Source organism: Caproiciproducens lactatisolvens (genome assembly GCF_052443335.1).
GTDB lineage: Bacteria > Bacillota > Clostridia > Oscillospirales > Acutalibacteraceae > Caproiciproducens.
In genome coordinates this window covers 1036074-1266759 of record NZ_CP195750.1, presented here as the reverse complement: position 1 = coordinate 1266759, position 230686 = coordinate 1036074, and the positions used below count along the sequence as shown (strand labels likewise).

Below are 230686 nucleotides of genomic sequence, written 5' to 3'. Positions count from 1 at the left end.
GATGCGACGGCATAATCTGCGACGGTTATCTGGCTTCCCAAGAGGCTGTACGTTATCTGTACAGCCTTGGACACCACCGCATCGGCTTTGTGGGAACGGATCGAAACGAGGCCCGCTTCCGGGGTTATCTGCACGGGCTGGAGCTGCTGGGCCTTGAGCGCAGCGAACGGAACATTGCCACAAATTCGGTGCTTTCCTTTGAATGCGGCTTCCGGGGTTTGGAGCGTCTTCTGGCGCAGGGTATGGACGCCACAGCGCTTTATTGCGCCAACGACAATACTGCCATCGGGGTACTGCAGGCCTGCAAGGGGCACGGTCTCCGGGTGCCGGAGGACCTTTCGGTAATGGGTGCGAACGACATCGAGACAGATCGGTATGTCTCGCCGATGCTCACAACCATCCATATCCCGTTGGACGAGATGGGAAAGATCGCGACACGCGTGCTCATCGACCGCATCAACGGCGGGCATTCCCTGCCTCTGAAGGTCATCGTGCCGTGCCACATCGTGCGGCGGGAAAGTTGTTCTGCTCCTCCCGCCGAGCCGCGTACTGTCGAAGGTCTTCCCCCGGGAGCAACAAGCTCCTGTGTGGAGCCAAGGCCATGAACGGAGTTAAAAAGCAGGAAAGGGATTTGAATCACAAAGGTTCAAATCCCTTTCCTTTATTCTGAATATGGAATATAATAAAAATTAATGGACAATCGGTAAACCGTACCCTGCTTCTACCCGATCGATCAAACAGGTAGGACAAGATTCAAAAGACAAGTTAACTTAGAAAGCAGTGAAAACTTGGACAGTTATCGGAAGCGGTATCGCAAAGATGAGACTTTCAAACGTTTCGGATATTTCGTTATGGGTGAGCGGTCGGGCGAGTGATTATCCCGTTTTATCCTTCTTTATAGCTAATGATGGGGGTCCCTACTTCTATATTTTCAAAAATCGTTTTCGCCAGATAGAACGGTGCATTGATGCATCCGTGAGTCCCGTTTCTTTTATAGATCTCTCCTCCAAAGGAATACCTCCAGCTGGCGTCGTGCAATCCTGTATTTCCGAAAAAAGGCATCCAGTAAGTGACATTGGCTTCATATCCCTGGCCGCTTAAGACGGCGCCTTCTTGTTTGTAATTGAGCATGTAAACCCCGGTTACAGTGGACCATCCCCTGTTGGGGTTTCCGGTTACCACGGAACCGCTGGCCAGAAGCTTTCCATCCAGATAAAACCACACATGCTGTTTCGTTATGTTGATTTCCAAATAGGTATCGCCGATTTCATCTTCCCCTCTGGATAAAGCCCTTTGGACATAGACCGGTTCTTTTTCCACTACCTCGCCGCGTGTTATATTTTCCAACAGCGCTTCCGCTTCGGCATCCCGGTCGATTTTCCATCCGTAAAGACCGCCTTTCACCGTAACGGTTTTCCCCACAGATGTTTTGAAGTTTCTTGCCGCTCCGACCGTATCGTATTTTCTGCTCAATTCATTTACATACTTTTGAACTGCGGCTTTATTGATTACAACCTCTAAATCTTCGCTGACAGTAAGCCATTTATGGATGGCATCCCCATTCACTGTTTCCTTTTTACCGTCGAATTGATAAGTAATATTGGCTGATACATACCTGTTCAGCAGGTTCTCTACTATGTGCGTTTTATAAGAGCTCAAGGTATATTTTGGCTCTTTGTAGCAATACGCTTCCTCTAAATTTAAATTTGTTTCTCCCCTCTCAATACTCGTCTTTATGGCTTTGTTCAATTGATCCTGAATGATTGTATTTCCATATACTTCTTTAACCGCCTCGTATAACCCGTTGGAATACTAAAAACTGACATTTTGCGGTTCCGCGGCAGTCCTATTGAAACAATTCAGCTGGTCAATTTTATTTTTTAGAAGGTCCTGATTGTAAATGTATAAATCACTGATCGTATATTTTTTACCTTCGAATAACGAGCCCATCCATTGAAACGGTCTTTGCAGAGGATAAATTTCGGAAATCCCGACTTTTTCATGATACTGCAAGTCTATATCGCGTCCTGCTATCTTCTCTGTTTCCCCATTTCTTTCCGTTAACTGCAGTTCGTAGCCTTTCATATAGTCTCTTATCGCCTGATTTGCAGTGCCGTACGCTTTTAATGAGACATTCGCTCCATTTATTTCCGTATTGAAAAAGAAATGACTGCAGAAGTACAGCGAAATCAATGAATAGATCAATGCAACGGAAGCGGCCGAAATGGCGATATTTGCCACAAGTCCGCTTTTCAGAAGCTTTTTTATATCAATATGTCTCATATGGCTCTATCCCTACCATCACATCTATAATCAATCCTATCATATGTGCGCATTTTTGCTTTTAAAACTCTAATACCGCGGTTAACTTCTTTTGCGTTTACAGATTTTAGCTGATATAATACTTAACAAGTACGTTATTTATAAAATGCAAAGGAAGGATTCCATCATGATTTTATCGGATAAAACCATTATTAAAATGTTAAAAGAAAAAACATTATTGATAGAACCGATCGGGGAAGAGCAAATACAGCCCGCAAGCGTAGATATCCGCCTTGGAAACACATTCAGTATTGTGGAAGACTCACCCGACGGAATCATTACCTTACAAAATGAAATCAGATATAAAACCATTCAAACGGATAAATATCTTCTTCTCCCCGGGCAGTTTGTCCTTGCCACTACATTGGAGTATTTTGTAATGCCCGATAATCTGACCGCATTTGTTGAGGGAAGAAGTTCCCTTGGAAGATTGGGCCTGTTTATCCAAAACGCCGGATGGGTGGACCCTGGATTTGAGGGAGAAATCACTCTTGAATTATTTAATGCGAACCGCTGTGCGATCGAACTGCAGTCCGGCTGGAGAGTGGGACAGCTTGTATTTGCCCAAATGGATGATATTGCCCTCAAGCCCTATCAGGGGAAATATCAGGGGCAAAAAGGTGCCACAGGTTCAAGAGTGTTTATGGATAAAGAAAAAAGTGACATTTCCGTTCTTTAAAGCAGGCAGAAGCAAATCGGGAAGCCGGATTTATAAGTGGTCTATTGAATCAAGGGGACAAGTCCATGTCAAACAAATCAAATTGGATTTACAATAAGCTGCTGGAATACTATGGAGATCTCGGCTGGTGGCCGGGGAATTCCTATGAAATTATGGCCGGGGCCGTTTTGGTTCAGAATACGGCGTGCGGTGGCTGTCCATTTATAAACGAATGTGATTTTCCGAAACGGCAAAAAAACATGCCTTTGCAGTAATAAATCCTGTAGCCAAAACACGTTGATAGGCTGCACAAAATGAGCAGCTATAGGGAAACCGTACTGTTTCTATAACACGCAAATAAACAGAATTCTTGTGTCAACAAGAAGCCGTCACAGAAAGAAGGTCATGCTGCAATGGTAATATACTATAGCTCAACTGGTAATTCAAAGCATGTTGCTATAAAACTGCACGAAACATTTCAAGGGGATCTGGTGGATGTTTGTGAGTTTGAAGAGCCTGCCGTATTTTACTTAGAAGATGGGGAGCCTCTATTTCTGACGACGTTTAATTGTTTTTGGGGGATTTCAGACCGGATGGAAACATTCATCCGAAAAAGTGAATTTATGAACGTCAGTAAAATAGTCGTTATTATCACATGCGGCGGATATTTAGGCGGAGGAGACGCCGCGATAGAAAAGCTTTTTTTAGAAAAAGGACTTCCTAAACCAACCGTCTACTCCCTCGTCATGGTCACAAACTATTCGATACTGCATGACATACCATCCTTGGAGACGCAGAAAAAGAAATTGATTCATGCAGAAAAAGTCCTTCATAAGATCATTCAAGGGACACAAAAACCCTATCGGAGCAACTGGCTCATACGCCGATTAACGCCCGGCATTCACACTTATTATGAGAAAGCCCGAAGCACTTCCCCCTTTACTGTGAACCATTCCTGCATTCGTTGTGGGCTGTGTGTGAAGAACTGTCCGGTTCATGCGATAGAAATGAAAGAAAACAAGCCGTTTTGGGTGCTCCTGAAATGCGATAATTGCCTGCGTTGTCTTCATCATTGTCCGGTTGCGGCAATCAACTATAGAGATTCCACCCGGAATCGTCTGAGATATACTTACGAGTCTTGCCTGCAGAGGCTTTTATAAATTTTAATTTATCCGTCTGATTATGAGCATATTGTGATGGTGAGATAATAAAAATCAGCTGCTCAAGTTGATGGATCATTGCAAAGGCACATCAAAATGAGATGCAAAATTATAGAAGAACGTATGATACAGCACCATTGCAAAATGGGAAACCGATAGATTGCGTCAGTTTCCCATTTCTTTTTATTGGTGCATTTAGCGGCGCCGGAATCATAGCGGGTTTTTGAAAACGCTGCTAAGCAGTTTCCCGTCATGTTGCGAAATTGTTCCAAACGGAACTTTCCGTACGAAATCCTTGCGTTTCGTTATACGGAATAGAAATTTCGGCATGGTCGCCCAGCGTATAGATCACAGTGAAACTCACAACTATTCCGTCCTTTTTGAAATAGAGTTCGGACTGGTCCAAACTGTCCTTTAAAACCTGCGGTGTAAAATATGTCTGAAGTTCTTTGGAAAGCTGCTTTTTTACGGCCGCGTCCGCCGCTTTGTACAAGGCGCCATTATTCACAATCAGGTCCTGTTCCATAACGGCCTTTTCCGCTTTCAGATCATAATTCACTGTGCGAAGCGACCGGAACGTATGCGTATTGTCTTTTGTCAGGAAAGAAGTCTCAAACACCGCGCTGACAAAATCTTTTGAACTAAATTCCACACGTCCGGCTGTTTCGGCCGTGATACCCGTCGATTTACTATCCGCCTTTACGTTGTCCATAGTACTGAGAGCTTCCTTTTTCATCTGCGAATCGACTCCGGCATATCTGTTTCCTTCAAATTGCGGGTATTCTGCTCTGATCTCCGTATCGCCTTTTTTGTATTCCGCAGAAATCGTAGACGGCGCCACCCCGAAAGGTATGGCGGAAGAAACGCCGGAAACCGTACCGCCGTTTTTTGACGGGACCTGTACGGCAGAACCGGAACTTTCCGATATCTGAGAGGAACCTGCGGCATCGGAGCCGGACTCCTGTGAACTTTTCGGTGCGCTCTGTGCGGTGGGTATCGCGCGGATTTCCGAGCCGCATCCGGCAAGCGCAGTCAGTATCGCCATTCCGATACAAAAAGCCATCCATTTTTTCATAAATCAGTGCCCCTTTTTAATAATGCAAGTTTGATTTTGCTTGTTCCATTATAGACTTCGTTTCCAAAAGTTTCCAGTTACAGATAAGTAATTATGGTTACAAGGGTCCGATATTGTCAAGGCAACCCGAATGCGGACTTTCCATGGGGCAGAAAGCATATGTAAATTCTTTATGAAGCGTTAATTGAGGGATTGTAATGCTAACTAAAAAAGTTAAAAACGTTTTAAGCCCGGCTCTCATCGTGATACAATATTTAATCTTCATGGGCTGCTGTCTCGCTTACGAAAAGCAGCAGGGTTTATTGATTCGTTTGCCCGAGATAACAGCGCTGAATATTGGAAAAAGGGCTTTACATGATTCTATAAGTTTATTCCCTGTGATCGTGCTACTAATCATTACGCTTTTTAAGGATAAATCATTAAACAATTTAGGAATTACCTTAAAAAGGCCCTTGCTTATCATTGCGTTGTTCTCAATATACCTAATTATGTTTTTTCTCAATGGTGACTTTTCGATGAAAGGGTATTATTCGGCCTTTTTTCTATTTGATTATTGTCGCATTTTCGGAGGAATTAATTTTCAGAGGATATTTATTTTCGAAAATAGAGGAGGAAATGGGATTCTGGATAGCCGCAATTATAAGCGGTGTCCTTTTCGGTGCAGCACATTCGTTGGTGCCAGCTATTCTGTATGATTTTACCCTGGGACAATTAATAAGATCAATTTTATCGAATTTATTAGGTCAAGGGATATTGATAAGCGGAGTTTTCGCTCTATTATATAAAAAGAGCCATACTTTGTTTGTCCCGGTCTTAATTCATGCTGTTTTGGATTATTCCAGTATCTTATTTATAAAATGACATTTCGGTTATGGGCATATTTTTGATATACTGATTTTCAATCGTACTATTAAGGGGTTTAACATGTGGGAATATACAACAGTGACTTTCAACAGCCTCTTTGACACGGTGAAAAGCTTAAAGAGGAAAAGCGATGCGGTGCTGGAACGGTACGGCAAAGACGGCTGGGAACTTGTGAACTTTCAATGTGCCGGCGGTCTGGGTTCTATGATGATCTTTGTGTTGAAGAGAGAAAAGAAATAAAAGGACACAATAGAAAACTGACCTCAATTAAGAACAAAGGAGAGCAAAACCATGGAGAGCAAAATTGCAAACACAGTCAACCTTCGTTACTCCCCCGTAGCCGTTCTTTTTTCCGACAGCAAGCCGGAAGGCGCCCTGCAATTCGCACAGGGGCGTCACGGCTGCGTGGCGGCAATGCTGATGTCCGCGGCGAAAGGAAGAGCCGCCGCTTTTGACCGTCAGACATTCGGCTGTCTGGGCGGGGGGACCGGCCTTGGCTTCGGCAATCAATACACCAAATTTCCCGGCGGAATCGAGTATTACCTTTCGACGGGCAATCAGGAGTTTGCCCGCAGCGAGACCGCCAAAAATTTTCATACCTCCACCCCGCTGGATATAGGGGAAAGATATTATAAGACCCCGGAGCTGGCAAAAAAGTTCATCGATTCCCTGCCTATGACGGACGTCCCGACCGAATACGTCCTGTTTCAGCCGCTGGAACAGGTGGACGGGAACGAAACGCCCGAAGACATCGTATTCCTGGCAAATCCGGACCAGCTTTCCGCGCTGATCGTCCTGGCCAACTACGACAGGGAAGCCGGAGAAACGCAAACCGTGATCGCCCCCTTCGGCGCCGGATGCCACAGCGTGTGCATTCTGCCGTTTGCCCAGGCAAAAAAGGAACATCCCAGCGCAATTATCGGCATGACGGATATCTCTGCGAGAAAATACATCGATAAGGACCTGCTCTCTTTTGCCGTCCCCTATCAGATGTTCTTACAAATGGAAAATAACGTGGAGGGCAGTTTCTTGCAGGGAGCGACCTGGGCCAAGGTATTGGAGAGAAACCAATAACACAGATCATTCTATCTACAGACAGGCGGCGGACAGGATTTTATCCTGCCCGCCGCTTTCCTTTTATGCTTATTCGCTTTTTGTGCCGGTATAGATGAGAACCGCGTCACGCAGAAACGCGGCCAGCCCCGGCTGGTGCTTGTCATAATAGGCGGTGAAGCGCGGATCGTCCACATACATCTGCGCGACCCCGGCGTGCGCTTCCCTGCTGTAGCTGTCCCAATAGAAGGTCAGCCACTGACGGTGCAGGTCCGCCGCCCGCTGCGCAAGCTCCCCGGCGGGGTCCCCCGTCCGGTAGGCGCTGAGAAGCGTCTGCATAATTTCCTCACCCAGGGCGGTAACCCGGCCGTACTCTTCCCGCGTCATATTCTTCAGCTTTCGGTTGCTTCTGTCTACCGCTTCTTCTCCGTACTTCTCACGGATTTCCGCTCCATATTTCCGTTCGTTTTCGTCAACGAGCTTCTGCTTAAAGCCTTCAAATTTTTCCTGATCGGCCATATCTGTCTCTCCTTTCGCGTAAGCCAGTGTTTTTTCCACATTGGCGATGAGCGCGTCGAGCCGCGCCCTTTTGGCAAGGAGCTTCTCACGGTGGGAACTCAGCGCGTCCTTCACGGCAAAATCCGGTGCGCTGAGGATCTTCCCTATTTCCTCCAGGCTGACGTCCAGCTCACGGTAAAACAGGATCTGCTGCAGGCGGTCGACCTGATCCTGCCCGTAGATACGGTATCCGGATGAGTTGATCCTCGCCGGCTTGAGAAGATTGATCTCATCATAGTACCGCAGCGTACGTGTGCTGACACCCGACAGCCGCGCCAGCTTCTGAATCGTGTATTCCATGAAATCCCCTCCCTGCAAAAAGATCATACACCTTTCCGTTACGTCAATGTCAATAGCCTGTTTTTTTCAATCGATTTTTTATTTTTGCTTTTACCGCTGTGTTCTTTTTTGGGCAGGAATACGCCGGAATTTCCTCTCATATACTGGTAGAAAGCGGTTCTGTGCAAAGAAAGGACAGCCGCTTACCGCCATTTTATAAGGAAAAGGTGTGATGGATTTGGTGATACATATCGTGCGGCAGGGGGACAGCATCTATTCCCTCTCCAGACGCTACGGCGTTTCCATACAGAAAATCATTGCCGACAACAGCCTGGAAAATACGGAACGGCTGATGATTGGGCAGGCGATTGTGGTGGACGCGGACAGTGTCGACCACACCGTGGCTTCCGGAGAGTCGCTGTATTCCATTGCCCGGCGCTACGACACCACGGTGTTCCGCATTCTGAGCGCGAATCCCTCTATCACCGACCCCTCCAGAATCCGGGCAGGCCAGGTCATTACGATTCCCCTTTCCACCGAAAAGCTGGGAACCATCGATGTAAACGGATACGCTTTCCCCAACATCAATACCACTACGCTCGAAAACACCCTGCCCCATCTCACCTACCTCAGCATTTTCAGCTATCAGGTCCGTCCGGACGGCAGTCTGGCCCCCATACAAGATACCCCGCTGATTCAGGCCGCGTGGAATCAGAATGTCGGTCCCATGATGGTCATTACCAACATTCAGGAGGGAGCCAGCTTTAACAGTGATCTGGCCCATACCATTCTGGCGAATCCGGATATTCAGAATACCCTTTTGGAAAATATCGTAAGGACGCTGAACGCAAAACAATATTACGGGCTGGATATCGATTTTGAATATATCTTTCCAAATGATAAGAACAACTATAACAGCTTTATCAAAAAGGTCGTCGACAGGCTGCGTCCGCTGGGCTATATCGTTACCACCGCTCTCGCGCCGAAAACCAGCGAGGGACAGACGGGGCTGCTGTACGAGGCGCACGACTATGCCGCGCACGGCACCCTGGTGGACCACGTCATCCTGATGACCTACGAATGGGGCTACACCTATGGGCCGCCCCGCGCGGTCGCCCCGGTCAATCTGGTGGAGAACGTGCTGCAATACGCCGTCTCCGTCATTCCCAGCAAGAAGATCCTGATGGGGATTCCCAATTACGGCTACGACTGGACGCTGCCCTTCGTTCAGGGCAGCGCCGCCCGCTCCCTGACCAACCCCGGCGCCGTCAGCCTCGCGTCCAGAGTAGGCGCGCAGATCATGTTCGACGAGGAGGCACAGTCCCCCTTCTTCAATTACTATGAAAACGGAAAACAGCACGTCGTCTGGTTCGAGGATGCCCGAAGCATTCAGGCAAAGCTCAGGCTGGTGGATCAATACAATCTGGGCGGTGTCAGCTACTGGACCATCAACAGTTTCTTCCCCCAGAACTGGATCGTGCTGAACTCCATGTACAATGTCAGAAAAGTAAGATAAGCAGAAAGAAGGGCTTGAGCGGGATGCTCAGGCCCTTCTTTCCGTTACAGCCATGAACGGTTCTTTCTGATATAGAGGGACTTGACGATCTGCGCAAACAGGGTATATCCCAGTACAATCACCGCCAGCCAGCCGAAATAAGGAAGCGGCAGAGCCGCCAGCCCAAGATATTCGCCGAGCGGCGTAAACGGAATCGCTACGCCGATCGCCATAATCACCGTAGTCAGAAGGACAACGGGAGAAGCCGCGCGGCTCTGGATAAACGGCAGCTTCGGCGTACGGATCAGGTGGACGATCAGCGTCTGCGAGATCAGGCTCTCCACAAACCAGCCGGCGTTGAACAGCGCGACCAGCGCCGGATTGGAGGCCGTATTGCAGCCGAACACAAACCACATCAGCAAATAAGTCGCGATATCGAACACGGAGCTGACCGGCCCGATAAAGATCATGAATTTGCCGATGCTCGAAGCCTCCCATTTACGCGGCACGCGCAGGTAGTCCGCATCCATATTGTCCCACGGGATGGAAATCTGGGAAATGTTGTACAGAAGGTTCAGCACCAGAATCTGTACCGGCATCATCGGCAGAAACGGCAGGAATGCGCTGGCAACAAGCATGGAAAGCATATTGCCGAAATTGGAGCTTGCCGTCATCTTAATGTATTTGATGATATTCCCGAATATTTTCCTTCCCTCAATCACGCCGTGTTCCAGCACCATCAGGTCTTTTTCCAGCAGGATGATGTCGGCGCTCTCCTTGGCGATGTCCACCGCGGTATCCACGGAAATCCCGACGTCCGCCTTGCTCAGCGCCTGCGCGTCATTGATGCCGTCGCCCATAAACCCGACGGTATGGCCCAGCTCCTGCAGCGCGTCGACAACGCGCGCCTTCTGAACGGGGGAAAGCTTCGCGAAAACAGTGGTATCCTCCACCTGCTTTAAGAGCTCGTCCTCGCTCATTTTCTCCAGTTGGGAGCCGAGCAGGATTTTGTCAACCGGCAGGCCGACCTCGCCGCAGATTTTCTGCGTAACCCCTTCATTGTCGCCGGTCAGCACCTTGACCTGTACCCCGTACTCCTTCAGGGCACGTATGGCGGTGGCGGCGGATTCCTTCGGCGGGTCCAAAAGGCCGAGATAGCCCATCAGCGTCATGCCGCTTTCGTCCTTGACGCCGAAAACGCCCTCCACGGCCGGATTCTTTTTCTGCGCGACCGCAATCACTCTCATTCCCTGTGCGTTGAGCTCGTCCGTCATGCGCACGACCTGTTGGCGCAGTTCGCCGGTCAGCGGGACAACCTCCCCGTCGTATTCGCAGAAGGAACAGATCTCCATGACCTCTTCCACGGCGCCCTTTGTGATCACCTGCGCCTCTCCGGTTCTGTTTTTCAGCACGACGCTCATTCTGCGGCGGGAAAAGTCAAACGGAATCTCATCGACCTTTGTGTATTCGTTGTTCAGATAGGTGATGCTCTCTTCTCCGGCCTTCTCAATGACGGCCAGATCGATCAGATTTTTCAGCCCGGTCTGGAAATAGCTGTTCAGGTAGGCGTGCTTCAGGACGCGGATGTCTTCCTCCCCCCGCACGTTCAGATGGCGTTCGATAATGATCTCGTCGCGCGTCAGCGTACCGGTTTTATCGGTGCAGAGGATATCCATCGCGCCGAAATTCTGGATGGAATTCAGGTGCTTGACCACTGTCTTCTGGCGCGACATACTGACGGCGCCCTTGGCAAGGTTGGTGGTCACGATCATCGGCAGCATCTCCGGCGTCAGGCCGATGGCGACCGAGATGGCAAACAGCAGCGCTTCAATCCAGTCGTGCTTCGTGATGCCGTTGATCAGGAAGACGACCGGCACCATCACCAGCATGAAGCGGATCAGAAGATAGCTGACGGCGTTGACGCCCTTGTCAAAGCTGGTGGGCGCGCGGTCGCCCGAAAGCTCCTTTGCCATATTGCCGAAATAGGTGAAGTCCCCGGTGGCGAGCACAACGGCGGTAGCGGCGCCGCTGATGACGTTGGTCCCCATAAAGCAGATATTCCGCAGATCGAACAGGTTATGCCCTTCCGTGGTCTTACCCGGCTCCGGATACTTCTCCACCGGTTCGGCTTCGCCGGTCAGGGCCGACTGGCTGACGAACAAATCCTTCGCCTTCAAAATCCGGACGTCCGCGGGAATCATGTCGCCGCCGGACAGCACAACAATATCGCCGGGCAGCAGTTCCGCCATAGGAATCTCTTCCCGCCCGTTTTCGCGGCGGATCACCGTCGCGGTCGTCTTGACCATGGATTTCAGCCCTTCCGCTTCCTTTCCGGAACGGAATTCCTGAAAGAAGCGCAGCCCCCCGCTTACCAGGACCAGAAAAAGAATGACGATCACGGCCGCCGGGCTTTTTTCGTCCGGCTTTGCGAGGACCACCTCCGTCAGGAAGGAAATCGCGGCAATAATCAGCAGGACAAGGGTGAACGGGTTGACAAAGGCTTTGATCAGCTGCACGTACCAAGGCTTTGGCTTCTCATGGGAAATCTCATTGCTTTTGTACTCTTCGGAAAACATTTCCACATCGACAATGTCCAGTCCCTTTTCCCTCGTTTTCAGGGCGGAGAGCAGCATGTACTTCTCCATTCTGGAGTACTCCGCCAGCTTTTGCGCAATGGCCTGCGCGCTGATTCCGGTTGCCTGCAGTTTATTCTTTTTCATTTTTCGCACCTCTCTTTCGGGTATGAATCAAGCATAGAAATCCCCCTGCCGGATTTTGTGAGGCAGGGGGACAATAAACCGTATTGCTATCACATGCTATTCAACTACAAGCAGATGATAGTCTCTTTTCTTCGATAAGTCAAGACCAAACCAGAAAATCAGTTTTTCAGGTAGACAGGCTGTGCCTTGACGTCCTCGGCGTAGTCCGGAATGAGCGAAGGCAGACGCAACTTGCGCTCGAGGTACTCCGACCCGATGCCCGTCGACGAGAACATCAGCAGGAACATCATTCCCGTCTGAATCCAGAAAATCGTAACGTCGGTAAGGCCGTGCACGGAGACCGCAACGACGGCGGCAAGGACAAGAATATTCAGATCTCTGCCCAGATTGTTCTTAAACCGCAAAGCCAGCAGTTTCAGCTGCATAGCCACATAAAAACCGATTGCGCCGAACCCGATAAAACCGAAATTCAACAGGGTATCCAACAGCAGATTATGGCAGTGGTAGGTTTTGTACCCGCCCAGCTGCTCACAGATCATCTGATAGGAAAGCGCGCCGGTTCCCAAAAACGGATGGCGTACAATTCCCTTGATCGCGGTTGTCCAAATTGAAATCCGCTGCCCGCAGGTGCTGTCGATCGCTTCAAGGCCCCTTGGGAAAATCGACGGAAAAATAAGGCTGACGGAAATAAACGCAGCCGCAAGCAACACCAGACCGCCCGCCAGTCGGTATCTCTTTTTGTAAAGCAGCACGGTCATAACCGCGCACGCGGTGGCGACAAAGGCCGAAAGGCTCGCTGACAGGTAAAGCCCGACCAGATTGATGCCGATAACGCCCAGATAAAAGTTTTTGTTCTTTGCCTTTGTAAAAATCCGATAGATGGCAATAATGATAATAAATTCAATCATCATGCCGTAGCAGTTCGCGTTGTGGAACGCGGAAACCGGGCGGTACCGGGGCGCGGCGCCGTAAGCGGTGATCTTCTGAAAAACCGCGATCATCGCGCACCAGATACTCGCAATGCAGGACACATCCATGACCTGATCGAAAAGCTGGCGCGTCATGACGCTTTTGACATAGAAGGCGCAGGTCGCGGCGGCCAGAATCACAATGGCATAGAGCATGCCCCAGTAATTGTTATAGGTGGCGGACACAAAAAAGGGTATGATTAAAAAGCCGAGCAGATATTTGGAGTACGGAGACGAAAAAGCTTTCGTCCTTTTTTTGCAGTTCATCATCGTCATCACGGCGATCCCGCAGGTTACGGCAACGCTGAAATAAAAGGGAGTAAAAATAGAGACTGTCAGCAGCAAAACGAGCAAACTGTCAAAATCACGGACAGGCAGCTTTGTCTTCTGAAAATCAATGTTGATCATGCTGATAAGGGCCAGACCCCTTTCTTCACATATTCCTACACTGTTAAACGGTGGACCCAATTCATCCACGATATCTAATACCGCTTAATTATACTCATAATGCAAATACGAAACAAGGTAAATTATCAATCGAATATTCCGCTTGGTCACATTACAATTTGGTGATTTTGACGGAAATTGTTGCGAAATTTTGAAGTTTTTTTCAAATATTTATTACTATGACAAAAAAGCGGCTGACTATAGTATAATGAATTTCATTAAGATTAATACACGGACGGGGATAAATTCATGATGGATGCAAGCAAAATTTCCGGGCTGTCGGAAGAAGAAGCGGAAGCGCGGCGCCGGCAGGGTCTGGTGAACGGCACAGAAGAAATAAAAACCAAAACGGTCGGACAAATTATTAACGGCAACCTGATCACGCCCTTCAATATAGTAAATACCATTCTCGCGGGCTTGATTTTAATGGTGGGTTCCTACAAGAACCTGTTGTTTATGGGCGTCATTTTTTCGAACATCCTGATCGGAACCATTCAGGAAATCAAGGCGAAAAAGACGATCGACCGGCTGAAGCTGATCGCCGCGCCGAAAGCGCATGTCCTGCGCGGCGGCGTCAAGCAGGACCTTCCCGTCAGCGAGCTGGTGCTGGACGACATAATGGTGCTTTCCTCCGGAAATCAGGTCTGCGCCGACTGTGTGATCGCGGACGGCGAATGCGAGGTCAACGAGGCGCTGATTACGGGCGAAGCCGACCTGATCGTCAAAAAAAGCGGCGACCGTCTTCTGAGCGGAAGCTTTATCGGAAGCGGAAGCTGCCTTGCGAAGGTCGAACATATCGGCGCCGAAAATTACGCGGCAAAAATTACGAAAAGCGCCAAATACCTGAAAAAACCGAATTCCGAAATCATGACATGGATCAATAAAATCATCAAATACACCGGGTTTTCCATCATCCCGATCGGCCTGATGCTGTTTTATAAACAGGTCTATATTTCCGGACAACCCTTCGACCGCGCGGTCGTCAGCACCGTGGCCGCGCTGATCGGCATGATTCCGGAGGGGCTTGTCCTTCTGACCAGCGTCGTGCTGGCGGTGAGCGTGCTGCGCCTGGCCCGCCACAAGGCATTGGTGCAGGACCTCTATTCCATCGAGACCCTCGCCCGCGTCGATACGCTCTGCCTGGATAAAACGGGAACCATTACGGAGGGAACCATGCAGGTGGACGCCGTCGTCCCCCTGTGCGGCATTTCCCGGCAGGAGGTCGAGGACGCGGTCGCCGCGGTGATGAATGCGGTCAATGACGACAATCCGACCTCCAACGCCCTGAAGGCGCTGGACCGCAGGCCCCCCGCGTGGAAATGCACAAATACGGTCGCGTTTTCTTCCGCCCGGAAATGGAGCGGGGCGAGCTTTCAGGAAGCGGGCAGCTTTCTTGTGGGCGCGGGCGAGTTTGTCCTGAAGGACGATTTTGAACAGATCAGGCCGGAGGTTGAAAAATATTCCTCCCGGGGGCAGCGCGTACTGCTTCTGGCCCACAGCAAGCACCCGCTGGACGGCGGAGAGCCGCCCGCCGGCATCTCTCCCCTTGCGCTGATCCTCCTGAGCGACAGAATCCGCAAGAACGCCAAAAAGACCCTGGAATACTTTTCTTCCCAGGGCGTCGATCTGAAAGTGATTTCCGGCGACAACGCGGTCACGGTCGCCAATATCGCCAAAAAGGCAGGGCTGAGAAGGGCCGACAGCTATATTGACGCGACCACGCTGAAAACCTATGAAGAGCTGAAAGAAGCGTCGGCGGGATACTCCGTATTCGGGCGCGTTACGCCGCAGCAGAAGCTCGACCTGATCAAAGCGTTAAAAGAGCGGGGACACACGGTCGCCATGACCGGCGACGGCGTGAACGACGTGCTCGCCTTAAAGGAAAGCGACTGCAGCATCGCGATGGCCTCCGGCAGCGACGCTTCCAAAACGGTTTCGCAGGTGGTTCTTCTGGATTCGGATTTCGCAAGCATGCCCCGCATCGTCAACGAGGGGCGCCGTTCCGTCAACAACCTGCAGCGCTCGGCCTCCCTGTTTCTTGTAAAAGCGATATTTTCCGCGATCATCGCGGTGCTGTTCATCTTCTGCAGCTGCGACTATCCTTTCCAGCCGATTCAGTTTACGCTGATCAACGCCGTGACCATCGGATACCCGTCGTTTATCCTGGCGCTCGAACCCAACCGGGAACGGATCCGGGGCAGGTTTATTGTCAACGTGATCAAAAAAGCGCTGCCGGGCGCGCTGACGATGGCGCTGAACATCGTTCTGCTTGTGCTTCTTTCCGGCTTCCTGAATTTTACACAGGAGCAAATCTCCACGCTTGCCGTGATCATTACCGGATATACCGGCCTGATGACCTTATTTAAAGTCTGCATGCCGTTCAATCTGAAGCATGCCGCGTTATTTTCCGTCATGGCCTCCGCTTTTATCATCGCGCTGGTTTTCTTCCAGCCGTTTTTTGCCGTGGTGGACCTGACCCTGCCCATGGTGCTGGTGCTGGTGCCCATGGTGCTGGCGGCCACAAGCCTGATGACCGTCATCCTGCATATGATTGAAAAAGTGATCATGAAAAAAATCGGGAATTAGGCCCTCAGTCCAGCTTGATTTTCCGGAAGTAGGCCTCCGTCGTCATTTTTCCGGGCCGGAGGTACCTGCCGAGGCCATAAAGGCATTCGGGGTCCTCCGTAATATAGTTCATCCGGCTCTCGCAGGTCAGGCTGGCCTGAAAGCCGAGCTTCCGGATGATCGGTACCGACGCGCCGCTGATGGCGCCGAACGGATAAACAAACGCGCTGGGAGTATGGCCGGTATTCTCTTTTACTTCCCCCTGCATTTTGCTGAGGTCCTCTGTCAGAAGGGAGGTGTAGCTGCTGACGCTTTCTCCACGTTTCATCCCGGCCCCGAGCCGGCCGTTTTTGTTTTCATGAAGATTATAGGTATGATTCTGAATTTCCACCCGGCCGGATGCGATCATTTCATTCAGTTCGTCCCAGGTGCAGTGTGAATAATTGGCGTGCTCCGCGCTGACGCTGTCGGAAAACAGGTCGGTATAGTAGCCGATCGGGGAAAGCACCATTTTCATATTGTATTTTTTAACAAGAGGATAAGCGTATAGATAATTGTTGTAGTACCCGTCGTCAAACGTGATCATCACGGGTTTGGACGGCAGCGGCTTCTTCTGATTTACATAATCCAGCAAGTCCTGTACGGCAACCGCAGTATAGCCTTTTTTCCGGAGATACTGGAGATCCTTTTCAAAGATATCCGGTGAAACCACATACACGCCCTGATAGGATTTGTCTTTCAGCATACTGTGATACATCAGGACAGGCAGCTTGATCCCCTTGCCGTTATCCGTCGCTTTGGCGGGGTTCACCGCGCCGAAGGCGATGATCAGCACAATGGCCGCCGTGGTGAATAACATCAGGGACAGCCTGCGGTTCATGCGGACAGTTACAAACATAGGAATTCTCCTCCTATGGAAATATATGGAGCACGACCGGCAGATATCACAAAAGGACAGGGCAAAGCGTTGGCTTTGCCCTGTTTCCTTTGGGAGTTTATTTTTTTGTTACGGACACAAGAAAGTTTTCTATTTCACCATAGACTTCCTGTTTATTGGTTTCGCTCAGAAGCGCGTGACGCGCCCCGGGATATAGAACCAAGCGGACATCGTGGCCGGTTCTCCTGAGCCTTGCCGCAACCTGTTTGACCCCTTTTCCAAAATCGCCGACGGGGTCTTTTTCGCCCGACAGCAACAAAATGGGAATTTTCGGCATCTTCTTAAACCAGCGGGAAGAACTGATCTCAGCCTGCAGGTAAACGATATCCCGGTAGCCGGAAACAGTCAGGTCAAACCCGCAGAGCGGGTCTTTCGTATATTTCTCCACCTCGGCCTCATCGCGCGAAATCCAGTCGTTCGGCGTCATAAACGGCGCAAAGGCCTTGTTGTATTTCACGGTGGAAAGCTTTGCAAAAAGCGGATCGTGGCTTTTTTCGCCCTTCTTTTTGACAATGGCGTCGCCGAGCCGTTTCTGGGCGGTAAGCACCCCCGAGCCGGGACTGCCGCAGGTACCCATATAAATCACCCCGTCCAGCTCCTCGCCGTATTGGGCGGCGTAGGAACGGGCCAGAAAAGAACCCATGCTGTGTCCCATCAGCACATACGGCACATCGGGATAATCCTTGCGGATCAGGGCATACAGCTTATGCATGTCTTTTACAAGGTTCTGACAGCCGCCTTTGCCGAAATAACCGTACGCCCCGCCAGCCGAAACCGATTTTCCATGGCCAAGATGATCGTTGATGGCCACGGCGTAGCCGCCTTTAGCCATTTGGCGGGCAAAATCCATGTAAAGGAGGCTGTGCTCCGCCATTCCATGAGCAATCTGCAGCACAGCCCGGACATCCGCCTGATCGGCAGGCTCCATAATCCGTGCAAAAATCCTTTCGTCATCTGCACAGGAATCAAAAGACATCTGTCTTTCTACAATATCCAATTGCGTCACCTCTTCATGCTGCGATTGTATTCTGTGTATTCATTATATCGCAGAAAAAGAGGAAAATGTGATACGATTTGTAAACAAATTTATACGGAAATATGATAAATGACCAAATAATGAAAAATGGTTCCACCAAGCACAAACAAATGCCACACGGAGTGCATATACTTGACTTTTTTCCCCACTCCGTAAATCACCGCGCCGACTGTGTAAAACACGCCGCCGGCAATCAGGTCAAAAATAGCGCCCGGGTCAAGGTGCGTGAGCAGCGGCTTGAAAAAGAAGATCACAAGCCAGCCGAGGGCCAGATAACAAATCATGGAAAACGTTTTGAAGCGCTTGAGATCGATCGCGTTGAGCACGATGCCGACAACGGCCACCGTCCAGACAATCGAAAACATGACCCAGCCCGTAACCCCGCCGAAGCACAGCAGCGAAATCGGCGTGTAGGTTCCCGCAATCAAAAGAAAAATGGTGCAATGGTCGAGTATCTGGCAGATTTTTTTTCCCGGGCAGACCCCGAGCGCGTGATAAAGCGTGGAAACCGTATACAGCAGGATCATGGTTACGCCGAAGACGGAATCCGCGGCAAGCGTCAGCGGATCGGGGCGCCCGTTGACCAGGAGCGCAGCAAAGCCCGCTATCGCAAGACCGGCCCCGACCCCGTGCGTGGCGGCGTTGATCACTTCCTCCGTCATGGTATAACTGGGAAGCTCCAGCTCTTTGCGGCGTGCGGTCCTCCATTCGGATTTGCTCATACTGTTATCGTTCATAATATCAACTTCTATCATAAATTATTTTATGTAGTATTAAAAACTATATAACAGTTTACAACGACGCTTTCCGTTTGTCAAGAGCCTGCCGAAACGCCTTCCAGATTAAAAGGAGGAATAAAGCTCCGGCTCGCCGATTCCATTTCCTGCACGAAGCCGTCCAGATTCAAACGGAACAGATGCTCCTGAACCTTTTGATATTCCCGTTTTGTAATTCTGCGGTTGATTTCGGGGTAATCCGCCGCTTTTCCGCAGGGCACATACTGCGCCATCAGGCTGACAAGCGCCCCGTCCGGCAGATTTTCGCCCAGCCAGTCCAGAACGGCAAGGGAATTGCGCGTATTGCCCGGCAGAATCAGGTGCCGCACGATCGTGCCGCGCGTCATCATCCCCTCGTCGTCAAATTGGGCCGGGCCGGTCTGCCGCGCCATTTCCAGCACGCAGGCCTTCGCGCGTTCCGCGTAGTCCGGCGCGCCGGAATATTTCAGGGCAATCGGGTCATCCGTGTATTTCAGATCGGGAAGATAGATATCGATCAGTCCCTCCAGCAGCTTCAGCGTTTCCAGGCTTTCGTAGCCGCCGGAATTGTACACGACCGGAATCCGGGATTTCCGGAGCTTCAAAGCCTCGATGACGGCGGGGACAAACTGTGTGGGGCTGACCAGATTGAGGTTGTGCGCGCCCTGTTCGGCAAGGCGGTCGAAAATATCCGCAAGCTCCTGTACACCGACTGTTTTCCCCACCGCCTTTTCGGTGCTGATCCGGTAATTCTGGCAGAACACGCATTTCATGCAGCAGCCGGTAAAAAAGACCGTACCGGAGCCGCGTTTTCCGCTGATACAGGGTTCCTCCCAAAAATGCAGCGCCGCGCGGGCGACGACTGGATCGGTCCCCAGCCCGCAGAACCCGGCTCCTTCGGTTTCCGTCCGTTTGGCTTTGCAGGCGCGCGGACACAGCATACAACGCTCCGTTGTCATGCTTTTTCCCCCTTCAGGCACATCATCGCGGCAAGGCCCCCTCGTTTTCCCCCGCTGGCCCGGTGGGACCAGAGCCACTGCGCGTTGCATTTTGTGCAGAGCTGCGCCACCTCGATATTCTGTGCGGGCACGCCCGCTTCCATGAGGATGCGCCGGTTGGCCTCCCATAAATCGATCGTATATTTTCCCCCGCCTTTCTCAACGATGAATTCGTGCGGACGGATTTCGGTCAGCGCGGCAAATTCCCTGTAGACGGGGGCATCCACCTCAAAGCAGCACGGGCCGATGGACGGCCCGACGGCGGCAAGGAGCTCCTTCGGGCTGCTGCCGAACTCCCGGACCATGGCTTTGACCATTTCGGCCCCCATTTTGGCAACGGTACCGCGCCAGCCCGCGTGGGCAAGGCCGATCGCGCGGCGCTCCGGGTCGAGAAAGAACAGCGGCACGCAGTCGGCGTAAAAAGTGGTCAGGGTCACGTTTGTTTCATTGGTGATCAGTCCGTCCACGCTGTTCCTGTCCTTCGGCTTCCAGACGCCTGTTCCGCGGTGTTCCGGCCCCACCCGGCGCACAATCGTGTGGTGGTCTTGGGCCGACGCAACCAGCGTGGAATAATCGAAGCCCGCCGCGGAACAAAACCTCTGAAAATTCCGCACCACGTTTTCGTCGCTGTCGCCCCGTCCGAAATTCAGGTTCATAGAAGCGTATTCCCCTTCGCTCACACCGCCGGTCCGGGTGGAAAAGGCGTGATTGACGAAGCCGTATTTTTCAAAAGAGGGAAAAGTCAGAAAGACAACACCGTCTTTTTGCCGCAGCTCCATATTTTTACCGTTATCGCTCATAATACCCTCCGTAGATTGGTTATTCCCGCCTGAAACGGGTCTATGCGAGCCCGCCCAGGCTGGGAAAGCTCTCTCAGGATATTCCATAAAAAATCAGTATGATTTTAGCATAACAAAAAGGGGAATGCAAATCCGGGCGTAAAAAAAGAGGAGAGCTTTCAGCTCTCCTCTTGAGGCCCTTCGTCCTCCGTTTTATCCTTTTCGGCATTGACCGGAAGGATCGTCTTTTTTACAACCATGCCCTCGTATTTCAGCTTGAACTGCACCCGGCCGTAAAACCTGCGGTGACAGTGCCAGCAGATGAACTCCGCGCGGTAGCTCTTGTTCTTGAGCTGCCATTCGCTCGTCCTGTGCGCCCGCCCTCCGCAGAGATCGCATTTGAAATGCATATCGCTCCGTTTGATCAGCGGGTTGTTCAGATCGCAGACAATCAGCGTCTTGAAAAGGATCCGGTTGTAAAACTCATCCGTTGTCGCGTCCTGAATAAACGGTTCCAGCTGCCCGGGGGCATACAGCTTCTGAAAACATCGCAGAGACAGCAGGCTGTCTCCCAAAGCACGGTGATGGTCAAAGCCATCCTCGTCGATATCCAGCAGCTGTGCGGAAGTACTCAGGCCCATTTGCTTCGCCGGGTCGTAATCGAGCCTCTTTTCGCAGTAGGCCTGAAGATCCACATAGCGCTTCAGGAAGGGGATACGCTCGTTGCCGCAAAAGTAGCGGCAGTTTTCAATCAGCGCAAGGACATCCGACGTACCCCACGTCATGAACACCGCGTCGCCCGCCCATTTCCGGAACCGGCTCACAACCTGCATGAACTGCAGCCCGTCCTTCAGGTCCTCGTTGGTAATACTGGTCAGCGTCTTGATCTTCCCGCTGATTTTCTTGCCGACCTGCGGACGGATCAGGGCCTCAAAGGTATCGACCACGTTCAGGTCACGGTCCACCTTTACCGCGCCGAACTCAATGATCTCGTTCATAAAGCCCTTGAGCCGGCGGTTGTAGGTTCCGTTCCATTCCAAATCAAGTATTACAAAACTCATATCATTTATTTTTACTCGCCTGTTTCATCCGAAGCTCTTTGCTCAGTACCATCTTACGCATGCGGATGCTTTTTGGCGTCACCTCGACCAGTTCATCGTTGCGGATAAACTCAAGGCTCTGTTCCAGACTTAAAACCGTGTGCGGAGTGAGCTTCAAAGCATCGTCCGAACCGGAGGCGCGGGTATTGGTAACATGCTTCTTCTTACAGATATTGACGACGATATCGTCGGATTTCGGGCTGGCGCCGACAATCATGCCCTCGTACACCTCAACGCCCGGCCCGATAAACAGGCGGCCGCGGTCCTGCGCGTAGAAAAGGCCGTAGCCGGTGGACTCGCCGGTTTCGTGCGCGATCAGCGAACCCTGCGCGCGCGTCTGTACATCGCCCTTATACGGCTCATAGGAATCAAACACATTGTTCATGATTCCGTTGCCGTTGGTGTCCGTTAAAAATTCCTGACGGTAGCCCATCAGGCAGCGGGCCGGAATCTTGAACTCGAGATGGGTCATGCCGGTGTCGCGCGTACCCATGTTGAGCAGTTCGGCCTTGCGGTTGCCCAGCTTTTCCATGACGGCGCCGACGTAGCTGTCGGGCACTTCGATCATGAGCAGTTCCATCGGCTCGCATTTTTTTCCGTCGATGGTCTTATAGATCACGTGCGGCGCGGAAACCTGAAACTCGTAGTTCTGGCGGCGCATCTGCTCGATCAAGATGGAAAGGTGCAGCTCGCCGCGCCCGGACACCTTAAAGGTATCCGCGGAGTCGGTCTCTTCCACACGCATGGCGACATTGGTTTCCACCTCTTTAAAGAGGCGGTCGCGCAGGTTGCGCGAAGTGACGTATTTTCCCTCTCTTCCGGCGAATGGGCTGTTGTTGACCATGAACATCATCGAAACGGTGGGCTCGTCTATCTTAACAAAGGGCAGCGGCTCAATACAGTCCGGTGCGCAGGCGGTTTCCCCGATATTCAGTCCGGTAATGCCGGAAACGGCGACCAGATCGCCCAGCTTAGCTTCCTGCACCTCCACCCGCTTCAAGCCCTCAAACTGATACAGCTTGGCAACCTTTACATTCTTCTGCTCGCCGTCACGGCAGCAAAGGACGACGTTTTCCCCGCTGTGGACCTCGCCGCGCTCCACGCGCCCGATCCCGATCCTGCCGACGTAGTCGTCGTAGTCGATATTGGAAAACAGGACCTGTGTCGGCCCGTTCAGATCGCCCTGCGGCGCGGGGATATACTGAAGGATGGCGTCGAAGAGCGGGGTCATATCCTTCCCCGGCACATCCGGGTCCAGAGTGGAGTAGCCGTCGCGGCCGGAAGCGTAAACGACCGGGAATTCCAGCTGGTCGTCATTGGCGCCCAGCTCAATAAACAGGTCGAGCACCTCGTCCACAACCTCCGCCGGCCTCGCGCCCGGACGGTCGATCTTGTTGACTACCACCAGCGGTTTTTTGCCGAGGCCGAGCGCCTTTTTCAGCACGAAGCGCGTCTGCGGCATACAGCCCTCAAACGCGTCCACCAGAAGCAGGACGCCGTCCACCATCATCAGGATACGTTCCACCTCGCCGCCGAAATCAGCGTGTCCCGGAGTGTCCACGATATTAATTTTGACGCCGTCGTACATGACAGCCGTATTTTTGGAAAGGATGGTGATGCCGCGTTCGCGCTCAAGGTCGTTGGAGTCCATGACCCGCTCCGCAACATTCTCATTGGCACGGAAAATGCCGCTTTGTTTCAGCAGCTGATCGACCAGCGTGGTTTTTCCGTGGTCGACGTGTGCGATAATTGCAACATTTCGAATGTCATTTCTTAAATCCATAATTGATATTCCCTCTTTAATCTAAGTTCACAAAACTTTAATATTATATCACATTCCCATAGGTTTGTGAATAAGCGCCGCGAATAAAACGCGGGCCTACCCAACAAAAAAGCGCCGGCAGTATACCGGCGCTTCGCAATATTGGAGCGAACGACGAGGCTCGAACTCGCTACCTCCACCTTGGCAAGGTGGCGCTCTACCAGATGAGCTACATTCGCAGATTTGGTGCGTGAATAATTATATGACAAAACCTGACCTTTTGTCAAGGGAATTTTCAAAAATATTCTCCCCCTTTTTTCAATTCCCTATTTCGCATCCTTATGCTATAATAACAGACAAGACTAAAACCGAATTGTTAGGGAAAGGTGACCCTCTATGAGTTATTCCATTAATCTCGGAGACTGGAACTCCGTTTTCGCGGTGCCTTGCTCCGTAGTTGACCAACATATCAAGCTGGCCGGTTCCGTCCAGCTGAAGGTGCTTTTATGGGAGCTTCGCCACGCGGGCGATCCCTTTGAAGCGGCGGATATTGCGAAAGCGCTGTGCATCGACAAGGCCGACGTTGCCGACGCCATGCTGTACTGGCAGCAGACGGGGCTTTTCTGCGAAAAGAACAAAGAACTGTCGCCTCCGGAAAAAACGGAGGCTATACCTGAAAATAAAGAAGCTGGCCCGAAGGAAAAAGAGCCGGAACGCGAACCGGAAAAGCCCGAGGCGTCGCCCGCCGAAAAACCGCGCAAGCTGCTTTCCCGCCCGCAAAAGCCCGACAACGCCTTTGTCGCGAAAAGGATCGGCGAATCGACGGAAATCGCCTGCCTGATGCAGGAGGCCGAGCAGATTCTCGGACGGCTGATTTCCAACGGGGACTCCGCCATGCTCCTGATGCTGCACGATGATTTCGGGCTGCCCGCGGACGTGATCATCATGCTACTGCAGTATGTGGTCAGCATCGGCAAGGCAAACACCCGTTACATAGAGAAGGTAGCCATGAACTGGGCCGACGAGGAAATCTTCACCCATGAAAAGGCGGAGGAAAAGCTGCGCAGGCTGGACGAAAGCCAAAAGGCGTGGCGGGTGGTAGAGCAGGCAGCAGGTATTCCCCACCGCGCGCCTTCCACCAAGGAGCAGGCGTTCGCCTCGGTCTGGGTCATGCAGTGGAAGTTTACTCTTCCGCTGATTCACGAGGCGTATGAGCGCAGCGTGGACAACACCGGAAAATTCAGCATCAGCTATATGAACAAGATTCTGGAGCGCTGGAACCGGGAAGGCATTTCCACTCTGGAGCAGGCGCAGAAGGACAAGGAGCAAAGGGCGGCCGCGCGCAAAATCACCAAGCCGCAGAAAACCTCCTATGATATCGAAGAATACGAGCGTTCCAGCGTTTTTGACAATTTTGACAGGAAGTGATCGCATTGGGCTACAGCAGGAAGATTTACGAAAGCGCGGAACAGATTCTTGCCGAACGCCGTAAAAAAGCGGAGGACACGGCCGCGCAGCGAAAGGCGGCGTTTTACGGAATCTGCCCGGAAGCCGCCGAAATCGAGTCCGTCCTGTCGCGCACGGCAATCGCCGCGGCAAGGGCGGTTTTGGGCGGCGGCAGCGCCAGAGAGCAGCTCACCCGGCTAAAAGCGCAAAATCTGGCCCTTCAGAGCCAATTAAAGGAAAAGCTGAATTCCTTCGGCTACGACGAGCATTATCTGGAGCCGGAGTATGCCTGCAGGCTCTGCGGCGACACCGGGTACGTTGACGGCAGGATGTGCGAATGCATGAAGAAGCTCCTCCGCGCGCAGGCCTATGATTCCTTAAACGCCCTTACGCCGCTGAAGCTCTCCACCTTTGAAAGCTTTTCACTGGATTTTTATCCGGACAAAGCCGAAGGCGACACGGCAAGGTCCCCGCGCAGCATCATGGAAGGCGTGTACCGCAACTGCCGCCGATACGCGGACAGCTTTTCCCCCTCCTCCCCCAGCCTGATGATGCAGGGCGCTACGGGGCTGGGCAAGACGCATCTGTCGCTCGCCATTGCCAACGCGGCCATCCAGAAAGGCTTCGGCGTGGTTTACTGTTCCGTCAACAACATGATTACCAAGCTGGAACGGGAACATTTCGGCCGCGACGAGGGAAACACCGGCAGCATGATCCTGGACTGCGACCTGCTGATCCTGGACGACCTGGGCACGGAATTCCGGACCGCGTTTTCCTGCGCCGAAATCTACAACATCGTCAACACGCGGCTGATGACCCAGAAGCCGACCATCATCAGCACAAACCTTTCCATCCAGGAGCTGCAGGAGCGGTACACGGAACGCTTTGCTTCCAGAATCATGGGGGATTATGTGCGCGTCCTTTTCAGCGGACGGGACAACCGGCTGCAGAAGCTGCTGAGAAGTCAGTGCTAAAACAAAACGGGGGCTGCGTTACGCAGCCCCTTGCTTATTTTATTCGGTATTTTCGCCGAGAGCGTCCAGGCTCTGCGCTTTCAGGTAGGCGTTGATAAAGCCGTCCAGATCGCCGTCCATCACGGCGTTGATATTGCCCGACTCAAAGCCGGTGCGGTGGTCCTTTACCAATGTATAGGGCATAAAGACATAGGAACGGATCTGCGAGCCCCACGCGATTTCCTTCTGGACGCCCTTGATGTCCTCGATGCGCTCCAGATTTTCACGCTCCTTGATTTCGACCAGCTTGGATTTCAACATTCTCATCGCCACGTCGCGGTTCTGGTACTGGCTGCGCTCCACCTGGCAGGACACCACGATTCCCGTGGGGATATGGGTCAGGCGCACCGCGGAGGAGGTCTTGTTGACCTTCTGTCCGCCCGCGCCGCTCGCGCGGTAAACGTCCATTTTGATGTCCTCGGGGTTGATCTGGACCTCCACGTCGTCGTCGATTTCCGGCATCACTTCCAGGGAGGCAAACGAGGTGTGCCTCCTGCCGGAGGCGTCGAACGGGGATACGCGGACAAGCCTGTGCACGCCCGCTTCGCTCTTCAGGAAGCCGTAGGCGTTGATGCCCTCGATCAGGATACTGGCGCTTTTCAGCCCCGCTTCTTCGCCGTCCAGATAGTCCAGCGTTTCCACCTTGTAGCCGTGGCGCTCGCCCCAGCGGCAGTACATGCGGTACAGCATTTCCGCCCAGTCCTGCGCCTCCGTGCCGCCGGCGCCCGCGTGGAACGTCAGGATTGCGTTCTTGCCGTCGTATTCCCCGGTCAGCAGCGTGGAAAGGCGCTGCGCTTCCAGCTCATCCTGAAATTTTTTCAGTTCCTCCTGCGCTTCGGGCAAAAGGGACAAATCCCCTTCCTCATTGGCAAGCTCTATCAATGCCAGCGTATCGCCGTACGAATTTTTCAGCCGTTCATACGCGGCAGCCTTATTTTTCAGCATACTGGAACGCTGCAAAACCTTTTGAGAAGTGCTCATGTCGTCCCAGAAGCCGGGCTGGGCGGCTTTTTCGTCGAGCTTCGCAATCTCTTCCCGCATGCCTTCCAGCCCAAGCGCTTCCGCCAGATCGTTCAGATCCGGCTCCAGCTCCTGCAAAGCAAGCTTCATTTCTTCAAACTGCAGCATATTATCATCCTTCAAATAAATTATGATTTTTCCATTACGGGATTTCAATCCGCTTATCGCATAATTCCGTGTTCCCCTCCGCCGGAAACGGACGGGAAACACTGTTGAATCTTTCAGTGAAAAATGCAATGATTGTTATTAATTATAAATTATTCCGTGTATAATGTAAAGATGAAATTACGGAACAACGCCCCGCACACCGCGCCGAACGTAAGCCTGACGCGCGGTCAATTATGAATTAGGTGAAAACTTATTGAATATATTATTGAAGTTTCTTTTGAAATTATATACAATAGTTTAATATAACAGGACTGATATCTACATTATGGGAGGATAAACTATGATTGACTATACAGGTTTAAACTGCCCTGTCTGCGGAAAACCTTTTGCACGGGACGACGATATCGTCGTCTGCCCCGAATGCGGCGCGCCGTATCACCGCGAGTGCTACGCGAAGGTGGGCAAATGCGTTTTTTCGGACAAACACGGCACCCCGGCCGCGTGGACTCCCCCGCAGAAGGAACCGAAGTCCGCCGACCCGGCGGCAAGCGGGGCGGAAAACAGAACCAAACGCTGTCCGCGCTGCGGCAGTCTGAATTCACAGAACGCGATGTTCTGTGACCACTGCGGCCAGTCGCTGACCATGAACCAGCAGGATGTCGCCGGTTTCCCCAAAAGCGGCGGTTTTCCTCAGAACGGCTTTCCCCGGAACGGGTTCCCTCAGAACGGCTTTCCCCAGGCGGGCGGCCCCTTTCCGCCGGGTCAGCCGGGCCAGCCGGTGCCGTTTATCTTTGACCCGATGGGCGGCGTGAACCCCAACGAGCCGATCGGCAGCGTCCCGGCGGGAGACCTCGCCAAGCTGGTACAGGGCAATACCCAGTATTATCTGCCGGTATTCCTCAACCTCAAACGTTTTCACAGAAACCGTTTCAATTTCAGCGCGTTCCTGTTTTCGGGCGGCTGGATGCTGTACCGCAAACAGTACAGAATCGGTTCCGTGATTACCGCGGTCATGACCGTCCTGTACCTGATTTCCACCTATGTGTCCCTTAATTTTTCCATGCCGCTGCTGGAATCCCTGATGCAGCAGCAGGGAATTTCCATCGATACGGTTTCGCCCACCTATTCCCAGCTGCTGCAGGTTTCGGAGCAGCTTGCGCAGCAGCCGGTCCAGCAGATTCTTCTGTTCTGCGTGCCGACCATCATTGCGCTGATCCAGATCGCCATCATGCTGGTGGTGGGATTTAACGGGAACAAGTGGTATTTGAATCACTGCATCGGCAAGATCGAGCAGATCCATCGTCATACGCCGGAGGCGACCCTTGCCGCGATTCAGCTGCAGGAGCAGGGCGGCGTGAACACTTCACTGGCAATCGGCCTTTTGATCTGTTATATGATCGTGTTCTATCTGCCTCAAATATTTTAGATATTAGGAGTGTAAAAATGAAAGTAACAAAAGCTGTCATTCCGGCCGCCGGGCTGGGGACCCGGGTGCTGCCGGCAACCAAATCCATGCCGAAGGAAATGCTGCCGATTGTGGACAAGCCCGCCATCCAGTATATTGTGGAGGAGGCCGTCCGTTCCGGTATCACGGATATCCTGATTATTACCAACCGCGGCAAGGGATTGATTGAGGACCACTTTGACCGTGTGCCGGAGCTGGAGGCAAAGCTGACCAGCGGCGGCCCGGATAAGGAAAAGATTTTAAAGGAAATTATCGATCTCTCCCACAAGGCGAACATTTACTTTGTCCGTCAGAAGGAAACCCGCGGCCTTGGCCACGCGGTGAACTGCGCCCGCTCCTTCGTCGGCGACGAGCCGTTCGCGGTCCTGTACGGCGACGACGTCATCATCGGCGAGGACCCCGCCTGCGGCCAGCTGATCCGGGCTTACGACGAGTTCGGCAAGGGCGTTTTGGGCGTGAAGCAGGTGACCGCCGAAGCGATCACCAAATACAGCTCCCTGAAGGTGGAGCCGATCCACGATAACTACTTCAGCTGTACGGATATGATCGAAAAGCCGTCCCCGGACAAAATCATGTCCCTGTATTCCATTCTGGGCAGATGTGTCCTGACGCCGGATATCTTTGATATTCTGGACCGGACCCAGCCGGGCGCGGGCGGGGAAATCCAGCTGACCGACGCCATGTGCGCGCTGGCCCGCTCCGTGGGCATGGTCGCGGTGGACTTTACCGGAAAGCGCTACGACATGGGAAACAAGCTGGGCATCATGCAGGCACAGGTGGAGGTTGCGCTGAAGCACCCGGATGTCGGGCCTTCGTTCAGGGCGTACCTGAAGGAGCTTTGCAAAACACTGTAATTTTTGTCTTGACTTCATAATGCTGTGCTGATATAATTACTCTGTTAAGCCGCAGTTTTCGGCTTACTATCCTTGCTCCGGATTTATTTCGGGGCCAAAGTCCAAAAGGAGGTGCAAATAATGTCAGATGTAAAGAATTCCTATGAAACCGTATTTATCCTCTCCACAAAGCTCGGTGAGGACGCGATTGCCGCTTTGGTTCAGAAGTTCAAGGATTTGATCGAGGCAAACGGTACCATCGACAGCATTGATGAGTGGGGAAAACGCAGACTTGCATACCCGATCATGAAGCAGGAAGAAGGCTACTACACCTTAGTGAACTTCACAAGCGCTCCCGAATTTACGGCTGAGCTCGACAGAATTTACAAGATTACCGACGGTGTCCTTCGTTCTCTCATCATAAAGAAAGAAAGCTAAGAAGGAAGAGTGATTTGAATGCTCAATGTCGCTGTTTTAATGGGCAGACTTGTTGCCGACCCTGAACTTAGGCATACGCCGAACGATGTTTCCGTAACAAGCTTTACAATTGCCGTCGACCGTTCCTACGTGAAAGCGGGAGCGGACCGCCAGGCCGATTTTATTGATATTGTCGCGTGGCGCAGCACGGCGGATTTTGTGTGCAGATATTTCCACAAAGGCCAGCTGGTTGCGGTACAGGGTTCCATCCAGACGCGTTCCTATACCGACAAGGACGGAAACAAGCGCAAAGCGTTTGAAGTCGTTGCTGACAATGTGCATTTTGCAGAGTCGAAACGCGACAGCGCAGGAGCGCAGGGCAGCAATTATCATTCAAAAACGGATGTTACCGCTGAGCAGCCAGTTCCCGCTTACACAAGCGGCGATACCGGCGATTTTGAGGAGATGCCTTTAGACGACGATCTGCCGTTCTAAGCATTCCCTCTGCAATACTGATGAGAAAAGGAGGCTTATTGCCATGGCTGATAGAAACGACAGAAACGACAGACAGGACCGCCGCCCCGGCGGACGCAAGTCCCGCAAGAAGGTTTGCGGCTTCTGCGTCGACAGAGTGGATTCCATCGATTACAAGGATGTTGCAAAGCTTCGCCGCTTTATTTCTGAGAGAGCCAAGATTCTGCCCCGCAGAGTAACCGGCACCTGTGCGCATCATCAGCGTGAGCTGACCATCGCCATTAAGCGCGCGCGTCATCTCGCACTGCTTCCCTTCAGCAGCGACTGATGCCGCTGACTGCAAATTGAATTTTCAGAGCGGACGCATGAGCGCCCGCTCTTTTGTTTTCCCCTGAAATGATAACAAAACAGGGACGGAAATTTCCGTCCCTGTTTTGTTATTTCTCATGGTTTCCTTATTCGGCGGGAGCGGGATGAACGGTCCTGTCGTCGTCCTGAATCCTGATATCCCCCAGCTGGCCGCTGAAAATTTCCAGCTTGCCCTGAAGCTTTGCGCCGTTGTTCACCGTAACCGTGCCGGCTTTCAGATCGCCGATCACAATTGCGTTGCTCTGGCAGATAATGCTGTTCTTCGCCTGAATATTGCCCTGGAGCCTGCCGTTGATCGTCAGGTTCTTGGTCCTGATATCGCCGATGACAACGGAATCGCTGTCTATGTTCATATCCTCGGTGGCGGTGACATTGCCGCGGACCGTACAGGCCGAAAGCGTAATGCCGGAACCCTGAATGTCGCCGACCTGCTTTCCGTTGATCTTGATATTGCCGGTGGTCGTAATTCCGCCTGTGACCGTTCCGTAAATCTCAAGATTGCCCTCCGATTTGATATCGCCGGTAATAACGGTGCCCTTCGATATCACCGTGGTCTGCTTGGATGAATTGTAATCATTGGCGGTAGGAAGCTCATACGGCTTCTGGGGCTGAAAATCCGGTTTCAGCGGCTGGAATTCGGGTCTGCCCGTTTCAATCGGCTTAGGCGCGCTGAACTGCAGGTCCTCCGGCTCGTCTTCCTTTACCTCGAGTTTGAATTCCGCGACATTTTCTTCACGGGCATATTCTACCATTTTGGATTTGCCAAACCGCATGGAAGAAACTTCTTCCTCTTCTTCATAATCCGGGCCGTCCCAGATTCTTTTCAAAATACTGATCAATCTGCTGTTATCGTTTTTTCTGACTGCTTCCATCGTCCTGCCTCCACAAACGTTGTTTTATCATGATATAAAAAAATATATTCCACCACTTTCTTTAATAATAATCTATTTTTTCAAATTTTTCCAGTATTATTTGCAAAAATTTTAACTTTTTTGTAATAAAATGTATAAATTCGGGATTTTCGAATGATTTTGCAGGAACCACGCAAAAAAATTTCACACGGCCCCGTTTTGGCATCGGAGAAATTTTTTACGAAATTGCAAGACGGCGGCACCTGAAAGAAGGAAGACGCGTACATTATATCAATTCATTTACACTTTTACAGCCATGGATATTCATCATGCCGTCCCATTGAATGGAAATGAGCAAATTGCGCTGTGAAAAATGCCGGATGGTAAAACGAAAAATTCATTTTGCTTGAATTCTATATAGTAGCATGATATAATCATAAAAAGTTTACACAACGTTCACAGGCGTCCCGGATGGGCCGCAAAAATAAACTGAATTGACTGAGGAGGCAACTTGACATGAAAAAAATTGCAGCACTGCTGCTGGCATTGGTAATGACAGCGGCGGCATTTTCAGGATGTAAAAAGGTGGAAACCGCGTCCGGCTCCGGGGAAACCGGCGGCGACACCATCAAAATCGGTGTATTTGAACCTTTGACGGGTGCAAACGCCGCAGGCGGCGAGGCCGAAGTCGAAGGCATAAAAATCGCCAACAAGCTCTATCCTGAAGTTCTCGGCAAAAAAGTGGAAATCGTTGTTGCGGACAACAAATCCGACAAGGCTCAGGCTACCACGGCTGTCGCCCGTCTGATTGAAAAAGACAAGGTTTCCGCCATTATCGGCTCGTGGGGTTCCAGCTTTTCCATGGCTGCCGGCGATCTGGTAAAGAAAAACAAGGTCCCCGCGGTCGGCGCTTCCTGCACAAACCCGCTGGTGACAAAAGGAAACGACTATTATTTCCGCGTCTGCTACCTCGATCCGTTCCAGGGAACCGTCATGGCAAACTACGCCTTTAAGAGCGGCGCGAAAAAGGCCGCCATCATTCAGGAGGTTTCCAACGACTACGCAGTCGGTCTGGCTACATATTTCAAGGAGGCCTTTGTCAAACTGACCGGCGACCCGAACTCTGTTGTAACGACCGTTAACTACAACACCAACGATCAGGAATTCGGCGCGCAGCTTTCCACCGTAAAAGCCGCCAATCCGGACGTGATCTTTGCCCCCGGCAACTTTACGGAATCCGCTCTGGTTATGAAGCAGGCCCGTCAGCTGGGCATCACCGTCCCGTTCCTCGGCGGCGACACATGGGATATCGACGAGTTCACCTCCGTGGGCGGCACCGACGTGGAGGGCGCCACCATTTCCACCTTCTTCGACGATTCCGCCCCCGTAACGGAAGAGGGCAAGAAGTTTGTCGAAGCCTATAAAAAGGAATACCCCGACAAGAACATGGCCGCGGTCAGCGCGCTGGGCTACGACGCTTACCTCGTCATCATCAAGGCGATTGAGGCCGCCAATTCCTCCGACTCCACCGCTATCCGCGACGCTTTGGCAAAGACAAAGGATGTAGAAGGCGCAACAGGAAAGCTGACCTTTAACGCGGACGGAGATCCCGACAAAGATTCCGCCATCATCAAAGAAGTTAAAAACGGAAAATTCACTTACAAGGATACGGTTACGATCACAAAATAACGAATAATTTGATGTAGGGATGTTGTGCTATGACACTGGAACTGTTTTTACAAAATCTGGCAAACGGGATTGCGGTGGGAAGCCTGTACGCCCTGATAGCCGTCGGCTATACAATGGTTTACGGAATTCTGCGCCTCATCAACTTTGCCCACGGTGATATTTTCATGATGGCGGCCTACTTTACCTTTTTTGGTGTTGCGGTCTTTCACCTGCCGTGGTATTTCGCATGTATTTTTGTCGTCGTGCTGACCGCGGGGCTGGGTATGCTGATCGAAAGAGTGGCCTACCGCCCGCTGCGCGACGCGCCGAAGGACTCCGTCCTTGTTTCGGCGATCGGCGTTTCCTTCCTTCTTGAGAATCTCGCCACCTATATTTTCAGCGGAAAACCAAAGGCTTTTCCGGATTTTTTAGGATTGATGTCCACCATTTCGCTTGGAACGGTCTCCCTTCAGAAGGTCGCGCTCGTTGTGCCGCTCGTTCTGGTTGTGTGCATGTCGATTCTTCTGTTCGTCACCAACAAAACCAAGCTCGGCATGGCGATGCGTGCCGTTTCAAAGGACTATGAAATCGCGCGCGTAATGGGAATCAACATCAATCTGGTAATCGCCGCAACCTTTGGCATCGGCTCCGGCCTGGCCGCTATCGGCGTGATTCTGTGGGGAATGAAATACCCGCAGGTATCCCCCCTGATGGGGGTTATGCCCGGACTGAAATGCTTCATCGCAGCGGTCATCGGCGGGATCGGCAACATTAAGGGCGCTGTTCTGGGCGGCTTTATTCTCGGCCTGATTGAGGTTATGCTGGTTGCGTTCTTCCAGCCGCTGACCGGTTACCGTGATGCATTCGCCTTCATCCTCCTGATTTTAATCCTGCTGGTAAAACCGACGGGGCTGATCGGGGAAAAGACAACGGAGAAGGTGTGATATGATGAAAGATACGAAAAAGCGCAACATCATCTGCACCGCGATTCTTGCGGTCATTATACTGGCACTGATTTATTTCGCGAACAACTATCTGGACGCGTACGTCGTCAGAATCCTGAATCTGTGCGCAATTTACACCATTATCGGCCTTTCCATGAATCTGATCAACGGCTTTACCGGCCTGTTCTCTCTCGGCCAGGCCGGTTTCATGGCGATCGGCGCGTATACGGTGGCGATTTTCACGCTCCCGCTGGATATGCGCTCCACCATCTTTTATATGGAACCCATGAATCCGGCCATTGCCGGGATTCATCTTCCCTTTGTCCCGGCGCTGCTCCTGGGCGGCGTGATCGCCGGAGCCGCGGCCTTTCTGATCGGCGCGCCGGTGCTGCGGCTGCGCGGCGACTATCTGGCGATCGCTACGCTCGGCTTTTCGGAAATCATCCGCATCCTGCTCACCAACCTGCAGAGCGTAACGAACGGACCGCTCGGAATCAACAAAATTCCGGATAACGCGAACAACATGTGGTGGTCGTTCGGTGTCGCCATCATGATCCTGATCCTGACCGCGCTGCTGATCAATTCCAGCTACGGGCGCGCGTTCAAGGCGATCCGTGAGGACGATATCGCAGCCGAGGCAATGGGCATCAACCTGTTCAAACACAAAGTCATGTCCTTTGTCGTGGGCGGCTTTTTCGCCGGCGTCGGCGGGGGCCTTTACGCTTCCCTGCTCGGCACGGTGGACCCCAAGCAGTTCTATTTTACGCTCACCTACAACTTCCTTCTGATTATCGTTCTGGGCGGCATGGGCAGCATCAGCGGCACCGTTATCGCGTCGTTTATCGTAACCTGCGGGCTGGAGCTCCTGCGCACCTTCGACGAACCCCTGACCGTTGCCGGCTATGAGGTTTCTCTGTTCCGTCCCGGCTTCAGCATGGTGATCTTCTCCCTTCTGCTGATGATCATCGTTCTGTTCTACAGCAAGGGCTTAATGGGCAGAACGGAACTGACCTGGGACAGGATTTTTCACTTCTTTGAAAAGCACAGGTCTAAAAAATCCCCGAAAAGCACAGAAGGGGGCAGCACGAAATGACACCGGACAATAAAAGCATCAATGAAACAATCGATAAAAACATCGTACTCAGAACCGAAAATATGACCATGCAGTTCGGGGGCGTCGTCGCTGTCGACAATCTGCACCTGACGATCCGGGAGCATCAGATCGTAGCCCTGATCGGCCCGAACGGCGCGGGCAAAACAACCGCATTCAACATGATTACCGGCGTGTACACCCCTTCCAGCGGCAAAATCTTTCTGCACGGCGAGGATATCACGGGCATGAGCCCGGACAGAATCACCCGCAAGGGCGTGGCGCGTACCTTTCAGAATATCCGCCTGTTTAAGGATTTGTCCGTATTCGACAATATCATCATTGCGAAGCACTTTTCCATGAAAAGCAATCTTTTCAGCGCAACCCTGCGGCTTCCGGGCGCGGTCCGCGCGGAGAAAAGGATGCGTGAGGAAAGCGAAGAGCTTCTGGAAAGGATGGGGCTGGCCGACGTGAAAGACGCCGTCGCAAGTTCCCTCCCCTACGGGCAGCAGCGCCACCTTGAAATTGCGCGCGCGCTGGCCACCAAGCCTGAGCTTCTTCTGCTCGACGAACCCGCGGCCGGGATGAACCCGCAGGAAACCGAGGACCTGACCGCCTCTATCAAGCAGATCCAGCAGGATTTCAACCTGACGGTTTTCCTGATCGAGCACCATATGGATCTGGTGATGGAGATATCCGACCGGATTTATGTGCTGGACTTCGGTCAGACGATCGGCAAGGGTACACCCGCCGAAATACAGAACAACCCGCGTGTGGTAGAGGCTTATCTGGGGGTGGATGAAGATGCTGAAAATTGAGAATTTATATGTTTCCTACGGCGGTATTGAGGCGGTCAAGGGCATTTCCTTTGAAGTGCCGGACAAGAGCATCGTTACGCTGATCGGCGCAAACGGCGCGGGCAAAAGCACGACCCTGCGCACCGTGGTCGGCCTGGTCAAGCCGCAGAGCGGCAGGATCATTTATAATGACGAAGACATTACCGGAAAGCCTTCGGAGGAAATCGTACGGCACAGAATCACTCTGGTTCCGGAAGGCCGCCGTATTTTCCCGAACCTGACGGTTTTCGAAAACCTGAAAATCGGCGCATACATGAGAAAAGACGATTACTCGGAAGATATCAAATGGGTTTACGAACTTTTCCCCCGCCTGAAGGAACGCTCGTGGCAGCTTGCCGGAACCCTTTCCGGCGGTGAACAGCAGATGCTGGCCGTGGGCCGCGCGCTCATGAGCAAGCCGGAGCTGATTATGATGGATGAGCCTTCGCTCGGCCTTGCCCCGCTGGTAGTCAAGGGTATTTTTGAAATCATCAAGGAGATCAACAAGCTGGGCGTCACCATTCTTCTGATTGAACAGAACGCCAATCTGGCGCTTCGGGTGGCGGACCAAGGGCACGTGCTTGAAACGGGACGCATCAAGCTTTCCGGCAAGGGACGGGAGCTTCTGGAAAACGCCGAAGTCAAAGCCGCCTATCTGGGCAACAAGAAACACGAGCTTCCGGCGCAGTAAGGCGCAGTAAATGGATAGCAAGATTCCCGGCCCCCTCCATGAGGGGGCCGTCAGGCGAAGCCTGACTGAGGGAGTTCGATATCAGCAGTCTTTTTTCACTCCCTCCGGCGCGCCGGGCGCGTCACCTCCCTCTGTGAAGGAGGCAGAGAACTTTTGTCTGTAAAACTGACTGAGGGTCCATGACAATGTCATGGACCCTCAGTTTTATTTGGTATGCAGTTTTCTTCCGTTCGTTTTCTGCTGTGCGGGAGCGCTTTTTTCTTTGATATAAACCAGCCTGTTGTAGCCGTCGCTGTTCCGCTCCGAGAAGATATCGAAAATTTTCAGCGACTGGAGCAGCGGGGTCAGCTTTTTAAAGCCGTAATTTCTGACGTCAAAATCGGGGTAGCGGCGAACCAGCATGTTCCCGATTTCACCGACGAAGGCCCTTCCGTCGTCGTCAGATATTTCCTGGACGATCGTCCGGACGGCGCTTTTGATCGTTTCCAGGGGCGTCATTTCCGGCGCAACCGTTTCCGTGGCTTCCCCTTCCGCGGGCAGATCGTTGGACGCTGCCGTTTCACGCGCCAGGACCTCCAGATAGCGGAACTTGTTGCAGGCGGATATAAACGGAGGGGGCGTTTTCTTCTCCCCCATGCCGACCACGTTCATACCGGATTCGCGCAGCCGCACCGCAAGGCGCGTAAAGTCGCTGTCGCTGGAGACGATGCAGAACCCTTCCACATTTCCGGAGTACAGGATGTCCATCGCGTCAATAATCATCGCGGAATCCGTCGCGTTCTTCCCTGTGGTGTAGCCGTACTGCTGAATGGGAGTAATCGAAAACTCCAGCAGCACGTTTTTCCACGAGCCGAGCGCGGGCTTCGTCCAGTCGCCGTAAATCCTTTTGTAGGTCGCAACGCCATCATTGGAGACCTCATCCAAAATGTACTTGATATATTTCTCCGATACATTGTCCGCATCAATCAGTACTGCAAAGCGGTTGTCCTGCGGCATTAAAATTACCTCTCTTTTCTTTATATGTGTCAGTAAGGATCCAAACCTCTTTTTATCTCATTACTTAGTATAAATCATATGGAAGAAATTATCAAACGGTACGGCGATCCGATTTATTCAAACGGATAATGGACGCCCCATTCGGCGCGAAGCTGGTCCATCAGGCCCAGAAGGCGAAGCGTTTCCCCGTGCGGCATTTCGTCACAGGCCAGCTTTCCGCTGCTGATCGCTTTGACCGCGGCGCGCACCTCGTATTCGTAGCCCGTAAAATCATGGGGCAGGCTGACCGTTTTTGGCTCTTTTTCTCCCTTGCCGTATATCTGAACAGCCTGCGCCATATGAAAATTGTCCAGCACGATATGCCCCTTGTCGCCGTAGATGACCGCCCTGTTTTCGTAGGGGCATAGGAAGGTAAAATTCAGGACCGCCATACGGCCGTTTTGAAAGACAAGCGTCACGCTGTCCTGACAATCCACCCCGCGGGCCGTTTTGACGCAGGCAGACTGAACCTGCGAAAGCTCGCTGCCGAAAAACATGGAGGCAAAGGTCAGGGGATAAATACCCATGTCGAGCAGAACGCCCCCGGCCAGCTCCGGATTGACAACGCGCTCGATATGCCTTAAATCCTGCCCGAAAGATACCGTCATTGTGAGAGGCTCGCCGATGACACCGCTGTCCAGTATTTCGCGCAGCTTGTCCGCAAAAGGCATGAAGCGCGTCCACATGGCTTCCGACAGAAACAGCCGTTTGCTTTCCGCAAGGCTGAACAGGTCCTCGGCCTGCTTCTGATTGACGGTAAGCGGCTTTTCGCACAGGACATGCTTGCCGTGCTCCAGACAGAGCCTGGCGTGCTCATAATGATGCGAATGCGGAGAGGCAATATAAACGAGGTCAACGTCCGGATCGCTTACAAGCTCCCCGTAGGAACCGTAGGCCTTCTGAAAGCCGTACTGATCGGCCATGCCTTGTGCCCTGGACAGCTCCCGCGCCGCAATCGCGTACGGGGTTACTTCGTTCATCTGTGAGACCGTTTTTGCCATTTTCCCGGCGATATTCCCGGCACACAAAATGGCAAAATTCAGATTTTTCATACATTTCTTCCTCCACTGTCTTATTATCATAGGGTTTGGTGCTTCCATCCTGTCAAATTCCAAAAGGCTTCCTTTCTGACTTTTATTATGAAAATTCCATAACTCATAACATCCGTATACATAGAATACTATAAAATTTGCCGGGTTTCAACAGCTATCCCTTTTGCTCAGGATAAATTTTACGCTTATTTTGCCATCTATTGAGGTTTGAGATTTCTGCCGCGCAATGTTAGTATAAGGATAAAATGATTGAAACATGGAGAATTTATGAAAAAGACTGTCTTCCTTCACAAGTTCTTATGCGCGGCAATCGTTTTGGTTCTTTTGGGCGCCGTGATCGGAGCCGGCGGCACCAACCCGGGCACGGGAACCGGCAGTGTTCCTTCTTCCCCCGGATCTGCGGCTGACCGCACGGACAGATCATCGTCGCAGCCCGCGTCTTCGGAGGCCGGGAGCACAGCTTCGGCAGGATCGTCCGGTTCATCGAAAGCGGGCTCCTCTTCCCCATCAAAAAAAGCGGCCCCATCCTCTCCGCCTGCATTCCAGCATCCCGCAAAAATGCTGGTCGGATACTACGGCGGCTGGTCGGCATATTCCGGATTTTCTCCCGACAAGATCAGCGCTTCCAGTCTGGATGTTCTGAATTACGCGTTTGCGAAAATCGGAACGGACTTAAAAGTAACCGTAAGCGATTCCTCAATAGATTACTCGAACTTTAAGAAGCTTAAGAATTTGAAACGTACATATTCCAAACTCAGAACCGTCATTTCCATCGGCGGCTGGAGCGACTCCGGCCGGTTTTCCGACGCCGCGCTCACGGAAGCCTCCCGGGCTGCTTTTGCAGACAGCGCGGTCCGCTTTATGAAGGCCAACGGCTTCGACGGCATCGACATCGACTGGGAATACCCCACCGGAGGCGGGCTTGCCTCCAACGTCACGCGTTCCGCGGACCGAACCAATTTCCGCCTTTTGATGAAGGCGCTGCGCGGCAGGCTGGATGCACAGGGGGCCAAGGACCATAAGCACTATATTCTCTCCTTCGCCGGCGGTTCGGACAGCAGCTACGCGAGCCGGATCGGCCTTTCCGCCGTTGCGCAGTATGTGGATTACGGAATGATCATGACCTACGACCTGCACGGCTCCTGGGAGCCGTATACGGACTTCAGCGCCCCCCTCTATCCCCCTGCGGGGCAGTCCCCGCAGGCAAAGTCCAGCGTGGACGCGGCTGTGCGCAGCTGGCTGAACAACGGCTTCCCTTCCGGCAAGCTGATTCTGGGCGTACCGTTCTACGGTTATCTTTATCAGGGAACCGTCGGTGCGAACAGCGGGCTGCACCAGAGATTTTCTTCCGCGGCTCCCATCGGCTACGATACCGTTCAATCAAAATATCTGAGTAAATCATCATTTAAGAGATACCGTGACTCTTCTGCGCAGGTACCCTGGCTGTTTGACGGCAGCACTTTTATCAGCTACGACGACGCTGTTTCCATTCAGAAAAAAGTGCAGTATTCCAATTCAAAAAAGCTGCTGGGCGTCGGCGTGTGGGATTTGGGGTTTGACAAGGCGGGCACCTTGATCAAGTCGGTCGGACAGGCACTCAAATAAGGCAGATACCTTAAAAAGCAGCGGAACCTTTTTTAAAGGATCCGCTGCTTTTCTTATGGCATGGATAAATATCGGCCGGCACCCCAAGCAACACCGCGGTCGCACTCTTCCTTTGGCACGACCGCAAAGCGGCCTGGCATTTCCGGGATCTTGCACCCGCGGGGAATAAACACGGAGGTACCGGCAAATTTCAGCATCGGCAGGTCGGTTTCTCCGTCCCCCATGGCCAGGACCTCCTCCGGCCGGAGTCCCAGTCTTTCACAGACATAAGAGAGCGCGGCGCCCTTGTTCGCTTCGGGAGGATTGATTTCTCCCACATAGGGATAGGAACGCCCCGTAGCCAGATGAGAAATTTCTTCAGGCCAGGTCTGGAACACCCTGTCTATGGACTGTTCGCTGCCTACGAGCATCACTTTGTTGACCTCTTTCAGCGGCAAATCCTGAAAGGTGGGCACCTCTGCCCTTTTGAACAGCTGAAAAGAATCCATCACATCGGAAATCCACTGTTTATCCATATTCTCCGGAATCCACAGCCGGATGATATCCGGCTGAAAGGCCATGACGGAGATATTTCCGGTTTCCGCGCCCTGTCGATAGACCGTCCGCAGATCTCTCGCGGACAGGCAGTTTTCCGCCCACACCTCGCCACCCGACAGAATCAGAGAGCCGTTTACCAGAATCAGCGGGCCTGTGATGCCCAGCTCCGAACAGATGGCCTCCACCCCCTGCAGCGGCCGGCCCGTAGCCAGAACGACCTGAATTCCCCCGGCTGCCGCCGCTTTGACGGCATTGGCGTTTTCCGGACTGATTTTCCCCTCTTCATCGGTCAGGGTACCGTCTACATCCAGCGCCATGAGTTTGACAGACATAGGATTAACCCTCTTTCAAAATCAATTCTTTTTGCCCAAAGGCAGACTTATCCCCTTCCTGGTTCTATTTGTATTATAAAGAAGAAAATGGTAAAAATCAACCTTCTCAGGTTTTCGGCCCGATTCGGCGCTTCTTCGATCTCTGTCCTGGTTTTAAGCACAAGAAAAGGACCTGCGCGCGCAGGTCCTTTTCTTGTGCTTTCTCAGCCGAAGATTTCCTTCAGCTCCGCGCGGCTTGCGTCGTCGGTCAGCGTCAGGATATCGTCATCCTCCAGGATTTGGGTATCTCCCTTGGGGATCAGTGTGGAATTGTCACGCGTAATCGCAATCAGCACTGTTTTCTTCGGGATGGACAAATCTTTCAGAAGCTGATTGGCGGCCTTGGAATTCGACTGAACCTTCATCTGGACAATCGAATAATCTCCGCGGTTGAGTTTCAGGAGCGTGAACATATCCTTCATGTTCATTTCTTCCACTACGAAGTGCGCCATCAGCTCCGCCTGGTTCACACCGATATCCACACCCATGCCGCTGTTGAACAGCCATGCGTTTTTAGGATTGTTGACTCTGGCTACCACTCTCGGCACACCGAATTCCATTTTGGCAAGGGTGGAAACAACCAGATTGATTTCATCCGCACCGGTAACGGCGGCAACTACGTTTGCAGAAGCGATGCCCACGCTTTCCAGCACTTCCGGGTCCGAGCCGTTGCCGAACACCAGGGTTTCCTGAGGCAGTTCTTTTTCCAGCTTATGAAAAACACTTTCGCGGTGCTCAATGACCCGTATTTCGTGGCCGTTGGAAAGCAGCAGGGTGGCAAGATAGGAACCGACCTGTCCTCCGCCTATAATGATGACTTTCATTTCAATTCCCCCTTTTTATGCCAAGCCCAGCATCGATTTCAATTTGTGAGCAGCGGAGGCAACCACCGTAATATAAAGAATGTCTTCCGCTTCCAAAGTGGTACCGCCCGTTGGAATAAATGTCTTGTTGTACCGGCTGACACCGGTTACATGGATTTCTCCGATCGCCGTTATCTCCTTGACCGTATGGCCGACCAGCAGGGGCGGAACCTCAATGCGCACCACATTCACATTTCCGTTCCCCATTTCAAACACACTGTCCAACTGGTGATACGTCAAAAGTTCTGTCGCCCTTTCAATGCCCCACGCCGTTGTGGAAATGGTCTGGATTCCGATCCGGCGGTAAAGATCGGCCTTGGTCGAATCATAAAGGCGCGCAACCACACGGGGAACACGGTAAATATTTTTGGCGATCCGCGCGATCACAACGTTGGCTTCATCGCTCGCCGTACAGGATACCACAGCATCCACCTGATCTATCCTGGCTTTTTTCAGTATGTCCCGGTCAAACCCGATCCCGGTCACTTTGTTTCCGCTGAAATCTTTTCCAAGATTCTGAAAAGCTTCCGGATTGGAATCAATTACCGTTACCTGATGTCCTTTTTTTATCAGATTGAGGGCCAGTCCCGTCCCCATTCTTCCTAAACCTACTACGATCACTTTCATGCCGTTCACCTCTCTGTTCTTTTTTCATAACGCTTGGCAATTTTCTTTCTTAAAAACGCTTTTCTTACTTCTTCAATCACCAAAATCAACGGAGGCCAAGCACATAGAATCAGAAAATCCTGCAAACCAAGCGGCGCCGTGTGGAAAACGGACTGCAGCGGGGACAGATAAATCAGAGCAATAATCAGAACAATTTCAAAGACAATCCCGAAATTCACCTGTTTGTTGCTGAACAGGCCGACATGGAAAACAGACTGTTTTTCCGTACGGCAGTTAAACGCGGCCCCGATTTGGGAAAAGACGATACCGGTAAGCGCCATGGTGGTCGCCTTAATATAGACCGGATCCACTCCGCCCGCAAGCGGCACAGCGGGCCACCCGTTTTGCAGATTGACAAAAAAGTAAGAAAAGGCCGAAGCAATAGACCCCAATAAACCATACCACAAAAATGCCTTGACGACCAGCTTTTTTGTTAATAAGGATTCTTTTTGATTGCGCGGGGGCTGGTCCATGATGCCTTCCTCCGGCTTTTCCGTTCCCAGGCCCAGTGCGGGCAGCATATCGGTACCCAAATCGATGGTAAGGATCTGCATGACCGTCAGGGGCAGCGGAATGGCTCCGCGGGAAAACAGGAACATGGCGGAAGGAACCGCCTCCGGCATGTTGGAGTTCAAAATATAAAGCAGGAATTTCCGGATGTTGCTGTAAACCGCGCGGCCTTCTTCAATAGCATGGACAATCGAAGCAAAATTATCGTCCGTCAGAATCATATCCGCCGCTTCCTTGGCCACATCCGTACCGGCAATGCCCATGGCTACACCGATATCAGCCTTCTTGAGCGCCGGAGAATCGTTCACGCCGTCGCCTGTTACGGCGACGACTTCGCCCATTGCCTGCAGGTTGGACACAACGCGGAGCTTTTGCTCCGGAGCCACACGGGCAAAGATGATTTCATCCTTCAGATATTCCCTTAACTGGTCGTCCGAAAGCTCTTCCAGCTCCAGGCCCGACACAACGCGCGGGTTCGGGCTTTTCACAATGCCGATGCGTTTCGCAATGCTCTCGGCCGTCAGGCCGTAGTCTCCGGTAATCATAATGATGCGGATGCCGGCACGGTGACATTCTTCGACGGCGGCGGCAACCTCCGGACGCGGGGGATCAGCCATGACCACCAGCCCTACAAAAACCAGATTCTGCTCAATCGTTTCGGGCGTGTAGGCGCTCATCGCTTTCGGGATGTTGTCCTCTTTATGCAGAAGACGATACGCGACCGCCAGAACGCGCAGACCCTCATAGGCGTATCCGTCGTTTGCCTCCATGATCTTCTGACGCATCTCTTCCGTCATCGGCTGAACCTGGCCGTTCACACGGATAAATTCGCTCAGCTTCATGACCTCCTTCGGCGCGCCCTTCACATAGGCGATGCGTTCGGTTCCCTCTATCGGTTTCTGCAGCTGATGGATCGTCGTCATTCTTTTACGCCGCGATTCAAAGGGCAGCTCCCTCAAACGCGGGGTCAGTTCCAGCTGTTTATGGACGTCAATTCCGGCCTTCTGCGCTACCACGCCCAGGCATGCTTCCGTCGGGTCGCCCAGCACCGTGTAGCGGACCGATTCTTCGTTCGGCGGCAGCAAACGGGCATTGCTGCATAAGGCCGCGCCCGTCAGCAGCAGGTTCAGGTCCTGATTTTCGCTGGCAGTGACCTTTTTTCCACCCTCAAGGATCTCTCCTTTGGGTTCATAGCCGACGCCGGTGACGTCAAACTCTTTTTCCGCCAGCCATAAATGGCTGACCGTCATTTCATTTTGCGTAAGCGTACCGGTTTTATCCGTACAGATAACGGAAGTGCTGCCCAGCGTTTCCACCGACGAAAGCTTCTTCACCAAAGCGTTCCTCTTGGACATGCGCTGCACAGCCATGGCAAGCGACAGGGTAACGGTGGGAAGCAGCCCTTCCGGAATAAAGGCGACGATCATCCCCAGCGCAAAAACAAACGATGCGGCAAAGGGCTCGTTTACAAAGAAGTATGACGCCAGAAAAAACAGGATGCCAAACATGATTGCAATGATGGAAATCTGCTTTGTCAGGCGGTTCAGCTCTTTTTGAAGAGGGCTTTCTTCTTTTTCCATGTTCTGAGTCAGGTCTGCAATTTTACCGAACTCGGTTCCCATGCCGATCCCCATCACAACGGCTTTTCCGTTGCCCTCCGAAACATTCGTGCCCGCAAAGATAAGGTTCGGCGTTTCAGCCCGCGTCAGGTCGTCCTTCAATACGGCGTCCTTGAGTTTGCGGACCGGGTTTGATTCTCCCGTCAGCGTGGACTGGTCCACCTGCAGGTCGTTGCATTCGACCAGACGGGCATCCGCGGATATTTTATCCCCTTCTTCCAGGAGCATAATATCGCCGGTAACCAGATCCTCGGCCAGAATTTTCTGCTCTTCCCCATCCCGGATCACCCGCACATACGAGGGCAGCATATTCTTCAGGGCCTCCGTAGCCTTATCGGCACGGCTTTCCTGCCAAAAGCTGAACACGCCGTTGATGACATTGACCAGCCAGACGGCCACGCCCAGCTGGGGCATACCCGCAAAAAAGGCCACCGCACCCGCCACCCACAGCAAAATTGCCATCAGATGAGTGAAGTTGCCCAAAAAAGTAAGAACGGCGGATTTTTTCTTTTTGGAACTGATCAGGTTTTTGCCCTGTTCCTTCTGTCTCTCCTGCGCCTGCGCCTGTGTCAACCCCTGTGGAGTTGTTTCCAGGGCTTCATAAGCTTTATCTACGGGGAGTTTATAAATGATTTCTTTATCACTCGATGTATTCTCCATGGTACTCAATTGTTTGCCAATCCTTCTTTCTGTAAGAATAAAAGTTTCATTTGCTGGAAAAAAACGTGAAGAATAGTGAGAACAGGGAATTGTTAATAAAGTATGTATTCCCCATTGATAGAAAATCATTATAAACCTTTGTGGACCAATCTACAATTTGTACAGTCAAATCTTAATATAATATTAATATGCGTAAAGCGACAAAACGGGACAGGTATCCCGGCGGAAAATCTTTCCTGTTGGGCTTATTTACCTTACTGTATTCTGTGCAGCCAGAATTAGGATACCCAAACCAGATAAAATAAACAGGGACAACAAAAAGCGCCGTACGGCGCTTTTTGTTGTCCCTAATAAATAGCCCCGTCCGTGACTGTTTGAATTGACGGGCATGATCCGTTAAAAATCCACTTTGATCTGTACGGCGGGTGAAAATGTATCGGATCAGTTTCCCAGCACAACGGCCAGTCGGCATTTAACGAAAAGAGTTCGTATTCCGATGCTTTTGTTTTTTAATGGCGTTCCAGTTCTGTGCCGTAATGCCGATATGGCCGATGCCCAGAACAATAGCGGCAGCGCCCAGCCAGACCGCCCGCGCATAAACGGACAAAAAGAGCACCGCGGCCACCGGCAAAACAGCCAGCGGCAAAGGGATTCCTAAAAAGGACCTGTAAAAATCTGCGGATACATGCTTACCGGTAAAATACCTTCCCCAGCAAATCAGATAGAAAAGCATGAGAAAGCCGGCAGCGCCTAACCATATCGTCCAGAAATCGATTTTTCGTATATTAAGGTCATCAAAAATCAACACCAGCGTGGTGGTCAGGACCTGCCCTGCCCTCTCGAAAACCAGCAGTATTCTGTTTTCTTTTATTTCCCTGAAGTCCACCGGCAGGTTTAACCCATAGAAAATATTGGGAATAAACAGGCAGCATAAAAAAATTAATCCGATATAAGAAAATCCCAATCCTCCCAAGCTGTTTCCTCCCCGTCGCGATCATTCGTACCGGTCCTGTATACGCTGAAAAACCTCTTTTCGCTTTTCCATTATCTAATCGAGCGGCTATCGCCCGCTGTATGGACTGCCCCGATGAAAGCAGGAATCTAATCTTCATCTTCGATTTTATTATAATCGATCAACGGATCGTGTTCAACTCCTTTTTAGCCGTCATGATCGATCACAATACATAAATAAGCACAAAAACGGTTTTCTATTCTGAATTACGCAATTTGGGAACAGCATCTTTTTTAAACTATGGTATACTGGATTTACCGTACGGTTAGGGGAAACGCTTAAATTTACGAAATACTCTTGATAGTACCAAGGAAGACCAGTAATGAAAGCATTGTATCGTACGATACGACGCTTTTACTACGGTAATACTCCCGTTGCTTATAACTAATATGGGGGTTGGTCCCTCGAATCATTTTACAATCATATGCTTCATTTTACTTAGGACGCGATGAATTCTATGTCTCATCTTAACAAAAGTACTGTCAACACAGTACTTCTTCATAAGAACTTCAAAAGGAAGCTTATCTAAGTCTTTAAAAAAGGCATCTCTCTTACTACTTTGCAATACAGATTGATGTGCAGCCGTGTTATTCTTCACTGCTTTTTGAATATCAACGTGGCAGGAAATCATTCTTTCGTTGATTTGTTGAAAAAGATCCTGTCCCTTTTGTGAATTCAAAAATATTAAGGAAGTACCCTTATCATCAAACAATTCTGGCAGGATATTTTCTATACCCCAAAAATCTGCTAATGTTATATCGCTTTGCCTGTTTACACCTTTAAAACGACAATGATAACAAGAAGGACGAAGATAAATATTTTTCAGAAATCCTTGCATCATTAAATCTTTGTCAAATGTTACTCGATACTCAGTATTATCATTGAACTGAAATGATACGGAGTATCTCTTCCAACTTTCATTCTTCTCTCTAAAAGAAATTCTCCGCACCGACGTACCAGAGCCTCCCTCCCGATAAGCAAGATATTTTTCCCACACTTTGGGTGATGGAACGCCATGGCAAATAATGTCCTGGCAGAAAAGATTGTCATACTCTTTTCCTATGTAAGATTTGAGTCCGCCAATTTGGCACGGAGTACCGCTGAATAAGACAATCCGCCCATCATCCAAAAAGGTTTTTGCTTCCTTATAAGTTTCCCCGATTCTGCTTTGCACATATTTGGATCCGCAAAATTTTTCAAACTCCGATTTTGTTTCCGCACAGCTGTGACATACCTGAAATTTATCATTAAATTCTGCCCCAAAAACGACGCCACCATGATCAATGATATTCTCCGCGAGCAAAGTAAAAATACCGCCGGATGAACTCTTCATTCTGCTGTTTTCATCCTTATTGTATGCCGCATAAGCTTCGGGGATATTATTAACGATCTCTTTATGTAAAATCGGACATACTTTTTCACAATGGCCACAGTTAATGCACTCAATTTGATTGATCTGAGGATACCAAAATCCCTCCCGATCACTTTGCATTGTGATACAGCCCTTGGAACAGCTACTGTAACAGGCATAGCATCCACAACAGTTCTGAGGTTCCAATATGGATAACATAAAATCACGTTTCCTTTTTAGCGAAGTGTACTTTTATTTTTTCAAATGGAGCTTTAAACATCTGTTTTTCTGAAGCGTTCATCCCAAAATACCACATGGAGAAAGCGAAAACAATTGTGTAAACAAAACCAAACCCAACAAATTTCAACATGCTGTTAATTTCCAGCAAGTATTTCAATGCAACACCTACGGCACATGGTAAAATGAACGCGGGGGCAAAGCCTAAGATCTGTTTCCAAAAATAAAGTAAATTTAGCCCTACACGTTTATGATAGTACCAATTCATAATAAACCCGTTTCCAATAGTTAACGCAATTGCCGTACCAATAGCGCATCCTATAACACCTAAGAACGAACACAAATAAACACTGATAATCACATTGGAAACAGTTATCAAAGCATAAATTGCAGATCTGAATTTATGCATATTTTTCGCTTTTTGTATCTCTATTCCTAAATTTTGTATTAGCGGCACTGTCACTGGAATCATTAACCATAAAGCAACGTGATATGCGATTGTATAAGAAGTGGCGTACTCGTTTCCCGCCCATATTTTAATAAAATATTCTCCAAAAAATATAAACCCTGTTAATATAAAAGAGAGTACTAAAAACTGCACCCTTCCAACACGTGAAAACAGGTCCATCAATGTTTTGTTATCATCGCTCTCCGCCACAATCCGATTAACTTTGGGGATAAACACGGAAGAGATCGCAGTCGAAAAGGAGAGGTACAGTGTATTAAACTGTGCTCCAATAGAATAAACCGCAACATCAGAACTGCCATTCATTTTCCCAAGGATAATTTTGTCGACGCTCCAGTTTGCCTGATCGGTAACCATATTTAAAAAAATATAAAAAGAAAAAATCCAAATTTCCTTCAAAAGCACAAAATCAAAATGATTAAAAAGGAAACGAGTTTTCAATTTTATAAAGCAGAACCAAACATTTATTCCAAAGCTAGCTAAAGTTAACAAAGTCGTTGCCACAACTAAGCTGATGGATTTGTAACCCATCAACAGCAACGGTAATGTGAGAAAGGGATTGAGAACTGTACGGAAAAGATTAACAATTCTTTGAAAAAAATACTGTTCTTGCGACGTTACAATAGAGTCAAATACACTTGCAGGAAAAGAGACTGCAATGTTGAAAACCATTAACTCTATTAAAATCTTCGCTGTTTGAATTTCATGTTCTGTAAGACCGCCTGAAAAAACTGCTTCTGTATTCATTGCTAAAATTGCACCTGCGATCAGAGCGATAACCGCAATGAAAGAAAAAATCATTAAAAACATGCCGTTTAAGCGGGCAATATTTTCTTCTTCCTGTTTGGCCCGATATCGCGAATAGAAACGCATATATGCGCTGCCGAACCCAAAGCTCAGTAAACCCAAATAGCTTACAACAGAATAGACCAGATTGTAAACACCATATTCGCTTTTTCCTAACAGGCGAAGCATAACAGGGGTATACGCAATAGCAATTATGCTTTGCACTGCCATAGTAACATAAGAAAGGACAACACCCGCTTTTAGCTGGTTGATTTTTGACTTCAATAATTTTCACCCATCAACTTTTCGATCTCTTTTCCGGCTTCTAACGCCTTCTTGCAATAGGCTGGCATAAATTCTTGCAAATGTTTACGAATGCTATCTTCATGTTTTTTTAGCCATTCAAAGGCGATGATTAAATCGTTTTTATTTTTCAAAGACTGTACAGGTATCACATAATTTTCGTAAGTACCAAAAATATCTTTTGCAATTCCTTTCGCCTTCACTGAATATCCAACGGCTAAAGTAGGCACGCAGGTAGAATAAGCTGCAATAGTGGCATGCGTTCTTGCGCCAATAAACATGCGGCAACGAGCTATGTAACCCTTTAGTTCCATGCAATTATGGTCTTCAATCATGACTATTCTGTTGGTATATGCAAACCTCTTATAGAGTTCACCTAAGGGTTTACGGTCATCATTATCACTCCAGACAACATGAGGGATTAAAGCAATCCGCATATCAGTATGATCTATGATATGCTGCAAAAGCGCTTCATAGTTATTCATAGTGATTCCGTTGTCTTTTTCACAGCCAATAATAAGTGGGCTGACATTAATTCCAACAGTGTTTCCCTCAACAAATCCATCTGGTAAGGGAAGTTCCACTTTATCAAGTTGAAAAGCAGGATCGGGATACAATTTAGTGTTTTTATCAACGCCAGCTTTTAGTAAAGCATTATAAGTAATACTTTCTCGAGCGGTAATTAAGGAGAAACTTTTTAAATTGTTAATTTTAAACTTATTCTTTATTGGATCTAATAGGCCTTCATCTATGGAGCAGCCCCACAAGACAGATATTTTGCAATATTTTCTTAACCTTTGATCGACTAAAGAGATAAACATGGATTTTCCATACGAATAATTATCACCACCGATAGAAATGACAGCATTTGATTGCTTAGCGATATTAATTGTCATTTTAAGCTGACAAGATTCAAAAGGAATCCTATGAAACAAACGACCTGAAGCGAGGTTGATAAATTTTAAATGCTTTTTAGGTATACCAAATAGTTTATAATTATCAAAGAATTCAATATTATCAGAACAGATATACATTTCATCTTGGAACTGGTTATTGCTTGCTACCCGAATAGAAACTCTGCCGTTTCGAGATAAGATTTTTGTACTTGAACGCACCAACGCTTCACAACCATGATTACAACTTCCACCATGATGATATAATAAAAAATTATACATTTTTTATTCTCCCTATTTACTTATTCCCTATATCTTCATCAGTTTTTTCAATTTACTCTTTTAGAAAATATTTAATTCAGCTAAAGTGAGCACTACCCGCTATGTTCTATGGACAAGAACACATACAATATAAATAGTCAGTTTTCCTATAACCGATTCATTGCATATAGAATTAGTATAGATGCAACTACAATTCTAATTCTCCAAGCTTCTCTTAATATAAAACTTCTCAAGCCATTTCGCCTGCTCTTTGATATCATATCCTGCTTCTCTTATTTGTTCTAAAGTATCTTTTCTTTCATAGCCATTGGAATACTTTAAAATCTTCTTTGCCCATTCTAAAGGACTTGCTTGAAGTGACATCGGTTCAATTAGATCTGTGATAAGAGCCTCGTGTGGAATAACGTCGGATACTATACAACGTAGTCCTGCTGCTTGTGCTTCTATAGATACAATACCAAGTCCCTCAAACAGCGACGGAAATACAAAAACATCCATTGCCTGATAAAGTTCTGCTGTATCCATTCTTACACCGGTCAATATAACGCTGTCCTCCAATCCTAATTGAATAATCTTCTTTTCTATTTGCGGCCGTAGTTCGCCGTCACCTATTAGTAATAAGATAGCATTTCTATTTCTATCGTGGATAGCTTTAAAAATATCAAGTAAAAATAAATGATTTTTTTGTGGATTAAAGCGGCCTATATGCCCAACTACAAATTTATTTTGCAATTGTAATTCTTTGCGTTTAACTTCCCGTTTGAACTGAGAGAAACTGAATTTTTCAATATCGATAGCATTTTGAATAATATTAATATTTCTATTTTTTACTTGTTTTTTCCCATATAACCAAATAGCCGCATCTTCTGAACAGGCAAATTTTTCGTCTGCAATCCATCTAATAGGATATTGAAAAATATCTTTTGCAAAAGCAATTATCTTATTTCCTGCAGAAGAAGTGTTATGGCTATGTATAAAAGTTATAAGTTCATGCTTCCGTGCAATTGAAAGATAAATAGCCGCAGTACCCTGAGCATGACCATGAATGATATGATATTCCCCTTTATGTCGCTTAAAAAAAGTATTCCATGCTTTTCTATACGTAAAATAATTGTTAGAAGTTAATTTAGGTATATAATAAATTTTGCCGCCCAAATCATAAATCTCGTCATCATAGAAACATTTATCATGGGTTTGAACGATAAAATCAAACTGTATTTTACTACGATCGATATGGCGGTAAATATTCATGATAAAAGTTTCGGCACCGCCTGCATTCATCGCACTAAATACTTGCAAAATTCTCTTTATATGCATGACATTCATCCTTTTCGTTTAATGCGAAAATATTATTGTTTGATATGGTAAGACCCCTGCAGAAGTAAATTTTACAAATAAGCACATATAAATAAAAAAAACAATTCCAAATAAAGCATAAAAAAACTTACGCGTAACGGGATTGGTTTCACACATAATAATTTTCGGAATTAGCAATGTAAAAAAAGGAATAAAAAATTGAAAACATCTTGACATGACTGGGACATAAGCAAACACAAAAGTATAGACCAAATAAAAAAAGGCAATATTGAACAGTGCATTATTACTTTCATTTAACTGAATTAATTTATCTCTGTATATCATTGCAAATACAAATACAATCATTCCGAGAGCAATACTATAAATAGGAAGAATAGAATCTACCGCATTATTAAAAGCCCCAAAATATTTTTGATTAATAAATTCCATTGCTATCGGCTGCATAATTATGGCAATTACCCCGCCAAAAATTGTACCAAAAATATAATTTTTTCGTTCTATTTTGATATTTGCTAATAAAAAAGCGGGAGCAACAATCAATGTGGATGAATGGAATAAAGCAGCAACAATAATACATAAAATTAATTTAATGTAATGCTTATTTTTAATATAACGAAATCCATAAAATAAAATTGCAATTGCTATAATCTGCCTTAACAAACAAAAAGATTGGAAATATGTACCCATTGTAATGAACAAATAAAGAGCCATGGGGTGAAAGCCAATGTAATCATAATAGCATTTGCAAAAAATAGCCACAACCAAAAAACTATTTACGAAAATAAAGGCTTCATAGCTATCTGTAAAAATCTCTGTCAATCTAAGGAGTGCAACAAATCCCCTTTCCCAATCTGGCAATACCGGTTGGGCTATAAACATTTTATAGTTTATATAATCTGTACCTACATTGTAACGTAAAGCCGATACCAAAAATAATATTGTACCAGAAAAGAATATGTATATATTTCTTTTCATTAAAGGGGCAGATTTTCCAAATTGGATCATTTGAGTTCCATTAATTAACTGTAATTCGTACCGGTACGCCCGGTAAGCTAAAAAATTCACTGAAAGCAACATTAAGATATATATGGCCAATTCTGGCTTCACCGTCCAAACTCAATTCATATAGTGTCTCGATAAATCTTAGCCATCGCGGCAACCGCTTTGTCCAACGAATATTTTTTAACATCTTCCAAATTGTTACTTTTTATTTGTGCAGATAGTTGAACATCATTATGTATTTTCAACACACGATTGACAAACTCCTCTTCGTTATTAAGAGAATATAAAAATCCATTTCTTTGATTTTTTACAATATCGCTTTGACCCCGAATATTAGCACAAATAATCGGTAGACCACTCGCCATACCCTCGATAATATTAATTGGTAATCCCTCTTGTTTACTTGACGTTATTAAACAGTCTGCCAGTTGATATAATTTATTCACATCTTTACGATATCCCACAAAATTTATTTTGTTTTCTAAATTCATTTTTTTTGAAAAATCAACACATTCATTCAAAGTTTCCCCACATCCAGCAAAAATGAGCTTAAGGTTTGGTATCTGCTTAGCTATATTAGGCAATGCATTTATAATAAATCTGTGATCTTTCCTTTTTATAAATTCCGCCACATAAATTAATATGTAGTCATCAGCAGAAAATCCATATTCGCTACGTAATGCCATTTTCTCTTCTGTACTAACAGGTTGAAAGCGTTTTAAATCGACTCCCACTCCATTAATTTTTTCTATATGTCCTGCTTTAAATTTTCTACTTATTGCAGTTTGATAGTCCTCATTATTTATGGTAATTAAACAGTCCGTAAAATTAGCCAAATACTTTTCCATAGTGTAATACAAGATCCAGTTTCGCTTTGGCGCCCCCTTATAAAAATGAAACCCGTGAGCCGTATAAATAACCTTTGTCCCATTTTTCCGGGCACATTTTGCAGCCAGCCTGGTTACAACCCCACCCATCGGGGTATGACAATGAATGATATCATAGTGTTCAGTGTTAATGATATATTTAAGTTGATGATAGGCTTTTATATTATCTATCGAATAAGGGGAGCGATTGAAACACACCTTAAAATGCTTATTGCAATTTCGAATTAGCTCTTCATCAAGAGAAGCATAGTGCACCTCCCACCCCTGTTCCTGAAACCATTTCATAAACGGGATATTAAATTTTGAGAAATTTGCAAGGTGAGAAACAAAGAGAACTTTTTTCATTGCATTATACCATGATATATCCCAATATCTTTTTCCCCATGTCCTGATACGCCATAATTTGCTTTTCAATTTCGGTAATAGCGGACTCATTTTTTCTTTCCACTAAAATAATCGAATCACACTGAGCGGCTTTATCAATTGTTTCTGGGTCGGCAAGAACGTTACCGGCAAAAAGGAATTGCGGACAATTTTCATTCCTTTCAGTAAATAGGCTGGAAAGTCTTTGCCCCACATGGGAAATATCATCTTTCGATATACTACCGGCAAAAAGAAGCTTATTAACATTCACCGTCTGTTTTAAGGACGCTATAATATTTTCAAAAACAATTCGCAGCGCATCCTCTTCAGATAAATTGTAATCCTTATTACCTTCCAGCTTTTCTATCCATTTATCTATAAAACGCGCCATTACTTTCCACTCCCATTTTCGTTTGGTATTCTGCCAAAGTATTGCAGTTTATACATCTTTCTTATTTCGTAATCATTTTGAATGCTGTTATTAAAAACATCCATAAAGAAAGCCAATAAAATGCCAAGCAAAATACCGCCCAAAAATCCCAAAAACATAAATTTGATTATGCTTTTGCCGTATTCCAAAAATGCCGACTGACCGGTTAATTCTGTCTGCAATGTAGATGCATCCGGCTGTTGCAAATTTTTAAGTTCATCCTGTTTTGCATTTAAAGATTTCGTCAGTTCCGCACTTTGCGCTAAATAATTTTTCTGGGTTGCATAAATATCCATATTAATACTGCTATATTCCGAATTATTTATGACCTCAAGAGTATGCTTTCCCAGCCGATCAGTCATTTGATCTTTATTATCGATGATATACTGAAGCAGATAATCCTTTATTTGCGTACTCATTGTTGTGTCGGGAGAGGAGACCAAAATAGATAATATTTGGGTTCCCTGATCATTCGCATGGTCTGTTATGCTTATTAACTCCTTAAGAAAACGCTCTTCCGTGTTTAAATTCAAATCTTTGATCATGGATTCATACATAGAACCGCTTTGGATCAATACAGAATAAGCGTCTACAATCTGTTCCGCATAATCTGGAATTTGATATGTTATGTCCGGAACAATTTTATGATCGGTTTTTACATATATATCTAATGCTGCAACATTAACATTATAGGGATTAATCTTCATAAAAATACTGTTTATGTTGTATTTAGCCGCTTCATTTTGCTTTGATTGAATAATTTTTATTGCATTTTCAAGGCTTGTCTTTTGGTTTTGATAAGTTTCTGCCTCTTGTTCATAATTCGTCTTTAACTTATCAGATGAAGTCCCGCTGTCTGCTCCATTTAATAAAATTGGTACTGTCTTGTATCCTCCGCCTAATACACAAAAAGCAAGCGCTAAGATAACTATCATTTTCCATCTTCGTAAAATAGTGATCATAAACTCCTTTAGATCAAAAACATCGTCCACTCTATTTCCCCCAATATAAATTTATCAACTGATTCTTTTGGTAATCGGAATAATTCCATTTGAGTCTAATTGTTTCAGCTCATCATTGACTTTATCATTCTTATTTTTGTTTTCAAATCCTTCCGTACTTTCTTTCATAAACATAATCTTTATGGTCTTAAAAATAAGTTTCAAATCCAACAGTAAAGAATAATTTTCAATATATATCAGATCAAGCCTTATTTTATCATAAGGTGTAGTATTATACCTACCAGCTATTTGGGCATAGCCAGTCAATCCGCCTTTAACCTTTAAACGATATTTAAATTCTGGAACCTCTCTGCAATATTTTTTAACATGTTCTACGCGTTCCGGTCTTGGACCGACAATACTCATATCACCTTGTAAAATATTAAAAAGCTGTGGCAATTCATCGATTCTTGTCTTACGCAAAAATTTCCCTAAAGGCGTAATTCTAGGGTCATTATCCGTAGCTGGAATAGATTTTCCATCTTTCTCTGCATCAACAATCATACTGCGAAATTTGCAGATGGAAAATACTTTCCCTCCGATTGTACAGCGATCTTGGCGAAAAAACACCGGCCCTCCATCATACAGCTTTATTGCGATTGCAGTAATTAACATAATTGGAGATAGAAGTAAAAGCAGTACTCCTGATATAATAATGTCTATTGACCGTTTGATAAATCTTTGTTCATAGGAAATTCCATCATTTTTACATAGCAAAAGAGGAGTGTCAAACAGATCTATTGTATCTGCCCCACGCATAATAATGTCAGATATTTTAGGAGTAACATAGACCCGTTTGGATTGCTCAAAACAAAATTTTAAGATCTTATTGCGAGTTTCGGTTTTCACATCATAAATAACAATCGATCTAAAATGGTCAACTCTATTCAGTACATTTTCTAATCCTGTTTCCAAACTGACACTTTCACTCACATGAAATTTTTCCGGTCTGGAATTCAACTTGTGAATAAAGGTATCCAAAGTGGCCTTTCCGCTTTTTCCATAAACAATCAGAATATCACGAGGAGAATGTATTTTAAAATAAAGTTTGTTCATCCACCAAGCCCATAACGATGCAACAATAAAATCAGCACCGGTTAGAATAATCATAGGCAATGGTCCCATCAAATGACGGCATATCAGCATTACCTGGCAATAACTAATTACATTTGTAATAAATATAGATAAAAATTGGGAATAGATAATTTCTGTAATGCGTAAATAGCCTATTTTATATGCACCATAAATATGAGAGAACGTGTATAACAGAACTGCGTATATAATTACAACCAAGATATTTCCCTTGTTCTTAAACGTATCAAACAACATATTGTCAATATAATAACTATACCATAAATAAGCAAACATACCGGATAGAACAAACAAGGAAATTAACGTAGATAGATGTGCTATTATCTTACTGTATTTTTTCGCTGTCTTCATAATATTCATCCTTTTTCCAGTCAATGGAGATAACAAATCTAAATCCAAATAATTATGGAACGTATAAATTATTATAGCATATATTTCCCGTAAATTTAACAATTTTTCTTTAATTTTTTTATAGATTAATTGATATAATTATAGCATTTATTGAATAATCTCCCTGCTAATGGTATAATCAAATAAATTGATTAATAAGGGAGATTTTCTGGTGTTAGCATATAATCTATTGCTTTTATGGATCATTATATCCGGCATATTTCTATGTGAAATACATAAGGACAATCATAACATCAAGTTAAGAACAACCCTATTCATTGTACTATCTTCTATAGCGATGATTATTTTAGCATCTTTACGTGGAAGTACCGTTGGGATTGATTATCCAAATTATTCCGGTTATTTTACCGAGGTTTATACTGGGATACATAAACAAGGAGTCGCTTTTCTACTAAGCAACGCAAATATATATCGGCCTGAACTTGGGTATAGCTTTCTAAATTATGTAGTAGCTTTATTCACAAATGATGTGCATGTTTTTATGGCTGTGGCGTCTATTGTAGTGGTAGGATTGACCGCAGTCTTGGTATATAAATATTCTCCTATTCCATGGGTAAGCATGTTTGTATTTGTGAGCTTCGGCTTCTTCGGAAATTCATTAAATTTTATAAGGCAGTGTATTGCCATTTCAATTTTTTTATTTTCAATTAAGTACCTTAAAGAGAAGAAATTCTTACCATATCTCGGAATTGTTATTCTATCAGCATCTTTTCACAAGGTAATGTGGATTATGATACCTCTTTTCTTTATTGCGCGTATCAAAGTGAATTGGAAATCTCTCACAGTATACGGAGGGTTAACCGCTCTCATTATGGGCTTATCCTGGCCGCTATTTAATCTTATAACAAAATATGTTTATAAGTACTACGCTACAAAAGAGGGCCTGTATTATATGATGGGGCGCGATTGGCAGACTGCGGCAATACCGGTGATTACAACGGTAACTATCCTGATCGTCAAAAAATTCATTCTGCAGCGTGATCCTAAGAATGTAGTATTAATTAATTTCTCAATTTATTCCGGGCTTCTTTATATCATGACCTGTCAGCATTTCCTCTTCCAGCGATTTGGAATGATTTTCTTCACCTCTGCTATCCTGATTATCCCAGGATTGCTTGCCAGCGTAGGTGTAAACAACGAGCAAGTAGATGTATTGAGAGACACAGAAAGCCTCAAAATCTATAAGAACAAGGAACAAAAGAAAAAGGCGCTTCAGGAACGCCGTCAAATTAAAAGCAGCCAAAATATGCGCAAGTATATCTACTATTACGCAACTGCTGCCGTTCTGTTTATTGGATTCCTTTATAATGTCTGGATACTGATGGCAAACAGAGTCAATCTGATTCCGTATGTTACATTTTTTGCTAAAAAATAGTCTGCTAAACAAATGAGAATCCCATACGAAAAGAACCTTCACCCTATAAAATTTTTTCAGGGGGTGAGGCTTTTTTCTTTGCTGAAACCATAAAATATAGTCGGGGCAGTCAGGGTGTAAAAAATGCAGAAAGTCCAAATAGAAAAAAGGAAGCCCTCCCAACCGCTGAAAAGCAGCTGAGAGGGTCGCCAATGTGAATTGAGCTAATTATTGTATCATAGGTCCGTGCACAAACCTATTCCCCCTATTATAAATAGCCCAATCTTAATTATATTGTAGCAAAATAATTAATGATTTTCAAGAATAAAATCAATAAATCAATGTTTTATTTTATTCTTCATGGTCTCTGTGGACTGCATACGCAATGAATCCGACTATTATTGCCAGCACAGCGACTGCCGCTGCGACGATCAATGAAAACATTGAATTACCTCCTCGCCTTTTTCCGTCAGGGCGTCTATTCTTTTTTATCCTCTTCCGCCTGATACCGCTGATTCAGCAATTCTAATTTTGTTTTTGCTTCATCAAGAAAGGTAAACCAGTTCTTTCTGTATTTTTCATCGCTTCTCAGATATTCAAATTTTTCTCCCTTGAGCAGTATACTGTATCCTTCATCTGAGCGGATATTAAAACCCAAACATTTTTCCTCTAAAAGTACGTATTTACAATTTTGCATATCCCATCCGAAAGAGTATATCGTATCTCCTATACGGCACGGGAATAATTTTGACAATTCAGCCATAATGCCTCCATTCATTCTCATGGTTTGCAGCGGTCATTGTATTATGATCCATTTTCTGCAATATTGAAAAGATTATCCGTTATTCAGTGCGCTAAGGATTAACCGTACTATAAATTATTCGATGAACGCACACAAATTTTTGGGGTAGCGCTGATAGATCATTCAACATTCTGCTGGAATGGCCTGCATAATTCAACCTGCTTATCGCAAACTATTTACGAGGTGATTTTAATGGCTCAAGGTTTACAGGATCTTTTGGCATCGAATAAGGATATCAGTCAGTACTTTTTATCGCTGCCTACCAATGTACAAAACGCAGTTACCGGCAGCGGAGAGGAAATCTGCACACTGGAAGATCTTCTTCGCCTCATTCAATCAATATCCGGAACCTGCTGAGAATGATGCGAAAAATAAATCCCCTGACGTCCGTCAGGGGATTTTCCTTATCATAAATTTTTATCTGTTTCCATGCGCACCGGGCCGCAGTACGTCCGTTCACAGCGGTGCTGTAACAAACAGGTTTTCCCCCCGGTCTAACTCGTCGAAGGCGAGATTCAGCTCATCGCGGGTATTCATTACAATCGGCCCGCCCCAGGCAATCGGCTCGTGCAAAGGCTTCCCGGAAAAGAAAATCATACGCAATGCAGAGTCAGGCTCTGCCGACACGGAGAGGCAGTCCCCTTCCTCAAACAATACGGCCGATTTTAATAAAATCAGCTGACCGTCAATGAGGGCGTTCCCTTCAATCAGGAATACAAATACGGTTTCATCCTTTTTTGTGGGGAGCTCAATTTTTCCGCCCTCTGAAAGTGCTATGTCATAAATCGTTGCCGGTATATGGGCCGGAGTCACCCCCACTGCATCCTCAAAACTTTCTGACAGGACACGGATATCCGCCTTCTCTTTTGTGGCATGGCCCATCATTTCCGGCGTAATGCTCAAATACGCCGGGGCGGTCATCTTTTCCGCACGGGGCAGGTTCAGCCACAGCTGAAATCCGAGCATTCTCCCGGACTCTTTCGGCATTTCCTGATGCAGAATGCCCCCTCCCGCTGTCATCCACTGGCTCTTTCCCGCATGAATGGTCCCTTTATTTCCCAGACTGTCTTCGTGTTCTATTTTTCCGGAAATCAAATAAGTAATCGTCTCGATTCCTCTGTGCGGATGCATGGGAAACCCGGCGATATAGTCCGACGGGTCTGTGGAATCAAAGGAATCCAGCATCAAAAGCGGTCAAAATCTTCCACGTCATGGTATCCGATCACACGGACAAGCCGCACCCCGGCACCATCCGTCGCTTTTTGTCATCGGATTATTTTTTTAATCGTGCGTTTTTTCATATCCATTTTCCCTCCCGGCGATAAATTGTTCTGTAATTTGCAGTATAAAATTTCAACAAGCGCGATCCCCCGAAAGGCATCTTCCGGGTTCAAACTTAACCTTCGGTATTTCCGTTCATGCCGGCAAAGGGATATGCCAAAAAATGTTCAACCTCTGCATTCCTGTTCCCCATATTGACAAGCAATATTTGAAAATCATAGTATGTAACAACTCCGATCGAAAGGTGGAACCAAATATGTGTTGGCTAATACCATTTCTGATTTTAGCGGGATGCGGCTGTGGGCGTGGCTGTTGCTGCCGCAGATGTAAATAACAGATCGTGGCACTCACTGATAGTGGGTGCCATAATACATAGAAAAGCGCCTTGAAGGTCGTTTCTGAACACAAAAGTAATCTGCCTCCGAATTTCCTCATATTATTTTGTGAGGTGAGAATATGAACGACAATGCCAGCGGCGCCTATCTGTCCGCCAGGGTCGACGAACCATATCCGGTTGTAACTGTTACTGAAAAAAACTGCAGATATGCATCAATCATTTCAGACGGATATGCGGGAGAAGGGTCCGAATCAACCGCCATCGCCCAATATGGGGTACACCGCCTGTATTTAAAGGATTTGGCAAATTCATATGAGGCATACGGGGCAATCATACAAGTAGAAATGATTCATTGGAGACTGTTAGGCGATCTCGTGTTACAATTGGGTAACGCCCCGCTGCTCCGATCATGCTTATCCGGAAGGTACTGGAGCGGGAGTTTCCCCATGTACCGCAATACTTTTGCACAGATTATTCAGTCCGACATTGAAGGAGAAAAAGCTGCCATTGCGCATTATCAAAGAATGATCCGACAGATCGGAGACACCCAAATCCAGAATTTATTCAAACGGATCATTCTTGATGAAGAAAGGCACATCGAAATACTTACCGGGCTGAAGGCAGCCGCAAAATAAAACACCCGTCTTTTGAATAATCTGCTTTTTCTCTGCCAATCCTTCTATCAAACTTCTTTTCTGTTTTCTCTCTCTGTCCGGGTCGCTCTGTAACAGGAGCGGCCTTTTCAAATTAGTAGAATTTTAACCCAATCTTCACGCCGATTTCACATTGGGCCATTATACTTTAATCATTCCAAACAGCTTACAAGTCCTATATGAGGAATCATATACTTCTTTTTCATTAATACCCCTCTGTTGCCGCTCCTGAATTGGAGCGGCTTCTCTATTCCCATAAATTACCTTTGCAAAATAATTACAAATTTGTTACTATTTAATTGTCAATTACACAATTGGCAATCCTCCTATTTTTTCTTTGGGCCGCCCAGGCGTTAGGGCGGCCCTTTTTAATAGGAAAATCATGGATTTTCACTCCTGATTGGGTTCCCTTCCTTAAATTTGAGTTTGACATTCTGCCTATAATTAGGTATAATTAATTTAATGTTCACCTTGTTGAGCATATATTTAGAAATTGAGGTATACTACTACATGTACGAAGACAAAACTCTAATTTGCAAAGACTGTGGCGCCGAATTTGAATTTACTGCAAGCGAGCAAGAATTTTATGTTTCTAAGGGGTTTACCAATGAACCGCAAAGATGCAAATCCTGCCGTGATGCACGTAAAAACGCAAGAGGAAATTCAAATAGCGGCGAACGCGAGATGTTTGAGGCTACCTGCGCATCTTGTGGTAAAACTTGCAGAGTCCCTTTTAAACCTCGTGAAGATCGTCCTGTATACTGCAGCGATTGCTTTGCAAACAGAAGATAATATAAACAAGGTTTTGAATGTGTCCCGAAAGGGGCACATTTTTTATTTGTTTTCCGCTCTTGCTTATCCCCGCGCTGTGTTTTATTTCCGCAGGATATCCGGCGTTCATTTCGGTTTTGGTTGCTTTCTCACTTTGTCGAGATATTCCTCCGGGTTTCTTCCGGCATCCTTCGCCGCCGCGAACAGCGCTTCGCGCAGCTCTTCTTTCGTCCAATCCTCATATGGCACGTATTTGTGCAGGATAATATTTTCTTCGTCATCCGTATAAAACTCGATCGGATCTCCGTCCTCGATTCCGTTGATTTCGCGAAGCTCTTTTGGAACGACAATACGCCCCGTGTTATCAATTTTGCGGACAATTCCTGTTGCCCTCATAGATTTTTCCTCCCTTAAATTTCCCTATCCCATGGAAAACGGAAATACCCGATTTTCCGCCATGGCCTTTTCATCAATAGTATATCAAACAATACACGGAATCCGCTATTTAAAATCCAATCTGCCGGGCAAAGCCGCGGCGATCCGGCACAACTATGGATTGATTTTACAGGTTATTTACGGTATTGTTGCGCCAATATCGTGCAGCAGAAAAATCTTTGTTCCAGATTATATCACATTCTCTCAAAAGCCGGAACTCTTCGGAAGAACTCGGGCATAAAAAACGGCAGCTGATATTCGGACATTTCAAAATGTTCCAAAATACAACCACCGCTCTGTTTGACTGATTTGCTTATTTCAACACCTGATTATTTTGAAAAAAATCTTTCCATGGGTCATTGCCGCCGATCCTCTGGAGTGCATCCTCCATAGTAATGCCGTCGGGGGCAACCGTTTCCAGTTCGTCCCAGGCGATCGGCATGGACACTTTGGCCCCTTTTCTTGCTCTTACGGAATAAGGTGAAACACTTGTAGCGCCTCTGCCGTTTCGGATCCAATCGATAAAGATTTTGTTTTTCCGTTTTTCCTTCCGGACATTGCTTGTATAACGGTCGGGCCACTTCTGTTCCATCACTTCGGCAACGCGTTTTGCAAAGTCGTGGAACACGTCCCATGAAGCAACGGGTTTAAAAGGGACGACCACATGGTACCCCTTGCCGCCGCTGGTCTTCAGATACGACTTGAGCGAGAGCTCGGCAAGAATGCTTTTGATATCTTTCACTCCCCGGCGGACCGTACCGAGGTCCATTCCCTCGTCCGGATCAAGATCGAATACCATTACGTCGGGGTTTTCAAGCTTGTCTACGCTGCTCCCCCAGGTATGGAATTCCAGCGTGCCCATCTGGGCTTCGGATATCAGTCCGGATACGTTCTCAATATAGAAGTAATCTTCCGTTTCTCCATCGTTGGTGGGGACCGATACTGAAACGACCCCTTTACTGTCCGAACCGGGATGCTTTTTAAAAAAGCAGCTTTGCGATATTCCCTTAGGACAGCGCACGATGCTCAAAATTCTGCGGGATACATAGGGCAACATGCGCGCCGCTGCTTTTTCATAATACCGGATCACATCTGCCTTGGTTATTTCAGGATCGTGAAACATGATCTTGTCCGGGTGGGTGATCTTGACGCCTTCTATGATAAGGTCATCGCCAGCTGCTTTCATGGGTTTCTCCACATTTTCGGCGGACGCCCGAGGCTGTGCCTCATCATCCGCTTCCTCCTTTTTGATATCCTTCGGGTCTTTATCGGTCCGCAGGCCCTTGAAGCTTGCCTGCCGTAACAGATTTTCTTCGGTCCACTGTGCAAACTTGATTTCCGCAACCAACAGGGGGGCAAGCCATGTGATTTTTTCGTGAGTTCTCGCCTGCGGCGCCCGGCTGAAAGGAGCCGCTTCTCTTTTCAAAGCTTTAAACCGATTCTCAAGCTCTGCCGCGCTGCGGGCGCTCAGACCAGTTCCGGCCCGCCCGGCATAGACCAGTTCTTTTCCTTCATAAACGCCAAGGAGCAGCGAACTCACTCCGCTTGTCTTTTTATCGGACAGGGTATATCCTCCAATGACGAATTCCTGTCTTTTATCACATTTAAGCTTGATCCAGTCACCGTTTCTGGTCCCGCTGTATACGGAGTCGGCTCTTTTGCCTACAATCCCTTCCAGATTCGCCTGACTGGCGGCCGCGAAGCTTTCTTTTCCATTGCCTTTGATATGCCGGCAATAATAGAGATTTTTCGGTGAACTCTTCATGAGCGTTCCAAGCGCTTCTTTTCTGTCAATCAGACGCTGTCCCCTTAGGTCCGCTCCGTCCAAAGCCAAAAGATCAAAGACGATATAAGTGCAGTTTTTCCCTTTCGGATCTTTCATATAGTTTTGCAGAGCCTGAAAATCCGTCCTGCCGTGGGCGTCCGTGACCACCATCTCACCGTCCAGAACCATTGCCCCTCCGGCGGCCAGATCGATAAGGGAATTGGCAACTTCCGGAAACCGGTCCGCATAATCGTTGCCGCTGCGCGTTTGCAGCCGAACGCTGTTGCCTTCCACAAACGCCAGAATCCTGTAGCCGTCGTACTTTACCTCGTAAAGCCAATCCTCGCCTTCGGGAACCGTGCTGACAAGTCTGGCAAGCTGTACATCCGCCTTTTCAAAAGGATTATGGGTGAACTTTTCGCCCTCGCCTTTTTCAATTTCCTCTATGGTGCGTCCGGTCCGGATACTTGTGGTAAACCCGGAAATTTCATCGCCGGTTTTGCTGTAATCATCTTTTTCTTTGAGCAAAAGCCAGTTGCTTCGGGTCTCGTCCGCTTTTGCTTTCATTCGGATCAAAGCCCATTTGCCCTTCAGTCTTTTGCCTTTCAGGATAAACTTAAGCGAACCCGTACGGAGTCCTTCCGCTGCATCCGTCTGGGGTTCCCAGAAACCTTCATCCCAGAGCATTACGACTCCGCCGCCGTATTCGCCCTTGGGAATTAGCCCTTCAAAGTTTCTGTATTCCAGTGGATGATCTTCCACCTGTACGGCAAGCCTCTTGTCATGGGTATCATAGGAAGGTCCTTTGGGTACCGCCCAGCTTAAAAGTACTCCGTCCCATTCGAGGCGGAAGTCGAAATGATCCCGGCGGGCAATATGATGCTGAACAACAAATTTCAGGCGTTCTTCGGGATTTTCCGATTCACCCTCCGGCTCTTCGGTTTTTTCAAAATTTCTTTTCCGATTGTATTCTTCCAGTTTTGTAACCATATGATATGCACCCTTTTGACAAACAGCTCCATCAGTCCGGAACCTGAGCTTTCCGTTATTATCCGCCGGTTCCTCGATATTTATCCTGTTTAGAAATCATACGAGCCGATTTTCAATTATTTGCGGTGCTTTGGTTATACTAAATCCGGAGGTGACAGTTTTATGCCAGTGGCAAATCATTCCGTTATTTCATTTGGACTTGTGGCGATTCCTGTGGCTATGTATACGGCCACTCAGGATAACGATATTCATTTTAATCAGCTGCACAAGGAAGACCAGAGCCGTGTACGGTATAAAAAGACCTGTGCTCATTGCGGAAAAGAACTGAAAAGTGAAGATATCATCAAAGGCTATGAGTATGATAAGGACCAGTATGTCGTCGTATCGGATGAAGAAATAGAAAAAATCAAGACTGAAAAGGAAAAATCGATCCAGATCCTGCATTTCACGCAATTAAACCAGATTTCGCCGGTTTATTACGATAAGACGTATCAGGTGATCCCGGATAAGGGCGGAGAAAAAGCCTTTGAACTCCTGAGGTCCGCTCTGATGAAGGAACAGAAGATTGCAATAGGCAAGACTGTTATGGGGACAAAGGACACTTTGATGGCGATCATCCCGCGTGAAAACGGGGTGTTGATTTCAACCATGTTTTATCAGGATGATATTAAAGATCTCCAGAAGTCTTACGATATTCCAGAGCCAAACGAACAGGAATTAAAAATGGCTCAGGCGCTGATTGACACAATGGACACGCCTTTTGATCCGTCTCAGTATAAGGATGAATACCAGGGAAGGCTCAAAGAGCTCATTGAAGCAAAAATCGCCGGAAAGGACGTTGTCGCTGCCAGTTCCGAGGAGCAAACCGGAAAAGTGATCGATTTGATGGATGCGCTGAAAGCCAGCATTGAAAAGCAGCATGAGGATAAAACAAAGAATGAGCCGACAAAAAAGAAGGTAGGTAAAACGAAAGGTGCGTAAAGCAGCGAATTTCTGCCCGTGTTCCGCGGGTCCCTGCCTTTTTCTATTTGTAAATTTAAAAGTTCTGCTGCTCCCGACTTGTGCCGGAGTTCGCTGTGGCACCCCCTCAAAGAAAAAAGACACCCCCTCACGGGGTGCCTCTTTTCCGTTGTCTAATAACGGTAATATTGATACAATTTCACGTTGCAGCTATCGAAAACTATGCTCATTATCTCCATAACAACAATGGCATTTAAACGTTAGCATATATCCTTTCACCAAATTCGTATGCTTCGCGCAAATGGATGGTTTTGTTGATATGAGGCTTCCCATTGGTATCTCCGCAACCGCCAGCTAACACCATACCTTTGTCATGGAATCCGATATAATTGACCAATGCGAATTTGTAATAAGATACCGCCTGCTCAAAGGTCCAGAAATAGTTGTCCGCTGCCGTCATAAGCAAGGCACAATCTTTGACCGGATATTTTTCATAGCGCCCCAACGGTGGATTTGGACCTTCTTCCGCAATACGGTAGAATCGTTCAATAAAGGCTTTCAGCTTGGACGAAATTATCCAAAAGTAAAGCGGTGAGGCAAATACGATCAAATCTGCCATCTTGATCTTCGGTACAATATCATTAAAAGCATCTTTTGAATACAAGGCTTTCCGTAACGGCAGGCATTGCAACCAAGGCAACCTTTTACTTCATGCTTCAAAAGCGAAATCATTTCAACATCATGCCCTGCTTCTCTGGCACCGCTTGCAAACGCGCTGGCCAGTTGGGATGTATTACCGTTAGCACGCCCGCCGTCTTGAACTACTAATATCTTTTTCATAATGGCTTACCTCGTCAAATTTCTGCTTATCTTGTAATCCTCATTATTATAAAAAATACATACTTGCGATTGCCCTTAAACTTATATGCCATTATATCACAAAGGTAATAAGTTTTTGTACTAAAAACAAAGCCCCCGTAGGAATGAGCTTTTAAAGCATCGTCCTACGGAGGTTTTATTAGGTCTTAGCTTTCTTGGAATCGACAAAAGCCTTTCCCATAACTTGTAATAACTCAGTTAGGGTGTCTTTCTTGACCGATTCTATCGTAACGCCGAATTCTCCGAGCTGAATTTTGCCAGCAAATCGACTTTCTTTTCCACTTTATTTGCAATTCTTCGGATGGAATCACGATGAAGAAAAAATACAAGTGCAACACCAGCCAAAGCGACGAAACCTGCCTCAAGCCCAAAATTCAGAAAAACCGGAATCAAAAACAGCGTGGGAATCGCCAAAGCACCAAGCGCCAGATATCCCGTCGCAATAACAATACAGAGTCCGGCTAGATTGGCGATCAGTCCCCACAAGGGGGAAAGCAGCACGATATACGTACAGATGACAGCGACGCTTCTGCCGCCGCGAAATTTGTGCCAGAACGGGAACCCGTGACCGAGTGCGGTGCCTAAGCCCGCATAAAGGATTGCCGACGGGCCCAGTGATTTGAACAAAAGGTATCGGCAGAGGAGGCAGGGCAATACGGTTTTAAAGACATCCCCGAGCAGAGTGATAGCGGCCCACTTCGCACCCAACTGCTCCAAAATATTCGCCATGCCCGGATTCCCCGTCCCAATCTCAAAGGCGCTTTTACCCGTTTTATAGCGGGCGACAACATCGGCCGTCAGGAGACAGCCGCACAGATATCCGATGACGATACATAAAAATTGCATATCCACTTGATGTCCTCCTGAATAAGAGTTGCTTCGCTTATTTGATCCCCTTGCAGATGGGGATGAGTGCAAGCAGAATCACGATGCCCACGATACCGACGAGGATGCCGTTGATCATCATGCCCCATACCATAGTCATGCACATGCCGACGCCCAGCGCCAGCGCGCCTACGATGCCAAGCAGGACGGTTATAACAGTTTTGCCATTCCACTTGATGGGCGCTTTATGCTCCATCCTGCGGCGGACGGCGATCATTTCAAGCAGAATCATAAGTCCGACCGTACCCATCACAATGCCGGGTCTGAATGCATTCCATTCGGGCAGTAGGGACATGCACATACCGATCGCCAGCAGAATTCCTCCGACGGTTGACATGACCAGGGTGACAAAATCGCTTCTTTTCATAATGTAAGTCCTCCCATTATTATTGAATGATGCCTCATCCATTTGATGGGCTAATCTTACTGTCTAAATGTTTATGATTTGCTTACGAAATGTTTGAAAAATATTAAAATGCCCCGCCCATACAAAAATGTGGGCGGGACACCGGTATTTTCAGCCTACGCACGGCGCAGATGATTGTTTGCGCCGATTACCATGAAAATGCCGATGGCAAACAATAGCTGTGCGCCCGATTAAAAGGCCAGCACAATCCCCCTGTCGTCGGCGTAAAGGGAGCTAATTCCTCCGGTCGGGACGACGAATATTTCTTTGAAGTGATATTTTTGCCCGATGGCAACCTTTAAGCGTTTTGCAAGGCCCGGATTGTTGCAGTGAGAAATGACAAGACTTTCGCCCTCCGTCCTTTTTCCGCTGCTTTCGATCAGCGAAAGCAGCTTTCCGATCATTTGGTTGATCCCTCGGGGCTTTGCGTACAACGCGATATTTCCGCTTCCGTCCGAGCCCATCACCAATTTGATATTCAGTACACTGATCAATTTTCCTGTGATCCTGTTCAGCCGCCCGTTTTTCTGCAGATTGCCATACTGTTCCAAGACAAAATAGGTTTTCATGTTTTCAATAAAGTGATTGATCGCCTGAATGATATTGTGCCTGGATGTCCCCTTCAGGAGCAATTCCCGTATTTTAACGGCAATCAATACCTCTCCGGCGGATGCGCTTTTGGAGTCAAAGATATAGGTATCGGCCTTCCCACGTTCATCTGCGAGCATTTTGCCCGTAACCGCGCTGGCATAGGAGCCGGAAAGCCGGCTTGACAATGTGACCACAAAAGATTCCCGGGCGTTTTCAATCGCTTCCTGATAAATGAGGGGGGACGGAGACGCGGAGGCGACCTTTTCGGTGCAGCCTTTCATTTCCGCCATAAAACGGGTCAGATCGAGCGAATTATTGTCTATGAATTCATTTTTGCCTAAGATCATGGTCAGGGGAACCGATGTCACATCCAAGCGTTCTTTGAGCTGCGGCGTCATATCGCAGCAGCTGTCCACGATGATTTTACACGTCATGCGCAACAACTCCTCAAATCTTTCACAATGCAGAACTTTTCTGATTTACTTCACATCCGGCGCAGCACCCGGAACATTCCCAGAGATCATCCGCCACGGGAGCCCAGCGCTCGGCGGGCATTTTGCACTTCGCGGAAAGATCGCGAACGTTTTCGGGACTTTCCAGATCGGTGGAGTGAGCGTCGGAGCTCTCCACCATCGACGCCAGCCGGCCGGGATTATCCAGCAGAGGGCAGGGGCGCAGGTGGTTTTCATTGAAGGGCTGGTCCTTCCGGTACGCCATGAACAGGGGCGACCGCAGGGCTTCCAGCAGAGTCTTTTCGCGGATGTTGGAGTCCGAGTAGTGGATGAACGCGCACGGTTCGATGTCCCCGCCCGCGTTGATGTGGAAGTACCGTCTGCCGCCGGCAATGCATCCTTCCACATACTCTCCGTCGTTCCAGAAATCCATGGTAAAGATCGGCTTGGTCTCCCGGAATTTACGGATCTGGCGATACATGAACGCTCGCTGTTCGGCGCTGACCATCAGTTCCGGCACGGCCGCGTTACCAACCGGCATGTAGGTAAAGAACCAGCAGAATTTGGCACCCCAGTCGATCATCTGGTCGAAGTATTCCTCCGAGCCGATCATTTCGCAGTTCTTGCTCGTGTAGCAGCAGGAGATGCCGAACGGAAGATGTTTGGCTTTTAGGATCGCCATAGCCTTCTCTACCTTTTTGAAGGTCCCTTCCCCACGGCGGAAATCGGTGTCCTTCTCGAATCCTTCGACGCTGATGGCGGGGATGAAATTTTTGACCCGCAGCATCTCGTCTGCAAAGGCTTCGTCGATCAGCGTGCCGTTGGTGAAGGCGGTAAACTGGCAATCAGGATGCGCCTCGCAAAGACGAATGATGTCCGCTTTCCGCACCAGGGGTTCCCCGCCCGAATACAGATAGAAATAAGTACCCAGCTCCGTGCCCTGCCGGATGATGCTGTCGAGCGTCTCATAGGACATATTCAGCCTGTTGCCGTATTCGGCCGCCCAGCACCCGGTGCAGTGCAAATTGCATGCGGAGGTCGGATCCATCAGGATCGCCCATGGGATATTGCAGCCGTACTGTTCCGAAAGGGCTTCCTGTTTCGGAAAACCGAACAGAGCGGCGTTCAGCACAAAATTGCGGAAGGTGCTCTTCAGAACGTCGTTGTCGATGTCCCTCCAGAGCCTCATAATATACTGATGCCAGACGTTCTCCGGATCGTCCACGATTTTATGGATCGTCTCTTTCGGGCCGTTCGATCCGGAAAAATCCTTCCCCCATCCGATGCGGTCGACCCATGCCAGAAGTTTCGGCAGATTCTTTTCAGGGTCGCCCGAAATGTAGTTCATAGCTTGCTCCAGAGCAAATGCCTGGGTTTTTTCTTTTATGTTCATCGTCGATTCTCCCTTACGTTTTTGTTTGATCCCTGTCTACAGCCTTTTCTTATTTTGCCAGCAGGACATGGGCTTTTTCGCACACCTCGTACATTTCGTCATATTTCTGATCGATCAGTGGAGAGACTTTATCGGTCCTTTTCCTGCGGATGTTAAGGAAACAGAAATACGGCAGAATCCAGCCGATGAAGGCGGGGATCGCCAGAATGATGCAAAGCGGCAGCATACCGGCGAGATAGGCAAAAACGGAGCCTGCCATAAAGGCGGTCCCGACAAGGCCGACGCTGAACGCGGCGATCATGGCTCCGTTGGTCTTGGACTTTTCCAGGCTCTCGATCTGGCTGGCACAGGATTCAAACTGGCGCTGCAGCCTGCCCAGCTCCGCTTTGTTGCGGATCTTTCGGTCGCGCTTGAACTTCATAGTGATGGAGCCTACGCCCTGCACGGGGGTGGAAGTGTCCTCCAGAGTCCAACCGAAATTGGCATATCCATCCGCATACACAGACTCCATGCTGCGGCTCACCGTGATGTCCTTATACTCGTAGCCGATGAAATTATTCTCATTCTTCGTAATCTCAGCCATCATCAATAGCTCCTTTTCTTAAGTTTCGGATGACTTTCATCCATTTAACGTGTTCATCATAGCCGCGAAGTGTTTATGAATTGCTTACGAAATGTTTGAGAAATATTAAAATAAAAAACAGCCTTCCGAAAAACGGAAAGCTGTTTTTGCCTTTCTAGTGATTTAAGCCTTTAATCTGACTGTAAACGTCGTCCCTTCACCGGGCTCACTTTTAACAGATAAAGAGCCGCCCGCAAGCTCAATGACCCGCAGCGAAAGGGCTAAACCGAGACCGTTGCCCTCCCCGGAGTGGGAGGTATCGCCCTGATAGAATTTGTCGAAGATGTGATTCATAGTTTCTTCGCTCATGCCGCAGCCGGTGTCTGAAACCGTTACGGTCACCGTATCCTCGTCCGAGGTTTGGGTCAATGTGACCGTCCCGCCCGGATCGGTGAACTTCAGCGCATTGGAAAGCAGATTATTCCAAACGATCTCCAGCATGCTTTCGTCCGCGCGGATCACGGCGCGGTCCTCGATGTCCGCCACGAATTCGATATTCTTTTGCTCCCACAGATCTTCAAAAACGAGCGCGCACTCGCTGAGCTGCCGACACAAGTCAAAGGGTTCGGCGGAGGGGGTGATCTGCTGGTTTTCCAGTTTGTTGAGTTTCAGAATATTGGTAACCAGCGATGTGAGTTTCCGGGAAGCCGAAAAAATCGTGTCGGTATATTCTTTGCGCTGTTCAGCCGATAGGTTTTCTTTTTGGAGCGCCATGGCGTAACTCTGGATCACCGACAGCGGCGTTTTGATCTCGTGGGACACGTTGCTGATAAAATCGTTTTTCAGCGTTTCGATGCTGCCCAGTTCCTCCACCATCTTGTTGAAGTCCTCGAACATCACATCGATGTAGTCCTGCCTGTCGGCCCGGTGCATCGGCTCCAGATAAACCGAAAAATCGCCCCCGGCGACTTCTTTGGCCGCTTCGCTGAGCTTTTGCATCGGCCGATCGAATGCCCGGACCTTTTGCCGGGCGACGACAAGGCAGAAAACGGCGGTCACGATCGCCCAGTATCCGAGCATCCCCCAGATGAATTCCGGCGGCATGCTGCCATAGTCCACGTACTCGTCATAAATCATCCACTGTCCGGCGGACAGGGTCAGCAGCACAAAGTAGGTCAGCGCGTATTCCTTCCATGTGAAATGCTTCCTTTTGACCCGGTCGTCCCTTTCCGCCTTTTTTTCCTTCAAGATAGCACCGCCTTGTATCCCAACCCGTGCACCGTGACGATTTTGAAATCCTTGCATAAGGAAAACTTGTCTCGCAACTTCGTGACATATACATCCACGGCCCTTAGGCTGGTGTCGCTGTCGACGCTCCAGAACTCGTCCATCAACTGCGCGCGGGAAAAGGTGTGCTTTGGATAGGAAAGCATCTTATAAAGGATGTTGAACTCCCGGGCCGTCACAGGAATTTCTTCCCCGTCCACCGTGGCGGTCCTTGCATCCGCATCCATCGCGAGGCTTCCAACTGTCAGCTTTTTTTCATTGGCAATATGCGCGCGGCGAAGCAGGGCGCCGACCCGCAGCACCAGTTCGTCTATGTTGATGGGTTTAACCATATAATCGTCGATGCCCGCCCCAAATCCCTTTTGCTTTGAGGAGATGTCATCCCTGGCGGTCATAAAGAGGATGGGGACCGTTTTGTCGATATTCCTTACCGCTTCGGCAAATTCAAAGCCGTCGATTTCCGGCATCATGATGTCGGAAATGATAAGATCGTACGGATTGTTATACATGAGGTCATAGGCCTCCCTTGGGTTCAGGCAGCCCTTGGCGGCATAACCGCTGTCGTTTAGGTATGTGCATACGATTTGATTGAGTTTACTGTCGTCTTCTACGACAAGAATATTCACCATATGAAAACCTCCCTTGCTATGTGGATCATAACAGACAAATGTTTGAGAATTGTTAAAGTCTCTATTTATGAAAAAATCCTGCCTTTAGTATAACTTATTTTTGCCTATATTTGTTGTTTCATCACAGAATAAAGCTCTACGAGAAAGAAATGTCAACCCAAAATCAAAGTACAAAAGTATCGATATCCCTGACGGGCGGCTTATAAGGCGCACTTTTTCACGATTCCCTCAAACCTTTTCACGTTCCCTAACTTTTTCAAGAAAGGTAATGGAACGCTACAGAGCAGGGTGCGTCTTTTCACGATACGGGTGTAAAAAACAAAAAGCCGCCCACCAGGGCTGCCAATTTCTCATATAAATAGAAAAAAGCCCAGTATTACTGGGCTTTTTCATGCGTCAACATTGTATCAATATTGACGTTCTTTTATGGTGGAGATGACGAGAGTCGGGCGGTGCAATTTCTGCCCGCGTTCCGCGGGTCACTACCTTTTTCTATTTGTAAATTTAAAAGTTCTGCTGCTCCCGACTTGCGCCGGAATCCGCTGTGGGCACCCCCTTCAAAGAAAAAAGACACCCCTTATGGGGTGCCTCTTTTCTTTGGTGGAGATGACGAGAGTCGGGCGGTGCAATTTCTACCCGCGTTCCGCGAGTCCCTGCCTTTTTTATTTGTAAATTTAAAAATTCTGCTGCTCCCGACTTGCGCCGGAATCCGCTGTGGGCACCCCCTTCAAAGAAAAAAGACACCCCTTATGGGGTGCCTCTTTTCTTTGGTGGAGATGACGAGAGTCGAACTCGTGTCCGAAAATCACTTACCAAAGCTTTCTACGAGTGTAGCCGTTGATTTTACATTCCCTCCCCGCAGCGCCCAAAGGCAGGCTCTGCGGCTCAGTAGCCTTTTGGTCATGACCGGGGTAAAGGCGTTCCCCGGTTCACGTTCACCGCTAATCGACGCCCTTATCCGGGCCGCGGTGTACCCGGTAAGGACGGCAGCCTAATTAGGCTGCGTACGCAACAGTATTGTTGTCGTTTAATTTTAAGTTTGCGGCTTTTAAAGCGGTTCCGCGCCGCTACTCGCTTACTAAGGCTCACAATCCCCGTCGAAACCTTTACATCCCCATATTTAACCGGCAGTAAACTTGTTTGCCTGATCCTATTATACACGCATTCCAAAGAAAAAAATACAAGAATATTTTTCTTACCGGTTCTTTTCCTTCATCGCGCGGTCGATATCCCGCTTTGCGGATTTCGCCGCCATATCTGCGCGTTTGTCATAAAGCTTTTTGCCTTTGCACAAACCGACCTGCACCTTGACCATGGACCCCTTCAGATAAACGGACAGCGGTATCAGCGAATAACCGTCCTGCTTGACCAGCCCGAACAAACGCATGATCTCGCGCCTGTGCATTAAAAGCCGCCGCACCCGCATAGGGTCCTGATTAAAAATATTGCCGTGTTCATAAGGGCTGATATGCATTCCGTTAATCAGAAGTTCTCCCTTGACAATGGAACACCACGCATCCTTCAGATTTACCTGCGCCTTGCGGAGCGATTTGACCTCTGTTCCGCGAAGCTCGATGCCCGCTTCCATGCTTTCTTCCACAAAGTAGTCGTGAAAGGCTTTTTTATTTTGCGCCAGCGTTTTTAAATTGTCTTTTGCCATTTAAAAAAGCCTCCCGTCCACGATGTTGGTATATGAGCATATCATACTCATTGAAAATTGTCAAGCATTCTGTCAACTACATCTCGCTGCGGCCCTCGATCGCGCGGGTCAGCGTTACCTCATCCGCGTACTCCAGATCGCCGCCCACGGGAATTCCATAGGCAAGCCGCGTCACTCTGACGCCGAGAGGCTTCAGAAGGCGCGAAATATACATGGCGGTCGCCTCGCCCTCAACGGTCGGATTGGTCGCCATAATGACCTCTTTCACTTCACCGTTGTTCACACGCGCCAGAAGCTCCTTGATGCAAAGCTGATCCGGACCGACGCCGCTGAGCGGGGAAATGGCCCCGTGCAGCACATGATAGGTCGCGTTAAACTCGTTGGTACGCTCCAGCGCGATCACGTCGCGGGGGTCCTCCACCACACAGATGACGGATTTGTCCCGCGCCTCGTTGCGGCAGACGGGACAAAGCTCCTGGTCGGTCAGATTGCAGCATATTTTGCAATAATGTATTTTTTCGTGAGCGTCCATAATGGCGTCTGCGAAATTCTGCGCGCCCTCTTTGGAAAGGCCGAGCACATAATAGGCCAGCCGCTGCGCGCTCTTATGTCCGATGCCGGGCAGCCGCTCGAACTGCTCAATCAGGCGCGACAAAGGCGCCACGTTATAGGATGGCATCGTTAAAGCATACCCGGCATATTGATGCCGCCGGAGATTTTCTCCATGCGCTGGCTCTTGTCCGCGGCGGCGGCCCGGAGCGCCTCGTTGACCGCGGCGAGAACAAGGTCGGAAAGCATTTCCACATCTTCGGGGTCGACGACCTCGGGCTTGATATCGATGGCCTTTACCTCCATCTTACCCGTTACCGTTGCCTTTACGGCGTCCCCGCCGGCTGTTGCGGTATATTCCTTTGCTTCCAGCTCGGCTGTCGCCTGATCCATATCCTCCTGTATCTTCTGGGCCTGGCGCGCCAGCTGCTGCAAATTGGAAGCTCCGCCTCCGCCGTATCCCTGCGGCAATCTTGCTTTCATATCAAATTCCTCCTGTAAATCCTTTTATTTTTTGATAACCTGAATGCCCTCGCTCTCAGCCAGCCCGGCCAGCTGCGCGAGCGGATCCGTTTCCTTTTCGCTTTCACGGGCCTTGTAAGGGCCCAGCTTATAGGTCCTGCCCGTCACCTGCTGAATCGCCCTGCGCATATTTTCACGCTGGGCGGGCTCTCTCAGCAGCCGGAACGCCATATCGTTCGGCGCGTCGATCAGCACATAGGCACCGCTGATATAAGCGGCGGAGCCGTTGAACGCGGCCGCAATGGTATGGGAATAATTTTTCAGGATCTGAAGGATCTCCGGCCATTCGGAAAGGCGCTTCGCGTCCTTCTGCAGCTCCCCGATCTCCTTTTTTGGTTCCACAGCGGAATCGTCCGGCCTCTCAGAGGAAGGCTCCGGCGGTTCCTCCTGCAGCATTTGTGCGGGCGGGCTTTCCGGCATCCTCTCCTCCGGCTTTGGTTTCGTTTCCGGCTCCGCCGCCCTGACGGGCTTCGGCTTCGAAACGGCCGTGCCGCGCTCAAGGGCTTCTATGCGGCGAATCAGCGCGTCCGGCGTGGAATCCAGCTCCGGCGAACACAGGCGGATCATCGCCATTTCAAATTCGACGCGCCTGTCCCCTCCCCGGTACATCCGCTCCAGCGCGGACTGCATGGTATCCAGGCCGTGCAGAATGGCGGGCAGCGGCGTGGAAAGCGCCTGTTTTGTCAGGCTTTCGTACTCCGCGTCGGGTACGGCGATCATGTTGTGGGCATCCTTCGTAGTTTTGATCAGCATCAGATTCCGGAAATGGGAGGACAGCTCCTCACAGAGCCTCGCCATATCCTTGGAAGAATTGTGCAGCCGGTCGATCAGCTCCAGCGCGGCGCCGGAATCATGTTCCTTTATAGTGTCGGTCAGCTCAAAAAGATGTTCCCGCCCGACCAGACCGGCCGTTTCATTCACCACTTCCACCGTGATGTTTTTTCCACGGCCCAGGCACTGATCCAAAAGGGACAGCGCGTCGCGCAGGGCGCCGTCCGCCAGGCGCGCAATCAGGAGCGCGGCCTGCGGGTCGAGCGCCGCGTTTTCCTGCCGGGTAACATAAGTAAGGCGCTCCGCGATTTCCTTCGGCGGAATGCGGCGAAAATCAAAGCGCTGGCACCGCGACAAAATAGTCGCGGGCAGCTTGTGTACTTCCGTTGTCGCAAGGATAAAGATGACGTGGGCGGGCGGCTCTTCCAGCGTTTTGAGCAGCGCGTTGAACGCTCCCGTGGAGAGCATGTGCACCTCGTCGATAATATAAACCCGGTATTTCGCGGCCGCCGGGGTAAAATTGGCTTCCTCCCTCAAAGAGCGGATATTGTCTACGCCGTTGTTGCTGGCGGCGTCGATTTCCACAATGTCCATCAGCGAACCGGCGTCCGCGGCGCGGCAGATCTCACATTCGCCGCAGGGGTCGCCGTCCGCCGGGTGCAGGCAGTTGGCCGCCTTGGCAAGAATCTTCGCACACGTGGTTTTCCCCGTTCCCCTGGAACCGGTAAACAGGTACGCATGAGCAATGCGGCCCGCCGTCAGTTCATTTTTCAGCGTAACGGTGACCTGCGGCTGGCCGACAACATCGGCAAACACCCTTGGCCTCCATTTCCTGTACAGAACCTGATACACGCGAACACCACCCCCAGACAAATTGAAAGCAAGACAGACCGTCATAGAACGGTTTATCATGCATCAGGATATGCAGACGAACAGACCGCCTGTATCGCGCGGGGCAGTCCACTTAATGCTGCTCGGTTCCCCGCCTGACATGGTTCATGGCGTCCCGCCGTACAGAGCCCGCCCGCCTGCATATCCTATTGCATGCATTTCTGCCTTGCTTCTCATTTCCGACTATCCTATTATAAACGATCCCGTTAAAAAAGACAACCTCTATTTTTTGAATCCCCCCCGCCCGCGTTGCTGAAAATCCATATTGACAATGGAAGGAAACGTGCTATTATACATTTAGATAAATTTCTAAATGAAAGGAACTGATGCTGTGTCGTTTCCTGAAACATTTAAGGCTCTTTCCGACCCGACACGCAGGGAAATCCTGAATATTCTGAAGGGCGGGGCGCTGCCCGCCGGGGAAATTTCAGAGCACTTCCCGATGACCGGCGCGACGGTTTCCCATCATCTGGCCATACTGAAGGACGCCGATTTGATTACGGACCGTAAATCCGGCAAATTTATCTACTATGAATTGAATCTGTCCGTCTTTGAAGAGGTCCTGAACTGGTTCCAAGGTTTTCTTAGATAAGGAGAATGTATGCAATGAAAAATAAAATCGGTAAATATCTGTATTGGCTGGCCGCGGTGTTTCCCTTTCTTCTGTCGGCGGCCTTCTATTCCCGGCTGCCGGAGACGATGCCCACGCACTGGGATATACAGGGAAATCCCAACGGCTATTCCTCCCGCTTTTTCGCCGCGTTCGGGCTTCCCGCCATCCTTCTGATTTGCACGGTATTTGTAAATTTCAGCATTTCCGCCGACCCGAAAAAGCAAAATATCGACCGCTCCCCGCAGATGAAGCTGATCTCCAGATGGCTGATCGTCATCGTCGCCAACGTAACGCAGGCTTCTGTCATTGCGAAAGTGCTGTACAAGGACTTCAATATCAGTGTGCTGATCACCGTCCTCGTCGGTATTGTGATTGCCGTCTTAGGCAACTATCTTCCCAAATGCAAGCCGAATTATACGGTGGGAATCAAGCTGCCGTGGACGCTGGCCAGCGAGGAGAACTGGAGAAAAACGCACCGGTTGGCCGGTTTTGTCTGGATTGCGGGCGGGATTATGATCGCCGCTTCCGCGTTTACTCCCTATAAATGGCTTATGATCGCGGCTGTCGTCCTGCTGAGCGTTATTCCGGCCGCATACTCTTACTACCTCTACCGGAAGGGCGATGTCTGACACCGCCATTTGAGAATTCCCTTCTGACCGGCGACAATGGCTGGTCTGAAGGGAATTCCTGTTTTACCCCCAAAACACGGTGTATTGCCTTAAAAGTGCAGAAAAGACGAAATAAACAAGGAAACAGCAACCAGGTCACATTTTTTATGTTTTGGCTGTGTAATCATGATATTTAGGCTGATTCCCCTAAAATATCTGACGAATCGTCCGATATACAAAACAATGGGAAATTTTAGTTCTTTAGGGGGTCTTTCAATGAAGAAACCAGCCATCTCTACGATGATTGGATTTGGGATCGGGATCTTTTGTATCATTTATTCAATCAGATTATCAGGAAATTTCAGTTCCTTTTTAAACTGGCCCTCTGTTTTTATTACGGTAGGCGGCACAACAGGCGTTATTGTCGTTTCGTTCCCGCCAAGCAAATTGAAAACGCTCGGGCGGGTTATGAAAAAATCTTTCAAAAAAGTGCAGTATGATTTTGTAAAAGACATTCAGACGATCGTGTCACTCAGCGAGATTGCCAGAAGCAAAGGGCTTCTGGCCCTTGAAGACGCTGCCCCCAAGTATGCCGACGACGAGTTCCTTCAGAAGGGGATCCTGCTGATCGCGGACGGCGTCGGCGAGGATGTGCTCAAAAAAGCCCTCCGGTCGGAAATCTATTTCGCTAAGAAAAGGCATCAGGACGGGCACGCCATGCTGGATATGATCGCCTCCACCTCAACCTCCCTGGGCCTTCTCGGAACGTATATCGGCCTGATTCCCATGCTGGAAAACCTGGAGGACCCGACCAAGTTGGGACCTTTGATGGCAATCGAACTGGTTACTTCCTTTTACGGCGCCTTTATCGCCTATGTCGTTTTTATGCCGATGTCAAAAAGGCTCAAGGTGATGAGCGCGGACGAAGCGCTGAGAAAGGAATTTTTGCTCGAGGGGCTGACTTCCATTATGGAAGGAAAAAATCCGAGGACTATCCAGGAAAATATGATTTCCTGCCTGACGAAAAAGGATGTCAAAAAAATGGGCTCGGTCAGTAAGCAGATACATGAACTGAAGATGAAGGGGGTTGCATAATAACTCATGCCGGAGGATGAAAAATATTTCGATATGGACGAACCGGAAGGCGGAGATGATGATGAAGCTCCCGCTTGGCTGACCAGTTACAGCGACATGATGACCGACCTACTGGCGATCTTTGTAATCCTGTTTTCCTTCGCCATGATGGCCGTATCTCAGCAAAACTACAGCATCAGGACTGAATTGGAAAAGAGCAAACAGGCTGCCGCCGGCAACGCATCCGTTGCTCAGGAGACGGTAAGCGGGACAGCAAGCCAAGCGGAAAATCAAGCGGCGAATAATGATTTTGATGAGATTTATGAATCCATTCAGAAAAAAATCAATCAAAGCGGTTACTCCGAATCTATTTTGCTTGAAAAAGGCGAGGGATTTATTAAATTCCGTTTTAAGGACAACGTGCTGTTCTATCCGGACAGCCCCACTATGAGAGAATCCAGCTTCGATATCCTTCAATATATGGGCAGTCTTCTTTTGAGCGTGGACGACCAGATCGGTTCCATAGAGATCAGCGGACATACCGCCATGGCGGGAGATGAGTCCCAGAACAACTACTTTGCGTGGGAGCTTTCGTCCGACCGCGCCATTGCGGTACTGAAATTCTTTTCCAGCAAATGCGATCTTCCTCAATCCAAAATGATTGTTTCGGGGTATTCATACTACCATCCGGTAGCCGGCAACGAAGTGGAGGAAGGACGGTCACAGAACCGGCGCGTGGAAGTAAAGATCAACCGGACGGGATCCTCCGGGGATAAAATGGCAAGCTCCGCCGATGAACTCAATTAATAAAGAACAGCAATAACCTTTTTCCCCGCAGAACAGTTCTCCCCTGCCGCAGCGCGTAGGACGGCAGGGGAGATTTTTCGTCTTTCCCGTAAAATTTTCTGCACAACGGCATTCGATTTTGCGATATTCATGCTATAATAACCTTACAGCGCAAGCCGAAGCAAAGCTTCGGGCGCCTGAGAGAACATGGAAGCATGACAGGCGCACATCTTGGGAAGAGAAAAAAATACCTTTGTGACGATTGTCATGCCATCATGAAAAGAGGATTCAAATAGGAAGGTGGATACCGCATTGTTTGATAACTGGGAAGAACTGAAATCCGCTTGTCTGGAATGCCGCAAATGCGATCTGTGCACCGGGCGGACCAACGTTGTGTTCGGTGTCGGAAACGAGAAAGCCAGCGTGCTGCTGATCGGAGAAGGCCCCGGCGAAAACGAGGATTTGCAGGGGGAACCGTTTGTAGGCCGGAGCGGGCAGCTGCTTGACAAAATGCTGGATGCCGTCGACCTTGACCGGCACAAAAATATTTACATCGCGAATATCGTCAAATGCAGGCCGCCGCAGAACCGCGACCCGCTGCCGGAAGAGCAGGAGCTGTGCATCGGCTGGCTGCGCAACCAGGTGGCGCTGATCCGTCCGAAAATCATTGTCTGCCTCGGCCGCATCGCCGCCATGAAGATCATCAAGCCGGACATCAAAATCACCAGGGAACACGGTATTTTCTTTGAACGGAACGGCGTTCTGATGATGGCCACGCTCCACCCCGCCGCGCTTCTGCGCAACCCAAGCAGCAAACCCGACGCGTTTGACGATTTCATCAAGCTGCGCGACAAAATCAAAGAGCTCGGACTATAAAAGAGGGCAGCCGGACCGGCTGCCCTCTCTGCTTCTGAAAAGCAATCAGCTATTTTGTTTTGGGTTCATAGGGCATGGAAAATACGTCGAGGAATTTCTGCGACAGCACGTCATACTCATTGTTCCGCAGGATGTATTCCCTGCCGCGGCGGCCCATGGTGTTCAGCTCTTCTTTGGAAAGGCCGGCAAGCTTCTTCGCCGCCTTCGCGATGGCCGAGCTGTTCTCCGACGGAATGGAAATTCCGCATTTGGCGTCCTTCACCATGTCGTTTCCGGCTTCAATCGCGAAAATGACCGGCTTTGCGGCCATCATATAGTCCATCAGCTTGTTCGGGCTGACCCCGAAACGGAACAGCGGCTGCCGCTGCAGCCCGACGTAAAGGGCGTCCATCTGACTTAGCAGCTCCGGAATCTGGTCGCGCCTGACCGGCTGCAGCATCTCCACGACATCGCGCAGGTTCCTGTCGATTACCTGCTGAGCGAGGCGCTCGCGTTCCGGGCCGGGGCCGACCATAATCAGCTTGATTTTTTTGCCGCGGAGCTTCTCCCCCGCCTGGACAAAACTGTCCAGCGCGTTGGCGATTCCGTGCGCGCCGGTGTAGCCGATCAGGAAATATCCTTCGTCATGGAACTGCTTCAGCAGCTCGTAATATACCGGCGGATCCGCCATCGGCTTTTCCCAGTCGGCTTTGACGATCCCGTTGGGGATACAGATGTATTTTTCCGGCTTCAAGCCGTGCTCCACCATATGTTCCTTCGCGTTCGGCAGAAGCGAAACGACATAGTCGCTGTTTTTATAGCAGTAATTTTCCGCCGCCTGCATCAGCATGATATAGGGGTGGCGCGGGCTCATGCCGCCGAGCTCGATCGGGCTGAGCGGCCAGAGGTCGTGCACCTCGTAAATCAGCATTGCCCCGTATTTTTTTGAGAGCCGGTGCGCGGGATAGATGTCCAGCGGATACGTGGAAGACGCAATGACCGCGTCGGGCTTTCCCTGCGCGGCGATCTGATCGGCGTATCGATAAAGGCCGTGCAGAAAGGACAGCATATTTCTGATTCGCCCCACGCCGTTGCCGTGGTACTCGGGGCCCTCAATCCAGAAATAGCGGACGCCGTCCAGCGTTTCCTCCATCGTCTTTTTCCCCTGCAGATCCGGGTTCACGGTGCGCAGATGGGAATAGGAGCTGGCGACAATCGTCACATTGTGACCGGCGGAGGCCCAGCGCTTCGCCATAAAATACGGGCGGAACTCCATTCCGTGCCGATCGGAACCGGCGTAGTGATTGATATAAATGATATTCATAAATTACCTCTTACCCTTTTACAGGAATTGCCTTGGTTTACGGACGCCCGCCCATTTCCCGTGACAGAGCATCCGCGATCTTCTTCGACGCGTTACCGTCGCCGAACGGCATCTGTTCGTGCGCGGCCTCGTCCACAACGGTATGCATCGCCTTCCGGTAAATGTCCTCCGTAGTGAGCGCGGAAAGCACATTCCAGTTTCCTTCGAGCGTCTCCACCCATTCGGTTTCCCCGCGCAGCGTAATGCACGGCACCTTCATAAACCACGCCTCTTTCTGCAGGCCGCCCGAATCGGTCATGACCTGACAGGCGTTGGAGGTCAGAAGCAGCATTTCCAGATAGCCGACCGGATCGAGCAGTTTGATATTCCGGAATCCGCACTTTTCAATCGCTTCCTGCGCGAGCGGCCTTGTCCTTGGGTGAATCGGCAGCACGACCAGCTGCGGAAGCTGCTCGAAGGCCTTGAAGATCGCAATGATCGCGTCAAGCCCGCCGTCGGTCGTTTCCGCGCGGTGCAGAGTGGCAAGACGGTAGTTTTTCGGCTCGATGCCGAGCTGAGCGAAAATGGCGGTTTTGGACGGATTGTTTTTCGCAACCTGCAGAAAATGCAACACGGAATCCAGCATCACGTCCCCGCAGACGGAAACGCCGGCGGTAACGCCCTCTTTTTTCAGGTTGTCCGCCGCGGTCTTCGTCGGGCAGAAAAGCCATCTGGAAATATGGTCGGTCAGAACACGGTTCTGCTCCTCGGGCATGCGCATGTTGTAGGAGCGGAGCCCGGCTTCCACATGGGCGACCGGAATGTGCAGCTTGGACGCGGCCAAAGCGCCCGCCAGCGTGGAGTTGGTATCGCCGTAAACGAGCAGGATATCCGGCTTTTCTTCCAGAAGGACGTCCTCGATTTTCATCAGCATTTCGCCGGTCTGGTGCCCGTGGGAGCCGGAACCGACCCCCAGATTGTAAGCCGGCCTGGGAATGGAAAGCTCCTCAAAAAACACGTCCGACATATTGCGGTCATAGTGCTGGCCGGTATGGACCAGCACCTCTGTGCAGACCGGCTTCAGCGCCGCCGATACCACCGACGCCTTGACAAACTGCGGCCTTGCGCCGACTACGGTTACAATTTTCATCTTCCGTTCCCCCGGCTCAGCGGCAGCGGACGTCGGAATCGTCCATGTCGAGCGTGGAGAAGCTCAGGCCCTCAAACGGAACCGCCTGACCTGTTTTCTGGGACTTGTAGGCGGCCAGAATAATCTTCATGGCCTTGATTCCCTCTTCGCCGCTCACAAGCGGGTCGGTGTGCGTGTTGACCGCACGGATATAATCGGCGTAAAGCAGATTGTGGCCGCTTCCGTAAACATCCTTCGGATCCGTGCCGGCCAGCGCGGCAATGCGGGAATCCTGTTCCGCCGGGGTCTCAAAGTTCCATGTTTCCACACGGTTGACGGCAATCCCCCCGATGACCGCGGTGCCCGTGCCGCCCAGAATGGTCAGCGTTTCCTCCAGATTTTTGGGGTATACGCAGGTGGTGCCTTCCACAAGGCCGATCGCGCCGTTTTTGAAGCGGATCAGGATGGCGCCGAAATCCTCGGCGTGAATATCGCGCAGATAATTTCCGGTCATAGCCATAACGGTCTCGGGTTCGCCGCCGAGGTTCCACTGAAGAAGGTCGATATCATGGATGCACTGGTTCATCAGCGTGCCGCCGTCCTGTTCCCAGGTGCCGCGCCACGGGGCCTGCTCGTAATACGGCATCCCGCGGTTCCAGAAAACGCAGGCCGTTCCGCTGACCAGCTTGCCGAAGCGCCCGTCCCCGATCGCCCTGTGGAGCTCCTGAATCGGCGCGTTGAAGCGGTTCTGGTGGCAGACGCCGAGTGCAACGCCCTTTTCCTTCGCCTCACGGATCATCTGCTCCGCGTCGGCGGTGCTCAGCGCCATTGGCTTTTCAATCAGGACATGCTTGCCGAGGCGGATGCAGTACAGCGCGATTTCCGCGTGATAGCCGCTCTCCGTGGCAATGGCGCAGCAGTCGATCTCCCGCTCGTCCAGCGCCTTTTTATAGTCCGCGTAAACAGCCGGTTTGACGCCGGTCGCCTCCAGATAATCATTTGCTTTTTTCTCGGCGTTTTCCAGCACCGGGTCACAGACCACAGCCAAATCCATGGTTTCGGCGTTTGCAATCGCCGCGGCGATATGATTTTTTGAAATGCGGCCGCAGCCGATCAAAGCAAAACGAAGCTTCTTCATCATCATTCTCCTTTATTACATTATTTTCCAAAACATCCCTGTTTATTCCACACAAAATTCCCCCGTCACTTTTCGGAAACGGGGGAGAATCTTTTATAAAAGCTCAATATTGGAACGGTCTTTTACATCCTTCATGGCGTTTCTGGTATCAAAAACCTCTTTGGAGAGCTTTTGGATCCTGTCATAGTCAAAGCAGGCGTGCGCCGTGCAGATGATGACGATATCCGCGTTTCTCAGCAGGTCGTCCGTCAGCTCCTTCGCGCCGGTGTAGGTAACGCCCTTGTGCCGGTATTCCGGAATATACGGGTCATAGTAAGTGGTGTCCGCGCCCTCTTTGACGAGGTGCTCGATGACGTTCAGCGCCGGGCTTTCGCGGTAATCGTCGATATCCGATTTATAGGCGACGCCGAGAACGAGCACCTTGGCGCCGTTCATCGCGGTCTTATTGCGGTTGAGGACCTTCATGGCGCGGTCGACGACATACTCGGGCATGCCGGTGTTGATTTCGCCGGAGGTCTCGATCAGGCGGGTGTGGTAGTCGAACTCGCGGGCCTTCCAGGCAAGGTAAAACGGGTCGAGCGGAATGCAGTGGCCGCCGAGTCCCGGTCCCGGATAAAAAGCCTGAAAGCCGTACGGCTTTGTTTTGGCCGCGTCGATCACGTCCCAGACATTGATGCCCATGCGGTTGCAGATGATCGCCATCTCGTTTGCAAGGCCGATATTGATGTTGCGGTAGGTGTTTTCGAGGAGCTTTTCCATTTCGGCAACGGCCGGGGAGGAAACCTCGTATACGCCGCCCTCCAGGACATTGCGGTACAGCGCGGCGGCAACCTCCGTGCCGTCTTTTCCGACGCCGCCGACGACCTTCGGGGTATTTTTCGTCTTATACTGCTTGTTGCCCGGGTCCACGCGCTCCGGCGAGAAGGCAAGGTAAAAATCCTCGCCGCATTTGAGGCCGCTTGCCTCAAGAATCGGCTTTAAAAGCTCCTCCGTGGTCCCCGGATAGGTGGTGGATTCGAGAATGATCACCATGCCCTTGTGCAGGTATTTGGCAACGGATTCCGTGGAACCCTTCACATAGCTGATATCCGGCTGCTGGTACTTGTCCAGCGGAGTGGGAACGGCGATCGCCACCGCGTCCACGCCCTTGATGAAGGAAAAATCGCTGGTCGCGGAAAGGGCTCCGCTTTCGACCACGTGCTTGAGCGTATCGCCCACAATGTCGCCGATATAATTCCGGCCCGCATTGACGGAATCGACCTTTTGGGACTGAACGTCAAAGCCGATGGTCCGGTAGCCGGCCTTTGCAAATTCCACGGCGAGGGGAAGTCCGACATACCCCAGGCCGACAATACCGACAACGGCGGACTTGTCCTGAATTTTATTCAATAACTCAGTTTTCACGTTTGACATTTAAATTCTCCTCATAAATCAGATATTTTGCAGCGTCGTGCAAATATAATCGATAACCTCTTCTGTGATATAGCCGTGCATCGGCAGGCTGAAAACCGTTTTGCTGAGCTTTTCGCTCACGGGCAGATCGCCCTCCCGGTAGCCGAGCGGCGCGTACACCTTCTGCAGATGCAAAGGCAGGGGGTAATAAATCATGGTGGGGACCCCCGCCGCCTTCAGGGCGTCCGTCAGCTTTGAACGCTGCTCTTCGCTTTCCGCTTTCAGCGTATAATATCCATAGCTGGAGAAAAATCCGTCCTTTAAGACCGGCACCCGGAATTTGCCTTTCAGAAGCTCGGCATAGCTGGAAGCGGCCCAGTTGCGGTGCTGCGTCTCCTTGTCAAACTCGTGAAGCTTCGGCAGCAGAATGGCCGCCTGCAGGGTGTCCAGCCTTGCGTTCAAACCGATACGCACATTTTCATATTTAAAAGAACCCTTGCCGTGTACGCGGATGGAGACAAGCAGCCGATACATCTCTTCGTCGTCCGTAAAGACCGCGCCGCCGTCGCCGTAGCAGCCGAGCGCCTTTGCCGGGAAAAAGCTCGTCGCGGAAACGTCGCCGAAGCTGCAGGCCTTCCTGGAGCCGATCGCGCCGCCGAACCCCTGTGCCGCGTCCTCCATCAGGAAAAGGCCGTACTTTTTGCAGAGCGGCTCTATATTTGTAAAATCGGCGGGCTGGCCGAACAGGTCGACCGCGATCACGGCCTTTGGCTTTAGTCTGCCCTCTTCCAGCACCCTTTTAATCTGTTTTTCAAGGGATTCGGGATCCATGTTGAAAGTATCTTCGTCCACATCGCAGAAAACGGGGGTCGCCCCTAAAAAGCTGGCTACTTCCGCCGTAGCGAAAAAGGTGAACGCCGGAACAAACACAGCGTCGCCCTCGCCGATCCCCTTCGCCATCAGCGGCATCAGAAGCGCGTCGGTGCCGTTGCTGGTGCTGACGCAGTATCTGCGCCCCGTATAGCTGCAGAGTTCTTTTTCCAGCTCCTCCGTCTGGGGACCGGAAATAAAATGGCAGCCGTCGATCACATCGGCAATGCCTTTATCAATTTCGTCCTTTAAATGGCGGTATTGCGCGCCAAGATCGTTAAAAGCAATCTTTTCCATTTATTTTGTTTCCTCCTGAAGGCCGTTTTCGGCCTGCACATATGTTTTCCCGCATTTGGGGCAGACGAAATCCTCACCCAGTTTCTCCCCGCACTCACAGGCCCATCCGTGCTGACGGGCGGGATTTCCCATCATGACCGCATGATCGGGAACGTCCTTTGTCACGACGCTGCCGGCCGCGATAAACGCGTTTTTTCCGATTCTGTGGCCGCAGACGATGGTGGCGTTCGCGCCGATGCTGGCGCCCTCCCCGATGGGAGTATGGGCGTAAAAGGCCGCGCCGCGCTGGGGATATTTGCAGCGCGGGCGCTGAACATTGGTAAACACCATGGAAGGCCCGCAGAACACATAGTCGCTCAGCTCCACGCCCTCATAAATGGATACGTTGTTCTGGATTTTACAGAAACTGCCGATCTTTACCCCCGGGGCCACAAACACATTCTGTCCAATGGAGCAGTTTTCGCCGATTTGGGAACCGCCGCCGATGTGGCAGAAATGCCATACTTTTGTACCGTTTCCAATTTTCGCGCCGTCATCCACACACGCGCTGGGATGTACAAAAAAATCTTCCTTGCCGTTCACATTAACACCATTCTTTACAAACTGCGGCAAAATTTTTTTATGCTTTCGCCCGGCCCGACAGGCCGCCACAGTTAAAAATTATTCTGCTATAACTTGTACATTATATAACCAACGGGGCTTTTAGTCAATATTTCAAAAGGCAATATAGTTGACATTAACGATCAATCGTATTATCATTTACTTTGATTTATTGGTAAAACTGATACTGCAACATTTCCAGTTAAGTTGCAGAATTGATATCCGTTTCTCCCCATTTTTTGGGGGCCGGAAGCGCATCCCGTCTTACAGCCGCAAACGGATTTGCTGTGAAAAGGGAAAATCAACTGAAAAAAAGAGGATGACAAGTATGAGTCAGTTCGTGAAACGAGAAAAATTCATTCCATACAATCTGCCCAACATCACCGACCTGGAAATCAACGAGGTCGTCGACACGCTGAAATCCGGCTGGGTGGCCAAAGGTCCCCGGACCAACGAATTCGAGAACGAATTCGCCGCGTATCTGGGCGCGAAGCACGCAATCGCCATGAATTCCTGTACGGCGGCGCTGCACGTGGCGCTGCTGACAAAGGACATCGGCCCGGGCGACGAAGTCATCACCACGCCGATGACGTTCGCCTCCACCGCGAACACGATTATCCACACGGGCGCGACCCCCGTCTTTGCGGACGTGGACTTTAAAACCGCCTGCATCGACCCGGATGAAATCGAAAAGAAAATCACGCCAAAAACCAAGGCGATCGTTCCGGTGCATTACAGCGGACAGGTCTGCGACCTTGACCGGATTTACGAGATTGCCGACAGGCACGGCCTGTTTGTTTCGGAGGACGCCGCGCACGCCCTTTGGAGCCGCTACAAAGGCAGGCTGATCGGCAGCGGGCTTCCGGGCGCCGCTTCCTACAGCTTTTACGCCACGAAGAACCTGTGCACGGGCGACGGCGGCATGCTGGTCACCGACGACGACGAGGTCGACCGCAGGGCGCGCATCTTCGCCGGACAGGGCATGAGCAAAAACGCGTGGAACCGCTACGCCAAGGGAGGCACCTGGAAATACGACATCTGCGAGCCCGGCTTCAAGTACAACATGTTTGACATTCAGGCGGCGCTCGGCTTAAAGCAACTGTCCCGTCTGGAGGAAATGCAGGCGGCGCGCCTGAAGATCGCCGCGAAATATCAGGAGGCGTTCGGCAAAATCGACGCGATGGACCCGCCGTACGTCCCCGACTACACGACGCACTGCTGGCATCTGTACGTCGTGCGCATCGTCCCCGAGCTGCTGACCATTGACCGCGACCGGTTCATCACCGAGCTGAACGAGCGCAACGTCGGAACCAGCGTACATTTCATCCCGGTAACGTATATGAGTACCTACACGGACCGTTACGGCTACAAAAAGGGTGATTTCCCGAATGCCGAAAAGCATTTCGACCGCCTGATTTCCCTGCCGCTCTACCCCACCATGACGGACGAGGAAGTCCAGTATGTCATTGACGCCGTGAAGGATATTGTGGAAACCTATCACAAATAACCGCCGATCCTGACAGGACTGACAAAGCATATCCAAAATAGAAAAAACGCTGTACCAGGACGGTCAGCCTTTCCTTTGAGTGAAAAAGATAACCGCAGCTTCGGACGGGGCGGTTATCTTTTTTCGTATACGAAAAACGGAGCCGTGTAACGCGGCTCCGTGAGAGTGCCGAAAGACTTTGTCAGGCGCGACTTTATCGACTGCCTGACGGATCTTATTTGTTATCCTCGTAAATGATCCTGAGGCCTTCAAGCAAAAGCGTGTCGCAGAAATGGATGCTGCGTTTACACAGCGGAACAATTTCACGCGAAAGGCCGCCGGTGGCGACGACCTCGCATTTCTCCCCGAGCTCCGCTTCCATGCGCCCGATCATGCCGTCGATCATACAGGCGGTCCCCAGCAGAATGCCGGAACGCATGCTCTCAATCGTATTGTTCCCGATGACGCCCTTCGGCGGCTCCAGGCTGATGCGCGGAAGCTGTGAGGTACGGCGGGTCAGCGCGTCCAGAGAGATTGCGACGCCCGGAATAATGGCGCCGCCCAGCATATTTTTATCCCTGTCCATCACCTCAAAGGTCGTCGCCGTCCCCATATCCAGAACAATACACGGGCCGTCGAACATTCTGCTGGCGGCGACACAGCCGACAACGAGATCGGCACCGGTCAGTTCGGGGTGTTCGATTTTGTTTTGAATGCCGGTTTTTGTCTTCGGCCCGACACAGATCGGTTCCACCCCGGTCAGGTAGCGGATGGCGCGTACGATATACGTGGTGAGCGGCGGAACCACCGAGCTGACCGCCGCGCCCGTAATATCGCACAGCGAAACGCCGTGGATATCCAGAATATCCCGCAGCTCTATGGCGTACTGGTCCTCCATACGCGAGCAGTCGGTCGCCATACGGGAGACAAAAAGCAGCCTTTTATCGTCGTAAACACCGATCGTTATGTTGGTATTGCCCATATCCAATGTCAGAATCATCCTCTTAACTCCCCATCTTTTTCAGATTCTCAAATTATACCAACTATTTTTTTAATATGCAATGCTAAATTGATAATAATTTAACGATTATTGCAAAAGAAATTTTTTCCCTGTATAATTTAAGCTTGCGCGATTTTTGTCTTACCGTGTTTTTCCAGGTGAAAAAAAGGGGAAAACCGACCTAACTGTATCAAAACGCCTCGGCAGAGATTGCCGGGGCTTATTTACGGAATAAATTCTGAATCAGAACAGCGCACTGATAGAACATGGCGGACCAGTACCAGGCGGTGACCAGCTGGTAAATTGCCGTGACGGCCGTCCATTTCAGGCTGCCCATCTCACGGCGTACGGCGGACAGCGCCGCGACGCAAGGGGTGTAAAGCAGCACGAAAATCAAATAGGAGCATGCGCTCAATGTGGTGAAGTTCGCGCGCAGGGCGTCTGTCAGGCTGCCCGGATACAGCACGCTCATGGTGCTGACGACTGACTCCTTCGCGACAAGCCCCGTCAGAAGCGCGACCACCGGTTTCCATGTACCGAAGCCGCAGAGCGTGAAAACGGGGGCGACCGTCCTGCCCACCGCGGCGATGATGCTGTTTGAGCTGTCGTTGGTCATCCGCAGCCCGACGGTAAAGGACTGAAGAAGCCAAACTGCCACCGTCGCAATAAACACGGTAGTCCCGGCTCTCTGCAGAAAATCGCCCACCCGGCGCCGGACGTGAAGCCAGACCGTCCGCACCGTGGGCAGCCGGTAATCCGGCAGCTCCATGACGAACGGCGCGGGGGCTCCCTTCAGGATACTGTTTTTGAACAGCAGCGCGGACAGAAGGCCGACGAGGATGCCGAAGGAGTAAATCAGAAACATGGCAAGCGGCCTGCTGCCGACAAAAAACGCCGCGATAAACAGGGAATAAATCGGAGTTTTCGCGCTGCAGGACATGAACGGCGTAATCAGGATGGTCAGCCGCTTGTCCTTTTCGCTCTCCAGAATCCGGGTTCCCATGACCGCCGGAACAGTACAGCCGAAGCCCATCAAAAGCGGTACGAACGCGCGCCCCGACAGCCCGATGCGGCGCATCGGCGCGTCCATGATGAAAGCGGCGCGCGCCATGTAGCCGCTGTCCTCCAGCAAAGAAAGCAGCAGGAAGAGCAGCAGGATCTGCGGCAGAAATTCCAGCACCGCCCCCACCCCCGCTATGATCCCGTCCACAATCAGGCTGCGCAGCCAGGACGAGGCGCCGGCGGACGCGAGCGCGGCGTCCGCGTTCGGAGAAAGACAGGATGAGATAAAATAGTCAACGCCGTGGACCAGATAAGAGCCCACGGAGCCGAAGGTGATGTAAAAGACGAAAAAGATCAGCAGAAAGAACACGGGAATGGCCAGAAAGCGGTTGGTTGCAATACAATCGATTTTTTCCGAGACGCTTTTGGCCGACGCGCTGTGCTTTTTTACCGCTCTTCGCGTAATGGCCTCTATGTAACGGTACCGCGCGTCGGCCAGCACCGTATCCGGGTCTTTGCAATCCTTCCCCGGCTTGGGAATAGAATGGTAGGCGGCCGGCCTTCCTGCCGCGCTGTCCGCGGCTTTCAGAAGCCCGGACAATCCCTCCCCCTTTGATGCCGAAATCGGTACGGCCGCAATGCCGGTCAGCCGGGACAGCAATGCACAGTCCACCGAATCCCCACGTTTTTCCACCACATCCATCATATTCATCGCGATGACGAGCGGGATGTTCAGCTCCATGAGCTGCGTAGTGAGATACAGATTCCGCTCGATATTGGACGCATCGACAATATCGATAATCAAGTCCGGCCTTTCCCGTTCAAGGAACCTTCCGGCGATCGCTTCCTCCGGCGAGTACGGCACGAGCGAATAAATGCCCGGCAGATCAACGATTTCCAGCGTATCGTTCCCGTACCGGGCGCTGCCGCTTTTCTTCTCCACGGTTACGCCGGGCCAGTTGCCCACATAGGCGGTGGAGCCGGTCAGGGCGTTGAACAGAGTCGTTTTTCCGCAGTTGGGATTTCCCGCAAGCGCAACGACATAATGATTTGTTGTTTTACGATCATTCATAGGCAGTCCTTAATGAAAAAACAGTCTGACGGTCAGCGACGAAACCACAAAAGCGGTCAGATCGGCTGTCACCGCCGCTGGAATCGTATGACGCGTTTTTTTGACGCCGACCGAACCGAAATACACGGCGATAGCGTAAAAGGTCGTTTCGGTGGAGCCGGACATCACCGACGCCACGCGGCCCGCAAAGCTCTCCGTGCCGTTGTTCTGAAAAATCTGTGCCAGAACCGCCGTCGCGCCGCTGCCGGAAACCGGCTTGATAAGCGCAAGCGGCATCACCTCCGGCGGCAGGCCCAATAAACGGGCGGCGGGCGCCAGAAGCGAGGAAAGGATATCCAGAGCGCCTGAGGCGTTCAGCATGGACACCGCCATCATCAGCCCCACCAGGGAGGGAAGGATGGAGATGGAGGAAGAAAAACCTTCCTTTGCCCCGGCGACGAAGGTGTCGAACAGGGGCACGCCGCGCATCAGCCCGAAAAGCACGATCAGGAATACTACGACAGGGATGGCGTACACGCCCAGTTTATCCACTTTTTCTTCCCTCCAGCAGCTTTGCGGCCGTGATCCCCGCGGCAAGCGCACAGACGGAAGTCAGCCACACCGCCGGCAGAATGTCAAACGGCGCGGGAGAACCGTACTGAGCCCGCAGGGTCCCCATAAAGGTGGGGATCAGCTGAATGGACGCGGAATTGATCACGACGAACATGACCATGGAATTGTCCGCGGTCTGTGTCGGGTTCAGCTTCGCCATTTCCTTCATGGCGGCAATTCCCAGGGGTGTGGCGGCGTTGCCGAGGCCCAGCAGATTTGCGGTAACGTTCATGCAGATTGCCTTTTCGGCGGGGCCCCCTTTTTTCAGATTCGGGAAAATCCGCCGCATCAGCGGGTCAAACAGCTTGGACAGCATCAGTGTAATCCCGCCCGCATCCGCGATTTTCATCAGACCGGTCCAGGCGCACATCATGCCCATCATGGTAATGACCAGTTCCACCGCGCCGGCCGTCCCGCTCATAATTCCGGCGGAAAGCTGCGGCATCCGCCCCGTAACGGCGGCACAGATGACGCTCAGCACAATCAGCCCCGCCCAAATATAATTCAGCAGTGCGCTCACCCCTTTCCGGATTGTTCCGTATTATATGTATTCATAAAATTTTCCGCTTATCACATATTTTTTTGCTTTCCAAACATGCATTTAATTGACATTTTTGGAAAAATATACTATAATTTTGTCGTTAAATTGAATAATCAAACACTGATTTTAAAGTGAAAGGTGATGAATAAAATGAAGTCTACCGGTATTGTACGTAAAGTTGACGAATTAGGGAGAATTGTGTTGCCGAAGGAGCTCAGAATAACCCTTAACATAAACGAAAAGGATCCTCTGGAGATTTTTGTTGATGAGGACGGTAAGATCATTCTGAAAAAATACGAGCCCGCCTGTATTTTTTGCAACAGCATGAATGACGTTGTTTCGTTTAAAGGCCATAATATCTGCCACGAGTGCATGAAGAAAATCGCGAACAGACTGGAGGAATAACGGCGTTAAAGCCGCCCTGCGCTGCAGGGCGGCTGATTTTTTCATTTCCTCTTGCTATGAATGAAGAAAAGAATTATGATAAGAATAATTCCATAGTAAATACGGAGATGGCAAGATGAAATTATCCCAGAGCGAAAGACAGTATTTTACGGACTGTTCCCTGGAACTGCTGAAATCCGAGATCGTTCAGCGGATGGGGACGTTTATTCAGCACGCCAATGTTTCGTGCCTGGAGCACAGCATTTCCGTGGCTTATTACAGTTACTGGCTGTGCAGGAAACTGAATCTGAACGTGGACTGCCGGAGTATCATCCGGGGCGCGCTGCTGCATGATTTCTTTCTGTACGACTGGCACGTGACGAAGAACCCCAAGGGCCTTCACGGATTTAAGCATCCTCTGACCGCGCTGGAAAACGCCGAAGAGCATTTTTCACTCAACGACTGTGAAAAGGAGATCATCGTCAAGCACATGTGGCCGCTGACGCTGACCCCGCCGAAATGCAGGGAGGCGCTGATCGTCAGCCTTTCGGACAAATTCTGTTCCATCATTGAGATTTTGAGAATCTACCCCGCGCTGATTTCCCGCTAACGCAGCGGATTCACCCCTGCGCACAAAAAGGCCCGGAGAAGCGTCTGACGACGCCAATCCGGGCCTTTTCTACATCCTGTCGGGAGAATTTTGCCGTTACGGCGAAAAACGCCTATAAAAGCCGGGTATCGTTGATAATCAGCTCAAACTGCAGACCGAGGTACATCGCCGCCTGCCGGCAAAGCACCATGCGGGTCATAAAGATTTCAAAATACTCCATAACGGGGCAGATCTGCGTATCGATCTTAATGTCGAGCATCGCCGTCTTTTTTTCGGCGTCCACTTTGGTGGACGCCCGTTCCACCGCGTAATTGACACGGTCGTGGATATCCGCGCTGACGGTCTCCTTATCGCGCACGCGGGTGCGGCGCACATCTCCTTTGTCGGAAAGAATCAGCGCCGCGGCAATCGGATTGACGGCGGCGGCGGTCCCCTCGTCGTGATTGCCGATAGCGGCGACGATCAGAGCCACTTCGTTTGGGGGCATCCCGAGCCGGTTCAAAATCTGAAAGGCCATCAGCGCGCCGCTCTGGGCATGGTCGACACGGTTGACCACATTGCCGATATCGTGCATGTACCCCGCAATGGCCGCCAGTTCGCAGGTACGGTCGTCGTAGTGCAGGGTGCGCAAAATATAGCTTGCGTAATTGGAAGACCGCTTGGCATGGGCAAAGCCGTGCTCCGTATAGCCGATTACCCCCAGATTCTCGTTGCCGTTGGTGATATACGCATTGATTTCTTCATTTTTCAAAATATCTTTGATGGTAACTTGCTTGTATTTCTCCATTTATTCTCCGTTTACTGCGTCAGCATCCGATACATTGCTTCCATGCACACCTGTGCGTGAACCATGAAGCGGTCAATGTCAATATTTTCATTCGTATTATGCAGGCGGCGGTCGGGTTCGTCTGGGAAGAACGGGCCAAACGCAACGGCACGGCCCTCAAAGGCGCGCGCATAGGTTCCGCCACCGGTGGCGTAGACCGCCGCCGGTTTGCCGGTAACCGCCGCGTAGGCATCCTGAAGCAGGGTGATGAACGGACTGCTTTCCGGAAGGAAGAGCGGCTTATTTTCCTGACTCAGCGTGGTTTCCAGTCCGTACTGCAGAGCTTTTTCCGCGATGGAAGCAAAAATATCCTTTCCCTTTGCGGTCACCGGATAACGGATATCGATCCCGACGGACGCGGAGCTGTCATAAATGCCGGCAAGCCCGAGGTTCAGGGTCAGGGGGCCGGATTCCTCGTCGCTCACATAAACGCCGAGAGATTCTCCGTGCAGCTCGGTCCCGATATTCCTGTTGACAAAGCTGATCAGCCCGCCGAGCTCTTCCTCGGAAAAGATTTCACCCAGCAGCTTCATCAGATGAGTCGCGGCGTTGAAACCCTCCTGCGGCTGCATGGCGTGGGACGCTTTGCCGATGGAAGTGATTTCGGTCCCGTCCTCCGTCTTTTCAAAGCTGAAATCCCCCTCCAAACGGGAAGCGGCGCTTTGGAGCTTTGCAAGAACTTCGTCCGTACACATCACGACCGCCTTCGCCTTGGCGGGGACGGCGTTGACAACGGTACCGGCGGAAAATTCGCGGACCACCGCCGAGCTGTGCTCCCGCGAGGAGACAGTCAAACGCATGATCCCCTTTTCGCGGTTGCAGATACCGTACTCGGAATCCGGGGTGAAGGCCATAACGGGCATCTGCTCCGATTTCAGGTACATTTCCAGATCGTTGCTCGCGGTCTCCTCTCCCGCGCCGAAAATAACCCGCAGGCGGCGCTTCGACTTGATATTTTCATCCTTCAGAACCTTTAAGCAATACAGGGCGACCACCGCCGCTCCCTTGTCGTCCGCCGTGCCGCGGCCATAGTACAGGTTTCCCTTCCTGGTAAGCGTAAACGGGTCGGTATCCCAGCCCTCCCCCGCCGGCACGATATCCATGTGGGCGACCACCGCGGCGACCTCGTTCCCCTCTCCGTACTCCGCGTGACCGGCATAGTTACCGACGTTCTTTGTGGCAAAGCCCATATCGGCGGCCATTTGCAGAATCCGGTTCAGAGCCTCTGCGGGCGCCTTGCCGAACGGCATTCCCTCCACGGCCTCGCCGCGCACGGAGGGGATGGCAACCAGTTGTGCCAAATCATGTATGATAGCATCCTGATACTTCAAAATTTTGCTTCCAAAACTCACGGATATTCTTCCTTTCCTGTTATGTCGCTTGTTATGTCGCTTTTATTATAGCACAAAAAATACCAAAAAATAAGGGTGAACCGAAGTCCACCCTGTAAAATCGCTATGAAATTTATCCGATCGCAGAGGGATACTGCCCGCGGATGACCGCAAGCGCCTCTTCGTCCGCGACAACCGTCAGGTCATTGTGGAGCTGAAGGATGGACGCCGGGACTTCCGGGGTGATCGGCCCGAAGAGCGAACGGCAGAGAATCTCCGCTTTGCTGGCGCCGTTGGCGACCAGAAGAATCTTTTTCGCCTGCATAATCGCCTTGATGCCCATCGTGAGAGCACGCTGCGGCACTTCCGAGGCATTTTTAAAGAAACGCGCGTTCGCATCGATGGTTTTCTGCTTTAGCTTTACACAGTGCGTCATTTTGTCAAAGTCGTCGTCCGGCTCGTTGAACCCGATGTGGCCGGTGTGTCCGATGCCCAGAAGCTGCAGGTCAATGCCGCCCAAGCTGGTGATGACGTTGTCATACCGTTTACATTCCGCGTCGATATCCTTTGCAAGCCCGTTCGGAACATTCGTGTTTTCAATCGGAATATTGACCTGGCTGAAGAAATTTGTATTCATATAATAACGATAGCTCTGTTCGTGTTCGCCCGACAGCCCGCAATATTCGTCAAGATTGACGCTGTGCACCCTTGAGAAGTCGATATCGTCTTTTTTATACCATTCTATCAGCTGCTTGTATACACCAAGCGGTGTGGAACCGGTGGCAAGGCCCAAGACCGAATTCGGAAACAGAATAACCTGTGCGGAGATAATGTTGGCCGCTTTCCGGCTCATGCTCTGATAATCCGGTGCGCTGATAATTTTCATAAACCTCTTCCTTTCCTGTGGCGGCTGAAGTTCGAAAAAATAAAAATTATTTTTATTTTCGGCGGAAAATATCAAAAATTTCTTTTCTAAATTAAATTATAGCACAAAAGACAAAAAAAACTACGGGGCAAAATCAATCAATCTCACCCCGCAGTATGTCCATTATTTATGCACTCCGTCCAACAGCGCGACCGCTTTCTCCCAGGGCACCGGCGGACTGATGAAATACCCCTGAATCATCCTGCAGCCGCAGCTGTAAATACAGTCGATTTGGGCCTGCGTTTCCACGCCCTCCGCAATGACTTCCAGATTCAGCCTTTTCGCCAGCCGGACAATCATGTCCACAATATCGCGCCCCACCCGGTCGGTTACCACCTCGTCGATAAAGCTTTTATCGATTTTCACCGAATGGATGGGGAGATTTTTCAGATAGGTCAAGGATGAAAATCCCGTCCCGAAATCGTCAAGGTACACGGAAATGCCATGGCCGCTCAGAATTTCGAGCTTTTTGATGACCCCGTCGAAAGATTCTATGAGGGTGGATTCCGTTACCTCGATCGCCACGCTGCCGGGAGTCAGCCCATAGTAGCGGAAGCGTTCCAGCACATAATCCACATAGTCCGCCTGCAGCAGCTCCACAGGGGAGGTGTTGAAGGAAACCCGGAGCCCGCGGCCTTGTACGCCCTGTGCAAAAGCAAACGTCCGATCGACGACAGACCGTCCCAGTTCCTTGATGAAGCCGGTGTTTTCCGCCATCGCGATAAACGTAACCGGCGATACCATCCCGAATTTGGCGCTGTTCCAGCGGGCCAGGGACTCAAAGCCGACAATCGCCCTTTTCTCATAGTCGTACTGCGGCTGAAAATAGCAGCAGAACTCGCCATTGTGAATGGATAGCTTGAGTTCCCGCTGCATCTGATGCTGGCGGTCAATCGTAATTCCGAATTCGTCGTTAAACAGGGCGTAGCTTCCCTTCGACGTGCTCTTCGCTTCATGCAGGACAAATTCGCCGCGGTTAATGATTTCATCGAACCGGTCGTTCTCGATGATCTCCCGGTAATGAAACAGGATCGCGCCGACGCTGCACGTCAGCTGAATGACATTGCCATGAATCAGAAACGGCTCCTCAAACAGATGCAGAATCGTTTTAGCACAGCTTTCAAGCTCTTCCGGAGTATTCACATTGGAGATCAGGAGGGTAAACTCGTCCCCGCCGATTCTGCCGACCAGCGTGTTTTCTCCTTCCACGGATGCCAGACGGGCCGCCGCCGAAGCGAGGAAAGAATCCCCGATGTCGTTGCCGAAGGTATTATTGACCGACTGGAAATTGTCGATATCGAGGAAAATGGCGGCTCCGTTTTTGCTTTCCGCACGACAGAGCCTGATCCATTCGGAAATATTCTTTTCCACTCCCTTGCGGTTCGGCAGATTCGTCAGAGGGTCGGTATAGGTGTAATAGCTGATATCCTCTTTACGCCGCATACTCGCTTCATAGCTGCTTTTTTTGAATTTAAAAAAGCCGACGGAGGCAGCAACGAATTCAAGGATCAGCAGTCCGAATAAAATTCCGCTCATGATCAGGATCTGATTGCCGGGAGCCATGATTTTATTTTCTTCCACCATGACCGCAAACATCCAGCCGTCGGTTCCCTGGATGCCGCTGTATCCGATCAGCTTATCGACTCCATTGATCGCACAGACTCCCCTGCCCGACTGCCGGGAAAGAAAATCACCTTTCATTCTGCTGATTTCCGGCTGAGAGGACTCACCGATGTATTGGAAAAAGTTGCTGAACCGATCCTGTCCGCTTCGGTTGGAAACCACTGTTCCGTTATGGGAAAGAATATAAATGGAATAATCCGAATCAACGGCAATATTATCCATGATGTTCAGCTCTTCTTTGTCCGGCGTCGTTGCGACCAGTACGCCGACAATTTCCCGGTTACGGATCACCGGCACCGCATACGCGATAATTTTGCTTTTTGAATCAAATAAATCGTACAGTTCCCCCGAAATATTGGCGTGGCCGGCCAGCGCCTTCTGAAAATATTCCCTTTCGCCAATCATCATCGTCTTGCCGTCGTTGGTAACCGCCCGGCCGGACCTGTCGACATAAGCCACCCGCACGAAATTTTTTCTTCTGGCTTCATCCGAAAGGATTCTCATTTGTTCCGCCGTGCTTTGGGTAAGCCCGTTCTGCTGCGCAATGGCGCTGAGCGCGTCCAGATTACCCACAATCGCCGCGCGAACCGCGTTTGAACCCTGTTCCGATATTTTTTGCAGCGAAGTCTGCGTATTCGCTGTCAAAATACTGCGGACACCAAAGACAAAACCCAGCCCCAGCGCAATCAATATTGCGACAATCCCGACAATAATCAGAACCATTTTATTTCTCTGGTATTTCATTTAGCCACCCATTTCGACAGATTTTGCGTAATTGGATAAGTGAATGGTTCTAAATCCTTTTATTAAATGATTTTAAAATATTTTACAAGCTTTTAATATTTTATTAATTATAATATCGGACCTTCCTTTTTAAATTTGAGTCCGAACGAATAAATTTATTCGCCCTGCAAACAATTTCAACGAACGCAAAGTGGGGTGATATAGGATGAAAAAAAATGCGTTTCTATTTTTGACCGGAGGAACTGTATATCCGGCGCTGGAAATGATCTGTCGCGGGAAGACGGATATTTCCATGGCTGCGGCAGGCGGGCTGTGCTTGTGCCTGATTGACCGCGTATGCAACCACACGATGAGAAGCAGACCGATTTCCGTCAAGTGCTTTGCCGGTTCGGGAATTATCACCACAGTGGAATTTGTCACCGGGCTTCTGGTGAATGTCGCTCTGAAGCAGAACGTATGGGATTATTCCGCACTGCCGCTGAACATTATGGGGCAGATCTGCGTACCGTTTTCCCTGCTGTGGTTTGTGGTCACTCTTCCCGCCCTGGGACTCTGCGGGCTGTGTGAAAAAGCCCCTTTCCTTGCCGAATAGCAAAATATCCGCCTCCCCGCATGAAACGGAGGCGGATATTTATTTAAGAATTTTAATGGAATGCATTGACACAAGCCCCTAAAATATGATATTATTATTCTCGCACTTGTGATGGAGAGGTGTCCGAGTGGTTTAAGGAGCTAGTCTTGAAAACTAGTGATCCCGCAAGGGACCAAGAGTTCGAATCTCTTCCTCTCCGCCATTTAAGAAACTTCATATTTGTTTTGTTTTCACCAATAAGGAGAAATACCCAAGTGGTGAAGGGGCTCCCCTGCTAAGGGAGTAGGTCGGGTAACCGGCGCGAGGGTTCAAATCCCTCTTTCTCCGCCAAAACATTATGAACCATTTTTTCGGATTTGGTTCATAATGTTTTTTTGTTTTGAAACAGGGATTATTGTTTAGCTTAACACACCCACAAAATTATATTTGACCTGAATGCTCTGGCTTTTATGGCCGTCTTCGTCCGTCTGTTCATGCACATCCACGTGATCAATGAGCTGGAACGCCGTGGCCCGGTCAAGGCTGTTAATGGAAACGCACTCCTTAATCAGCTTGATCCAGTTTTTTACGTCGCTTTCGCTGTTTACTTCCTCTTGGGTACTCTGTCGAATGTCCTCGGCCTTTGCTTCCAGCTCGGACAGTTCGCTTTCGTAATCGGATAGCATCTTCCGAAACAGGCTTTCCGGCACATTGCCCGCTATCTTTTCCTCAAACAGTCGCTTACTGGCATCCTCCAGAAACGAAATACGGTTTGTCGCGTCGCGCAGGGCTTTTCCCTGCGCGGCTTTTTCATTTTGCCGCTCCCGCCCGGAGAAGGACAGCAACCTGTCCATCAGCTTCTTTTCGTCGGTGACTGCCGTCTGCGCGTAAAATTGGATATCAGACAGGATGATGCTTTCCAGCGTGTCCGCATCCATGAAGTGCATGGAACAGCTTTTGCTTCCACTGTTGGCATATCGGCTGCAACGGTAAAAACGGTATTTCGTGCCGCTTTTATTTACCCGTTCATTGAATGCCATTGCCGCTCCACAGTCGGCGCACCGGATGATTCCTGAAAAGACGTTGATGTCGCCGCTTCTCGTTGCACGGATGGAATTACAGGGACTTTGGCGTTTTGTTTTATCCAAACGTCTTTGAACGCATTCCCAAGTGAAGCGGTCGATAATCGGTTCATGTGTCCCCTCGACGATTACCCAAGCGTCCGGGTTGGTGACAAGCCGTTTTTTCGTTTTAAAAGAAGAAACCTTGCGCTTGCATTGTACCATATCGCCTATGTAGACTTGATTTCGCAGCAATTGCAGGATGGTACCACTGCCCCACTGTTGCAGGGTATCGCTTCGCGTAGCCCGCTTTCTCGTTTGCTTGAAGTAATAATCGGCGGGAGTATCCACGCCCTCGGTGTTGAGCTTGGTCGCTATATTGCGTCCGCTCTCGCCAGCCGCGAATTCGCGGAAAAGCCGTTTGATAATTTCGGCGGCGGGCGGGTCGATAATCAACAGATGCTTGTCTTCCGGCGATTTTACATAACCGAACGGCGGCTTGCTCCCCATAAATTTACCCTGCTTTGCGCTGATCTGCCGAGCGGAGCGTATCTTTTTGGAGATATCCTTCGCGTACATCTCGTTTAGGATATTTTTGAAGGGCGCGATGTCATTATCTTCTTTGGCGCTGTCGTAACTGTCGTTGACTGCTACATACCGGACGCCGTGCTCAGGAAAGAAGAAATCAGTATATTGCCCGGTCATAACGTAGTTACGCCCCAATCGGGAAAGGTCTTTCGTCAGAACAACACTAACATAACCTTCTTCAATATCCCCAATCATCCGTTGGAAGCCGGGACGCTCAAAATTCGTTCCCGTGAAACCATCGTCTACGTAAATATCGTAAATGTTCCACCCCCTTTCTTTGCAATAGGCCATGAGCATGTCGCGCTGATTCGAAATGCTCATGCTTTCGGTGTTGCCGTTTTGGTCGTCCCTGCTCAACCTGAGATAGATGGCGACATAAATCTCTTTGGTAATGGTTCGCGCTTTCGTCATTGTGAAACTCCTCTCGATGCTTCACAAAAAGCGCGGCTTATGGTGGACGATTTATCATTTGCCTATCTATAGTTTACCATATCCACCGGGAAGCACAATGTTGTCGCGCTTTTGCACCAAACGTTCCGCGATCCTTCGGCAAGCAATGGAATAAAGCAGATCGTCCAGCGTCGCTTTATTCTCAAACGTACCGACAAGTTGAATCGACCGCTTTCCGGCCTTAAATTTCGCGATCGTTTCGCCGGAACCGATTGTTCGCCTTTCCAATTCCGTTATCTGCATAAATAACTCACCTCCTAAGTTACTGTTGGTTCCCAACGTGTCCCGTGGAGAAACACCAAAGGGCAACACCAATTTAGAATGGTGCTGCCCTCTAATCTTGCTCCACACTTCGGGTCAAGTTGGCCCGAAGTCAAAACTTCGTTCATCAACAGAGGGAGCAAGCCGCGCTGAAAATTTTGGGTCGTCGTAAGACAGTAAGTCACAGCGCGGCACTCCTGATATGATATTGTATTGCAAAACAGATAACCCGGACGGGCGGCGGCTTGTCCACCCCATAGGAATTTCACCTCTCCCCATTCTGATGGCGAGGCGTTCTCATTGCCTGCGACGGCTCACGGTCAAACTGGCCGTTTCAACGCTCGGGCTGTGACGGAACGCAAGTATCCGGGCTTGTGTGCTTTATCCGGCGGGGCCAAGTCCCGTCTCGCCTGCGGCATGGGCCTTGTCGCTCTCTCCATCCTCTGGCAATGGAGGTCATGGCGGGCCTGTCACTCAACGCACGCACCCTTCGTATTCGGGCATCTTTTTATTTACTTGCCAAGTTACGTTGAGAGAAGAAATCTCTCTCTACTTCTTAGGACTGAGAAGAGCGTTTTATTAACCCGGATAAAAAATCTTATCGGCAAGGTATTTTTGCAAGTGGATTAGGGCGCGTTTTATCGAATGGCTTATGGCGACCGGATTTACGCCTTCCAAACTGGCAATCTGGTAGTAAGTCAAGTTGTCCATGAAATGCAAAAGCAGCCTCCGGCGCTGTGTTTCGGGAAGTTGACCGATAGCCGTATAAAGCTGCCGGTAGCTTTCCATTCTAATTACGAGGTCGGCGGCATCTGCCTGTGGATCGTTTATAAACGCGCCGCTTAAATCGTCTATGAAATCCATGTAATCAAGATGTCGTCTGTCTTGCCGCCTTTGAGAACGGATTTGCCGGTCGGACTGTTCCAGCAGTTCCTTGACCGAAGTTGAAACCTCAACGCAAATTCTGTTTCCATTGGCGATTTTGTATGTGATTGTTACAAGGGGCTTGTCCATTTATGTTACCTCCGTTCAGCTTTGTTGTGGGTTGATGGCTGATGAACGGAGAATGGTGGGGAACGACAGTCTGGGAAGATATGACGTATAGACTCGGCGTTGGCTTCGGGCCAAGTTGACCCGAAGTGATAGAGTCGCAATACTGAAAAAAGAAATAAAAAGGCACCTATGCGGGGAGGCCCCCGCAAGGTGTCAGATGTAAAATGAGCGCAGTATTCGCCCATGAATATTTTTGCTACTTTTTTGAAACCGCGAAGTATTACGCTGTCAGCTAAGCCAAACCGTTACGGTGGGGTAACGGTTCCTTCCACACGAAAAACAACGACTTCGGGTACATAATGACCTCCTGTCCCAAAGCCGCCAATAAAAAAGGACGCACTTATCACGCCCTCCGTAATCCTATTCTTTCAAAAAAGAAACGGTGGCTTCGTATTTGCATTCTGAATTTTGCGTTATCGTTATGAGGTTATTTCCATCCTCTAAATTATTTCTTTAGACATGATTCCTGTGCATCATTTGAACAATGCTTGACTGTTGGAGTACTGCAATCGAGCCTACCTGTGAACCTCAGATGAAAATTCTGCTTCTAAGAGACGAAAGACATGACACGCTCTGCCTGATTATCAACCACATGGTTAGTGATGGAGCCGGCTTCAAGCAATACCTGTATCTGCTCTGTGACCTATATTCCAAGTGTGAAAAAGATGCGAGATTCAGTAAAAGCCCTGAGCCCCTCGGAAGGCGCAACCTGAATCAGCTTCTGAAAAATCTGAGTTTCAAAGAGAAACTGGCAATATTGTTTTCAAAATCAAATTATGGGAAGCCCGATCCCGCTATCGTTATTACGCTGACAGGGGACTCTTCCCATCCGATTATCTGCAGAACACAGATAGAGAAAGAACAGTTTGACGCCATACGGCATTTTACAAATGATTGCCATGTGAGTGTAAACGACATGATCCTCACAGCGTACATCCGTGTTCTTCATCAAATAACAGGGTGCAAAAAAATAACGGTTCCATGTCCCGTTGATTTGAGAAAATATAAAAAGGAAGGCCAGCAGTGCGGCATTTGCAACCTGACCGGAAATTACTGGTGTGACGCGGAAATAGCCCCAGGGGAGACATTTGCCGAAACCCTCCAGAAGGTGTCCGGGCAAATGCGTTCCCAAAAACAAAGCAACGATTGCCTGAAAGGACCAATGCTGTTTCATATGCTATTCCATATACTGCCCTTTTCCGCCGTGCAGAAATCTTTTCTCAGGATTTCGCCCGTTCCCGTCACTTCCTATTCGAATTTAGGCATCCTCGATAACGAACGGCTCTGTTTCGGCGGACACGAGATTGAAGACGCATTTATCAGCACGGCAGTGAAAAAGGTGCCTTACTTTCAGCTTTCAGTTTCTACCTATCAGGGACGCTGTACCTTGACGAGCAGTTTGTACGGCTCGGAGGAAGATCGAAAATTTGTCAGCGGCGTTTCAAATCAAATCGTTCAGGAAATAGGATTGAATTTTGCATAAATAGAAAATGCCAGCAAGCCGCCAAGGCAAGACGCGTATTTGCCTATTCTACGATTTCTTCCTTTTTCTGAAAATCTTCCAGGCTGCATAACCGAAAGCAGCTATGATACACACAATAACTGCGACTGTAGAATACTGGCTGAGATATGGCAGAGCAGATTCCCAGGCGCTTCCCAGAAAGGCGCCGGACAGAACCAGGGCAGTATTCCACACTGTACTGCCAATCATAGTCAGCACCAAGAACAGCGGAATATTCATTTCATTACATCCGGCGGGGATGGAAATCAGGCTGCGCATCAGCGGAATACAACGGCAGATAAATACGGCCTTGTTCTGATATCGGGAAAACCACCGTGTAGAGCGGTTCACATATTCCGGCTTCAGATGCATAACCTGTCCGAATTTACCGGCAAACAAAGTCTTCAGGCGCTCCGCTTTTAAAATACGCCCGAGTCCATAGAGGACGACAGCTCCAGCCAGCGAACCGAACGTGGCAAAGACAATAACCAGCGGAACATTCATGGATGTGCTGAGTGTCAAAGCCCCGCCGAACAGCAACACCACTTCCGACGGAATAGGCGGAAATATATTTTCAATAAAGATCAAAAGAAAAATTCCAAGATAGCCAAAACTATTAATGATGGAGATGATACCGTCCTGCATAATCGTTACCTCTGATTCCATTTAGAATGCCTTTGATTCCACAGGGTAAAACCAATGTCGGCAAATTTGTAGGCAACCCAGCCCAGAATAATTCCCAGAATTGCTCCGGCAAGAACATCGCTGGGATAATGCACGTAAAGATACAGTCTGGAAAAAGCCATCAGCACAGAAAAGATGGCGATTGGAATCCACAGCCTTTTCCTGCTGAAAAACAGTGCGGAAGCCGTCGCGAAAGCAGCAGCGGTATGCCCTGACGGAAAAGAAAAATCATTTGGGCGTGGAACAAGGAGTTGAATTGCCGTGACGTCGCACGGCCTGACGCGGGCAACCCATGGTTTAAGAATCAGGTTGCTGCAGACTGCGGTCATTCCAATCGCCAGAACAATCGTGAAGCCGGCCTTCCGGTATTCAGGAATGAAGCACAGAAAGGCCGCTGTTATCAGCCAAATTGCCGCATAGTCTCCCAGTTTGGAAATGAACGGCATGATCACATCTCCAAAGCCGCTGCGTAGGTGCTGCTGGATAAAGTCCAGGAGGGAGAGCTCAAAAGAAATTAACGAATCACATCCTTTATGCATTTGATGATGACAGTATATCAGCAACATTTAAACTTTCGCTTTACAGCGGTTAAACAGGAGATAAACTATTACTTAAATGCATTTGAACCCAAAGACGCCCGCCCGTACTGATTTAAGTCAGTACGGGCGGGCGTTATATGTCTCTCTTATGCTTAAGCTATCCCCCCGAAGCGGTATCCTGCACCCCACACCGTTTGAATGTAGCGTGGTCTGGCCGGGTCCTTCTCAATTTTTTCCCGCAGACGGTTGATATGAACGGCGACCGTCGCGTTATCGCCCATGGCATCCATTCCCCAAATTTTTTCATACAGTGTTTCCCGATCGAATACAATATCGACGTTCAGCATGAAAAAAAGCAACAGCTCATACTCCTTGTTTTTCAGTTCGATTTCTTTCCCATCCACATAAACACGGTGGGTATCCGTATGAATCTCAATCGTATCGATCGATACGATTGCAGGAGCTCTCCGGGAATGTGTCAGTCTGGCATATTGGGCCAAATTTGCTTTCACACGCGCCACCAGAACACCGGGAGAAAACGGCTTTTCAATATAATCGTCCGCACCGAGGCCAAGGCCGCGGATCTTATCGATATCCTCCCGACGGGCGGTCACCATCAGAATCGGAATATCGAGCGTTTCCCTGACTTTTCGGCATACGGCGAAACCGTCCATACCCGGCAGCATCAGGTCCAGCAGAATCAGATCGAATTCTCCGCTTAAAGCCCGTTCCAGTCCCGTCATCCCATCTGCGGCAATTTCCACTTCAAAACGGTCGATTTCCAGATAATCCCGCTCGATTGCAGCGATATCTGCATCGTCTTCAACGATCAGTATTTTACTCATCGGTTCCAATCTCCTTTGGCAGCGAAACAGCAATGGTAAGCCCGCCCTCCGCAGCGTTTCGCGCTTCCACGGAACCACCCATTTGCTGCACCGCCTTTGCGACAATGGCAAGCCCAAGGCCGCTGCCTTTCTCCGGATCACGCCTTGCCGGATCCGTGCGATAAAACGTGTCAAACAGCTTCGGAAGGTCTTCCTCTGCAACGCCCGGTCCGTCGTCCGTCAATGTAACGATCGCAAAATTCTCCGTATTCTGCAAAACAATAGTCAGATGTCCCTTTTCTTTGTTCTTATATTTCAAGCTGTTGTCGGCAATATTCATCAGTACGCGGTGGAGCTGTTCCGGATCGGCATTCACAGCTGCCGGTTCCAGCGCAGGCTTTACTGCCAGACTCAATCCGCGTGTTGCATACTCTGCTCCAAAGTTCTTAACAAAATCTTCGATCAGAGAGTCCAGGTGCAGCGTTTTCATATGGAGAGGATACTCATCCAATTCCATTTTGGAAAACAGAAAAATCTGCGATACCATCCGCTCAATGTCCTCTGCCTTGGCCTTAATGGTAAGAAGATATTTTTTCCGCGCTTCCGGTGTTTTCGCAACACCATCCAGTAACCCTTCCACATACGCTTGGACGGAAGTAAGCGGTGAACGCAAGTCGTGAGAAATACCCGCAAGCAATTCCTTTTGGCTTTCCTCATGCCGCCGAGTCTGTTCCACAGATACTTTCAGTCTTGCCGCCATTTCATTGAAGTCGGCGCATACCAATGCAAACTCATCCTGATTGTCATAGTGGATATGAAAGTCCAGATTGCCGTCGCGGATTTGGTGCACACCGTCCGCCAGAATATCCAGCGGACGTTCAATTTTCTGAAACACAAACTTTGTCAGAAAACGATTGGTCAGCAGAATTGAGAGGAAAATCGTAAACACCAGGATAAGCGCAACCAGTACGATCAGCATTTTTAAAGTTGCATTGGAAAATTTTGAGGAACTGCACAGTAAGAAAATTTGATAATGATCGTTTCCAACTTTAATTTGATGGGCGTAAAGGCTGCGGTTTCCGCTCGAAAGAGTCCCCTCGTTTCCAAGCGAGGCTGAAGCTTTCAAGAGAGCAGCGTCGGCGGCGTTTGCATTTCCGTATCGATAGTAATTGGTACCGTTTGCTTCAACCGTCAATGTCATTGCTTCGCGGTCAAGCAGACTGCTCAGCAAAGTCAGTTTTTCCAGACGTTCTTCCGGGGCCGCTTTTAACGCCTTTTCAACAGCGGCAGAGATTCCTTGCCCTGCATGGTAAAAATCTTCGCTGTCGTCAAAGCTCAAACCCGTTCCATTTGTGACCGCGTACCAGATAACTCCAATGCTTCCCAGCGCAATCAGCAAAGTAATTCCGACAGGGACTAAGATCATTAACAAATTAGATAGAAACAGACGCTTTTTAATGGTCATACTGATTGCCGCCTCCAATTTATTTTATCATAGCATAAATTGATGACAGAAATGATAAACTCCAGATAAACTATTCAAGATCCCAACGTTTGTCCGGCTTCATGACTCTCAGCCTTGTCTTCCGATTCCTGAACCAAGGATTTCTTTTTGGTTATTGAAATCAGGTGTGTCCTGCAGGCAAGTAATCCAACGGCGCAGGCCAGGAGCACACAGGGCATCAGCGAAAAGGAAACGTTCGCGAAAAGCTGTCCGAACAGAGGGGCCATGAAAGTGTTTCCGGTGTATGCAAACGACATTTGTAAGCCCATGACCGCCTGTGCATTGTCTTTCCCGAAGTAGACGGGCGTCTGGTGCAGCATGGAAGGATAAATCGGTGCGAGCCCCAGCCCGACAAGAATAAACGCGCCGATTGCAAACACGGCGGGTAAAGGCAGGATCATAAAAACAAAACCGACAATCAGAAAGATGGTGCCTATACGGATTAATGCTTCGTTGCTTAATTTTATGGAAACAAACCCGCTCACCATACGCCCGACCGTTACCCCAAGGAAGAACAGCGATACCCATCCGGCCGCGCTTTCCGGTAAAACCCCCTTCATTTTCACCAGATAGCTGGCTCCCCAAAGCATCATGGAAGCTTCCATCGAGGCATTCAATAAAAAGGAAAGCATAACAAAAACAGAACCTTTTGCCCGAAGCATCATGAGCAGGCTACGCTTTTCTTTGCCCTGCCGCACTTCATCCGCAGGTTCGGCGGACGGGCTTTCAAACTTCTTCCACATAGGAAGAGAGAAGGCCAGCAGTGCAACCAAAGCGAACTGGATAATGGATATGCTCAGATACCCGCTTCTCCAGGTGCGCCCCCAAAGTGCCAGGACAGAAATCAGAGCGGGGCCGAGCATGGCTCCCACGCCCCAGAAGCAGTGCAGCCAGTTCATATGCTTTGCCTCATAATGCTCGGCTACAAATTCATTCAGCCCCGAATCCACCGCTCCGGCTCCAAGGCCGAGCGGAACAGCACAGGCCAGCAGCCATGCAAAGGAAGGAGACAGGGAGAAGCCCAGCAGCGCAATGGCCGTCAGGGCGACGCTTACGACCGTGACCTTACCCGTACCGAACCGGCGAATCAGCCGATGCGAAAATAAGCTGGACAGGATGGTGCAGGCCGATATCATGATGGAAACGAATCCCGCGTTCCCTACCGGGACTCTGAACTCCATATTCATGATAGGCCATGAGGAACCAAGCACGGCGTCCGGAAGTCCTAAACTGATAAACGAGAGATAAATCAAAGCTAAAAAAATCATCTGGAATCTCCTATACTCATCTGCTAAAATTCCGTTTTCTGAAATTGTCCTCTCAGCCCGGACCGGTAAGCGGATACCGCCTGCGCGATTAATCCGGCAGTAATATCGGAATCCAAATCCCTTTGATAGATTACAGAGGGGAATATCTCCCGTATCGTCTGTGTGGGGATTTCCCTTTCAAGCGTTTTCTTGAAAGCATCGGTAAAGAAATCGCCATACAGGACGACATGCCCCGGATTGACAATGCCGCAGAAAACGCTGATCAATCTGGATATTGCGGGGCCAGCCTCCTGCGGTTTTTCATAGTCAATCGAAAGCCAGTCGATCCCCAATGGCAGCAGGGACACTTCACCGGCAAATCCAAAAGCTCCTTTCAGGATTTTGCCGTCAATCACGATTCCTGCACCGGGGCCGAAGCACTTCGGAAAGTAGATTCCCGCAATGACGGAAACTTCCACGTTTCTGCTGTATCCAAATACAGCAGCATTGACATCATTTTCTATGACCACAGGCAAATGATATTTTCCCTGAAAATGCTCTGTGAAAGAAACGCCTTCCAATTCTGTATAGTCATTGGTCAGGATAACGCCGCCGCGCTCGACCCCCGGCAGGGAGAAGGCGGCGATGCTGATCGTCGGATACGCGCGCAGGGATAAATCCAGCATGGCCTCAAAGCTCGCAAGCCGTACATTGTCAAAGGATTGTTCCGCCTGCCATACTATCTCGCCGTACAAATTTCCGACACAGGCACTGATGACATTTTTTCCGTTCCGTATCCGTGCCGACAGCGCGAGCACATGGGCATATTCCGCATTGAAGGTATAGGCCTGTGACGGCCTCCCTCCGGTAGCAGAATGCATTTCGCCCAGAATCACTTCCCCGCTTTCCACAAAAGCATTCAATATGTTTCCGACCGTAGCAAAGCTGAGCCCCGTCCGCTGCGTCATCTCTTTGATCGTGGAGGTTTTGCAGGAACATAAATCCCAGAGAACGGTCTGAGCATTGCTTTGTTTCATATCCAACATATTGATTCCCATCAAAATCACCTTTCTTATCAGCTGACCTTATCCTCGCCACAGCAGCCCGGCTTGACCATTGGCTTTGTTTTGCCGTGAAAATCGCTCCCGCGTGTAACAAACAAGCCAAATTGTTCCGCCTTATTCAAAAACCACCGGGCAGTTTCGGGGGTGTGGTAACTGCTGTAAACTTCTATCCCTTTCAGCCCCAAAGAAATCAGCTGATCGATCCTCTCAAAATTGCCCTGCAGATTCACCCCCGGATGGGCCAGCACGGATTTACCGCCGTTTCGGTGTATGATCCCGATTACATCCCTCATATCGGGAAAGGTCATTCCGACGTAACAGGGCTTTCCCTGCGAGCAGTAATCCCAATAGAAATTGACATACGGGTTATCGTTTCGGTCGCCGCCCTCCCTGTAAGGACGCAAAATGCCGCTCCCGAGATATTTTTCATTTTTCAGTAAGGCTTCGGCAAAAGCCTCCCCCGTCCAATGCTCACTCCAATATCCTCCGGCGGTGATCGCTTTCAACTCCGTCTCGGTAAGGGTAAAGCCCATGCGGTTGATCAGCCGAAGTCTTTCTTTGGATGCATCGGCACACTGTCTTCTCACATTTTGTTCTATGGCCTCAAAATCAGGGCTTTCGAGCTGAATATCATAGCCGAGGACATGAAAATCGGTATTTTGATAAGTACAGTCAATTTCGACGGCCGGATAGCACCTTAAGTGTTCATGTCTTGCTATTTCAACTGCTTCCTGAGAACCTTTCACGCAATTATGATCGGCTATTGCCATGATGGTAACACCCGCTCCCATGCACATCTGAACAAGCTTTGCGGGTGTGTATTCCCCATCTTCGCTGTAGCAGGAATGAATATGCAGGTCGATATTATGAAACCCATTCATCTATTTGCCCTCCCATCGTTAATAGCAGCGAACGCCGCTGAATATTCTCAGGGATTGAACCGCCAAAATATATTTTCCATATTATTATAACTAATATAATAACTTATGAAATAAGTATAAATCAAGTGATTGGGAAAGTCAATAGCTTCAAATCGCCTGAACCACTCTCGGCGTCTGTTAAAACATCTGTTTGACAATTATTCTAATGAAATCGGAAATATATTTCCCTTATTATCCATCAGGCTATATTCCATCAACTACTTTACATAACCACGATACCGCAAAAGTAGAATCGGAGGGGATCACTCCCTTATCTGAAATAAGAAAAGCGCCACCAAACTGGCGGCGCCGGAATCACTTAACGAAATGAGATATTGTCTTTTGAAATTCCATACTTTCTGGTTATGGCAGATTTAATTTTTTCTTCATTCAAGAAAGGAACTTTATTTATCTCATCAATAAATCTCCTCGTTGCTTGAATGTGCATATTCCTGCTGCCAACAAAGATGTCTATATCGATCACGCTCATTCCCTCTGCCGTGTTGTTGGCGATCACGGTGACTTTGTTAGAATCCATCAAATTCCCCTCCCTATCTGTTTTTATAATAATTCCAATAATAAAAAAAGTCAACGCTCTTTTTCATATCCTCCCAATTTGCCGCCCATACAGGGCGGTTTTTCCTTCTTCGACATATTATGCCACAAAATAAGAATGATTCCTGTTATAATAAACTTGACCCCCATAGAACACAAAGGGTGATAAAGCGTAAGAGAAAGGATGTTCAAAATGAAAATTATTGTTGATAGAAATGAATTGGAAAAAAGACTGATGCAAGCCAGAAAAGGAAAACTGATTGAATTTTGTATTGTCCCTTCTCAATTTGATTCCGGCAGATTGAATCCGGCTCTGCTACATATCGGTACCGTATATAACGATGGTTCCTATGAAGATCTGGAAAGCATTTACGAATTCAGAAGATTGCAGTTAGTCGATGATTTCTGATTCCCGCGGCTCCTGTCTTACGGCAGGGGCCGCTTTTTTTCATAAAACCTGATCTCCGGACACCCTAAATCCGAAAGGAAGCAGGTTCATAAACAGTAAAAAAACAATAAAAATTCATCGGTATCTGATTCGACAGGGTCACAGCGGTATTTTCCTTTCACTGAATAAACCGCCGAACATTCTCATATATATGTAGATGTATCCGAATATAGGAGGCATTTGCATGGCAGTGACCAGCAATCATGTAATCTACCGTGGATATACCGATTCATCGCCGTATCCGCCAATCAGAATTCAAGCTCCCAACAAGGATTACGCCAACATATTGATGGATGACCTCGCCGGTCCAAAAGGGGAATTCACCGCAATGAGCATGTATTTTTACCAGCATAACATGGCAGGTAAAGATTCAGGAGATTACGGCGCCGTCATCATGCGCATAGCCATTGCGGAGCTGCATCATATGGATATTCTGACGGCGGTAATACGCAAACTGGGCGGGAATCCTCAGTTTCGTGGCAGCAGCAAATCCAACAAGCGATATTGGAATGCGAACAGTGTTTCCTATAGCCAGGACCTGTGCAAAAGCTTGAAAATTGCCTTGGAGGGTGAAAATCACGCCATCGAAGCATATGAAAACCATATACAAATTATTGAAGACCCGTATATTAAGAACATCCTTACAAGGATCGTCGTTGACGAAAAGCTGCACAAAAATTATATTACACAAATGATTGAAAAATATTGTACATAAAATTTCAGCCACAATGGATTTCTCCATTGTGGCTTTTTTATTTCGGGTCCGCTTTTGAAAAGATAAAAGTGCCTGTAGAAAGCATTCCTGATTGTATTATTCCAGTGTTGCGGCTACGCGCTTCAGCTCGGATATGATGCCGATATGCTGGGGACAGACGGATTCGCACTGCCCGCACTCGATACAGTCGCTGGCGGCGCTCCCTCCCTGCGTTGCCCACATATAACCGTGTTTCGCAATCTCGAGGCTGCCAAAAATAAGCCGGCGGTTCATCGCATCAAAGATATCGGGGATGGCGATTTCCTGCGGGCAGCCTTTCGTGCAGTACCGGCAGCCCGTGCAGGGGATGCCCGGAATCTGGTCGAACGCCGCTTTTGCCTTGGCAATCACTTCCCGCTCGGAGGGTTCCAGCGGCCGGAAGGCCGACATCGTGGCAAGATTGTCTTTCATCTGTTCGACGTTGGACATTCCGCTGAGCACGGTGATGACATGGTCGAGCGACGCAGCATACCGGAGCGCCCAGGAAGCGAACGAAGCGTCCGGGTTCCCTTCGCGCAGCACCTCCGCCACCGACTCGGGTGGGTTGGCGAGCAATCCTCCCTTGACCGGCTCCATGATGATTACAGGTTTGCCGTGCTTTTTCGCCACCTCGAAACACTTACCGGACTGTACGGCGGGGCTGTCCCAATCGGCGTAATTGATCTGCAGCTGCACAAATTCCATTTCCGGGTGCCGGGTGAGAATTTCATCGAGCGCCTCGGGTTTGTCATGCATGGAGAACCCCACGTGCCTGATCAGTCCTTTCGCGCGCTGCTCGAGCACGAAATCCCACATGCCGTAATCGTCGAACGCTTTGGTTCGGTCGCCGCCGCAGTTGTGAAGCAGATAAAAATCAAAATACCCCGCCCCGGTCCTCCGGAGCGACGTGTAAAACATCTGTCTGGCTTCTTCGGCGTTCTTTGCACCTGCCCAGGCGGGCAATTTTGTGGCCAGCTGAAATTTTTCACGCGGATAGCGGTCCACCAACGCAGTTTTGACTGCTTCCTCGGATTTTCCGCCGATGTAACCGTAAGCCGTGTCAAAATAGGTAAAACCCGCCGCAAGAAACTGATCCACCATGGCTTTCGTCTGTTCGATGTCGACCTCCTTGCCGAGCATCGGCAGACGCATCAGTCCAAAACCGAGTTTGGGAATGTCTTTACCCAGATAATTCATTCATTTTCCTCCTTATCCTATTGACTCTTACACTGTTTTCCTACAGCATTTCCAGTTGATTCTGCAACAAGGTTACGTTCCTCCCCCGCCTTCGGCGGGGGAGGAACGTGTTTTGTCCCGCAAACTGAAATGGAATTGCTGTAGAATGATTCTACAACTTAAACTTAACTTTAAGTCAAGGCTTTTTTGAAAATTTTTATACCTGCCGTTGAAGCGACGGCTTAGACATGGAGATTCATAATCCGGATGTTGAGGCGAAGGATATCCGATAAATTCATCCAGCCATCACCAAAAATTCACAAAAGATCAATACACTGAGAATGTTAAGGAGGCTTCTGCATTGGAAGAACTGGTTTCTAAGGTGTTTCTATACATACTGAATCATCCGGCTAAAATCTGTATCGCCGCTGTGGTCTTTGGGTGTCTTCTGGGGATAATGAAAGCAAGAAAAACATGGCCGTGAAAATCCCGGATATTTCGGTTCCCGCCGACGGCGGGAACCTTTTTTCTGTTTGGATTAACTGGAATGGAAGAAACAACATAAAATGGCTCAGGAGGTGTTCGTTTGTATTTAGAACCACAATTCAATCAAATGCAAAACATTTTGAAAAGCCCGCCCTCCGCATATGCCATGGTGAAAGGCGGTCCGGGGTTTCCCAATATAAATGGTATGGTCTGCTTTTATCAGTTAGCGGACGGTGTTCTCGTGCTCACACAGATCAACGGTCTTCCCCACAGCACGGGGAATTGCCCCGCCGATATCTTCGGATTCCATATTCACGAAGGAAATCAATGTACCGGAAACGCTCAGGACCCCTTTGCCAACGCGAAAGCGCATTACAACCCAAATAACTGCCCTCACCCCGCACACGCGGGCGACATGCCCCCGTTATTCGGGAATCACGGATTCGCTTTTATGGCGTTTATGACGGACAGATTTTCAGTGAACGAAATCATAGGACGTACCGTCATCGTCCATTCATCACCGGACGATTTCAAAACCCAGCCGTCAGGAAATTCAGGAAACAAAATAGCATGCGGCCAAATCGTACGAAACGGCATGTAAGATTTTCATTGTCAGGGAGTGCGGAACGTACTCCCTGTTCTTATTTCCCACGCATCGTTTCGGGCGGCCGCCCGCAGACCGCGCTCAGCATCCCCTGACGATCTGCTCCGCGCACTTGATTCCGTCCACCGCGGCGGAAATAATGCCGCCCGCGTACCCCGCGCCTTCCCCGCACGGATAAAGCCCCTTCACGGCAACGGACTGCATGCCGTCGCCGCGCAGGATGCGCACCGGCGACGAGCTGCGGCTTTCCACCGCGGTCAGAAGCGCGTCCGGATCAGAAAAGCCCTTCAGCTTATGTTCCATCAGAAGAATCCCCTGCCGCATGGAATCGGCAATAAAGTCCGGCAGGCAGTCGTCCAGGCCGCAGGGCGTTGCCCCCGGAAGATAGGTCGGCTGACAGCCGCCGATCTTTTTAGACGGCACGCGCCTGAGAAAATCTTCGACCCGCTGTACCGGCGCGCGGTAGTCCCCGCCCCCCAGCTGAAACGCTTTTTCTTCCAGCCTGCGCTGAAATTCCACCCCGGCGAGCGGATGCCCGCTGCCGAAATCTTCCGGCCCGACGCTGACAAGCAGCGCCGCGTTCGCGTTTCTTCCGTTCCGGGCGAAATTGCTCATTCCGTTCGTTACCAGACGCCCTTCCTCGCTCGCGGCGGCGACCACCTGTCCGCCCGGACACATACAGAACGTATAGACTCCCCTGCCGTTTTTCAGGTGTACGGCCAGCTTGTAATCGGCCGCGCCCAGAGCCGGGTGGCCGGCAAACGAGCCGTACTGGGAACGGCTGACCAGCTCCTGCGGGTGCTCGATCCGGGCGCCGACGGAAAACGGCTTCTGCTCCATCGGCAGCTTCAGGGAATACAGCATTTCAAAGGTATCCCGGGCGCTGTGGCCGACGGCCAGAATGACGCGGTCCGCGTCCAGCGTATAGGACGAGCCGCCGCGCGGTTTTACCTCCACCCCGGTCACCCTGCCGTCCTTCATCAGGATATTTTGCAGACAGGTTTCAAAATGCACCTCTCCGCCGAGCGCAATGATCCGCTCCCGGATATTTTTGACCGCACCGGGCAGCCTGTCCGTACCGATATGCGGCTTTGCCAGATACAGAATTTCCGGCGGGGCGCCCGCGGCCACAAATTCCTCCAGCACCTTTCGGGCGCGGGAATCCTTTGTCCCGGTATTCAGCTTTCCGTCCGAAAAGGTACCGGCGCCGCCCTCTCCGAACTGGACGTTGCTTTCCGTGTCGAGCTTTCCCGTTTTCCAGAAAAGGGCGACCTGTTCCTTTCTGCGCTCTACGGCGCTTCCGCGTTCAAACACGACCGGCCTCTGCCCCGCCTGCGCTAAAATCAGCGCGGCAAAAAGCCCCGCCGGGCCGAAGCCCACGACCATGGGACGGATTTCGCGCGGTTTTCCGGCGGGAAGCTCGTAGCGGTAAGGCTGCGCTTCCGTAATTTTAGGGTCGTGAGGGCTGTGGTTTTGACCGCAGTCCACATCCACCGTACAAATAAAATGCACGTCGTTCTTTTTGCGCGCGTCCACGGATTTTTTATAAAGCTTACAGGCACGGATCCGGTCGGGAGCGACTTTCAGCCGCGCGGCGGCCTCCCGCTTCAAATCCTCCTCGGTTCCATCCAGCTTCACGCTGATTTCAGAAATTCGATACATGGTTTCCCCTCTACAATTTTAATAAGGAACGCGCGGCGGCGCTTCCCGCGGTAATTCCGGAGCTCCACGCCCAGTGAAGGTTGAAGCCACCGCAGTCGCCGTCTATGTTCAGCAGTTCCCCCGCAAGGTACAGACCCGGGCACGGCCTAGATTGCAGATTTTCGTCCATCTCCCCCAGCGGGACCCCGCCCGCCGTAATCTGGGCGTCCTTCCAGGACAGCGTTCCCAAAACGTCAAAGCGGAAATCCTTGACCCGGTTGGCAACGGAAACAAGCTCCGCCTGCTTCAGCTGTGCGGCACGCTCCGGCACCCGGGAAAGCGCGGCCCGGACCACCTCCCGCCCTACCAGCTTATGGACGCATCCGCCCAAAAGATCGCCCGTCGGCAGCGTTTCCGGCCCTTCTTTTCTGCCTTTGAGCATGGAAACGATCTGCTGAACGGAATACTCCGGCAGCAGGTCGAGCGAGATCTCCGTTTTTCCGCCGGTACCGGCTTCCCCCACCAGACGGGAAAGCTCAAAAATACAGATACCCGACAGCCCGTTTTCGGTAAACTGAACCTCGCCGCTGACGGTTTTCACGGGTTTGCCGTTGAGAAGGAGAGTCGCCGCCGCCGCGCTGCGCGCCCCTTTCAGCGGTTTCGCCAGGCGGGGATCGGTTCTTACCTGAACCAGAGCCGGAAACAGCTTCGTAACGCTGTGGCCCAGAGAGGACGCGATCTGATACCCGCTTCCGTCGGAGCCAAGCTGCGGATAAGCCTTTCCTCCGCAGGCCAGAATCAGGCGCTTTGCGCGAATCTGTCCGGACGCCGAGGAAATTTCAAACCCGGACGCGGATTTTCTGACCGAAACAACGGGAAAATCGCAGACGGTTTCCACCTTCATCCGCTCCAGCTGCAGCCGAAGCACGTCCAGAACGGCGGAAGCCTGCAGGCTGTTCGGATAAACACGGCCCTCGTCCAGCTCCCTGCAAAGCAGGCCGAAAGACAGAAAGCGGTCGATGATCTTCTGTGGGGGACAGGCATTGATAACAGGCGCCGCCAGGCCGGTATCCCCGTGATAATGCGCGATGCCGGCGTTCCTGTTCGTCAGGTTGCAGCGCCCGTTCCCGGTCGCCAGCAGCTTTTTTCCAACGCGCGGATTGGCTTCCAGCACCGCTGTTTTCGCGTGAATATGCATCCGTCCGCATTCCTCCGCCGCGGCCGCGGCGGCCATCAGGCCGGACGCTCCCCCGCCGATGACGGCAATATCGCAAGAATCCATGATATCCTCCTAAAACTGCCGGACCCGCTCGGGCATTCGGCAAAAGTTACTTACAGTATAAGGCATTTTACGGGCAAATGGCAAGCTGTTTGAAAGCATTCCGTGATCGGATTCTTCCTTGCTGTGGATCTGCATTTGATTGGTCCTGACAAAAGTTTCTCAGGATTTTTGACGGATATTCCAAAGCTTTAGAATAAAAGACGACAAAACCGGCGCGGCTCAAAAGAACCGCGCCGGTTATCTATGAATATTCAGGGAAGGATAACAGCTTAGCCGAAATATCTTGCGAGCAAGCCCTTGAAGCCGGCGCCGTGGCGGGCTTCATCCTTTGCCATTTCATGTACGGTATCGTGGATCGCATCGTAATTCAGCGATTTCGCTCTCTTCGCAAGATCGAGCTTTCCGGAGCAGGCGCCCGCTTCAGCATCCGCGCGCATCTGAAGATTCTTCTTGGTGCTGTTGGTTACGACTTCACCGAGCAGTTCCGCAAATCTGGAAGCATGGTTGGCTTCTTCCAGTGCGTATCTCTTAAACGCTTCGGCAATTTCGGGGTATCCCTCACGGTCGGCCTGACGGGACATTGCCAGATACATGCCGACTTCGCAGCATTCGCCGTTGAAGTTTGCAACCAGCCCGTCGTAAACTTCCTTGTCGATCCCCTTTGCGATGCCGACTTCATGCTCGCAGGCAAACGAGGCTTCCTCGCTCTGCTCTACAAACTTCTCCTTGGGAGCCTTGCACTGCGGGCAAAAATCAGGGGCTTCTTCGCCCTCGTAAACATAACCACATACGGAACATACAAATTTCTTCATCTTAAATCCTCCATATTTAAATATTTATTCTAAAGGCGTCTGCCTTTTTAAGCACTCTGAGCACAGTCCGTGAAACTGAACATCCGTGGAATCGACAGCGACGCAATATTCTTTGGCAATTGCATCTTTGACCGCCGCAGGGACAAATTCGCCGGGAATATCAATCACAGCACCGCAGGAGGAACAAATAAAATGCGTGTGCGGTTCCGTATTTCCGTCAAACCGTTCCTGACCGTTCACCGTTCCCACACTGACAATGACCCCGTCATTTTTAAACTGGGCCAGATTGCGGTAGACCGTACCAAGGCTCAGGTCCGGGTAGGCCGGCTTCAGCGTTTGATACACCCATTCCGCCGTGGGATGAATGGACGTGCTTTTGATCGCATTTAAAATCGCTTCGCGTTTTCTGCTGTAATTTTGTTTCTTTTCCATACCGCTCTCCACAATTAGTAATGATTACTGTTCTTGTTTTATATATTAACATACTGTTTTCGGATTGTAAAGTGGTTTTACAAAAATATTTTTAATAATTGAAAATATTGATGCGGAAATTATCATTATCGGTTGATTTATGCCTGTTTTCTGATACAATAAGCAATGGATTTGAAAAAGAGAAATATCGGAAGAGGATTTTTATGAAATACGGGACGATTATCAAAGAATATTTCTATATTACGGTCAGCACGCTGTTAATTGTTGCGGGCGTCTATTTCTTCAAATTTCCGAATAATTTCACCTTTGGCGGCGTGACCGGCCTTTCGGTCGTTCTCGGCAGGGTCACCCCCATCTCGCCCGGCACCGTCAACCTGATTCTGAACGTGGTGCTCCTGATTCTGGGCTTTCTGTTTCTGGGGAGAAATTTCGCCGTTAAAACCGTGTATTCCAGCCTGCTGCTTTCCCTGTGTCTTTCGGGCCTTGAGCACTTTTGTCCAATGAGTAAGCCGCTCACCGACCAGCCGATGCTGGAGCTGATATTCGCGGTGGCGCTGCCCGCGTTCGGCTCGGCCCTGCTGTTCAACATTGACGCTTCCAGCGGCGGTACCGACATTGCGGCCCTGATCATGCAAAAACACACCACCTCCGACATTGCGCACACGCTGTTTTACAGCGACGTGCTGATTACCCTGTCCGCCTTTTTTGTGTTCGACATCAAAACCGCCCTGTTCTCCACCGTCGGCCTGCTGACCAAATCGCTGGTCATTGACAATGTGATTGAAAGCATCAACCTCGCCAAATATTTTAACGTGGTCTGCTCCAATCCGGAGATCATCTGCCATTACATTGTGAACGAACTGAAACGAAGCGCTACGGTCTGCGACGCGCAGGGGGCTTTTTCCCACAAGCACAAATATATCATCTTCACCGCCATGCGCCGTCCACAGGCGGTACAGCTCAGGCGGTACATCAAAAAAGTGGAGCCCGACGCCTTTATCCTGATTTCCAACACCAGCGAAATCATCGGAAAAGGCTTTCACGGCTGAAAGAAAATCCTGCGGAAGCGAAGCGGAAGATTTCCGTTTCGCTTTTTTATTGACAATTCCGTCATTTTGATCTATTATTAATTTAGTAATTTACTAATTTACTAATTCAATACAACAATTCCATTTCTGTCTGTGAGACAAAACACGTTCTTCCCCCCGCCTTCGGCGGGGGAAGAACGTAACCTTATTGCAGAATCAACTGGAAATGCTGTAAATTTATGAGGTGAGGTTATGAAAATTCCTGCGACACTGAAGCACAAGCCCGTGATCGTATCGGAAAATTATGAAAACATTGACGGAAGAAGCGCTTACCATTCCGACACAAAGGGGCTTTCTTTGGGGCTGGCGCAATGGAACGACCGCGGCAAGGTGGACATTTCCGCAAAGGTATGGCGCTATACGGGCGAAAAATGGTCGCGCCAGTCGGAAGAGCTGCCGCTGCACCGCGTGATCGACCTCGCCATTCTGATCTGCCGGGCAAAGCAGTATTTTTCGGAAGCCTACCGCTTTGAAAAGCTGTACGACCCGGAGCACACCACCATCGACCGCATCGGGCTGCAGGGCGACGCCATGACCGTCTCCGTCTGTACGGACAACCCGATGATCGACGAGGATATCCGGCTTTTCTCACAGGTGCTCAGCAACAACGATGAGTTTTTAAGCGAACGCCTGAAAACGCTTGCGCGCATTCTGAAGGACATGGGGTATTAGAAAGATGGACAAGCAAAGCAAAAAGGAACTGACCGCAAGATATAAGGAACGCAAAATCACCGGCGGCGTATACGCGGTTGTAAACAGTGCGACCGGCAAAATGCTGGTCTTGTCGGCTAACGACCTGCAGGGCAGCAAAAACCGGTTCGAGTTTTCTCAGAAAACGGACGGATGTATGAACTTAAAGCTGCGGGACGACTGGCGGAAATACGGAAGCGACGCCTTTCGCTTCGAGGTTCTGGAGGAGCTGGCAAAGAAGGAAACTCAAACTTTGGATGAATTTGCACAGGATATCGATACTCTGTACGAACTTTGGACGGAAAAGCTCAGCGGCAAAGACCTGTATTGACCAAAAAAAAGTAAAAAAGCCTGTCAGGCATCGATAAAGCTGCGGCAGGGCTGGCGCTCAAGCGCCGGCCCTGCCGTTGTCGTATTCCTGTTCCCAAACCAGTTTCTCATACTCCCCGGCCGGCATCGGTTTCGCGAAATAAAAGCCCTGGATCGCATCGCATCCCGCTTTTTTCAGGAAATCTACCTGCTGTTCCGTCTCGATCCCTTCCGCGACGGTAGTAATGTTCAACTGTTTTGTCATGGCAATAATATGATTTACGATGATTTCCGACCGACGCTGCTCCTGTTCGTCGCTGACAAGGAAAAAACCGCGGTCCAGCTTCAGCGTGTCCAAGTTTAAGCATTTCAGGGTGTTCAGCGAGGAATATCCCGTACCGAAATCGTCCATGGAAAGCCGGAATCCGATCCGGTGAAGCTCGTCTGTCAAAGTGACAAAGAGCCGGATATTATCAAAAACGGCGCTCTCCGTCAGTTCGAGTTCTATCAGATTCGGCGGAATTTCATGTTGAATCAGCGGCTGGCAGATGCTGTCCACAAAATCTGCCCTGTATAAATCCGTTCTTGAAATGTTGATGGAAACCGGCAGAGGGTCCAGCCCCAGGTCAAGCCACTTGCGCTGCTGCCTGCAGACCTGCTCCAGAATATTGAGATCAAGGTCGATCACGGAACCGTTCTTTTCAAAGATGGGAATAAAGTCGTTCGGCTGAAGCATGCCGTATTTCGGGCTGTTCCAGCGTACCAAAGCTTCCGCTGCACAAACGGTCCCCTCCGGCAGACTGTATTTCGGCTGATAATATACCGTAAACTGGTTCTCCCGGAGCGCTTCCTCCATCTGCTCCTCTATTTCCCTGTTTCGCTTCATTTCCCTGCGCATGGCCTCATCAAAGAAGGCGTAGTTACCGCCGAGGCCGCCCGCAACGGCTTCGCGCGCAAGATTTGCCCGGTCGATCATTTTTCTGACGGAAATGTTTTTATCCGAAATTCTGTAAATTCCAAATGTAAAAGCCTGTTTTTCTATAAAATTCACATTGCTCAGCTGATGCGCCCTCGCGGTAAAACAGCGGATAAAATCAAGGGCTTCCTGATCGTTTCCGCACCGCACAAACGCCAGAAACGAGCCGTCCTTGCTCCTGGAGCACAGCTCCCCTTCCTTCAGAACGTCGGTCAGTGCCCGCGAAAGGCGGCAAAGAAGCTGGTCCACCGTCTGATGGCCGTAAATATCATTGATCACCGCCAGCTTATTGATATCAAAAACGAGGATGCAATACTTGCCGGCAGGATTCCTGCCGAGCTTATCCCCCACATCCATTTCAAATTTATAGATATTGGAGATGCCGGTAAGACTATCGTAATAAGCCATCTTTTCCAGCTTGCTCTCGCTCTGCCTGTGCCCGTGAAAAATATAGAGAAGAAATCCGCAGTAAGCCAGTACCGTCGCGCCCGCAAGAACCGCTTCCCGGGCCATGAGCTCTCTGGAAATCCCCCTGAGGTACGGCTGGGCGGAAGCATTCAGCATATGATAAAGGCTGATCGCGTTGACAATCGCGCTCAGGCAGACAAGCCCAAGGGAAACAGCGGCCATAAAAACAGATTTTGTATCATTTCTTCCGAATTGTTTCTTCAATCGTACACCGCCTAACAAAAGTTGGATGGGAAACCGATTTCTATTTTAGAATACTACAAAATTCCCCAAATTACAATTCAAATTTCCCATAGGAAAATTTGAAATTTTCCGGGCTTAAATTTTGTAATTAAAATTATATAATCTTATTGACAAATTATATAACATGTATATAATGTTAATAAAGGAATTGAAGAGGTTTTACCGGCGGGTCCGCGCCCGGCGCACCGAAGAGAATGGGAGCCGCAGGAGGTTTCCGTAAAACTCCCTCAGTCAGGCTTTGCCTGCCGGTTCCCTCAAAGAGGGCGCCTAAGGGAGCTGTATGGCCTGACCGGCTGCCTGAGCAGGAATACACGCAACAACAAATTGGATTGGGATGAGCATCATGGGAAAAAGCGTATACAGCCTGGTACTGATCGATGATGTTGTAGACGCCATAGACAAGATTGCATATGAAAAGAAGACGAGCCGCAGCAATCTGATCAATCAGATTCTGGCCGAATACTGTTCGTACTCCACCCCCGAAATGCGCATGCGGGATATTTTTGAAGGCGTAGAGCAGATGATGTCCGACTGGGAAAGCTTTCAGGTACAGCTCCAGCCCAGCGACGCGATGATCTCTATCCGTAGCGCATTAAGGTACCGATACAAGCCTACTGTCCGTTATATGTTGGAGCTGTACCGGACGTGCGGGCCAACGGTGGGCGAGCTGCGCGTTTCGATGAGAACGCAGAGCCGGCAGCTGATTGAAATTCTAAACGATTTTTTTGATTTCTGGTTTGCATTGGAAAACAAATATATCGGTTCCCTATTCCCGCACGGAGAGGTTTTCTGCGAAATTACGCCCGGAAAGTGCGCACGGCAGTTTCTGCTGCCGCAGGACAGCGCCCGGCAGACAAACGAAGCCATCGCGGCCGCGATTTCGGATTATATTCATGTATTCGATACCTGTATGAAACTGTACTTTGCCCATCTGGACGAACCGGAGAAGGCCCTTGCAGCTCTTGAAAAGAAATATCTTCAATATAGTAAAAGCGGTGTCATCATATAGCACCGAAGACGAGCGAGGAGGTTTGATTTTATGAACGCTCAGAAATTTACCCAAAAATCACTGGAGGCTATCCAGGAAGCGCAGAACATCGCGATTGAACACAATAATATGCAGATCGAGGAAGAACACTTGCTGCAGGCGCTTCTGACGCAGGAAAACGGCCTGATCCCCCAGCTTTTTAAAAAGATGGATATCCAGCCGGAAGCCGTTCTGCGCAGCGTGGAACAGCAGGTCGCAAAGCTGCCCGGCGTGACCGGTCCGGGACGCGAGCCGGGAAAAGTCTATGTTTCGGCGGATGTGGACGCGGCGCTGGTCGGCGCGGAAAAGGAAGCCGAGCGCATGAAGGACGAATACGTCTCGGTTGAACATATTCTGCTGGCCCTCCTGAACCACCCGAACGCCGGGGTACAGACCGTTTTCAACACCTTCGGCATCAGCAAAAACAAATTTCTCGCCGCGCTGTCCACTGTGCGCGGCAATACCCGGGTGACAAGCGACACCCCGGAGGAAACCTACGATTCGCTTTCCAAGTACGGGCAGGATCTGGTGGAGCTGGCGAAAAACCACAAGCTGGACCCGGTCATCGGCAGGGACTCCGAAATCCGCAACGTCATCCGCATCCTTTCCCGCAAAAGCAAAAACAACCCCGTCCTGATCGGCGAGCCCGGCGTGGGTAAAACGGCCATCGCCGAGGGCCTTGCCATCCGCATTGTGCGCGGGGATGTGCCGAACAACCTGAAGGAGCGCAAGCTGTTCTCCCTGGACATGGGCGCGCTGATCGCCGGGGCAAAGTTCCGCGGCGAGTTTGAGGAAAGGCTCAAGGCCGTCCTGAACGAGGTCAAAAAGAGCGACGGCAGGATCCTTCTGTTTATCGACGAGCTGCACACCATTGTGGGCGCGGGCAAAACCGAAGGCTCCATGGACGCGGGCAATATTTTAAAGCCCATGCTTGCGCGCGGCGAGCTGCACTGTATCGGCGCCACCACCCTGAACGAGTACCACCAGTACATTGAAAAGGACGCGGCGCTGGAACGGCGTTTCCAGCCGGTCATGGTGGAAGAGCCCAGCGTGGCGGACACCATTTCCATCCTGCGCGGGCTGAAGGAACGGTACGAGGTTTTCCACGGCGTCAAAATTCAGGATCAGGCGCTGATTGCGGCCGCCGTGCTTTCCAACCGGTACATCTCCGACCGGTTCCTGCCGGACAAGGCGATCGACCTGGTGGATGAAGCCTGCGCGATGGTCCGTACGGAAATCGATTCAATGCCGGCGGAGCTCGATGAGATTTCCCGGAAAATCATGCAGCATGAAATTGAGGAAGCGGCGCTGAAAAAGGAGACCGACTCCCTTTCCCAGGAGCATCTGAAGGAAATCCAGAAGGAGCTGGCCGACCTGCGCGCACAGTTCAAGGAAATGAAAGCAAAATGGGAAAACGAAAAGCAGGCTATTTCCAAGGTCCAGAAGCTGCGCGAAGAAATCGAAAAGGTCAATGCGGAAATTGAAAAAGCGGAACGCAGCTATGACCTGAACAAAGCGGCGGAATACAAATACGGCAAGCTCCCCGAGCTGACCAGGCAGCTGGAAGCGGAGGAACAGATTGCGGAACGGACGCAGGCTTCCGACTCCCTGCTGCGCGACAGGGTCACCGACGAGGAGATTGCGAAGATCATCGGGCGCTGGACCGGTATCCCGGTTTCCAGACTGATGGAAGGCGAGCGCGAAAAGCTTCTGAGGCTGGACGACATCCTGCACGAAAGAGTGATCGGGCAGGACGAGGCCGTGGAAAAAGTAACGGAAGCCATTCTCCGTTCCCGCGCGGGCATTCAGGACCCCAACCGGCCGATCGGCTCGTTCCTGTTCCTCGGCCCTACCGGCGTAGGCAAAACCGAGCTGGCCAAAGCGCTGGCACAGGCGCTGTTTGACGACGAGCACAACATGGTGCGCATCGATATGACCGAATACATGGAAAAATACTCGGTGTCCCGTCTGATCGGGGCGCCTCCGGGCTACGTCGGCTACGAGGAAGGCGGCCAGCTGACGGAAGCGGTGCGCCGGCACCCGTACTCCGTCGTGCTGTTCGACGAGGTGGAAAAGGCGCACCCCGACGTGTTCAATATTCTGCTGCAGGTTTTGGACGACGGCAGAATCACCGACTCCCAGGGCAGGACGGTGGATTTTAAAAACACCATCATCATCCTCACCTCCAATCTGGGCTCCAGCACGATTCTGGAAGGGATACAGTCGGACGGGCAAATCAGCGGGGAAGCCAAATCGCAGGTACACGCCATGCTCAGGCAGCAGTTCCGCCCGGAATTCTTAAACCGTCTGGACGAAATCGTCTTCTACAAGCCGCTGACCAGACCGGAAATCGACCGGATCGTCGATCTTCTGATCGAGGACCTGCAGAAGCGTCTGGAAGAAAAACAGCTCGGCGTAAAGCTGACGCCCGCCGCCAAAGAGTACGTCGTGGATCAGGGCTATGACCCCGTTTACGGCGCCCGTCCGCTGAAAAGGCTGATTCAGAGCAAGGTGGAGACCTTGATCGCAAAGGCCATTATCTCCCATGATTTAAAGCCCAAAACAACGTTGACAATCGATTACGATGGCAGTAAGCTTATTATAAAAGAAAAGGAAACGGGGAATGAACCATCATGACGTACAGGATTTTCGGAGACACCATCGTGGCCCGGATCGACCGCGGCGAGGAAATTGTCCAGAGCCTGAAGGCCATCTGTGAGAAGGAAAACGTCAGGCTTGCCAGCATTACCGCCCTTGGCGCGGTGGGGCACGCGGTCGTGGGCCTTTACCGTGTCGCGGAAAAAAAGTATTATTCCAACACCCTTGACGGGGAAATGGAAATGACCGCACTGACCGGAAATGTCACGGAAAAAGACGGAGAAGTGTATCTGCACCTGCATGCCAATTTTGCCGACGCGCAGGGGCATGTCTTCGGCGGACATCTGAACGAAGCCGTCGTCAGCGCTACGTGCGAAATGTTTATCCATACCGTAAAGGGTTCTGTGGGACGCCGCCCGGATGAAGTTACGGGATTGAACTTATTTGATATGTAAAAATGATCTGCTCAGATAAAATGATATAATAAGGAATGAGGAAAATCACATGGTAAAACACATTGTCCTATGGACCCTGACAAAAGACGCCAGGAAAAACATTAACGCGGTCGCGGAGGACCTGCAAAAAAGGTTCAAAGCGCTGCTGGGCGTGGTGGACGGGCTGACGGCGATTGAAGTCGGCCGCAACTACAACGGTGGCACCTTTGATCTGGTTCTGTACTGTGAATTCACCACTAGGGAAGCGCAGGACAACTATCAGGACCACCCCGCGCACGTCGCCGTGAAGCAGGTCGTCCACTCGCTTGTGTGCGGCAGGGACTGTGTCGATTACGAAATTTAACAGGTTTATTCTTTAAAAGAAGCAGGGAAGACAGCGATCGGGCTGGCTTCCCTGCTCCTTTCGTTTTGCGCGAATATTCGGCATCTGAATGGTACAAAAATCGTTTTCACCAATATTATAGTGTAAGGGGACTCAAAAAGAACGATATTCAGGATACAAGGAGGCTTCTGAATTGAATGAAATCAGTACGTTGAACAGCCTAAAGGTCGGCCAAACCGCTACTGTGAAAAAGCTGCGCTCAACCGGAAGCATGAGACGGCGGCTTCAGGATATTGGATTGATCGAAGGAACACAGGTCGAATGCCTTCAAAAAAGCCCTTCAGGCGACCCCATTGCCTATTTAATTCGCGGCGCGGTCATCGCGCTCAGACAGGAAGACAGCAGCAACGTGATGATCAGCGCGAATTAATCCGGACTCAATGCAATTCTGCGAATACAAATGAAAATTTGCGCTTGCAGAATTGCTTTTCATAAAAAACTGATAAGGAGTGATTGTGGTGGGATTGGCGGCAAACCCGACCGGGATCAAATGGATCGATTCCGGCCTTAGCATAAACAGGGAAAATCCCGACGACAGGATCGTAGCGCTGGCCGGAAATCCCAATGTGGGCAAAAGCACCGTTTTCAACGCCCTGACCGGCATGAACCAGCACACCGGCAACTGGCCGGGCAAAACCGTGACGAACGCGCAGGGAAAATGCTCTTACGACGGAATCAACTATATCATGGTCGATATTCCCGGTACATATTCCCTGATGGCGCATTCCGCCGAAGAGGAGGTAGCGCGGGATTTTATCTGCTTTGGAAATCCGGACGCGGTCATCGTCGTCTGTGACGCGACCTGTCTGGAACGGAACATGAACCTGGTGCTGCAGACCATCGAAATCACCGACCACGTTGTAGTCTGTGTGAATCTGATGGACGAAGCAAAAAAGAAACACATCCGTATTGATTTCGGCAGCTTACAGAAGGACCTGGGCGTTCCCGTCGTCGGCGTTACGGCCCGGAGCGGAAAAAAGCTCGGGAAGCTGATGGAAACGGTCGGCAGCCTGAAAACGGAAAATTTCATCAGACCGATTCAATTAAAATACATTGCGCCGATCGAAGAAGCCATCTCCATTGTGGAACCCGCCGTGAAAGCATGCCTCGGTGAAAAGCTGAATTCCCGCTGGGCGGCGCTGAAGCTGATCGACAACGACGAAAGCCTTCTCAAAAGCATGGGCGACTATCTTGGATTCAATCCCGCGCTGGAGGAACCCGTCGCCTCAAAAATCGAGCAGGCCAGACGGCGTCTGGAGGAAAACGGCATCAGCGGCGAAGCGCTGCGCGACCGGATCGTTTCCTGCCTGATTATCACCGCCGAGGGGATCTGTGCCGACGCGGTGAAGTTTGAATCCGACAGCTACAACGCAAGGGACCGGAAAATCGACCGGATACTGACCAGCAAATGGAGCGGCTTTCCCATTATGATTCTGCTTCTGATGCTGATTTTTTACATCACCATTACCGGCGCGAACTACCCATCCGCGCTGCTTTCGGATGCCCTGTTCCGCTTTCAGGATATTTTGCTCGCGTTTTTCAGCCGGATCGGCGCGCCCTCGTGGGTTTCCGGCATGCTGGTCATGGGCATTTACCGCGTGCTTGCGTGGGTCGTATCGGTGATGCTGCCGCCCATGGCGATTTTCTTCCCCCTGTTTACCCTGCTGGAGGACTTGGGGTACCTGCCCCGGATTGCCTTCAATCTGGATAAATATTTCAAAAAAGCCCACACCTGCGGAAAACAGGCGCTGACCATGTGTATGGGGTTCGGCTGCAACGCGTGCGGCGTGTCGGGATGCCGGATTATCGATTCGCCGCGGGAAAGGCTGATCGCCACCATTACCAACTGCTTTGTTCCCTGCAACGGGCGGTTCCCCACCCTGGTCGCGATTATCTCCATGTTCTTTGTCGGAACGGTTTCCGCGCCGTTTCAATCCTTTTTCTCCACCTGCCTGCTGACGGGCACGATCATTCTGGGAATCTTTATGACTTTTATCATCTCAAAGCTTCTCTCCGTCACCATCCTGAAAGGAATCCCCTCCTCCTTTACACTGGAGCTTCCCCCCTACCGCAGGCCGCAGATCGGGAAAGTGATCGTCCGCTCCATCTGCGACCGCACCCTGTTCGTTCTGGGCAGAGCGGTGGTCGTGGCCGCCCCCGCCGGGTTGATTATCTGGCTACTGGCAAATATCCATGTCGGCGGAGCCAGCCTGCTGCTCCATTGCTCGAATTTCCTCGACCCGTTCGCAAATCTTCTGGGGCTGGACGGGGTGATTTTGCTCGCGTTTATTCTGGGATTTCCCGCCAATGAAATCGTGGTGCCGATCATCATCATGGCGTACATGTCCACAGGAAGCATTCTGGAACTGGGAAGCCTGGAAGAGCTGAAAAACCTCCTTCTCAGCAATGGGTGGACCTGGCTGACCGCCGTATGCACCATGCTGTTTTCCTTAATGCACTGGCCGTGCTCCACAACCTGCCTGACCATCCGGAAGGAAACGCAGAGCTGGAAATGGACGGCTGTCTCGTTCGCGGTTCCCACCGCCGCGGGCATGGTGATCTGTTTCCTCTTTGCCGGCACCGTAAGGCTTCTGGGCTTGCTGTAAGCCTGACAAGGGAAATGCCGTACTGCGGCAGTGATCGGCTGTGCAGCGCGGCATTTCTCTTTGTGTTTTTACAGAATATCTTCTCAGTGTTCCATCATCTTGACGCCGTTGCTTGTACCGATCCGGTCCGCGCCGGCATGAATCATATTCATGGCATCCTCATAGGTCCGGACACCGCCGGAAGCTTTTACCCTTGCTTTTCCCTGTACGGTACGTTTCATCAGCTCAACATCGCGGACAGTAGCGCCTCCGGTACTGAAACCGGTTGACGTTTTTACAAAATCGGCGCCCGCCTCCACAGCGAGTTCACAGGCTTTTACTTTTTGTTCATCGTTCAAAAGACAGGTTTCAATAATTACTTTTAATAACGCCTTTGGATGTGCTTCGCGGGCAACCGCCCGGATATCCTGAAGCACGGCCTCATAATCCCCGTCAAGCAATGCACCGATATTGATCACCATATCCACCTCACCGGCGCCGTCCTGTACCGCCTGTTTTGTTTCAGAGGCCTTTCCCTGTGTGGACATTGCGCCGAGCGGAAAGCCGACGACACAGCACACAGTGACTCCGGAATCCTTTAAAAGCGTATTTGCCAAGGGCACATAATACGAATTGACGCAAACGGAAGCAAAATGGTGTTCCCTTGCCTCCTTACAGAGTGTTTCTATCTGTCCTTTGGTTGCGTTCGGTTTTAAAAGTGTGTGATCGATATAAGTTTCCAGTTCCATTATTTTCCTCCTGTATCATTCATGAAAGGCAGGCTCCGCCCGTATTTTCACCGAAAATCGGTGGGCCGCTCTGGTGCCGCGGCCCATCGGTAAAATCAGACTAATCTCTGGTCTTTACGGAATCGACGTTTTCTTTTGTAACCAGAGTGGATTCAAGGATCACGCTCTTTTCAACCTTTTCGCCCTTCAGATATTTGACGGCGGTCTGAACCGCGTTTTTGCCCAGGAAATAAGGGGGCTCGTTGATGGTGGCCTTCATCTTATCTTCCTTAATTGCTTTCATGGTATCGTCGAGGCAGTCATTGCCCACCAGTACGATGTCCTTTGTCCGTCCGGCCGCTTCAATGGCTTCGAGGCATCCGAGCGCCATCTCGTCGTTCGCCGCGTAGACGGCCTGAATATCCTTGTTCGCCTGAAGAATATTTTCCATGACCTTCATTGCCTTGGCTCTGTCAAAATCCGCGCTCTGCGTGGCAACCTTCTTGATGTCCGGATATTTTGCAATGACATCGTTAAAGCCTTTGCTTCTGTCCTGCGCAACATTCGTGCCCATGATGCCCTGAATTTCCACTACATTTCCTTTGCCTTTCAGCGTATCGGCGATAAACTGTCCCTCAAGGCCGCCCGCTTTGATCGCGTTAAAGCCCATGTGGCTGACGACTTCCCCGCCCTTTGCGGCACGGTCAATCGTAATCACCGGAATTTTCGCGTCATTCGCTTCCTGAATGGCGGATACGATCGCGTCGCTGTCGGCCGGGTCGATGATGATGAGGTCCGGTTTCTGTGTAATCAGGTTTTCAACATCCTTCATCTGGGTGGACGCATCGTTCTGCGCGTCGGTTACGACCAGCTTGGCTCCCAGCTCATCCGCACCTTTCTGGGCGCCCTCTTTCACGCTGACAAAGAACGGATTGGTCTGCGTATTCATTGAAAGACCAATGACGAGCTGTTTGTTCGAGCTTTGGGCGGGTGCAGCGCTCTCCGCCGCTTTTGATTCAGCGGTGCTGGTTGCGGCTCCGGTGGAACAGCCCGCGGCTGTCGCGGCAATCATCGCTGCGGATAGTACCAACGCCAATAATTTTTTTGACCTTTTCATAAACTTCTCCCTTTCTTTCTGCCAATTTATTGATTAACTTTAGCTGACAAGTCCTTGAATTTCTTGTCGGCCAATACGGCGATAAGAATGACAACGCCCTTCACAATATTGGTGGCAAACGGGTTTACGTTCATCAGTGTGAGGATATTGTCAAGCACTCCAAGAATCAGCGCGCCGATTACCGTCGGAAGAATAAAGCCCTGGCCTCCCGCCAGACTGGTTCCGCCGATGATAACGGAGGCGATGGCGTCCATTTCATATCCTTCCCCCGCCGTGGCGGCCGCTGTACCAAGCCTTGCGGTGAGGATGATGCCGGCCAGACTGGAAAGCAAAGCGATGATGATATAGACAATCCATTCGTTCTTCACAACGGAAATTCCGGAAAGCCTGGCCGCCTCACGGTTTCCGCCGATCGCGTAAACCGTGCGCCCGTAAGCGGTGTGCGTAAGTAAAATATAGGCGGCCAGATAAACGAACAATAGAATAATAATCGGAACGGGAATTCCGGCAAGGCTGCCTTTTCCCACAGCCTTATAGATATCCGACTGTACGGAGATCGGCGTGCCGTTGGTATAAACCAGAATGCAGCCTCTCAGGAGGGTCATCATTGCCAATGTGGCGATAAAGGCTGGAATGCCACACTTTGCAATAAAGAATCCGTTGATGAATCCACAGATAAGACCGGTTAAAAGACCGATGCCGACGGCGAGCGGAACGGAATCCGTCGTCTGCAGCACACCGGCTGAAAACGCGCCGGCCAGTCCCACAACGGAGCCCACCGAAAGATCAATTCCGCCTGTCAGGATCACAAACGTCATCCCTGCGCCGATAATGGCGGTAATGGAAACCTGCCGGATCACGTTCAGCATGTTGGAGGCGCTTAAAAAGGCGGGCGACAGGAATGCGGCGACAATCAGGATCAGGACAAGAATGATGCTCGTTCTATGTACGGTTAAAACCCGAAAAGTTTTCTCTTTCGCATTCATTCACCAACACCTCCTGCGGCATAGGCCAAAATCAATTCCTGATTAGATTCATTTCTATTTAAGGACATGACAATTTTTCCTTCCCTCATAATCAGTATTCGGTCGCTCATCCCAATGAGCTCCGGTAAATCTGATGAAACCAGAATGATACTTTTCCCTTCTTCCGTCATCCGGTTCATGATTTGATAAATTTCCGACTTGGCGCCGACATCGACCCCGCGGGTAGGCTCATCCATAATACAGATCGACGGGACCGTTTCAAGGATTTTTGCAAAGACCACCTTTTGCTGATTTCCGCCGCTTAAATTCTGTCCCAGCTGGTTGTAGGAACTTACCTTAATATTCAGGGAGCGAATGTTCTTGGTTACCATTTTCTCCTCTGCCTTATGGTTCACGAAAGAATGGCTGCATATTTTTTTCAGCGATGACAGCGAAATATTTTCCTTTACGCTCCGGATGAGAATCAGTCCCTCGTTTTTCCGGTCGTCGGAAACAAATCCGATTCCGGAACGGAGCGCTTTGCGCGGAGTGCTGCAGTCCGCCGGTGCATTCCCGATTTTTATTTCGCCCTTTTCCATGGGGATGGCTCCGTACAAAATTTTGGAAAGCTCGATATTTCCGGACCCCATCAGCCCGGCGATGCCGAGGATTTCTCCCTTTTTCAACTCGAAGCTGACGTCCTTTACCCCGCGCCCCGTAATGTTCTTTGCTTCCAAAACCGTTTCCTTCCCGGAATACTCTCTGTGGGGATACAGGTCCGAAATGTCCTTACCCACCATCATCGACACCAGCTCCTGATAGCCAATGTCCCCGATATTTTTTGTCGCCACATTTTTTCCGTCCCGGAAAACCGTGACCCGGTCAGCCAGTTTGAAGATTTCATCCAGACGATGGGATATGTAAATGATCGAAATACCCTCCTGCGAGAGCGACCGGATGATGGAAAACAGGATATCGATTTCCTCATCGGTCAGCGCCGCTGTCGGCTCATCCATAATGATAACCTTTGCGTTTCTGGACAGGCACTTGGCGATTTCAACCATCTGCGCCTGTGCAACAGACAGCTTATTGACCGGAAGCTGTGGATCAACATTCAGCTTCAGCCGTTTTAGCAGTTCTTTTGCTTTCTGATTCAGCGTTTTCCAGTCAAACAGCCCGTTCTTCTTTTTGGGAAGAGCTTCCAGAAAAATATTTTCGGCAACTGAAAGATATGGGATCAGGTTGAATTCCTGATAAATCATGGAAATTCCTTTGTCTCTGGCTTCTTTCGTAGAGTGGAAAGAAATTTTTTCACCCTCAAAATACATGTTCCCGGAAGTGTAGGGATGCGCGCCGGAAATAATCTTCATCAGCGTGGATTTGCCCGCGCCGTTTTCACCGCACAGAGCATGAATTTCGCCTTTTTTTATTTCAAGGTGTACACCGTCAAGTGCTTTTACGCCCGGAAAAATTTTGACAATGGAATCCAGTTTTAAAATGATATCGTCTTCCGGCATTCTTTGACCTCCTTACTTAGTAGGCACATGCACAAACCAAAATAACGCTCGGATAAGGGGTGAATTCCCCGGTGCGGACAATCGCCCTGGAGGATTTGGTTTTTTCTTTCAGGTCCACATGGTCTACATACTCTATCGGAATATCCTTTGGAAGCACTTCTAAAATCTTCCGATGCATGTCCGGGCTGACCGTTTTCAGTTCTTTTGCAAGAATCGCCTTTTCCACCACAATGCTGTCCAGAATTTCTTTCAGAACGTCAAGATACTTTGGTTCGTTCGGCTTCCACGCCAAATCTACCTTTTCCACTCCGTCCGGAACGGGCAGACCGGCATCGCTGACAACCAGCGTATCCTTATGGCCGAGATCAGCCAGCACATGGGCAAGCTGCGCGTTTAAAATTCCACCTTTTAACATTTGCGTTCTCTCCTTTGACTGTTTTCAGGACGTTTGCTTCATTTATGTTCCGACAAGAACTGATCGATCTCGCTGCGCACAGGCATGGAGGGAGTCGTCCCCATCCGTGTGACGGAAATGGACGCCGCCGCGTTTGCAAACCCGCAGGCTTCCCAGATATCCTTGCCCTCCGCAAGAGACGCAACCAGCGCGCCGTTGAAGGCGTCTCCCGCGCCCGTAGTGTCAAGCACATCCACCTTGGGTACGGGAAGAATTCCGTGCTTTTGCTTCGTTGAAACGAACACACCCCGTTTTCCAAGGGTAATGACAACGGTTTTTACCCCTTTTCCGAAGAAATACTCCGCCGCTTTCTGTGCGTTTTCCTCGCTGTCAACCTGAATGCCTGTCAGAATTTCCGCTTCCACCTCATTGGGCGTAATGATGTCGACCTTTCTCAGGAGCTCGTCGCTGATCGGCTGTACGGGAGCCGTATTGAAAACAACGGTCACGCCGTAACGGTGCGCCATGTCCACGACGCGCTCCACGGCATCCACATTGGTTTCCAGCTGCGTTAAAAGATACCCTGAGTTTTTGACGACTTCCTCAACGGAGTCCACGTTTTCCTTCGTAATTTCGGAACATGCGCCCAGCGTAACCATGATCGCGTTCTGGCTGGTCGTTTCATCCACCATGATCAATGCGGCACCGGTTTCACTTTTTTCCGAAAAAAACACATGGCTTGCATCCATATCCAGTTCCTTCATCGTATTCAGTGCGATATTGCCGAAGGTATCGCGCCGGATTTTTGTCACCATTGTGACATCCGCGCCGGCTTTCTTGGCCGCGACCCCCTGATTGAAGCCTTTGCCGCCGGGTCCGATCCGGAACACCGACCCTTTTACGGTCTCTCCGGGTACGGGCAGATGGGGCGCTCTTGACATCAGATCAACAACAAAGCTTCCGAATACGGTAATGTGTTGCTGTTTCATAATCATTCCTCCATTTAAAAATATGTAATCGGTTCCATATTATGGTATAAAAAATCACCTGAGCCCTTTTAATTTTTCGGAACCGCGCAGAATCAGTTTCGGCATCAGAATGGTCCGCTGGATGTTGTCCGTATTTTTACCGGATTCCAGTTTTTCCATCAGCAGTGTAATGGCCACTTCACCCATGGCAAAGGTGGGACGATCGATCACCGATATCTTGATATTGAGAATATTCAGCATTTCAATTTCATCAAAACCAAGCAATGAAATATCTTCCCCGATCTTCTTCCCGGTTTCATTCAGATATTTAATGCACCCAAGCGTCATCATATTGTTGGAAGAAAAAATAGCGGTGGGAAGCGGCGACATGGCAAATATCTTCTTCGTGATTTCATATCCGCTTTCAAGCCTGAAATCGCCGTAGAAAATCAGGTTTTCGTCCAACGGAATCTGATAGGCTTCGAGGGCCTGTTTATACCCTCTGAGACGGTCGCGCCCCGGCTTGGAAGTCTTGGGGCCCGCGATAATGGCGATCCGCCGGTGCCCGTTCTGAATCAGCGCCTGCATTCCCTCAAAGGTACCGGCAATATTATCAATAAACACGCCGTCAAATTTGGAATGCTTCACATCTCTGTCGATCAGGACAATGGGAATGCCGATGCTTTCCATAAATTTCAGATATTCCGCATTGAATTCATTTGCGTCTGAGGTCGGCGTAATAATGATTCCCTTCAGCTTCTGCCCTTTCAGCATTTTCAGCGAGCGCCGCTCGTTCTCTTCGCGCTCGTTGGTGTCACAGAGCAGAATATTCAGGTTGGATTTCTCCGCTTTCATTGTAATTCCCTTGATGACCTCGCCAAAAAACGGATTGTTGATATCCGGTACTACAACGCCAATGGTATTTGTTTCGTTTTTACTCAGGTTTCTTGCCAGAACATTGGGAACATATCCCTTTTCGCGGATAGTTTCCTCCACAATAGCTCTGGTTTCCATCTTTACATAGCCGCTGTTATTGATGACTCTGGAAACCGTTGCAGGGGATACTTTTGCAATTTTTGCGATGTCTTTTATTGTAAGCAATGGTCAATACACCCTTCGCAAAGATTTTGTTGCAGAAAATTTATAAAACTGGTTTCATAAATTTATAAATTATTTGGTTCATCTCTTAGTGTGCTTTTATTATATCTTAATATTTTTTAGATATCAATTATAATATTACCTAATTATATAAAGTATAATTAGACAATTTAAATAATGAAATCGATTTCATCATATCTGTTTCACAGCTGAATTGATAGCTTGGTAATACATCCATTTAGAGAATTCTGACATGAAAGGAGAGCTTTGTCAGGCACAAAGAATCAATCCGGACAGCAAAATTTCAATGGGTTCTGACGGTTTTATGGAATCCCTTTCATATATTCACAGGGACCAAACAGCCCTATTGATCCATAGCAAAAGGACTCAGAACAAAGTGGACTGATCCCCAACAAACAGACAAAGGAATAAAAGGCCTGTCGCAGAATAGATAGGATTTAGGCGGCCTTGCTCCGAATTTCGGACGGAGTGAGGCCGTTTTTCAGATTGATTCGCTCATAATTGTAAAACTGAACATATTCAGCCACTGCTTGTTCCACTTCGGTACGGCAGGAAAAATTCATACGATATAGGCATTCCGTCTTGAGTGTACCAAAGAAATTTTCCATAGCGGCGTTGTCATAAGGGCACCCGGGGCTGGACATGGACGGCTGAAAATGATATTCTTGACTTAGGTCAAAGTATGCTTGCGAGGTGTATTGAGACCCTTGGTCGCTGTGGAGGGCAAGTCCACCAGCGACCTTCTCTTTTTGTACGGCATCCCGGATGGTATCCGTCACCAGTGAGGCGGTCATGTCATTGCCGATACGATAGGCCAAAACCATTTTGCCGCACAGGTCTACTACCGCGCACAGATACAGCATTCCTTTTACAGTAGGGAGGTAGGTAATGTCCGTAACCCAGAAACGATTGGGCAAGGGCTGCTCAAAGGATCTCTGCAACAGGTTCGGATATTTATGTACTGCCTGTTTGTAATGGACATAGGGTCGACGCCGACGTATTTGTGAAAGCAGATCATCCTTTCGCATGACGCGCAGAATGGCTTTCAAATTGACTTTTTTTCCGGTCTGCCGCAGAATCCAGCGGCGCACCCGACGGCAACCGTAGGTCTGTTTACAGCGCTGCTGACAGTCCGCAATCAAGTCCGTCAGCCATTGGTCCTTTGCTTCTTTTTTCTGTCGATTCCGCCATGCATAGTAGCCGCTGCGGGAAACCCCGAAGGAACGGCACATGGCCTCAATGCTGTATTTACCACGAAATCGTTCAATGACGCGATATTTCAGTTTCACTTCCTTCCAGCTTCGGACAGAAAATTTTGCAGCAGTTCTACTTTCATCCGCAGCTCAATCAATTCGTTGTTCCGTTGCGTTTCTTTGTCAGCCGGTTTTTGTCTCGGCCGTCCCTTTGGACGAGGAACATAGCCATTGGCAATCAAGCGGGCTTTGTGATTCTGGCGCGTGACCAGCTTTTTAATTTGTTTTTTGCTTAGACCATAACTTTCCGCTATTTCTCGGTTGGTTTCGCCTGCTGCCTTTCTCCGGAACACTTCTTCGCTTAGAATTTCAACTTTTGTATATTTCCTGGACATGAAATGACCTCCTGTCGTAGTTTCCATTCTACAACAGGAGGTCTCTTTTTTCACTGTCCGTTCTTCGGGGGATAGTCCAAAGATAGTTCTGAGTCCTTTTTATTGTCGGTTTGAAAAGCAGGCAATTTTATGCCTTACATAACTCCCTGCCTTAAAAGCTGTCCATTCAATTTTATGAAACAGATAAATGGTGCCTCCGGTAATAAAGCAGAGCAGCCAGCACCACCAGAATGCAGAACGCCGCATACAGAAAGAAGAGCTTGCTTTGCAGGCCGCCTGAAAGGATGAAGAGGGAGCCGAGCGTCGCCAGAATGGGAACGGCAACCCCGCGGAAAGCACTTTTGATTTCTCCCGCGCGGTAAAGCGCAAACACCTTGTAGTACAGAATAATATAAAAAATATAGCTCATAACGATAGCGATTTCAGAAACATCCGAATTGGGGAGCAGCCCGAATTTGACGGTGATAAAATGAATTGCCGCCCAGAATGTGGTGATAACATAGCAGAAGATTGCGGAATTCACCGGCATTCCATGTTTTCCGTCCTGCTTTGAGAGCTTTCCGGCAAGCGGGAACATCCCTTTTCCGCGCAGAGCCATGGAGTACGGAAGGCGGATATAACCCAGAATAATGCCGTTTGCCGTACCCATTACCGCAATAATGACGAAAATCAGGACCAGCTGCGCACCGAAACCGCCGAACAGATTTTTAGCGACCGTATAGACATGAGCGTCCTGCAGCGCGACGATTTTCTGAGGGTCCAGCAGGCTGGAAACGCCGACAAAATACGCGACATAGGTAATCAGGATAATGACCGGCGCAATCACCAGCGCGCGGGGCAGGTTCTTTTTGGAATCGCGGATTTCCGGCGCAATGGAAGTGGAAATGGACCAGCCGTCAAAGGAATAGGCAATCGGCCCAATGGCGGAAAGCCAGGCCGCTCCCCCCAGGGTAGAGGGGGCAACGCTTTGAAATCCTTTGGCGGGATTGCCGAAAAACAGGCCGCATACCGCAATGACGGCCAAAGGAAGCATCTTGCTGATGGTGGAAAAATTCTGGAACCCACCTCCCAGCCTGGCGGACAGGGAATTCATCACAAAGTTCAGCGTATAAAAAAGGAATCCGATCAGCATTTGATTCTCCAGTGTGCCTTCCCATCCGAACAGAAGACAGATGTAAATGCCGACCACCCACGAAACAACCGCGGCAATGGTGGGCAGGTACACGAAAATCTGGAACCAGCCCATCCCGCAGGCGAGCTTTTCGCTCGCGAATTCCTCCACATACGTGATGACCCCGCCGGGGCGGTCGGTGCGGGAGGCCAGCTCGCTGATGCAGAGCCCGCCGAAAACGATGCTGGTCGCACCCAGCACGAAAACAAACACGCCAAGCGGGACGCTTCCCCCGGTAGCCGCCAGAATATTGTCGCTCTTAAAAAAAATTCCGGAGCCGATGCAAATACCGATAATCATGGTTACCGTAGTGAATAATCCGTAATGGCGCCTTGTCTGTTCCATATCGTATGATCTCCCCAAATCGATTTTCCTGCCTGATTGCAGCGTTTCTATTCTATCACAGCGCAATGTGTTTGGATAGTGTCTGAGCAAGAAAAGATCTCTCTTTTGCCGGGAGGGCAAAGGAGAGATCTTTTCCTATTTTTTATCTTTTCTGGTACAGGAATGACAGGATGCGCACCGGCTGCAGTCGCCGCAGCATTCCTTTCTGTGCCGGTAGGAATACCGGACCGCAAACACAAGCAATACGGCGATCACCGCCAGAATCGCATAATCAATCAGCTGCATAACGCTCCTTTCCGCCGTCAGCGGCAAAACAAAAGACCGACATGATAGACAAAAAACGCCACGATCCAGGCGACGCCCGTCTGGTAAAGCACCATGGCCACCGCGTTTTTCGTGCTGTTCATTTCCCGCCGGACGGCGCTGATCGCCGCGACACAGGGCGTATAAAGCAGCGTGAAGGTCAGGTACGACCACGCGGTCAGCGGGGTGAAAAGCTGGGACAGCGCCGCGGGCAAATTGGAAACACTGGTTCCGGTCAGAACCGCAAGCGTGCTGACGACCGCTTCCTTGGCGGTAAAGCCGGTAATCAGGGCGGTGGAAACACGCCAGTCGGTAAAGCCGAGCGGGGCAAACAGCGGCGCGATCACCTTGCCGACGCCGGCGAGCATGCTGTCGGCGCTTGTGGCCACCACATTCAGGCGCGTGTCAAAGGTCTGAAGGAACCATATGATAATCGTTGCCACAAAGATAACGGTAAATGCGCGCGTTAAAAAATCTTTTGCTTTATCCCACATCAGCAGCGCGACGCTTTTCGCGCTGGGAAGGCGATAGTTCGGCAGTTCCATGACAAACGGCACCGGTTTCCCGTGGAAAAGCGTGCTTTTCAGGATCAGCCCGCTGATAATGCCGACGAGGATACCGGTAACATAAAGGGCGATCATCACCAGCGCGCGGTGCTTCGGGAAGAACGCGACGGTAAACATCGCGTAAATCGGCAGCTTGGCGCTGCAGCTCATAAAAGGCGTCAGGAGGATGGTCATTTTGCGGTCGCGTTCACTGGAAAGAGTACGGGTCGCCATGATGGCGGGAACGGAGCAGCCGAACCCGATCAGCATCGGCACAAAACTGCGGCCGGAAAGCCCGATCTTGCGGAGCAGCTTATCCATGACAAAGGCGACCCGGGCCATATACCCGCTGTCTTCCAGAATGGAAAGGAAAAAGAACAGCACCACAATGATGGGTAAAAACGAAAGCACGCTGCCGACCCCGGCGAATACGCCGTCGATCAGAAGCGAATGCACGACCGGGTTGATGCCGTACGCGGTCAGGCCCGCGCTGGCGGCTTCGGTAAGGAAGTCGATGGCGAGGGAAAGAAGGTCGCTCAGCGCGCTGCCGATCACCCCAAAGGTCAGGTAAAATACCAGCATCATAATGGCAATAAAAATCGGGATCGCGAGATATTTATGCGTCAGGATTTCGTCGATCGCCACGCTGCGCCGGTGTTCTTTGGATTCCCCTATTTTTACAACGGAATCCTTGCACAGTCCTTCGATAAACGTGTAGCGCATATCCGCCAGGGCGGCTTCCCGGTCGGTGCCGAGCTCCCGTTCCATTTCCGTTACGCTGTGGCCCACCATATCCTTTTCGTTGTCCGAAAGGCCCAGCGCGTTCATCATGGGATCGTCGCCCTCGACCAGCTTCGTCGCCGCGAAGCGCGGCGGTACGCCGATCCGTTCGGCGTGATCCTCCACCAGATGGGCTACGGAGTGAATGGCTCTATGTACTGCGCCGGTGCAAAAGTCCTGGCGCTTCGGTTTCTGCTTCGCCGCGGCGGTGCTGATCGCCGTTTCAATCAGCTCGTCGATTCCTTCGTTCTTGCTGGCCGAAATGGGAACGACCGGCACACCGAGTTCTTTCTGAAATTTTTCTATAATAATGGTCCCGCCGTTGGCGCGGACCTCATCCATCATGTTCAAGGCGATTACCATGGGAAGATTCAGCTCGATCAGCTGCATGCTCAGGTAAAGATTGCGCTCAACATTGGTTGCGTCCACGATATTGATAATCCCGTCCGGATGGTTGTTCAGTATAAAGTCGCGGGTGACGATTTCTTCACTGGTATAAGGGGAAAGAGAATAGATGCCCGGAAGATCCACCACCGTTACGTCGCGGTGCCCGCGGATCACCCCGTCCTTTCGTTCAACCGTAACCCCCGGAAAATTTCCCACATGCTGGTTGGAACCGGTGAGCTGGTTGAACAGCGTTGTTTTTCCGCTGTTCTGGTTCCCGGCTAACGCAAAAATCATCGGCTTAACGTCCCTTCCACTTCAATCTTTTTTGCATCCTCAATCCGAATGGTCAGTTCGTAGCCCCGAAGATGGATTTCAATCGGATCGCCCATCGGCGCAACCTTTCTCACCATCACCTCCGTGTGGGGAGTCAGTCCCATATCCAGCAGCCTGCGCCGCAGCGCGCCCTCACCCCTGACTTCAACAATCTTTGATCTACGGCCGATTTGCAGTTCATTTAAGGTCATAAGAGCCTCCATCATCTGATTTCTTGTTAACTTGTGATGCTCCTCAGGCATTATATGTTAGCCTATGCTAACATATAATATTTTAGTCTGTACAATGGAATTTGTCAAGGAAACCATGGCTAATTGTTAAATGTTTTTCAAAAACCGATTCCCGCATTCTTTCTCTTGCTTTTTTGTTTTAAGGCGCAAAAAAGCGGCCGCAAAAGCGAACCGCTTTTCTTAATTTAGATGATGAAATTTCCGTTCCGGAATACAGCGATCTGTTTTCCGTCCCACGTAGTACCGGTAATCTCCATATCCGCGCTTCCGAACATAAAATCGCAGTGGATTTTGGAATAGTTGGAGCCGAGTTTTTCCCGTTCCTCCCGCTTTAATTCCGCGCCGTTTTTCAGATTGTCCGGGTAGGAAGCGCCGAGTGCCAGATGACAGGAGGCATTTTCGTCAAAGAGCGTGTTCAGAAACAGAATCCCCAGCCGTGAAATGGGCGAGTCGTACGGAATCAGCGCCACTTCGCCGAGGTAGCAGCTGCCCTCGTCGAATCCGATCAGATTTTTCAGGGTATCCTCTTCCTTTTCCGCCTGAAAACCAACGACTTTTCCGTCCTGAAAATCCAGATGGAAATTTTCGATCAGCTTGCCCTGGTAGCTCAGCGGCTTTGTGGCGTATACGCGGCCGTCCACTCTGTATTTATCCGGCATGGTAAAGACTTCCTCGGTCGGCATATTCGGATTGAAAACCGCGCCGTTTTTCGCCTTGTCGCAGCCGCCCGCCCAGATGTGGTCTTTAACAAGTCCGACCGTCAGGTCCGTTCCCAATCCGTTTTTAAAATGGAGGGACTTGAAGCGGAACCCGTTCATTAACTCGCAGTGATGGCTGAGCTCCTCATTGTGCCGCTCCCACTCGGCGACCGGGTCGTTATCCTCCGTAATCCGGACGCTTGTGAGAACCGCGTCCCACAGCGCGGCAAGGGCCTTTTCGCCGCTGAGGTCAGGAAAGACTTTTTTCGCCCACGGGACGGTCGGAATCGCGACGATGGACCACTGGCCGTAGTTCGCCATGGTATAGTATTCAAACGGCTCAAACGCGGTTTCTTTCGCCATACGGACAGTTTGGAGCTTCTTTCCGTCAATTCCCGCCAGAAGTCCGGGAGTCGCGGACTCGACATACAGGAAACAGCATTTTTGGTCGATGCAGTTTCTCTTCTGCTCAATCTTCCACGGAGCTATCCGGGCCAGCGTTTCCGTGCTTTCCTGCTGAAGGGCAAGCTTCGTTATCGCTTCGTCGTTCCAAAGGACAAGCACTTCCCCGGCGCCCGCCCGGTATGCTTCCTCCACACACAGGCGGGTAAAATACGCACACTCCACGGACGACGTAAGAACAAGCATCTGTCCCGGCTGTACATGGACCCCCATGCAGACCGCCAGGCGCGCATATTTGCGCAATATTTCCTCTTTTACCATCCATAATCTCTCCTTCTGTTTGATGTTCAATGTTCCCCCTGCAAATCAGTTTATACCCATTGGGACCGCAATCAATCCCATCCCTGCTTCTGCAGCTTCTGCGCGGAAGCCTTCAGCTGTCTGCGCCGCTCCGGATAGTCCGGCAGGACCTGCCCGACCAGCGCCCAGAAGCGCGGGGAATGGTTATGCTCGACGGTATGCGCAAGCTCGTGGACGATCACATAGTCGATCTGCTCCGGCGGGACGAGAATCAGCTTCCACGAATAACTCAGGCGGTTTTTTCCGGAGCAGGAACCCCAGCAGGTACGCGCCGAGCCAATCCGCACGCCCGAGGGCCGAAAGCCGGTGCGCCCGGCATAATCCTCCGTCCTGCGTGAAAGGACGTCCTGCGCAATCGACTGATACAGGCGGACAAGCTTCGGTTTCAATGTTTCAAACGCTTCCTGCGGCAGGAGGAAACCTGTCCCGTCAAAAGCGACGCGTTCCCCGGGCAGTACCGGGTATTCCTTCCCCATCAGCGGCAGCGTCGAGCCCGGGGAAACGCGGAATTTCTGCCGGGCAGCGGCGTTCGCCGCCATCTGAGAGGACTTTTCCTCGATCCATTCCTGCTTTTCACGGACAAAGCGGTCGATTGTTCCCTGAGCGGCCCTGAGCGGGGCGCGGACGGTCACGTTGCCGTCCCGGTCCACACAGATGGCAACGGTTTTGCGCCGGGAACGGATCAGCTGATATTCCATTTACTTCCCCCTGCGTTTCATTCCCCGGATGACCGCTTTGGTCCGGTCGTCCACACGGAAGGATTCCACGATTTTCTGCAGCGTTTTGTTGTAGGTCCAGTCGTCCAGGCCGTCCGTCTGCAGATAAGCCATGGTCTTTTCCGGATATTTCACAAAACAGACGGACAGCGCCCACGCCACGCCCATCTTGACATAATAGCCGTCGTGGCGCACCCGGTAGTAGATTTTCAGGACCGGATCGATGGTTTCGTCCGTAATAAAATAATCCATCAGCATGATGACGGCAAAGCGCAGCTCGTATTCCCTTCCGCTTTGCAGATACGGCTGTAAAAAGACGAACAGCCTTTCCCGGTCCTTCGCCGCCGCTTTCAGGGTGGAGCAAAAGCCGTCGCACACCGCCCAGCTGTTGATTCTCGGGACAAAGTCCGCGATCAGGGCGAAAAGCTCGTCCTGCTCCATTTTGGCATAGCCGATGAGAAACCCGCGCAGCATGATTTCTTCCATGGAGGCGTCCCGCAGCCCCGCGAGGCAGGCGCGCCAGTCGCCCTTCCCGATCTGCTTTGCAAGTGCCCTCAGCTTCGGGATACGCACGCCGAGAATATGCTCCACCCCGGGGACAATTTTATACTGCATTTCGCGGTACGGCTCGTCGGCCAGCGACAAAAGATGCTCCGAGAGCGAAGGATAACCGGTGTATACAAAATCGTTTTTCATATCGTTTCCCCTGTTATGATTTGGTAATTCCATTATATATTCTTTGGGGAAGAAAGACAACAGCCGCCGGTCAAAATGACCGGCGGCTGAAAGGCTTAAAGAAATCTTTCACAGCAGGAAAGGAAATAAATCAGCAGCAGCTTGATCAATAAAAGAATGATCATATCAGTTCTGCCTTTGATGAATCATGCTCCTGCTGCCGAAATAGGTCGTGAGGAAATAGCCCCCGTAGATAACAAGGAAAAACACGGCGGTAATGAGGGTGTTTCCCAAAATATCCAGATGGCCGAACTGCGCCACCAGCGAATTGGCGACATAGATGCCGACCGCCGAATGGACGACCGCAAGAGAAAGCGGAAGCATAAAATAGATGGCGATCTGGACAAACAGGGAGTGATCGATCATCCTCTGTTCCGCGCCGAGCCGTTTCAGCAGGCCATAGCGCTCCAGATTGTCGGAAGCTTCGGAAAGCTGCTGCAGAGCAAGCACGGCGGCGCTGGTAATCAGGAAGACCAGCCCGATATAGATCGCGAGATACGAAATCATCGTCTTGATCCCCGTGCTCTGATCGTAGACCAGCTGTTTGGTAAGAGATGTGTGATAGGGGGTGGAAGACTCATCGGCCGATTCTTCAGGATAAACCTTTTCTACCGCCGCAACGAACTGTTCGTCGGTAACGCCGTCTTTATACTGGAGATTGAGAAAAGCGATCTCTTTTTTCAGGCCTTCCACCAGCGCGTCCGGCACAATCAGCGTTCCGGGATCGGCCATCATCATGCTTGTCTGGAAGGCGGTATCCAGATACTGGCGGCTCTGCGCCTTCAGCGTTTCCCCGTTCAGCACAACCGTACCCTTATGATTCAGAAAATACTCGATCACGGGCTTCATATCGACGTAGCTGCAGTTGATCAGGAATTCATCGTCCCGCAGGGAAACCGTGGGCCTCCCCTGCAGCTTTGCGGCCGCGTTGTAGTCGCTTTGCGAAACACAAACCACCGCAGCGTCTTTACTCTGTTCCATCAGCTTGCCTTGTGACGGCGCACCCGGCAGAAACAGCTCGGAGTACTTCAGATGATCGGTGTAATAAGCGGTCATCTGTGCGTACGATCTGGTCAGTCCGTCCAAATCGACGCCATGGGCAATCATCTGCCCGGCGATATCATCCGCCAGCGCATTGCGTTTCAGTTCGTCCTCCCCATACGAATAATAATAGGTGTAGGTCGCGTCATACGGCGTAGCGCCCTTCAGGTCCTTGCTGAGCACGTCGGAAAGCCCTATCCCCGTGGACAGCGTGCCGATGGTGACCAGCAGCATGATGCAGATGACGGACATGGAGACGAAGGTCGTATTGATTTTAGAATTGATCTGGCGCAGCACGAACATGTTCAGGTTTTTGAGATACAGCTTTTTGTTCGCCTTCACCACGCGGAGCAAAAAGCCGGACAGGGACATAAAGAACAGCAGCGTACCGATGCTGCCCAGAACAATGGCCGCCGTAAACTCGGAATTCACCTCCATCATGCCGTTGTCGATAATCAGGTGGTAGGCGGTGAGGATACAGACAAGCGCCACCAGAAACAGGATCACCGAAATCCAGAGATGCGTAAACCGCAGCTTCTGATTTTTCTTCGAAGCGTTCAGCAGATCGATCAGTTTATACCGCGAGACCGCAATCGTATTGAAAACAATCACGATCAGAAAGATGATTCCGAAATACAGGACGGTCTTATAAAACGCGTGGGCGGAAAACGTAAAAAGGAACGCTTTCATGTCCACCTCGAACAGCTTCGCGGTGACAACGGAAAGCCACTGGGAGGCAAACACGCCGACCAAAAGGCCCACCGCAAGCGAAAACACGCCGATAATCATCGTTTCCAGAATCAAAATGCGCGATATCTTGCCTTTCGCCATGCCGAGCGTCATGTAAACGGCAAGCTCTTTTTTCCGGCGCTTGATCAGGAACTGGTTCGCGTAAACGACCAGAAAGCCCAGAATAATGGAAATAAAAACGGACACATAGTCGATCGTGGTAATCAGCGACGCAATGATTCTCGCCTGCGCCTTGCTGACCTCCAGCAGCGCGGTCTGGGAATCGATGGAATTGAAAACATAAAACAGGCTTACACCGAACGTCAGGGTCAAAAAATAGACGGTGAAATCGCGGATGCTTTTCGTGACATTCTTGAAAGCAAGCTTAGAGAACATTGGCGTTGTCACCTCCGAGCAGGGTCACGACCTCAATGATTTTATTGAAGAACTGCCTGCGGGTGTCGCCCCCGCGGACCAGCTCGTTGAAAATCCTGCCATCCTTGATAAACAGGATCCGGTGGCAGTAGCTGGCGGTAAACGCATCGTGCGTGACCATCAGGATGGTCGCTTCCAGATTGCTGTTGAGCGTTTCAAAGCTTTCCAGCAGCATCCGGGAGGATTTGGAATCCAGCGCGCCGGTGGGCTCATCCGCCAGAATCAGCGCGGGCTGGGTGACGATGGCGCGGGCCGAGGCGACGCGCTGCTTCTGTCCGCCGGACATCTGGTACGGATACTTTTTCAGGACATCCTCGATCTCCAGTTTCTTCGCGACCTGGCGCACACGCACGTCGATTTCCCCCGCCGGAGTCTTGATAATGGTCAGCGCGAGCGCAATGTTTTCATACGCGGTCAGTGTGTCCAGCAGATTGAAATCCTGAAAGATAAACCCGAGCTGTTCGCGGCGGAACCGGGACAGCCTTGCGGAGTTCAGCCGGGTAATATCCTTTCCGTCGATGATGATATGGCCGGCCGTCGGGGAATCAATGGTGGAAATACAGTTCAGCAGCGTCGTTTTTCCGCTGCCGGAAGCGCCCATGATGCCGACGAATTCCCCTTTTTCCACTTCAAAGCTGATATCGTCCACCGCTTTGGTCAGGTTGCCTTTATTTCCGTAATATTTCTCAACATTCTCAACCGTCAAAATTTTTTGCATCTGTTTTTCTCCTTTTCAAATTGTATTAACAGTATAATACAATTTTACGGAACAAACCATTGATTTCCCTTACGGCAGACTTACAGTTTTGTAAGCTTGAAGCGGATCATTCAAACATGTTGCTTCTCGGGAAGACGATGGAAACCAGCGTCCCTTTTCCTTCGGTGGACGCGATGGAGATGCCGAGGTTCAGCTTATCGCAGAGCTTTTTGCACAGATACAGCCCGATCCCGGTCGATTTTGCGGAGGTTCTTCCGTTTTCGCCGGTAAAACCTTTTTCAAACACCCTGCCCAGGTCTTTTTTCGAAATACCGATCCCGTTGTCCGAAATCATCAGTGTAACGCTGTTCTGATTCTGAAGCCCGTAAATTTTGATTTCCGGCTCCCGGCTCCGGTACTTTACGGAGTTCATCAGAATCTGGCCGATAATGAAGTCCGTCCACTTCCCGTCGGTAAACACCGTTTTGTCCAGCGCGGAGGTTTCCACATGGGTCCTGCTTTCGATCAGCGCGGCGGAATTCTTTTTGAGCGCCGAGCCGACAAGCGCTTTCAGCGTGATGCTTTTGATGACGTAATCCTTTTCCACATGGTTGCTTCTGGAATAGAAAAGTGCCTGCTCCACATAATTCTCTATTTTTGATAGTTCCTCATTCAGGCTGAGTGTAACTTCGTTTTTGTTGTTTTCAATCATCAGCCTGCTGGAGGAAATCGGCGTTTTGACCTCGTGCACCCATGTCTCAATGTATTCCCGGTATTCGCTGGAAGCGCGGCGGTACCCGGCAATCTCGTCGTTCATCGCCTTGCCGGCCGTCTTCACACATTCGCAAAGCAGCTTTCCCTCAAGAAAGGACGGCTCGTCCAGCATTTCGGAAATCAGATATTTTTTGTCCAGCTTTTCCAGGTTTTCAAGCATTCCGTTATAAAATTCCCTTTTCCTGAGAAATTCCAATGCCAGCGCAGCCGCTTCCCCCGCCAGAAACACCAGCGGAACAAAAAGGGCGGCATAAGCGCCCACTTTCAGAACGGACAGCAGTACGGCCGCAAAAAAGGCCGTCAGCACCACAAAGAGCAAATGATAAACCTTATCCGCTAAAAAATTTTTCAGACTCATACCAGATACCCCAGACCCCGTTTGGTCGTCAGATAATCGCGCACGCCGATGCCGTCCAGCTTTTTGCGCAGCCGGTTGATGTTGACCGTCAGCGTGTTGTCGTCCACGAATTCCTCCGACTGCCACAGGTCGTTCATGATTTCCTCGCGGGAAACGATGCGGCCCCGGTTGCACAGAAGCACGTGCAGAATGCGCAGTTCGTTTTTGGAAAGCTCCGTCTCGTTTTCCCCGAAACGCGCGGTCCCGCGGGAAAGGTCGAGCTCCAGCCCCCGGTGGGAAAGGACGCTGACCGGTTCGGACGGATAAGCGCGCTTTAAGACGGAGGCGATCCGCGCAAGCAGAATCTGCGTATTGTAGGGTTTCGTAATAAAATCGTCCGCACCCAAACTCATGCTCATCAGTTCGTCGACGTCGCTGTCGCGGCTGGTCACGATGATAATGGGAAGCTGGGATCTGCGCCGGATTTCCCGGCAGATATGGTACCCGTCGTAAACCGGCAGGTTGATATCCAGAAGCACGAGCTGTGGATTTTCCTTCAGGATCACTTCCGGCATATGGGCAAAATCATCCGACGAAGCACAGGGATAGCCGTATTTTTCAAGGAGCCTTGTCAGCTCCTGTCTGATTTTCACATCATCTTCCACAATAAAAACAGAGGACACGCAAATCCGCCCTTTCTACCAAAATATCATTGGTCCCATTTTTCTGATTTTCATTATAAAGCATTCCGTGTTGGGAAGCAATTGGGCGGTTTTGTAGAAACTGCGAGAAAAAGCTTGGAGAATGCCTCTGATTTTAGAGATCGCTTCATTTACTTTCTAAGCTATTAATGATAGTATATTGTAAATCATGCTCATCAATATAACCGGGGTGTTACCATGAATCAATTACTGCTGATTACCACCGGGGGGACCATCGCCTCCGAACCGACGGACGAAGGGCTTGCGCCGTCGCCGAGCAGCCGGCAGCTGGCCGACTTCATCGGCGGGCTGACCGCCGAATACGACGTTGACGTTGAAGATTTATTTCAGCTTGACAGCTCCAACATACAGCCCGAGGAGTGGCAGTGCATTGCGCGCACCATTGCCCGCGAATACGGCAAATACGACGGAATCGTTCTGACCCACGGCACGGACACCATGGCGTACACCGCCTCCGTACTTTCGTTTATGCTGCGCAACATTCCCATTCCGGTGGTCATCACCGGCTCCCAGCTGCCGATCAGGCATCCCCTGACGGACGGCGTGGAAAACCTGCGCTGCGCCTTTGCAATGGCCTGTTCCAAAAAGCCCGGAGTCTTTCTTGCGTTTGACCGCAAGGTCATTTTAGGAACACGCGCGGTGAAGGTGCGCACCACGGGCTTTGACGCCTTTGAAAGCGTCAACTGCCCCCCCGCCGCAACCGTCGACGCGGGCGGCTTAACGTTCAACGAAAGCATTCTGCCGCAAATGGGAGGCGGATTTTCTCTGGAGGATCAGCTTTGCACCGATGTTTTTCTCATCAAGCTGACTCCCGGCCTGAACCCCGAAATTTTCGACATGCTCCTGAAAATGAACTATAAGGGAATCGTGATTGAAGCGTTCGGCGCGGGCGGGCTGAATTTCATCCGCCGCGATCTGACCGCACAGCTGCAAAAGATCGTGGAGCGCGGCATTTCCGTTGTCGTATGCAGCCAGTGCCTGTACGAACGGAGCGACTTCACCATTTATCAGGCCGGACAGAAAGCACTGCAGAGCGGGGTCGTCCAGGGATTTGACATGACGACGGAGGCGGCTGTCACAAAGCTGATGTGGGCGCTGGGAAAAACAGAAAAATCCGGGGAAATAAAGCGGATTTTCGCCACAAATTATGTGGGAGAGATCAGCCTTACATAATATTCTGCACTCTTTGCGTAATAATATTGACATATGATGTATTCTGTTATATAGTATTAAATACTATATAACAGATTTACTATAATTACAAAGGAGTGCTGTTATGATTCAATCCGTATGCGTATTCGGCGATTCCGTAGCCGAAGGTATTGTTTTTGACAGTGTCCGTAAAAAATACATCCTTTTGAAAGACAGCTTTGTCGGCATGATTGAAAAGAACAGTCATATTGCCATCAGAAACTTTTCAAAATTCGGCTGTACCGTCACAAAAGGCGGCGAGGTACTGAAAAAGCACATATCCGAACTGGGCCGGTACGACTACACGGTGCTGGAATTCGGCGGAAACGACTGCGATTTCAACTGGGCGGAGGTCTCGGCTTCCCCGGAAAGCAACCATGTACCGAACACCCCGGTTTCCGTATTTGAAGAATATTATTCCCGGATGATCGACGAAGTGAAAGCGTGCGGCGGCAAGCCGGTGCTGCTTTCCCTGCCGCCGATCGACGCGAAACGGTACTTTGACTGGATTTCACGCGGGCTGAATCCGGAAAATATTCTCCGCTGGCTCGGCGACGTGGAATTTATCTACCGCTGGCACGAAATGTATAACCTTGCCGTCAACCGGCTGGCGATCCTGCACCATGTCCCGCTGATCGACATCAGCAGCGCGTTTCTGAAAACCGGAAATTATCAGAACCTGATCTGCGAGGACGGTATCCATCCCAATGAAAACGGACACCGGCTCATCGGCCGGACCATTGAAAAATACGCTCTTATAAACGCATAAGACAGAGAAAAAACGCCTAATCCCGTTCTCAGGGATAAGGCGTTTTTGTATCGGTCAGGCCAACCAGATAATCTACGCTCACCCGATAATACCGGGCAAGTCTTACAATCAGGTGCAGTGGAATCTCCCTTTCCTCCCGTTCGTATTTGGAATACAGGGACTGGTCACACATTAAGTAGCCGGCTATCTGTTTTTGGGTAAGGTCACGGTCTTCTCTGATATCACGGATTCTCAATTTCATTATGATCACCAAATGCATTATACTTTAGTACAATCTGTCCATTGACAATATGGACTATTTGTCCTAAACTATATTCGGGGTGAGAGTAGTGGATCATTATAAGGAAATGTATTACAGCCTTTTCAACAAGATTACAGATATCATTAATGAGTTACAGAATATACAGCAGGAGTCGGAGGAGGTGTTCCTTTCCCATGAAGTCAAAGAAAAGGAACATACCATTCTCTATCCTCATAGGGAAATCTGGAGAAAGCCATAGACTTTCAATCTCCGAATACCGTGTCCCTGATTTTCTTTTCGGCAAGGCCGAGCGCCTCCGCGCTGATTTTTGAGATCATTCCCTTTTGCACTTCGTCGTAATATCGTTTCGCGCGGGCCAACTGTTTGGTCGCCTTTGCGACTTCCGTCTTATAATCCATCATAATGGCCGTGATTTCCGCGCGGTATTTTTCGTCTGTTTTCTCCGCGACCGCGGCTTTGTAAATATCGATGACCTCGTCGTCCGGACGGGACGGAAAATATTCATGCGGGGAAGTGCTGTCAAACAGGGCCACGCTCAGCTCCCGCAGAATCACCATATCCAGGCTGTTCGGGTCAAACGCGCAGTGGTAAATTTCCGTATCGAATCCCGCCGCGGTGGCATACTCCGCAATTTTTCCCAGGAAAGTCGACTTCCCGGTGCCTGGCCGTCCTTTGATAAAGTACCGTTTTTCAAGGTCCTCTGTCAGATTGTCAATGTAATCATAAGCGCCGTTCACGGTTGCCGCGCCGAAGTAGCGGTGAACCTGCGCCCCCTTTTTTCCCAGTGTTTTTTCCCCGATCACCTTTTCAATTGTCCGGGCCGTCAGTCTGTTGGCGGCGGCGAAATCCATATTGGAAACGTAGATTTGCTCCCATTTGTCGTGGATGGCGCGTGCGGCGGAAAAATGCCGGACCGCGCCCGCCAGGCAGGCATGGGTCTGACTCAGGTTGTCGTCATTGAGAATTGCCGCCACGGGATATTCCTCTTCCCCGTAAAGCGGAAAATTAATCACTCCCGCGTTTTTTTCCGGGATAAGGACCCCTTCCATGGAATTGTCCAGACAATTGTGGATCAATTGCGCGTGACAGCCGCTGTCACGCGCGGCGGAACAAAGGCTGCTTACAATGTCCGACACGACGATGGACGGATAACCGCTGAGACGGACGACCGTTTTCAGGCGGCCAAAATTCGATTGAAAAAAGCTGACATATCCCCTTGAGCTGTTGGAACCGATAAAATAGTTCAAAGAAAAATCCGGCAATGAAACGTCCTCCCCCCACATATTGTTTATCACATTATATGATTGGATTTTTAAGACATGCATAAAAGCGGCAAACCCGCCGGACGGGTTTGCCGCTTTCCAAACTTTAAAAAATTCAGTCCCTCTTGTTCGCAATATCCCTCGCGACCACAACGCCGGTTACGGAAGCCTGCATCAGCCCGCGGGTAATGCCGGCGCCGTCGCCGATGGTGTACAGATTTTCGATTTCGGTCTCAAAATTCTTTTTGACCGATACCTTGGAGGAATAGAACTTGACCTCCACCCCGTAAAGCAGGGTGTTCTTGGAGTAAAGCCCCGGGGCCAGCTTGTCAAACGCGCGGAGCGACTCCACAATGCTGGTCAGATGACGGTGAGGCAGCACAAAGGACAAGTCGCCCGGCACCGCGTTTTTCAGGGTGGGCACCGTCGTGGACTTTTTCAATCTGGTGTAGTCCGTGCGCCTTCCCATCAGGAGGTCGCCCAGCCGCTGCACCATGATGCCGCCGCCCGTCAGCATGTTCCCCAGCTGCGCGATATACCGGCCGTACTCGATCGGCTGATTGAACGGCTCGGTAAAGCGGGTGGAAACCAGCATGGCAAAATTGGTATTTTCGCTGTGCTTGTCTTCGTCGGCGTAGGAATGGCCGTTTACAACCGCGATCCCCCCGCCGATACCGCCGTCGTAATGCTCCTCGCTGACAATGCCGCCTGGATTCATGCAGAAGGTACGCACCTTATTTTCAAACGTATCCGAATAATAAACCAGCTTCGCCTCATACAGGTTCTTGGTGAGGTGGTCCATCACCGCGTTCGGTACTTCCACACGCACGCCGATGTCGACCTCGTTGTTGGTGGTGGCCAGCTTGTTTTCCTGGGCAATGCGGGCCAGCCACTCGGCGCCGCCGCGTCCCGGCGCGGCCACCACGTAGGGTGCGCGGACAAGGGTGCGCCCGCCGGAACGGTCAACCAGCCACACGCCTTCCGCTTTTCCGTTTTCCACAAAGATGGAATCCGCCGTGGTGTGTTCCCTGAACTCGAAATTCGGCCTGGCGGAAAGGTAACGGTACATGCCCCTCAGCACTTCAAAGGAGTATTCCGTACCCATATGGCGCACCGGGCAGGGGATCAGCTGGATATTTTCCCTGCGTGCCTCATAGGACACCTTTTCCGCAAATTTGTCGCTTTTTCCGAAAATCTTGTCCGGAGCCCCGTAATGCAGATAAATATCGTCGGCGTAGCGGATGAGCTCCCGTGCCTTTTCCACCGGCATATAATCCGTGATATTGCCGCCGACTTCCTCCGAAAGGGACAGCTTTCCGTCCGAAAAAGCGCCGGCGCCGGCCCAGCCGTTCATAATATTGCAGGTCTTGCAGTGGGCGCACTGTCCGGAGGTCCTTGCCGGGCAGGCGCGCCGGTCAATCGTGCTTCCGCTGTCTACCACCAGCATCTTTTTCCCGGGCGCGAGCTTATCCATCTCCAGAGCCGTAAAAATGCCGGCAGGGCCGGCACCGATGACAATCAAATCATAATCGTACATATTTTCAACCTCACAATATTCGTGTTAATCGCTATTTTTTAACTACAGCATTTTCAGTGGATTCTGCAAACAAGGTTACGTTTCTCCCCCGCCTTCGGCGGGGGAGAAACGTGTTTTATCTCGCAAACGGAAATGGATTTGCCATAGGATTTTTTCTTCAGGCAAAACAATGGTATTATAACATATCTATTTCGTTTGTCAAATGTTTTCTTCCATCATGCGTAAAAGGACCCGCTCAAACGATTCGTCGTCCTGCCTGCTTCTCTTTTTGAACTTTCCGATCCTTGCCCCCGCGCGGCGCATTTCCTGGCCGAGCGCGCGTTCAAACAAAAGGCGGTCCATATTGGAATCGTCGTAGACCATGCCGTTCTGGTTCAGCGCCTTTGCGCCCTTGGCAAGCGCCATGGCCGCCACGCCGAAATCCTGAGTGACGACGATGTCCCCGCTCCCGGCCAGATTGACCAGGCGGATATCCGCGCTGTCACGGCCCTTGTCCACCGTAATCACTTTGCTGTACCCGTCGTCGAGCAGATGGCTCGTGTCGGTCAGCATGATGACGGGCACCTTCTGTTTTTTCGCCAGCCGGACAATAATTTCCTTGACCGGGCAGGCATCGGCATCCACCAGAATATTCATCAAACAACCGCCGCCTTCTAAAATTTCCCAATTCCGGCGCCCCAAGCTTCGCTCCGGTTTGCGCTACGAGATTATTATAGCACGAAACCGCAAGAGATGGATTGTATTAAAATATAACAGAATTGTAATGATTTATTACAATTTTTACATCATAATTGACTTTTACAAGCACCCGGAATATGATGTAGCTGTAAAGTTATGCCCGAATGGAGGAGATTTATGAGGAAACTGAAGCTTTTCATACCGTTACTATCGGTTCTGCTGGTTTTGCTGACCGCATGCGCGTCAAAAACGGAAACTCCCGCCGTCATGCTTGCGGAAACCGCCCCGTCTGAAATCAGAGCCAAAAGCAACGCAAAAAGCAGTGCTGTTCAGAAATTTTATACAAACGACAAATTGAGTTTTTCACTTGCAGTCCCCGATAGCTGGGAGGATAAAAATTATACCCCGGTGGTTACTACGGAAACCATGTCGGACGGCGGCACAAAATATACGAAAGTGGATTTTCTTTTTCAAAATGACAAAAACTGCTCACTGCTTACGATTTTCCTTGTTTCAAAGGACTGGTGGGAGAAAACAAAGGGCGGAACGCTCGATCCCAAACCCACCTATCTGGGAACAAAGGAAGACGTCGTTTACTGCTTTACTCTGCCGAAAAACTCTCCTTACGAAGTAGGAGAAAAATCGGATCTGTTCAACAGTATGGTTCTGCCGGACAGCGACGTCCTCAACCGATTCAAGATTCTGGACGCGAATGCTTCCTCCAGCGGTATTTCCACCGTGGAAGGAACGCTGGAAGAAATCATGACGCAGACCATTACCATCAAGACGGACGACGGCCGCTCGATCACCTTCCTCAAGGATGGAACCGATGCGGATACTTCCGGCAAGGGTCTGCAGCTGGGGCGCAGGCTGAGAATCTATTATGAAGGCGCCATAGACGGCTCCAACACAAGAGCCGTAACCGTTACCAAAATCGAAAGGCTGAACTGAACACGCGAAAAGGCTGCCGCTTGTGCGGCAGCCTTTTTATTTTCCTTTTTTCAGGTTCTTTAGCACCGGAATGACGCCGCGGAGAGTGGGGACGCACGCAAAGAGCATTTTCTCCAGTTCCGGATTTGCGGGAACCGTGTCCGGTATCATAACGGTTTTCATCCCCGCGCGGTAAGCGGAAAGAATTCCGTTCGGAGAATCCTCCAGCGCCATGCACTCCTGCGGCGGAACCTGAAGCGCCTGGGCCGCTTTCAGGTAAATATCGGGGTCGGGCTTGCTTTTTTCAATCATGTCGCCGCAAATGATCTGATCAAAGTATCCGGTTATCTTTGTATTTTCAAAATGGCTCATGGTGCTGCTGCGCGAAGAGGACGTTGCGACCGCGATTCTGTAGCCTTCCCGTTTCAGATAGTCCAGCAGTTCAAACAGCCCCTCTTTTACCGGGACGCCGTTCTTTTTGATATAGTCCCTGCTGTAATCCACACTGATCTTTCTGAATTCTTCAAACGGAAAGTCGGGGCCGTATTTTGTTAAAAACAGTTCTTTTTCGGCGGCGGCGGTAATTCCCATCGCCTGTTCAATCAATTCCATCACATTGCCGCACCCGAGCGCTTCTCCGGCCTTCTTCCAGCCGTCGATCGAAAGGCGTTCGGTGTCGAACATGGTCCCGTCCATATCCAGTACCACTGCTTTCATCATGCGTAAACCTCACTTATTCATTTGATTGGGGGAAAGAGCGCTTCCCCGCCCTGCACCTTTGCGTAATTTGTCAACACACCGTCATCCGGATCAATCCGGATTTTCTTTTTCGCGGCAATTTCCAGCCGTCCGCCGAAATCCCGCAGCCGGGTAAGCTGCTCTGCCAGTCTTTCCTGCTGTTTTTTGGTCAGTCCCTCCTTTTGCGCATATTTCTCAAGCCCGGACTGCGTTTTCCGCAGAAAATCCAGCCCGCGGGCGATGGTGTTTTCATCATAGGCATGCATATAACAGAGCGCCTGAAAAGCGCCGCCGTCAATCATCCAGTAAATCGGCCTCTTTTTATAAATACGGATATGCTCGCGGTAAAATTCGTTTCTGTAATAGTTTCGGATAACATCCACCGCGCTGCCGCTCCCGCCGAGCGCGGAAACGATCAAAGAGAGATTCTCTTTCAGCGTTTTTTCGCCGAACACAAGCTTCACAAAGGAAATTAGCCGCACGGCAAGGTCGTTTTCCAGATACGGGGTAACGGGCAGGATGTCCGTCCCTCCCTGCGGGTCATAGCCGGGGACGGTATACCGCCCGAACATGCAGCCCAAAGCGAAGCTGAGGAAGCTGCGGATATCGCGGGAAAGCTCCGCGCGGCGGATGGTGACGTCCCCATCCTCCACCTGCGGCTTCAGCTCGTTTTTAAGACCGTAAAGGTCAATAAAAATCCGGTTGAGCTCTTCCTCATTTTCCTTCATCCGCTGAAAACGGAGGTCGGTAAAATCCTTCCACGCCGCAAAGGCATCGGCAATTTTACAGTCTTTTTCCTTCGTCCTGAAACGAAGCAGCGGATGAGTCTGGAAATTCCAGCTGGTTTCAAAGGAATCCCAGTCCTCCCTGGAAATTTCGATATTTTCAGCAACCAGCATACCGACCCGCCGCTTCACGGTTTCATCCACCCGCAGCGGAAGCTTAGCGATGTTGCCCGCCTGATAGTTCAGCGTGGGATTCATCAGGTTCAGCATGGCAAAAGCGCAGCTGCTGGACAAAAATCCAAGAATATAATAGAAATCGTCCTCCCGGTTCGGGAAAACGGAGGAACCGGCGATGTCGAACACAAAGCCCTGCGGATAATACCGCACGCCGAATTTGGAGGAGCTGACGAACGACCAAGACACGCTCCGCTCAAAATAAAAGCCTTGGCCGGGAAAGGAAGCGGACTGTCCCGACTTTACGCGGAACTCGCTGATCTCCCGCCCGAAATGCTGAAAATTGACCACATACTCCTGATTGCCGTACCACTTCCGGAAATCGCCGCCCTTGTTATAAGGGTACCATTTCTGGCTGCTCTGCAGACAGTCGGCCCGGTCGATGCAGTGGAAATGGATGTTTTCAGGAGCTACCTCGTACCAGAAACGAAGGAAGCGCTGATTGTCACAGGTAAAAAGCCCGTTCGTAACCGCCGCGCTTTCGGAAAGGGGTGGGACGGAGGAGAAGATCTCCCCCGGCTTTTCGCCCGCCCAATAGGCGATCGGCATGCCGGGAATCCGGGCGAACTGCTTTGCCGGAGTCTCAAAGCGGTAGGAGCAGCGCGGGTTCCGCACCGCTTCCCTCACCTTTTGTTTCTGCACCTCCATGCCGCCCCAGAAGTCGGAGAGCTTCAGATACACGCCGGGCCTGCTTTCCGGCCCGTTTTTCAGCACAAAGGTACAGATCGGCACGGTGGCCTCGTCAAAAGCGGAATACTCCAGCTGAATCAGCGAGGAGATCGATTTTTCCCGGATGATGTATTCCCTCAGCTTCTGATAGGATTTGATGAACATCCAGACAAACGGCGACATAAACGCGCAGTAGCCGTCCGGAATGCAGAAGCCGAAGCTGCGGTAAATAAACACGGAGAACAGGTCCCCGGCATAGTCGCGGTAATGCCGATTGACGTAGGATTTCAGCTTTTTATTCATCCGGTTCAGATAAGGCGGATTCGTCGCAACCACCGTGTATTTCCCCGCCATTGCGCGGGCCTGCCGCAGCAGCGGCAAAAGCTTGTGGACGGTATCTTCCCGGTACGCGAGCGCAAACAGGCTGTCGCACGGCTGCTGCCTGATTTCCTCCACCCGCCGGAAAATCCGGTCAAAGCCGGCCTGCTCCACACGGAGCAGGCTGCCGTATTCGGCGGCCCCGTGAAGGGCCGAAAGAAGACTTTGCAAATCCGCTTCGATCTGCCCGTCGCCGTCCGCCACAAAGGACAGCAGGTCCCCGCCGATCCCGGACCCTTCCCGGATGACATACAGGTTCAGCGGGATTCCAAGCGTCAGAATATCCTCATTGTATCCGCGCGCCTTCATCAGCAGCGCAAAGCAGGCCAACTGCCAGGAACGCCTGTCGATGTCAAACCCGTAAAGGTTGCGGCGAAGGATCAGCTCCGCCGCGTCCCGCGGGCTCACCCCGCATTCCCGGTAAATTTCAATCAGCAGGTCAAACGCGTAGACAAGGATATGCCCGCTGCCCATGCACGGATCGAGAAGCTTCAGCTCCTGCGGCGGTACGTTTTCCTGAACGGCGGCATTTTCCGCCCCGAGATAAAATTCCAGCTTTTCTCTGAGCGCGCTGTCCGGATTCCGCTCCAGCCAGTACTGGCCAAGAGAATTGTCCACCATGCTGCGCACGACCCAGTCCGTGGTAAAAAACTGCGTGGCCGCCGGGACGTCCTCTTTTTTCACCCTGCCGCCGTAAAGGCTGATGACCTCGCTGCGGCGGGCGTCGTTGTAATACTGGTACAGCCAGCCGATGATCTCAACCGCTTCCCGGAAGTCCTCCTCGGAAATCCCGTCCACCAGGCTGCGGACGACTCCATCTTCCTCCCGGAAGGACAGCTGCAGCAGCGGCTCGAGATACTCGCATTCGCTTTCAAAATACTCCGGAAGGATTTTGGCAAGGGACCGGCAGACAGAAATAAAAAGCGCGGTAAAGCGCTCGTCCGACCGGTCCTCCGTCGGCTCTGCCGCCAGGATATCCGGAAGGATCTGTCCCGTCTGTTCGGAAGAAAGGACGCGCACCTTCCCCGGCAGATAGCCGTTGACCTCCATGAACCGGATGCCGATGATACGGATAAACCACGTATAGGAGACTTCCTCCACCACGGCCTGAAAGCCGGTGTTTTCAATGTCCTGCGTCAGTCCGGGAAACGGGTTCCGTTTCTGCGCCGTCAGTTCGACGGCGCGCCGGGAGACGGACGCGATAAGCTTTTCTCTGGCGCCAACCGCAAAGGTCCGGATTGCCGCCTTGTTCACCTTACCATCCCCCTTCTCTCCGAATGAGACTATCATACCATATCTTCGCCAAAAAGTTAATCTTATTGACACCGATTCCCAAAATGATATATGATTAGAACCATAGGAAGAAACGGGAAGTGCTGAAACATGTTAGGAACCATTGTCAACGCGCTGTCCATTGCGCTGGGAACGGCGCTGGGATTGATTTTAAAAAGCGGTATCCGGGATCATTACCGTGAAACCATTATGGACGGGGTCGCGCTGTCCGTCCTGCTGATCGGAATGATGAGCGCCATCAAGACAAACGATCTGGTGCTGCTGATTTTCAGCCTGGTGATCGGCAGCATCATCGGCGAGGCGCTGAAAATCGAGGACCGGCTCGCGGGGCTGGGCCAGCTGATCGAAAGCAGGACTTCGAGCACGGACGGCAGCGTCGCAAAAGCCTTTGTGACCGCCAGCCTTGTGTTCTGCGTCGGCTCCATGGCGATCGTCGGCTCCATTGAAAGCGGGCTGACCGGCAATCACCAGACGCTGTTCGCCAAATCGGTGCTCGACGGCATTGTGTCCATTTTCCTCAGCTCGACCATGGGCTTCGGCGTGATTTTTTCCGCCGCAGCCGTATTCCTTTATCAGGGCATGATCACGCTGCTGGCGTCTTCTCTCAAGTCCCTGCTGACCAACGAAATGATACGGGAGATTTCGGCCATCGGCGGCGTCCTGATTATGGCGATCGGGCTGAACATGCTGAAAATCAAAAAAATAAAGGTCGGCAACATGCTGCCGGCCATTCTTCTTCCTTTTCTGTATTATTTCATCAAAAAAGCAATCGGTATCGCATAAGTTCTCCCGATATCGGCATATCCCGAAAAGGCCGCTGCCGGATTCCCGGCAGCGGCTGTTTGTTGAGTACTTCGAAAGATGCTCAGCATTTGGATTTGAATACTCCGTCCTGATAGACCTGTGTCACGGTGTCGTCCGGGTAATAACAAAGGACGGTGCCGTTGTGCTTGCTGACAATGATGGACGGCTCTATGGACTCGCTTTTGTCGGAAATCAGAAACTGGTAGTACTGGTTTCCCTGATACTCAAAGTTTCCGTTGATCAGGTCGATTTTGTATTTTGTATAATCCATACGGATCATATTTTTGACGGCGTTCATTGCTTCGTTCCGGTCGATGTTCTGTACCGACTGCGCGGGCTGAAAGATTTCCGGTTTACTGTTCTGAGCCGTTCCGGCTTTTGAGCAGGCGGTCAGAATTGTCAATAAAGCCACTAAAACAATCGCAGCCGCAAACTTCCCTGTTTTCATTGAAATTCCTCCCATATCATTTTCACTTTACAAATTTATCATAGTATCCGCCGGCGGTGAAAGCAAGAAAAGCAACAGAACTGTAAGTGGTTGCTACAAAACTGTAAACGATGGCGGCAAAAAATGATAAATCTGTATTTTTTGATAGGCGGGAACGGAAAATGAACGAGGCGCTTTCCTTGTAAGCCGGCAATTTCGTGCTATAATAAATCCATCATTACAGACTGATCCTTCGCCGCGCTTGATGCGAAATCCGGCGGCCGGCTGTAAAATCATTTCAGGTTGTGAGGAAAATTCATGAAGCAAAACAGAAGATACCCTAAGATCACTCTGACCCGCAAGGCGGAAAACAGCATTCTGTCCGGACACCCGTGGATCTACAATACGGAGATTCTCAAAATTGAGGGCCCGTATGAAAACGGCAGTCTGGCCGACGTTTTCAGCATCCGCGAAAAATATCTGGGCACCGGGTTTATCAACGACCACTCCAAAATCAGGATCCGGCTGATTTCCCGCAGCGCGAACGACGTCTTTGACGAAGCTTTTTTCGAGCGCCGCCTGCGTCACGCGTGGGAGTACCGCAAAACCGTGATGGGGGACGACGTCTCCTGCTGCCGGATCATTTTCGGCGAGGCGGATCTTTTCCCCGGGCTGACGGTGGACCGCTTTCGCAACATACTGGTCGCACAGACGCTTTCTCTCGGTATGGAAAAGCTGAAGCCCGTTCTCTTCCCTCTGCTGTGCAAAATTCTGAGGGAGGACGGCCAGAACATAGACGGCATCTACGAACGCAACGACGTCGCTATCCGCGAGCTGGAAGGGATGCGGCAAAATAAAGGTTTCTTCCCCATCGCCGGGCTGGAAACGCCGCAGGCAACCCGGACAACGATCACGGAGAACGGGATCGAATACGCCGTCGACTTTGAAAACGGGCAGAAAACCGGATTTTTCCTCGACCAGAAGTACAACCGGCAGGCTGTCGCGAAAATCAGCCGCGGCAAGCGGGTGCTGGACTGCTTTACCCACACCGGCTCCTTTGCGCTGAACGCGGCGAAGGGCGGAGCGGAACACGTACACGCGGTGGATATTTCCGCCGACGCGGTCGCTATGGCGGAGGAAAACGCCGGGCGCAACCAATTGCAGGAAAAAATGAGCTTCCAGACGGCCAATGTGTTCGACCTGCTGCCGCAGATGCCGATGGGCAAAAAGGACGGCTACGACCTGATCGTGCTCGACCCGCCAGCTTTTACCAAATCGCGCCAGACCGTCGACCACGCGATGAAGGGGTACAAGGAAATCAACCTGCGCGCCATGAAGCTGCTGCCGCGCGGCGGCTACCTTGCGACCTGCTCCTGCTCCCATTTCATGACGGAGGACCTCTTTTGCAGCATGCTGCGCAGCGCGGCGTTTGACGCCCAGGTGTCGCTCCGCCAGATCGAAGCGAGGCAGCAGTCCCCCGACCATCCTATTTTATGGAATGTGCCGGAAACCAATTACCTCAAGTTTTACATTTTTCAGATTACCTGAACCACTGTGCACCCCGGAAAATCAGGAGCGTTCGCGCCTGATACCGGGGCGCTTTTTTTAGAAAAAAGCCCTTGACATTTCTTCTTTAACGTAGTACTATGTCAACAATATATATTACTAATTTGATATGAATTGTAATATTACATAAAAGGAGGAGCCCTATGAAAACAAAATCCCACTCTTTTCACAAGCTGAATCGTCCCCTCTTTCTGTATGACCGAATGTGCGCCTCCTATTGTTGTAACAGGAAATCGATTTTGTAATTCCACGGGATACGAAATACGGAAATAAAGATGCAGAAGGAGTAACGACAATGAGTGAAAGAAAATATAAGTTTGAGACCATACAGGTACACGCGGGACAGGAGAAGCCGGATTCCGCAACGGACGCGCGAGCGGTTCCGATTTACCAGACCACTTCCTATGTATTTAAGGATTCCGCGCAGGCCGGGGGGCGTTTTGGCCTGACGGAAGGCGGCAATGTCTACGGCAGACTGATGAACCCCACCTCCGATGTGTTTGAACAGCGCGTTGCCGCTCTGGAAGGCGGCGTGGCGGCGCTGGCCACCGCGACCGGTGCGGCCGCCATTACCTACGCGATTGAAAATGTCGCTCACGCGGGCGACCATATCGTCTCTGCCAACACCATTTACGGCGGGACCTACAATCTGCTGGAACATACGCTCGCGGCTTTCGGCATCACCACCACGTTTGTCGACCCCGACGTGGAAGGCAGCTTTGAAAAAGCGATTCAGCCGAATACCAAGGCGATTTTTATTGAAACCCTCGGCAACCCGAATTCCAGCATTATCGACATCGACGCGGTCGCCGCGATCGCGCACAAAAACGGAATCCCCCTGATTGTGGACAATACCTTTGCGACGCCGTACCTTCTGCGCCCCATTGAGCACGGCGCGGACGTAGTCGTCCATTCCGCGACAAAGTTTATCGGCGGACACGGCTCCTCCTTGGGCGGAGTCATCGTCGACGGCGGCAACTTCGACTGGGAGGCCTCCGGCAAATTCCCGTGGCTGAGCGAGCCCGATCCGAGCTACCACGGCATCAGCTTTACAAAAAACGTCGGCGCGGCGGCCTATGTGACCCGAATCCGCGTAATCCTGCTGAGAGATACCGGCGCGACCATCAGCCCGTTTAACTCCTTCCTGCTGCTGCAGGGCCTTGAGACCCTCTCCCTTCGCGTGGAGCGTCATGTTGAGAACGCTCTGAAGGTAGTGGATTTCCTGTCCAGACACCCGAAGGTGGAGCGCGTCAATCACCCCGCCTTACCGGACAGCAAATACAACGTTTTATATAACAAATATTTTCCCAACGGCGCAGGCTCCATCTTCACGTTTGAGATCAAAGGCGGCGCCGAGGAAGCCAAAGACTTTATCGACCGTCTTGAAATTTTCTCCCTGCTGGCAAACGTGGCCGACGTGAAGTCGCTGGTCATCCACCCGGCGAGCACCACCCACTCCCAGATGAACGAAAGCGAGCTGCTCCAGTCCGGCATCAAGCCGAACACCGTCCGTCTTTCCATCGGCACCGAGCACATCGACGATATTCTGTACGATCTTCAGCAGGCGCTGGCGTAAGCCTTGCGTTTCCGGCAAGACGCGCCGGAGGGAGTAAGCGTTCCCCCGGTCCGGTTTCTATCAAACTCCCAGGCTTTGCCTGCCAGCTTCCTCAAAGAGGGAGCCCTCCTTGATCGGCAGCCTGAAAGAGCGGCAGCCCTGTAAAACAGGGCTGCCGCTCTTTCCCGTTTGGGCCGTGTCTTTTATTCTTCGGGCTTTACATGGACATCGAGCTGATTGTGAGGAATCCGGATGCCCGCCTCGTCAAACGCAAGCTTTACCTTTTCCTGCATATCAAAATAAAGGGTCAGGTAATCGTCCGTTTTGCACCATGCCCTCACCTCCACCGTGATGCCGTTTTCCCCGTGCTCACTGACCACGACCAGCGGAGCGGGGCTGTCGAGCACCATGGAATTCCGTCCGGCCAGATTTTCGAGCAGGCTTTTCACCCTTCCAAGATCCTCGTCATAAGCGACGGTATATTTCAGGTCCAGGCGGCGGGTCGCCATGGCGGAATAGTTGACGATGACTCCGGAGGTGATTTTGGCGTTCGGAATCACGACCTCTTTATTGTCGAAGGTCCTGAGCGTGGTAAACATGGTTTCGATCCGCTCCACCGTTCCTTCCGTTTCCTCAAAGAGGATGTAATCCCCGACGCGGAACGGCTTTGTAAAGATGATCTGTGCGCCGCAGGCGATGTTGGCCATATTGTCTTTCACGGCAAGACCGATCGTCAGGCCCGCCGCGCCGATCGCGGCAATAATGGAGCCGATGTTCATACCGAGCTGAGCCGCCGCCGTAATGCATACGATCATTTTCAGCAGCACTTTGGCGAGAGAGCTGATAAAAGTGACGAGGCCCGTGTCCGTCTTTGAGCGCGACATCGCGCGGAACATCAGTCTGACCGCCTGGTTGCTGAGCCACCAGCCGATCCCTAAAATCAACAGCGCGCCCAGAATCCTCGGCAGGGATGATTCCAGAAGCAGAAGGAGCTGCTGTCCGTATTTTTCAAAGCTGAATTCCAAAAAAATTACCTCCCTTAACGGTTCAGTGATCTGTTTTCCTGTTTTTGGAGATGTCAAAGAATAGCGCATTCTATTGAATTACACAGAAAAAGGTTATAAAATAGTAGAAAATGATAGAATAAAAGGTGATTCAATACATGAAACAATTTCTTGCAATGCTGACCGTACTGGCAGTCTGCCTTTCTCTTTCCGCCTGTTCAAAAAAAGACGGAAGCAGTGAGTCCTCCAGTCCGGCAAGCAGCGCCGTGGTCAGCGAGACGGGTTCTTCCGAACCGGATACATCCTCCAGCTCCGGAGTTTCTTCCGTCTCCTCCGCGGCGGTGGCCTCTTCGAAAGGGACCTCCTCCCAAAAGCAGAGTGCTTCTTCCGCGCCCGCTTCCCCATCCCAGCCGGAAAAGGCCCAGACCGTGCGCGTGGTGATCCCCGAAGGGTATACGCTGTCGCAGATCGGCGACCGGCTGGAAGCGAACGGCGTCTGCAAAAAAAGCGAACTGCTGAGCACCGCGAATTCCTACGATTTCAGCTATTATTCCCTGATCGGCAAGCTCGGTTCCAACGCGAACCGCTGCTATAAGCTGGAAGGATACCTTTTCCCCGATACCTATGAATTTTATAAGGACATGAAGCCGCAGGACGCGCTCGGCAAAATGCTGAGAAACGCGGAAAGAAGGATCGGCGGCAGCTACAGCTATTCCGGTATGACCACCGACCAGATCGTCACCCTTGCCTCCATTATCGAGAAGGAATCAGGAAACGTAAACGAAATGTCAAAGGTGTCCTCCGTGTTCCACAACCGGCTGAAAACCGGCATGAAGCTGCAGGCGGATGTAACGGTCATCTATGTGGAAAAATATCTGAAGCCCAACCTCACCGGAGATATCAACCGCTACAATTCCTATTATAATACCCGGAAATGCCCCGCCCTGCCGGTCGGCGCCATCTGCAACCCCGGCAAAGCCGCGCTGAACGCCGCGGTCAACCCGGCAAACACCGACTACCTTTACTTTGCCGCCGATTCCAGCGGAAATTACTACTATGCGAAAACCTATGAGGAACACAAGCAGAACCTGAACAAAGCGGGCATCATCGAGGGCGGCAGCATGCAGTAACCGCTCCGGACGAAAGGAGAATCGTATGAAAGCCGAAATCAGATATCTATACAACAGCGGATTCACACTGAAAACGGACCGCCATCTTTTTATCTTCGATTATTACCTTGACTCCCCGAAAGGCTGTGGGCTCGAAAAGGGCGTCGTCGACCCGGAGGAAATCAAAGACCTCGATGTGGTCGTCTTTGTCTCTCACAGCCACCCCGACCATTATAACCCGAAGATTTTCAGCTGGCGCAAAACCGTCGGAAAAATCCGCTACGTACTCTCCGACGATATCAAAACCTCCGAGGACGTAATCAGGGCCGCTCCCGGAAGGGAATACGATCTGGGCGACCTGAGCGTGCGCACGCTCGATTCCACCGATATCGGCGTGGCGTTCCTCATTCAGGCGGACGGCCTGTGCATTTATCACGCCGGGGATTTAAACGACTGGTACTGGAACGGGGAGCCCGACAGCGACAACCGCGAAATGACCCGCCGTTACAGGGAACAGATCGACACGCTGAAGGGCGAAGCGATCGATATCGCGTTTGTTCCGGCCGACCCCAGGCTGGAGGAACACGCGCTGCGCGGTCTGGACTACTTTATGAGAACAGTGGGCGCAGAGCTGGCGGTACCGATGCATTTCAGCGAAAACACCTCCGTGTTTGAGGAGCTGAAATCCGACAGCCGTACGGAAAGCTACCGCGACCGGATCGCATTCTTTTCCCAAAGGGGAGAAATGATTCCCTATCCGAACGCCGACAAATAAAGCGGGAACGTGTTCCTGACTGTCGATAAAGCCGTGCAGCCTCTTTTTGGCTCCCTCTTTGAAGGAGTTAACTCCCTCCGGCGCGGACCATGCGGTCGGCAAGCGCCTACGGCGATTCTCTTAGCCGTTTTACGTTGAATCGTAGGCAAGATGCTCCGAGACTCCCTCCGGCGCGCCGGGCGCGCCGCTTCCCTCACGGAGGGGGACTCATTGGCTTTCTTTCGCTTTAACACGATTTCTCATCTTTCGATACTCTCGGAGCGCTTTTCGGTTGAAAAAGCGCTCTTTTTTATACATACCGTTTTCCCTGCCAGGTATCCTTTTGGACAAGCGCGCGGTCAATGCCGCCGAGCACGGAAATTTTATCCACACCCCAGCGCGGCGCGATCAGCTGATCGTGGGCGCCGTCCCCCGTAATCCGTTCGATCACCGTTTCGGGCGGCAGAACCTCCAGCTGGGAGCAGACGACATCGAGATACCCTTCCCTGGTCATGGGGACGACTTCTCCCGCCGCAAGCTGACGCTCCATGGGAGTCCCCCGCATGACCTGCAGGAGATGGATTTTCACCGCGTCCGCTCCCAGTGCGCCGACCGCCCGGGCAGTGTCCAGCATCATTTCCGGGGTCTCCCCCGGAAGCCCGTTGATGATGTGTACACAGACACGGATGCCGCGGGATTTGAGCGCCTGAAAAGCCTCTGTAAATGCGGCGCAGGAATGGCAGCGGTTGATTCTCCTGGCGGTGGCGTCATGGATAGTCTGCAGCCCCAACTCCACCGTCAGATACGTTTCCCCGGACAGTCCGGCCAGATAATCCACCGTTTCCGGTTTTAGCGCGTCCGCGCGCGTCGCGATGCTGATACCGCACACGCCTTCGGCGCCCAGGGCGGATTCATACAGTTCCCGCAGCCTGGGAAGCGGCGCGTAGGTGTTGGTGTGCGCCTGAAAGTAGGCAATCACATCCGCGCCGGGTGTTTTTTCGCGCACCCGATTGAGCTCCATGCGCACCTGTTCGGCAACGCTCCTGTCCGCCCCGTGGGTAAAGTCCCCGCTGCCAGACAGGCAATAGGTGCAGCCGCCGAAGCCTTTGGAGCCGTCCAGATTCGGGCAGGTGAAGCCCGCGTCGATCACCGCCTTGAAAACCCGGCGGTCAAACCGCTTTTTCAGATGATAGCTCAGCGTATGATACCGTTTATTGTCATTGGAATAAAGAAAAGGACTTTTCAAACCGCCGCTCCGTCCCGGGAGTTCAGATACATTTCAGAAAGATATTCCTTACCCGTTTCCGTTTTGAAATATTTTTGCAGAACGGACCGTGCCTGCGCTTCGGCCATGCCGTCCTCATAAAGATTGACCAGAAAATCCGCCTCGACCAGAATCTGATAATCCGGGCCGCTGATTTCCGTATAGGTGTGGTGGTGGCCGATCAGAAAACAGACACGGTCGATCACCGCCTGCGGGATACCGGCTTCCAGAAGGATTGTTTCCGCGACCGGAGGGCCCTCCAGCTCCTGATATTTTCCGGAGGAGGAGCCGTATTTCCGTTCGCTGTTCCGGATTCCGATATCGTGAAGGATGGCGGCAAGCTCCAGAATCTCCATTGTGTTTTCGTCCAGGCCTTCCAGCTCGCCGATGGACTTTGCGAACGCGTATACCTTCAGCGCGTGCTGTACCCTTTTCGGGTCCCCCTCGTTGTAGCGGACCATGGCTTTCAGGATTCGGTTGTTTTGGCTGTTCATTTGTCTCTCTCCTTCCTTTTTCAGGTTTCTACTGTACAAAGCTTTTCAGCTTTTCCACGTCGAGCAGTTCGAAGCTGTCCCCGCGAAAGGCGAGGATTCCCTCGTCGCGCATCCGGCCAAGTTCGCGGGACATGGACGGGCGGGAAACATTGAGAAAATCCGCGAGCTCATTGCGGTTGTACGGCAGAGTGAACCGCTGTTTTCCCGACTTGCGGTACTGCTCGAAAAGATAAGTGCAGAGCTTTCCGCGCATACTTTTGATCGTAAGAAAGTCGATTTTGCGGTTCAGATAAAGCGCCCTGTCCGCCACAAGATGAATCAGATTTTCCGTCAGCAGGGTGTGCCAGCGGCAGGTTCTGCTGCACGGCATTAAAATTTTAGACGGCCGGATAAACATCACCGTGCTTTTTTCCAGCGCGAAAATCGTCGCGGGGGAACGCTGAAGGTCGGACAGAGCCGCCACTTCCCCGAAAATTCCCCCGGGCCGGATTTTATTTAAAACGATCCGTTCGCCGAGCGGCGTTTCCTTCGTCACCGCGACCGTGCCGTCAAGCACGATTCCGACTTCCTGCATCGGTCCCGAGGCCTGAGCGATCAGGCCGCCCTTTGCGTAATCCGCTCCGCGGGGAGAAAGGCAGTTCAGCATCTGTGCGATCTCGGCCGGGGTGATCCCCTTGAACAGCACGCATTTTTCGAGAACGCCGATGAATGTCTCAAAAATAAAACCACTTCCCCTTGAGGTGTTTTCCCTTACTGTAAACCCGTATAGCCGCAGTCCTTACAACATTTCCAGTTGATTCTGCAACAAGATTGCGTTCCTTCCCCGCCTTTGGCGGGGAAGGAACGTGTTTTGTCTCGCAAACTGAAATGGAGTTGCTGTTGGGCATATTGGAAATACTTAAAATGATTATAGCTTGATTTCATCAAAAAAACAACCTGAGCGCTCCGCTTTTGGACGATCGGATCATTGAAAAGCGGCCCGATATGAAATATAATAAATCCATAAAAGACGGAGGTGTTTTTATGAAAGCGAAATTTCTGCACAACAACCTGAATGTGTTTGATTTAGACAAGAGTATCGCGTTTTACAAAAAGGCGCTCGGGCTGACGGAAATCAGGCGCAAAACCGCCTCGGACGGCTCCTTTATCCTTGCGTTTTTAGGGGACGGACAGACCGGGCATCAGCTTGAGCTGACCTGGCTGTGCGACCGCAAGGAACCGTACAACCTGGGCGACAACGAAATCCACATCGCGTTCAGTGTGCCCGACAAGGCGGAAGCCTATGCCCTGCACAAGGAAATGGGATGCATCTGCTACGAAAATCACGACATGGACCTGTATTTCATCTCTGACCCCGACGGATACTGGCTGGAAATTCTGGCGGAAAACAGGAACTGAACTGAAAGGCCGCCGCTAATGGTTTACGGAAAAACGCGCCCTGACCCGGATCAAAACCCCGGTCAGGGCGCGTTTCTTATCTTTTGAATGATTTATGTAAGCATTGAAGACAGGCAGGAAAATGCTTCTTTTGAAAATCAAACTTCTTTCTGGACGCCGCGGCAATGACCGCGCCCGCGCTGATATTTCTCATTCCGCAGCCGAACGTCATAGATACGACAAGCTCCCGTTTCAGTTTCAGCACCGCCGCAAAGACCCAACCCAGCGCGTACCCCAGCACGGCAAGCAGCAGAATGGACCCGGCCACCGCAAAGAGGCGCGGCGTCATATTACGGATAAAGGGCGCCACCTTGGACGAATTGGCGCAGACCACCAGCATCAGCGCGATTTTCCCGAACGGCGCGAGCTTGGGCGACAGGGTCTGTTTGACCGTGCCCCCGGTAAGCTGATTCAGCGTCATCCCAACAAGCGCGGGGATGCCCACCATCAGCAAAAGCTCCTTCATCATGCCAACAGTGTCGACCTGCACATTCGATCCAACGAGAAGATGCAAACTGAACGGCACGCTGAACGGAGCCAGAAGCGTATCGATCAGCAGAAGGGAAAGCGTGAACGGAGCGCTGCCGCAATAGATGGAAACCCACATGGTGCTGACCACGGCGCTCGGCACAACGAATTCCAAAACCATCCCGGTAATGATATACGGGCTTTGGGGAAAAAGCAGATTCCCCGCGCCGAGCGCGAGAAGCGGCAGGACCGCGTGTAAAATCAAAACGGACAGAAACAGCGGCAGGGGGTGCTGCACCACCCGCCTGATGTCGGAAAACCTTGACCCCAAGCTACCGCAAAAAGTCATAAACGCAAAAATATAAGGCACCAGAAATAAAATCCGGCTGAACTGGGGCGCGAAAAGCACGCCCATAAAAAGGCAGAACGGCGTAACCAGCGCCATCCATTTCTCAACAAACGCATTAAAGCTCCTCATAAACCGCACAAGAGCCCCTCCAATACCGTATTCGCCGTTATCTGCCGAATTCCGCGAGGTTCAGGCCCTGATTATGCTCCTGTGCCCAGCGGATGCTCCATTCATTCGCGAAAATCAGAAGACGGTTTCCCTTCAGGTCCTGGATCCGCTTGGTGTCGGACGTCAGGTTCAGCGTCTTGGGGTCAAGCTCTTCGTTTTCGATCCAACGGATATACTGATACGGCAGCCCCTCCATGCGGATGTCGACGTTATATTCGTTTTTCAGACGGTATTCCAGAACGTCGAACTGAAGGGTGCCCACCACGCCGACGATCACCTCTTCCATACCGCCGCCCAGCTCCTGAAAAATCTGGATGGCGCCCTCCTGCGCGATCTGTGAGATTCCCTTGACGAACTGTTTTCTTTTCATGGTGTCCACCTGCTGCACGCGGTTGAAATGCTCCGGCGCGAAGGTCGGGATCCCGCCAAACAGGAATTTTTGCGGCGGGGTGCAGATGGTGTCGCCGATGGAAAAGATGCCGGGGTCAAACACGCCGATAATATCGCCCGCGTAGGCCTCGTCGATCACCTCGCGGTCCTGCGCCATCAGCTGCTGGGGCTGCGAAAGCTTCATCTTTTTTTCGCCCTGCACATGCATGACTTCCATGTTCTTCTCAAACCTGCCCGAACAGATGCGCATGAACGCGATTCTGTCGCGGTGCGCCTTGTTCATATTGGCCTGGATCTTAAAGACAAAGGCGGAAAACTCGTTGGTCAGGGGGTCGATCAGGCCGGTGTCCGCCTCCCTGGGAAGCGGCGGGGTGGTCATGTTCAGAAATTCCTCAAGAAACGGCTCCACGCCGAAATTGGTGAGCGCCGAACCGAAGAAGACCGGAGAAAGCTTTCCGTTCCGGACGGCTTCCAGATCAAATTCGTAGCCCGCGCCGTCGAGCAGCTCGATATCATCCACCAAAGTCCTGCGGTGGTCCTCGCCGATCAGCGCTTTTAGCTTTTCATCGTTGAGTTCGACTTCCGTTGCCTCCACTTCCCGCTGACCGTTGTTGGCGGTAAAGGCGATGATCTCTTTTTTATTTCTGTCATAGACACCCTTGAATTCTTTTCCCGAGCCGATCGGCCAGTTCATGGGAAAGGTCTGGATGCCCAGTTCCTTTTCAATCTCTTCCAGAAGGTCGAACGGACTTCTGGCTTCCCTGTCCATTTTATTGATAAAGGTGAAAATAGGGATATGCCTCAGTGTGCAGACCTTAAAAAGCTTGCGGGTCTGCTTTTCAACACCCTTGGAAGCGTCGATGACCATGACGGCGGAATCCGCCGCCATCAGCGTACGGTAGGTGTCCTCTGAAAAATCCTGATGCCCAGGGGTATCCAGAATATTGATACAGTAGCCGCTGTAATTGAACTGCATAACGGAAGAAGTAACCGAGATTCCCCTCTGTTTTTCGATCTCCATCCAGTCGGAAACCGCGTGCTTTGCGGTTTTTTTCCCTTTGACCGAACCCGCCAGCGTGATGGCTCCGCCGTAAAGCAAAAGCTTTTCCGTCAAGGTCGTCTTTCCCGCATCCGGGTGGGAAATAATAGCGAACGTCCTTCTTCTCTTAATCTCATTTACATAACTTGACAAATTACTTCCTCCAACCAACTACAGCATTTTCAGTTGATTCTACAACAAGTTTGCGTTTCTCCCCCGCCTTCGGCGGGGGAGAAACGTGTTTTGTCTGGCAAACTGAAATGGAATTGCTGTAAAAATACACTTGTTCATTGTAAAGCATTTACTGAAAATAATCAAATATAATTTTGCCGTTCTTTTGGGCGAGAATAAAAAAGCAAAAGGGAATTTATCCCAAAAAGCAGGGGGCAAAGCCGGGGTTTTTAAAACGCAATCCCAGAAACACTCAGGAAAACTGCCACTTTTTGCTTTCACCGGCTTGTTCTGTTATTCTTTTGGGGGATTTTGACGCATTTTAGGGGATGGAGTTTTTTGGTGTATTTACTTGACATAATTAGTAATAAAAAATATAATTGAAATTGTATCGTTCCTGCTGTATTGTGCAGTGTTGCTACTTCAAAATCGAGAAGAAAATGCATGCCTTTTGCGAATTTCAGTGGGTAAAAACATGGTGGAACAACGAAAACAATTGGAGGAAAATTATGAAAAGAAAGCTCGTCTCTCTCGTATTGGCGCTTGCAATGATTGCATCGCTCTGCACAACTGCCGCTTATGCGACGGACACCAGCACCGTTACTTCCGCAGCCATGACTCTTGACAGCACCAAGCTGGCTTTAAGAGTCGGCGAAAGCGCTTCCCTGACGGCTTCCGTTATGGGATGCATCATGAGCGACGCCGTTCTGACATCAAGCGACCCCGGTGTGGCGACCGTCGTAGGCAATACGGTAACGGGCGCCGGTCTGGGAAAGGCGGTCATTACGGCGACAACAAGCGACGGACAGACCGCGACCTGCAACGTACACGTGGTCCTGAAAGGAATTGATGTTTCCGCCTGGCAGGGCGGCATTAACTGGAGCAGTGTAAAAAGCAGCGGCGTTGATTTCGCCATCATCCGCACCGGCTACGGCAGCGAGCAGTGGGATAAGCAGACCGACGCTTATTTTAACGCCAACTACGACGGAGCGACCGCGAACGGGATCAAAGTCGGCGTCTATCACTTCAGCTACGCAACGACCGTGGCGGCGGCGGCTGAGGAAGCGAGAATGTGCCTCAGCATCTTAAATGGCCGCAAGCTCGATTACCCCGTATTTTACGATATTGAAGACAGCACTCAGCGTGTTCTTTCGCGGGAGCTTCTTTCCAGTATCGCCCAGACCTTCTGCTCCGCGATCGAAAGCGCGGGCTACAAGGCCGGTATTTACAGTTCTCCCAGCATCTTTAACTCCAACCTCTCCAGTTCCGTTCTGGACCCCTACGACAAATGGGTGGCGCACTGGGGCGTAGACGTTGCCCGGTACAGCAATCCGTATACCGTATGGCAGTACGGTTCCGCGACTGTTCCCGGGATCAGCGGTGCGGTCGACCAGGACTACTCCTATGTGGATTACTCCTCTTCCAGCCAGCCCACCAATCCGGTGCAGGATCCTTCCCAGACGCCCTCTACAACCACTTTCAGATCAGATACCACAGCGCCGTATTCTTTCGGCACCAACAGCTCTTATATCTATAAAATAACCACCACCTCATCCGTCATGCCGAAGGCGGTTTCATCCAACCCTTCGGCGGTTTCCGTGGCGTTTTACCAGAAAACAACGGGCGGTTATCTTTATCGGATCACAAATGTGAACCAGGGTTCCGCTACCATTACCACCACCCTGGGGGACCTTTCCACCTCCTTCACCGCCAACGGCAGGGCATCCGGAGTGATTTCCGACACGACCTATCCGTTCACGATCAAGCGGGGCGCGACTTATCAGTTCAAATTTACCCCCAGCGGCACCAGCGCCGCTCCGGTATTCACTACGGGGAACGGAAGCGTGCTCAAACCAGTCCTTCAGCAGAAGGTCGGTTCGAGCTACTATTATAAAATCAGCGGCCTGAGCGCCGGATGCACCGGCGTTTATTCCACCCTGCCCGGCCAGCAGCCGGTCCGCCAGTGCGTCGTGACCGTGGCGTAATATTAGGAAAACGAGGCGGCGGAGAATTCTCCGCCGCCTGAGAGTATCGAAAAATTTGTCAGGCGTCGAGAAATCGCGCAAGACAAGGCGGCAAGCGCCGACAATGAGGGAGCATACTCTCTGTATGTGACCGAAATTTGCAAGCGTGGCTAACGCAGTAAGCAAAATTGTTTTACAATTTTGCGGTTGCGCGACTTTATCGATGACCTGAGGCGGCGGAGAATTCTCCGCCGCCTTTTTATCGCCTGGTTTTCTCATGGAAAAACAGGATGGACGGACCGTCGGCCGTTCACCGCCGGGCAAGAAACCGTCTGATTTCAATTTCCGCGCTTTCCGCCGAATCCGAGCCGTGAATCAGGTTCTGCCGGGTGCTGAACGCATAATCGCCGCGGATGGTTCCGGCAGCCGCGTCCTCAAAGCGGGTGGCGCCGATGATCTTGCGCGTTCCCTCAACAGCGTTTTCCCCCTCCACAATCATGGCGAGCACCGGGCCGGATACCATGTATTTGACGATGTCGGGGAAAAAAGACTGGTCCGCAAGATGGGAATAGTGCTCCCGCAAAACAGCCTCGTCCAGCTGCAGCATTCTGGCGTCCGCAATTATGTATCCCTTGTCCTCAATTCTTGCAATAATTCTGCCCGCCAGCCGCCGTTTCAACGCGTCCGGCTTCAAAAGAATACAGGTTCTTTCCATTGTTTCATCCTCCTGTCGGCATTGATGATTCCATCGATCTTTTATTCAGTATATCATAATTTTAGGAAGTTTTCATGGAAACGGATCTATCTTTTTCTTGCTTTTCCCGCCTATCCCGCCTATTAAGAATTTTTAATAAATAAATTTTTAACTGCTATAACGTAAAAATCGACTGAATGATTTGACGCGCCGGGCGAACACTAATCCGGGAGGTGATAACGGTGGAGCTTCCGCTGGGTTTTGGCATGGCGCTCGCCCAAAACGTGCAGGCAATGGAGTATTTTTCGGCTCTTCCTCAACAGAGGCAGGAGAACATTGTCCAGCAGACGCACGCGATCCAGTCCAAGCAGGAAATGCACGATTATGTGCAGAGCCTGATAAACAAATATTAACAGTCATATCTCTGCTGAGCGCGGAGAAGATATTAGCGGCGGGGCATTTATCATCTTTATAAAAACGTGCCTTGTGCATGGATATATACCCTGTTAGGGCGAGGCCCAAACCTCGCCCGGTCTACATATTGGATTCCCGCTACATGGGCGGGGCTTTCTCTTTGGTGTGCTTTGCTTTTCCCTGAAGCTCCGGAACGGACTGAACATCATTTTTCGGGATATGCGTCTTATGGTTGCTTTCCGTTCCGTGCGGTTCCTTCGGATCCGGGCGTCTCATCCCTGCTTTTGCCAAGATTCTTCCCCCTTAAACGTCGTTGTTTTTGATGGACTGTTTTTTGGCGTTTTTATTTTGATTCTGATTTTCCCGGGTAATCGGCGTCTGTCCGTTCGCCTTTTTCACCCGGCTTTCTTTGTTGTCCGGCTGGCTGTCCTTCGGCAATGCATCCACCTCCCTTTACCGTTATTATGTGCACAGGGAAATACCTTATGCAATTTTCGGAAAGAGGGCGCTATTTTACATATTCGTACCCCGCATCCTTGCCGGTCAGGTCAAAAAGGAGCGTATTGTCCTCATACAGGCGGAACCGTACGCCGGAGGACATATTTTCACGGATGATCCGGGACATTTCGCCCGACTGCGGCGCAAACAGCTTGTGGGCGGGCTGGGAGAGAATGTCCGCTTCCAGCAGATATTTTCCCTGCTTCAGAAGAAATCCCTGCTCCGCACAGCGGAGCATTCTGACGCCGCGGTAGGTGGCAAAGCGGTATTCTTTGCCCTGAAAGCAGACAACGGCAATGCATCCCTGAAAATGAAACAGTCCAAACGGAATTTTGGCAATGGAAACCATTATGCTGCAGGAAGGATCGGGAAAACGGTTGCACTGCACCCAGAGATAGCTGGAGGGAAACGAAGTCCCCCAATCCTTTTCAATGTATCCGTCACCCCCGCCAAAATCGATTTTTTTGCCATTCAGGATCATGGAACCCGTCAGGGAATGCTTCATGCTGATGACGCCGTGATTGCACTCCATAAAGGGGACAAAGCGAAACGGACCCATAATGTCCGACGCAATCGGTGTAAGCGGACCGTAGCGGATATCCCCCGTGCAGCGGATGCCCGGGCCGGCCAGATCGATATGAACGCCCTTTTCGGTAAAAATATTTCTGCCGACGCGTACGGAAAACCTTTTCCGGCAGACGCGGAACGCGGAATACGGATAAGCCAGCTGAAAAGAGCCTTCCCGGGTAATCACCTGAAGGAAGGCCCTTTTTTCTCCCCGCGGGCTGAAGCTGACTCCCGGGATGAAAGCGACGGCGCCGTCCGCGTTTTGGTGCTTGAAGTACCAGCCCTCAAAGAAGGAACGGGTTTTGTGAAGGGAGTGGTAATCAGTCATGCTTGATCCCTCTTAACGCGGGACCGCCGATCAGCTCTCCCTGTGCGGTGAATCTTGACCCATGGCAGGGGCAGTCCCACGTTTCCTCCTCCGGATTCCAGTGCAGACGGCAGCCCAGGTGCGTGCATTTCCGTGTCGGCGCGGAAAACAGACCGGCCGTCAGCTCCACGGCGGAGGTTCCGAAGTCGGCCAGCATATTTTTGGCGGACGCCGCCGCGTGAAAGCGCTGGGGAGAAAAGACTTCCGCTTCCCCGTTCCTTCGCCCGCAGATCATATCCGTAAGGATCATGGCGGAGGCCATGGAGGTCGTCATTCCCCATTTTTGAAAGCCCGTCGCCACATACAGGTTCGGGGTGGACGAAGCGTAGCGGCCGATATAAGGAAGGTTGTCCCACGTCACGCAGTCCTGCGCGGACCAGTGGCAGACCTCCTCGCTTTGCGGGAAAAACTGTTTGGCTGCGCTGCGGAGCTTTTCATAGCAGCCCGTCCCCGGATGCTTGCCCGTGCGGTGCCCGGCTCCGCCCAGAAGGACATACTCCCCACAGGTACGGAACGAATAGCCGTCCGGGTCCGCGTCGATATACATTCCCGCGAGGCGGCCTGCATTTTTCAGCGCGATGACATAGGAGCGCTCCTGATGCATCCGCGCAAAATACCAGCCGGGGACATTGACGATCGGGAAATGCGTGGCAATGACGATCTGGTCCGCCGTCACCCTTCCCCGGTTGGTAATAATGGAATCGCCGCGGACGATCAGCACCCGGGTGTTTTCATAAACCGTAAGGTCTGCCGAGATGGATTTCAGAAATTTCAGGGGATGGAACTGAGCCTGACCGTTAAATTTCACCGCCGCCAGAACCGGAAACGGCAGGTCGGTTTCCGTTGTAAACTCCGCGTCGATGCCCAGTTTTTCCGCCGCCTGCGCCTCGGACATCAGTTCCTCTTCCCTGTCGAGGGAATAGATAAAGGCGGGTTTTGTTTCAAATTCGCAGTCAATGCCATTCTCTGTAATGATCTTCTCAAACTTGCCGATTGCCTTTTGGTTGGCAACGGCATATTGCCTTGCGGATTCTTCCCCGAAGTCCCGGATCATACTGTCATAGATCAGATCATGCTGTGAGGTGATCTTTGCCGTTGTGTTTTTGGTCACGCCGCCTGCGGTCTGCTCCGCTTCCAGCACAGCGACGTTCCGTCCCTCCTTCTGCAGAAGGTACGCGGTCAGAAGTCCGGCCATGCCCGCCCCAATCACCGCGGTATCGACCACGATGTCGTTTTTCAGCGAGTCCCTTTTCGGAAAGCTGCAGCTTTCACTCCATATTGATTTCATTTCAGATCCCTCCGCCATTAAGGTTTACTAAAAGAAAAACAATATGCAAAAAGCCGCCTGATTTCCGGCGGCTTTTTTGACAGGGCGGACTCCCTCCCGCTCCCGTTATCCTTCGTTCAGCGCAAGAGGCAGACGGACGACAAAGGTGCTGCCCTTTCCGACTTCGCTTTCCACGCCGACCTCTCCGCCGTAAAGCGCGGCAAGGTGCTTGACGATGGACAGTCCCAGACCGGTTCCCCCGATTTCCCGCGAGCGACTGGCGTCCACGCGGTAGAAGCGCTCGAACAGCCGGTCAAAATGCTCCGGCGCGATGCCGATTCCGGTATCCTTCACCCGGATGATCGCCATCTGACGCTGGCGGCGCGCCGTCACGGAGACGCTGCCGCCGGACCTGTTGTATTTGATTCCGTTTTCGATCAGATTGCCGAACATCTGCTGAAGCCGGGTCGGGGAACAGGCTACAAACAGCGTGCTGTCGGCGTCCAGCGTAAGCCTGATCTGGCTTTTTTCCGCCAAAGGTCCGAGCCGCTCGATGCACTGCTCCAGCTCGTTCCGGACACTGCACCGGCGCACGGAAGGGTCTTCCTTCGCATTCTCAATCTGCGACAGCGCCAGCATATCGTCGATCAGCCGGTGCAGCCGTTCGGCTTCTATATCCAGTACGTCGTAGAAATAGCGCCGGGTCTCCTCGTCCCTGTCCGCGCTTTTTAAAAGCTCGATACTGCCGCGGATGGAAGTCAGCGGTGTTTTCAGCTCATGGGTGACATTGGCCACAAACTCGCTTCGCATCTGCTCCAGCTTGTGCATCCGCGTGACGTCGGTGATGACGGCGAGGGCGGACTGCTCCTGCCGCCCCGCTATGGGAGAAACATAAACGGTAAACTGCTTTTCATTGGGCCCGCCCAGCACCGTCTCTTTTCCAGCCGCGGAGTTTTCAATGGCACGCTTCATCATATTTGCTATTTTTCCGATCAGCAGGCTGCCCTCCAGCTTTCCTTTTTCGGCAAGGCTCTGCTTTTCCAGAAGGCGGCGGGCACTCTGGTTCAGAAACAGGATTTCATTTTCGGCGTTGACCGCGAGCACTCCATCGTCCATGCCCTGAAGCACGCCCTCCAGCTGATTCTGTTTGCTGACCAGCTGGGAAACAGCTGTTTCGGTGCTCTGTGCCATCATGTTGAAAGAACGGGCAAGCTCCCCTACTTCATCCTTGTAACTCCCCGTCACACGGCTCGAATAATCGCCGCCGGAGATTTCCCTTGCCGCGTCGGTCAGCTGCTTGAGCGGCTCCGTCGTGCGGTAAACAAGAACGCCGGTCACAACGCAGACAATGGCGATACCCAGAAGCATGCTGAGAGCGGCAACCATCCACAGCCGGTACAGGACCCTGTCGAGGTCCGCGGTGGGAAGCGCGGCGCGGATAAAGAAGCGGTCCTTGATATAGACGGCCTCGTAATAATAACGCTGGTTCAGGCTTGCGCTGATGCGCGTATCGTATCCCCGGCCGTTTTTCCGTGCCTGGATGATCTCGGGCCGGCTGCTGTGGTCCTGATTGATCTCTTCCCTGGCGCTGTCGCCGGTCACTTTGCCGTCCAGGCCGATGATGCTGATACGCATTTCCTGGCCGGTTTTTTCCAGTTCGACACCGACATTGGTCGCGGCGGCCTCGGGGTCGCGCTCGATCTCTTCGAGCTGGGTGGAAAGGATGCTCAGCGCAGTGTCGAGCCGCCGGGTGAATTCGGTCTGATACTGCCGCTGGATCTGAAGCGCAGCAAGCAAAAAAGCCGCGATAAATCCGACCACGATAATGACCGCATTGCTGAGCATCAATTTCCTTTTCATAGCCGCCTCCGATTAATTCTGTCCGCTGAATTTATATCCCACCCCGCGCACCGTCTGAATATAGGCCGGATCGTCGGGATTATTCTCTATTTTCTGGCGCAGGTAGCGCACGTGAACATCCACCGTTCTGGTATCGCCGTAGTACTCAATTCCCCACACCTTATCCAGAAGGGTGTCGCGGGTAAGCACCTTGCCGCTGTTTTTCATCAGCATGACAAGCAGGTCGAATTCCTTCACGGTCAGCTCGATCGCGGCATCTCCTTTGGTCACGCTGTGCCGGGTGATATCCACGGTCAGGTCGCCGCTTGTCAGCACCTGATCCGCCGCGTTATCCTGCCGCGCCGCCCTGCGCAGAACGGCGCGCACGCGGGCACAGAGCTCCTTGATGCTGAACGGTTTCACAATATAATCATCCGCGCCGATTTCCAGCCCCAGCACACGGTCGATTTCTTCACCCCTCGCCGTAAGCATCAGCACCGGCACGGTGCGCGTGCTCTCGTTTTCCCGCAGCATGCGGCAGACGGCAAGGCCGTCCGGCTGCGGCATCATCCAGTCCAGGATGATTGCGTCCGGCACCCGCTGCCGGACAGCGTTCATCAGCTGGGTCCCGTCCGGAAACTCCGCGGTTTCAAACCCGCTGTCCTTCAGCCCGAAAGAAACCAGCTTACGGATATTCAGCTCGTCGTCCGCAATATAAATCAGAGCCATGTGGTCCTCCTTTAGCTTTCTTTGGTATTCAGGTCGGGATGCATCCCGGTCTCCATATAAATAACCCATTCGGCAATATTGGTGGCGTGGTCGCCCATGCGCTCAATATATTTTGAAATGAAGAGAAGGTCGACCTCGCGCATTACGTTCTGCGGATTCTGGGTGATGATGCCGCAGACTTCCAGTATGATTTTCGAGAACATGCCGTCGACGATATCGTCGCTTTCACAGACCGCCTGAGCCGCTTCCACGTCGTGGCTGAGGAAAACGTCCATTGCGCGGCGGAACATGTCGTGCGCCGCCTCCAGCATCTGCACCACGTGCGTGATGGCCAGACTGTTGGTGTTCAGCTCCCCGATGGTGAGAATGTCGCAGATGTCCGCGCACTGGTCAGCCTCGCGTTCAATATCCGTCAGGATTTTCAGGCAGGCCGCGATCACCCGCAGGTCCGTGGCGATCGGCTGCTGCATTGCAATCAGGTTCATGCACATTTTCTCGATATTGTGCTCGAGCCGGTCAATTTCATTGTCGCCGTTCGCGACCTCCGCGGCCTTTTCCAGGTCCATGGTGCGCAGGGCGGCAATCGTGTCCTCTATGCGCTGATTGACCGTGTTGCCCATGTCTGTCATCTGTGTGATCAGACTGGCAAGCTCCCGGTCAAAGATTTTTCTCGGCATGATATTTCCTCCTTTATTATACAATTTCCTTTCTGAAATAGCTATAGGCAACTGACTCTTCCGACCGCAAAATCAGCCGAAACGTCCCGTAATATAGCGTTCCGTGCGCTCATCCTTCGGATTGTTGAACATGGAAAGCGTATCGGTGTATTCCACAATTTCCCCCAAAAGAAAAAATGCAGTCCTGTCCGCGATACGCGCGGCCTGCTGCATATTGTGCGTCACAATAATCACGGTATACCTGGCGCGCAGGTCGTCCATCAAATCCTCGATTTTCAGTGTGGAAATCGGGTCAAGGGCGCTGGTCGGCTCATCCATCAGAATAATGTCCGGCTCCACAGCCAGCGCACGCGCAATGCACAGACGCTGCTGCTGCCCGCCCGAAAGGCCGAGCGCGGATTTTCTGAGCCGGTCCTTGACTTCCTCCCAGAGCGCCGCGCTTTTGAGCGACTGCTCTACAATTTCATCGAGCTTCTGTTTATTTTTAATCCCGTGAACACGCGGGCCGTAGGCGATGTTATCGTACAGCGTCATAGGGAACGGGTTCGGCTTCTGGAACACCATGCCGGCGCGCTTGCGCAGCAGGGTGACGTCGGTGCGGGGATCGTAGATGTCCTCGCCGTCGATCGTTACCTTTCCCGTAATTTTACAGTTTTCGATCAGGTCGTTCATCCGGTTGATCGTTTTCAGGCAGGTGGATTTTCCGCAGCCGGAGGGACCGATAAAAGCCGTTACTTTATTGTGGGGGACTTCCATATTGACGCTTTTCAGCGCATGGAAATCTCCGTAAAACAAATTTAAATCCTGAATTGATATCTTTGTTTCCATATTCCTATTCTCTTATCCTTTCCTGAGAGTCCTGGAGAGCAGCGCCGCAAGCCGGTTGAGTAAAAAGACCAGAATCAGCAGCACGGACGCCGTGGCAAATGCGATGTGCATGGCGTCGGGCGAGTTGGCCTCCCGCGCGGTCTGGTAAAGGTGCAGGGTCAGCGTGCGCCCGCTCGCAAAGATCTGCTGAACAAATCCCTTCGGCATATTATAGGACAATCCCGAGGTGAACAGAAGGGCCGCGCTTTCGCCCACGATTCTTCCCATGGCGAGAATCACGGCGGTCAGCACGCCGGGCATGGCGCAGGGCAGCACAATCCCCATCACGACGCGCAGCTTTCCGGCGCCGAGGGCCAGAGCGCCCTCCTTATAGCTGCCCGGGACGGACAGGAGCGACTCCTCCGTCGTGCGGATGATCGTCGGCAGAATGCACAGGGTCATGGTAAGGCATCCGGCCAGAAGCGATGTCTGCAGGCGGAACAGGATACAGAAGACCGTATAGCCGAACAAGCCGAAGATAATGGACGGAATCCCCGAGAGAATCTCCGTGGTAAAGCGGATCGCTTTGACCAGCCTGCCCTGCTTTGCGTACTGCGTCAGATAGATTGCCGAGGAAATGCCGATGGGGGCGGAAATCAGCAGAGTGATGACCACAATATACATGGTGTTGATAATCATGGGCAGAATGCCCTTTAAGTCGTCATTCGTTTCCGAATAGGCTGTGGAAATAAATTTCCACGAAATGTAGGAGACGCCGTTGACCAGGATGTAGAAAATAATCCCCAGAAGCACGATCACCGTGACCGCCGCCGCGGTATTGATCAGCACCTTCAGGAAGGTATCGAAGGGGCGCTTCCGTTTCCCGTAAAGAGAGCTACTCGGCATCCATCTGCACTCCCTTCCTTGAAATATAAGTAAAGGTGATATTGACGATCATGATAAACACAAACAGCACCAGCCCGATGGCAAAAAGCGCCTGACGGTGCAGACCGGAGGCATAGCTCATCTCCATGGCGATACCGGTCGTCAGGAAACGCACCGTTCCCAGAAGAGACGGCATATTAGCGACGTTTCCCGCCACCATAATGACCGCCATCGTCTCACCGATCGCGCGGCCGACGCCCAGAATGACGCCCGCAAGGATTCCGGACCGGGCAGCCGGGATGCTGACCTTGAAAATCGTGGCGGTGGGTGTTGCACCCAGCGCGAGGGACGCCTCCCGGTAAGCCTCAGGCACCGCTTTTAACGAGGTCTCCGTTACGCTGACGATAGTGGGAAGCACCATGATGGCAAGGATCAGGATCGACGCCAGCAGGCTGTCGCCGATGGTGTTGTTCCGGAACGGCGGAAAATCGCGGATGGCCGGAACAATGACCAGCATCCCGAAAAAGCCGTAGATGACGGACGGAATTCCGGCGAGCAGTTCTATCGCCGGGTGGACCAGACGGGCAAGCTGCGGTTTCGCCGTTTCCGCAAGGAAAACAGCCGTCAGAATCCCGACGGGAACCCCCAGCAGAATGGCTCCCACCGTCCCCGCAATGGAGGAAAGGATCAGCGGCAGGATGCCGAAGATGTTCGCCTCCGCGTTCCACTCCCTGCCGAACAGGAACTGCCCCAGGCCGATCTGCAGAACGGCGGGAGAGCCCGCGGCGAAAATGTACACGGTAATGAGGACGACCGAGCCGACGGACACACAGGAAAAGACCAGAAAAATGGATTCCGCAAGCTTTTCCGTCCCCTGCGTCCAGAGGGACAGAACCGCGCACACGATTCCGCCGACCAGCACATAAATGGACGGCCAGAGGTAGGCAATCGAAATTTTGCTGATATTCAGCTGCGTGACCGCCGTCTGGATGCTGGAGGTGGTAATCAGGACAATCAGGGGAGTAACCGCGGACAGCACGAACGCCGTCCCGGCCATCACCGGTTTTTTGAACAGGAGCAGAAGGATTCCAGCGGCCGGAAGAAGCACCCCGGCAATCACCGAAATTCTGGTAAGAAGCGGAATCGTGACAAGGCCGCTGAGTTCCGCCCCCTGTACGCGCATCCCTCTCACCGTCGCCAGCTGGAAAGCGCTGACAATATATGTTGTATTTTTAAAAACAAACTGAATGTACGGAAGAAAAAACGCAAGGACGGAAATAAGGCCTAACAAAATTGCCAGGCCTTTTTTCACACTATTCTTTTTTTTGTTTTTCAGCGCGTTCTCCGCGCTGTCCATTGCTATGCTCATTTTGCCAGTACCAGTCCAGCTTTCTTGATAACATCCTGTCCTTCGTCCGATTTGATGAATTCAAACCATGCTTTTACAAGATCGCTGTCGGTGCCTTTTTTATAGATTTCAATGAAGGGTCTCTGCGCTTTGTAGCTTCCGTTTACAATATTTTCTTCATTCGCTTTGATGCTGTCGACATCGACCGCTTTGACGGTATCGTTTACCGAGTCGAGGGAAACGTAGCCGATTGCACCCTTATCGCTGCCTACTTTGGTAACTACTTCACCGGTGGAGGAAAGCTCCGCGGCGTATTTGCACTTTTTCTCTACCTTGAAGATGCTTTCAAAGCCGTCGCGCGTACCGCTTGCCGCTTCACGGCCGAGCACCGTGATCTTGGCATCGTCGCCGCCGACATCTTTCCAGTTCGTAATTTCGCCCGTGTAGATTTTGGCAATCTGATCGGATGTAAGGCCGCTGACCTTGTTGTCCTTATTTACCGCGATCGCGATACCGTCGATGGCGATCTGTACGATTTCATAATCTTCCGGTTTCTCTTCGTCCTTCATTTTTCTGGAAAGGTCGCCGATCAGGGCCGTACCCGCGCTGACCGCCTTTGCCGCGTCGCCGGAACCAGTTCCGCTTTTTTCAACCGTTACGCCGGGGTATTTTGCCTGGAAAGCTTCGCCCAGAGCCTGGCAGACCTTAGCCATGGAAGTGGAACCGTTGAGTGTCAGCTTGCCGCTCAACTGCTCTGTGGCAGACGACCCGCTCTCGGATACCGCTGTATTGGATGTATCTGCGGCGGAAGCAGCGGAAGAAGTTCCTTCAACTTCCGAACTACACCCCACAAATACAGACCCCAGAATCGCAGCTGTTAAAACAGCAGATATGATTTTCTTCATTTTGGACAGTCCTCCTACAAAATTATGTTTTTCGGTTCTTTAACACATTGCCATTTTACGAATCCAATGTTAAATCCCTGTTAAGCTTAGTTTAGATTGAATTTAAATAAATATGCCGCCTGGAATCGGCTTTGAAATTCATTTTACAAAATATATTTTCTTCTCCTTTTCTTTACTTATATTATTAGTCCTTGTTTGTAAAATCAAAGGTCCTGTGTATTCGACTGAAATCGCGTCTGACCGCGTCAAAAATGCCCGGCATACAGGCAGACTGAGCCTGCATGCACGTCTAAGTCAGAAGCGTTTTTTTAGCCGTCAGGAATGATTTTGATCAATTTACCATAACCCGCCGAACATATTTTGTGAAATTAAAGATTGACGAACCGGAAAAAATATTGTAAAATTAATAAATCAATTTAAAGCGATAAAGTATTTATAACTTTAAAGCAATAAAATCAGAAATAGGCGAGAGGATGGGTATTTCATGAAAAAGACACTCGCATTGCTGTTGGCCGGGGTGATTGCGCTTTCCGCGGCGGCCTGTACTTCCAGTACTTCCGCTTCTTCTGCCGCAGGCCCGGCGGCCGGTTCGCAGGCGGCTTCCGGAGCGGCTGAAAAGAAACTGAAAATCGGCATTGTGCAGCTTGTGGAGCATCCCGCGCTGGACGCGGCGTATAAGGGCTTTGTCGACGGGCTTGCAAAAGAAGGCTATGTCGACGGGAAGAACATTACGCTGGACTACCAGAATGCGCAGGGCGAGCAGCCGAACTGCCAGACCATAGCGAGCAAGCTGGTCAACGACAAATCCGACCTGATCCTTGCGATCGCGACCCCGGCCGCTCAGGCAGTTGCGAACACGACGAAGGACATTCCGATTCTGGTAACAGCGGTGACCGACCCCGCGGACGCGAAGCTCGTCGCTTCCAATGAGAAGCCGGGCGGAAACGTGACGGGTACCTCCGACCTGACCCCGGTGGCCGAGCAGATGAAGCTGTTGAAACAGCTGCTGCCGAACGCGAAGAAGGTTGCGATGCTCTACTGCTCCAGTGAAACCAATTCCAAATTCCAGGTGGACATCGCGAAGAAGAGCGCGGCCGAACTCGGGCTGGAATCAGTGGACGCGACGGTTTCCAATTCCAACGAGATTCAGCAGGTGGTCCAGTCGCTGGTCAGTAAGGTCGACGCGATCTACGCTCCGACGGACAATATGATCGCCGCCGGCATGGCGACGGTTTCCATGGTTGCGCAGCCCGCGAAGCTGCCGATCATCGTGGGCGAATCCGGCATGGTGGACAACGGCGGACTTGCTACATACGGCATCAATTACTACGACCTCGGGCTGCTTACCGCGAAACAGGCGGTAAAGATTCTGAAGGACGACGCAAAACCGGCGGATATGCCGATTGAGTATTCCACCAACTGCGACCTGACCATCAACAAAGAGGTCGCCGAAAAAATCGGCGTGACCATCCCGCAGGAACTGCTGGATAAGGCGGGTGCCGCAAGCACTGCCAGCAAATAAACACCAAAAACAGAACAGCACGGCGATAGGGGGAAATCCCCTATCGCTCATGTTGCGTTAAGGAGAATTTACAATGGGTCTATTACAGGCAATGCAGGGCGCGGCGGCGCAGGGTGTTTTATGGAGCATTATGACGCTGGGCGTTTACATCACCTTCAAGGTACTGGATTTTGCCGATCTGACGGTCGATGGCAGCTTTGCCACCGGCGGCGCGGTCACGGCGATTTTAATTTCTCACGGAATGAATCCTTTCCTCTCGCTTTTATTCGCTTTGGCCTCCGGTATGGCCTGCGGCTTTATCACCGGCTTTTTACACACCAAACTGGAGATTCCGGGGATTCTGGCGGGGATTCTGACCATGATCGCCCTCTACTCCATCAATATCCGCATCATGGGGCAGGCGAACATTCCCCTTCTCGGCATCTCCACCATCATCACCACGGTTTCCGGGCTGTATCCGGTGCTCAGCGTGAACATGATCTCGCTCATGATCGGCCTGATTTTCACCGCCGCGGTAATCCTGTTCCTGTACTGGTTCTTCGGTACCGAAATCGGATGCTCGGTCCGCGCAACCGGCAACAACGAATACATGGTCCGCGCGCTGGGCGTCAATACCGATAAGACAAAAATCCTGGGGCTGGTACTGAGCAACGGCCTTGTCGCGCTGTCCGGCGCGATGGTGGCGCAGAGCCAGGGGTACGCGGACGTCGGCATGGGCACCGGCACCATCATGATCGGCCTTGCGTCCGTCATCATTGGCGAGGTCCTGATGGGCAACCGCTTCTCATTCGCCTACAAACTGATTTCGGCAGTCGTCGGCTCCGTGATCTATCGCGTGATTATCGCCCTTGTGCTGTGGTTCGGCCTGAAATCCACGGACCTGAAGCTTCTCACAGCGATCATGGTTGCGGTGGCTCTGGCCATTCCGGTTGTGAAACGGAAGTTCCCCGCCTTCTTTAATAATCTGGTGGAAAAATGGCAGAGTTTCTTCAGCCGCTTCAGAAAAGGCAAAAAAGCATCTGCCGCAAACGGAGGGGAAACAAGATGATTCAACTGACAAATGTAAGCAAAACCTTCAATGCCAACACCATCAACGAGAAAAAAGCGCTGATCGATTTGAATCTGACCATTGAGACCGGCGATTTCATTACGGTCATCGGCGGAAACGGCGCCGGAAAATCCACGCTGCTGAACCTGATCGCGGGCGTTTTCCCCTGTGACGGCGGGCAGATTTTACTGGACGACATCGATCTGACCAAGCAGCCCGAATACCGCCGGGCAAAGCTTCTGGGCCGCGTGTTTCAGGACCCGATGATGGGCACCGCCGCGGACATGGGCATTGAGGAAAATCTGGCCATGGCGTATCGCAGAGGCAAAAAACGCGGTTTGGGCTGGGGAATCAAAAAAGGCGAACGGGCCGTCTATAAAGAAAAACTGGAAACGCTGGAGCTCGGGCTGGAAACCAGGCTTTCCAGCAAGGTGGGGCTGCTGTCTGGCGGCCAGCGTCAGGCGCTGACCCTGCTGATGGCTACGCTTCAAAAGCCGAAGCTTCTGCTTTTGGATGAGCACACCGCGGCGCTGGACCCCAAAACCGCGCGCAAGGTGCTGGAGCTGACCGACGAAATGGTCAGCCGGGACAGCCTGACCACGCTGATGGTCACACACAATATGAAGGATGCCATCCGGCTGGGCAACCGCCTGATTATGATGCATGAAGGCAGAATTATTTTCGATATCAAGGGCCAGGAAAAGAAAAACCTGCAGGTAAAAGACCTGCTTGAAAAGTTTGAGACCGTGAGCGGAGACACCATGGACAACGACAGAATGCTTCTGTCATAACCCCAGTTAAGAGCCCGCCGCGTTTTAGGCTTTTTTGGCTCCCTCTTTGAGGGAGCTGGCAGGCAACGCCTGACTGAGGGAGTTTCATAGAAACCTGACGGGGTACTCCCTCCGGCGCGCCGAGCGCGCCACCTCCCTCACAGAGGGAGGCTCATTCGGTCTGTGCTTGTTTTTTGCACGATTTTCCGAAACCTGACAGTTTTTCGATGTTCCTGGGCGCGGCGGAGAATCCGCCGCGCCCTCTCTGTGCCTTTTTTCTTTTCCGACCGGTATGTTTTGTCCATATCGCGGTGAAAGGAAGCGGAATTTCCGGTTATCCTTCGTACAATATCCCCAAATTTTAAAATACCCCTTTACTTTAACGTGCTAATAAGGTAAAATATTGATATTGGAGAGTCCAATGAGAAGAGAAGTGGGGTATTTAAAATGAAAAAAATATTATCTTTATTATTAGCGGCGGGCATCGCCCTTTCCTGCGCCGCCTGCGGCGGCACAGCTGCCGGCAGTACCGGTACCGCGTCGGCCGCGGACGAATCCTGGACCAAGGTTGAGAAAGCGGGCAAGCTGGTGCTCGGCCTTGACGACGCCTTCCCCCCGATGGGGTATGTGGACACCAAAACGGGCGAACTGGTCGGCTTTGATATCGACCTTGCCAAGGAAGCCTGCAAGCGCCTCAACATTGAGCTGAAAACACAGCCGATCGACTGGGACAGCAAAACCGCCGAACTGAACAACGGCAACATCGACTGCCTGTGGAACGGTTTCAGCAAAACCGACGAGCGCGAAAAAGAATTCAGCCTGAGCATTCCCTATATGAAAAACGAGCAGATCATCCTTGTCAAGACGGATTCCTCCTATCAGGGGCTTGAGTCCCTGGCCGGAAAGACCATCGGCGTGCAGTCGGATTCTTCCGCGGAAGTCGCCCTGAATGAAAATGAGGATTTCAAGAAAACCTTAAAATCCGTTGTACAGATCGACGATTACTCCAAAGCGGTCATGGAATTGCAGAACGGCACCATCGACGCGATCAGCATTGACGAAGTGGTTGCACGTTATTATCTGACCAACAACCCGAACGCCTATAAGGTGCTTCAGGACAAGGACGGCAAGGACGCTTCTCTCGCCACCGAGGACTATGTCGTGGGCTTCCGCAAGGCGGACAGCGCGCTGACGGAAAAGATCAACGGCGTCCTGAAGGAAATGGCGGCGGACGGCACCATGGCGTCGATCTCCCAGAAATGGTTCGGCGAGGATGTTACCACCGTAGAAAAATAGAGCGATTTCACGTTGCATTCTGAGGGATAACTGTAACCGAAGAATCCATGTTATAGCTGTCGTCTGGGACACTCTCTTCACTCAGAAGGACAGGTGCAGATTTTTCCCCTGCGCGGCATAGAGCCGGACTCTGTCCGGTTCTGTGCCTTTGGCTTTTTTACCCAATCATTTTATGGAGGTCGGGTTCATGAATTATCAGGCGCTTTTGACACAGATGCTGGAAGCAACCCTTATGTCACTGCGTATCTTTTTCGTCACGCTTATTTTTTCGCTGCCGCTCGGCCTGCTGGTGGCCAAGGGACGCATGACGAAGGTCAGGGTCGTCAATCTTCCGGTCAGGCTTTACATACTGCTGATGCGCGGAACACCGCTGATGCTGCAGCTTCTGTTCTTCTTTTATGCCCTGAAGCCCCTGTTCGGGATTCAGCTGGACCGCGTTCTGGCGGCGGAGGTCGCCTTTGTCCTGAACTACGCGGCGTATTTCGCGGAAATCTTCCGCGGGGGGATCGAGGGGATTCCCCGCGGCCAGCACGAGGCGGCAAGGGTGCTCGGTTTTACGCGCGGCCAGACCTTCTTTCGCATCATTCTGCCACAGGTCGTCAAGCACATTATCCCGCCGATGGGCAACGAGTTCATCACGCTCGTAAAGGACACCTCCCTGGCGCAGGTGATCGGCATCGTCGAGCTGCTCAAGGTAACCTCCAACTGGGTTTCCTCGGCGGTCAACATGACGCCGCTGGTGATTGCCGGCGCGTTCTATCTTGTGATGAACGGCGTGGTCACCCGGTTCTTTACGATGGCCGAAAACCGGCTGGACTATTATCGTTAGGAGGATGGAAATGCATATCTTAACCGCCAAAGACATCTGCAAAAGCTTCGACGGCACAAAAGTGCTGAACGGCATTTCAATAGAAGTAACCAAAGGACAGGTACTTGCGGTCATCGGGCCGTCCGGCTCGGGAAAAAGCACCCTGCTGCGCTGCGTTACCCAGTTGGAAACGGTGGATTCCGGCGAGATCACCATCTGTGGGGATACACTGGTGAAAAACGGCGAAAACGGCAAAGCCGTCTATTCGGACAAGGCCGCATGCAGCAAAATCGGGCTGCATATCGGGCTGGTTTTCCAGAATTTCAATCTTTTCCCCCACCTGTCCGTGATGCAGAACATTACGGAAGCGCCCATCCGCGTACTGCACCGTTCAAAGACGGAGGCGGAAGCTTCCGCAAAGGAGCTTCTGAAGAAAATGGATCTGGCGGACAAGGCGGATGCCTACCCCTGCCAGCTTTCCGGCGGACAGCAGCAGCGCGTATCCATTGCCCGCGCGCTCGCAATGAATCCGGATATCCTGTTTTTCGACGAGCCGACCAGCGCGCTCGATCCGGAGCTGACGGGAGAAATTCTCAAGGTCATCCGCGAGCTTGCGGCGGAGCATATGACGATGGTGGTTGTCACCCACGAAATGAAATTTGCCAGGGACGTGGCCGATTACGTGGTCTTTATGGACAACGGAACGATTGTCGAGCAGGGAAATCCGGAACAGCTTTTCGGCAATACGCAGAACGACCGCACCAAAGCCTTCCTTTCCCGTTTCAATGAAAATTAAAAGAGACCGCTGCAAAATAAATAAGCAGTGACAAATCAAAATCGTGCCCCAAAACGAGAAAATGCGTCTTGCTACGGCTTTGAAAGCCCAATCAAGACGCATTTTTTGTGCATTATTTTTTATGACGTTGTTTTCAACAGCTTCTTTGCTTTATGCCCTTTTGACCGGCTGGGTGTGGTCCTTCAGCCACTGGAGCTCTTTTCCGGAAAGGCCCGGGGAAAGCTTCTCGTAGACCATATGATGGTAATTGTTCAGCCACTCCAGCTCGTCGTCCGTCATCAGCTCCGTCAGGATTCCCGCGGTATCGATCGGGAAATAAGTAATGGGTTCAAATTTTAAGAACTGTCCGTACTCGTTATTGACAAAATCAGTGACAAGCATGATATTTTCGGTGCGGATTCCGTGCTTTCCCTCTTCGTAGATACCCGGTTCGTTGGTGATGGTCATGCCCTTTTTAAAGGCAACATTATTGCTGATCCTCATGTTCTGCGGACCCTCGTGCACCCCGCTGAACATGCCCACGCCGTGGCCCGTGCCGCAGCGGTAGTCGATTCCGTGCTTCCAGACCTGCTCGCGGCTGAGGATGTCGATATTGCCGCCGGTGCAGCCTTCCAGGAATACGGCCGTCGCCAGCGCGATATGGGCTTTCAGCACATAGGTGTAATGCTCCTTTTCCTCCCGGCTGAGCGGTCCCAAAGCGAAGGTACGGGTGATATCGGTGGTCCCCTCCAGATACTGTCCGCCGGAATCGATCAGCAGGAAATCCCGATTTTTCAGGGTGCTGCAGGTTTCCGGCTTCGGGCTGTAATGCATCATCGCGGCGTTCGCGCCATAGGCCGCAATGGTGCCGAAGCTTTCGCCCTTGTTGTTCGGCTGCTTTGCCCTGCACTCCCGCAGCATATCGCAAACTGTGCATTCGGTGACAGTCTCCCCGTTCTTCATCCTATCCTCGAATTGGACGCAGAACTCCACGAGCGCGCGGCCGTCCTTGATATGCGCCTCTATGATATTTTTAATCTCCGTTTCATTCTTGACCCCCTTGAGGGCAATGACGGTATCGCCGCCCTCTTTGACGGTCACATGCCGGTTCTGCTTCAGCAGCTGATACAGGTCGTAATTGACGGTGACCGGGTCGACCAGAATCGTCTTGTCAGAGCTGATTTTTTCCAGCGCGCGGTCGATTTCCTCGTATTCCCTGACCGTAACGCCGTTTTCCTCCAGGTAGGCAAGTGTTTCCGGCAGGACGCGGCCGGTATTGATAAACAGGTAAGCGGAATCGGTATAAACAATCGCGTAGGAAACCGCGAGCGGATTGTATTCGATGTCGTCCGCGCGGATATTCATCAGCCAAGCGACGCAGTCCAGCTTGGTAAAGATTTCCCCGTCGGCATGCTGCTTTTTCAGCTCCGCGCGGACCTGTTCCAGCTTTTCTTCGCAGGTATAGCCCGCGTACTTTACGTCGTGAACAAACACCTTGCTTGCGGGCATTTGCGGCCTGTCCGTCCAGATATCCTGAATGAGGTCGACCGCCTTGATTTTCAGCTTTTTTTCGGCGAATTTCTCACGCATTTCCTCGACGGCGGCAGCGGAAAGCATTTTGCCGTCAAATCCGACCGTTTCACCCTCGTTCAGCTCCTCCGCTAAAAATTCGGTATAGGTCGGCACCCCTTTGACCGCCATGCGGTACAGGGTGATTTCGCTGCCCTCCAGCTGATGCGCGGCCTGGATAAAATACCGCCCGTCCGTCCAGAGCCCGCTTTGCGTTTCCGTAACCACCAGCGTTCCCGCGGAACCGGTAAAGCCGGAAAAATAGCTTCTTGCCGCCCAGTAAGCGGGCAGGTACTCGCTCATATGAGGGTCGGCGGAAGGCACAATACAGGCCTGCACGCCGTTCTGCTTCATCTGGCTGCGCAGCGCGGCAAGCCTTTCATTTACGCTGTTCATGATTCATTTCCCCTTCTATCTTAAAATGGCATCTTCCCTGAATCTGTATTACAGATTTCCAGTCGATTCTGCAACAAGTTTACGTTTCTCCCCCGCCTTCGGCGGGGGAGAAACGTGTTTTGTCTCGTAAACTGAAATAGAATTGCTGTAGTGCGAATATTAAAAAGTATAGGCTCAATCATAGGGATTGTCAAGCCGATCCCCCTTGGGCCACTTCACTGGGCCGGGAGTTTTCCCCGGGCAACAAATGCCGTCCGGGTGCTGACTCGGGCGGCATTTTCAATATGAAAAAGCACGGGTACAGTTCATTGACTGTTCCGGGTTTCTTTTCCTTTTATTTTGATTCGGATTTCTTTCCGTCCCAGTTGACGACCGGCGCGGCTCCCTTCATGGCAGCCTGCTCCATCAGCTTGAGCATTTCCAGGGCGCTGCGGAAATGAAGCGTCTGATTCTGCTCAACCCAGGTAATCGTACCCTGCCAGGTGGCATTCTTGCGGTACTGCACGTTTACGACAAAGGTCGTCGGTGTTTCATTTATGATTTTATTCATTGTCTCTTCCACAGCGTCATCCACCCTTTTTATTTTTGGCTTTGCCTTTTTTACTTCAAATTCCCGTTCTTGAAAAGAAGCCTGAGGAAAGGAAATGCTATCAAACAGATCGTCCATTCCGCGCAGAAGCTCGCATTCATTGCGAAAAGGCATGATCCTGTTGTAGTGCTCACTGTAAACATGCCCTCTCAGCGTTTCATTTTTTATGGGATTCAGATAGATAATGCTTCGGGAGTTGGCAGGAGCCTGTCCCCTTTGCCCGTTTTGCATCTTGATCACCTGTGTTTCAAATATGTTCTGTTCCGCTCCAGTCGTCTTCCTGTAAACCGGAGTACGAAGCCGCCTGCCGGCATCCAATGCAGAGGATCAGCCAAGGTTATTTTAACATAACCATATAAAATAATCAAAGAGTTTTCAGCGTTTTTTTATAAAGCCCTATCCTATATAGTCAGGATACTCACCGATATCGTCCCCATTTTACACGATCGTTCGGCCCTTTTCAACACTGTTTACGGAAATAAAGGGATCGTAAAACCTGCCGGACTTGCAACGGACAGGCGCCCGACGGCATATAATGGCAAACGACAATATAAAGGAGTGGTTATATGCTTGGTGCCGTACTTGGATTTGCGCTCTCCGGACTGCTGTTTTTTATTCTTCACGTCACAGGCTCGGGGTCCTTTCCCAGACCGCTTACGGCACAGGAAGAGAGGGACTGTCTGGAGCGGCTGAAAAACGGGGACATGAAGGCCAAAAATGAACTGATCGAACACAACCTCCGCCTGGTCGCCCATATCATCAAAAAATACTACGCCAACTCAAACGATCAGGACGACCTGATTTCCATTGGAACCATCGGTTTGATTAAAGCGGTAAATACGTTTGACAGCAGCAAGGGAATCCGCCTTTCCAGCTACGCGGCCCGGTGTATTGAAAATGAGGTGCTGATGTTCTTCCGCTCTTCCAAAAAAACCGCGCAGGATATTTCCATCAACGAGCCGATCGACACCGACAAGGATGGAAACGCACTGACGCTGATGGACGTGATGGCTACGGAGGACAACATTATTGACAACCTTGACTGTAAAATCAAATCGGAGCAGCTTAAACGGTATATCCGCGAGGTCCTGTCCCCCCGGGAGCAGACCATTATTGAGCTTCGGTACGGTCTGACCGGCCGCAGTCCGCTGACACAGCGGGAAGTGGCGCAGAAGCTGGGCATCTCCCGCTCGTATGTATCCCGCATTGAAAAAAAGTCGCTCGGCGCTCTGTATAAGCGCTTTACAAAATAGTCTGGCTGATACATAAGTATTGAGGGTACCAAAAAACTGTCAGGCGTCGAGAAATCGCGAAAGACATGGTTCCCCTATCAGGGGAATTGCCGCGAAGCGGCAAAAGGGTTGGCAAGCACCGTAATTTGCAAACGCAGTAAGCAAAATTGTTTTACAATTTTGCGGTTGCGCGACTTTATCGACCGTCTGAAGTATTATCCGTTTGTCTGAACATCCCCCGTTCCGGTTTTGCCTGTTGACTTGACACGGCAAAACGGGCATGATATAGTAAAAGTGATAAAAATAGGAATTGGAGTTGAAAAGATGCGCAATTTTTCTTGCTGACTATGAATTGAATAGTGTACTCCAAAAGAAGCAGCGTTTGGGCTGTTTGTTTTGCTGTGCGTAAGCAGGAAAGTTGCAAATCTCGTACCCCGGAATTCGGAATAAAGTTCAGAACATCTCCATGCCTTTGTGCGTGGAGTGTCCGGCGTTGTATTTTCGGTCTGCAGGAATTGACTTTCCTGCGGACCTTTTATTTTTTATCGGAGGTGTATGCTTATGTCGCTGATTCAGATCAGCAACCTGACTTTCTGCTATGACGGAAGCTATGATCCCATATTTGAAAACGTCTCCTTCCAGATCGACACCGACTGGAAGCTTGGATTTACAGGCCGGAACGGACGGGGGAAAACCACGTTTCTGAATCTTCTGATGGGAAAATACGAGTATGCCGGAACGATCTCGTCTTCCGTGCCGTTCGATTATTTCCCCTTCGACGTTCCGGACAAAACACAGGACACGCTGGACGCGGTCAACTGTATCTGTCCTCAGGCGGAGCTCTGGCAGCTGAACCGGGAGCTGTCCCTGCTGGACGTTTCGCAGGACGTCCTGTACCGCCCCTTCGAGACACTGAGCAACGGGGAGCAGACCAAGGTTCTGCTGGCCGCGCTGTTTCTGAACGACCATCATTTTCTGCTGATTGACGAGCCGACCAACCATCTGGACATGGAAGCCCGCAAAATCGTCGGCGATTATCTGAACGCAAAAAAGGGATTTATTCTGATTTCCCACGACCGTACGTTTCTGGACCGCTGCATCGATCACGTCCTGTCCATCAATAAAACCAATATAGAAATCCAGAAAGGGAATTTTTCTTCCTGGCTGCATAACAAGGAAATGCAGGACCGGTTTGAGGCCGAGGAAAACGCAAAGCTGAAAAAACAGATCGGCCAGCTTTCCGCCGCCGCGAAAAGAACCGCCGGATGGTCGGATAAAGTGGAAAAAACAAAAATCGGCAGCCTGAATTCCGGCTTGAAGCCGGATAAAGGCTACATCGGCCACAAGGCCGCCAAAATGATGAAGCGGGCGGGCGCGATTGAAGAACGCAGGGAAAAGGCGGCGCAGGAAAAGGAAAAGCTCCTGAAAAATACCGAAACAGCCGAAAGCCTGTCCGTCAAGCCGCTGGAATACCCCAAAAACAGGCTGATAGAGTTTGAAAACCTCTCCGTGCTTTACGGGGACAAAAGGGTCTTCGACGGTCTTTCCCTTACGGTCAGCCGGGGCGACCGGATCGCGCTGTGCGGCAAAAACGGCTGTGGAAAATCCAGTATCCTCAAACTGCTGACCGGGGAAGAAATCAATTTCACCGGCAGCCTGCAGGTGGGAAAAAATCTGATCATTTCCTATGTTCCCCAGGATACCTCCTTTTTGCGGGGGAATTTAAAAGACTACGCGGAAGAAAGCCATATTGACGAAAGCCTGTTCAAGGCGATCCTGCGCAAGCTGGACTTTTCGAGGGTGCAGTTTGAAAAGGACATGGCGGATTTCAGCGGAGGCCAGAAAAAGAAGGTGCTCATCGCGAAAAGCCTGTGCGAGCGGGCGCACCTGTATCTTTGGGATGAACCGCTCAATTTCATCGACGTTCTGTCCCGTATGCAGATCGAGGAGCTCCTTCTGAAATACCGGCCGACCATGCTGTTTGTGGAACACGACCGTTCGTTTGTCGACTCCATAGCAACCCGCCGGATCCTGTTTTAAGCTTTGAAACAATATAACCAAAGTCAGCCGTGTGAAACTCCCGAATTTAATGGATTATTTCGCTTGTAAAACAAGAAAATGATGTTATAATGATAATGTACACTAATTTAGTATACATTAAGTTTAAAAGAGGTGTAATACGGTGTCACTGTTGGAAATAAAAAATCTGCGCGTCAGCGCAGATGACAAAGCGATATTAAAAGGGATCAACCTGTCCGTAGGCAAAGGGGAAATCCATGTGCTGATGGGACCCAACGGCGGGGGGAAATCCACGCTGGTCAATACGGTTATGGGACATCCCCAATACCGTGTGGACGAAGGTTCGATCGTGTTCGACGGCAAGGACATCACCCGGGAACCCACGAATGAGCGCGCAAAGGCGGGGCTGTTTTTATCGTTCCAAAACCCGGAAGAGGTTCCGGGGGTCACATTGGAAAACTTTATGAGGACTTCGCGCACGGCAATTACCGGCAAGCCCGTGAAGCTGTTTGCCTATCAGAAAGATCTAAAAGGAAAAATGGAGGAACTCGGCATGGACGGGGAATACGCTTCGCGCTACCTGAACGTGGGGTTCTCCGGCGGCGAAAAGAAAAAGTCCGAAATCCTGCAGATGCTGATGCTGAACCCAAAGCTCGCCATTTTGGACGAAACGGATTCGGGGCTGGACGTGGACGCGGTTAAAATCGTTTCACAGGGTGTGGAAAAATTCAAGAACAGGGATAATTCTCTGCTTGTGATTACGCACAATACCAAAATTCTCGAATACCTGAACGTGGATTATGTCCATGTCCTCATGGACGGAAAAATCGTGAAAACCGGTCCCCGCTCGCTGATCGACCAGATCAACGAAACCGGCTTTCAGCAGCTTTCCGTGTCCGCCGCGGGCTGACGGAGGAGGAAACCGAATTGAAAGATACAGGTGTCAGAAAGACCTATGTGGAAGATATCGACCGCAGTATTTACGACGTGAAAGACAAGGTCAACGCCTCTTTTCAGGTTGAAAAGGGACTGACCGCAAAGATCGTCAACGAAATTGCAATCAAAAAAAACGACCCGGAGTGGATGCGGCTTTTCCGGCTGAAATCTCTTCAGGTCTACAACCGTCTCCCCATGCCCTCCTGGGGCCCGCCGCTGGACGGACTGGATATGGATCAGATCATCACCTATATCCGCCCGGATACCGGGATGAGCGCCAAATGGACGGAGGTCCCCGACGATATCAAAAACACCTTTGAACGGCTCGGCATTCCGAAGGCGGAACGGGATTATCTTTCCGGCGTCGGCGCGCAGTACGATTCCGAGGTGGTTTATCACAACCTGCGCGAGGAAGTCAGCCGCCAGGGCGTGATTTACACCGATATGGAAAGCGCGATTCACGACCCGGTGTACGGGCCGATGGTGAAAAAGCACTTTATGAAGCTGGTTCCGCCCGAGGACCACAAATTTGTAGCGCTGCACGGGGCGGTCTGGTCCGGCGGGTCGTTCGTATACGTGCCGCCCGGAGTCAATGTGGAAATACCGCTGCAGTCCTACTTCCGGCTGAACGCGCCGGGCGCGGGGCAGTTTGAGCATACCCTGATCATCGTGGGCGCGGGCGCAAGCCTCCATTTTATCGAAGGCTGCTCGGCTCCCAAATACAACGTGGCCAATCTGCACGCGGGCTGTGTGGAGCTGTACGTGGGCGAAAACGCGCATCTGCGCTACTCGACCGTGGAAAACTGGTCGAAGAACATGTACAATCTGAACACCAAGCGCGCGCTGGTCGGAAAAGGCGCCAGCATGGAATGGGTTTCCGGCTCGTTCGGCTCCCATGTATCGTATCTGTACCCGATGAGCATCCTGAAGGGCGAAAAGGCCCGTATGGAGTTCACGGGCATCACCTTCGCCGGAAAGGGACAGTCGCTCGACACCGGCATGAAGGTCGTCCACGCCGCGCCCTACACCTACTCCAATATCAGCACCAAATCGATTTCCAAGGACGGCGGGAACTGCACCTACCGCAGCTCCGTCAAAATTCTGCCGGACGCGCACGACTGCAAATCCTCCGTTTCGTGCGAATCCCTGATGCTGGATGACCGCTCCCGCTCAGACACCATCCCGGTGACGGATATCCAGAACGACAATGTCGACATCGGGCACGAGGCGAAGATCGGGCGCATCAGCGACGACGCGATCTTCTACCTGATGAGCCGGGGGCTGTCCGAAGAGGACGCAAAGGCGATGATCGTCACCGGCTTTGCGGAACCGATCGCAAAGGAGCTTCCGATGGAATACGCGGTGGAAATGAACAACCTGATCAGACTGGAAATGGAGGGGTCCATCGGCTGACGCCGGTGCAAAGGAGGCATTCATGAATACGACTTTTCAGAAAATAAACAGCCTGCCCGCTCCCACCTGGGGCTGGCTGGGCGTAAACGGCACGGATGTTCCGGCGGAAATACCGGAAATCGCACCCTGCAAAAAAGAAAATAAAATCGTCCGGGTTCCGGACAGCGTAAAACTTTTCAGCGGCGTGCTTCCCGTCCCGGAGCTGGAAACAGCGCTGGGGGCCGATGCCGCAAATTTTGTTCAGGACCATTGGAATTGCGGCATCACCGCCGTCGTTCCCGCGGGGACCCGGCCGGAACAGCCGATCTTCCTTTCCTACCATATGGATGAAAGCAATCCGGCCGTTGTAGACAGAAATACGTTGGTGGCGGAGGAGGGAAGCGAGGTCACGGTGGTCATGAGCTATCTCTCCAAAGAAGGCGTTTCCGGCTTCCACAGCGGGCTGACGCGCCTGTTTGCGGGAAAAAACGCCGTCATCCATCTGGTACAGGTTCAGCTGCTCGGCGACACCTGCGTAAATTTCGACAACATCGGCGCGGTAACGCAGGAGAACGGCGCGGTCGACGTCGTACAGGTGGAGTTCGGCGCCAAGAGCTCGTACGCGGGCTGCAAGACCCGTCTGCTGGGGAAGGGCAGCCGGATGGACTATAACACGATTTACTTCGGCGATCAGGACCGTTCCCTCGATATGAACGTCGTCGCGGAACACGCGGGTCCGAAAACGAACAGTGAAATCAGCGCCTCCGGCGCGCTGCTGGATGAAAGCAGCAAGATTTTCCGCGGCACCATCGACTTTCTGCGAGGCGCAAAGCAGGCGGTCGGCCACGAAAGCGAATACAGCCTGCTGTTCAGCCCGAAGGTGCGCAGCCGCACCGCGCCGCTGATTTTATGCGGGGAAGAAAATGTCGAGGGGCAGCATGCCGCGACGACCGGAAAGATCGACGAAAACAAGCTGTTTTACCTGATGTCGCGCGGGCTGGACGAACTCGCCGCCAAAAAGCTGGTGATTGAAGCACAGTTCCGTCCGGCAACCGAAAAAATTCCGGACGACGCGCTCAGGCGCGCCGTATCCGATTTTGTGGAAAAGAGGCTGAATAAAATTGAATCCTTATCTCAATGATTTTCCCATTTTGCAGAAAAAGGAAAACGGCAAACGTCTGGTCTATCTGGATAACGCCGCCACCACCCAAAAGCCTCTCTCCGTTTTGAAAGCCGTCGAGGAATACTACCGCTGTGAAAACGCCAACCCCTACCGCGGGCTGTATAGCCTGAGCGTCCAGGCGACGCAGGCGTACGAAAACGCGCGCCATACGGTCGCCGAATGGATCGGGGCCGGGGACGACAGCGAGATCATTTTTACGCGCAACGCCACGGAGTCTCTCAATCTTGTGGCGTACAGCTACGGCCTCCCCTTTCTAAAGGAAGGGGACGAAGTGACCCTCTCCGTCCTTGAGCATCACAGCAATCTGGTGCCGTGGCAGATGGTCGCCAAGGCAAAGGGCGTCAAATTGAACTTCTTATATCCCGACGCGTCCGGGCGCCTGACCGATGAAGAGATCGAAAAAAAGATCACCCCGAACACCCGTGTGGTCGCGGTGACGTATGTTTCCAATGTTCTGGGCACGGTGAATCCGGCCGCGAAAATCATCGACGCGGCGCACCGGGCCGGAGCCGTCGCCGTTCTGGACTGCGCACAGAGCATTCCCCATTTTCCCCTGAACGTCGGGGAGCTCGATGTGGATTTCGCCGCGTTTTCCGGTCATAAAATGCTTGCGCCGATGGGCATCGGCGTGTTGTACGGCAAAAAGGCCCTTCTGGAAAAGATGCCGCCCTTCCTTACCGGCGGCGAAATGATTGAATATGTGTATGAGCAGGACGCGACCTTCGCCCAGCTTCCGCAGAAATTCGAGGCCGGAACCCCGAACGTCGGCGGCGCCGTCGGCCTTGCAGAGGCGGTCCGCTATCTGCACAAGGTCGGTTACGATACGATTCAAAAGACGGAGGCCGAACTGCTTGCGTATGCTCTTCAGGGACTTGCGGCCATCCCGCATGTGACGGTGTACGGAGACAAGTCCGGCACCCGGGACCGCTGCGGCGTCATCTCCTTCAACGTGGACGGGGTGCATCCGCACGACGTGGCCACGATCCTGAATGAAGACGGCGTGGCAATCCGCGCGGGCCACCACTGCGCCCAGCCGCTGATGCGGTATCTGGGCATCAACGCCGCGTGCAGGCTGAGCCTGTACTTCTACAACACGAAAGAGGATATCGACATTTTTCTCGAGGGCCTGAAAAAGGTCAGGGGGTGGCTCGGTTATGGAGCTTAAAGAGCTTTATACACAGATTCTTACGGAACATAACAATTCCAGCCGCAACAAGCACCATATTGAAAACCCCACAACGGTGCTGAAAGGGGTCAATCCCAGCTGTGGCGACGAAATCGAACTCGAACTGAGAATCAAGGACAATATCATTGAGGACGCCGCGTTCACCGGGGTCGGCTGCGCGATCTCACAGGCGTCCGCCTCCATCATGATCGACCTGATCAAGGGCGAGCCCGCCGACGAAGCGTTAAAGCTTGCCAGGACTTTTCTGGGGATGATCAAAAACGAAATCACGGACGAAAAACAGTTGGAAGCGCTGGACGAGGCGATCGCCTTCCGCGATATTTCCCACATGCCCGCGAGGGTAAAATGCGCGGTCCTGGGCTGGCACACGCTGGAGAACGCCGTGGAAAAAGACAGGGAAAAACACGAAGCAAAATAAAAGACTGACAAAAGGACGCCCGCCCGGCGCAAAACCGGACAGGCGTCCTTTTTACAGAAAAAACTTGAAACTTATTTGACAGGAGAAGATTTCCCCTGATTCGCCACGCGCTCCATTTTGGCTTTCAGCAGCTCCTGATCGCCCAGATAGTATTTGCGCAGGACATGGAACTCCCCGTCGAACTCATAGACGAGCGGGACGCCCGTCGGGATGTTCACTTCCATGATTTCTTCTCTGGTCAGCCCGTCAAAATGCTTGACCAGCGCGCGGATGGAGTTGCCGTGCGCGGCGATCAGGACCCTTTTGCCGTCCTGCATATCCTTTTTGACCGCAGCCTCAAAATAGGGCAGCACCCTGTCTATGGTATCCTTCAGGCTTTCGCAGAGGGGAAGCTCCTGTTTGATTTCGTTTCTGTACGCGGGGTCGAATTTCGGATTGCGCGTGTCGTCCTCCGCGAGCGCCGGCGGCCGGACGTCGAAGGAACGCCTCCAGATTTTCACCTGGTCCTCCCCGTACTTTTGGGCGGTCTCCGCTTTGTTCAGCCCCTGCAGCGCTCCGTAATGCCGCTCGTTGAGCTTCCACGATTTTACAACCGGCAGCCATTCGCGGTCAAGCTGCCCAAGCGTCAGATTCAAAGTCTGAATCGCCCTTTTTAAATAGGAAGTATAGCATATGTCAAAATCATAGCCCTCCTGCTTGAGCAGAACGCCGGCTTCCGCCGCCTCGCGCCTGCCGTTTTCCGAAAGGCCGACATCCGCCCAGCCCGTAAAAAGATTTTTCTGATTCCACTCGCTTTCCCCGTGCCGGACCAAAACCAGTTTCATTTGATGTCCTCCTTCGCCGTCCGGTATTCCCTGAACCGTTGGCGGACGGTATATCTATTGTCTACTATTTTAGTATACAATATCTTTTCCCAAAAATCAACAGCAATCCGGAGGGCCCGTGACAAATTACGCAAGCTCTTCCGGCCTGACGAACTGGCTGTTGTACAGGCTTGCGTAAAATCCGTTTCTGCCGAGCAATTCCTCGTGGTTTCCCTGCTCCACAATATCGCCGTCCTTCATGACCAGAATCGTGTCGGCGTCGCGGATGGTGGAAAGGCGGTGGGCGATGACAAAGCTGGTACGGCCCTTCATCAGATGATCCATCGCTTTCTGGATCAGAAGCTCGGTACGGGTGTCCACGCTGCTGGTCGCCTCATCCAGAATCAGGATCTGGGGGTCGGCGAGAATCACGCGGGCGATGGTCAGAAGCTGCTTCTGGCCCTGAGACACATTGCTGGTATCTTCGTTGAGAATCATGTTGTAGCCGTCCGGCAGCGTCCGTACAAAATGGTCCACCTGAGCGGCCTTCGCGGCGGCGATGACCTCCTCGTCCGTGGCGTCCAGCCTGCCGTAGCGGATATTGTCGGCGATGCTGGCGTTGTAAAGCCAGGTATCCTGCAGGACCATGCCGAACAGGGAGCGCAGGTCGTTTCTTCTGAAATCGCGGATATCGTAGCCGTCAACCAGAATCGCGCCCTCGTTCACGTCGTAGAAACGCATCAGAAGCTTGACCATCGTGGTTTTTCCGGCGCCTGTCGGGCCGACTATGGCGACCTTCCGCCCCGGCTGGATATCCGCCGAGAAATCGTTGATGATGATCTTATCCGGATGATACCCGAAGTGGACGTGCGCGAACTGAACGCTTCCCTGAATGTGTACGTTCAGCTCCGTATCCGGACCGTCGCCGGTGTTGACGCTGATCGGGAAGCTGCTTTCCGGCACCTCCTCCGGCTGCTCCAGAAACGTGAACACACGCTCCGCCGCGGCCGCGGTCTGCTGCAGGACGTTGGAAATATTGGCGACCTGCGTCATCGGCTGCGTAAACTGGCGGACGTACTGAATGAACGCCTGAATATCGCCGACGGAAATCCTGCCGTTAGCGGCAAGATATCCGCCTAAAATGCAGACCGCAACATAGCCCAGATTGCCGATGAAGCTCATGACGGGCATCATCATGCCGGACATAAACTGGCTTTTCCACGCGGAGGAATACAGCGTATCGTTGTAATCCTCAAAGGTTCTGGTCGACTCGGCCTCGCCGTTAAAGGCTTTGACCACAACATGGCTGGCGTACATTTCCTCAATATGGCCGTTGACGTGTCCAAGGTAAGTCTGCTGGGCCATAAAATGCTTCTGTGATTTTTTGATAATGGTCAGAATGAAGGTCATGGAAGCGGGAATAATGCAAAGCGCAACCAGCGTCATCTGCCAGCTGATGGACAGCATCATAATCAGGATCCCGATGATGGTGGTGACAGAGGTGATAATCTGCGTGACGCTCTGGTTCAGGCTCTGGCTGATGGCGTCGACGTCGTTCGTGATGTGCGAAAGCACTTCGCCGTTGCTGGTCGTGTCGTAATACTGAAACGGCAGCTTCTGGATTTTGGCGGCGATTTCACGCCGAAGCTGATAGGTTACCTTCATGGATACGCCGGTCATAATGTAACTCTGGAGATAGGAGAACAGGGCGCTGACCAGGTACAGGCCAATCAGCCACAGCATAATGCCCGCGATGTAACCGAAGTCGATGCCGGTCCCCGCACCGGTGATCTGGCTCATGATACCGGTAAAAAGCGCATTGGTCACGCTGCCCAGAATCTTCGGGCCCACAATGGAAAACACGGTGGACGCCACGGCGAAAACGAGGACGGTAATCAGCGAAAATTTATATTTGCCCATGTAGCGGACCAGTTTTTTGAACGTTCCCTTAAAGTCTTTGGCCTTTTCCCCATGCATCATCATTCCGTGGGGACCGCGGCCCGGAATCGACTTACGCGGCTGGGAGGTTGTTTTACTCATGCCAGTTCCTCCTTTGAAAGCTGTGACGACGCAATTTCATAATAAGTCGGGCAGGACTTTAAAAGCTCCTTATGCGTACCGATTCCTACGATTTTCCCTTCGTCCAGTACAATGATCTGTTCGGCGCTCATAATCGTGCTGACACGCTGCGCCACAATCAGGACGGTGCTCTCGCCCGTGTGCTTTTTCAGCGCAGAGCGCAGATCCGCGTCGGTTTTATAATCGAGTGCGGAAAAGCTGTCGTCAAAAATATAGACAGGCGGTTTTTTTACCATTGCGCGCGCAATGGAAAGGCGCTGCTTCTGTCCGCCGGAGACGTTTGCGCCGCCCTGCGCGATCTCCGAATGAAACCCCTCCGGTTTTTCGGAGATAAATTCCATTGCCTGGGCAACTTCCGCCGCGGTGCGGACATCTTCCTGTGCCGCGTCTTTGTCGCCGTAGCGCAGATTGGAACCGATGGTGCCGGACAGAAGGATTCCCTTCTGCGGTACATAGCCGATCTGATCCCTCAGCTCCTTCTGGGAGACATTCTTTACATTGACGCCGTTCACCAGCACTTCGCCGGCGGTCACGTCGTAAAAACGGGGGATGAGGTTCACAAGAGTCGTTTTGCCCGAGCCCGTCGAGCCGATAAAGGCGGTCGTCTGTCCCGGTTTGGCGGTAAAGGTGATATGCTGGAGCACATCCTCGCTTGCGCCGCTGTACCGGAAGGAGACGTCTTTGAAATCGATATAGCCGGTTTGATTCCCGTCAAAGGATACGGGATGCTCCGGGTCCTCAATAGAAGGCTCCACATCGAGCACCTGGGCAATCCGGTTTCCGGACACCGCCGCGCGGGGCACCATAATGAACATAATGGAAATCATCAGGAAGCTCATGATGATCTGCATCGCGTACTGCATGAACGCCATCATATCGCCGACCTGCATGGCGGAAGCCGCGATCTGATGCGCGCCCACCCATACAATCAAAAGCGTGGAGGCGTTCATGATCAGCATCATCACCGGCATCATGAACACCATAATCCGGTTGACGAACAGCGAATTCTTCGTAAGGTCGCGGTTCGCGATATCAAACCGTTCCTCTTCAAATTTTTGTGTTCCAAAAGCGCGGATGACCATCAGGCCGTTCAGGTTTTCACGCGAAACCAGATTGAGCCGGTCGACCAGCTGCTGCACAATCTTGAACTTGGGCAGGGCGACGCTGAACACGACCGCAATCATACCGACCAGCACGACGCAGGCCAGTGCGATGATCCAGCTCATGGACACCGATTTGTGCACCGCCATAATAATCCCGCCGACCCCCATAATGGGGGCGTAGCAGAGCATGCGCACACCCATCATCAGCAGCATCTGCACCTGCGTGACATCATTGGTGGTACGCGTAATCAGAGAGGCCGTCGAAAATTCGTCGAACTCGCGGTTGGAAAAGCTTTCTACCTTTCTGAATACCGCGCGGCGCAGGTCGCGCGCCACCCCGGCGCTGAGCTTTGCGGCGAAATAGCCGACCATAACGGTCGCCGCGCCGCCCGCCAGCGCGATGAGAAGCATCAGAAGGCCCATTCTGAGGATATAAGCGGTCTGGATGCCGGAGATATTCATCCCCAGTTCCCGGTAAAAGCTTCTGCACATTGCCGTGCCGCTCTGCAGCAGCATGGATTCGGAATTTTTCAGCGCTTCGCCGCGCGCATTCTCAATCACGCCGGCGGGCAGCTTTTCCAGTACCGGCCCCAGTGCGTAAACTTTACTGAGGTCCATTTCCGAAACATCTGTCTTTCCTCCCGCGGAGGCCGTCAGGCTTTTGCCGGACTGCTGCGCAAGGGTCTTCATGGTGTTGATCAAGGTCCAGGCTGATTCCCCGAACGCCCGGTCCAGCTGCGTAAGGGTCGCACTGTCCACACTGCCGCGCACATAGATATCCTCTGTTTTCAGCAGCGGATACCGCCTGACGGCATCTTCGTGGCTGTCGCCCGAACCGGAGGAAGGAATCAGAGTGTAGCTGTCCGCGACAGCCTTTTTCTGCTCTACTGTCATAAATTTCGTCACAAATGCAAGCCCTTTGGCGCTGATCGCTTCCGGAGCGGCGTCTTCGATGCCGCTTTGCTGAATGCCGATATTGACGATCTCGGACATGTAGTTGGGCAGATTCAAATCCGCCATCGCCTGCCCGAACAGCAGGGCAATCGATATCAAAATCATGAGTGTATAAGGCTTTAAGTATTTCGCCAGTTTCTTCATATTTTGTTATAATCCTTTCATCTGGTCCGCCCGGAGATTTTCCATAATACCGTGCAGCTTATTGACAAGCCGGGTAAGCTCCGCGGTATCCTCCGGCCCCAGCTCTTCCATCACTCTGTCGAACCAATAATGGAACTGCCGATGGGTCTTTTCAAGCTGTTCCGCTCCCTTTTCCGATAATTTCACATAAACGACCCGCCGGTCGCTTTTCGCCATGATCCGTTCCACCAGCTGCTTGTTTTCAAGGGCGTTCAGCATTTGGGAAACGGCGGGCCTGCTCATTTGCGCCGCCCTACTCAGGTCGGTAACCTTCGCTCCGGGACTGCTTTCGCCCGCTTCCTGTGTCAGCCGCCGAATCGTATGCAGCGTAAAATACTCGCCCCGGGATACGCCCTCCATCGACGGTCCCCACGCATGAGCCCTTTTCAGGTTGTGCATTGCCTGAATCAGTTTCTCCTTTTCCGCCTGGTCCATACATTCCCTCTCCTTTGTTCTGTTTACGAATATTAAGTACCTTAATAGTTAACTACATGAAACATTATTATACGCAATCTTTTTCATAAATCAAGACCCTTTTTTCACTTTTAACGCATTGTTTACAGACTATCCATATATTTACCGGATTCTGGCAAGTTATGACGCATAAAAAACGCCCCGCTCAAAACCGGCAACAGCTTGAAAAAAGGCGAAAAAGAACGTTGCCTCCCCCCGCCGAAAGCAGGAGGAGGCAACGAAACGAATTTCTCTGTATGAACAACTGCTGTAAAATCAGTTGAGAAGGGCAGATTTTATATGCGATGATTAAGATTTTGCCGGCTGCTGCTCGACCGCGTCGGCGGCGGCTTCCAGCCACTGCGCGTTGATCAGCTCGACCAGACCGGAATCGCAGTTTTTTGCAACCTCGGGGTCAAGCGGGCACTTGCCCAGGACCTTCAGACCGAATTTTGCGGCGATCTCTTCCACATGGCTCTCGCCGAAGGGCTTGATGATCCTGCCGCAGTCCGGGCACTTGACATAGCTCATATTTTCCACAATACCGACAATCGGCACATTCATCATTTTCGCCATGTTCACCGCTTTGGCCACAATCATGGAAACAAGCTCCTGCGGAGAGGTGACAATGATGATGCCGTCCAGCGGAATGGACTGGAACACGGTCAGCGGCACGTCGCCGGTCCCCGGAGGCATATCGACAAACATGTAGTCCACGTCCGTCCAGATCACGTCCGTCCAGAACTGCTTGACGGTATTTGCGATGATCGGGCCGCGCCAGACGACCGGAGCCGTTTCCTCATCCAGCAAAAGATTGACGGACATAACGTCGATACCGGTCTTGCTTTTGACCGGAAGCAGGCCGAGTTCGCTTCCCATAGCCTTTTGGTGAAGACCGAATGCTTTGGGGATGGAGGGGCCGGTGACATCCGCATCGAGGATGGCTGTGTGGCTGCCGCGGCGGTTGAGAAGGACGGCCAGCATGGAGGTCACCATGCTTTTGCCTACGCCGCCTTTGCCGCTGACTACGCCGATCACTTTATTGATTTTACTCATTGCGTTTGGGGCTTCCAGAAAATCGGCCGGGCCGGCGGCGCGGGAAGGGCAGTCCTCGCCGCAGGAATCGCAGTTATGCGTACAATTTTCTTCGCTCATGATAATCATCCTTCATTTCAAAATACGATCTGCGGCTTGCCGCAGAATCCGATCCATAGAACAGATATATTGTAAAATTATATACTAAATTTGTCAACTTTATCCCTGAAATATTTAAAAAACAGGCCGACACAGCAGCCTGTTTTTAAAGATTCCCGCCGCGGCGGAAAATATCCAAAAGGAAATATTTTTTACAAGGGTATCGTTTGGAAAAGGCAGTCAGAACTCCATTTTCAGACTGCGCAGGAACAAATCCGAAAGCACCGTTTTCGGCTCCTTCTTCCCGTTGATCACCACATCCACCGCGCGGCAGATCGGCAGTTCCACCCGGTACTCTTCCCCCAGCCTCAAAAGCGCCGTGGTGGTCGCCACCCCCTCGGCCAGCTCGCCGTAATTTTCTCCCCTGACGAACAGCTCGCCGAACCTGCGGTTATGGCTGAACTCGGAAAAGACGGTCGCCTCGTAATCGCCCAGGTGGCTGAGGCCGTAAGCGGTAATTTCATTGCCGCCCATCGCCTGGATCAGGCGCGCGATCTCCCTTGTCCCTCGGGACATCAGGGCGCCCTTCAGCGCGGTGCGGTTCAGCCCGTCCAGCATTCCGCCCGCAATGCCGATGACATTTTTGGCGGCCGCGCCCACCTCGTTGCCCAGCAGGTCGGTCCCGTAATAAAAGCGGATCAAATCGCTTGAAAACGCCTTGACCAGATATTCCTTGATCTCCATGCTGTGGCTGTCAATGACCATGCAGTTTGGAATTCCCCTTACGAAATTCTGCACATGCCCCGGCCCGACCCAAATGGCGCAGGGCACCTTCGGCGCGTATTCCTCCACAATCTGCGTCAGGCGCCTGCCCGTTTCCGCTTCCAGCCCCTTCATGCACAGCACAATCGTTTTGCCGCCCAAGCTGAGAGCGGACAGCTCCCGCATCAGCGAGCGAAAGCTCTGCGCCCCGATGGAAACCACCAGGATCTCCGCAGTGCCCACCGTTTCGGCGAGATTTTCCGAAAGAACAATCCCTTTATTCAATGTAACCAGTCCATTGGTGCGCGTCTCGAGAAGCGTCTTCATTTTCTGAGAGCCCGCGCGCCCATAGAGGGTAATACGATGATTCAATCTGTCAAGATACCATGCCAGGAAGCTGCCCCATCTTCCGCAGCCGATGACCGATATATCCATTCCATCGCCTCCTTTTTTTATTATACCATACTGCCCGGCTTTTTACAGCAATTCCTCCCGGAGCCCGTCTCAAAGAATTTCCAGCTCAAACCAGAACACGCTTCCGCTGCCCTCCCGGCTCTGCACGCCGTACGCGCCGCCGTGCATATCGAGAATGGCCTTTACAATGGAAAGCCCCAGCCCCGTGCCGATCTGTGCGCGCTTATGCGCCTTGTCTACCTTGTAGTAACGGTCCCAAATATCGTTGAGTTTGTCCTCCGGAATCCCTTCGCCGGTGTCGCGGACGGAAATTTTCACTCTGCCGTCCCGCACCAACTGCGTAATTTCAACAACCTTATCGTTCCCGGTGTAGGTGATGGCATTGTTTACCAGATTGTAGACAACCTGGGAAATTTTCAGCTCGTCGGCGTTGACTGTCACGTCCTCGTCGGCGTGAAAGGTAATGTTGTAATCCGTCAGCTTGGAATAGCGCTGCAGAATCGTCCGGATGCTCTGCGTCAGATTGAAATCGGCTCTGCTGAGCGGCTGGGTGCCGGACTGCAGCTTGGAAATATCGAGAACGTCGTTGACCAGCGTGGTCAGGCGCGTGGCTTCGTCAATGATGATCTGTACGTTTTCCGGGGTATTTTCCCCGGGCAGATCGCGCATAACCTCGCTGTAGCCGGTAATCATGGTCAGCGGCGTGCGCAGGTCGTGGGAAATATTTGCGATCAGGTCCCGGCGAAGCGCTTCCGTTTTGGAAAGCTCCTTCGCCGCGTAGTTCAGGGTCTGGCCCAGCTCCGATATCTCCCTGTAGCCCGTCTCGTCGAAGGATACGTCGTATTTCCCGGTGCCGAGGACCTTTGCCGCCTCGTTGATCTTGATGATCGGCTTCGAGATCTTTTTGGACAGAAACAGCGCAAGCAGAAGGGACAGAATCAGCATGACAACGGTGATGCAGACAAGCTGAATCCGCAGGGTGTTTACGGTGGAATCGATCGGCGAAATCATGGAATTGAGCAGCACCATTTGGCGGGTGCCGTCCCTTTTCTCCACAATCTGCGCGTAGATAATGCTTTCCACGCGCGGCGGCTCAAGCCTGCGCTGATAATTCTCTACGCTGAAATCGCGCGTCAACCGCTCAAAATAAGTACCGCCCTGCGCTTTCGTCACGGCGTAGACCTGTGCAAGATTGAAAAGGCTCAGGCGGCTGATGACGCTGTTCGGCAGGGAATCTTCCTTATAGTAGATCACTCCGTTCTGGTCGGAGACAATAATGCACATCTGGTTTCTCTGCGAAAGGCTCTGTACCGTTGCGGACAGGGAGCCGGAATCGATGTTTTTTGCGATCGTCTGGGCAGACGTTCTGATTTCCCGGGTTTTAATGGCTTTGTAGAAGCTGTTCAGAAAGACCACCTGAAACACCCACAGCAGGACCAGAATCACTGCCGTAAAACCGGCGAAAGAGGCAAAAATGCGCCATTTAATACCGATGCGCTCAAAGTGTTCTTTCAACTTCAAAGCGGTACCCCACCCCTCGTAACGTGACAATGAACTTGCTGTATTGCTTCAGGCTGCGGCGGAGCAGCTTGATATGGGTATCCAGCGTGCGGTCGTCCCCGTAAAAATCATAGCCCCACACATTGGTAATCAGCTTTTCCCGCGTCAAAGCGATGTTCTTATTGTTGACAAGATAGAAAAGAAGGTCGTACTCCTTGGGGGACAGGTCAACCTTTTCCCCGTCCACGGTGACGATCCGCCCCGTAAAGTCGACGGTCAGGCCCTCAAACCGCTGTACCTCCTTCTGAGCCGCGGCGCTTTCCGGGCTGGCGCGCTTGATGATGGCGTGAATCCGCAGCATCAGCTCCTTCGGGGAAAACGGCTTGACGACATAGTCGTCGATCCCCAGCTCAAACCCGTGGATTTTGTCGTATTCTTCGCCCCGCGCGCTGAGCATCAGGACGGGCGTGGTGCTGTATTTGCGGATTTCCCGTACGGCGGAAAACCCGTCCAGCTCCGGCATCATGACGTCCATCAGGATGATGTCGAAATCGTTGGGGTGGCTGCGGCAGATCGAAACCGCCTCCATACCGTCCCCGGCCTCGGTGACGGTATGTCCCTCAAACGTGGCGTATTTTTTAATCAGTTCCCGGATCTTTTCCTCGTCGTCCACTACCAAAATATGATACAAGCTGTCCGCCTCCGCTTTTTCCTTCAATTTATACATCATCATTATAAAAGATCATTGTGAAGACTTTGTGACCGTTCAACGATCGTTTGATACAATCCCCCGCGGAACGGGATGGCTTTATTGTACCACAGATCATGCTTGCAGGAACAGTGTTTTTATGCAATAATGAAATTATAATGATAAGATGGATGGGGTATGAAGATGAAAAGTCCATACGCTCCCGCAAATCAATTATTCCCCAAAAAGCGCACGAGGCTGCGCTTATTTTGCGGCATAAAATATTTTACCCTGAAAAGGTATTTCAAATGGATGCTGAATGCCGGACAATTTGCCCGTACGTTCAGCCGCGCCCCCCTGCCCTGTCTTTGCTTTGCCCACGCGACTCCGCTGCTGCGCAGCCTGAAGGATGTGGATATGCAGCTGCAGTATCATAAAATTGCCAACCTGAAGCTGGCCGCCGAAAAGCTGGACGGCATTCTGCTCCGCCCGGGGGAAACGCTTTCCTATTGGAAAGCGATCGGCAGGCCGACGCGCCGCAAGGGATACCTGGAAGGCATGGTGCTGTTCTGCGGCACGGTACAGCGGGGGATTGGCGGCGGGCTCTGCCAGCTTTCCAACCTGATTTACTGGATGACGCTGCATACCGGACTAACCGTTACGGAGCGCTACCGCCACAGCTACGACGTATTCCCGGACTCCGGCCGCACACAGCCGTTCGGCAGCGGCGCGACCTGTTTCTATAATTACCGGGACCTGATGATCAAAAACGAGACCTCCGCGACTTTTCAGCTTTGCCTGCGGGTTACGGATACCGAGCTCGAAGGGCAGTGGCGTTCTTCCGCAGAGCCGTACTGCGCCTATGAGGTGTATGAAAAGGAGCATCATATCACACACGAATACTGGGGCGGCTACACCCGGAACAACGTGCTGTACCGGAAAGCCGTCCGGCCTGACGGCACCGTATTGCGGGACGACTATCTCTGCGAAAACCACGCGATCATGATGTACGCCCCGTTTCTGGAAGCCGGAGACAAAGAAGCTGCGGCAGACGAATGAAATCTGCCGCAGCTTCTTTGGAAATGTATATGGATACTTGGAGGTATGAATCAGTCAAAAACGCCTGTGGAGAGGTAGCGTTCACCGGTATCCGGCAACAGTGCCACAATCAGTTTTCCTTTGTTTTCCGGGCGTTTCGCAAGCTGGGTCGCTGCAAACGCGGCGGCGCCGGAGGAAATGCCGACAAGCAGTCCTTCGCTGGAAGCGAGGTGCTTGGTGGTTGCAAAAGCGTCCTCATTGGCAACGGTAAGCACTTCATCCAGAATGTCCGTGTTCAGAATATCCGGAACAAAGCCCGCGCCGATTCCCTGAATCTTGTGCGGTCCGGATTTCCCTTCGCTGATGACCGGAGAAGAAGCGGGCTCCACGCCGACGATCTTCACGTTCGGATTCTGGGATTTCAGGTATTCGCCGACACCGGTAATGGTGCCGCCCGTTCCGATACCGGCAACAAAAATATCGACTTTTCCGTCGGTATCGCGCCAGACTTCGGGTCCGGTTGTCTCACGGTGAATTTTCGGGTTCGCCGGGTTCACAAACTGGCCGGGAATATAGGAATTCGGAATTTCCTTCGCAAGCTCATCCGCCTTTGCGATTGCGCCCTTCATACCCTTGGCGCCCTCAGTAAGAACCAGCTCGGCCCCCAGAGCGGCAACCAGTCTGCGGCGCTCGACGCTCATGGTTTCCGGCATGGCAAGGATCAGGCGGTAGCCCTTTGCCGCCGCGACAAAGGCAAGGCCGACGCCGGTGTTTCCGCTTGTCGGCTCAATGATGGTGGTATCTTTATTGATAAGTCCTTTGTCCTCAGCGTCCTTGATCAGCGCGTAGCCGATTCTGTCCTTAACGGAAGAAAGAGGATTGAAATATTCCAGTTTTACCGCAACGGTTGCTTCCAGACCTTTTTCCTTTTCATAATTCGTCAGTTCCAAAAGCGGAGTGTTTCCAATCAGTTCGGTTAAATTTTTAGCGATAGACATAATCATCTCTCCTTAATTCATGATATTGAAGGTAACAAATTTTTTTGGGGCATCAACCTGTTTGGCAAGCTGCAACAATAAATATTGCGCCCCGCTCTGAGAAAGAACAGCCGGTTCACCAACATTCCCCCAATCAATATTAAACATATCTATTTAGTAATGTATTCGATTTGACCTTATTATAGAACTCATATATGATAATGTCAATAGGAAAAGTAATATTTTTTATTGCAACGATTATAAAAACATAGTATCATGTTTAATAAGGGATTACAAAATAAGGAGTGGCCTATGAAACTTTCTACAAAAAGCCGTTACGCGCTGGAAGGAATGCTGTATCTGGCGGTCTTCGGCAATGAAAAACTGCTGAGCATCAAGGAATTGTCCTCGGGGATTCAGGTTTCGGCAGCATATATGGAGCAGATCTTTTTCAGTCTGAAAAAAGCCGGGCTGGTGTCCACCATACGCGGCGCGAAGGGCGGCTTTCTCCTGAATCAGCCGGAGGACGGGATCACCGTCGGCAAAATCATTCGCGCGATGGAAGGCAATATGGTGCCCGTCGAGTGCGTGAGCAGCCTGTCCGCCTGCAAAAGCAAGGTACGGTCAAGCTGTATCAGCCGGAACGTATGGGTACGGATTTCCGCGGCAATATCCGATACGGCCGACAGTCTGACCCTGCGGGAGCTGAAGGAAAAATATATCGCGGAAAACGGAGGGCGCTCATGAAAATCTCGACAAAAGGAAGATACGGGCTGCGCGCCCTGCTCGATCTTGCCATGAACAGCGGCGAGGGCTGTGTCTCCCTCTCCGGAATTTCCCAGCGGCAGGACCTGTCCCTCAATTATCTGGAAAGTATTTTCGCTTCCCTGAAGCGCGCGGGGATCGTCATCGGAATTGCGGGCGCGCAGGGCGGCTATGTATTGGCGAAGCCGGCGGAGGAGATCACCCTGCGGGACATCATGACCGTGCTGGAGGGCGACATGTCGGTTTACGACAATCTGGGAGAAAGAACCAGCATCCGCAGCTTTCTGAACCGCAACGTCTGGGATGTGATTGACCGCAGTGTGGACGAGGTCCTGACCGGCACCACGCTCGAAGACGTGCTCAAGGATATTGAAGCCCGGCACCTTTCCGCAGACTGCTCGGAACTGTAATATCCGTCTGTAAAAAAGAAGGAACGCCCATGGACTGAAATCATTTCGGTGGAGCGTTCCTTTTCTTTATTTTATTGTATCTGCGTCACAGGTCAGTTCCCGACCTCAATGCTGATTTCGTTGAATTTATCCGTCAGGTCCTTGATGGCCAGCTCGTTTTTCCGCTCTCCGGCGGCATCGACCACAATCCCGCCGTGGTGCATCATCACCAGCCGGTCGCCGTAATTGACGGCGAATTTCAGATTGTGCGTGACCATCAGCGTCGTCAGTTTCTTTTCACGGACAAACCGTTCCGTGAGCTCCATGACGTTTTCGCTGGAGCGCGGGTCGAGCGCCGCGGTGTGTTCGTCGAGGATCAGAAGATCAATCGGCGTCATGGTGGAAATAAGGAGCGCCAGCGCCTGACGCTGGCCGCCGGAAAGGCTGGCGACCGGAAGATCGAGCTTCTCTTCCAGGCCGAGCTTTAACAGCTCCAGCTGCGAACGGTAAAAATCGATTTTCCTTTTATTCACCCCGGGCTGCAGCCCGAAGGAACCGCCCTTATTGTCCGCAAGCGCCATATTTTCCAGAATGGTCAGCTCAGGACAGGTCCCTTTCGACGGGTCCTGAAAAACACGGCCGATGAATTTGGAATGCTGGTACTCTTTCAGCCGGCTGATTTCCTGATGGTTCACGGAAACGCTGCCGCTGTCGACGGCGATGCTCCCGCAGAGAATGTTGAGGATGGTGGTCTTTCCGGAGCCGTTGCTGCCGATGACGGAAACAAACTGTTCTTTCTCAATTTCCAGATTGAAGTCGGTGAACAGCACCACCTCGTTGACCGAACCGGGGTTGAAGGTTTTACAAATATGCTTCATACTGACGAAGCTTTCGCCCGTCTCAGATTTGGGTTGGATTGACATTTTGCTTTTTCCCCCTCCCCATGAACATATTGTTGGATATCAGCGCGACGGTGAAAAGGACCGCCATCAGCAGCTTCAGATAATTGGTCGGAAGGCCGAGCTGCATGGCAATCACGAGACACGCCTTATAAATAATGGCGCCCAGAATCGCCGCCGTGGTGGCTTTCATCAACCTGATTTTCCGGAACAGGTTCGTGCCGATAATCACCGAGGCAAGCGCCATTACCACCATGCCCGTTCCGCTGGCCACGCTGGCGGACTCCGTCTGCTGGCTTAAAATGCTGCCCGCCAAAGCCGTGCAGCCGTTGCCGATGGCAAGACCGATGACCTTCATGGTTCCGGGGTTCCTGCCGAGAGAGGTGACATACTGCGCGTTGTCCCCCGAAGCGCGGAGCAGGAGTCCGGATTTGGTCTTCAGGTACCTGTCCAGCAGGATCTTCACAATGACGCAGGAAACCGCCGCGATGACCACCACCCGGTAATTTTCCGGAAGTCCGCCTGCCAGAAAGCCGGAAAACCCGGAATTGAAAATGGTGTTTTTGTCGTAAAACGGCATCACCGCGCTGCCTTTGGTAATGACAAGGTTCACACTCCAAAGTCCGGTCATCACGAGAATACCGGAAAGAAGGTCGGTAATTCCCAGCCTTACGTGCAGGAAGCCCGTCAGGCAGCCCGCGGCGGCGCCGCAGACAAAGGCCGCCAGGCACGCCAGCCAGGGGTCGGTTCCGACGGTAATCAACGCCGCCGTCACACACGCCCCGAGCGGGAACGTCCCGTCGACCGACAGGTCCGGGAACCCCAGAACACGGTAGGTGATGTATACGCCAACGGCCATGATCCCGTAAATGAATCCCTCTTCCAGCACATTGACAGCCAGGCCCAGAATGATATCCATGGAGCGTTTACCAGCTTTCTGTTATTTCGTTACCGCCGTGGCGCCGGAGTATTCCGACGGCAGGGTCAGGCCGAGCTGATCCATGACCGCTTTGTTGTAGACAGGGGTGCAGTCCTTAACCATATAAACCGGCGTTTCGGAAGCCTTCGCTTCCCCTTTCAGGATTTTCGCCGCCATCTTCCCGGTTTCCTTGCCCAGGGCGACATAGTCGATGCTCTGGGATGCGAGGCAGCCGTTTTTCACCTGTTCCTCTTCCGAGCCGAAAACGGGGATGTTTGCCTTTCCGGCCGCCTGAAGGACGGAGGAAAGATTGTCGACGACATTATTATCGGTAAAATTATTGATGCAGTCAACGCCCTTGGAAACGGCCGTCGCAGCCGCGGCGGCAACCTCGGAGGCGTTGGTCACGCCGACGTCGACGACTTCAAAGTCATATTTCGGGGCAAGCTCCGTGAACTGCGCGAGCTGGGACACGGAATTCGGCTCGCTGGTGGTATAGAGAATACCGATTTTTTTCGCATCCGGCAGGAACGCGCGGATCATTTTGATCTGCTGCTCAAGCGGAAGCACGTCGGACGAACCCGTGCAGTTAACTTCCGGCTTTTCGTTGGACTTGACGATTCCCGCGGCGACCGCGTCGGAAACGGCGGTGAACACAACGGGGATATCGGTGCTTTTCGCCGCGCTGTACGCGGACATGGCCGCCGGAGTTGCGATTCCCATCATCATGTCATATTTCTTGGAAACCATGTTTTTCGCGATCAGGTCGCCGTTCGCGTTATCGCCCTGCGCGTTTTGAAAATCAATGGTGATATTGTCCCCGTCTTTGAGTCCGGCTTCTTTCAGGCCCGCCTGAAACCCGGTGTAGCAGTTGTCGAGCGAGGGATGCGTTGCGTACTGAATGACGCCGATCTTGAAATTTTTCGCCGCGCCCTGGCTCTGTGCTTCCGAACCGGCTGCGCTTGCCGCGGAGCTGGCCGCCGTACCGGATGAGCATGCCGTAAAGGAAGCCGCAAGCGCTGCCGCAAGAATCCCCGCCATGATTTTTTTTACTGTATAATGAAATCTGTTTTTCATTGTCGTTTCCTCCTGAAAGTTAAGTTGTTTCGTTTTTGCCGCGGTTGATTGACACAGCCTCGCCATCGTATCCCATACATTGCCATTTCCGTCACTCCTTAACCTGGATTCCCTTAGAAATAAAAAAAACCCTTGCCCCTGAAAACAGGGACAAGAGCATTCGCTCCTGTGGTACCACCCAAATTGACGGTTAAACCGCCCGCTTTTTCCATACACGACTTTCCATGATGTATGCTTCCTTGGTAACGGGCGAAGTTCCCGTCAAAAGCTAATAGGCAGAGCCGGCTGCTCCGCTTTTCATTTTGCCCTCATAAGTCCATTCAGCCTGCCTCACTCCTCCGCAATCCCACCATCTGCGGCTCTCTGCGCGAGCGATCTGCCTGCCTACTACTCTTAATCATCGGTTTATGGTTTTTATTCTCTTTGACAGCTATTATATGCAAAACACGGAAACTTGTCAAGCACTATTTTTTCTTTTCGCGGTTCTGGGCCTGATAAGATCGTAGCTCTGGCCGATCCATGTGTAAATTTCCTGCTCCGGAACGGAACCGTCCATCTTTACGGTATTCCAATGCACCTTGTTCATATGATAGGCGGGCGTCACCGCGGAATAAGCGCCGCGCAGCAAATCGGCAAACATCGGGTCGCACTTCAGATTGATATTGACGGCCCCGCCGCGCTCATAAATAAAGGCAAAGGCTTTTTTGTTGGCCCGGTGCCGCAGAACGGCCCACGCCTGCGCCGATCCGGGATCGTCGTCAAACGGATAGTCCTCATATGCGCCGGGAAATGTCAGGCAAAATTCAATCAGCGCGCGTTTTGTCAGCATACCGCAGCCCCTCCTCCTTAGGTATCATGAAAGATTCCCCGGAATGTATCCGAAAGCTATTCAAATTGTAAGCGATTTTCCTGTAAAGTCAAGAGGATTCGGCTGATATAAAGATTATATAAAGAAAAAACATTCTTTTCGCAGGGACTACATATTTAAATAATCCTGTCGATATTTAGTATAGAAGAGGTTTCATCTCTGTCGGATAATACGATAAAAGAATTATTCCGAATTGGAAATGAGCTTCTTTCTGTATTGTTCGGCATGCATTTTAAGATATCGGAGGAATTTCGTTTGGATATTTCAGTTGTTTTGGGAGTTGTGATTTCGTTTGGTGCTTTGATTCTGGGATACACCTTGGAGCACGGAGTGCTGAGTTCCCTTTTTCTGCTGAGCCCCTTCGTCATTGTTTTTGGCGGTACCATGGGCGCCGTCGTACTTTCTTACAAGCTGACCGATATTCTGTCGGCGTTTAAGTCCCTGGTCGGTACGTTTTCCAACAAATCGTCGGGAGATCCAACCAAGGTCATTGAAAAAATCACCTTTATGGCCGATGCCTGCCGGCAGGGAGGAATCCTGAAGCTGCAGGAGCTGATTAACGACTCTGAGCTGGACAGCAACGAATTTCTTGTTTTAAAATCCGGCATGGTGCTGGCGCTGGACATGAAGTCCGACGAGGAAATCCAGTACGCGCTGGAATCCAACATCCGCGCTTACACAACACAGAAGCAGCTGGAAATATCCGTGTTTACCAGCGCCGCGGGCTTCTCTCCCACCATGGGCGTAATCGGCACCGTAATGGGACTGATTCAGGTACTGTCGAACATGACCGACGCGGCGTCGCTCACAGCTTCCATCGGCGTCGCTTTCATCGCTACGCTGTACGGCGTCGTAATGGCGAACCTTGTCTATATGCCCTTTGCCAGCCGCCTGAAAGGCGTTCTGAAGCGGCAGCAGATTTTAAGGGAAATGATGACGGAGGGAATCTGCATGATCGCACGCGGAGAATCTTCGCGCAGCATCGAAAATAAGCTTTCCGTCTATTACCAGCTATTTCCGCACGGCGATAAGAAGTATAAGGAAGGTATCGAGAAATAAATCAGGGGGAAACATATGGCTAATAAAAAGCATGTTGCTTCAGAGCATGAAGAAGAAGAAAACAGCGAGAGATGGCTTCTGACCTATTCCGATATGATTACCCTTCTGCTCGCTTTATTTATTATTCTCTATTCCATGAGTACTGTCGACGCAAAAAAAGTCGCGAAAATGGCTGAGAATTTCGGCACGGCGATGGGGAACAGTTACTCCACAAGCGCCAACGCGGCAGGAACCGGTACAGGTACAGGCACGGGTACCGGAGCTGGCACTGGCACAGGAACTGGAACGGGCACAGGAACCGGTACAGGGACGGGCGCAGGCACGGGGACGGGAACCGGTACTGGCACTGGCTTTGGCGGATCCGCGGTAAATCCCGACGCGCTGGATCAGGTTTACGACGTGCTGGAAAACTACGTCCAGAAAAACAGCCTGCAAAATTCGGTCGGCCTGGTCAATTCGGACACCTATGTAAAGATCCACCTGAAGGACACGCTGATGTTTGTTCCGGACAGCCCCAAAATGCTGCCCTCCAGCGAATCGGTGCTTCACGAGATCGAAGGCGCCCTGTCGCAGGTATACGACCGCATTGATTATATTACCATCAGCGGGCATACCGCGGACGTCGGTGAACATACCGTCGCGAGCGATCAGGTTTCCTGGAGGCTGTCCACGGAGCGCGCCATCACGGTGATGAACAGCTTTGTCAGCTACGGAATGAAGCAGGACAAGCTGTCGATACAAGGCTTCGCCCATTTTTCGCCGATTGCTTCCAACCTGACCGAGGAAGGCAGAGCCAAAAACCGCAGAGTAGAGATCACCGTGGTCAAAAACCCTCCTGCCGGTAAAACGGAAAGCAAGGCAAATTAAAGGGAAATCTGCCATCTGTATAAAAGTCCCCAGTCGGTACAGAATATTAAAAGAAATTTTTAATAAAGAGGTGCCGACCATGACAAATTTACATTGTGACGTAATGACCTGTGCCAACAACAGGGACAACTTTTGCTGCAGACCCGAAATTCAGGTCAGCGGCCGTCAGGCCCGGGACAGCGAGGAAACCTGCTGTTCTTCTTTTCTGGATGCGACGGAAGGCGCGCAGAACTCCGTTGGCTGTTCCCTTCCCAATACGGCGCTGGACATCTACTGTGAAGCGGAAAACTGCCGGTTTAACTCAAACGAGCGGTGCGGCGCGAATGAAATCAGCGTCCAGTCCGGAAACGTCCAGCCGCACTCACAGTCCGCAACGGCATGCGCCAGCTTTGAAAACAGATAGGATTTCGGAAATCCCCATAACAACAGACAGGATGGGCGGCGCCGCAGGGCGCCGCCCATTTTTATATCTGGAATTGATGGGGATATCTTCCTGTCATATTTTGTAACAATTGTTGTGATACGGTCCTACATATGCTATACTGTTTGTGTTAATTTTACTTGTTGATTAGAAGGTGCTAAGATGAATCATAATAAAAATTACAGCAGGAGAGGACTGGTCCTTCTGACGGCCGGTCTGCTGCTTTTATCCGGCTGCGGCGGAAATAAGCAAGCTTCTTCCAGCGCCGCCCCCGCGAGTTCCGCAATACAAAGCGCGGTTTCTTCCGCGGTAAGTTCACAGGAGGCTTCCTCCTCACAGACGCCGCCTTCTTCCTCTCAGCCGGAAAATTCCGCCGCGGTGCAGGAAAGCGCCAAGGCGGACGCAAGCTACCTTGACAACGCGGTATTTATTGGGGATTCCGTATCCCTGAAGCTGAAAAACTACGTCACCGCAAAGCGCAAAACAGAGGCGGGTTTCTTTGGAAAGGCACAGTTTCTGGCCGCCGGCAGCATGGGCAGCGGCAACGCGCTGAAACCCCTTGGCACTTCTTCCATCCACCCGGCCTATAACGGAAAGAAGGCGCTTCTGGAAGACAACGTTGCGGCGATGGGCGCGAAAAAGGTCTACATTATGCTGGGAGCCAACGACCTGGCCCTGTACGGCATCGATGGCTCCGTAGAAAACATGTCCAAGCTTCTTGCGAAGATTCAGGAAAAATCCCCGGACGCCAAACTATTCGTTCAATCCGCGACCCCCATCATCAAGGAGCAGCAGATGACGACCCTGAACAATCCGAATCTTTCCGCTTACGACGCGAAGCTGGCGGAAATGTGCAAAAAGAACGGATATTATTACATTGACGTTGCGTCGGTCATGCGGGACAGCGAGGGGAACCTGATTCCCGAATACTGCAGCGACCCCAACGACCTCGGAATTCATTTTACGGACAAAGCCTGTCAGGTATGGATTGATTACATTTTGACACACACTGTAAAATAAGGGAGAATACCGATGAAAAAGCTTCTATCATTGCTGCTCGCCGCGGCAATGCTCTGTTCTCTGGCCGCGTGCGGCGGCGGAACAAAACAGGCCGACCTTTCTAAGGTGATGGCGGATATGAAGGCGGCCGTTTCCAATAAGGAAATGATGGATTTGTCCGCCGAGGACCTGATGCCGAATTACGGAATTGACACCGCGGACGTCAAGCAGTTCGCCGCCTACGTTGATTCGACCGGCATCAAGGGCGACGAGATCATCTTCCTGGAGGGAAAGGACGCCGACGCGGCCAAGCGGATCAAGGAAAAGCTGGACGCCCGCTACCAGCAGAAGGAAACCGAAATGAAGGACTATCTGCCGGAGGAATACGCGATGCTGAAAAAATGCGGCGTCAACCAGAACGGAAATTACGTCAGCATGATTGTCTCGCCCCAGTACGAGGAGCTGAACAAGATATACGACGCCGCGGTCAAGGGCTAAACAGCCGAGCGGCGGCTTTTGCAGGAAATGGTACAAAAGCCCGGAGGAACGAAAAAAATCACGTTCTTCCGGGCTTTTCTTCTGCTTTAAGAGAAGTTTTGCGGCTGTTCACCTTCCCGCTAAAATATTGCGGTCCATGAGGGAACCAAAAGAAAAGGGAGTTCGATTTTCCATCTGCAAACTTTCAAGGTCACACTTTGATTTTGTCAAGCACCTCGCCGATGCTGCCCTGAATCACCAGATTGGCGTTGCGGTCCTGCGGGGTACTGGTGCGGTTGATCAGGACCAGCCGGTCCCCGCCGTAGTAGTCGATCAGGCTTGCTGCCGGATAAACCGCAAGGGAGGTCCCGCCGATGATCAGCATGTCCGCGCGCTCAATCGCCTCCACCGCGCCGTAGAGCGTGCGCTGATTGAGGCCCTCCTCGTACAGCACCACATCCGGCTTAACGGTGCCGCCGCAGGTGCAGGTCGGAATTCCCGTGCTGTTCAGGATGATTTCCGCGTCGTAAAGCTTATGGCAGCGCCGGCAGTAGTTGCGGTGAACGGAGCCGTGCAGCTCGTAGACCGTTTTGCTCCCCGCCATCTGGTGCAGGCCGTCGATATTCTGCGTGACCACCGCGGTCAGTTTTCCCGCCCGCTCCAGCTCGGCAAGCTTTCTGTGGGCGGCGTTCGGCTTTGCGGTCAGGCAAAGCATCTTGGCCCGGTAAAAGTCGTAGAATTCTTCCGTATGCGTTTCATAAAAACTGTGGCTCAGCATCGTTTCGGGCGGATAGCGGTAATGCTGGTGGTAAAGCCCGTCCACGCTGCGGAAATCCGGGATTCCGCTTTCGGTGGAAACACCGGCTCCCCCGAAAAACACAATGCGTTTGCTCTCGTCAATCATGCTCTGCAGCTTTTCAATATTCTGTTCCATTACACAGCCTCCATTCTTGCTTCTTCTATTTTGCGCCTGTGGCGGCAATTTTTCAAGAGAAAATTCTTCCGGAATAAAATACCCGGTTTGCATAACGGATTGATTTCGACTATAATAATACGGAATAAAAAAACGGGGCGGTGGCTTTGAAAATGCAGGAAAAGGCTTTGCGAATCATCAACGAGGTAAAAAAAGCAGTGGTCGGAAAAGACGTGATTGTCCGGAAAGTGCTGATGGTGATTCTGGCGCAGGGGCACATCCTTCTGGAGGACATCCCCGGCGTTGGAAAAACAACGCTGGCCCTTGCCTTTTCCAAGGCAATGTCCCTTGATTACAAGCGGGTCCAGTTCACGCCGGACGTAATGCCGACCGACGTAACGGGATTTTCCATCTACAACAAGGCGACCGGTTTATTGGAGTACAAGCCCGGCGCGGCGCTGTGCAACCTGTTTCTGGCCGACGAGATCAACCGCACCTCCAGCAAGACGCAGTCCGCGCTTCTGGAGGTCATGGAGGAAGGCAGCATCACGGTTGACGGAATCGCCCACCCCACCCCGAAGCCCTATATCGTGATTGCGACCCAGAACCCCATCGGTTCGGTGGGCACGCAGATGCTGCCGGATTCCCAGCTCGACCGCTTTATGGTCCGGCTGACCATGGGGTACCCCGAGCTGCGCGACGAAGTGGAAATTTTGAAGCGCAAGCAGGGCGAGGACCCGCTGGAGTCGGTCCAGAAAGCCGCCGACGCGCGGGAAATCATCGCCATGCAGAACGAGACGGACACCGTCTATCTCTCAGACGATCTGTACGCATACATCGCCCGGCTGGTAAGCGCGACCCGCGAAAACAGCCTGATCCGGTTGGGCGCGAGCCCGCGCGGCTCCATCGCGCTCGTCAAAATGGCGCAGGCGAACGCCTACCTTTCCGGCAGGGACTATGTGGTCCCGAAGGACGTACAGTCCGTTTTCACCGACGTGGTGGAGCACCGGATGATTCTGAAGCCCCAGGCGAAAATAGGCAACGTGACCGCAGCCGGCCTGCTCAGGGACATTTTGAGGGACGTCCCCGCGCCCGCCGTCGCGCAGAAATAGGGGCGCGCCATGTTCCGCTGTCGTGCCGCCTACTGCGCCGTGCTTGCCGCCGCAATTCTGTTTTTTATCTTTTTTAAAGAATATCTGGCCTTTTTTACGCTGGTGCTGATTCTCATCCTGCCGTTCTTCTCGTGGCTGTTTCTGGTGCTCGCCGTACGCAAAACAACCGCGGAGCTTGCGGCGCAGAATGTCACCCCGTACAAAAATCAGGAATTTTCTCTGTATATTACCCTGAAGAGCGCGTCCGCCTTTCCCCTGCTCCGCGCAAAGCTGCACTTCTCCTGTGTAAACTCGCTCAGCGGCGAAAGGCAGGAGCAAACCCTGTTCACGCCGGTGAACGCCCGCTCGGAGCAGACCGCGGAATACCGGATGCAGTCCCGCTACTGCGGCCGTATCACGGTAAAGCTGACGCAGCTTCAGTACTACGACCCCCTCGGAATATTTCAGATCAGCCGGAAACCGGACCTTCGGGCCGAATGCTTTATCGCTCCCCGGGTGCATCCGGTCGATTCTTCCATCGATATGACGGCGGCCGCGGGCACGGAAAGCAATACCTACTCGGAAGAAAAGCCGGGGGACGACCCGTCTGAAATTTTCGACGTGCGCGCGTTCCGCAGCGGCGACCGCCTGCGCAGCATCCACTGGAAGCTCAGTTCCAAGCTGGACGAGCTGATGGTAAAGGAATTCAGCCTTCCGGTCGACAGCGGCATTCTGGTGCTGTTGGAGCTGCTCGCGCCGGATATGGAGACGCTGGACGCACTGATGGAAACAGCCGCCTCTTTATCGCATTTCTTTACGGAAAACCGGATCATCCACCGAATCGAATGGTACGGAAAAGAAGAGGACCGGCTGCATACGTCGCTGATTCAGAGCGACGAGGATCTGGCCTCTCTGCTGAACAGCCTGCTTTCCGCGCAGTCCTACCGCGAGGAACCGTATGTCCTGAAGTCCCGCAGCAAAACGGAGCAGGACGCCGGAAGCTTTTCCCACGCCGTTTATATCACGGGAAAACTGACCGAAGCGCTTACGGAGCTTTGTGACCGGCCGAACGGAGAAAAGATCACCGTGCTTTTTGTCGGAGGAGAAACGGACGACGAACAGCTCCGGCTGGCGGACGCGCTGCGCGCGATGAACGCGGAAGTGGCAACGGTCCATCCTGAAAAAATCCAGCAGTGCCTTTCCGGCCTGATTCTATAAAGGAACAGGTGTGCCGCATGAATACTGAAAATCATCTGCCGGATTCCCCCGGCCTGAAAATCTCCCCGCCCCGCCTGAGCGGACAGACGCCGTCGCCCGTAAGGAACACGGTGTTCCGGCTGATTCTGATCCTGTCCGGCGTTTTCGGCGCGGGCTGGTGTTTTATTTCCGCCTTTGCGCTCCCCGTGCTTCCCCTGACGGTTTTATCCTACACCCTGCTGTTTACCGCCGTATTTGCGCTGATTGATTCCTTTAAACGCTTTCAGCCCCTGTTGCTGCTAATCTTTTGTCTGGCGTACTGCGCGGCGGTCTGGTACCTGCGCCAATGGATCTTTCAGGGCTTCCT

At 51.3% G+C, this 230686-nt stretch carries 223 protein-coding genes, 3 tRNA genes, 2 other RNA genes, 1 pseudogene and 1 other annotated feature (2 of these 230 only partly in view); of the genes and pseudogenes, 86 read left to right on the top strand and 143 right to left on the bottom strand.

Annotation, left to right across the window (positions count from 1 at the left end; translation table 11 throughout):
- Positions 1-605, top strand: partial view of a substrate-binding domain-containing protein gene (locus tag ACRQV7_RS06180; RefSeq protein WP_444660238.1) — the 3' portion only. 346 nt of this gene lie to the left of the window's left edge; only the last 605 of its 951 coding nucleotides appear in the window; its start codon lies beyond the left edge, outside the window; its stop codon occupies positions 603-605.
- A gap of 280 nt (positions 606-885) precedes the next feature.
- On the opposite strand, the gene ACRQV7_RS06175 is transcribed toward ACRQV7_RS06180, so the two are convergent.
- Both ACRQV7_RS06175 and ACRQV7_RS06170 read right to left on the bottom strand, forming a co-directional pair.
- Positions 886-1749: a L,D-transpeptidase family protein gene (locus ACRQV7_RS06175; protein ID WP_444659842.1), complete on the bottom strand. Its 864-nt coding sequence runs from the start codon at positions 1747-1749 to the stop codon at positions 886-888.
- Between the two features lie 63 nt (positions 1750-1812).
- A complete protein-coding gene (locus ACRQV7_RS06170; protein WP_444659841.1) occupies positions 1813-2283 on the bottom strand; it encodes a hypothetical protein in 471 nt (156 codons plus the stop codon).
- A 166-nt stretch (positions 2284-2449) separates the two neighbouring features.
- On the opposite strand from ACRQV7_RS06170, the gene dcd reads away from it, so the two are divergent.
- Positions 2450-3001: a dCTP deaminase gene (gene dcd / locus ACRQV7_RS06165; RefSeq protein WP_444659840.1), complete on the top strand. Its 552-nt coding sequence runs from the start codon at positions 2450-2452 to the stop codon at positions 2999-3001.
- A 392-nt stretch (positions 3002-3393) separates the two neighbouring features.
- The gene (locus tag ACRQV7_RS06160; RefSeq protein ID WP_444659839.1) at positions 3394-4140 is read left to right on the top strand and encodes an EFR1 family ferrodoxin; all 747 of its coding nucleotides are present in this window, start codon (positions 3394-3396) and stop codon (positions 4138-4140) included.
- A 250-nt stretch (positions 4141-4390) separates the two neighbouring features.
- On the opposite strand, the gene ACRQV7_RS06155 is transcribed toward ACRQV7_RS06160, so the two are convergent.
- Positions 4391-5215 carry a hypothetical protein gene (locus ACRQV7_RS06155; protein WP_444659838.1) on the bottom strand — a complete coding sequence of 275 codons (825 nt, stop codon included), beginning with the start codon at positions 5213-5215 and terminating at the stop codon, positions 4391-4393.
- Positions 5216-5412: 197 nt separating this feature from the next.
- On the opposite strand from ACRQV7_RS06155, the gene ACRQV7_RS06150 reads away from it, so the two are divergent.
- The 4 genes from ACRQV7_RS06150 to ACRQV7_RS06135 all read left to right on the top strand — a co-directional run bounded on the left by ACRQV7_RS06150 (position 5413) and on the right by ACRQV7_RS06135 (position 7153).
- Positions 5413-5910, top strand: a complete 498-nt coding sequence (locus ACRQV7_RS06150; RefSeq protein WP_444660309.1) for a hypothetical protein — start codon at positions 5413-5415, stop codon at positions 5908-5910.
- Positions 5792-6076 (top strand): CPBP family glutamic-type intramembrane protease, encoded by a 285-nt coding sequence (locus ACRQV7_RS06145; protein ID WP_444660236.1) that lies wholly within the window; start codon positions 5792-5794, stop codon positions 6074-6076. Before ACRQV7_RS06150 ends, ACRQV7_RS06145 begins: the two co-directional genes overlap by 119 nt.
- 63 nt (positions 6077-6139) lie before the next feature.
- A complete protein-coding gene (locus ACRQV7_RS06140) occupies positions 6140-6319 on the top strand; it encodes a DUF4177 domain-containing protein (RefSeq protein WP_444659837.1) in 180 nt (59 codons plus the stop codon).
- A gap of 51 nt (positions 6320-6370) precedes the next feature.
- Positions 6371-7153, top strand: a complete 783-nt coding sequence (locus tag ACRQV7_RS06135) for a DUF169 domain-containing protein (protein ID WP_444659836.1) — start codon at positions 6371-6373, stop codon at positions 7151-7153.
- Between the two features lie 69 nt (positions 7154-7222).
- Here ACRQV7_RS06135 and ACRQV7_RS06130 read toward each other — a convergent pair whose 3' ends face one another.
- Entirely contained in the window at positions 7223-7990 is a 768-nt protein-coding gene (locus ACRQV7_RS06130) for a MerR family transcriptional regulator (RefSeq protein ID WP_444659835.1), read from the bottom strand.
- Positions 7991-8207: 217 nt separating this feature from the next.
- Between ACRQV7_RS06130 and ACRQV7_RS06125 the strand changes: the two genes are divergently transcribed.
- Positions 8208-9485, top strand: a complete 1278-nt coding sequence (locus ACRQV7_RS06125; protein ID WP_275714319.1) for a glycosyl hydrolase family 18 protein — start codon at positions 8208-8210, stop codon at positions 9483-9485.
- Positions 9486-9529: 44 nt separating this feature from the next.
- On the opposite strand, the gene mgtA is transcribed toward ACRQV7_RS06125, so the two are convergent.
- Both mgtA and ACRQV7_RS06115 read right to left on the bottom strand, forming a co-directional pair.
- On the bottom strand, positions 9530-12184 hold the full coding sequence (gene mgtA, locus ACRQV7_RS06120) for a magnesium-translocating P-type ATPase (protein WP_444659834.1): 2655 nt from the start codon (positions 12182-12184) through the stop codon (positions 9530-9532).
- A 158-nt stretch (positions 12185-12342) separates the two neighbouring features.
- Complete coding sequence (locus tag ACRQV7_RS06115) at positions 12343-13560, bottom strand: O-antigen ligase family protein (protein ID WP_444659833.1); 1218 nt, start codon at positions 13558-13560, stop codon at positions 12343-12345.
- 288 nt (positions 13561-13848) lie between these two features.
- Here ACRQV7_RS06115 and ACRQV7_RS06110 point away from each other — a divergent pair, with 288 nt between their 5' ends.
- The gene (locus ACRQV7_RS06110) at positions 13849-16185 is read left to right on the top strand and encodes an HAD-IC family P-type ATPase (RefSeq protein WP_444659832.1); all 2337 of its coding nucleotides are present in this window, start codon (positions 13849-13851) and stop codon (positions 16183-16185) included.
- A 4-nt stretch (positions 16186-16189) separates the two neighbouring features.
- On the opposite strand, the gene ACRQV7_RS06105 is transcribed toward ACRQV7_RS06110, so the two are convergent.
- The 8 genes from ACRQV7_RS06105 to ACRQV7_RS06070 form a co-directional block, all read right to left on the bottom strand.
- On the bottom strand, positions 16190-17062 hold the full coding sequence (locus ACRQV7_RS06105) for a polysaccharide deacetylase family protein (RefSeq protein ID WP_444659831.1): 873 nt from the start codon (positions 17060-17062) through the stop codon (positions 16190-16192).
- Positions 17063-17159: 97 nt separating this feature from the next.
- Entirely contained in the window at positions 17160-18098 is a 939-nt protein-coding gene (locus tag ACRQV7_RS06100; protein ID WP_275713960.1) for an alpha/beta fold hydrolase, read from the bottom strand.
- Positions 18099-18187: 89 nt separating this feature from the next.
- Positions 18188-18874 carry a PAQR family membrane homeostasis protein TrhA gene (gene trhA, locus ACRQV7_RS06095; protein ID WP_444659830.1) on the bottom strand — a complete coding sequence of 229 codons (687 nt, stop codon included), beginning with the start codon at positions 18872-18874 and terminating at the stop codon, positions 18188-18190.
- A 77-nt stretch (positions 18875-18951) separates the two neighbouring features.
- Positions 18952-19851 (bottom strand): radical SAM protein, encoded by a 900-nt coding sequence (locus tag ACRQV7_RS06090; protein WP_444659829.1) that lies wholly within the window; start codon positions 19849-19851, stop codon positions 18952-18954.
- On the bottom strand, positions 19848-20690 hold the full coding sequence (pgeF, locus tag ACRQV7_RS06085) for a peptidoglycan editing factor PgeF (RefSeq protein ID WP_444659828.1): 843 nt from the start codon (positions 20688-20690) through the stop codon (positions 19848-19850). The genes ACRQV7_RS06090 and pgeF overlap by 4 nt, the downstream gene beginning before the upstream one ends.
- A gap of 158 nt (positions 20691-20848) precedes the next feature.
- The gene (locus ACRQV7_RS06080; RefSeq protein ID WP_275713956.1) at positions 20849-21730 is read right to left on the bottom strand and encodes a 3'-5' exonuclease; all 882 of its coding nucleotides are present in this window, start codon (positions 21728-21730) and stop codon (positions 20849-20851) included.
- Position 21731: 1 nt separating this feature from the next.
- Complete coding sequence (gene typA / locus ACRQV7_RS06075) at positions 21732-23552, bottom strand: translational GTPase TypA (protein WP_444659827.1); 1821 nt, start codon at positions 23550-23552, stop codon at positions 21732-21734.
- A gap of 142 nt (positions 23553-23694) precedes the next feature.
- Positions 23695-23770: transfer RNA gene (locus tag ACRQV7_RS06070), tRNA-Gly, on the bottom strand.
- A 157-nt stretch (positions 23771-23927) separates the two neighbouring features.
- Between ACRQV7_RS06070 and ACRQV7_RS06065 the strand changes: the two genes are divergently transcribed.
- A complete protein-coding gene (locus tag ACRQV7_RS06065) occupies positions 23928-24959 on the top strand; it encodes a DnaD domain protein (RefSeq protein WP_444659826.1) in 1032 nt (343 codons plus the stop codon).
- Complete coding sequence (locus ACRQV7_RS06060) at positions 24956-25951, top strand: ATP-binding protein (protein WP_444659825.1); 996 nt, start codon at positions 24956-24958, stop codon at positions 25949-25951. The genes ACRQV7_RS06065 and ACRQV7_RS06060 overlap by 4 nt, the downstream gene beginning before the upstream one ends.
- Before the next feature lie 39 nt (positions 25952-25990).
- On the opposite strand, the gene prfB is transcribed toward ACRQV7_RS06060, so the two are convergent.
- A complete protein-coding gene (prfB, locus tag ACRQV7_RS06055; RefSeq protein ID WP_444659824.1) occupies positions 25991-27118 on the bottom strand; it encodes a peptide chain release factor 2 in 1128 nt (375 codons plus the stop codon).
- 340 nt (positions 27119-27458) lie between these two features.
- On the opposite strand from prfB, the gene ACRQV7_RS06050 reads away from it, so the two are divergent.
- From ACRQV7_RS06050 to rpsR, 5 genes are all read left to right on the top strand, one after another.
- Positions 27459-28544, top strand: a complete 1086-nt coding sequence (locus tag ACRQV7_RS06050) for an RING finger protein (RefSeq protein ID WP_444659823.1) — start codon at positions 27459-27461, stop codon at positions 28542-28544.
- 17 nt (positions 28545-28561) lie between these two features.
- On the top strand, positions 28562-29437 hold the full coding sequence (locus ACRQV7_RS06045; RefSeq protein ID WP_444659822.1) for a UTP--glucose-1-phosphate uridylyltransferase: 876 nt from the start codon (positions 28562-28564) through the stop codon (positions 29435-29437).
- Between the two features lie 120 nt (positions 29438-29557).
- Positions 29558-29854 (top strand): 30S ribosomal protein S6, encoded by a 297-nt coding sequence (gene rpsF, locus ACRQV7_RS06040; RefSeq protein ID WP_141827864.1) that lies wholly within the window; start codon positions 29558-29560, stop codon positions 29852-29854.
- An 18-nt stretch (positions 29855-29872) separates the two neighbouring features.
- The gene (locus tag ACRQV7_RS06035; RefSeq protein ID WP_444659821.1) at positions 29873-30328 is read left to right on the top strand and encodes a single-stranded DNA-binding protein; all 456 of its coding nucleotides are present in this window, start codon (positions 29873-29875) and stop codon (positions 30326-30328) included.
- A 43-nt stretch (positions 30329-30371) separates the two neighbouring features.
- A complete protein-coding gene (gene rpsR / locus ACRQV7_RS06030) occupies positions 30372-30635 on the top strand; it encodes a 30S ribosomal protein S18 (RefSeq protein WP_275713948.1) in 264 nt (87 codons plus the stop codon).
- Positions 30636-30762: 127 nt separating this feature from the next.
- Here rpsR and ACRQV7_RS06025 read toward each other — a convergent pair whose 3' ends face one another.
- Positions 30763-31548: a bactofilin family protein gene (locus ACRQV7_RS06025; RefSeq protein WP_275713947.1), complete on the bottom strand. Its 786-nt coding sequence runs from the start codon at positions 31546-31548 to the stop codon at positions 30763-30765.
- Between the two features lie 495 nt (positions 31549-32043).
- Here ACRQV7_RS06025 and ACRQV7_RS06020 point away from each other — a divergent pair, with 495 nt between their 5' ends.
- The 5 genes from ACRQV7_RS06020 to ACRQV7_RS06000 are packed head-to-tail and all read left to right on the top strand — an operon-like array spanning position 32044 to position 36756.
- On the top strand, positions 32044-33216 hold the full coding sequence (locus ACRQV7_RS06020) for an ABC transporter substrate-binding protein (protein WP_444659820.1): 1173 nt from the start codon (positions 32044-32046) through the stop codon (positions 33214-33216).
- A gap of 29 nt (positions 33217-33245) precedes the next feature.
- Positions 33246-34139 (top strand): branched-chain amino acid ABC transporter permease, encoded by an 894-nt coding sequence (locus ACRQV7_RS06015; RefSeq protein ID WP_444659819.1) that lies wholly within the window; start codon positions 33246-33248, stop codon positions 34137-34139.
- A 1-nt stretch (position 34140) separates the two neighbouring features.
- The gene (locus ACRQV7_RS06010; RefSeq protein WP_444659818.1) at positions 34141-35232 is read left to right on the top strand and encodes a branched-chain amino acid ABC transporter permease; all 1092 of its coding nucleotides are present in this window, start codon (positions 34141-34143) and stop codon (positions 35230-35232) included.
- On the top strand, positions 35229-36047 hold the full coding sequence (locus tag ACRQV7_RS06005) for an ABC transporter ATP-binding protein (RefSeq protein ID WP_444659817.1): 819 nt from the start codon (positions 35229-35231) through the stop codon (positions 36045-36047). The genes ACRQV7_RS06010 and ACRQV7_RS06005 overlap by 4 nt, the downstream gene beginning before the upstream one ends.
- Positions 36034-36756, top strand: a complete 723-nt coding sequence (locus ACRQV7_RS06000) for an ABC transporter ATP-binding protein (RefSeq protein WP_444659816.1) — start codon at positions 36034-36036, stop codon at positions 36754-36756. The genes ACRQV7_RS06005 and ACRQV7_RS06000 overlap by 14 nt, the downstream gene beginning before the upstream one ends.
- A 204-nt stretch (positions 36757-36960) precedes the next feature.
- Here the strand turns inward: ACRQV7_RS06000 and ACRQV7_RS05995 are convergent, their stop codons facing one another.
- Both ACRQV7_RS05995 and ACRQV7_RS05990 read right to left on the bottom strand, forming a co-directional pair.
- The gene (locus tag ACRQV7_RS05995; protein ID WP_444659815.1) at positions 36961-37752 is read right to left on the bottom strand and encodes an NYN domain-containing protein; all 792 of its coding nucleotides are present in this window, start codon (positions 37750-37752) and stop codon (positions 36961-36963) included.
- Positions 37753-37865: 113 nt separating this feature from the next.
- Positions 37866-38843 (bottom strand): Gfo/Idh/MocA family protein, encoded by a 978-nt coding sequence (locus ACRQV7_RS05990; protein ID WP_444659814.1) that lies wholly within the window; start codon positions 38841-38843, stop codon positions 37866-37868.
- Between the two features lie 267 nt (positions 38844-39110).
- Here ACRQV7_RS05990 and ACRQV7_RS05985 point away from each other — a divergent pair, with 267 nt between their 5' ends.
- Entirely contained in the window at positions 39111-40448 is a 1338-nt protein-coding gene (locus tag ACRQV7_RS05985) for a glycoside hydrolase family 18 protein (RefSeq protein WP_444659813.1), read from the top strand.
- Between the two features lie 53 nt (positions 40449-40501).
- Here ACRQV7_RS05985 and ACRQV7_RS05980 read toward each other — a convergent pair whose 3' ends face one another.
- The 14 genes from ACRQV7_RS05980 to ACRQV7_RS05915 form a co-directional block, all read right to left on the bottom strand.
- Entirely contained in the window at positions 40502-41317 is an 816-nt protein-coding gene (locus tag ACRQV7_RS05980; RefSeq protein WP_444659812.1) for a Cof-type HAD-IIB family hydrolase, read from the bottom strand.
- A gap of 203 nt (positions 41318-41520) precedes the next feature.
- Complete coding sequence (locus tag ACRQV7_RS05975) at positions 41521-42180, bottom strand: potassium channel family protein (protein ID WP_444659811.1); 660 nt, start codon at positions 42178-42180, stop codon at positions 41521-41523.
- Between the two features lie 15 nt (positions 42181-42195).
- On the bottom strand, positions 42196-42846 hold the full coding sequence (locus tag ACRQV7_RS05970) for a potassium channel family protein (RefSeq protein ID WP_444659810.1): 651 nt from the start codon (positions 42844-42846) through the stop codon (positions 42196-42198).
- A gap of 5 nt (positions 42847-42851) precedes the next feature.
- Positions 42852-45674 (bottom strand): cation-translocating P-type ATPase, encoded by a 2823-nt coding sequence (locus ACRQV7_RS05965; RefSeq protein ID WP_444660233.1) that lies wholly within the window; start codon positions 45672-45674, stop codon positions 42852-42854.
- A gap of 472 nt (positions 45675-46146) precedes the next feature.
- Positions 46147-46647, bottom strand: a complete 501-nt coding sequence (locus ACRQV7_RS05960) for a hypothetical protein (protein ID WP_444659809.1) — start codon at positions 46645-46647, stop codon at positions 46147-46149.
- Positions 46648-47095: 448 nt separating this feature from the next.
- Entirely contained in the window at positions 47096-48256 is a 1161-nt protein-coding gene (locus ACRQV7_RS05955; RefSeq protein WP_444659808.1) for a Coenzyme F420 hydrogenase/dehydrogenase, beta subunit C-terminal domain, read from the bottom strand.
- A gap of 4 nt (positions 48257-48260) precedes the next feature.
- Positions 48261-49811: a lipopolysaccharide biosynthesis protein gene (locus tag ACRQV7_RS05950; protein ID WP_444659807.1), complete on the bottom strand. Its 1551-nt coding sequence runs from the start codon at positions 49809-49811 to the stop codon at positions 48261-48263.
- Complete coding sequence (locus ACRQV7_RS05945; protein ID WP_444659806.1) at positions 49808-51004, bottom strand: polysaccharide pyruvyl transferase family protein; 1197 nt, start codon at positions 51002-51004, stop codon at positions 49808-49810. The genes ACRQV7_RS05950 and ACRQV7_RS05945 overlap by 4 nt, the downstream gene beginning before the upstream one ends.
- A 195-nt stretch (positions 51005-51199) precedes the next feature.
- Complete coding sequence (locus ACRQV7_RS05940; RefSeq protein WP_444659805.1) at positions 51200-52321, bottom strand: glycosyltransferase family 1 protein; 1122 nt, start codon at positions 52319-52321, stop codon at positions 51200-51202.
- A gap of 18 nt (positions 52322-52339) precedes the next feature.
- A complete protein-coding gene (locus ACRQV7_RS05935) occupies positions 52340-53428 on the bottom strand; it encodes an EpsG family protein (RefSeq protein WP_444659804.1) in 1089 nt (362 codons plus the stop codon).
- A 14-nt stretch (positions 53429-53442) separates the two neighbouring features.
- On the bottom strand, positions 53443-54555 hold the full coding sequence (locus ACRQV7_RS05930) for a glycosyltransferase family 4 protein (RefSeq protein WP_444659803.1): 1113 nt from the start codon (positions 54553-54555) through the stop codon (positions 53443-53445).
- A 4-nt stretch (positions 54556-54559) separates the two neighbouring features.
- Positions 54560-54964, bottom strand: a complete 405-nt coding sequence (locus ACRQV7_RS05925; RefSeq protein WP_444659802.1) for a hypothetical protein — start codon at positions 54962-54964, stop codon at positions 54560-54562.
- A complete protein-coding gene (locus ACRQV7_RS05920) occupies positions 54964-55995 on the bottom strand; it encodes a hypothetical protein (protein WP_444659801.1) in 1032 nt (343 codons plus the stop codon). The genes ACRQV7_RS05925 and ACRQV7_RS05920 overlap by 1 nt, the downstream gene beginning before the upstream one ends.
- Before the next feature lie 24 nt (positions 55996-56019).
- Positions 56020-57447 carry a sugar transferase gene (locus tag ACRQV7_RS05915; protein WP_444659800.1) on the bottom strand — a complete coding sequence of 476 codons (1428 nt, stop codon included), beginning with the start codon at positions 57445-57447 and terminating at the stop codon, positions 56020-56022.
- A gap of 211 nt (positions 57448-57658) precedes the next feature.
- Here ACRQV7_RS05915 and ACRQV7_RS05910 point away from each other — a divergent pair, with 211 nt between their 5' ends.
- Complete coding sequence (locus ACRQV7_RS05910; RefSeq protein WP_444659799.1) at positions 57659-58882, top strand: EpsG family protein; 1224 nt, start codon at positions 57659-57661, stop codon at positions 58880-58882.
- Positions 58883-59339: 457 nt separating this feature from the next.
- Here ACRQV7_RS05910 and ACRQV7_RS05905 read toward each other — a convergent pair whose 3' ends face one another.
- Entirely contained in the window at positions 59340-59624 is a 285-nt protein-coding gene (locus ACRQV7_RS05905) for a hypothetical protein (protein WP_275713925.1), read from the bottom strand.
- A gap of 231 nt (positions 59625-59855) precedes the next feature.
- Here ACRQV7_RS05905 and ACRQV7_RS05900 point away from each other — a divergent pair, with 231 nt between their 5' ends.
- Positions 59856-60020, top strand: coding sequence for a hypothetical protein (locus ACRQV7_RS05900; RefSeq protein ID WP_275713924.1), 165 nt, complete (start codon positions 59856-59858; stop codon positions 60018-60020).
- A 99-nt stretch (positions 60021-60119) separates the two neighbouring features.
- On the opposite strand, the pseudogene ACRQV7_RS05895 reads toward ACRQV7_RS05900, so the two are convergent.
- Positions 60120-60904: pseudogene (locus ACRQV7_RS05895) on the bottom strand (pirin family protein).
- Positions 60905-61400: 496 nt separating this feature from the next.
- On the opposite strand from ACRQV7_RS05895, the gene ACRQV7_RS05890 reads away from it, so the two are divergent.
- Together ACRQV7_RS05890 and ACRQV7_RS05885 are read left to right on the top strand one after the other, a co-directional pair.
- Complete coding sequence (locus tag ACRQV7_RS05890) at positions 61401-61916, top strand: hypothetical protein (protein WP_444659798.1); 516 nt, start codon at positions 61401-61403, stop codon at positions 61914-61916.
- A gap of 528 nt (positions 61917-62444) precedes the next feature.
- A complete protein-coding gene (locus ACRQV7_RS05885) occupies positions 62445-62726 on the top strand; it encodes a zinc-ribbon domain containing protein (protein WP_444659797.1) in 282 nt (93 codons plus the stop codon).
- Between the two features lie 105 nt (positions 62727-62831).
- Here the strand turns inward: ACRQV7_RS05885 and ACRQV7_RS05880 are convergent, their stop codons facing one another.
- Together ACRQV7_RS05880 and ligD are read right to left on the bottom strand one after the other, a co-directional pair.
- Positions 62832-63101, bottom strand: coding sequence for an AbrB/MazE/SpoVT family DNA-binding domain-containing protein (locus ACRQV7_RS05880; RefSeq protein ID WP_444659796.1), 270 nt, complete (start codon positions 63099-63101; stop codon positions 62832-62834).
- 352 nt (positions 63102-63453) lie between these two features.
- Positions 63454-65895: a DNA ligase D gene (gene ligD, locus ACRQV7_RS05875; RefSeq protein WP_444659795.1), complete on the bottom strand. Its 2442-nt coding sequence runs from the start codon at positions 65893-65895 to the stop codon at positions 63454-63456.
- A 162-nt stretch (positions 65896-66057) separates the two neighbouring features.
- On the opposite strand from ligD, the gene ku reads away from it, so the two are divergent.
- A complete protein-coding gene (gene ku / locus ACRQV7_RS05870) occupies positions 66058-66876 on the top strand; it encodes a non-homologous end joining protein Ku (protein ID WP_444659794.1) in 819 nt (272 codons plus the stop codon).
- Positions 66877-67108: 232 nt separating this feature from the next.
- Here the strand turns inward: ku and ACRQV7_RS05865 are convergent, their stop codons facing one another.
- The 15 genes from ACRQV7_RS05865 to ffs all read right to left on the bottom strand — a co-directional run bounded on the left by ACRQV7_RS05865 (position 67109) and on the right by ffs (position 78467).
- Positions 67109-67474, bottom strand: coding sequence for an NAD(P)H-dependent oxidoreductase (locus tag ACRQV7_RS05865; RefSeq protein ID WP_444659793.1), 366 nt, complete (start codon positions 67472-67474; stop codon positions 67109-67111).
- Complete coding sequence (locus ACRQV7_RS05860) at positions 67462-67695, bottom strand: flavodoxin family protein (RefSeq protein WP_444659792.1); 234 nt, start codon at positions 67693-67695, stop codon at positions 67462-67464. Before ACRQV7_RS05860 ends, ACRQV7_RS05865 begins: the two co-directional genes overlap by 13 nt.
- Before the next feature lie 261 nt (positions 67696-67956).
- Positions 67957-68580 carry a glycerol-3-phosphate acyltransferase gene (locus tag ACRQV7_RS05855; RefSeq protein WP_444660231.1) on the bottom strand — a complete coding sequence of 208 codons (624 nt, stop codon included), beginning with the start codon at positions 68578-68580 and terminating at the stop codon, positions 67957-67959.
- A 37-nt stretch (positions 68581-68617) separates the two neighbouring features.
- Positions 68618-68986 carry a hypothetical protein gene (locus ACRQV7_RS05850; protein ID WP_444659791.1) on the bottom strand — a complete coding sequence of 123 codons (369 nt, stop codon included), beginning with the start codon at positions 68984-68986 and terminating at the stop codon, positions 68618-68620.
- Between the two features lie 230 nt (positions 68987-69216).
- The gene (locus tag ACRQV7_RS05845) at positions 69217-70050 is read right to left on the bottom strand and encodes a DegV family protein (RefSeq protein ID WP_444659790.1); all 834 of its coding nucleotides are present in this window, start codon (positions 70048-70050) and stop codon (positions 69217-69219) included.
- A gap of 22 nt (positions 70051-70072) precedes the next feature.
- Positions 70073-71461 (bottom strand): radical SAM protein, encoded by a 1389-nt coding sequence (locus ACRQV7_RS05840; protein ID WP_444659789.1) that lies wholly within the window; start codon positions 71459-71461, stop codon positions 70073-70075.
- A gap of 49 nt (positions 71462-71510) precedes the next feature.
- Positions 71511-72044 carry a hypothetical protein gene (locus ACRQV7_RS05835; protein WP_275713915.1) on the bottom strand — a complete coding sequence of 178 codons (534 nt, stop codon included), beginning with the start codon at positions 72042-72044 and terminating at the stop codon, positions 71511-71513.
- Between the two features lie 162 nt (positions 72045-72206).
- Positions 72207-73271, bottom strand: a complete 1065-nt coding sequence (locus ACRQV7_RS05830) for a HAMP domain-containing sensor histidine kinase (RefSeq protein ID WP_442867968.1) — start codon at positions 73269-73271, stop codon at positions 72207-72209.
- Positions 73268-73939, bottom strand: coding sequence for a response regulator transcription factor (locus ACRQV7_RS05825; protein WP_275713914.1), 672 nt, complete (start codon positions 73937-73939; stop codon positions 73268-73270). The genes ACRQV7_RS05830 and ACRQV7_RS05825 overlap by 4 nt, the downstream gene beginning before the upstream one ends.
- 768 nt (positions 73940-74707) lie before the next feature.
- Positions 74708-75055, bottom strand: a transfer-messenger RNA (tmRNA) gene (ssrA, locus tag ACRQV7_RS05820).
- A 79-nt stretch (positions 75056-75134) separates the two neighbouring features.
- Positions 75135-75599, bottom strand: a complete 465-nt coding sequence (gene smpB / locus ACRQV7_RS05815; RefSeq protein ID WP_275716654.1) for an SsrA-binding protein SmpB — start codon at positions 75597-75599, stop codon at positions 75135-75137.
- Positions 75600-75675: 76 nt separating this feature from the next.
- Positions 75676-76278 (bottom strand): recombination mediator RecR, encoded by a 603-nt coding sequence (gene recR / locus ACRQV7_RS05810; protein WP_275716656.1) that lies wholly within the window; start codon positions 76276-76278, stop codon positions 75676-75678.
- A 2-nt stretch (positions 76279-76280) separates the two neighbouring features.
- Complete coding sequence (locus tag ACRQV7_RS05805; protein ID WP_275716658.1) at positions 76281-76631, bottom strand: YbaB/EbfC family nucleoid-associated protein; 351 nt, start codon at positions 76629-76631, stop codon at positions 76281-76283.
- 24 nt (positions 76632-76655) lie between these two features.
- Complete coding sequence (gene dnaX / locus ACRQV7_RS05800) at positions 76656-78293, bottom strand: DNA polymerase III subunit gamma/tau (RefSeq protein WP_444659788.1); 1638 nt, start codon at positions 78291-78293, stop codon at positions 76656-76658.
- 75 nt (positions 78294-78368) lie between these two features.
- Positions 78369-78467: signal recognition particle sRNA small type (gene ffs, locus ACRQV7_RS05795), an RNA gene on the bottom strand.
- 196 nt (positions 78468-78663) lie between these two features.
- Between ffs and ACRQV7_RS05790 the strand changes: the two genes are divergently transcribed.
- From ACRQV7_RS05790 to ACRQV7_RS05770, 5 genes are all read left to right on the top strand, one after another.
- Complete coding sequence (locus ACRQV7_RS05790) at positions 78664-78924, top strand: autorepressor SdpR family transcription factor (protein ID WP_275716662.1); 261 nt, start codon at positions 78664-78666, stop codon at positions 78922-78924.
- 14 nt (positions 78925-78938) lie between these two features.
- Entirely contained in the window at positions 78939-79574 is a 636-nt protein-coding gene (locus tag ACRQV7_RS05785) for an SdpI family protein (protein WP_275716664.1), read from the top strand.
- Positions 79575-80021: 447 nt separating this feature from the next.
- Positions 80022-80648 (top strand): motility protein A, encoded by a 627-nt coding sequence (locus ACRQV7_RS05780; protein ID WP_275716665.1) that lies wholly within the window; start codon positions 80022-80024, stop codon positions 80646-80648.
- A 6-nt stretch (positions 80649-80654) separates the two neighbouring features.
- A complete protein-coding gene (locus ACRQV7_RS05775; RefSeq protein ID WP_444659787.1) occupies positions 80655-81434 on the top strand; it encodes an OmpA/MotB family protein in 780 nt (259 codons plus the stop codon).
- 291 nt (positions 81435-81725) lie between these two features.
- Positions 81726-82289: a uracil-DNA glycosylase gene (locus ACRQV7_RS05770; protein ID WP_275716669.1), complete on the top strand. Its 564-nt coding sequence runs from the start codon at positions 81726-81728 to the stop codon at positions 82287-82289.
- Between the two features lie 49 nt (positions 82290-82338).
- On the opposite strand, the gene ACRQV7_RS05765 is transcribed toward ACRQV7_RS05770, so the two are convergent.
- The 6 genes from ACRQV7_RS05765 to ACRQV7_RS05740 all read right to left on the bottom strand — a co-directional run bounded on the left by ACRQV7_RS05765 (position 82339) and on the right by ACRQV7_RS05740 (position 88979).
- The gene (locus ACRQV7_RS05765; protein ID WP_444659786.1) at positions 82339-83592 is read right to left on the bottom strand and encodes a glycosyltransferase family 4 protein; all 1254 of its coding nucleotides are present in this window, start codon (positions 83590-83592) and stop codon (positions 82339-82341) included.
- A gap of 37 nt (positions 83593-83629) precedes the next feature.
- Positions 83630-84721, bottom strand: a complete 1092-nt coding sequence (gene wecB / locus ACRQV7_RS05760; RefSeq protein WP_444659785.1) for a non-hydrolyzing UDP-N-acetylglucosamine 2-epimerase — start codon at positions 84719-84721, stop codon at positions 83630-83632.
- Positions 84722-84737: 16 nt separating this feature from the next.
- The gene (locus ACRQV7_RS05755) at positions 84738-85838 is read right to left on the bottom strand and encodes a Gfo/Idh/MocA family protein (RefSeq protein ID WP_444659784.1); all 1101 of its coding nucleotides are present in this window, start codon (positions 85836-85838) and stop codon (positions 84738-84740) included.
- Positions 85839-85931: 93 nt separating this feature from the next.
- Entirely contained in the window at positions 85932-87251 is a 1320-nt protein-coding gene (locus ACRQV7_RS05750) for a nucleotide sugar dehydrogenase (protein ID WP_444659783.1), read from the bottom strand.
- Between the two features lie 18 nt (positions 87252-87269).
- Complete coding sequence (locus tag ACRQV7_RS05745) at positions 87270-88397, bottom strand: DegT/DnrJ/EryC1/StrS family aminotransferase (protein WP_444659782.1); 1128 nt, start codon at positions 88395-88397, stop codon at positions 87270-87272.
- Positions 88398-88979, bottom strand: a complete 582-nt coding sequence (locus ACRQV7_RS05740) for an acyltransferase (RefSeq protein ID WP_444659781.1) — start codon at positions 88977-88979, stop codon at positions 88398-88400.
- A 346-nt stretch (positions 88980-89325) separates the two neighbouring features.
- Between ACRQV7_RS05740 and ACRQV7_RS05735 the strand changes: the two genes are divergently transcribed.
- Positions 89326-90504 carry a DegT/DnrJ/EryC1/StrS family aminotransferase gene (locus ACRQV7_RS05735; protein WP_444659780.1) on the top strand — a complete coding sequence of 393 codons (1179 nt, stop codon included), beginning with the start codon at positions 89326-89328 and terminating at the stop codon, positions 90502-90504.
- 214 nt (positions 90505-90718) lie between these two features.
- Here ACRQV7_RS05735 and ACRQV7_RS05730 read toward each other — a convergent pair whose 3' ends face one another.
- The 4 genes from ACRQV7_RS05730 to ACRQV7_RS05715 form a co-directional block, all read right to left on the bottom strand.
- A complete protein-coding gene (locus tag ACRQV7_RS05730) occupies positions 90719-91483 on the bottom strand; it encodes a type III pantothenate kinase (RefSeq protein WP_444659779.1) in 765 nt (254 codons plus the stop codon).
- A 220-nt stretch (positions 91484-91703) separates the two neighbouring features.
- The gene (gene feoB, locus ACRQV7_RS05725; RefSeq protein ID WP_444659778.1) at positions 91704-93557 is read right to left on the bottom strand and encodes a ferrous iron transport protein B; all 1854 of its coding nucleotides are present in this window, start codon (positions 93555-93557) and stop codon (positions 91704-91706) included.
- 9 nt (positions 93558-93566) lie between these two features.
- Positions 93567-94088 (bottom strand): spore maturation protein, encoded by a 522-nt coding sequence (locus tag ACRQV7_RS05720; protein ID WP_444659777.1) that lies wholly within the window; start codon positions 94086-94088, stop codon positions 93567-93569.
- Complete coding sequence (locus tag ACRQV7_RS05715; RefSeq protein ID WP_444659776.1) at positions 94081-94668, bottom strand: nucleoside recognition domain-containing protein; 588 nt, start codon at positions 94666-94668, stop codon at positions 94081-94083. Before ACRQV7_RS05715 ends, ACRQV7_RS05720 begins: the two co-directional genes overlap by 8 nt.
- Positions 94669-94839: 171 nt before the next feature.
- On the opposite strand from ACRQV7_RS05715, the gene ACRQV7_RS05710 reads away from it, so the two are divergent.
- Both ACRQV7_RS05710 and ACRQV7_RS05705 read left to right on the top strand, forming a co-directional pair.
- Complete coding sequence (locus tag ACRQV7_RS05710; RefSeq protein ID WP_275716693.1) at positions 94840-95094, top strand: AbrB/MazE/SpoVT family DNA-binding domain-containing protein; 255 nt, start codon at positions 94840-94842, stop codon at positions 95092-95094.
- Positions 95095-95209: 115 nt separating this feature from the next.
- The gene (locus tag ACRQV7_RS05705) at positions 95210-95683 is read left to right on the top strand and encodes an HD domain-containing protein (protein WP_038323576.1); all 474 of its coding nucleotides are present in this window, start codon (positions 95210-95212) and stop codon (positions 95681-95683) included.
- A 112-nt stretch (positions 95684-95795) separates the two neighbouring features.
- Here the strand turns inward: ACRQV7_RS05705 and ACRQV7_RS05700 are convergent, their stop codons facing one another.
- The 4 genes from ACRQV7_RS05700 to ACRQV7_RS05685 all read right to left on the bottom strand — a co-directional run bounded on the left by ACRQV7_RS05700 (position 95796) and on the right by ACRQV7_RS05685 (position 101132).
- The gene (locus ACRQV7_RS05700; RefSeq protein WP_444659775.1) at positions 95796-96470 is read right to left on the bottom strand and encodes an HD domain-containing protein; all 675 of its coding nucleotides are present in this window, start codon (positions 96468-96470) and stop codon (positions 95796-95798) included.
- Positions 96471-96481: 11 nt separating this feature from the next.
- On the bottom strand, positions 96482-97840 hold the full coding sequence (locus ACRQV7_RS05695) for a Sapep family Mn(2+)-dependent dipeptidase (protein WP_444659774.1): 1359 nt from the start codon (positions 97838-97840) through the stop codon (positions 96482-96484).
- 133 nt (positions 97841-97973) lie between these two features.
- A complete protein-coding gene (nagB, locus tag ACRQV7_RS05690) occupies positions 97974-98726 on the bottom strand; it encodes a glucosamine-6-phosphate deaminase (RefSeq protein WP_275716702.1) in 753 nt (250 codons plus the stop codon).
- A gap of 162 nt (positions 98727-98888) precedes the next feature.
- Positions 98889-101132, bottom strand: a complete 2244-nt coding sequence (locus ACRQV7_RS05685; RefSeq protein ID WP_444659773.1) for a bifunctional diguanylate cyclase/phosphodiesterase — start codon at positions 101130-101132, stop codon at positions 98889-98891.
- A gap of 205 nt (positions 101133-101337) precedes the next feature.
- Between ACRQV7_RS05685 and ACRQV7_RS05680 the strand changes: the two genes are divergently transcribed.
- From ACRQV7_RS05680 to ACRQV7_RS05670, 3 genes are all read left to right on the top strand, one after another.
- Positions 101338-101724 (top strand): putative ABC transporter permease, encoded by a 387-nt coding sequence (locus ACRQV7_RS05680; RefSeq protein WP_275716706.1) that lies wholly within the window; start codon positions 101338-101340, stop codon positions 101722-101724.
- A 113-nt stretch (positions 101725-101837) separates the two neighbouring features.
- Positions 101838-101926 (top strand) — tRNA-Ser (locus ACRQV7_RS05675).
- A gap of 38 nt (positions 101927-101964) precedes the next feature.
- Positions 101965-102054: transfer RNA gene (locus ACRQV7_RS05670), tRNA-Ser, on the top strand.
- Between the two features lie 68 nt (positions 102055-102122).
- Here the strand turns inward: ACRQV7_RS05670 and ACRQV7_RS05665 are convergent.
- The 3 genes from ACRQV7_RS05665 to ACRQV7_RS05655 form a co-directional block, all read right to left on the bottom strand.
- Complete coding sequence (locus ACRQV7_RS05665) at positions 102123-103763, bottom strand: recombinase family protein (protein ID WP_444659772.1); 1641 nt, start codon at positions 103761-103763, stop codon at positions 102123-102125.
- Positions 103764-103829: 66 nt separating this feature from the next.
- Positions 103830-104045, bottom strand: coding sequence for a hypothetical protein (locus ACRQV7_RS05660; protein ID WP_444659771.1), 216 nt, complete (start codon positions 104043-104045; stop codon positions 103830-103832).
- A 597-nt stretch (positions 104046-104642) separates the two neighbouring features.
- Complete coding sequence (locus tag ACRQV7_RS05655) at positions 104643-105077, bottom strand: RNA polymerase sigma factor (protein ID WP_444659770.1); 435 nt, start codon at positions 105075-105077, stop codon at positions 104643-104645.
- Positions 105078-105648: 571 nt separating this feature from the next.
- On the opposite strand from ACRQV7_RS05655, the gene ACRQV7_RS05650 reads away from it, so the two are divergent.
- Positions 105649-106599, top strand: coding sequence for a hypothetical protein (locus tag ACRQV7_RS05650; protein ID WP_444659769.1), 951 nt, complete (start codon positions 105649-105651; stop codon positions 106597-106599).
- 48 nt (positions 106600-106647) lie between these two features.
- On the opposite strand, the gene ACRQV7_RS05645 is transcribed toward ACRQV7_RS05650, so the two are convergent.
- The 8 genes from ACRQV7_RS05645 to ACRQV7_RS05610 form a co-directional block, all read right to left on the bottom strand.
- Positions 106648-107262 (bottom strand): DedA family protein, encoded by a 615-nt coding sequence (locus ACRQV7_RS05645; protein ID WP_444659768.1) that lies wholly within the window; start codon positions 107260-107262, stop codon positions 106648-106650.
- Between the two features lie 5 nt (positions 107263-107267).
- Positions 107268-107867, bottom strand: a complete 600-nt coding sequence (locus tag ACRQV7_RS05640; RefSeq protein ID WP_444659767.1) for a phosphatase PAP2 family protein — start codon at positions 107865-107867, stop codon at positions 107268-107270.
- Between the two features lie 125 nt (positions 107868-107992).
- Positions 107993-108685 (bottom strand): response regulator transcription factor, encoded by a 693-nt coding sequence (locus ACRQV7_RS05635; protein ID WP_275716715.1) that lies wholly within the window; start codon positions 108683-108685, stop codon positions 107993-107995.
- Positions 108678-110129: a sensor histidine kinase gene (locus tag ACRQV7_RS05630; RefSeq protein ID WP_444659766.1), complete on the bottom strand. Its 1452-nt coding sequence runs from the start codon at positions 110127-110129 to the stop codon at positions 108678-108680. The genes ACRQV7_RS05635 and ACRQV7_RS05630 overlap by 8 nt, the downstream gene beginning before the upstream one ends.
- A gap of 74 nt (positions 110130-110203) precedes the next feature.
- Positions 110204-111436, bottom strand: a complete 1233-nt coding sequence (locus ACRQV7_RS05625) for an MFS transporter (protein WP_444659765.1) — start codon at positions 111434-111436, stop codon at positions 110204-110206.
- A 23-nt stretch (positions 111437-111459) separates the two neighbouring features.
- Complete coding sequence (locus tag ACRQV7_RS05620) at positions 111460-112461, bottom strand: ROK family protein (protein ID WP_444659764.1); 1002 nt, start codon at positions 112459-112461, stop codon at positions 111460-111462.
- A 29-nt stretch (positions 112462-112490) separates the two neighbouring features.
- Positions 112491-113360 carry a PHP domain-containing protein gene (locus ACRQV7_RS05615; RefSeq protein WP_444659763.1) on the bottom strand — a complete coding sequence of 290 codons (870 nt, stop codon included), beginning with the start codon at positions 113358-113360 and terminating at the stop codon, positions 112491-112493.
- Positions 113361-113718: 358 nt separating this feature from the next.
- Entirely contained in the window at positions 113719-113937 is a 219-nt protein-coding gene (locus ACRQV7_RS05610) for a hypothetical protein (protein ID WP_275716725.1), read from the bottom strand.
- A 210-nt stretch (positions 113938-114147) separates the two neighbouring features.
- Between ACRQV7_RS05610 and ACRQV7_RS05605 the strand changes: the two genes are divergently transcribed.
- Complete coding sequence (locus tag ACRQV7_RS05605; protein WP_444659762.1) at positions 114148-114363, top strand: hypothetical protein; 216 nt, start codon at positions 114148-114150, stop codon at positions 114361-114363.
- Positions 114364-114586: 223 nt separating this feature from the next.
- Positions 114587-115117 carry a ferritin-like domain-containing protein gene (locus ACRQV7_RS05600; protein WP_038323497.1) on the top strand — a complete coding sequence of 177 codons (531 nt, stop codon included), beginning with the start codon at positions 114587-114589 and terminating at the stop codon, positions 115115-115117.
- Between the two features lie 96 nt (positions 115118-115213).
- On the opposite strand, the gene ACRQV7_RS05595 is transcribed toward ACRQV7_RS05600, so the two are convergent.
- Entirely contained in the window at positions 115214-116332 is a 1119-nt protein-coding gene (locus tag ACRQV7_RS05595; RefSeq protein ID WP_275716730.1) for an aldo/keto reductase, read from the bottom strand.
- Between the two features lie 565 nt (positions 116333-116897).
- Between ACRQV7_RS05595 and ACRQV7_RS05590 the strand changes: the two genes are divergently transcribed.
- Entirely contained in the window at positions 116898-117398 is a 501-nt protein-coding gene (locus tag ACRQV7_RS05590) for a superoxide dismutase family protein (protein ID WP_444659761.1), read from the top strand.
- Between the two features lie 84 nt (positions 117399-117482).
- Here ACRQV7_RS05590 and ACRQV7_RS05585 read toward each other — a convergent pair whose 3' ends face one another.
- From ACRQV7_RS05585 to ACRQV7_RS05570, 4 genes are all read right to left on the bottom strand, one after another.
- A complete protein-coding gene (locus tag ACRQV7_RS05585; RefSeq protein WP_444659760.1) occupies positions 117483-119063 on the bottom strand; it encodes an NAD(P)/FAD-dependent oxidoreductase in 1581 nt (526 codons plus the stop codon).
- 10 nt (positions 119064-119073) lie between these two features.
- Positions 119074-120324, bottom strand: a complete 1251-nt coding sequence (locus ACRQV7_RS05580; protein ID WP_275716736.1) for an NAD(P)/FAD-dependent oxidoreductase — start codon at positions 120322-120324, stop codon at positions 119074-119076.
- Positions 120325-120593: 269 nt separating this feature from the next.
- Entirely contained in the window at positions 120594-121136 is a 543-nt protein-coding gene (locus tag ACRQV7_RS05575) for an NADH peroxidase (protein WP_275716738.1), read from the bottom strand.
- Positions 121137-121160: 24 nt separating this feature from the next.
- Positions 121161-121568, bottom strand: coding sequence for a Fur family transcriptional regulator (locus ACRQV7_RS05570; protein ID WP_444659759.1), 408 nt, complete (start codon positions 121566-121568; stop codon positions 121161-121163).
- Between the two features lie 203 nt (positions 121569-121771).
- On the opposite strand from ACRQV7_RS05570, the gene ACRQV7_RS05565 reads away from it, so the two are divergent.
- The 3 genes from ACRQV7_RS05565 to ACRQV7_RS05555 all read left to right on the top strand — a co-directional run bounded on the left by ACRQV7_RS05565 (position 121772) and on the right by ACRQV7_RS05555 (position 123677).
- Positions 121772-122617, top strand: a complete 846-nt coding sequence (locus ACRQV7_RS05565) for a YitT family protein (RefSeq protein ID WP_444659758.1) — start codon at positions 121772-121774, stop codon at positions 122615-122617.
- Positions 122618-122848: 231 nt separating this feature from the next.
- Positions 122849-123328: a DUF6530 family protein gene (locus tag ACRQV7_RS05560; RefSeq protein ID WP_444659757.1), complete on the top strand. Its 480-nt coding sequence runs from the start codon at positions 122849-122851 to the stop codon at positions 123326-123328.
- Positions 123329-123332: 4 nt separating this feature from the next.
- Positions 123333-123677 (top strand): GIY-YIG nuclease family protein, encoded by a 345-nt coding sequence (locus ACRQV7_RS05555; RefSeq protein WP_275716746.1) that lies wholly within the window; start codon positions 123333-123335, stop codon positions 123675-123677.
- Between the two features lie 57 nt (positions 123678-123734).
- Here ACRQV7_RS05555 and ACRQV7_RS05550 read toward each other — a convergent pair whose 3' ends face one another.
- On the bottom strand, positions 123735-125303 hold the full coding sequence (locus tag ACRQV7_RS05550; RefSeq protein WP_444659756.1) for a putative bifunctional diguanylate cyclase/phosphodiesterase: 1569 nt from the start codon (positions 125301-125303) through the stop codon (positions 123735-123737).
- Positions 125304-125685: 382 nt separating this feature from the next.
- Here ACRQV7_RS05550 and ACRQV7_RS05545 point away from each other — a divergent pair, with 382 nt between their 5' ends.
- The 6 genes from ACRQV7_RS05545 (at position 125686) to feoB (ACRQV7_RS05520) (ending at position 132410) form a co-directional block, all read left to right on the top strand.
- Positions 125686-126351 (top strand): hypothetical protein, encoded by a 666-nt coding sequence (locus ACRQV7_RS05545; RefSeq protein ID WP_444659755.1) that lies wholly within the window; start codon positions 125686-125688, stop codon positions 126349-126351.
- A gap of 30 nt (positions 126352-126381) precedes the next feature.
- Positions 126382-129006 (top strand): ATP-dependent chaperone ClpB, encoded by a 2625-nt coding sequence (gene clpB / locus ACRQV7_RS05540; protein ID WP_444659754.1) that lies wholly within the window; start codon positions 126382-126384, stop codon positions 129004-129006.
- Complete coding sequence (locus tag ACRQV7_RS05535) at positions 129003-129422, top strand: PPC domain-containing DNA-binding protein (protein WP_444659753.1); 420 nt, start codon at positions 129003-129005, stop codon at positions 129420-129422. The genes clpB and ACRQV7_RS05535 overlap by 4 nt, the downstream gene beginning before the upstream one ends.
- Before the next feature lie 49 nt (positions 129423-129471).
- Positions 129472-129765, top strand: a complete 294-nt coding sequence (locus ACRQV7_RS05530; protein WP_444659752.1) for a Dabb family protein — start codon at positions 129472-129474, stop codon at positions 129763-129765.
- Between the two features lie 172 nt (positions 129766-129937).
- Positions 129938-130174 (top strand): FeoA family protein, encoded by a 237-nt coding sequence (locus ACRQV7_RS05525; protein ID WP_038323477.1) that lies wholly within the window; start codon positions 129938-129940, stop codon positions 130172-130174.
- An 88-nt stretch (positions 130175-130262) separates the two neighbouring features.
- Positions 130263-132410 (top strand): ferrous iron transport protein B, encoded by a 2148-nt coding sequence (gene feoB, locus ACRQV7_RS05520; protein ID WP_444659751.1) that lies wholly within the window; start codon positions 130263-130265, stop codon positions 132408-132410.
- A gap of 83 nt (positions 132411-132493) precedes the next feature.
- On the opposite strand, the gene deoC is transcribed toward feoB (ACRQV7_RS05520), so the two are convergent.
- From deoC to ACRQV7_RS05420, 20 genes are all read right to left on the bottom strand, one after another.
- Entirely contained in the window at positions 132494-133138 is a 645-nt protein-coding gene (gene deoC / locus ACRQV7_RS05515) for a deoxyribose-phosphate aldolase (protein ID WP_444659750.1), read from the bottom strand.
- A gap of 100 nt (positions 133139-133238) precedes the next feature.
- Positions 133239-134234 carry a substrate-binding domain-containing protein gene (locus ACRQV7_RS05510; RefSeq protein WP_275716763.1) on the bottom strand — a complete coding sequence of 332 codons (996 nt, stop codon included), beginning with the start codon at positions 134232-134234 and terminating at the stop codon, positions 133239-133241.
- Positions 134235-134260: 26 nt separating this feature from the next.
- A complete protein-coding gene (locus ACRQV7_RS05505) occupies positions 134261-135220 on the bottom strand; it encodes an ABC transporter permease (protein ID WP_275716765.1) in 960 nt (319 codons plus the stop codon).
- Entirely contained in the window at positions 135217-136716 is a 1500-nt protein-coding gene (locus ACRQV7_RS05500) for a sugar ABC transporter ATP-binding protein (protein WP_444659749.1), read from the bottom strand. Before ACRQV7_RS05500 ends, ACRQV7_RS05505 begins: the two co-directional genes overlap by 4 nt.
- Before the next feature lie 16 nt (positions 136717-136732).
- Positions 136733-137131, bottom strand: a complete 399-nt coding sequence (gene rbsD, locus ACRQV7_RS05495) for a D-ribose pyranase (protein WP_275716769.1) — start codon at positions 137129-137131, stop codon at positions 136733-136735.
- Between the two features lie 38 nt (positions 137132-137169).
- Positions 137170-138099, bottom strand: coding sequence for a ribokinase (gene rbsK / locus ACRQV7_RS05490; RefSeq protein WP_275716771.1), 930 nt, complete (start codon positions 138097-138099; stop codon positions 137170-137172).
- A 54-nt stretch (positions 138100-138153) separates the two neighbouring features.
- Positions 138154-139179, bottom strand: a complete 1026-nt coding sequence (locus ACRQV7_RS05485) for a LacI family DNA-binding transcriptional regulator (protein WP_444659748.1) — start codon at positions 139177-139179, stop codon at positions 138154-138156.
- Positions 139180-139634: 455 nt separating this feature from the next.
- On the bottom strand, positions 139635-140486 hold the full coding sequence (locus ACRQV7_RS05480; RefSeq protein ID WP_444659264.1) for an IS3 family transposase: 852 nt from the start codon (positions 140484-140486) through the stop codon (positions 139635-139637).
- Entirely contained in the window at positions 140483-140785 is a 303-nt protein-coding gene (locus tag ACRQV7_RS05475; protein ID WP_444659263.1) for an imidazolonepropionase, read from the bottom strand. The genes ACRQV7_RS05480 and ACRQV7_RS05475 overlap by 4 nt, the downstream gene beginning before the upstream one ends.
- Before the next feature lie 172 nt (positions 140786-140957).
- Positions 140958-142301 (bottom strand): APC family permease, encoded by a 1344-nt coding sequence (locus ACRQV7_RS05470; protein ID WP_444659747.1) that lies wholly within the window; start codon positions 142299-142301, stop codon positions 140958-140960.
- A 135-nt stretch (positions 142302-142436) separates the two neighbouring features.
- A complete protein-coding gene (locus ACRQV7_RS05465) occupies positions 142437-142586 on the bottom strand; it encodes a FeoB-associated Cys-rich membrane protein (protein ID WP_444659746.1) in 150 nt (49 codons plus the stop codon).
- Positions 142587-142603: 17 nt separating this feature from the next.
- Positions 142604-144610 (bottom strand): ferrous iron transport protein B, encoded by a 2007-nt coding sequence (feoB, locus tag ACRQV7_RS05460; RefSeq protein WP_444659745.1) that lies wholly within the window; start codon positions 144608-144610, stop codon positions 142604-142606.
- Positions 144607-144840, bottom strand: a complete 234-nt coding sequence (locus ACRQV7_RS05455) for a FeoA family protein (RefSeq protein WP_444659744.1) — start codon at positions 144838-144840, stop codon at positions 144607-144609. The genes feoB (ACRQV7_RS05460) and ACRQV7_RS05455 overlap by 4 nt, the downstream gene beginning before the upstream one ends.
- A 224-nt stretch (positions 144841-145064) precedes the next feature.
- Complete coding sequence (locus tag ACRQV7_RS05450) at positions 145065-146300, bottom strand: aminopeptidase (protein ID WP_444659743.1); 1236 nt, start codon at positions 146298-146300, stop codon at positions 145065-145067.
- A 71-nt stretch (positions 146301-146371) separates the two neighbouring features.
- Complete coding sequence (locus ACRQV7_RS05445; protein ID WP_444659742.1) at positions 146372-147037, bottom strand: M48 family metallopeptidase; 666 nt, start codon at positions 147035-147037, stop codon at positions 146372-146374.
- Positions 147038-147751, bottom strand: coding sequence for a DNA alkylation repair protein (locus ACRQV7_RS05440; RefSeq protein WP_444659741.1), 714 nt, complete (start codon positions 147749-147751; stop codon positions 147038-147040).
- Between the two features lie 165 nt (positions 147752-147916).
- The gene (locus ACRQV7_RS05435; RefSeq protein WP_444659740.1) at positions 147917-149956 is read right to left on the bottom strand and encodes an FtsX-like permease family protein; all 2040 of its coding nucleotides are present in this window, start codon (positions 149954-149956) and stop codon (positions 147917-147919) included.
- Positions 149946-150713, bottom strand: coding sequence for an ABC transporter ATP-binding protein (locus tag ACRQV7_RS05430; protein ID WP_141827724.1), 768 nt, complete (start codon positions 150711-150713; stop codon positions 149946-149948). The genes ACRQV7_RS05435 and ACRQV7_RS05430 overlap by 11 nt, the downstream gene beginning before the upstream one ends.
- Positions 150714-150819: 106 nt before the next feature.
- Positions 150820-151824, bottom strand: coding sequence for a sensor histidine kinase (locus tag ACRQV7_RS05425; RefSeq protein ID WP_444659739.1), 1005 nt, complete (start codon positions 151822-151824; stop codon positions 150820-150822).
- Positions 151821-152486 (bottom strand): response regulator transcription factor, encoded by a 666-nt coding sequence (locus ACRQV7_RS05420; protein WP_444659738.1) that lies wholly within the window; start codon positions 152484-152486, stop codon positions 151821-151823. Before ACRQV7_RS05420 ends, ACRQV7_RS05425 begins: the two co-directional genes overlap by 4 nt.
- A gap of 216 nt (positions 152487-152702) precedes the next feature.
- Here ACRQV7_RS05420 and ACRQV7_RS05415 point away from each other — a divergent pair, with 216 nt between their 5' ends.
- Together ACRQV7_RS05415 and ACRQV7_RS05410 are read left to right on the top strand one after the other, a co-directional pair.
- Positions 152703-153698, top strand: coding sequence for an asparaginase (locus ACRQV7_RS05415; protein WP_275716794.1), 996 nt, complete (start codon positions 152703-152705; stop codon positions 153696-153698).
- Positions 153699-153801: 103 nt separating this feature from the next.
- Positions 153802-154485 (top strand): SGNH/GDSL hydrolase family protein, encoded by a 684-nt coding sequence (locus ACRQV7_RS05410; protein WP_275716796.1) that lies wholly within the window; start codon positions 153802-153804, stop codon positions 154483-154485.
- 28 nt (positions 154486-154513) lie between these two features.
- Here ACRQV7_RS05410 and ACRQV7_RS05405 read toward each other — a convergent pair whose 3' ends face one another.
- The 4 genes from ACRQV7_RS05405 to ACRQV7_RS05390 form a co-directional block, all read right to left on the bottom strand.
- A complete protein-coding gene (locus tag ACRQV7_RS05405; RefSeq protein WP_275716798.1) occupies positions 154514-154726 on the bottom strand; it encodes a helix-turn-helix domain-containing protein in 213 nt (70 codons plus the stop codon).
- 263 nt (positions 154727-154989) lie between these two features.
- Positions 154990-156009, bottom strand: coding sequence for a hypothetical protein (locus ACRQV7_RS05400; RefSeq protein ID WP_444659737.1), 1020 nt, complete (start codon positions 156007-156009; stop codon positions 154990-154992).
- Between the two features lie 115 nt (positions 156010-156124).
- Positions 156125-157546, bottom strand: a complete 1422-nt coding sequence (locus tag ACRQV7_RS05395; RefSeq protein WP_444659736.1) for an NAD(P)/FAD-dependent oxidoreductase — start codon at positions 157544-157546, stop codon at positions 156125-156127.
- A gap of 198 nt (positions 157547-157744) precedes the next feature.
- Positions 157745-158182, bottom strand: a complete 438-nt coding sequence (locus ACRQV7_RS05390; RefSeq protein WP_444660229.1) for a YaiI/YqxD family protein — start codon at positions 158180-158182, stop codon at positions 157745-157747.
- 219 nt (positions 158183-158401) lie between these two features.
- On the opposite strand from ACRQV7_RS05390, the gene ACRQV7_RS05385 reads away from it, so the two are divergent.
- Positions 158402-159175 (top strand): hypothetical protein, encoded by a 774-nt coding sequence (locus ACRQV7_RS05385; RefSeq protein WP_444659735.1) that lies wholly within the window; start codon positions 158402-158404, stop codon positions 159173-159175.
- A gap of 36 nt (positions 159176-159211) precedes the next feature.
- Here ACRQV7_RS05385 and ACRQV7_RS05380 read toward each other — a convergent pair whose 3' ends face one another.
- Positions 159212-159874, bottom strand: coding sequence for an HAD family hydrolase (locus tag ACRQV7_RS05380; protein ID WP_275716808.1), 663 nt, complete (start codon positions 159872-159874; stop codon positions 159212-159214).
- Between the two features lie 17 nt (positions 159875-159891).
- The gene (gene pglX / locus ACRQV7_RS05375) at positions 159892-163152 is read right to left on the bottom strand and encodes a BREX-1 system adenine-specific DNA-methyltransferase PglX (protein WP_444659734.1); all 3261 of its coding nucleotides are present in this window, start codon (positions 163150-163152) and stop codon (positions 159892-159894) included.
- Between the two features lie 129 nt (positions 163153-163281).
- On the opposite strand from pglX, the gene ACRQV7_RS05370 reads away from it, so the two are divergent.
- The gene (locus tag ACRQV7_RS05370) at positions 163282-163974 is read left to right on the top strand and encodes a DUF554 domain-containing protein (protein WP_444659733.1); all 693 of its coding nucleotides are present in this window, start codon (positions 163282-163284) and stop codon (positions 163972-163974) included.
- Positions 163975-164056: 82 nt separating this feature from the next.
- Here the strand turns inward: ACRQV7_RS05370 and ACRQV7_RS05365 are convergent, their stop codons facing one another.
- A complete protein-coding gene (locus ACRQV7_RS05365) occupies positions 164057-164443 on the bottom strand; it encodes a hypothetical protein (RefSeq protein WP_444659732.1) in 387 nt (128 codons plus the stop codon).
- Between the two features lie 297 nt (positions 164444-164740).
- Here ACRQV7_RS05365 and ACRQV7_RS05360 point away from each other — a divergent pair, with 297 nt between their 5' ends.
- Together ACRQV7_RS05360 and ACRQV7_RS05355 are read left to right on the top strand one after the other, a co-directional pair.
- Entirely contained in the window at positions 164741-165970 is a 1230-nt protein-coding gene (locus ACRQV7_RS05360; RefSeq protein WP_444659731.1) for a class I SAM-dependent rRNA methyltransferase, read from the top strand.
- Between the two features lie 313 nt (positions 165971-166283).
- A complete protein-coding gene (locus tag ACRQV7_RS05355) occupies positions 166284-167564 on the top strand; it encodes an O-acetylhomoserine aminocarboxypropyltransferase/cysteine synthase family protein (protein WP_444659730.1) in 1281 nt (426 codons plus the stop codon).
- 182 nt (positions 167565-167746) lie between these two features.
- Here the strand turns inward: ACRQV7_RS05355 and ACRQV7_RS05350 are convergent, their stop codons facing one another.
- Positions 167747-168568 carry a mechanosensitive ion channel family protein gene (locus ACRQV7_RS05350; protein ID WP_444659729.1) on the bottom strand — a complete coding sequence of 274 codons (822 nt, stop codon included), beginning with the start codon at positions 168566-168568 and terminating at the stop codon, positions 167747-167749.
- A 137-nt stretch (positions 168569-168705) separates the two neighbouring features.
- Between ACRQV7_RS05350 and mltG the strand changes: the two genes are divergently transcribed.
- Both mltG and ACRQV7_RS05340 read left to right on the top strand, forming a co-directional pair.
- Positions 168706-169677 (top strand): endolytic transglycosylase MltG, encoded by a 972-nt coding sequence (mltG, locus tag ACRQV7_RS05345; RefSeq protein WP_444659728.1) that lies wholly within the window; start codon positions 168706-168708, stop codon positions 169675-169677.
- Between the two features lie 25 nt (positions 169678-169702).
- Positions 169703-170431 (top strand): MBL fold metallo-hydrolase, encoded by a 729-nt coding sequence (locus ACRQV7_RS05340; protein ID WP_444659727.1) that lies wholly within the window; start codon positions 169703-169705, stop codon positions 170429-170431.
- A 289-nt stretch (positions 170432-170720) separates the two neighbouring features.
- Here ACRQV7_RS05340 and ACRQV7_RS05335 read toward each other — a convergent pair whose 3' ends face one another.
- From ACRQV7_RS05335 to ACRQV7_RS05325, 3 genes are read right to left on the bottom strand one after another with little or no spacing between them, the layout of a single operon-like run.
- Positions 170721-171656, bottom strand: coding sequence for a TIGR01212 family radical SAM protein (locus ACRQV7_RS05335; protein ID WP_444659726.1), 936 nt, complete (start codon positions 171654-171656; stop codon positions 170721-170723).
- Positions 171653-172168, bottom strand: a complete 516-nt coding sequence (locus tag ACRQV7_RS05330; protein ID WP_444659725.1) for an HD domain-containing protein — start codon at positions 172166-172168, stop codon at positions 171653-171655. Before ACRQV7_RS05330 ends, ACRQV7_RS05335 begins: the two co-directional genes overlap by 4 nt.
- Positions 172169-172196: 28 nt before the next feature.
- Positions 172197-172853, bottom strand: a complete 657-nt coding sequence (locus ACRQV7_RS05325; RefSeq protein ID WP_275716830.1) for a Crp/Fnr family transcriptional regulator — start codon at positions 172851-172853, stop codon at positions 172197-172199.
- Between the two features lie 338 nt (positions 172854-173191).
- Between ACRQV7_RS05325 and ACRQV7_RS05320 the strand changes: the two genes are divergently transcribed.
- Positions 173192-173566, top strand: coding sequence for a VOC family protein (locus ACRQV7_RS05320; protein ID WP_444659724.1), 375 nt, complete (start codon positions 173192-173194; stop codon positions 173564-173566).
- 76 nt (positions 173567-173642) lie between these two features.
- Here ACRQV7_RS05320 and ACRQV7_RS05315 read toward each other — a convergent pair whose 3' ends face one another.
- Positions 173643-174551 (bottom strand): bile acid:sodium symporter family protein, encoded by a 909-nt coding sequence (locus ACRQV7_RS05315; RefSeq protein ID WP_444660227.1) that lies wholly within the window; start codon positions 174549-174551, stop codon positions 173643-173645.
- 37 nt (positions 174552-174588) lie between these two features.
- Complete coding sequence (locus ACRQV7_RS05310; RefSeq protein ID WP_444659723.1) at positions 174589-176172, bottom strand: peptide chain release factor 3; 1584 nt, start codon at positions 176170-176172, stop codon at positions 174589-174591.
- A 527-nt stretch (positions 176173-176699) separates the two neighbouring features.
- Here ACRQV7_RS05310 and ACRQV7_RS05305 point away from each other — a divergent pair.
- Positions 176700-178175 (top strand): GH25 family lysozyme, encoded by a 1476-nt coding sequence (locus ACRQV7_RS05305; RefSeq protein ID WP_275716836.1) that lies wholly within the window; start codon positions 176700-176702, stop codon positions 178173-178175.
- Positions 178176-178464: 289 nt separating this feature from the next.
- On the opposite strand, the gene ndk is transcribed toward ACRQV7_RS05305, so the two are convergent.
- Positions 178465-178869 carry a nucleoside-diphosphate kinase gene (gene ndk, locus ACRQV7_RS05300; protein ID WP_444659722.1) on the bottom strand — a complete coding sequence of 135 codons (405 nt, stop codon included), beginning with the start codon at positions 178867-178869 and terminating at the stop codon, positions 178465-178467.
- A 221-nt stretch (positions 178870-179090) separates the two neighbouring features.
- On the opposite strand from ndk, the gene ACRQV7_RS05295 reads away from it, so the two are divergent.
- A complete protein-coding gene (locus tag ACRQV7_RS05295; RefSeq protein WP_275716840.1) occupies positions 179091-179261 on the top strand; it encodes a hypothetical protein in 171 nt (56 codons plus the stop codon).
- 139 nt (positions 179262-179400) lie between these two features.
- Here the strand turns inward: ACRQV7_RS05295 and ACRQV7_RS05290 are convergent, their stop codons facing one another.
- The 11 genes from ACRQV7_RS05290 to ACRQV7_RS05240 form a co-directional block, all read right to left on the bottom strand.
- Complete coding sequence (locus ACRQV7_RS05290; protein ID WP_444659721.1) at positions 179401-179553, bottom strand: hypothetical protein; 153 nt, start codon at positions 179551-179553, stop codon at positions 179401-179403.
- 12 nt (positions 179554-179565) lie between these two features.
- On the bottom strand, positions 179566-179700 hold the full coding sequence (locus ACRQV7_RS05285; protein ID WP_275716845.1) for a hypothetical protein: 135 nt from the start codon (positions 179698-179700) through the stop codon (positions 179566-179568).
- A gap of 70 nt (positions 179701-179770) precedes the next feature.
- The gene (locus ACRQV7_RS05280) at positions 179771-180655 is read right to left on the bottom strand and encodes a tocopherol cyclase family protein (RefSeq protein WP_444659720.1); all 885 of its coding nucleotides are present in this window, start codon (positions 180653-180655) and stop codon (positions 179771-179773) included.
- Entirely contained in the window at positions 180648-181982 is a 1335-nt protein-coding gene (locus ACRQV7_RS05275; RefSeq protein ID WP_444659719.1) for an FAD-dependent oxidoreductase, read from the bottom strand. Before ACRQV7_RS05275 ends, ACRQV7_RS05280 begins: the two co-directional genes overlap by 8 nt.
- Positions 181983-182087: 105 nt before the next feature.
- Entirely contained in the window at positions 182088-183821 is a 1734-nt protein-coding gene (locus ACRQV7_RS05270) for a HAMP domain-containing sensor histidine kinase (protein WP_275716851.1), read from the bottom strand.
- Positions 183822-183833: 12 nt separating this feature from the next.
- Positions 183834-184529: a winged helix-turn-helix domain-containing protein gene (locus ACRQV7_RS05265; RefSeq protein ID WP_444659718.1), complete on the bottom strand. Its 696-nt coding sequence runs from the start codon at positions 184527-184529 to the stop codon at positions 183834-183836.
- An 11-nt stretch (positions 184530-184540) separates the two neighbouring features.
- Positions 184541-185206 carry a phosphate signaling complex protein PhoU gene (gene phoU, locus ACRQV7_RS05260; RefSeq protein ID WP_275716855.1) on the bottom strand — a complete coding sequence of 222 codons (666 nt, stop codon included), beginning with the start codon at positions 185204-185206 and terminating at the stop codon, positions 184541-184543.
- A gap of 72 nt (positions 185207-185278) precedes the next feature.
- Positions 185279-186034 carry a phosphate ABC transporter ATP-binding protein PstB gene (gene pstB, locus ACRQV7_RS05255; RefSeq protein ID WP_275716857.1) on the bottom strand — a complete coding sequence of 252 codons (756 nt, stop codon included), beginning with the start codon at positions 186032-186034 and terminating at the stop codon, positions 185279-185281.
- Positions 186035-186046: 12 nt separating this feature from the next.
- Entirely contained in the window at positions 186047-186919 is an 873-nt protein-coding gene (pstA, locus tag ACRQV7_RS05250; RefSeq protein ID WP_275716859.1) for a phosphate ABC transporter permease PstA, read from the bottom strand.
- Complete coding sequence (pstC, locus tag ACRQV7_RS05245; protein WP_275716861.1) at positions 186909-188267, bottom strand: phosphate ABC transporter permease subunit PstC; 1359 nt, start codon at positions 188265-188267, stop codon at positions 186909-186911. The genes pstA and pstC overlap by 11 nt, the downstream gene beginning before the upstream one ends.
- On the bottom strand, positions 188264-189151 hold the full coding sequence (locus ACRQV7_RS05240) for a phosphate ABC transporter substrate-binding protein (RefSeq protein ID WP_275716863.1): 888 nt from the start codon (positions 189149-189151) through the stop codon (positions 188264-188266). The genes pstC and ACRQV7_RS05240 overlap by 4 nt, the downstream gene beginning before the upstream one ends.
- A gap of 484 nt (positions 189152-189635) precedes the next feature.
- Between ACRQV7_RS05240 and ACRQV7_RS05235 the strand changes: the two genes are divergently transcribed.
- From ACRQV7_RS05235 to ACRQV7_RS05210, 6 genes are all read left to right on the top strand, one after another.
- Positions 189636-190673, top strand: a complete 1038-nt coding sequence (locus tag ACRQV7_RS05235; RefSeq protein WP_444659717.1) for an ABC transporter substrate binding protein — start codon at positions 189636-189638, stop codon at positions 190671-190673.
- A 73-nt stretch (positions 190674-190746) separates the two neighbouring features.
- A complete protein-coding gene (locus ACRQV7_RS05230) occupies positions 190747-191721 on the top strand; it encodes an ABC transporter permease (protein WP_444659716.1) in 975 nt (324 codons plus the stop codon).
- Positions 191718-192512 carry an ABC transporter ATP-binding protein gene (locus ACRQV7_RS05225; protein ID WP_275716869.1) on the top strand — a complete coding sequence of 265 codons (795 nt, stop codon included), beginning with the start codon at positions 191718-191720 and terminating at the stop codon, positions 192510-192512. The genes ACRQV7_RS05230 and ACRQV7_RS05225 overlap by 4 nt, the downstream gene beginning before the upstream one ends.
- 426 nt (positions 192513-192938) lie before the next feature.
- Positions 192939-193787: an amino acid ABC transporter substrate-binding protein gene (locus ACRQV7_RS05220; RefSeq protein WP_275716871.1), complete on the top strand. Its 849-nt coding sequence runs from the start codon at positions 192939-192941 to the stop codon at positions 193785-193787.
- Positions 193788-193974: 187 nt separating this feature from the next.
- Complete coding sequence (locus ACRQV7_RS05215; RefSeq protein ID WP_444659715.1) at positions 193975-194616, top strand: amino acid ABC transporter permease; 642 nt, start codon at positions 193975-193977, stop codon at positions 194614-194616.
- A gap of 10 nt (positions 194617-194626) precedes the next feature.
- On the top strand, positions 194627-195391 hold the full coding sequence (locus ACRQV7_RS05210; protein WP_444659714.1) for an amino acid ABC transporter ATP-binding protein: 765 nt from the start codon (positions 194627-194629) through the stop codon (positions 195389-195391).
- Between the two features lie 150 nt (positions 195392-195541).
- Here the strand turns inward: ACRQV7_RS05210 and ACRQV7_RS05205 are convergent, their stop codons facing one another.
- Complete coding sequence (locus ACRQV7_RS05205) at positions 195542-197335, bottom strand: aminopeptidase P family protein (protein WP_444659713.1); 1794 nt, start codon at positions 197333-197335, stop codon at positions 195542-195544.
- 334 nt (positions 197336-197669) lie between these two features.
- Positions 197670-198155 (bottom strand): hypothetical protein, encoded by a 486-nt coding sequence (locus tag ACRQV7_RS05200; RefSeq protein WP_275717834.1) that lies wholly within the window; start codon positions 198153-198155, stop codon positions 197670-197672.
- A gap of 335 nt (positions 198156-198490) precedes the next feature.
- Here ACRQV7_RS05200 and sigK point away from each other — a divergent pair, with 335 nt between their 5' ends.
- From sigK to sufU, 7 genes are all read left to right on the top strand, one after another.
- On the top strand, positions 198491-199177 hold the full coding sequence (gene sigK / locus ACRQV7_RS05195; RefSeq protein WP_038323394.1) for an RNA polymerase sporulation sigma factor SigK: 687 nt from the start codon (positions 198491-198493) through the stop codon (positions 199175-199177).
- A gap of 540 nt (positions 199178-199717) precedes the next feature.
- Positions 199718-201196: a ribosomal protection-like ABC-F family protein gene (gene abc-f / locus ACRQV7_RS05190; protein ID WP_444659712.1), complete on the top strand. Its 1479-nt coding sequence runs from the start codon at positions 199718-199720 to the stop codon at positions 201194-201196.
- A 142-nt stretch (positions 201197-201338) separates the two neighbouring features.
- Complete coding sequence (gene sufC / locus ACRQV7_RS05185; protein ID WP_444659711.1) at positions 201339-202085, top strand: Fe-S cluster assembly ATPase SufC; 747 nt, start codon at positions 201339-201341, stop codon at positions 202083-202085.
- Positions 202086-202102: 17 nt separating this feature from the next.
- Positions 202103-203524 carry a Fe-S cluster assembly protein SufB gene (gene sufB, locus ACRQV7_RS05180; protein WP_444659710.1) on the top strand — a complete coding sequence of 474 codons (1422 nt, stop codon included), beginning with the start codon at positions 202103-202105 and terminating at the stop codon, positions 203522-203524.
- 22 nt (positions 203525-203546) lie between these two features.
- Positions 203547-204644 carry a SufB/SufD family protein gene (locus ACRQV7_RS05175; RefSeq protein WP_444659709.1) on the top strand — a complete coding sequence of 366 codons (1098 nt, stop codon included), beginning with the start codon at positions 203547-203549 and terminating at the stop codon, positions 204642-204644.
- Positions 204625-205851, top strand: coding sequence for a cysteine desulfurase (locus tag ACRQV7_RS05170; protein WP_444659708.1), 1227 nt, complete (start codon positions 204625-204627; stop codon positions 205849-205851). The genes ACRQV7_RS05175 and ACRQV7_RS05170 overlap by 20 nt, the downstream gene beginning before the upstream one ends.
- Complete coding sequence (gene sufU / locus ACRQV7_RS05165; RefSeq protein ID WP_444659707.1) at positions 205841-206290, top strand: Fe-S cluster assembly sulfur transfer protein SufU; 450 nt, start codon at positions 205841-205843, stop codon at positions 206288-206290. Before ACRQV7_RS05170 ends, sufU begins: the two co-directional genes overlap by 11 nt.
- Before the next feature lie 71 nt (positions 206291-206361).
- Here sufU and gpmA read toward each other — a convergent pair whose 3' ends face one another.
- The 8 genes from gpmA to ACRQV7_RS05125 form a co-directional block, all read right to left on the bottom strand.
- The gene (gpmA, locus tag ACRQV7_RS05160; RefSeq protein ID WP_444659706.1) at positions 206362-207114 is read right to left on the bottom strand and encodes a 2,3-diphosphoglycerate-dependent phosphoglycerate mutase; all 753 of its coding nucleotides are present in this window, start codon (positions 207112-207114) and stop codon (positions 206362-206364) included.
- Between the two features lie 126 nt (positions 207115-207240).
- Complete coding sequence (locus tag ACRQV7_RS05155) at positions 207241-209133, bottom strand: ABC transporter ATP-binding protein (protein WP_444659705.1); 1893 nt, start codon at positions 209131-209133, stop codon at positions 207241-207243.
- A complete protein-coding gene (locus ACRQV7_RS05150; protein ID WP_444659704.1) occupies positions 209130-211373 on the bottom strand; it encodes an ABC transporter ATP-binding protein in 2244 nt (747 codons plus the stop codon). The genes ACRQV7_RS05155 and ACRQV7_RS05150 overlap by 4 nt, the downstream gene beginning before the upstream one ends.
- 6 nt (positions 211374-211379) lie before the next feature.
- Positions 211380-211847 (bottom strand): MarR family winged helix-turn-helix transcriptional regulator, encoded by a 468-nt coding sequence (locus tag ACRQV7_RS05145; RefSeq protein WP_275712778.1) that lies wholly within the window; start codon positions 211845-211847, stop codon positions 211380-211382.
- Between the two features lie 327 nt (positions 211848-212174).
- The gene (locus tag ACRQV7_RS05140; RefSeq protein ID WP_275712780.1) at positions 212175-213020 is read right to left on the bottom strand and encodes an Mrp/NBP35 family ATP-binding protein; all 846 of its coding nucleotides are present in this window, start codon (positions 213018-213020) and stop codon (positions 212175-212177) included.
- 219 nt (positions 213021-213239) lie between these two features.
- The gene (locus tag ACRQV7_RS05135) at positions 213240-214196 is read right to left on the bottom strand and encodes an NAD(P)H-dependent glycerol-3-phosphate dehydrogenase (protein ID WP_444659703.1); all 957 of its coding nucleotides are present in this window, start codon (positions 214194-214196) and stop codon (positions 213240-213242) included.
- 69 nt (positions 214197-214265) lie between these two features.
- Entirely contained in the window at positions 214266-215696 is a 1431-nt protein-coding gene (locus ACRQV7_RS05130) for a sensor histidine kinase (protein WP_444659702.1), read from the bottom strand.
- Positions 215674-216366: a response regulator transcription factor gene (locus tag ACRQV7_RS05125; protein ID WP_038323728.1), complete on the bottom strand. Its 693-nt coding sequence runs from the start codon at positions 216364-216366 to the stop codon at positions 215674-215676. The genes ACRQV7_RS05130 and ACRQV7_RS05125 overlap by 23 nt, the downstream gene beginning before the upstream one ends.
- 309 nt (positions 216367-216675) lie before the next feature.
- Here ACRQV7_RS05125 and ACRQV7_RS05120 point away from each other — a divergent pair, with 309 nt between their 5' ends.
- Entirely contained in the window at positions 216676-217422 is a 747-nt protein-coding gene (locus tag ACRQV7_RS05120) for a VanW family protein (RefSeq protein WP_444659701.1), read from the top strand.
- 50 nt (positions 217423-217472) lie between these two features.
- Here the strand turns inward: ACRQV7_RS05120 and cysK are convergent, their stop codons facing one another.
- Positions 217473-218402 carry a cysteine synthase A gene (gene cysK / locus ACRQV7_RS05115; RefSeq protein WP_444660225.1) on the bottom strand — a complete coding sequence of 310 codons (930 nt, stop codon included), beginning with the start codon at positions 218400-218402 and terminating at the stop codon, positions 217473-217475.
- A 288-nt stretch (positions 218403-218690) separates the two neighbouring features.
- Here cysK and ACRQV7_RS05110 point away from each other — a divergent pair, with 288 nt between their 5' ends.
- Entirely contained in the window at positions 218691-219125 is a 435-nt protein-coding gene (locus tag ACRQV7_RS05110) for an RrF2 family transcriptional regulator (protein ID WP_444659700.1), read from the top strand.
- A complete protein-coding gene (locus tag ACRQV7_RS05105) occupies positions 219122-219553 on the top strand; it encodes an RrF2 family transcriptional regulator (protein ID WP_444659699.1) in 432 nt (143 codons plus the stop codon). The genes ACRQV7_RS05110 and ACRQV7_RS05105 overlap by 4 nt, the downstream gene beginning before the upstream one ends.
- A gap of 92 nt (positions 219554-219645) precedes the next feature.
- Here ACRQV7_RS05105 and ACRQV7_RS05100 read toward each other — a convergent pair whose 3' ends face one another.
- The 4 genes from ACRQV7_RS05100 to ACRQV7_RS05085 form a co-directional block, all read right to left on the bottom strand.
- On the bottom strand, positions 219646-220455 hold the full coding sequence (locus ACRQV7_RS05100) for an ABC transporter ATP-binding protein (protein ID WP_444659698.1): 810 nt from the start codon (positions 220453-220455) through the stop codon (positions 219646-219648).
- Positions 220433-221350, bottom strand: a complete 918-nt coding sequence (locus ACRQV7_RS05095) for an ABC transporter permease (RefSeq protein ID WP_444659697.1) — start codon at positions 221348-221350, stop codon at positions 220433-220435. Before ACRQV7_RS05095 ends, ACRQV7_RS05100 begins: the two co-directional genes overlap by 23 nt.
- A gap of 21 nt (positions 221351-221371) precedes the next feature.
- Complete coding sequence (locus ACRQV7_RS05090) at positions 221372-222427, bottom strand: ABC transporter substrate-binding protein (protein WP_444659696.1); 1056 nt, start codon at positions 222425-222427, stop codon at positions 221372-221374.
- A 143-nt stretch (positions 222428-222570) separates the two neighbouring features.
- Positions 222571-222837 (bottom strand) — a binding site (T-box leader).
- A 47-nt stretch (positions 222838-222884) separates the two neighbouring features.
- The gene (locus tag ACRQV7_RS05085) at positions 222885-223256 is read right to left on the bottom strand and encodes an MmcQ/YjbR family DNA-binding protein (RefSeq protein ID WP_444659695.1); all 372 of its coding nucleotides are present in this window, start codon (positions 223254-223256) and stop codon (positions 222885-222887) included.
- Between the two features lie 294 nt (positions 223257-223550).
- On the opposite strand from ACRQV7_RS05085, the gene ACRQV7_RS05080 reads away from it, so the two are divergent.
- From ACRQV7_RS05080 to ACRQV7_RS05060, 5 genes are all read left to right on the top strand, one after another.
- Positions 223551-224354 (top strand): motility protein A, encoded by an 804-nt coding sequence (locus tag ACRQV7_RS05080; RefSeq protein WP_444659694.1) that lies wholly within the window; start codon positions 223551-223553, stop codon positions 224352-224354.
- A gap of 15 nt (positions 224355-224369) precedes the next feature.
- The gene (locus tag ACRQV7_RS05075; protein WP_444659693.1) at positions 224370-225221 is read left to right on the top strand and encodes a flagellar motor protein MotB; all 852 of its coding nucleotides are present in this window, start codon (positions 224370-224372) and stop codon (positions 225219-225221) included.
- A gap of 79 nt (positions 225222-225300) precedes the next feature.
- A complete protein-coding gene (locus ACRQV7_RS05070; protein ID WP_444659692.1) occupies positions 225301-225624 on the top strand; it encodes a DUF1540 domain-containing protein in 324 nt (107 codons plus the stop codon).
- Between the two features lie 180 nt (positions 225625-225804).
- Entirely contained in the window at positions 225805-226662 is an 858-nt protein-coding gene (locus tag ACRQV7_RS05065; RefSeq protein WP_444659691.1) for a GDSL-type esterase/lipase family protein, read from the top strand.
- Positions 226663-226674: 12 nt separating this feature from the next.
- On the top strand, positions 226675-227139 hold the full coding sequence (locus ACRQV7_RS05060) for a DUF4358 domain-containing protein (RefSeq protein WP_444659690.1): 465 nt from the start codon (positions 226675-226677) through the stop codon (positions 227137-227139).
- Positions 227140-227329: 190 nt separating this feature from the next.
- On the opposite strand, the gene ACRQV7_RS05055 is transcribed toward ACRQV7_RS05060, so the two are convergent.
- Entirely contained in the window at positions 227330-228052 is a 723-nt protein-coding gene (locus ACRQV7_RS05055; protein WP_444659689.1) for an NAD-dependent protein deacylase, read from the bottom strand.
- Between the two features lie 152 nt (positions 228053-228204).
- On the opposite strand from ACRQV7_RS05055, the gene ACRQV7_RS05050 reads away from it, so the two are divergent.
- The 3 genes in view from ACRQV7_RS05050 to ACRQV7_RS05040 are tightly spaced (at most 17 nt apart) and all read left to right on the top strand, a layout consistent with a single transcriptional unit that may run on beyond the window.
- Positions 228205-229143: an AAA family ATPase gene (locus tag ACRQV7_RS05050; protein WP_444660223.1), complete on the top strand. Its 939-nt coding sequence runs from the start codon at positions 228205-228207 to the stop codon at positions 229141-229143.
- A gap of 9 nt (positions 229144-229152) precedes the next feature.
- A complete protein-coding gene (locus ACRQV7_RS05045; RefSeq protein WP_444659688.1) occupies positions 229153-230340 on the top strand; it encodes a hypothetical protein in 1188 nt (395 codons plus the stop codon).
- A gap of 17 nt (positions 230341-230357) precedes the next feature.
- Positions 230358-230686, top strand: partial view of a transglutaminaseTgpA domain-containing protein gene (locus ACRQV7_RS05040; protein WP_444659687.1) — the 5' end (the start) only. Its footprint extends 2227 nt past the window's final position; the window shows 329 of its 2556 coding nt (coding positions 1-329); the start codon lies at positions 230358-230360; its stop codon lies beyond the right edge, outside the window.

Coding starts and splice junctions, on each gene's coding strand:
- ACRQV7_RS06170 (WP_444659841.1), bottom strand. CDS start 2,283: ATGAGACATATTGATATAAAAAAGCTTCTGAAAAGCGGACTTGTGGCA.
- dcd (WP_444659840.1), top strand. CDS start 2,450: ATGATTTTATCGGATAAAACCATTATTAAAATGTTAAAAGAAAAAACA.
- ACRQV7_RS06160 (WP_444659839.1), top strand. CDS start 3,394: ATGGTAATATACTATAGCTCAACTGGTAATTCAAAGCATGTTGCTATA.
- ACRQV7_RS06155 (WP_444659838.1), bottom strand. CDS start 5,215: ATGAAAAAATGGATGGCTTTTTGTATCGGAATGGCGATACTGACTGCG.
- ACRQV7_RS06150 (WP_444660309.1), top strand. CDS start 5,413: ATGCTAACTAAAAAAGTTAAAAACGTTTTAAGCCCGGCTCTCATCGTG.
- ACRQV7_RS06140 (WP_444659837.1), top strand. CDS start 6,140: ATGTGGGAATATACAACAGTGACTTTCAACAGCCTCTTTGACACGGTG.
- ACRQV7_RS06135 (WP_444659836.1), top strand. CDS start 6,371: ATGGAGAGCAAAATTGCAAACACAGTCAACCTTCGTTACTCCCCCGTA.
- ACRQV7_RS06130 (WP_444659835.1), bottom strand. CDS start 7,990: ATGGAATACACGATTCAGAAGCTGGCGCGGCTGTCGGGTGTCAGCACA.
- mgtA (WP_444659834.1), bottom strand. CDS start 12,184: ATGAAAAAGAATAAACTGCAGGCAACCGGAATCAGCGCGCAGGCCATT.
- ACRQV7_RS06115 (WP_444659833.1), bottom strand. CDS start 13,560: ATGATCAACATTGATTTTCAGAAGACAAAGCTGCCTGTCCGTGATTTT.
- ACRQV7_RS06110 (WP_444659832.1), top strand. CDS start 13,849: ATGATGGATGCAAGCAAAATTTCCGGGCTGTCGGAAGAAGAAGCGGAA.
- ACRQV7_RS06105 (WP_444659831.1), bottom strand. CDS start 17,062: ATGTTTGTAACTGTCCGCATGAACCGCAGGCTGTCCCTGATGTTATTC.
- trhA (WP_444659830.1), bottom strand. CDS start 18,874: ATGAACGATAACAGTATGAGCAAATCCGAATGGAGGACCGCACGCCGC.
- ACRQV7_RS06090 (WP_444659829.1), bottom strand. CDS start 19,851: ATGACAACGGAGCGTTGTATGCTGTGTCCGCGCGCCTGCAAAGCCAAA.
- pgeF (WP_444659828.1), bottom strand. CDS start 20,690: ATGAGCGATAACGGTAAAAATATGGAGCTGCGGCAAAAAGACGGTGTT.
- ACRQV7_RS06080 (WP_275713956.1), bottom strand. CDS start 21,730: ATGAGTTTTGTAATACTTGATTTGGAATGGAACGGAACCTACAACCGC.
- typA (WP_444659827.1), bottom strand. CDS start 23,552: ATGGATTTAAGAAATGACATTCGAAATGTTGCAATTATCGCACACGTC.
- ACRQV7_RS06065 (WP_444659826.1), top strand. CDS start 23,928: ATGAGTTATTCCATTAATCTCGGAGACTGGAACTCCGTTTTCGCGGTG.
- prfB (WP_444659824.1), bottom strand. CDS start 27,118: ATGCTGCAGTTTGAAGAAATGAAGCTTGCTTTGCAGGAGCTGGAGCCG.
- ACRQV7_RS06050 (WP_444659823.1), top strand. CDS start 27,459: ATGATTGACTATACAGGTTTAAACTGCCCTGTCTGCGGAAAACCTTTT.
- ACRQV7_RS06045 (WP_444659822.1), top strand. CDS start 28,562: ATGAAAGTAACAAAAGCTGTCATTCCGGCCGCCGGGCTGGGGACCCGG.
- rpsF (WP_141827864.1), top strand. CDS start 29,558: ATGTCAGATGTAAAGAATTCCTATGAAACCGTATTTATCCTCTCCACA.
- ACRQV7_RS06035 (WP_444659821.1), top strand. CDS start 29,873: ATGCTCAATGTCGCTGTTTTAATGGGCAGACTTGTTGCCGACCCTGAA.
- rpsR (WP_275713948.1), top strand. CDS start 30,372: ATGGCTGATAGAAACGACAGAAACGACAGACAGGACCGCCGCCCCGGC.
- ACRQV7_RS06025 (WP_275713947.1), bottom strand. CDS start 31,548: ATGGAAGCAGTCAGAAAAAACGATAACAGCAGATTGATCAGTATTTTG.
- ACRQV7_RS06020 (WP_444659820.1), top strand. CDS start 32,044: ATGAAAAAAATTGCAGCACTGCTGCTGGCATTGGTAATGACAGCGGCG.
- ACRQV7_RS06015 (WP_444659819.1), top strand. CDS start 33,246: ATGACACTGGAACTGTTTTTACAAAATCTGGCAAACGGGATTGCGGTG.
- ACRQV7_RS06010 (WP_444659818.1), top strand. CDS start 34,141: ATGATGAAAGATACGAAAAAGCGCAACATCATCTGCACCGCGATTCTT.
- ACRQV7_RS06005 (WP_444659817.1), top strand. CDS start 35,229: ATGACACCGGACAATAAAAGCATCAATGAAACAATCGATAAAAACATC.
- ACRQV7_RS06000 (WP_444659816.1), top strand. CDS start 36,034: ATGCTGAAAATTGAGAATTTATATGTTTCCTACGGCGGTATTGAGGCG.
- ACRQV7_RS05995 (WP_444659815.1), bottom strand. CDS start 37,752: ATGCCGCAGGACAACCGCTTTGCAGTACTGATTGATGCGGACAATGTA.
- ACRQV7_RS05990 (WP_444659814.1), bottom strand. CDS start 38,843: ATGAAAAATCTGAATTTTGCCATTTTGTGTGCCGGGAATATCGCCGGG.
- ACRQV7_RS05985 (WP_444659813.1), top strand. CDS start 39,111: ATGAAAAAGACTGTCTTCCTTCACAAGTTCTTATGCGCGGCAATCGTT.
- ACRQV7_RS05980 (WP_444659812.1), bottom strand. CDS start 41,317: ATGTCTGTCAAACTCATGGCGCTGGATGTAGACGGTACCCTGACCGAT.
- ACRQV7_RS05975 (WP_444659811.1), bottom strand. CDS start 42,180: ATGAAAGTCATCATTATAGGCGGAGGACAGGTCGGTTCCTATCTTGCC.
- ACRQV7_RS05970 (WP_444659810.1), bottom strand. CDS start 42,846: ATGAAAGTGATCGTAGTAGGTTTAGGAAGAATGGGGACGGGACTGGCC.
- ACRQV7_RS05965 (WP_444660233.1), bottom strand. CDS start 45,674: ATGGAGAATACATCGAGTGATAAAGAAATCATTTATAAACTCCCCGTA.
- ACRQV7_RS05955 (WP_444659808.1), bottom strand. CDS start 48,256: ATGTTATCCATATTGGAACCTCAGAACTGTTGTGGATGCTATGCCTGT.
- ACRQV7_RS05945 (WP_444659806.1), bottom strand. CDS start 51,004: ATGTATAATTTTTTATTATATCATCATGGTGGAAGTTGTAATCATGGT.
- ACRQV7_RS05940 (WP_444659805.1), bottom strand. CDS start 52,321: ATGCATATAAAGAGAATTTTGCAAGTATTTAGTGCGATGAATGCAGGC.
- ACRQV7_RS05930 (WP_444659803.1), bottom strand. CDS start 54,555: ATGAAAAAAGTTCTCTTTGTTTCTCACCTTGCAAATTTCTCAAAATTT.
- ACRQV7_RS05925 (WP_444659802.1), bottom strand. CDS start 54,964: ATGGCGCGTTTTATAGATAAATGGATAGAAAAGCTGGAAGGTAATAAG.
- ACRQV7_RS05915 (WP_444659800.1), bottom strand. CDS start 57,447: ATGAAGACAGCGAAAAAATACAGTAAGATAATAGCACATCTATCTACG.
- ACRQV7_RS05905 (WP_275713925.1), bottom strand. CDS start 59,624: ATGGCTGAATTGTCAAAATTATTCCCGTGCCGTATAGGAGATACGATA.
- ACRQV7_RS05900 (WP_275713924.1), top strand. CDS start 59,856: ATGGCTCAAGGTTTACAGGATCTTTTGGCATCGAATAAGGATATCAGT.
- ACRQV7_RS05890 (WP_444659798.1), top strand. CDS start 61,401: ATGAACGACAATGCCAGCGGCGCCTATCTGTCCGCCAGGGTCGACGAA.
- ACRQV7_RS05885 (WP_444659797.1), top strand. CDS start 62,445: ATGTACGAAGACAAAACTCTAATTTGCAAAGACTGTGGCGCCGAATTT.
- ACRQV7_RS05880 (WP_444659796.1), bottom strand. CDS start 63,101: ATGAGGGCAACAGGAATTGTCCGCAAAATTGATAACACGGGGCGTATT.
- ligD (WP_444659795.1), bottom strand. CDS start 65,895: ATGGTTACAAAACTGGAAGAATACAATCGGAAAAGAAATTTTGAAAAA.
- ku (WP_444659794.1), top strand. CDS start 66,058: ATGCCAGTGGCAAATCATTCCGTTATTTCATTTGGACTTGTGGCGATT.
- ACRQV7_RS05865 (WP_444659793.1), bottom strand. CDS start 67,474: ATGGCAGATTTGATCGTATTTGCCTCACCGCTTTACTTTTGGATAATT.
- ACRQV7_RS05860 (WP_444659792.1), bottom strand. CDS start 67,695: ATGAAAAAGATATTAGTAGTTCAAGACGGCGGGCGTGCTAACGGTAAT.
- ACRQV7_RS05855 (WP_444660231.1), bottom strand. CDS start 68,580: ATGCAATTTTTATGTATCGTCATCGGATATCTGTGCGGCTGTCTCCTG.
- ACRQV7_RS05850 (WP_444659791.1), bottom strand. CDS start 68,986: ATGAAAAGAAGCGATTTTGTCACCCTGGTCATGTCAACCGTCGGAGGA.
- ACRQV7_RS05845 (WP_444659790.1), bottom strand. CDS start 70,050: ATGACGTGTAAAATCATCGTGGACAGCTGCTGCGATATGACGCCGCAG.
- ACRQV7_RS05840 (WP_444659789.1), bottom strand. CDS start 71,461: ATGAACATAAAAGAAAAAACCCAGGCATTTGCTCTGGAGCAAGCTATG.
- ACRQV7_RS05835 (WP_275713915.1), bottom strand. CDS start 72,044: ATGGCTGAGATTACGAAGAATGAGAATAATTTCATCGGCTACGAGTAT.
- ACRQV7_RS05825 (WP_275713914.1), bottom strand. CDS start 73,939: ATGGTGAATATTCTTGTCGTAGAAGACGACAGTAAACTCAATCAAATC.
- smpB (WP_275716654.1), bottom strand. CDS start 75,599: ATGGCAAAAGACAATTTAAAAACGCTGGCGCAAAATAAAAAAGCCTTT.
- recR (WP_275716656.1), bottom strand. CDS start 76,278: ATGCCATCCTATAACGTGGCGCCTTTGTCGCGCCTGATTGAGCAGTTC.
- ACRQV7_RS05805 (WP_275716658.1), bottom strand. CDS start 76,631: ATGAAAGCAAGATTGCCGCAGGGATACGGCGGAGGCGGAGCTTCCAAT.
- ACRQV7_RS05785 (WP_275716664.1), top strand. CDS start 78,939: ATGAAAAATAAAATCGGTAAATATCTGTATTGGCTGGCCGCGGTGTTT.
- ACRQV7_RS05780 (WP_275716665.1), top strand. CDS start 80,022: ATGAAAAAATCTTTCAAAAAAGTGCAGTATGATTTTGTAAAAGACATT.
- ACRQV7_RS05775 (WP_444659787.1), top strand. CDS start 80,655: ATGCCGGAGGATGAAAAATATTTCGATATGGACGAACCGGAAGGCGGA.
- ACRQV7_RS05765 (WP_444659786.1), bottom strand. CDS start 83,592: ATGAATATCATTTATATCAATCACTACGCCGGTTCCGATCGGCACGGA.
- wecB (WP_444659785.1), bottom strand. CDS start 84,721: ATGAAAATTGTAACCGTAGTCGGCGCAAGGCCGCAGTTTGTCAAGGCG.
- ACRQV7_RS05755 (WP_444659784.1), bottom strand. CDS start 85,838: ATGAAGAAGCTTCGTTTTGCTTTGATCGGCTGCGGCCGCATTTCAAAA.
- ACRQV7_RS05750 (WP_444659783.1), bottom strand. CDS start 87,251: ATGTCAAACGTGAAAACTGAGTTATTGAATAAAATTCAGGACAAGTCC.
- ACRQV7_RS05745 (WP_444659782.1), bottom strand. CDS start 88,397: ATGGAAAAGATTGCTTTTAACGATCTTGGCGCGCAATACCGCCATTTA.
- ACRQV7_RS05735 (WP_444659780.1), top strand. CDS start 89,326: ATGAGTCAGTTCGTGAAACGAGAAAAATTCATTCCATACAATCTGCCC.
- ACRQV7_RS05730 (WP_444659779.1), bottom strand. CDS start 91,483: ATGATTCTGACATTGGATATGGGCAATACCAACATAACGATCGGTGTT.
- feoB (WP_444659778.1), bottom strand. CDS start 93,557: ATGAATGATCGTAAAACAACAAATCATTATGTCGTTGCGCTTGCGGGA.
- ACRQV7_RS05710 (WP_275716693.1), top strand. CDS start 94,840: ATGAAGTCTACCGGTATTGTACGTAAAGTTGACGAATTAGGGAGAATT.
- ACRQV7_RS05705 (WP_038323576.1), top strand. CDS start 95,210: ATGAAATTATCCCAGAGCGAAAGACAGTATTTTACGGACTGTTCCCTG.
- ACRQV7_RS05700 (WP_444659775.1), bottom strand. CDS start 96,470: ATGGAGAAATACAAGCAAGTTACCATCAAAGATATTTTGAAAAATGAA.
- nagB (WP_275716702.1), bottom strand. CDS start 98,726: ATGAAAATTATCAGCGCACCGGATTATCAGAGCATGAGCCGGAAAGCG.
- ACRQV7_RS05685 (WP_444659773.1), bottom strand. CDS start 101,132: ATGAAATACCAGAGAAATAAAATGGTTCTGATTATTGTCGGGATTGTC.
- ACRQV7_RS05680 (WP_275716706.1), top strand. CDS start 101,338: ATGAAAAAAAATGCGTTTCTATTTTTGACCGGAGGAACTGTATATCCG.
- ACRQV7_RS05665 (WP_444659772.1), bottom strand. CDS start 103,763: ATGACGAAAGCGCGAACCATTACCAAAGAGATTTATGTCGCCATCTAT.
- ACRQV7_RS05660 (WP_444659771.1), bottom strand. CDS start 104,045: ATGCAGATAACGGAATTGGAAAGGCGAACAATCGGTTCCGGCGAAACG.
- ACRQV7_RS05655 (WP_444659770.1), bottom strand. CDS start 105,077: ATGGACAAGCCCCTTGTAACAATCACATACAAAATCGCCAATGGAAAC.
- ACRQV7_RS05650 (WP_444659769.1), top strand. CDS start 105,649: ATGAAAATTCTGCTTCTAAGAGACGAAAGACATGACACGCTCTGCCTG.
- ACRQV7_RS05645 (WP_444659768.1), bottom strand. CDS start 107,262: ATGCAGGACGGTATCATCTCCATCATTAATAGTTTTGGCTATCTTGGA.
- ACRQV7_RS05640 (WP_444659767.1), bottom strand. CDS start 107,867: ATGTTGCTGATATACTGTCATCATCAAATGCATAAAGGATGTGATTCG.
- ACRQV7_RS05635 (WP_275716715.1), bottom strand. CDS start 108,685: ATGAGTAAAATACTGATCGTTGAAGACGATGCAGATATCGCTGCAATC.
- ACRQV7_RS05630 (WP_444659766.1), bottom strand. CDS start 110,129: ATGACCATTAAAAAGCGTCTGTTTCTATCTAATTTGTTAATGATCTTA.
- ACRQV7_RS05625 (WP_444659765.1), bottom strand. CDS start 111,436: ATGATTTTTTTAGCTTTGATTTATCTCTCGTTTATCAGTTTAGGACTT.
- ACRQV7_RS05620 (WP_444659764.1), bottom strand. CDS start 112,461: ATGTTGGATATGAAACAAAGCAATGCTCAGACCGTTCTCTGGGATTTA.
- ACRQV7_RS05615 (WP_444659763.1), bottom strand. CDS start 113,360: ATGAATGGGTTTCATAATATCGACCTGCATATTCATTCCTGCTACAGC.
- ACRQV7_RS05610 (WP_275716725.1), bottom strand. CDS start 113,937: ATGGATTCTAACAAAGTCACCGTGATCGCCAACAACACGGCAGAGGGA.
- ACRQV7_RS05605 (WP_444659762.1), top strand. CDS start 114,148: ATGAAAATTATTGTTGATAGAAATGAATTGGAAAAAAGACTGATGCAA.
- ACRQV7_RS05600 (WP_038323497.1), top strand. CDS start 114,587: ATGGCAGTGACCAGCAATCATGTAATCTACCGTGGATATACCGATTCA.
- ACRQV7_RS05595 (WP_275716730.1), bottom strand. CDS start 116,332: ATGAATTATCTGGGTAAAGACATTCCCAAACTCGGTTTTGGACTGATG.
- ACRQV7_RS05585 (WP_444659760.1), bottom strand. CDS start 119,063: ATGTATCGAATTTCTGAAATCAGCGTGAAGCTGGATGGAACCGAGGAG.
- ACRQV7_RS05580 (WP_275716736.1), bottom strand. CDS start 120,324: ATGGATTCTTGCGATATTGCCGTCATCGGCGGGGGAGCGTCCGGCCTG.
- ACRQV7_RS05575 (WP_275716738.1), bottom strand. CDS start 121,136: ATGAAGAAATTTGTATGTTCCGTATGTGGTTATGTTTACGAGGGCGAA.
- ACRQV7_RS05570 (WP_444659759.1), bottom strand. CDS start 121,568: ATGGAAAAGAAACAAAATTACAGCAGAAAACGCGAAGCGATTTTAAAT.
- ACRQV7_RS05565 (WP_444659758.1), top strand. CDS start 121,772: ATGAAATACGGGACGATTATCAAAGAATATTTCTATATTACGGTCAGC.
- ACRQV7_RS05560 (WP_444659757.1), top strand. CDS start 122,849: ATGAAAATTCCTGCGACACTGAAGCACAAGCCCGTGATCGTATCGGAA.
- ACRQV7_RS05555 (WP_275716746.1), top strand. CDS start 123,333: ATGGACAAGCAAAGCAAAAAGGAACTGACCGCAAGATATAAGGAACGC.
- ACRQV7_RS05545 (WP_444659755.1), top strand. CDS start 125,686: ATGGGAAAAAGCGTATACAGCCTGGTACTGATCGATGATGTTGTAGAC.
- clpB (WP_444659754.1), top strand. CDS start 126,382: ATGAACGCTCAGAAATTTACCCAAAAATCACTGGAGGCTATCCAGGAA.
- ACRQV7_RS05535 (WP_444659753.1), top strand. CDS start 129,003: ATGACGTACAGGATTTTCGGAGACACCATCGTGGCCCGGATCGACCGC.
- ACRQV7_RS05530 (WP_444659752.1), top strand. CDS start 129,472: ATGGTAAAACACATTGTCCTATGGACCCTGACAAAAGACGCCAGGAAA.
- deoC (WP_444659750.1), bottom strand. CDS start 133,138: ATGGAACTGGAAACTTATATCGATCACACACTTTTAAAACCGAACGCA.
- ACRQV7_RS05510 (WP_275716763.1), bottom strand. CDS start 134,234: ATGAAAAGGTCAAAAAAATTATTGGCGTTGGTACTATCCGCAGCGATG.
- ACRQV7_RS05505 (WP_275716765.1), bottom strand. CDS start 135,220: ATGAATGCGAAAGAGAAAACTTTTCGGGTTTTAACCGTACATAGAACG.
- ACRQV7_RS05500 (WP_444659749.1), bottom strand. CDS start 136,716: ATGCCGGAAGACGATATCATTTTAAAACTGGATTCCATTGTCAAAATT.
- rbsD (WP_275716769.1), bottom strand. CDS start 137,131: ATGTTAAAAGGTGGAATTTTAAACGCGCAGCTTGCCCATGTGCTGGCT.
- rbsK (WP_275716771.1), bottom strand. CDS start 138,099: ATGAAACAGCAACACATTACCGTATTCGGAAGCTTTGTTGTTGATCTG.
- ACRQV7_RS05475 (WP_444659263.1), bottom strand. CDS start 140,785: ATGTCCAGGAAATATACAAAAGTTGAAATTCTAAGCGAAGAAGTGTTC.
- ACRQV7_RS05470 (WP_444659747.1), bottom strand. CDS start 142,301: ATGGAACAGACAAGGCGCCATTACGGATTATTCACTACGGTAACCATG.
- ACRQV7_RS05465 (WP_444659746.1), bottom strand. CDS start 142,586: ATGCAGCTGATTGATTATGCGATTCTGGCGGTGATCGCCGTATTGCTT.
- feoB (WP_444659745.1), bottom strand. CDS start 144,610: ATGATTTTTGCGTTAGCCGGGAACCAGAACAGCGGAAAAACAACGCTG.
- ACRQV7_RS05455 (WP_444659744.1), bottom strand. CDS start 144,840: ATGACCTTAAATGAACTGCAAATCGGCCGTAGATCAAAGATTGTTGAA.
- ACRQV7_RS05450 (WP_444659743.1), bottom strand. CDS start 146,300: ATGGTAAAAGAGGAAATATTGCGCAAATATGCGCGCCTGGCGGTCTGC.
- ACRQV7_RS05445 (WP_444659742.1), bottom strand. CDS start 147,037: ATGGAATATCAGCTGATCCGTTCCCGGCGCAAAACCGTTGCCATCTGT.
- ACRQV7_RS05440 (WP_444659741.1), bottom strand. CDS start 147,751: ATGAAAAACGATTTTGTATACACCGGTTATCCTTCGCTCTCGGAGCAT.
- ACRQV7_RS05435 (WP_444659740.1), bottom strand. CDS start 149,956: ATGTTCTCTAAGCTTGCTTTCAAGAATGTCACGAAAAGCATCCGCGAT.
- ACRQV7_RS05430 (WP_141827724.1), bottom strand. CDS start 150,713: ATGCAAAAAATTTTGACGGTTGAGAATGTTGAGAAATATTACGGAAAT.
- ACRQV7_RS05425 (WP_444659739.1), bottom strand. CDS start 151,824: ATGAGTCTGAAAAATTTTTTAGCGGATAAGGTTTATCATTTGCTCTTT.
- ACRQV7_RS05415 (WP_275716794.1), top strand. CDS start 152,703: ATGAATCAATTACTGCTGATTACCACCGGGGGGACCATCGCCTCCGAA.
- ACRQV7_RS05410 (WP_275716796.1), top strand. CDS start 153,802: ATGATTCAATCCGTATGCGTATTCGGCGATTCCGTAGCCGAAGGTATT.
- ACRQV7_RS05405 (WP_275716798.1), bottom strand. CDS start 154,726: ATGAAATTGAGAATCCGTGATATCAGAGAAGACCGTGACCTTACCCAA.
- ACRQV7_RS05395 (WP_444659736.1), bottom strand. CDS start 157,546: ATGTACGATTATGATTTGATTGTCATCGGTGCCGGCCCTGCCGGCATT.
- ACRQV7_RS05390 (WP_444660229.1), bottom strand. CDS start 158,182: ATGAATATTCTGGTGGATGCCGATGCCTGCCCGGTCAAGGAAATTATT.
- ACRQV7_RS05385 (WP_444659735.1), top strand. CDS start 158,402: ATGAGGAAACTGAAGCTTTTCATACCGTTACTATCGGTTCTGCTGGTT.
- ACRQV7_RS05380 (WP_275716808.1), bottom strand. CDS start 159,874: ATGATGAAAGCAGTGGTACTGGATATGGACGGGACCATGTTCGACACC.
- ACRQV7_RS05370 (WP_444659733.1), top strand. CDS start 163,282: ATGTTAGGAACCATTGTCAACGCGCTGTCCATTGCGCTGGGAACGGCG.
- ACRQV7_RS05365 (WP_444659732.1), bottom strand. CDS start 164,443: ATGAAAACAGGGAAGTTTGCGGCTGCGATTGTTTTAGTGGCTTTATTG.
- ACRQV7_RS05360 (WP_444659731.1), top strand. CDS start 164,741: ATGAAGCAAAACAGAAGATACCCTAAGATCACTCTGACCCGCAAGGCG.
- ACRQV7_RS05355 (WP_444659730.1), top strand. CDS start 166,284: ATGAGTGAAAGAAAATATAAGTTTGAGACCATACAGGTACACGCGGGA.
- mltG (WP_444659728.1), top strand. CDS start 168,706: ATGAAACAATTTCTTGCAATGCTGACCGTACTGGCAGTCTGCCTTTCT.
- ACRQV7_RS05340 (WP_444659727.1), top strand. CDS start 169,703: ATGAAAGCCGAAATCAGATATCTATACAACAGCGGATTCACACTGAAA.
- ACRQV7_RS05330 (WP_444659725.1), bottom strand. CDS start 172,168: ATGAACAGCCAAAACAACCGAATCCTGAAAGCCATGGTCCGCTACAAC.
- ACRQV7_RS05320 (WP_444659724.1), top strand. CDS start 173,192: ATGAAAGCGAAATTTCTGCACAACAACCTGAATGTGTTTGATTTAGAC.
- ACRQV7_RS05315 (WP_444660227.1), bottom strand. CDS start 174,551: ATGAGGAGCTTTAATGCGTTTGTTGAGAAATGGATGGCGCTGGTTACG.
- ACRQV7_RS05305 (WP_275716836.1), top strand. CDS start 176,700: ATGAAAAGAAAGCTCGTCTCTCTCGTATTGGCGCTTGCAATGATTGCA.
- ndk (WP_444659722.1), bottom strand. CDS start 178,869: ATGGAAAGAACCTGTATTCTTTTGAAGCCGGACGCGTTGAAACGGCGG.
- ACRQV7_RS05280 (WP_444659720.1), bottom strand. CDS start 180,655: ATGACTGATTACCACTCCCTTCACAAAACCCGTTCCTTCTTTGAGGGC.
- ACRQV7_RS05275 (WP_444659719.1), bottom strand. CDS start 181,982: ATGAAATCAATATGGAGTGAAAGCTGCAGCTTTCCGAAAAGGGACTCG.
- ACRQV7_RS05270 (WP_275716851.1), bottom strand. CDS start 183,821: ATGAAAAGGAAATTGATGCTCAGCAATGCGGTCATTATCGTGGTCGGA.
- ACRQV7_RS05265 (WP_444659718.1), bottom strand. CDS start 184,529: ATGGCTCTGATTTATATTGCGGACGACGAGCTGAATATCCGTAAGCTG.
- phoU (WP_275716855.1), bottom strand. CDS start 185,206: ATGCCGAGAAAAATCTTTGACCGGGAGCTTGCCAGTCTGATCACACAG.
- pstB (WP_275716857.1), bottom strand. CDS start 186,034: ATGGAAACAAAGATATCAATTCAGGATTTAAATTTGTTTTACGGAGAT.
- pstA (WP_275716859.1), bottom strand. CDS start 186,919: ATGCCGAGTAGCTCTCTTTACGGGAAACGGAAGCGCCCCTTCGATACC.
- pstC (WP_275716861.1), bottom strand. CDS start 188,267: ATGAGCATAGCAATGGACAGCGCGGAGAACGCGCTGAAAAACAAAAAA.
- ACRQV7_RS05240 (WP_275716863.1), bottom strand. CDS start 189,151: ATGAAGAAAATCATATCTGCTGTTTTAACAGCTGCGATTCTGGGGTCT.
- ACRQV7_RS05235 (WP_444659717.1), top strand. CDS start 189,636: ATGAAAAAGACACTCGCATTGCTGTTGGCCGGGGTGATTGCGCTTTCC.
- ACRQV7_RS05230 (WP_444659716.1), top strand. CDS start 190,747: ATGGGTCTATTACAGGCAATGCAGGGCGCGGCGGCGCAGGGTGTTTTA.
- ACRQV7_RS05225 (WP_275716869.1), top strand. CDS start 191,718: ATGATTCAACTGACAAATGTAAGCAAAACCTTCAATGCCAACACCATC.
- ACRQV7_RS05220 (WP_275716871.1), top strand. CDS start 192,939: ATGAAAAAAATATTATCTTTATTATTAGCGGCGGGCATCGCCCTTTCC.
- ACRQV7_RS05215 (WP_444659715.1), top strand. CDS start 193,975: ATGAATTATCAGGCGCTTTTGACACAGATGCTGGAAGCAACCCTTATG.
- ACRQV7_RS05210 (WP_444659714.1), top strand. CDS start 194,627: ATGCATATCTTAACCGCCAAAGACATCTGCAAAAGCTTCGACGGCACA.
- ACRQV7_RS05205 (WP_444659713.1), bottom strand. CDS start 197,335: ATGAACAGCGTAAATGAAAGGCTTGCCGCGCTGCGCAGCCAGATGAAG.
- ACRQV7_RS05200 (WP_275717834.1), bottom strand. CDS start 198,155: ATGCAAAACGGGCAAAGGGGACAGGCTCCTGCCAACTCCCGAAGCATT.
- sigK (WP_038323394.1), top strand. CDS start 198,491: ATGCTTGGTGCCGTACTTGGATTTGCGCTCTCCGGACTGCTGTTTTTT.
- abc-f (WP_444659712.1), top strand. CDS start 199,718: ATGTCGCTGATTCAGATCAGCAACCTGACTTTCTGCTATGACGGAAGC.
- ACRQV7_RS05175 (WP_444659709.1), top strand. CDS start 203,547: ATGAATACGACTTTTCAGAAAATAAACAGCCTGCCCGCTCCCACCTGG.
- sufU (WP_444659707.1), top strand. CDS start 205,841: ATGGAGCTTAAAGAGCTTTATACACAGATTCTTACGGAACATAACAAT.
- gpmA (WP_444659706.1), bottom strand. CDS start 207,114: ATGAAACTGGTTTTGGTCCGGCACGGGGAAAGCGAGTGGAATCAGAAA.
- ACRQV7_RS05155 (WP_444659705.1), bottom strand. CDS start 209,133: ATGAGTAAAACAACCTCCCAGCCGCGTAAGTCGATTCCGGGCCGCGGT.
- ACRQV7_RS05150 (WP_444659704.1), bottom strand. CDS start 211,373: ATGAAGAAACTGGCGAAATACTTAAAGCCTTATACACTCATGATTTTG.
- ACRQV7_RS05145 (WP_275712778.1), bottom strand. CDS start 211,847: ATGGACCAGGCGGAAAAGGAGAAACTGATTCAGGCAATGCACAACCTG.
- ACRQV7_RS05140 (WP_275712780.1), bottom strand. CDS start 213,020: ATGAGCGAAGAAAATTGTACGCATAACTGCGATTCCTGCGGCGAGGAC.
- ACRQV7_RS05135 (WP_444659703.1), bottom strand. CDS start 214,196: ATGGATATATCGGTCATCGGCTGCGGAAGATGGGGCAGCTTCCTGGCA.
- ACRQV7_RS05120 (WP_444659701.1), top strand. CDS start 216,676: ATGCTGAATGCCGGACAATTTGCCCGTACGTTCAGCCGCGCCCCCCTG.
- ACRQV7_RS05110 (WP_444659700.1), top strand. CDS start 218,691: ATGAAACTTTCTACAAAAAGCCGTTACGCGCTGGAAGGAATGCTGTAT.
- ACRQV7_RS05105 (WP_444659699.1), top strand. CDS start 219,122: ATGAAAATCTCGACAAAAGGAAGATACGGGCTGCGCGCCCTGCTCGAT.
- ACRQV7_RS05100 (WP_444659698.1), bottom strand. CDS start 220,455: ATGTCAATCCAACCCAAATCTGAGACGGGCGAAAGCTTCGTCAGTATG.
- ACRQV7_RS05095 (WP_444659697.1), bottom strand. CDS start 221,350: ATGGATATCATTCTGGGCCTGGCTGTCAATGTGCTGGAAGAGGGATTC.
- ACRQV7_RS05090 (WP_444659696.1), bottom strand. CDS start 222,427: ATGAAAAACAGATTTCATTATACAGTAAAAAAAATCATGGCGGGGATT.
- ACRQV7_RS05085 (WP_444659695.1), bottom strand. CDS start 223,256: ATGCTGACAAAACGCGCGCTGATTGAATTTTGCCTGACATTTCCCGGC.
- ACRQV7_RS05075 (WP_444659693.1), top strand. CDS start 224,370: ATGGCTAATAAAAAGCATGTTGCTTCAGAGCATGAAGAAGAAGAAAAC.
- ACRQV7_RS05070 (WP_444659692.1), top strand. CDS start 225,301: ATGACAAATTTACATTGTGACGTAATGACCTGTGCCAACAACAGGGAC.
- ACRQV7_RS05065 (WP_444659691.1), top strand. CDS start 225,805: ATGAATCATAATAAAAATTACAGCAGGAGAGGACTGGTCCTTCTGACG.
- ACRQV7_RS05060 (WP_444659690.1), top strand. CDS start 226,675: ATGAAAAAGCTTCTATCATTGCTGCTCGCCGCGGCAATGCTCTGTTCT.
- ACRQV7_RS05055 (WP_444659689.1), bottom strand. CDS start 228,052: ATGGAACAGAATATTGAAAAGCTGCAGAGCATGATTGACGAGAGCAAA.
- ACRQV7_RS05050 (WP_444660223.1), top strand. CDS start 228,205: ATGCAGGAAAAGGCTTTGCGAATCATCAACGAGGTAAAAAAAGCAGTG.
- ACRQV7_RS05045 (WP_444659688.1), top strand. CDS start 229,153: ATGTTCCGCTGTCGTGCCGCCTACTGCGCCGTGCTTGCCGCCGCAATT.